202 protein-coding genes, 3 tRNA genes and 24 pseudogenes (2 of these 229 running past the window's edge) are annotated in these 230,686 nt (G+C 39.1%); 117 read left to right on the top strand and 112 right to left on the bottom strand.

The window, feature by feature from the left end; genetic code table 11:
* The 5 genes from IPK31_16110 to IPK31_16090 form a co-directional block, all read right to left on the bottom strand.
* Nucleotides 1–1,675, bottom strand: the 5' portion of a protein-coding gene (locus IPK31_16110) for a beta-glycosidase (GenBank protein MBK8089333.1). It extends 1,382 nt beyond the left edge of the window; 1,675 of the gene's 3,057 nt are visible here — the first part of the coding sequence; the start codon lies at nt 1,673–1,675; its stop codon lies off the left edge, out of view.
* 94 nt (nt 1,676–1,769) lie between these two features.
* On the bottom strand, nt 1,770–3,878 hold the full coding sequence (locus IPK31_16105; GenBank protein ID MBK8089332.1) for a RagB/SusD family nutrient uptake outer membrane protein: 2,109 nt from the start codon (nt 3,876–3,878) through the stop codon (nt 1,770–1,772).
* 18 nt (nt 3,879–3,896) lie between these two features.
* A complete protein-coding gene (locus IPK31_16100; protein ID MBK8089331.1) occupies nt 3,897–7,289 on the bottom strand; it encodes a TonB-dependent receptor in 3,393 nt (1,130 codons plus the stop codon).
* Nucleotides 7,290–7,653: 364 nt separating this feature from the next.
* Nucleotides 7,654–10,578 carry an FAD-binding protein gene (locus IPK31_16095; protein ID MBK8089330.1) on the bottom strand — a complete coding sequence of 975 codons (2,925 nt, stop codon included), beginning with the start codon at nt 10,576–10,578 and terminating at the stop codon, nt 7,654–7,656.
* 211 nt (nt 10,579–10,789) lie between these two features.
* Nucleotides 10,790–11,548 carry an NIPSNAP family protein gene (locus tag IPK31_16090; protein MBK8089329.1) on the bottom strand — a complete coding sequence of 253 codons (759 nt, stop codon included), beginning with the start codon at nt 11,546–11,548 and terminating at the stop codon, nt 10,790–10,792.
* A 561-nt stretch (nt 11,549–12,109) separates the two neighbouring features.
* Here IPK31_16090 and IPK31_16085 point away from each other — a divergent pair.
* The 3 genes and pseudogenes from IPK31_16085 (at nt 12,110) to IPK31_16075 (ending at nt 13,814) form a co-directional block, all read left to right on the top strand.
* Nucleotides 12,110–12,993 (top strand): annotated as a pseudogene (locus IPK31_16085) (hypothetical protein).
* Nucleotides 12,983–13,324, top strand: coding sequence for a tRNA-binding protein (locus IPK31_16080; GenBank protein ID MBK8089328.1), 342 nt, complete (start codon nt 12,983–12,985; stop codon nt 13,322–13,324). Before IPK31_16085 ends, IPK31_16080 begins: the two are co-directional and overlap by 11 nt.
* A 7-nt stretch (nt 13,325–13,331) precedes the next feature.
* Nucleotides 13,332–13,814 carry a methylated-DNA--[protein]-cysteine S-methyltransferase gene (locus IPK31_16075; GenBank protein MBK8089327.1) on the top strand — a complete coding sequence of 161 codons (483 nt, stop codon included), beginning with the start codon at nt 13,332–13,334 and terminating at the stop codon, nt 13,812–13,814.
* A 1-nt stretch (nt 13,815) separates the two neighbouring features.
* Here IPK31_16075 and IPK31_16070 read toward each other — a convergent pair whose 3' ends face one another.
* The 6 genes and pseudogenes from IPK31_16070 to IPK31_16045 form a co-directional block, all read right to left on the bottom strand.
* Nucleotides 13,816–14,181, bottom strand: coding sequence for a hypothetical protein (locus tag IPK31_16070; GenBank protein MBK8089326.1), 366 nt, complete (start codon nt 14,179–14,181; stop codon nt 13,816–13,818).
* Complete coding sequence (locus IPK31_16065; GenBank protein ID MBK8089325.1) at nt 14,171–14,551, bottom strand: hypothetical protein; 381 nt, start codon at nt 14,549–14,551, stop codon at nt 14,171–14,173. The genes IPK31_16070 and IPK31_16065 overlap by 11 nt, the downstream gene beginning before the upstream one ends.
* 4 nt (nt 14,552–14,555) lie before the next feature.
* Nucleotides 14,556–15,044 carry a cytidine deaminase gene (locus IPK31_16060; GenBank protein ID MBK8089324.1) on the bottom strand — a complete coding sequence of 163 codons (489 nt, stop codon included), beginning with the start codon at nt 15,042–15,044 and terminating at the stop codon, nt 14,556–14,558.
* Nucleotides 15,045–15,178: 134 nt separating this feature from the next.
* Nucleotides 15,179–16,715 (bottom strand): annotated as a pseudogene (locus IPK31_16055) (S26 family signal peptidase).
* An 88-nt stretch (nt 16,716–16,803) separates the two neighbouring features.
* Nucleotides 16,804–17,457: an alpha/beta hydrolase gene (locus IPK31_16050; protein ID MBK8089323.1), complete on the bottom strand. Its 654-nt coding sequence runs from the start codon at nt 17,455–17,457 to the stop codon at nt 16,804–16,806.
* Nucleotides 17,454–18,617 (bottom strand): sigma-54-dependent Fis family transcriptional regulator, encoded by a 1,164-nt coding sequence (locus IPK31_16045; GenBank protein ID MBK8089322.1) that lies wholly within the window; start codon nt 18,615–18,617, stop codon nt 17,454–17,456. Before IPK31_16045 ends, IPK31_16050 begins: the two co-directional genes overlap by 4 nt.
* A gap of 189 nt (nt 18,618–18,806) precedes the next feature.
* Between IPK31_16045 and IPK31_16040 the strand changes: the two genes are divergently transcribed.
* The 3 genes from IPK31_16040 to IPK31_16030 all read left to right on the top strand — a co-directional run bounded on the left by IPK31_16040 (nt 18,807) and on the right by IPK31_16030 (nt 19,682).
* Entirely contained in the window at nt 18,807–19,151 is a 345-nt protein-coding gene (locus IPK31_16040; protein ID MBK8089321.1) for a hypothetical protein, read from the top strand.
* Nucleotides 19,130–19,438, top strand: coding sequence for a hypothetical protein (locus IPK31_16035; GenBank protein ID MBK8089320.1), 309 nt, complete (start codon nt 19,130–19,132; stop codon nt 19,436–19,438). Before IPK31_16040 ends, IPK31_16035 begins: the two co-directional genes overlap by 22 nt.
* 97 nt (nt 19,439–19,535) lie before the next feature.
* The gene (locus tag IPK31_16030; protein MBK8089319.1) at nt 19,536–19,682 is read left to right on the top strand and encodes a hypothetical protein; all 147 of its coding nucleotides are present in this window, start codon (nt 19,536–19,538) and stop codon (nt 19,680–19,682) included.
* A 244-nt stretch (nt 19,683–19,926) separates the two neighbouring features.
* On the opposite strand, the gene IPK31_16025 is transcribed toward IPK31_16030, so the two are convergent.
* Nucleotides 19,927–20,910: a pyruvate dehydrogenase complex E1 component subunit beta gene (locus IPK31_16025; protein MBK8089318.1), complete on the bottom strand. Its 984-nt coding sequence runs from the start codon at nt 20,908–20,910 to the stop codon at nt 19,927–19,929.
* A 102-nt stretch (nt 20,911–21,012) separates the two neighbouring features.
* Between IPK31_16025 and IPK31_16020 the strand changes: the two genes are divergently transcribed.
* Nucleotides 21,013–22,350, top strand: a complete 1,338-nt coding sequence (locus tag IPK31_16020) for a saccharopine dehydrogenase NADP-binding domain-containing protein (protein ID MBK8089317.1) — start codon at nt 21,013–21,015, stop codon at nt 22,348–22,350.
* Here IPK31_16020 and IPK31_16015 read toward each other — a convergent pair whose 3' ends face one another.
* From IPK31_16015 to IPK31_15990, 6 genes and pseudogenes are all read right to left on the bottom strand, one after another.
* Nucleotides 22,351–22,827 carry a hypothetical protein gene (locus IPK31_16015; protein MBK8089316.1) on the bottom strand — a complete coding sequence of 159 codons (477 nt, stop codon included), beginning with the start codon at nt 22,825–22,827 and terminating at the stop codon, nt 22,351–22,353. It abuts the gene before it with no gap.
* Nucleotides 22,818–23,525 carry an NAD-dependent deacylase gene (locus IPK31_16010; protein ID MBK8089315.1) on the bottom strand — a complete coding sequence of 236 codons (708 nt, stop codon included), beginning with the start codon at nt 23,523–23,525 and terminating at the stop codon, nt 22,818–22,820. Before IPK31_16010 ends, IPK31_16015 begins: the two co-directional genes overlap by 10 nt.
* A gap of 35 nt (nt 23,526–23,560) precedes the next feature.
* Nucleotides 23,561–24,057 (bottom strand): annotated as a pseudogene (locus tag IPK31_16005) (SRPBCC family protein).
* A 2-nt stretch (nt 24,058–24,059) separates the two neighbouring features.
* The gene (locus IPK31_16000) at nt 24,060–24,350 is read right to left on the bottom strand and encodes a hypothetical protein (GenBank protein MBK8089314.1); all 291 of its coding nucleotides are present in this window, start codon (nt 24,348–24,350) and stop codon (nt 24,060–24,062) included.
* 205 nt (nt 24,351–24,555) lie between these two features.
* A complete protein-coding gene (locus IPK31_15995; protein ID MBK8089313.1) occupies nt 24,556–24,900 on the bottom strand; it encodes a GIY-YIG nuclease family protein in 345 nt (114 codons plus the stop codon).
* A tRNA-Leu gene (locus IPK31_15990) sits at nt 24,874–24,957 on the bottom strand. Before IPK31_15990 ends, IPK31_15995 begins: the two co-directional genes overlap by 27 nt.
* Before the next feature lie 113 nt (nt 24,958–25,070).
* Between IPK31_15990 and IPK31_15985 the strand changes: the two genes are divergently transcribed.
* Both IPK31_15985 and IPK31_15980 read left to right on the top strand, forming a co-directional pair.
* Entirely contained in the window at nt 25,071–26,273 is a 1,203-nt protein-coding gene (locus tag IPK31_15985) for an alanine dehydrogenase (GenBank protein ID MBK8089312.1), read from the top strand.
* A 44-nt stretch (nt 26,274–26,317) separates the two neighbouring features.
* Nucleotides 26,318–26,830: a hypothetical protein gene (locus IPK31_15980; protein ID MBK8089311.1), complete on the top strand. Its 513-nt coding sequence runs from the start codon at nt 26,318–26,320 to the stop codon at nt 26,828–26,830.
* Here the strand turns inward: IPK31_15980 and IPK31_15975 are convergent.
* The 3 genes and pseudogenes from IPK31_15975 to IPK31_15965 all read right to left on the bottom strand — a co-directional run bounded on the left by IPK31_15975 (nt 26,825) and on the right by IPK31_15965 (nt 30,047).
* The gene (locus IPK31_15975; protein MBK8089310.1) at nt 26,825–27,547 is read right to left on the bottom strand and encodes a methyltransferase; all 723 of its coding nucleotides are present in this window, start codon (nt 27,545–27,547) and stop codon (nt 26,825–26,827) included. The two genes, IPK31_15980 and IPK31_15975, sit on opposite strands and share 6 nt — an antisense overlap.
* A 98-nt stretch (nt 27,548–27,645) precedes the next feature.
* Nucleotides 27,646–28,735: pseudogene (gene tsaD / locus IPK31_15970) on the bottom strand (tRNA (adenosine(37)-N6)-threonylcarbamoyltransferase complex transferase subunit TsaD).
* A 62-nt stretch (nt 28,736–28,797) separates the two neighbouring features.
* Nucleotides 28,798–30,047: pseudogene (locus IPK31_15965) on the bottom strand (ABC transporter permease).
* 170 nt (nt 30,048–30,217) lie between these two features.
* On the opposite strand from IPK31_15965, the pseudogene IPK31_15960 reads away from it, so the two are divergent.
* Nucleotides 30,218–31,809: pseudogene (locus IPK31_15960) on the top strand (peptide chain release factor 3).
* Between the two features lie 107 nt (nt 31,810–31,916).
* Nucleotides 31,917–32,417, top strand: coding sequence for a GNAT family N-acetyltransferase (locus IPK31_15955; GenBank protein ID MBK8089309.1), 501 nt, complete (start codon nt 31,917–31,919; stop codon nt 32,415–32,417).
* Here the strand turns inward: IPK31_15955 and IPK31_15950 are convergent.
* The gene (locus IPK31_15950; GenBank protein ID MBK8089308.1) at nt 32,414–32,920 is read right to left on the bottom strand and encodes a YkgJ family cysteine cluster protein; all 507 of its coding nucleotides are present in this window, start codon (nt 32,918–32,920) and stop codon (nt 32,414–32,416) included. The genes IPK31_15955 and IPK31_15950 overlap by 4 nt on opposite strands.
* Nucleotides 32,921–33,093: 173 nt before the next feature.
* On the opposite strand from IPK31_15950, the gene IPK31_15945 reads away from it, so the two are divergent.
* Together IPK31_15945 and IPK31_15940 are read left to right on the top strand one after the other, a co-directional pair.
* Complete coding sequence (locus tag IPK31_15945; protein ID MBK8089307.1) at nt 33,094–33,729, top strand: site-specific integrase; 636 nt, start codon at nt 33,094–33,096, stop codon at nt 33,727–33,729.
* Entirely contained in the window at nt 33,624–33,998 is a 375-nt protein-coding gene (locus IPK31_15940; GenBank protein MBK8089306.1) for a tyrosine-type recombinase/integrase, read from the top strand. Before IPK31_15945 ends, IPK31_15940 begins: the two co-directional genes overlap by 106 nt.
* A 46-nt stretch (nt 33,999–34,044) precedes the next feature.
* Here IPK31_15940 and IPK31_15935 read toward each other — a convergent pair whose 3' ends face one another.
* The 4 genes from IPK31_15935 to IPK31_15920 form a co-directional block, all read right to left on the bottom strand.
* Nucleotides 34,045–34,476: a hypothetical protein gene (locus IPK31_15935; protein ID MBK8089305.1), complete on the bottom strand. Its 432-nt coding sequence runs from the start codon at nt 34,474–34,476 to the stop codon at nt 34,045–34,047.
* 26 nt (nt 34,477–34,502) lie between these two features.
* Nucleotides 34,503–35,639: a hypothetical protein gene (locus IPK31_15930; GenBank protein MBK8089304.1), complete on the bottom strand. Its 1,137-nt coding sequence runs from the start codon at nt 35,637–35,639 to the stop codon at nt 34,503–34,505.
* 270 nt (nt 35,640–35,909) lie between these two features.
* Nucleotides 35,910–36,908, bottom strand: coding sequence for a T9SS type A sorting domain-containing protein (locus IPK31_15925; protein MBK8089303.1), 999 nt, complete (start codon nt 36,906–36,908; stop codon nt 35,910–35,912).
* Nucleotides 36,909–36,970: 62 nt separating this feature from the next.
* Nucleotides 36,971–38,875 (bottom strand): von Willebrand factor type A domain-containing protein, encoded by a 1,905-nt coding sequence (locus IPK31_15920; protein ID MBK8089302.1) that lies wholly within the window; start codon nt 38,873–38,875, stop codon nt 36,971–36,973.
* Nucleotides 38,876–38,970: 95 nt separating this feature from the next.
* Here IPK31_15920 and IPK31_15915 point away from each other — a divergent pair, with 95 nt between their 5' ends.
* From IPK31_15915 to IPK31_15905, 3 genes are all read left to right on the top strand, one after another.
* A complete protein-coding gene (locus IPK31_15915) occupies nt 38,971–39,546 on the top strand; it encodes a sigma-70 family RNA polymerase sigma factor (GenBank protein MBK8089301.1) in 576 nt (191 codons plus the stop codon).
* A gap of 115 nt (nt 39,547–39,661) precedes the next feature.
* Nucleotides 39,662–40,879 (top strand): carboxypeptidase-like regulatory domain-containing protein, encoded by a 1,218-nt coding sequence (locus IPK31_15910; GenBank protein ID MBK8089300.1) that lies wholly within the window; start codon nt 39,662–39,664, stop codon nt 40,877–40,879.
* A 71-nt stretch (nt 40,880–40,950) separates the two neighbouring features.
* Entirely contained in the window at nt 40,951–41,784 is an 834-nt protein-coding gene (locus IPK31_15905; protein ID MBK8089299.1) for a DUF2911 domain-containing protein, read from the top strand.
* Between the two features lie 66 nt (nt 41,785–41,850).
* Here IPK31_15905 and IPK31_15900 read toward each other — a convergent pair whose 3' ends face one another.
* From IPK31_15900 to IPK31_15880, 5 genes are all read right to left on the bottom strand, one after another.
* Entirely contained in the window at nt 41,851–42,327 is a 477-nt protein-coding gene (locus IPK31_15900) for a hypothetical protein (protein ID MBK8089298.1), read from the bottom strand.
* Between the two features lie 28 nt (nt 42,328–42,355).
* Nucleotides 42,356–44,071 (bottom strand): sodium:solute symporter, encoded by a 1,716-nt coding sequence (locus tag IPK31_15895; GenBank protein ID MBK8089297.1) that lies wholly within the window; start codon nt 44,069–44,071, stop codon nt 42,356–42,358.
* Between the two features lie 222 nt (nt 44,072–44,293).
* The gene (locus IPK31_15890) at nt 44,294–44,473 is read right to left on the bottom strand and encodes a hypothetical protein (protein MBK8089296.1); all 180 of its coding nucleotides are present in this window, start codon (nt 44,471–44,473) and stop codon (nt 44,294–44,296) included.
* 4 nt (nt 44,474–44,477) lie between these two features.
* Complete coding sequence (locus IPK31_15885) at nt 44,478–47,048, bottom strand: PIG-L family deacetylase (GenBank protein MBK8089295.1); 2,571 nt, start codon at nt 47,046–47,048, stop codon at nt 44,478–44,480.
* Between the two features lie 197 nt (nt 47,049–47,245).
* Nucleotides 47,246–48,742, bottom strand: a complete 1,497-nt coding sequence (locus tag IPK31_15880) for a spore maturation protein (protein MBK8089294.1) — start codon at nt 48,740–48,742, stop codon at nt 47,246–47,248.
* Between the two features lie 250 nt (nt 48,743–48,992).
* Here IPK31_15880 and ychF point away from each other — a divergent pair, with 250 nt between their 5' ends.
* From ychF to IPK31_15860, 4 genes are all read left to right on the top strand, one after another.
* Nucleotides 48,993–50,093: a redox-regulated ATPase YchF gene (gene ychF, locus IPK31_15875; GenBank protein MBK8089293.1), complete on the top strand. Its 1,101-nt coding sequence runs from the start codon at nt 48,993–48,995 to the stop codon at nt 50,091–50,093.
* Nucleotides 50,094–50,477: 384 nt separating this feature from the next.
* On the top strand, nt 50,478–51,323 hold the full coding sequence (locus tag IPK31_15870; protein MBK8089292.1) for a hypothetical protein: 846 nt from the start codon (nt 50,478–50,480) through the stop codon (nt 51,321–51,323).
* A gap of 12 nt (nt 51,324–51,335) precedes the next feature.
* Nucleotides 51,336–51,590 carry a LysM peptidoglycan-binding domain-containing protein gene (locus IPK31_15865; protein ID MBK8089291.1) on the top strand — a complete coding sequence of 85 codons (255 nt, stop codon included), beginning with the start codon at nt 51,336–51,338 and terminating at the stop codon, nt 51,588–51,590.
* 886 nt (nt 51,591–52,476) lie between these two features.
* On the top strand, nt 52,477–52,818 hold the full coding sequence (locus IPK31_15860) for a transposase (protein ID MBK8089290.1): 342 nt from the start codon (nt 52,477–52,479) through the stop codon (nt 52,816–52,818).
* On the opposite strand, the gene IPK31_15855 is transcribed toward IPK31_15860, so the two are convergent.
* The 10 genes and pseudogenes from IPK31_15855 to IPK31_15810 form a co-directional block, all read right to left on the bottom strand.
* The gene (locus IPK31_15855) at nt 52,802–53,314 is read right to left on the bottom strand and encodes a hypothetical protein (GenBank protein MBK8089289.1); all 513 of its coding nucleotides are present in this window, start codon (nt 53,312–53,314) and stop codon (nt 52,802–52,804) included. The genes IPK31_15860 and IPK31_15855 overlap by 17 nt on opposite strands.
* 6 nt (nt 53,315–53,320) lie before the next feature.
* Nucleotides 53,321–53,842 (bottom strand): hypothetical protein, encoded by a 522-nt coding sequence (locus IPK31_15850; GenBank protein MBK8089288.1) that lies wholly within the window; start codon nt 53,840–53,842, stop codon nt 53,321–53,323.
* A gap of 109 nt (nt 53,843–53,951) precedes the next feature.
* A complete protein-coding gene (locus IPK31_15845; GenBank protein ID MBK8089287.1) occupies nt 53,952–54,266 on the bottom strand; it encodes a hypothetical protein in 315 nt (104 codons plus the stop codon).
* Nucleotides 54,241–55,203, bottom strand: a complete 963-nt coding sequence (locus IPK31_15840; protein ID MBK8089286.1) for a hypothetical protein — start codon at nt 55,201–55,203, stop codon at nt 54,241–54,243. Before IPK31_15840 ends, IPK31_15845 begins: the two co-directional genes overlap by 26 nt.
* 170 nt (nt 55,204–55,373) lie before the next feature.
* Nucleotides 55,374–55,628, bottom strand: a complete 255-nt coding sequence (locus IPK31_15835; GenBank protein MBK8089285.1) for a type B 50S ribosomal protein L31 — start codon at nt 55,626–55,628, stop codon at nt 55,374–55,376.
* 394 nt (nt 55,629–56,022) lie between these two features.
* Complete coding sequence (locus tag IPK31_15830; GenBank protein ID MBK8089284.1) at nt 56,023–56,514, bottom strand: YajQ family cyclic di-GMP-binding protein; 492 nt, start codon at nt 56,512–56,514, stop codon at nt 56,023–56,025.
* 186 nt (nt 56,515–56,700) lie between these two features.
* The gene (locus tag IPK31_15825; protein MBK8089283.1) at nt 56,701–59,187 is read right to left on the bottom strand and encodes a TonB-dependent receptor; all 2,487 of its coding nucleotides are present in this window, start codon (nt 59,185–59,187) and stop codon (nt 56,701–56,703) included.
* 278 nt (nt 59,188–59,465) lie between these two features.
* Nucleotides 59,466–60,759, bottom strand: a pseudogene (locus IPK31_15820) (prolipoprotein diacylglyceryl transferase).
* Nucleotides 60,760–60,856: 97 nt separating this feature from the next.
* Nucleotides 60,857–63,040: a GAF domain-containing protein gene (locus tag IPK31_15815; GenBank protein MBK8089282.1), complete on the bottom strand. Its 2,184-nt coding sequence runs from the start codon at nt 63,038–63,040 to the stop codon at nt 60,857–60,859.
* A 231-nt stretch (nt 63,041–63,271) separates the two neighbouring features.
* Nucleotides 63,272–63,688, bottom strand: a complete 417-nt coding sequence (locus IPK31_15810) for a BrxA/BrxB family bacilliredoxin (GenBank protein MBK8089281.1) — start codon at nt 63,686–63,688, stop codon at nt 63,272–63,274.
* Between the two features lie 210 nt (nt 63,689–63,898).
* On the opposite strand from IPK31_15810, the gene IPK31_15805 reads away from it, so the two are divergent.
* Nucleotides 63,899–64,324, top strand: coding sequence for an Hsp20/alpha crystallin family protein (locus tag IPK31_15805; GenBank protein ID MBK8089280.1), 426 nt, complete (start codon nt 63,899–63,901; stop codon nt 64,322–64,324).
* Between the two features lie 126 nt (nt 64,325–64,450).
* Nucleotides 64,451–65,698: a hypothetical protein gene (locus IPK31_15800; protein ID MBK8089279.1), complete on the top strand. Its 1,248-nt coding sequence runs from the start codon at nt 64,451–64,453 to the stop codon at nt 65,696–65,698.
* Nucleotides 65,699–65,713: 15 nt separating this feature from the next.
* On the opposite strand, the gene IPK31_15795 is transcribed toward IPK31_15800, so the two are convergent.
* The 4 genes from IPK31_15795 to rpmI form a co-directional block, all read right to left on the bottom strand.
* Nucleotides 65,714–66,166 (bottom strand): nuclear transport factor 2 family protein, encoded by a 453-nt coding sequence (locus IPK31_15795; GenBank protein ID MBK8089278.1) that lies wholly within the window; start codon nt 66,164–66,166, stop codon nt 65,714–65,716.
* A 231-nt stretch (nt 66,167–66,397) separates the two neighbouring features.
* Nucleotides 66,398–67,801 (bottom strand): arginine decarboxylase, encoded by a 1,404-nt coding sequence (locus tag IPK31_15790; protein ID MBK8089277.1) that lies wholly within the window; start codon nt 67,799–67,801, stop codon nt 66,398–66,400.
* A gap of 138 nt (nt 67,802–67,939) precedes the next feature.
* Nucleotides 67,940–68,284 carry a 50S ribosomal protein L20 gene (gene rplT / locus IPK31_15785; protein ID MBK8089276.1) on the bottom strand — a complete coding sequence of 115 codons (345 nt, stop codon included), beginning with the start codon at nt 68,282–68,284 and terminating at the stop codon, nt 67,940–67,942.
* A gap of 44 nt (nt 68,285–68,328) precedes the next feature.
* Nucleotides 68,329–68,526 (bottom strand): 50S ribosomal protein L35, encoded by a 198-nt coding sequence (rpmI, locus tag IPK31_15780; GenBank protein ID MBK8089275.1) that lies wholly within the window; start codon nt 68,524–68,526, stop codon nt 68,329–68,331.
* A gap of 284 nt (nt 68,527–68,810) precedes the next feature.
* Between rpmI and IPK31_15775 the strand changes: the two genes are divergently transcribed.
* Nucleotides 68,811–69,464 (top strand): hypothetical protein, encoded by a 654-nt coding sequence (locus IPK31_15775; GenBank protein ID MBK8089274.1) that lies wholly within the window; start codon nt 68,811–68,813, stop codon nt 69,462–69,464.
* Between the two features lie 46 nt (nt 69,465–69,510).
* Here the strand turns inward: IPK31_15775 and IPK31_15770 are convergent, their stop codons facing one another.
* Nucleotides 69,511–70,089 carry a translation initiation factor IF-3 gene (locus IPK31_15770; GenBank protein MBK8089273.1) on the bottom strand — a complete coding sequence of 193 codons (579 nt, stop codon included), beginning with the start codon at nt 70,087–70,089 and terminating at the stop codon, nt 69,511–69,513.
* Between the two features lie 76 nt (nt 70,090–70,165).
* Nucleotides 70,166–72,100 carry a threonine--tRNA ligase gene (thrS, locus tag IPK31_15765; protein MBK8089272.1) on the bottom strand — a complete coding sequence of 645 codons (1,935 nt, stop codon included), beginning with the start codon at nt 72,098–72,100 and terminating at the stop codon, nt 70,166–70,168.
* A gap of 139 nt (nt 72,101–72,239) precedes the next feature.
* On the opposite strand from thrS, the gene IPK31_15760 reads away from it, so the two are divergent.
* The 19 genes and pseudogenes from IPK31_15760 to IPK31_15670 all read left to right on the top strand — a co-directional run bounded on the left by IPK31_15760 (nt 72,240) and on the right by IPK31_15670 (nt 87,782).
* The gene (locus IPK31_15760) at nt 72,240–72,506 is read left to right on the top strand and encodes a hypothetical protein (protein MBK8089271.1); all 267 of its coding nucleotides are present in this window, start codon (nt 72,240–72,242) and stop codon (nt 72,504–72,506) included.
* Nucleotides 72,449–73,285: a hypothetical protein gene (locus IPK31_15755; protein MBK8089270.1), complete on the top strand. Its 837-nt coding sequence runs from the start codon at nt 72,449–72,451 to the stop codon at nt 73,283–73,285. The genes IPK31_15760 and IPK31_15755 overlap by 58 nt, the downstream gene beginning before the upstream one ends.
* 197 nt (nt 73,286–73,482) lie before the next feature.
* The gene (locus IPK31_15750) at nt 73,483–73,875 is read left to right on the top strand and encodes a hypothetical protein (protein MBK8089269.1); all 393 of its coding nucleotides are present in this window, start codon (nt 73,483–73,485) and stop codon (nt 73,873–73,875) included.
* 9 nt (nt 73,876–73,884) lie between these two features.
* Complete coding sequence (locus IPK31_15745; GenBank protein ID MBK8089268.1) at nt 73,885–74,091, top strand: DUF3365 domain-containing protein; 207 nt, start codon at nt 73,885–73,887, stop codon at nt 74,089–74,091.
* Nucleotides 74,092–74,323: 232 nt separating this feature from the next.
* Complete coding sequence (locus IPK31_15740) at nt 74,324–75,139, top strand: sulfite exporter TauE/SafE family protein (GenBank protein ID MBK8089267.1); 816 nt, start codon at nt 74,324–74,326, stop codon at nt 75,137–75,139.
* A 317-nt stretch (nt 75,140–75,456) separates the two neighbouring features.
* Nucleotides 75,457–76,857, top strand: coding sequence for an MBL fold metallo-hydrolase (locus tag IPK31_15735; GenBank protein ID MBK8089266.1), 1,401 nt, complete (start codon nt 75,457–75,459; stop codon nt 76,855–76,857).
* A 135-nt stretch (nt 76,858–76,992) separates the two neighbouring features.
* Complete coding sequence (locus IPK31_15730) at nt 76,993–78,408, top strand: MBL fold metallo-hydrolase (GenBank protein ID MBK8089265.1); 1,416 nt, start codon at nt 76,993–76,995, stop codon at nt 78,406–78,408.
* A 31-nt stretch (nt 78,409–78,439) separates the two neighbouring features.
* Complete coding sequence (locus IPK31_15725; protein ID MBK8089264.1) at nt 78,440–78,754, top strand: DUF202 domain-containing protein; 315 nt, start codon at nt 78,440–78,442, stop codon at nt 78,752–78,754.
* 356 nt (nt 78,755–79,110) lie between these two features.
* Nucleotides 79,111–79,422, top strand: coding sequence for a rhodanese-like domain-containing protein (locus IPK31_15720; GenBank protein MBK8089263.1), 312 nt, complete (start codon nt 79,111–79,113; stop codon nt 79,420–79,422).
* Nucleotides 79,419–79,781 (top strand): rhodanese-like domain-containing protein, encoded by a 363-nt coding sequence (locus tag IPK31_15715; GenBank protein ID MBK8089262.1) that lies wholly within the window; start codon nt 79,419–79,421, stop codon nt 79,779–79,781. The genes IPK31_15720 and IPK31_15715 overlap by 4 nt, the downstream gene beginning before the upstream one ends.
* A 23-nt stretch (nt 79,782–79,804) precedes the next feature.
* Nucleotides 79,805–80,638, top strand: coding sequence for a universal stress protein (locus IPK31_15710; GenBank protein MBK8089261.1), 834 nt, complete (start codon nt 79,805–79,807; stop codon nt 80,636–80,638).
* Nucleotides 80,639–80,653: 15 nt separating this feature from the next.
* Nucleotides 80,654–81,210 (top strand): annotated as a pseudogene (locus IPK31_15705) (YeeE/YedE family protein).
* Between the two features lie 4 nt (nt 81,211–81,214).
* Nucleotides 81,215–81,627, top strand: a pseudogene (locus IPK31_15700) (YeeE/YedE family protein).
* Nucleotides 81,628–81,644: 17 nt separating this feature from the next.
* On the top strand, nt 81,645–82,739 hold the full coding sequence (locus IPK31_15695) for a c-type cytochrome (GenBank protein MBK8089260.1): 1,095 nt from the start codon (nt 81,645–81,647) through the stop codon (nt 82,737–82,739).
* Between the two features lie 19 nt (nt 82,740–82,758).
* Complete coding sequence (locus IPK31_15690) at nt 82,759–84,450, top strand: 5'-nucleotidase C-terminal domain-containing protein (protein MBK8089259.1); 1,692 nt, start codon at nt 82,759–82,761, stop codon at nt 84,448–84,450.
* A 57-nt stretch (nt 84,451–84,507) separates the two neighbouring features.
* The gene (locus IPK31_15685) at nt 84,508–84,921 is read left to right on the top strand and encodes a DsrE family protein (protein MBK8089258.1); all 414 of its coding nucleotides are present in this window, start codon (nt 84,508–84,510) and stop codon (nt 84,919–84,921) included.
* Nucleotides 84,922–84,947: 26 nt separating this feature from the next.
* Nucleotides 84,948–86,369 (top strand): outer membrane porin, OprD family, encoded by a 1,422-nt coding sequence (locus IPK31_15680; protein MBK8089257.1) that lies wholly within the window; start codon nt 84,948–84,950, stop codon nt 86,367–86,369.
* 5 nt (nt 86,370–86,374) lie between these two features.
* Nucleotides 86,375–87,010: a Crp/Fnr family transcriptional regulator gene (locus IPK31_15675; protein MBK8089256.1), complete on the top strand. Its 636-nt coding sequence runs from the start codon at nt 86,375–86,377 to the stop codon at nt 87,008–87,010.
* Nucleotides 87,011–87,278: 268 nt separating this feature from the next.
* On the top strand, nt 87,279–87,782 hold the full coding sequence (locus IPK31_15670; GenBank protein ID MBK8089255.1) for a c-type cytochrome: 504 nt from the start codon (nt 87,279–87,281) through the stop codon (nt 87,780–87,782).
* A gap of 74 nt (nt 87,783–87,856) precedes the next feature.
* Here the strand turns inward: IPK31_15670 and IPK31_15665 are convergent, their stop codons facing one another.
* From IPK31_15665 to IPK31_15650, 4 genes are all read right to left on the bottom strand, one after another.
* Complete coding sequence (locus IPK31_15665; protein ID MBK8089254.1) at nt 87,857–88,387, bottom strand: hypothetical protein; 531 nt, start codon at nt 88,385–88,387, stop codon at nt 87,857–87,859.
* Between the two features lie 110 nt (nt 88,388–88,497).
* Nucleotides 88,498–88,875 carry a hypothetical protein gene (locus IPK31_15660; protein ID MBK8089253.1) on the bottom strand — a complete coding sequence of 126 codons (378 nt, stop codon included), beginning with the start codon at nt 88,873–88,875 and terminating at the stop codon, nt 88,498–88,500.
* Between the two features lie 48 nt (nt 88,876–88,923).
* Nucleotides 88,924–91,287 carry a TonB-dependent receptor gene (locus tag IPK31_15655; GenBank protein ID MBK8089252.1) on the bottom strand — a complete coding sequence of 788 codons (2,364 nt, stop codon included), beginning with the start codon at nt 91,285–91,287 and terminating at the stop codon, nt 88,924–88,926.
* A gap of 130 nt (nt 91,288–91,417) precedes the next feature.
* The gene (locus tag IPK31_15650) at nt 91,418–91,993 is read right to left on the bottom strand and encodes a DUF3347 domain-containing protein (protein MBK8089251.1); all 576 of its coding nucleotides are present in this window, start codon (nt 91,991–91,993) and stop codon (nt 91,418–91,420) included.
* A 175-nt stretch (nt 91,994–92,168) separates the two neighbouring features.
* Between IPK31_15650 and IPK31_15645 the strand changes: the two genes are divergently transcribed.
* Nucleotides 92,169–94,157: an ABC-F family ATP-binding cassette domain-containing protein gene (locus IPK31_15645; GenBank protein ID MBK8089250.1), complete on the top strand. Its 1,989-nt coding sequence runs from the start codon at nt 92,169–92,171 to the stop codon at nt 94,155–94,157.
* Between the two features lie 103 nt (nt 94,158–94,260).
* On the opposite strand, the gene IPK31_15640 is transcribed toward IPK31_15645, so the two are convergent.
* The 4 genes from IPK31_15640 to IPK31_15625 form a co-directional block, all read right to left on the bottom strand.
* Nucleotides 94,261–94,638 (bottom strand): hypothetical protein, encoded by a 378-nt coding sequence (locus IPK31_15640; GenBank protein MBK8089249.1) that lies wholly within the window; start codon nt 94,636–94,638, stop codon nt 94,261–94,263.
* Nucleotides 94,639–94,921: 283 nt separating this feature from the next.
* Nucleotides 94,922–95,338: a hypothetical protein gene (locus IPK31_15635; protein ID MBK8089248.1), complete on the bottom strand. Its 417-nt coding sequence runs from the start codon at nt 95,336–95,338 to the stop codon at nt 94,922–94,924.
* 458 nt (nt 95,339–95,796) lie between these two features.
* Nucleotides 95,797–96,045, bottom strand: a complete 249-nt coding sequence (locus tag IPK31_15630; protein ID MBK8089247.1) for a GIY-YIG nuclease family protein — start codon at nt 96,043–96,045, stop codon at nt 95,797–95,799.
* A gap of 36 nt (nt 96,046–96,081) precedes the next feature.
* A tRNA-Arg gene (locus IPK31_15625) sits at nt 96,082–96,155 on the bottom strand.
* A gap of 311 nt (nt 96,156–96,466) precedes the next feature.
* Here IPK31_15625 and ung point away from each other — a divergent pair.
* Entirely contained in the window at nt 96,467–97,144 is a 678-nt protein-coding gene (gene ung / locus IPK31_15620) for a uracil-DNA glycosylase (protein ID MBK8089246.1), read from the top strand.
* Entirely contained in the window at nt 97,141–97,857 is a 717-nt protein-coding gene (locus IPK31_15615) for a 1-acyl-sn-glycerol-3-phosphate acyltransferase (protein ID MBK8089245.1), read from the top strand. Before ung ends, IPK31_15615 begins: the two co-directional genes overlap by 4 nt.
* Before the next feature lie 41 nt (nt 97,858–97,898).
* Here the strand turns inward: IPK31_15615 and IPK31_15610 are convergent, their stop codons facing one another.
* Together IPK31_15610 and IPK31_15605 are read right to left on the bottom strand one after the other, a co-directional pair.
* The gene (locus tag IPK31_15610; GenBank protein MBK8089244.1) at nt 97,899–98,612 is read right to left on the bottom strand and encodes a hypothetical protein; all 714 of its coding nucleotides are present in this window, start codon (nt 98,610–98,612) and stop codon (nt 97,899–97,901) included.
* 14 nt (nt 98,613–98,626) lie between these two features.
* Entirely contained in the window at nt 98,627–100,693 is a 2,067-nt protein-coding gene (locus IPK31_15605) for an LPS-assembly protein LptD (GenBank protein MBK8089243.1), read from the bottom strand.
* An 85-nt stretch (nt 100,694–100,778) separates the two neighbouring features.
* On the opposite strand from IPK31_15605, the gene IPK31_15600 reads away from it, so the two are divergent.
* From IPK31_15600 to IPK31_15575, 6 genes are all read left to right on the top strand, one after another.
* Nucleotides 100,779–101,750: an N-acetylmuramoyl-L-alanine amidase gene (locus tag IPK31_15600; GenBank protein ID MBK8089242.1), complete on the top strand. Its 972-nt coding sequence runs from the start codon at nt 100,779–100,781 to the stop codon at nt 101,748–101,750.
* A gap of 121 nt (nt 101,751–101,871) precedes the next feature.
* Complete coding sequence (locus IPK31_15595) at nt 101,872–102,861, top strand: MCE family protein (GenBank protein MBK8089241.1); 990 nt, start codon at nt 101,872–101,874, stop codon at nt 102,859–102,861.
* Nucleotides 102,862–102,866: 5 nt separating this feature from the next.
* Complete coding sequence (gene lptC, locus IPK31_15590; protein MBK8089240.1) at nt 102,867–104,810, top strand: LPS export ABC transporter periplasmic protein LptC; 1,944 nt, start codon at nt 102,867–102,869, stop codon at nt 104,808–104,810.
* A 189-nt stretch (nt 104,811–104,999) separates the two neighbouring features.
* Nucleotides 105,000–105,458, top strand: coding sequence for a hypothetical protein (locus IPK31_15585; GenBank protein MBK8089239.1), 459 nt, complete (start codon nt 105,000–105,002; stop codon nt 105,456–105,458).
* 80 nt (nt 105,459–105,538) lie between these two features.
* Nucleotides 105,539–107,050, top strand: coding sequence for an NAD(P)H-hydrate dehydratase (locus IPK31_15580; protein MBK8089238.1), 1,512 nt, complete (start codon nt 105,539–105,541; stop codon nt 107,048–107,050).
* A gap of 57 nt (nt 107,051–107,107) precedes the next feature.
* The gene (locus IPK31_15575) at nt 107,108–108,166 is read left to right on the top strand and encodes a BamA/TamA family outer membrane protein (GenBank protein MBK8089237.1); all 1,059 of its coding nucleotides are present in this window, start codon (nt 107,108–107,110) and stop codon (nt 108,164–108,166) included.
* A gap of 79 nt (nt 108,167–108,245) precedes the next feature.
* On the opposite strand, the gene IPK31_15570 is transcribed toward IPK31_15575, so the two are convergent.
* The 5 genes from IPK31_15570 to IPK31_15550 form a co-directional block, all read right to left on the bottom strand.
* Nucleotides 108,246–108,641 carry an Hsp20/alpha crystallin family protein gene (locus IPK31_15570; GenBank protein MBK8089236.1) on the bottom strand — a complete coding sequence of 132 codons (396 nt, stop codon included), beginning with the start codon at nt 108,639–108,641 and terminating at the stop codon, nt 108,246–108,248.
* 217 nt (nt 108,642–108,858) lie between these two features.
* Nucleotides 108,859–109,137, bottom strand: coding sequence for a hypothetical protein (locus IPK31_15565; GenBank protein ID MBK8089235.1), 279 nt, complete (start codon nt 109,135–109,137; stop codon nt 108,859–108,861).
* Between the two features lie 92 nt (nt 109,138–109,229).
* Complete coding sequence (locus IPK31_15560; GenBank protein MBK8089234.1) at nt 109,230–109,775, bottom strand: sigma-70 family RNA polymerase sigma factor; 546 nt, start codon at nt 109,773–109,775, stop codon at nt 109,230–109,232.
* A gap of 242 nt (nt 109,776–110,017) precedes the next feature.
* A complete protein-coding gene (locus IPK31_15555; protein MBK8089233.1) occupies nt 110,018–110,302 on the bottom strand; it encodes a hypothetical protein in 285 nt (94 codons plus the stop codon).
* A 38-nt stretch (nt 110,303–110,340) separates the two neighbouring features.
* Entirely contained in the window at nt 110,341–110,880 is a 540-nt protein-coding gene (locus tag IPK31_15550; GenBank protein ID MBK8089232.1) for a hypothetical protein, read from the bottom strand.
* 414 nt (nt 110,881–111,294) lie between these two features.
* On the opposite strand from IPK31_15550, the gene IPK31_15545 reads away from it, so the two are divergent.
* From IPK31_15545 to IPK31_15535, 3 genes are all read left to right on the top strand, one after another.
* Nucleotides 111,295–113,682 carry a sodium-translocating pyrophosphatase gene (locus IPK31_15545; GenBank protein MBK8089231.1) on the top strand — a complete coding sequence of 796 codons (2,388 nt, stop codon included), beginning with the start codon at nt 111,295–111,297 and terminating at the stop codon, nt 113,680–113,682.
* Between the two features lie 203 nt (nt 113,683–113,885).
* Complete coding sequence (locus IPK31_15540) at nt 113,886–114,266, top strand: BlaI/MecI/CopY family transcriptional regulator (GenBank protein MBK8089230.1); 381 nt, start codon at nt 113,886–113,888, stop codon at nt 114,264–114,266.
* 1 nt (nt 114,267) lies between these two features.
* Nucleotides 114,268–116,214: a M48 family metalloprotease gene (locus IPK31_15535; GenBank protein ID MBK8089229.1), complete on the top strand. Its 1,947-nt coding sequence runs from the start codon at nt 114,268–114,270 to the stop codon at nt 116,212–116,214.
* Nucleotides 116,215–116,217: 3 nt separating this feature from the next.
* Here IPK31_15535 and IPK31_15530 read toward each other — a convergent pair whose 3' ends face one another.
* The 3 genes from IPK31_15530 to IPK31_15520 all read right to left on the bottom strand — a co-directional run bounded on the left by IPK31_15530 (nt 116,218) and on the right by IPK31_15520 (nt 123,134).
* The gene (locus IPK31_15530) at nt 116,218–117,252 is read right to left on the bottom strand and encodes a type IX secretion system membrane protein PorP/SprF (protein ID MBK8089228.1); all 1,035 of its coding nucleotides are present in this window, start codon (nt 117,250–117,252) and stop codon (nt 116,218–116,220) included.
* Nucleotides 117,253–117,277: 25 nt separating this feature from the next.
* Entirely contained in the window at nt 117,278–122,455 is a 5,178-nt protein-coding gene (locus tag IPK31_15525; GenBank protein MBK8089227.1) for a PKD domain-containing protein, read from the bottom strand.
* A 73-nt stretch (nt 122,456–122,528) separates the two neighbouring features.
* The gene (locus IPK31_15520; GenBank protein MBK8089226.1) at nt 122,529–123,134 is read right to left on the bottom strand and encodes a WbqC family protein; all 606 of its coding nucleotides are present in this window, start codon (nt 123,132–123,134) and stop codon (nt 122,529–122,531) included.
* Between the two features lie 268 nt (nt 123,135–123,402).
* Here IPK31_15520 and IPK31_15515 point away from each other — a divergent pair, with 268 nt between their 5' ends.
* Entirely contained in the window at nt 123,403–123,864 is a 462-nt protein-coding gene (locus IPK31_15515; protein MBK8089225.1) for an LEA type 2 family protein, read from the top strand.
* Between the two features lie 226 nt (nt 123,865–124,090).
* Here the strand turns inward: IPK31_15515 and IPK31_15510 are convergent.
* Both IPK31_15510 and IPK31_15505 read right to left on the bottom strand, forming a co-directional pair.
* Nucleotides 124,091–124,449: pseudogene (locus IPK31_15510) on the bottom strand (heavy-metal-associated domain-containing protein).
* 25 nt (nt 124,450–124,474) lie between these two features.
* Nucleotides 124,475–125,107 (bottom strand): orotate phosphoribosyltransferase, encoded by a 633-nt coding sequence (locus IPK31_15505; GenBank protein MBK8089224.1) that lies wholly within the window; start codon nt 125,105–125,107, stop codon nt 124,475–124,477.
* 59 nt (nt 125,108–125,166) lie between these two features.
* On the opposite strand from IPK31_15505, the gene IPK31_15500 reads away from it, so the two are divergent.
* From IPK31_15500 to IPK31_15490, 3 genes are all read left to right on the top strand, one after another.
* Nucleotides 125,167–125,727: an NUDIX domain-containing protein gene (locus tag IPK31_15500; GenBank protein ID MBK8089223.1), complete on the top strand. Its 561-nt coding sequence runs from the start codon at nt 125,167–125,169 to the stop codon at nt 125,725–125,727.
* A 94-nt stretch (nt 125,728–125,821) separates the two neighbouring features.
* The gene (locus tag IPK31_15495; protein ID MBK8089222.1) at nt 125,822–126,070 is read left to right on the top strand and encodes a hypothetical protein; all 249 of its coding nucleotides are present in this window, start codon (nt 125,822–125,824) and stop codon (nt 126,068–126,070) included.
* Complete coding sequence (locus tag IPK31_15490; protein ID MBK8089221.1) at nt 126,052–126,348, top strand: type II toxin-antitoxin system RelE/ParE family toxin; 297 nt, start codon at nt 126,052–126,054, stop codon at nt 126,346–126,348. Before IPK31_15495 ends, IPK31_15490 begins: the two co-directional genes overlap by 19 nt.
* Here IPK31_15490 and IPK31_15485 read toward each other — a convergent pair.
* The 3 genes and pseudogenes from IPK31_15485 to smc all read right to left on the bottom strand — a co-directional run bounded on the left by IPK31_15485 (nt 126,345) and on the right by smc (nt 130,892).
* Nucleotides 126,345–126,791: a hotdog fold thioesterase gene (locus IPK31_15485; GenBank protein MBK8089220.1), complete on the bottom strand. Its 447-nt coding sequence runs from the start codon at nt 126,789–126,791 to the stop codon at nt 126,345–126,347. The two genes, IPK31_15490 and IPK31_15485, sit on opposite strands and share 4 nt — an antisense overlap.
* 8 nt (nt 126,792–126,799) lie before the next feature.
* Nucleotides 126,800–127,270: a pantetheine-phosphate adenylyltransferase gene (gene coaD / locus IPK31_15480; protein MBK8089219.1), complete on the bottom strand. Its 471-nt coding sequence runs from the start codon at nt 127,268–127,270 to the stop codon at nt 126,800–126,802.
* A 103-nt stretch (nt 127,271–127,373) separates the two neighbouring features.
* A pseudogene (gene smc, locus IPK31_15475) lies at nt 127,374–130,892 on the bottom strand (chromosome segregation protein SMC).
* Nucleotides 130,893–131,042: 150 nt separating this feature from the next.
* On the opposite strand from smc, the pseudogene IPK31_15470 reads away from it, so the two are divergent.
* Nucleotides 131,043–131,761 (top strand): annotated as a pseudogene (locus IPK31_15470) (DUF3291 domain-containing protein).
* Between the two features lie 17 nt (nt 131,762–131,778).
* On the opposite strand, the gene IPK31_15465 reads toward IPK31_15470, so the two are convergent.
* Nucleotides 131,779–132,165 (bottom strand): hypothetical protein, encoded by a 387-nt coding sequence (locus IPK31_15465; GenBank protein ID MBK8089218.1) that lies wholly within the window; start codon nt 132,163–132,165, stop codon nt 131,779–131,781.
* Nucleotides 132,166–132,295: 130 nt separating this feature from the next.
* Between IPK31_15465 and IPK31_15460 the strand changes: the two genes are divergently transcribed.
* From IPK31_15460 to IPK31_15450, 3 genes are all read left to right on the top strand, one after another.
* The gene (locus IPK31_15460) at nt 132,296–132,910 is read left to right on the top strand and encodes an rRNA pseudouridine synthase (GenBank protein ID MBK8089217.1); all 615 of its coding nucleotides are present in this window, start codon (nt 132,296–132,298) and stop codon (nt 132,908–132,910) included.
* A gap of 254 nt (nt 132,911–133,164) precedes the next feature.
* Nucleotides 133,165–134,679, top strand: a complete 1,515-nt coding sequence (locus IPK31_15455) for an amidinotransferase (protein MBK8089216.1) — start codon at nt 133,165–133,167, stop codon at nt 134,677–134,679.
* A gap of 90 nt (nt 134,680–134,769) precedes the next feature.
* Nucleotides 134,770–135,684, top strand: coding sequence for an amidinotransferase (locus IPK31_15450; GenBank protein MBK8089215.1), 915 nt, complete (start codon nt 134,770–134,772; stop codon nt 135,682–135,684).
* 14 nt (nt 135,685–135,698) lie between these two features.
* On the opposite strand, the gene IPK31_15445 is transcribed toward IPK31_15450, so the two are convergent.
* The 4 genes from IPK31_15445 to IPK31_15430 form a co-directional block, all read right to left on the bottom strand.
* Nucleotides 135,699–136,010, bottom strand: coding sequence for a CHAD domain-containing protein (locus IPK31_15445; protein ID MBK8089214.1), 312 nt, complete (start codon nt 136,008–136,010; stop codon nt 135,699–135,701).
* A gap of 11 nt (nt 136,011–136,021) precedes the next feature.
* Nucleotides 136,022–136,486 (bottom strand): CHAD domain-containing protein, encoded by a 465-nt coding sequence (locus IPK31_15440; protein ID MBK8089213.1) that lies wholly within the window; start codon nt 136,484–136,486, stop codon nt 136,022–136,024.
* 72 nt (nt 136,487–136,558) lie between these two features.
* A complete protein-coding gene (locus IPK31_15435; GenBank protein MBK8089212.1) occupies nt 136,559–137,458 on the bottom strand; it encodes an NAD(P)-dependent oxidoreductase in 900 nt (299 codons plus the stop codon).
* 194 nt (nt 137,459–137,652) lie between these two features.
* Nucleotides 137,653–139,758 (bottom strand): S9 family peptidase, encoded by a 2,106-nt coding sequence (locus IPK31_15430; protein ID MBK8089211.1) that lies wholly within the window; start codon nt 139,756–139,758, stop codon nt 137,653–137,655.
* Nucleotides 139,759–139,927: 169 nt separating this feature from the next.
* Between IPK31_15430 and pfkA the strand changes: the two genes are divergently transcribed.
* From pfkA to IPK31_15385, 9 genes and pseudogenes are all read left to right on the top strand, one after another.
* A complete protein-coding gene (gene pfkA / locus IPK31_15425) occupies nt 139,928–140,911 on the top strand; it encodes a 6-phosphofructokinase (protein ID MBK8089210.1) in 984 nt (327 codons plus the stop codon).
* Between the two features lie 75 nt (nt 140,912–140,986).
* A complete protein-coding gene (pyk, locus tag IPK31_15420) occupies nt 140,987–142,480 on the top strand; it encodes a pyruvate kinase (protein ID MBK8089209.1) in 1,494 nt (497 codons plus the stop codon).
* Between the two features lie 76 nt (nt 142,481–142,556).
* Nucleotides 142,557–143,264 (top strand): 5-oxoprolinase subunit PxpB, encoded by a 708-nt coding sequence (gene pxpB, locus IPK31_15415; protein MBK8089208.1) that lies wholly within the window; start codon nt 142,557–142,559, stop codon nt 143,262–143,264.
* Nucleotides 143,249–144,238, top strand: a complete 990-nt coding sequence (locus tag IPK31_15410; protein ID MBK8089207.1) for a biotin-dependent carboxyltransferase — start codon at nt 143,249–143,251, stop codon at nt 144,236–144,238. The genes pxpB and IPK31_15410 overlap by 16 nt, the downstream gene beginning before the upstream one ends.
* Nucleotides 144,228–144,968 (top strand): LamB/YcsF family protein, encoded by a 741-nt coding sequence (locus IPK31_15405; protein MBK8089206.1) that lies wholly within the window; start codon nt 144,228–144,230, stop codon nt 144,966–144,968. The genes IPK31_15410 and IPK31_15405 overlap by 11 nt, the downstream gene beginning before the upstream one ends.
* A 55-nt stretch (nt 144,969–145,023) precedes the next feature.
* A pseudogene (locus tag IPK31_15400) lies at nt 145,024–146,158 on the top strand (divalent metal cation transporter).
* Between the two features lie 94 nt (nt 146,159–146,252).
* Nucleotides 146,253–146,714 (top strand): 2'-5' RNA ligase family protein, encoded by a 462-nt coding sequence (locus IPK31_15395; protein ID MBK8089205.1) that lies wholly within the window; start codon nt 146,253–146,255, stop codon nt 146,712–146,714.
* A gap of 80 nt (nt 146,715–146,794) precedes the next feature.
* Nucleotides 146,795–148,687, top strand: a complete 1,893-nt coding sequence (locus tag IPK31_15390; GenBank protein MBK8089204.1) for a CocE/NonD family hydrolase — start codon at nt 146,795–146,797, stop codon at nt 148,685–148,687.
* A 22-nt stretch (nt 148,688–148,709) separates the two neighbouring features.
* Nucleotides 148,710–150,392, top strand: a complete 1,683-nt coding sequence (locus IPK31_15385) for a beta-N-acetylhexosaminidase (GenBank protein MBK8089203.1) — start codon at nt 148,710–148,712, stop codon at nt 150,390–150,392.
* Between the two features lie 305 nt (nt 150,393–150,697).
* Here the strand turns inward: IPK31_15385 and IPK31_15380 are convergent, their stop codons facing one another.
* From IPK31_15380 to IPK31_15360, 5 genes are all read right to left on the bottom strand, one after another.
* A complete protein-coding gene (locus IPK31_15380) occupies nt 150,698–151,765 on the bottom strand; it encodes an AhpC/TSA family protein (GenBank protein ID MBK8089202.1) in 1,068 nt (355 codons plus the stop codon).
* Nucleotides 151,716–152,369 (bottom strand): TlpA family protein disulfide reductase, encoded by a 654-nt coding sequence (locus IPK31_15375; protein ID MBK8089201.1) that lies wholly within the window; start codon nt 152,367–152,369, stop codon nt 151,716–151,718. Before IPK31_15375 ends, IPK31_15380 begins: the two co-directional genes overlap by 50 nt.
* Before the next feature lie 261 nt (nt 152,370–152,630).
* A complete protein-coding gene (locus IPK31_15370; protein MBK8089200.1) occupies nt 152,631–153,227 on the bottom strand; it encodes a bifunctional phosphoribosyl-AMP cyclohydrolase/phosphoribosyl-ATP diphosphatase HisIE in 597 nt (198 codons plus the stop codon).
* A 258-nt stretch (nt 153,228–153,485) separates the two neighbouring features.
* Entirely contained in the window at nt 153,486–154,244 is a 759-nt protein-coding gene (hisF, locus tag IPK31_15365; GenBank protein MBK8089199.1) for an imidazole glycerol phosphate synthase subunit HisF, read from the bottom strand.
* A 55-nt stretch (nt 154,245–154,299) separates the two neighbouring features.
* Nucleotides 154,300–154,986 (bottom strand): C40 family peptidase, encoded by a 687-nt coding sequence (locus IPK31_15360; protein ID MBK8089198.1) that lies wholly within the window; start codon nt 154,984–154,986, stop codon nt 154,300–154,302.
* 201 nt (nt 154,987–155,187) lie between these two features.
* Between IPK31_15360 and dnaE the strand changes: the two are divergent.
* The 9 genes and pseudogenes from dnaE to IPK31_15315 all read left to right on the top strand — a co-directional run bounded on the left by dnaE (nt 155,188) and on the right by IPK31_15315 (nt 164,584).
* Nucleotides 155,188–158,818, top strand: a pseudogene (dnaE, locus tag IPK31_15355) (DNA polymerase III subunit alpha).
* Nucleotides 158,819–158,915: 97 nt separating this feature from the next.
* Nucleotides 158,916–159,308 (top strand): thioredoxin, encoded by a 393-nt coding sequence (gene trxA / locus IPK31_15350; protein ID MBK8089197.1) that lies wholly within the window; start codon nt 158,916–158,918, stop codon nt 159,306–159,308.
* Nucleotides 159,309–159,567: 259 nt separating this feature from the next.
* Nucleotides 159,568–160,125, top strand: coding sequence for a hypothetical protein (locus IPK31_15345; GenBank protein ID MBK8089196.1), 558 nt, complete (start codon nt 159,568–159,570; stop codon nt 160,123–160,125).
* A gap of 324 nt (nt 160,126–160,449) precedes the next feature.
* Nucleotides 160,450–160,944 (top strand): SET domain-containing protein-lysine N-methyltransferase, encoded by a 495-nt coding sequence (locus IPK31_15340; protein ID MBK8089195.1) that lies wholly within the window; start codon nt 160,450–160,452, stop codon nt 160,942–160,944.
* 17 nt (nt 160,945–160,961) lie between these two features.
* Nucleotides 160,962–162,098 (top strand): hypothetical protein, encoded by a 1,137-nt coding sequence (locus IPK31_15335; protein ID MBK8089194.1) that lies wholly within the window; start codon nt 160,962–160,964, stop codon nt 162,096–162,098.
* Nucleotides 162,099–162,111: 13 nt separating this feature from the next.
* On the top strand, nt 162,112–162,294 hold the full coding sequence (locus IPK31_15330) for a hypothetical protein (protein MBK8089193.1): 183 nt from the start codon (nt 162,112–162,114) through the stop codon (nt 162,292–162,294).
* Nucleotides 162,291–163,268: an ATP-grasp domain-containing protein gene (locus IPK31_15325; protein ID MBK8089192.1), complete on the top strand. Its 978-nt coding sequence runs from the start codon at nt 162,291–162,293 to the stop codon at nt 163,266–163,268. The genes IPK31_15330 and IPK31_15325 overlap by 4 nt, the downstream gene beginning before the upstream one ends.
* 17 nt (nt 163,269–163,285) lie before the next feature.
* Nucleotides 163,286–163,543 carry an SET domain-containing protein-lysine N-methyltransferase gene (locus tag IPK31_15320; protein MBK8089191.1) on the top strand — a complete coding sequence of 86 codons (258 nt, stop codon included), beginning with the start codon at nt 163,286–163,288 and terminating at the stop codon, nt 163,541–163,543.
* A gap of 111 nt (nt 163,544–163,654) precedes the next feature.
* A complete protein-coding gene (locus IPK31_15315) occupies nt 163,655–164,584 on the top strand; it encodes a hypothetical protein (protein MBK8089190.1) in 930 nt (309 codons plus the stop codon).
* Between the two features lie 5 nt (nt 164,585–164,589).
* Here IPK31_15315 and IPK31_15310 read toward each other — a convergent pair whose 3' ends face one another.
* Both IPK31_15310 and IPK31_15305 read right to left on the bottom strand, forming a co-directional pair.
* Nucleotides 164,590–164,988, bottom strand: coding sequence for a hypothetical protein (locus IPK31_15310; GenBank protein MBK8089189.1), 399 nt, complete (start codon nt 164,986–164,988; stop codon nt 164,590–164,592).
* A 55-nt stretch (nt 164,989–165,043) separates the two neighbouring features.
* Nucleotides 165,044–165,114: transfer RNA gene (locus tag IPK31_15305), tRNA-Cys, on the bottom strand.
* A 96-nt stretch (nt 165,115–165,210) separates the two neighbouring features.
* On the opposite strand from IPK31_15305, the gene IPK31_15300 reads away from it, so the two are divergent.
* The 5 genes from IPK31_15300 to IPK31_15280 are packed head-to-tail and all read left to right on the top strand — an operon-like array spanning nt 165,211 to nt 168,949.
* Nucleotides 165,211–166,086 carry a nucleoside phosphorylase gene (locus IPK31_15300; protein MBK8089188.1) on the top strand — a complete coding sequence of 292 codons (876 nt, stop codon included), beginning with the start codon at nt 165,211–165,213 and terminating at the stop codon, nt 166,084–166,086.
* Nucleotides 166,083–166,862 carry a diaminopimelate epimerase gene (locus IPK31_15295; protein ID MBK8089187.1) on the top strand — a complete coding sequence of 260 codons (780 nt, stop codon included), beginning with the start codon at nt 166,083–166,085 and terminating at the stop codon, nt 166,860–166,862. The genes IPK31_15300 and IPK31_15295 overlap by 4 nt, the downstream gene beginning before the upstream one ends.
* Nucleotides 166,863–166,900: 38 nt before the next feature.
* Complete coding sequence (locus tag IPK31_15290; GenBank protein MBK8089186.1) at nt 166,901–167,473, top strand: DinB family protein; 573 nt, start codon at nt 166,901–166,903, stop codon at nt 167,471–167,473.
* A gap of 27 nt (nt 167,474–167,500) precedes the next feature.
* Entirely contained in the window at nt 167,501–168,439 is a 939-nt protein-coding gene (locus IPK31_15285; GenBank protein MBK8089185.1) for a magnesium transporter CorA family protein, read from the top strand.
* A gap of 57 nt (nt 168,440–168,496) precedes the next feature.
* Complete coding sequence (locus tag IPK31_15280) at nt 168,497–168,949, top strand: NUDIX domain-containing protein (protein ID MBK8089184.1); 453 nt, start codon at nt 168,497–168,499, stop codon at nt 168,947–168,949.
* A gap of 1 nt (nt 168,950) precedes the next feature.
* On the opposite strand, the pseudogene IPK31_15275 reads toward IPK31_15280, so the two are convergent.
* Both IPK31_15275 and IPK31_15270 read right to left on the bottom strand, forming a co-directional pair.
* Nucleotides 168,951–169,749: pseudogene (locus IPK31_15275) on the bottom strand (queuosine precursor transporter).
* A gap of 81 nt (nt 169,750–169,830) precedes the next feature.
* Complete coding sequence (locus IPK31_15270) at nt 169,831–170,040, bottom strand: hypothetical protein (protein ID MBK8089183.1); 210 nt, start codon at nt 170,038–170,040, stop codon at nt 169,831–169,833.
* Nucleotides 170,041–170,180: 140 nt separating this feature from the next.
* Between IPK31_15270 and IPK31_15265 the strand changes: the two genes are divergently transcribed.
* The 3 genes from IPK31_15265 (at nt 170,181) to IPK31_15255 (ending at nt 173,797) form a co-directional block, all read left to right on the top strand.
* Complete coding sequence (locus IPK31_15265; GenBank protein MBK8089182.1) at nt 170,181–171,512, top strand: hypothetical protein; 1,332 nt, start codon at nt 170,181–170,183, stop codon at nt 171,510–171,512.
* A gap of 100 nt (nt 171,513–171,612) precedes the next feature.
* Entirely contained in the window at nt 171,613–172,686 is a 1,074-nt protein-coding gene (locus IPK31_15260) for a YfhO family protein (GenBank protein ID MBK8089181.1), read from the top strand.
* A 1-nt stretch (nt 172,687) separates the two neighbouring features.
* A complete protein-coding gene (locus IPK31_15255) occupies nt 172,688–173,797 on the top strand; it encodes a glycosyltransferase family 4 protein (protein MBK8089180.1) in 1,110 nt (369 codons plus the stop codon).
* Nucleotides 173,798–173,803: 6 nt separating this feature from the next.
* Here IPK31_15255 and IPK31_15250 read toward each other — a convergent pair whose 3' ends face one another.
* The 3 genes and pseudogenes from IPK31_15250 to IPK31_15240 form a co-directional block, all read right to left on the bottom strand.
* On the bottom strand, nt 173,804–174,697 hold the full coding sequence (locus tag IPK31_15250) for a glycosyltransferase family 2 protein (GenBank protein ID MBK8089179.1): 894 nt from the start codon (nt 174,695–174,697) through the stop codon (nt 173,804–173,806).
* Nucleotides 174,698–174,702: 5 nt separating this feature from the next.
* Nucleotides 174,703–175,843 (bottom strand): annotated as a pseudogene (locus tag IPK31_15245) (NAD-dependent epimerase/dehydratase family protein).
* A gap of 11 nt (nt 175,844–175,854) precedes the next feature.
* Complete coding sequence (locus tag IPK31_15240) at nt 175,855–176,448, bottom strand: acyltransferase (GenBank protein MBK8089178.1); 594 nt, start codon at nt 176,446–176,448, stop codon at nt 175,855–175,857.
* A 168-nt stretch (nt 176,449–176,616) separates the two neighbouring features.
* On the opposite strand from IPK31_15240, the gene IPK31_15235 reads away from it, so the two are divergent.
* Complete coding sequence (locus IPK31_15235) at nt 176,617–177,492, top strand: hypothetical protein (protein ID MBK8089177.1); 876 nt, start codon at nt 176,617–176,619, stop codon at nt 177,490–177,492.
* A gap of 10 nt (nt 177,493–177,502) precedes the next feature.
* On the opposite strand, the gene IPK31_15230 is transcribed toward IPK31_15235, so the two are convergent.
* Both IPK31_15230 and IPK31_15225 read right to left on the bottom strand, forming a co-directional pair.
* Nucleotides 177,503–178,252, bottom strand: coding sequence for a class I SAM-dependent methyltransferase (locus IPK31_15230; protein MBK8089176.1), 750 nt, complete (start codon nt 178,250–178,252; stop codon nt 177,503–177,505).
* A gap of 112 nt (nt 178,253–178,364) precedes the next feature.
* Nucleotides 178,365–179,198, bottom strand: coding sequence for an FkbM family methyltransferase (locus tag IPK31_15225; GenBank protein ID MBK8089175.1), 834 nt, complete (start codon nt 179,196–179,198; stop codon nt 178,365–178,367).
* 102 nt (nt 179,199–179,300) lie between these two features.
* Between IPK31_15225 and IPK31_15220 the strand changes: the two genes are divergently transcribed.
* Both IPK31_15220 and IPK31_15215 read left to right on the top strand, forming a co-directional pair.
* Nucleotides 179,301–180,035 carry an FkbM family methyltransferase gene (locus tag IPK31_15220; protein MBK8089174.1) on the top strand — a complete coding sequence of 245 codons (735 nt, stop codon included), beginning with the start codon at nt 179,301–179,303 and terminating at the stop codon, nt 180,033–180,035.
* 75 nt (nt 180,036–180,110) lie between these two features.
* Nucleotides 180,111–183,026: a gliding motility-associated C-terminal domain-containing protein gene (locus IPK31_15215; GenBank protein ID MBK8089173.1), complete on the top strand. Its 2,916-nt coding sequence runs from the start codon at nt 180,111–180,113 to the stop codon at nt 183,024–183,026.
* Between the two features lie 128 nt (nt 183,027–183,154).
* Here IPK31_15215 and IPK31_15210 read toward each other — a convergent pair whose 3' ends face one another.
* Nucleotides 183,155–183,781, bottom strand: a complete 627-nt coding sequence (locus tag IPK31_15210) for a hypothetical protein (protein ID MBK8089172.1) — start codon at nt 183,779–183,781, stop codon at nt 183,155–183,157.
* Nucleotides 183,782–183,907: 126 nt separating this feature from the next.
* Entirely contained in the window at nt 183,908–184,657 is a 750-nt protein-coding gene (locus tag IPK31_15205; protein ID MBK8089171.1) for a menaquinone biosynthesis protein, read from the bottom strand.
* Nucleotides 184,658–184,877: 220 nt separating this feature from the next.
* Here IPK31_15205 and purB point away from each other — a divergent pair.
* Nucleotides 184,878–186,223: pseudogene (gene purB, locus IPK31_15200) on the top strand (adenylosuccinate lyase).
* A gap of 71 nt (nt 186,224–186,294) precedes the next feature.
* Here the strand turns inward: purB and IPK31_15195 are convergent.
* On the bottom strand, nt 186,295–186,648 hold the full coding sequence (locus tag IPK31_15195) for a YraN family protein (GenBank protein MBK8089170.1): 354 nt from the start codon (nt 186,646–186,648) through the stop codon (nt 186,295–186,297).
* A 112-nt stretch (nt 186,649–186,760) separates the two neighbouring features.
* On the opposite strand from IPK31_15195, the gene IPK31_15190 reads away from it, so the two are divergent.
* Together IPK31_15190 and IPK31_15185 are read left to right on the top strand one after the other, a co-directional pair.
* Nucleotides 186,761–187,333: a hypothetical protein gene (locus IPK31_15190; GenBank protein MBK8089169.1), complete on the top strand. Its 573-nt coding sequence runs from the start codon at nt 186,761–186,763 to the stop codon at nt 187,331–187,333.
* A gap of 160 nt (nt 187,334–187,493) precedes the next feature.
* The gene (locus IPK31_15185) at nt 187,494–188,606 is read left to right on the top strand and encodes a DUF2911 domain-containing protein (GenBank protein MBK8089168.1); all 1,113 of its coding nucleotides are present in this window, start codon (nt 187,494–187,496) and stop codon (nt 188,604–188,606) included.
* Between the two features lie 71 nt (nt 188,607–188,677).
* Here the strand turns inward: IPK31_15185 and sulP are convergent, their stop codons facing one another.
* The 4 genes from sulP to IPK31_15165 form a co-directional block, all read right to left on the bottom strand.
* Nucleotides 188,678–190,357 (bottom strand): sulfate permease, encoded by a 1,680-nt coding sequence (gene sulP, locus IPK31_15180; protein MBK8089167.1) that lies wholly within the window; start codon nt 190,355–190,357, stop codon nt 188,678–188,680.
* A gap of 8 nt (nt 190,358–190,365) precedes the next feature.
* Complete coding sequence (locus IPK31_15175; GenBank protein ID MBK8089166.1) at nt 190,366–190,644, bottom strand: hypothetical protein; 279 nt, start codon at nt 190,642–190,644, stop codon at nt 190,366–190,368.
* An 86-nt stretch (nt 190,645–190,730) separates the two neighbouring features.
* Nucleotides 190,731–191,330, bottom strand: coding sequence for a carbonic anhydrase (locus IPK31_15170; GenBank protein ID MBK8089165.1), 600 nt, complete (start codon nt 191,328–191,330; stop codon nt 190,731–190,733).
* Nucleotides 191,327–191,932 carry a methyltransferase domain-containing protein gene (locus IPK31_15165; GenBank protein ID MBK8089164.1) on the bottom strand — a complete coding sequence of 202 codons (606 nt, stop codon included), beginning with the start codon at nt 191,930–191,932 and terminating at the stop codon, nt 191,327–191,329. Before IPK31_15165 ends, IPK31_15170 begins: the two co-directional genes overlap by 4 nt.
* Nucleotides 191,933–192,152: 220 nt before the next feature.
* Between IPK31_15165 and IPK31_15160 the strand changes: the two genes are divergently transcribed.
* A complete protein-coding gene (locus IPK31_15160) occupies nt 192,153–192,860 on the top strand; it encodes a Crp/Fnr family transcriptional regulator (protein MBK8089163.1) in 708 nt (235 codons plus the stop codon).
* A 6-nt stretch (nt 192,861–192,866) separates the two neighbouring features.
* Here the strand turns inward: IPK31_15160 and IPK31_15155 are convergent, their stop codons facing one another.
* A complete protein-coding gene (locus IPK31_15155; GenBank protein ID MBK8089162.1) occupies nt 192,867–193,358 on the bottom strand; it encodes a hypothetical protein in 492 nt (163 codons plus the stop codon).
* Between the two features lie 97 nt (nt 193,359–193,455).
* On the opposite strand from IPK31_15155, the gene IPK31_15150 reads away from it, so the two are divergent.
* Nucleotides 193,456–193,869: a hypothetical protein gene (locus IPK31_15150; GenBank protein ID MBK8089161.1), complete on the top strand. Its 414-nt coding sequence runs from the start codon at nt 193,456–193,458 to the stop codon at nt 193,867–193,869.
* On the top strand, nt 193,806–194,216 hold the full coding sequence (locus tag IPK31_15145; GenBank protein MBK8089160.1) for a YdcF family protein: 411 nt from the start codon (nt 193,806–193,808) through the stop codon (nt 194,214–194,216). Before IPK31_15150 ends, IPK31_15145 begins: the two co-directional genes overlap by 64 nt.
* A 110-nt stretch (nt 194,217–194,326) precedes the next feature.
* Here IPK31_15145 and IPK31_15140 read toward each other — a convergent pair whose 3' ends face one another.
* The gene (locus IPK31_15140; protein ID MBK8089159.1) at nt 194,327–194,932 is read right to left on the bottom strand and encodes a YigZ family protein; all 606 of its coding nucleotides are present in this window, start codon (nt 194,930–194,932) and stop codon (nt 194,327–194,329) included.
* A gap of 41 nt (nt 194,933–194,973) precedes the next feature.
* Here IPK31_15140 and IPK31_15135 point away from each other — a divergent pair, with 41 nt between their 5' ends.
* On the top strand, nt 194,974–195,114 hold the full coding sequence (locus IPK31_15135; GenBank protein MBK8089158.1) for a hypothetical protein: 141 nt from the start codon (nt 194,974–194,976) through the stop codon (nt 195,112–195,114).
* Between the two features lie 4 nt (nt 195,115–195,118).
* Here IPK31_15135 and IPK31_15130 read toward each other — a convergent pair whose 3' ends face one another.
* Both IPK31_15130 and ribD read right to left on the bottom strand, forming a co-directional pair.
* Entirely contained in the window at nt 195,119–195,832 is a 714-nt protein-coding gene (locus IPK31_15130) for a hypothetical protein (GenBank protein MBK8089157.1), read from the bottom strand.
* Between the two features lie 12 nt (nt 195,833–195,844).
* Nucleotides 195,845–196,930 (bottom strand): bifunctional diaminohydroxyphosphoribosylaminopyrimidine deaminase/5-amino-6-(5-phosphoribosylamino)uracil reductase RibD, encoded by a 1,086-nt coding sequence (ribD, locus tag IPK31_15125; protein MBK8089156.1) that lies wholly within the window; start codon nt 196,928–196,930, stop codon nt 195,845–195,847.
* Nucleotides 196,931–197,064: 134 nt separating this feature from the next.
* Here ribD and prmC point away from each other — a divergent pair, with 134 nt between their 5' ends.
* A complete protein-coding gene (gene prmC, locus IPK31_15120; protein ID MBK8089155.1) occupies nt 197,065–197,943 on the top strand; it encodes a peptide chain release factor N(5)-glutamine methyltransferase in 879 nt (292 codons plus the stop codon).
* Nucleotides 197,944–198,000: 57 nt separating this feature from the next.
* Here prmC and IPK31_15115 read toward each other — a convergent pair whose 3' ends face one another.
* Entirely contained in the window at nt 198,001–198,420 is a 420-nt protein-coding gene (locus IPK31_15115) for a biopolymer transporter ExbD (protein MBK8089154.1), read from the bottom strand.
* 11 nt (nt 198,421–198,431) lie between these two features.
* Nucleotides 198,432–199,126 (bottom strand): annotated as a pseudogene (locus IPK31_15110) (MotA/TolQ/ExbB proton channel family protein).
* A 431-nt stretch (nt 199,127–199,557) separates the two neighbouring features.
* On the opposite strand from IPK31_15110, the pseudogene lpdA reads away from it, so the two are divergent.
* Both lpdA and IPK31_15100 read left to right on the top strand, forming a co-directional pair.
* Nucleotides 199,558–200,963 (top strand): annotated as a pseudogene (gene lpdA / locus IPK31_15105) (dihydrolipoyl dehydrogenase).
* A complete protein-coding gene (locus IPK31_15100; protein ID MBK8089153.1) occupies nt 200,963–201,328 on the top strand; it encodes a hypothetical protein in 366 nt (121 codons plus the stop codon). The pseudogene lpdA and the gene IPK31_15100 overlap by 1 nt, the downstream one beginning before the upstream one ends.
* A 444-nt stretch (nt 201,329–201,772) precedes the next feature.
* Here IPK31_15100 and IPK31_15095 read toward each other — a convergent pair whose 3' ends face one another.
* Complete coding sequence (locus IPK31_15095) at nt 201,773–202,747, bottom strand: hypothetical protein (GenBank protein MBK8089152.1); 975 nt, start codon at nt 202,745–202,747, stop codon at nt 201,773–201,775.
* A gap of 42 nt (nt 202,748–202,789) precedes the next feature.
* A complete protein-coding gene (locus tag IPK31_15090) occupies nt 202,790–203,074 on the bottom strand; it encodes a hypothetical protein (protein ID MBK8089151.1) in 285 nt (94 codons plus the stop codon).
* A 267-nt stretch (nt 203,075–203,341) separates the two neighbouring features.
* On the opposite strand from IPK31_15090, the gene IPK31_15085 reads away from it, so the two are divergent.
* The 5 genes from IPK31_15085 to IPK31_15065 all read left to right on the top strand — a co-directional run bounded on the left by IPK31_15085 (nt 203,342) and on the right by IPK31_15065 (nt 207,380).
* Nucleotides 203,342–204,202, top strand: a complete 861-nt coding sequence (locus tag IPK31_15085; protein MBK8089150.1) for a hypothetical protein — start codon at nt 203,342–203,344, stop codon at nt 204,200–204,202.
* A gap of 112 nt (nt 204,203–204,314) precedes the next feature.
* Entirely contained in the window at nt 204,315–204,818 is a 504-nt protein-coding gene (locus tag IPK31_15080) for a hypothetical protein (protein MBK8089149.1), read from the top strand.
* 93 nt (nt 204,819–204,911) lie between these two features.
* A complete protein-coding gene (locus IPK31_15075; protein ID MBK8089148.1) occupies nt 204,912–205,511 on the top strand; it encodes a transglycosylase domain-containing protein in 600 nt (199 codons plus the stop codon).
* 54 nt (nt 205,512–205,565) lie between these two features.
* Nucleotides 205,566–206,216, top strand: a complete 651-nt coding sequence (locus IPK31_15070) for a hypothetical protein (protein ID MBK8089147.1) — start codon at nt 205,566–205,568, stop codon at nt 206,214–206,216.
* Nucleotides 206,217–206,351: 135 nt separating this feature from the next.
* Nucleotides 206,352–207,380 (top strand): alpha/beta hydrolase, encoded by a 1,029-nt coding sequence (locus IPK31_15065; GenBank protein ID MBK8089146.1) that lies wholly within the window; start codon nt 206,352–206,354, stop codon nt 207,378–207,380.
* Between the two features lie 60 nt (nt 207,381–207,440).
* Here the strand turns inward: IPK31_15065 and IPK31_15060 are convergent, their stop codons facing one another.
* The 5 genes and pseudogenes from IPK31_15060 to IPK31_15040 form a co-directional block, all read right to left on the bottom strand.
* Nucleotides 207,441–208,430: an IS110 family transposase gene (locus IPK31_15060; protein MBK8089145.1), complete on the bottom strand. Its 990-nt coding sequence runs from the start codon at nt 208,428–208,430 to the stop codon at nt 207,441–207,443.
* A gap of 293 nt (nt 208,431–208,723) precedes the next feature.
* Nucleotides 208,724–209,454: pseudogene (locus tag IPK31_15055) on the bottom strand (hypothetical protein).
* Between the two features lie 26 nt (nt 209,455–209,480).
* Nucleotides 209,481–209,630: a DUF3500 domain-containing protein gene (locus tag IPK31_15050; GenBank protein ID MBK8089144.1), complete on the bottom strand. Its 150-nt coding sequence runs from the start codon at nt 209,628–209,630 to the stop codon at nt 209,481–209,483.
* Nucleotides 209,624–209,884: a DUF3500 domain-containing protein gene (locus IPK31_15045; protein MBK8089143.1), complete on the bottom strand. Its 261-nt coding sequence runs from the start codon at nt 209,882–209,884 to the stop codon at nt 209,624–209,626. The genes IPK31_15050 and IPK31_15045 overlap by 7 nt, the downstream gene beginning before the upstream one ends.
* Nucleotides 209,844–210,557: a DUF3500 domain-containing protein gene (locus IPK31_15040; protein MBK8089142.1), complete on the bottom strand. Its 714-nt coding sequence runs from the start codon at nt 210,555–210,557 to the stop codon at nt 209,844–209,846. The genes IPK31_15045 and IPK31_15040 overlap by 41 nt, the downstream gene beginning before the upstream one ends.
* A gap of 410 nt (nt 210,558–210,967) precedes the next feature.
* Between IPK31_15040 and IPK31_15035 the strand changes: the two genes are divergently transcribed.
* On the top strand, nt 210,968–211,138 hold the full coding sequence (locus IPK31_15035; GenBank protein MBK8089141.1) for a hypothetical protein: 171 nt from the start codon (nt 210,968–210,970) through the stop codon (nt 211,136–211,138).
* Between the two features lie 440 nt (nt 211,139–211,578).
* Here the strand turns inward: IPK31_15035 and IPK31_15030 are convergent.
* Together IPK31_15030 and IPK31_15025 are read right to left on the bottom strand one after the other, a co-directional pair.
* Nucleotides 211,579–212,752: pseudogene (locus IPK31_15030) on the bottom strand (Gfo/Idh/MocA family oxidoreductase).
* Nucleotides 212,753–213,024: 272 nt separating this feature from the next.
* Nucleotides 213,025–216,175 (bottom strand): annotated as a pseudogene (locus tag IPK31_15025) (glycosyl hydrolase).
* 158 nt (nt 216,176–216,333) lie between these two features.
* On the opposite strand from IPK31_15025, the gene IPK31_15020 reads away from it, so the two are divergent.
* The 9 genes and pseudogenes from IPK31_15020 to IPK31_14980 all read left to right on the top strand — a co-directional run bounded on the left by IPK31_15020 (nt 216,334) and on the right by IPK31_14980 (nt 227,439).
* The gene (locus IPK31_15020; protein ID MBK8089140.1) at nt 216,334–217,041 is read left to right on the top strand and encodes a hypothetical protein; all 708 of its coding nucleotides are present in this window, start codon (nt 216,334–216,336) and stop codon (nt 217,039–217,041) included.
* A gap of 54 nt (nt 217,042–217,095) precedes the next feature.
* Nucleotides 217,096–218,781, top strand: a complete 1,686-nt coding sequence (locus IPK31_15015; GenBank protein ID MBK8089139.1) for a B12-binding domain-containing radical SAM protein — start codon at nt 217,096–217,098, stop codon at nt 218,779–218,781.
* A gap of 267 nt (nt 218,782–219,048) precedes the next feature.
* Nucleotides 219,049–219,342: a hypothetical protein gene (locus IPK31_15010; protein MBK8089138.1), complete on the top strand. Its 294-nt coding sequence runs from the start codon at nt 219,049–219,051 to the stop codon at nt 219,340–219,342.
* Entirely contained in the window at nt 219,314–221,260 is a 1,947-nt protein-coding gene (locus IPK31_15005; protein ID MBK8089137.1) for a TonB-dependent receptor, read from the top strand. Before IPK31_15010 ends, IPK31_15005 begins: the two co-directional genes overlap by 29 nt.
* Before the next feature lie 159 nt (nt 221,261–221,419).
* The gene (locus tag IPK31_15000) at nt 221,420–222,982 is read left to right on the top strand and encodes a M20/M25/M40 family metallo-hydrolase (GenBank protein ID MBK8089136.1); all 1,563 of its coding nucleotides are present in this window, start codon (nt 221,420–221,422) and stop codon (nt 222,980–222,982) included.
* Nucleotides 222,983–223,075: 93 nt separating this feature from the next.
* Nucleotides 223,076–223,648 (top strand): pentapeptide repeat-containing protein, encoded by a 573-nt coding sequence (locus tag IPK31_14995; protein MBK8089135.1) that lies wholly within the window; start codon nt 223,076–223,078, stop codon nt 223,646–223,648.
* A gap of 87 nt (nt 223,649–223,735) precedes the next feature.
* A complete protein-coding gene (locus tag IPK31_14990) occupies nt 223,736–226,162 on the top strand; it encodes a prolyl oligopeptidase family serine peptidase (protein ID MBK8089134.1) in 2,427 nt (808 codons plus the stop codon).
* An 81-nt stretch (nt 226,163–226,243) separates the two neighbouring features.
* Nucleotides 226,244–227,132 (top strand): annotated as a pseudogene (locus tag IPK31_14985) (J domain-containing protein).
* 10 nt (nt 227,133–227,142) lie between these two features.
* On the top strand, nt 227,143–227,439 hold the full coding sequence (locus IPK31_14980) for a chaperone modulator CbpM (GenBank protein MBK8089133.1): 297 nt from the start codon (nt 227,143–227,145) through the stop codon (nt 227,437–227,439).
* 52 nt (nt 227,440–227,491) lie between these two features.
* Here IPK31_14980 and IPK31_14975 read toward each other — a convergent pair whose 3' ends face one another.
* Nucleotides 227,492–228,307 (bottom strand): hypothetical protein, encoded by an 816-nt coding sequence (locus IPK31_14975; protein ID MBK8089132.1) that lies wholly within the window; start codon nt 228,305–228,307, stop codon nt 227,492–227,494.
* A 132-nt stretch (nt 228,308–228,439) separates the two neighbouring features.
* On the opposite strand from IPK31_14975, the pseudogene IPK31_14970 reads away from it, so the two are divergent.
* Nucleotides 228,440–230,686, top strand: a pseudogene (locus IPK31_14970) (serine hydrolase) (it continues 268 nt past the right edge of the window).

Below are 230,686 nucleotides of genomic sequence, written 5' to 3'. Positions count from 1 at the left end.
AATAAATAATTTCATCTTTCTTATCGCTGTAACGTAAATAATCTTTTGGATTGCGGTAGAGGTTATCATGATACACACCGGGGCCGCCTGCATGATGCTGATCGAACCAGCCATAATCATAGAAGGTAAAATCATAAGGAAACAGGTGCAGTTTAAATCTTGCATCAGGTCCCTGCTTAATGGCACCATTGGAAGAATTGTAGGTAAGGATTCTTGTTTCATCAAGCCGGTGTGCAGCAATCATCTGGTCCCTGTCCTGTTGCTGCGGTTCTGCTCCCCGTTCATTGTGCATATTGTAAATAACCAATGATGGATGGTTACGGTCACGCCTGATCATGCGGAACAGTTTTTCATTGCGTACAGCGAAATAAAAATCGGCCTGTACTTTTCCTAACGAATCAGTTGGGTTAAACATATTTGCCGGGTATTGATTTCCTCCCGGCTCTTCAAAATACAGTAAGCCTAATTCATCCGCATAGTCCAGTACATTCTGTTGTCCGATCGTACGGTGAAAGTTGAGCATGTTCAATCCAAGCTTCTTGGCTGCTTCAATTTGTTTTCTCGCCAGTGCATCTGATGGAGCAATTCCATTATCGGGCCAGAAGCCCCATGAGATAGAAGTGAGTAATACTATGCGTTTGCCATTTAGATAAAATTGCTTATCGCCTTCTACATTTCTTACTTCAAACCAACGGAAACCAAAACGCTGAGTATATACATCAGCACTACCATCCTTTCCTTTCCACACTGCAGTAAGCCGATACAGATTGGGAGAATCCACACTCCATAATTTAGCACCTTCAACAGCAATGCTGAATGTTTGTGTTGTTACACCGGGCTTCACATCTGTTACTGTATAGTTTTTGGAAAATACAATTTTACCATTGGGCGCAGCTTCACGAACCTGCAGTTGCAGATTACAATTGCTGCTTTGTTGATTGGTGTTTGTGATGCTTAGTTCTACATCCACTTCCTTCATTGCTGGTTTATTCTTGATAAATACATCGCTTGTATAAACCTTATCAGTCATTACCAGTTTCACTTTACCGGTTATACCGCCAAACCCATGTGTTGGATTTGTTCGATAGTTGCCCCACATAAAGTTTTGTGAATCACGCCAGTCGAAATTACCATTGGGATCAGTGATTCTTACAGCTACCTGGTTGGCTGCACCGTAACGTACAGCTTCTGTAATATCAAGTTCAAAGGGAGTACTGTTTACTGCATCATAACCAACGAGTTTTTCATTGACAAAAACCTCTGCTCTGAAACGTACTGCTTCAAAATGGAGAGCAACTCTTTTACCTTTTGCTGTTGCAGGTACATTGATATTTGTTACAAACCATGACACACCAAGATAATTCCCGTTTACTCCGGTTGTGCTTCCATTCTTACCCCAGTAATACTGTTCCACTGTTGCAGGTAACTGTACATTGATTCCTTTTGCTTCTTTTAAAAACTTCCATCCTCCCGCAGGTTGATGAACAGGAACTTTCGTTATATCAACAGGTGGCGTATAAAGAATATCCTGTACCCATGTTGCAGAAGGATCCATTACTAATTTCCAGTTTTTGGTTGATAAGTCAGTAATGGTTCTGCCGCTCTGTGCATGAACGGTGATACTGAATTGCACTAAAAAAAACAAAGCGGCCAGGGAGGAGATAATCTTTTGCATGTATTGAATTAAATAATGTTTAAACATAAACTCTCACAAAAAAGAATGGATGTCCTTACAGGGGACATCCATTCTTCATACTTATATAAACTGCTTATTGCTGTGCGAATCCATATCCATTTGTAATCTTTCCAAATGATTTTGAAATGGTTTCTGAGCTTAACGGTAACAGGTAACGTGGCGGAACACCTGCTGCATAATATCCATCCGTATAACCTTTGAAAACATCTGTTGAATACTGACTTTCGTTGGCAACAATATTATCGGCCCACTTTGTTTTTACATAGCCGGCCGCTACTAATGCGGTTGCTTCTGCACCTGCCGGATCAATATAACGGAACAAACCTTTAATGGCAAGATTCCTTGCACCTGTGGTAGGTATAAATGTTGCATTGGCACTGCTCCACAAATCACAGTTACCTCTCCAGCCGGGGAAGTTAACAGGATGGGTTGCATCAGCTTCGGTAACATTACATTGTGTAGTAAGCATTTTACTGATTCCAAAATCAGACATGTTCACTGCTTTTACATAAATGAATCTTGAAATTTGATTACCATTAGCGAATGTATAATAACCGTTTGCTTTTAATCCTGCAATCATTGCAATCTGCAGATCACGGAGTGCTTTTATTTTTTCTGGCATTTTACCTGTTCTGATCAAATCATAACGGCGGAAGCCTTCTCCTGCAAATTCTAATTTACGTTCCTGGAGAATGGCTTCTTTCAATGCATCACCTGATAATGTACCGAGGTAGTTTGTAACCATTGTTGTTTGATCAGCAGCTGCAAATGCACGGGCTCTTACTTTTCTGAATTCTGTTTTTGCAGATCCTTCATCGCCCAGTTCGGCATACACTTCTGCGAGCATTAAAATAACATCAGCCATACGCATCTGAGGCCAGTTAACTCCTGATTGACGCTGGCTTGCAGTCCATGGTTTTGCCATCCTGCTTTCATCCCATTTATTATTGGTCAATCCGCCGGCATCTCTTGAACCGGGAGCAAACGTAATAATCTTTTCTGAACAGGCACCTGAATTGGCAGTTACTGCAGTGGTAACATCTCTTCTTAAATCTTTCGGATCATAATCACCATAATAGAAGGAAGGATGCATACGGCTTTGCCCGTAACTCTTACATGGATAAGCGTTTGAACCACCACCACCTGAAGGACGGCCAAATGCATAAGGCCTTTCAGAAAACTGACCCTGTGTTTCACCTACTTCAAATAATGATTCAGGACTAACCACCAGGTTCATATTGTACTGGAAGTTCATCTGGAATGGATTATTGAAAGCGGCTCCACGTGAATCAGTTGTAATAAGTATCACTGAACCCGGTGCATCAACACAGGCTTTCAGGTATGTTTTAGCAATTTCATAATACTTCTTATAATCAGTTCTGCGTACATATTTAGCACTCCATTTTTCTGTACCGATCTGTGTAAATGTTGCAGTACCATAATCAAAATCAGTGCGGCGCAAACCGTATCCACCTGCAAACAATGCCATCTTGCCAATAAGCCCCTGTGCAAACGTGCGGGAGAAACGTTCTGCATTAATACCACCTTCTCCAATACGGTTCATGAAAGGTTCAACCTTGATTAAATTGGCGATTTCTCCATCATAAATCACATCACGGGAAGTTAACTTAGATGTATCTGATATATTACTAACAGAAACTGCTTTGATACGGTAAGGTACATCACCAAAATAACGCACCAGGTTAAAGTAAGCAAAGGCACGGAAAACGGCTGCTTCACCATAAAGCTGTGTCCAGCTGTTGATTTTATTAGCAGCAACTGCACTCTTATAATCATCTTTTTCTTCAATGGCTGCCATCATGATATTAGAGCGGTTAATAATGCTGTACATATTCTTGTAGGTATCAACTGAATTGGTATAGTTAATAGTTATTTCAGTTGCATACAAACCTTCAGGGATATGACGTGTTTGTGCGGCATAACCTTCGGGATGCGTTTCTGCATCTGAGCCTACCACATCCAAATCATAAAAAAGACCGTTGCCGGAGCCACGCCATATTTCATAGTTACCTGCCATTACTTTGTAGGCTTCGCTTGGATCAGAGAATACAAAGTCCTGGTCAACAGATGACATCGACTGTACATCAAGAAATTTCTTGCAGGATGCTGAGAAAAGTATGACTGTTCCCAGTATGATGCTGTAAAGAATATATTTTTTCATTTGAATAGTTTTGATTGATTAGAATTCTACGTTTACACCAAAAGTGAATGAACGTGCACGTGGATAAGCTCCCCAGTCAAGTCCTGTTGTTGGGTATTGTGCTCCTCCCTGGCTTGTGTTTGCATTTACTTCCGGATCAAGACCCGGATAATTGGTCAATGTTAACGCATTATAAATTGAACCGAACACTCTGAGTCTGGCAATATGTGCTTTACTCAGCAGGCCTGTTGGTAAACTGTAACCAATAGTTACTGTATTCAAACGGAGATAAGAACCATTCTGCACGCCCAACGTAGAAACAACGGGATTTTCATGATATGCCAGGAATGTTGTTGCATTTGCATTCAGTGCTTTCAATGCTGCGGGATCCGTTACAGTTACAAGCTGTCCGTTTACAATATCATGAATCCTGTAGGAAGTGGACAAGTAGTTGAAACGGTTTTTATACAAACCATCTTCCTTGCTTCCGTAAAAGGCAGCGAGGTAGTTGGCATTGTAAATTTTGTTTCCATAACTCCAGTTACAGTTCAATGCAAAGTCAAATCCTTTATAATTTCCACTCAAACCAAAGCCACCCGTATGTTTAGGATTCATATCACCAATTACACTAACATCACTTTCGTTAATTACACCATCCTTATTCAGATCTTTAAATTTAATTACACCGGGATAGGCTGTTTGACTGCCGGGTTTGTTAGCGGTAGTTCCATAAACAGTACCAATGATTCCTGAAGCAATATCAGCAACACCTGGTTTTAATGTATAGATGCCTCCTGCATAATTAAAATCATCAACTGAATACCATCCTTCATAAGTATAACCTCTAACCTGTCCAACAGGTTTTCCTACCTGTAAAATATAATCACCTGTGCCGGGCTGGGTCATGGTTGAACCCCACTGGGTTTTATACAAACCATTTACACCCGGTGCCAGTTCATCAACACGGCCCTTGTTGAAGTTGATATTAAAGTTTGCGTTTAAATTAAAATCATTTTTGCGGATGATATCTCCGTTTAATGAAACTTCAATACCACGGTTGCTTGTACTTCCAATATTATCATACATACCTGAATAACCAAGGCTTGCATCAATTGAAGTAAGCATCAGCAAATCCTTTGTTGAGTTTTTGTACAGTTCAACTGTACCATTTAACCTTGCATTTAACACAGAGAAATCAAAACCAACATTCCTTGTAATGGTTGTTTCCCATATCAGGTTTGGATTGGCAAGTGTTGAAGCAGGAGAATAAGAACTCTGCTGCGTTTCGTTAATGGAGAATTGTCTTAAACCATCCGAATTCCAGATAGGTTTCCAGAGAGTTGCACTGATACCATCATTCCCTACTTCACCATAAGAAGCTCTTAGTTTCAGGTTGTCAAGCCATTTAACATCTTTCAGGAAATTTTCATCGCTCATGCGCCATGCAACTGCGGCTGCAGGAAAATATCCATACCTGTTTCCTGGTGCAAAACGGGAAGAACCATCAGCACGGAAAGTAGCTGTAAACAAATACTTGTCCATCAGTGAATAATTCACACGGCCAAAATAAGAAAGCATTCTGCCCGGTGTTCCTGCACTTGAACCAAGAGAATAATAAACGGTTGTGCTTTGCAGGTATTGATTCATCATAGCAAATGCACGATCAGGTGTAAATGAAACGGGATACCTGCTTCCTGAAATGCTGTATCCTTCAGAAGCTGAGTTACTCAGTTCCTGTCCTAAAGTTGCATTCAACTGGTGGTTATCGTTGAACAATCTTGTTTTATAATTTAAAATATTTGCCCAGCGTAATCCCCATCCTTCAGCAGAAGAAATGCCGGCATTTCCTGCAAAGGTTTTATTTCCTGCCGCATCAAGATAGTTGTTGGCAATAGCACCAGACCATGTTTTATTTTTATTCCAGTACTGTGTAACCCCAAGTTCAGATCTGTAAGTCAATCCTTTGATGATTGTCCAGTCGAGAGCCACATTTGAACGGAGTGAACGCTCTTTTGATAATGGTAAGTTATCAGACATCACTGAAATCGGGTTGTACTGGTCCTGCAATACATAATCATATAAACCCAACTGCGTATTCTTTGAATCATTCAGTTCACCTTTTACATCAGCAGTAACAATGGGGCGGAACTGGTAAGCACTTGAAAGAATGGAACCTTTACCGTTTGTTGTTCCTTCGTTACCCATCCGTTGAATATCAGTAAAACGTGTATCGAAAGTAATACCAAGTTTATCGGATATTTTCTGATCTAATTTGAAGGCAGCATTTGCACGTTTAAACCATGAGTTGATCTTCATCCCGTCATCATCGGTATAACTCATGGACAAAATATATTTTGTTTTATTGGTGCCATTTGAAATACTGACATTATGATTGTGTGAAAATGAACCGGTGTACGCCTGTTTTGAATAATTCAGTGCATTCACTGACTTGTAGTGATCAATTCCATCAGGATTATTATAAGTAGCTGAATAAGCACCAATCCCCCAGAGCATTCCCCATGCATTGGCATAACCATCGCTGATTGCTTTTGCATAACGCCAGTTATAATCAATATAATTATAAGCGTTCATTGTTTCGAGATACTTGGTTGGCTCGTTAAACTGAAGGTAGTTATCGTAGCGGATCGTTAACTTTCCAATCTTTCCGTTTTTGGTTGTAACCATGATTACTCCATTTGCACCTCTTGCACCATAAATAGCAGTAGAAGATGCATCTTTCAACACATCAATACTTTCAATCTGGCTTGGAGGAATATCTGAAATAGAGCCTACGGGAAAACCGTCAACAATAAATAATGGTTCATTACTTTGAGAAACAGAACCACCACCTCTTACACGGATTGAAATACTTGCACCAGGTCTTCCGTCCTGTGTAACAACATTTACACCGGGGAGTTTTCCCTGTAATGCCTGTGCAGCATTTGCCACCGGTACAGCAGCAATCTGCTTACCGGAGATGGAGGCAACAGCACCTGTTAAATCTTTTCGTTTAGTGGTACCATATCCTATAACCACCACTTCTCCTAAGCTTGTGTTTGTAGTTTCAAGTTCAACTGATACTGCAGACTGACCATTCAGAGCTACTTCTTTAGTTACAAAACCAACATGCGTTACAACCAGCACAGCAAGTTTGCCGGAAACTTCAATGGAAAAGCTTCCGTCATTTTTTGTAACCACACTGTTCTTTGTTCCTTTTTCTGTAATTGTTGCGCCTGCAACAGGTTCACCGGCTCCGCCGGTAATTTTTCCTGTAATCACTTCTCCGGCAGGTACAGGATTTGCAAATGCAGTAGTCTGTATTGAACAGAGTAAAAGAAAGGAAAAGAAAAAAACGGCTGTTTTAAGAGGGATTCCTCTTGTGAATAGACATAGTAAACTTGTGTACCGTCCGGGAGACGATACTCTTGGCATAGCAATCATTATAGTTTAAGGTTTAAAGGTTAAAAAACAGAGGCAGTAATTAGTTTGTGAAATAAAACAATTGAGGCTGTATTATATCTGCGTGATTTTTTTTATTGATGAACTGTTTACAAATCGTTAAATAAAATTAGACAAAATAGAAACGGGCACTTGATATGCATACTGATTTATCTACGCAAACGTTCCCGCTGCTGTACGCAATCGTTCCCGACATTAAAAAACAATGGAAACAATATCAGGCTTGCTGTTAAAATTGATGAGAGAAAAGATTGTAAAATGATATATAAAACAACATCGGTATTGTTATCTGCACGTTGGCAGGGATGCCAACATGAGCATGGAATGCAAAAATAGCTTACTTCTTTACCAACGCCTCATACAGCACTTCCACCGGATGCAATGCCTTTACTTTAGTTCCATCTTTAATCTGATGTCTGCAGGATGTACCTGCTGCAACAATAACTTCATCAACAGCTTTAGCACGCACAGCAGGAAACAGCACTAACTCTCCTACCTGTTGGGAAATGGCATAATGTTCTTCTTCATAACCAAAACCTCCTGCCATGCCACAGCAACCGGAAGGAATGAGTTTTGCTTTATAGTTGACAGGAATATCCATACATGCCTGCGTAAAGGATTGCAAACTCAATGACTTCTGGTAACAGTGCCCGTGAATGAGCAGACTTTTTGTTTCAGTTGTAAATACATGATGATCGATCAACCCTGCCTTTGCTTCACTGGCAATAAACTCTTCAATGGTAAAACAGGAAGTTGCAAGTGCTGCTGCTTTTTGTTTGTTTGCTTCAGTTGCAAGATCAACTGCTTCATCCCTGTAGGTAAGAATAGCCGATGGTTCAATACCTATGAGTGGTGTTTGTGTTGTAACCACTGCACTCAGCAACTGAATATTTTCATTGATGAGTACAGCTGCTTTGTTCACCAATCCTTTTGATAAATAAGTCCGTCCGCTTTCCACATGCGTTGGAATAATTACTTCATATCCCAATGCTTCTAATAATAAAATTGTTTTCTTTCCAATCTCCACATCATTGTAATTGGTGAACTCATCACAGAATAAATAAACAGGTTTGTTGGATGATGCAGCAGGTTTATGTTTTTTATACCAGCTGAGTAATGTTTGATTGCTCAGCTTTGGCATTGTACGATCAGGATGAAAACCAACCAGTCGGTTGGCTGTTCTACGGAAGAACTCTACTCCATAAAACCAGTTAAAGGCCCATGGTGCGATTGATACAAGCTTCATCTGTTTGCTGAAATTGGCAATCAAATTGGCTCTGAACGGAACTCCGTTCTTAGTATAATACTGCTGTAAGAACTCTGCTTTCATCTTTGCCACATCAACACCTGATGGACATTCTGTTTTACATCCCTTACAACTTAAACAGAGATCCATGATCTCTTTGATCTCTTTATGATTGAATGGCTGCTCATCCACTTCATTACTTAAAAACTGGCGCAGGAGATTGGCTCTTGCCCTCGTGGTATCTTTTTCCAGTCGTGTTGCCATATAACTGGGGCACATTACTCCACCACTGATGGGCATCTTCCTGCAATCGCCGGAGCCCGAGCATTTCTCTGCAAGACTTAAGATGCCTCCGTCATTAGAGAAATCAAATGAAGTCTTGATGTTTCTTGTTACGGGCTTTTGCTGTACACGTAAATGTGTATCCATTGCAGGTGTTGCGGTGATCTTTCCTGCATTGAAAATATTATTGGGATCGAAGATCTGTTTTACCTGCTGAAATAACTGATAGGTTTCTTTACCAACTACACTTGAAATATATTCACCACGTAAACGTCCATCACCATGTTCACCAGACAGAGAACCTTTGTATTTCTTTACCAATTCAACTGTATCTGCAAGAATGTTACGGAATGTTTTTAATCCTTCTGCCGATTTTAAATTGATCATCGGTTCAACATGCAGCTCCCCCGCTCCTGCATGCGCATAGTACGATGCATTCACATTATGTTTGATGAGCACCTGTTGCAGATCGGCAATATAATCAGGTAACTCATCGGTGCTTACTGCACAGTCTTCAATTAAATTAACGGGTTGTGCATTGCCTTTGAGATTACGCAGTAAACCAAGTCCTGCCTTCCGTACTTCCCATGCATACTTCGTTTGTTCATTGTATAAAACAGGATAAGCATAACCCAATCCTTCATTCTTCAACGATATTATTAACTGTTCTGCTTTTTGTTTAACCACTGTTGCATCATCATCCATAAATTCAACCATGAGTAGAGCAGCAGGATCGCCTTCAATAAAGAAACGGTTCTTACTGTATTCAGGGTGATGGATGGTAAAGTCCATGATGTATTTATCCACCAGTTCACCTGCCATGGGCTTATGTTTCAGTGCTGCAATATTTGCTTTCAGTGATTCAATGATGGAGTTGCAGTGAATACATACTACTGCAATTTCTTTTGGCGGCAGATCAAGCAGTCCCACTTTTATTTCAGTAACAAAAGCAAGTGTACCTTCTGATCCTGCAATGAGTTTACACAGATTGAATGTTTCCCCTTCTTGATTAAATGGATGCATTGCAAGCAGGTTATCTAATGCATAACCGGTATTTCTTCTGCTGACAGATGCTTTGGGGAAATTTGTTTTGATGAGCTGCTGATTGGTTTCATCAGCTAATAATGTATACAGATTGTGATCGATTGTTTCTTTGAGTGTTGATGCATGCTGATGCGGTTGAAGTTCTTCTGCTTTGATGATCACTTCTGATCCATCACTTAGCAAAGCGGTTACTTCCTGTATATGATCTCTTACCGATCCCCATATAATACTGTGCAGTCCGCAGGAATTATTACCAAGCATACCACCAATCATAGCTCTATTGGCAGTAGATGTTTCCGGACCAAACATCAACCCGTATTGTTTTAAATGATAATTGAGATCATCCCTGATAACACCGGGCTGTACTCGTACCCATTTCTCTTTAGTATTTACTTCAAGAATCTGTGTAAAGTATTTAGAGATGTCAACCACTATTCCGTTTCCTACAACCTGTCCTGCAAGAGAAGTGCCCGCTGCTCTTGGTATGAGTGTTACTTTATTTTCATTAGCGAATCGGATCAGTGTTTGTATATCAGCAACAGTTGATGGGATAGCAACAGCCAGTGGTTTTTCCTGGTACACCGATGCATCGGTTGAATAGGCCATTAACTGTGCCTGGTGAATGGCAGTATGATCATAAAAAAGCAGTCCCCCGAAATCCTTATTTAATTGCTCTAATCTCTTTTCCATATTATCGTTCATTAACGGGCATTCAAATTTACTTGCTTTCGATCATGAATAAACAGATTTGGGGAAAATGCTTATTAGTGAGCAACAGTTTATTATTATTGAATTAAAAACTTTGACAGGCTGATAGGTATGCCATACTTATCAGCAGGTTGATGAACTGAAAAGCGTGGTTGAAGTATGGCATACCTTCAACCACATTCATCATTACTATTTAAAAATCTGAATACTCAGCCGGGCGAAGGAATGTAATATCAATATGTGATACATTATTTTTGTATTCAGGCATTCCTGAAAGTTTTTTCCAGTAAGGATCACTGCCAAATGCTTTCCAGTGCTCATCTCTGTCAGCCTTGTTTTCAAAACTGGTGAGATACATCAGGTTGGGCATTTTACTTCCTGCAATTACTTCACTGTAAAACACTGCATTAAAATTGAGTTTTTTAAACAGGCCTATTTCATCCCCTTCATTAAACATGTGTACTTTGTTCTGAAAAATCTTTTCTGTGGCACTTTCATAACTTCTCAATTCATATACCCTGTCTTTTTTAGCAGCAGTCAGGTTTGGCAACTGCATTTCCGGAGCCAGTGAAAAAGCCTGTAATAAAATAACTTCTTTTCTGTTGTAGGGCGACTTTGTATAAACTGCGTTGATATACTCTTCGCCTGCTTTGCTGAACGCAGCATCTTTCTTCAGTTTCAGATCAATGGTTGTAATCATCTCCAGATTCCTAACAGGAACAAATACGTACAACAGTTTATCAACTGCTGTATCATTGGCAATTGCTTTAAACACACCTATGTTGCTGATACCGGCACGATGCAGAGCTGGCAGTAACGCTGCTTCAAGGTATTGTTCAATCACTTTCCCCTGCGCTTCTGTGCTGTAATGATAAACTGTAAGCTGATAAAATTCCCGTTTAGGTTTACCTGTGTTTGCTGCTAAAACCTGACTGATCAAAAACAAACACATGATAAATGTAGCAACTGCAAATCGTTGATTCTTTCTCATATTAATTTTAGTATAAATTTTACCAAACTAAAATTAGGGAAATTCAGATTGACCTGAAAAAAGGATGCTGACGATTTCAAAATCATGAAAAGAAAAAGTCCCCCGTTTTACCGGAGGACTCTTAATATTGGCTTCAAATTGTGCTATTTCTTGTCCGTTATCCGTAAGGTACAGAAGCCAGCGGTTTCTTTCACAGGAAGTCAGGTTTTAAAAACAGGTTATTGGATTTGGTTCTACAGGTTCTCTTTTAGGATAAAGTCTTTATTTCTATTGGTAGAATAATATTACACATAATAATACCGCCTGCACAGGGTTTCATTGCATGATTTCAGGAAATTCATGTATACCCAGTTTATCCCTAAGTGGTAACATTTATTTCAGCCTCATTTCCTGAAACAACTTTACTGACAGTGGCCGGATTATTCATCCACATCGCTGTGAACAACTTTTTTTAGAAAAGTTTCACAGATTTTGCAATTTAAAACACAGATTTACGGTATCATATATCTGTAAAGCCCTTTCATGGAACAAACAAAAGAGATAACTGCACTGCTCCACCTGATTGATGATCCGGATGATGAAGTGTATTCAACAGTGAGTGAACGGATCATTTCATTCGGAAAACAAATCATTCCCAACCTGGAGCATTTATGGGAAACCACACCAGATGAAACGATACAGGAGCGGATTGAAATGCTTATTCATGGTCTGCATTTCCGTGATCTGCAGGTTGACATGCAGGCTTGGTCAACAGACAAAGAACATGATCTCTTTACAGGAGCTTTACTGGTGAGCCGTTATCAATATCCTGATTTAAACCTGTCTACCCATTACCAGGAGCTTGAAAAAATACGCCGTAATATCTGGTTAGAGCTCAACAGCTTTTTAACCTCACTGGAAAAAATTAATGTACTCAATAATATCCTGTTTAATTATTACAAGATTAAAGGCTCAGAAATTAATTATTCGCAGCCCGATGATTTTCTTGTACATAAACTGGTTGAATCAAAAAAGGCAATGCCGTTTCAATGGGCATATTGCTGATTACCCTTGCCAACCTGCTGGATATTAATATGCACATGATTAATATTCCAAGGCAATTCATCATGGCTTATTTTGATGATGACCCAGAAATAGTTTCTGACAATGAGATTCCACCTGCACAAATTCAGTTTTACCTGGATGGAGCAAGCGGACAGATCTTTTCGCATAAAGATGTTGAAACCTATTTCAAACGCATCGGCGTAACTCCTACTGTTTCTTATTTCAAACCACTCAGCAACAAACGGATTATTCAGTTGATGCTGGAAGAGTATGCAAAATGTTTCTCTGATGAAAAGAAGCTGTATAAGAAAAATGATCTGCTCACACTTGCATCGCAATTAAATGATACTGATGACGAGTGAACCAATCAGCTGGGATGATTTTGAAAAAATTGAGATCCGCACAGGAACCATTCTTGAAGCAGTTGATTTTGTGAATGCAAAGAAACCTGCTTATCAACTCAGCATTGATTTTGGTGAATTGGGCATCAAACGTTCATCAGCCCAAATCACGCATCATTATACAAAAGAAGAATTAACAGGTAAACAGATTGTTGCTGTTGTTAATTTTCCACCCAAACAAATTGCAAACTTTTTCAGCGAATGTCTTGTACTGGGCATTTATGATGACCACAATGAAGTTGTTTTACTAAAACCCGATAAACAGGTTAAAAACGGAGGAAGAATTGGCTGACAAACTTATACATACCGTTCATTATTCATCGCCTTTAGGCATCATTCAGTTGCAGGAAGGAGAAGGACTACTGACTGTTGCCAGCTTTATCAATGATTCACCCATTACCAAAACAGAAGCAACTTCATCGGCAGTTTTAAAACAGGCTATACAGCAACTTGATGAATATTTTGCAGGAACAAGAAAGCAATTTGATCTGCCCTTACATCCATCAGGAACAGATTTTCAGCAAACAGTCTGGAAAGAATTGGTAAAAATTCCGTTTGCTGAAACCATTACTTATCTCCACATGGCAAAACGTTTGGGAAATGTAAAAAGCATTCGTGCTGCAGCATCGGCCAATGGAAAAAATCCTTTAGCCATTATTATACCCTGCCACAGAGTTGTTGGCGCTGATGGTAAACTAACCGGTTATGCAGGTGGACTTCACCGCAAGCAATGGTTGCTGGAGCATGAAAATAAAATACAAGGGAAGCCGGTATTATTTTAATTTACGGGCAGGATCTGATAGCCAGGGTATCGTACTTGCCAGTTTGAGAATTCCATCTTACAACCAAAGTTCCTTTTAAGATTACCTGTGCTTTTTTAGCAGCAACACAGGCACTGTCACCCAATTCTTCATAATTAAATACTGAATCTCTGGCCCCAACCATCAATGTGTCGCAATTTTTTCCCATAAGAGTGTGATACCAATAACCAGATTGATTTCGGAGTTTTTCAGTGATAATTGAATCTTTCTGATACGTATATCCTTTTTCATCGCAGGGTAATGAGGTTTTGCTTGTGGCAACATATAGAAATGAATAGGCAAATATTCCCGCCATGAATACGAAATATCTTACCAGTCTATTTTTCATAAAACAGTGTTTTCATTTTTAAAGACACCAACCAGGCAATAACCGCTGCCAACAAATCAAAATAATCAAACGTAAAGGCATTATTAAAAAAAAACTGAATCAGCTCTGCTAATAAAACTATCAGCAAAACAAAGAAGTTGTAGTAAAACCCTGATGACAGTTTGTAAGTAAAAAGAAAGTTAGCGAAAGAAAAGCTCCATAAAAAATCAGGAAGCCAGCCTGTAACAAACAGAAGTATTTTATTCCCGCTTTTCCACTTCCATGATGCAGGAAATAAATCTGCCAGGCATGAATCAGTTCTGAAGAAAACATAAATCAGAAGCCCTCCAACAAGTGGCAGCGCCATCAACCAAATAAGCCTCCTGATCATTTTTTTAACCGTTGAGATCGGTACTTGTGAAAGACAATGGCAACAGCATTGCTGCATCTGGAATAATGAACACTTTGCCATGCATACCGCCCAGAATTAAACGGATGGGAACTTTTGTTTTTTCCCTGAACTCCTGCAATGCCTGGCGGCAAATTCCACAGGGTGTGATGGGGTGATTACTTTCCCCATTATTATTAAAATAGCTGATAGCAATTGTTTCAATCGGCATTTTTGGATACAGCGATGAAACCGAAGCCAGCACTACCCTTTCGGCACATAAGCCTGCGGGAAATGATGCATTTTCCTGGTTGCTTCCTGCAACAATTTCACCATTACTGAGTTTGGCAACTGATCCTACCTGGAAACGTGAATAAGGAGCATAAGCATGCTGGGTTACTTCCCTGGCTTCATCCAAAAGCCATTTGTCTTCTTCTGTGAGGTCGTCAATTGAATCATATACCTCGTAGTCGAAATGATAATCCTGTTTGTTCATAGTTCAATTTTTATACTGGCATTATACCATTTTGTTACTTTCCTGATCTTGTATGTCCTTTAGGTATGGGACAAAAAATCCCCCGAACATGTCGGAGGATCCATCATAAAAGCTCGGTATCAAATATACGGTAATTATTTAATTGAGCGGAAAATCCGTTTCCACCTCGGGCCCTTATCCCAGCTGAAGAAAATGAGGGAAGCTTTGCCTACCACATGGTCTTCCGGAACAAAACCCCAGTAACGGGCATCGAGTGAATTATGCCTGTTATCACCCATCAGCCAGAAATAATCCATTTTAAAAGTGTATCGGTCTGTTTCTTTTCCATTCAGGAAGAACTTGCCGTTTTTCATTTCAAAATCGTTGCCTTCGTAGGTGCGGATCACTCTTTCGTAACGGCTGTAAATATCAGGAGTGAGTTGAATCGGAGTTCCTTTTTTAGGAATGTATAATGGCCCGAAATTATCAATCGTCCATTTGCAATAAGTAGTGTCGTAAGGGAATACTTCCCCACCTGCACTTCCTTTGCTGTCGTAAGTTGAAAGGACAGGTTTAATTGATTCAACATATGGGAACTTGCTGAAAACAGCTACCTGTTCTTTGGTTAAAAAGATCTCATAGATGTTATTTCCAAAGCCTCTTATCTCCCCTGCTGATTCACGGATTCCATATTCTTCTTCCAGCATCGCAAAATCAAGCGGCTGTCCTTTGGTTCTTAGTTCATAGTTCGTTTCTGATGCCGGTGGAATATCATTCACCTTTCCGTTAATATAAACAACTCCATTTTTAATTTCTAATGTATCGCCTGCAATACCAACGCAACGCTTGATAAAATTTTCCCTTTTATCAACCGGTCTTGTTATGATGATATCACCATAGTTATCCCAAACCTTTTGCCTGTCGCCGCCCGACATTCTGATGGCATCATAATAAGTGATCTTAGAACCGAAATTTTCCTCATCATTAATTACTGTATCACCAACAGGAAGGTTAAACACCATTACATCATTCCGTTTAACGGGAGTTGCAAACCAGCGTCTGTATTTCAAATTGATAATATCGAGATAAGATTTTGTTTTGATGATGGGTAATGTATGATGCACCAATGGGAAGGCAAGCGGAGTATTAGGCACCCTTGAACCATAAGCCGTTTTACTTACAAACAGGAAATCATTTACCATTAAAGAACGCTCCATAGATGGCGTTGGAATAACGTACGCTTCAAACAGGAACATGCGGATAAGTCCTGCTGCAACAATCGCAAAAATGGCTGCATCAACCCACTCTCTTACTGTTGATTTTTTTATGCGCTGCAATTGATTCAGCCCCCAGGTATTTATCAGTTTTATTAAAACCGATGTAGATAAAATAGATAAAGGAAGCAAGAACTGTAAGTGCATGTTCCCAAAAGGAAAACTTGCCGTATGCTTTTACAAATTCAATTATAATGGCTATACCAATAAACCATCCTACAATGGGAATAAACTGAAGAAAGAACCAGTACTTTTTCATACCGGCCAGCTCTGTCATGATCCAGAGATTGTAAAAAGGCACAAATGCTTTCCAGCCTGCTACTCCCGCTTTTTTAAACATTCCGGATAAACCAATAGCCGGTAACAGAATGAGAATAAGATTAATGATAAAAATCCACAGGATTTCGTTAGGCGACATGCTTCAGTTTTTTAATGGTCACAAAAGTAAGGGTTTCGGTTTTGTACGCTGAATTGATGTTGAAAATATTCTGTTTCATTTAACAGCATTACTGAATCAACTCCAGTTCCCGGTTAATGATGGCGCTGATTTCAACGGCTTTATTATACACCATGAAATGCCCGCCTTTCCGGATCACATAATCAGCTTTTACATTCCTGATCGGGAAAAGCCGGTCCCCAGTTCCATGTATATGTATATAGTTTTGCGGAATTGTTACATTCTTCCAGCTCACAATTTGGTGGATGGCCCATTGCAGGTATTCCGGGTTCACCTCTTTTCTGAATGTATTGGCGATTTGTTTATCTTCCTTGCTTTCTGCACCAAGAAAAAAATTTTCAACAGGATATAGAATTGGATGTGGCCGTGGCCTGATTAATCGGTGCAGATTCAATTTACCTGTTCCATTCATCCAGAGAGGCAGATCTTTTTTGTTTTGATGGTTGGAAATAAGAATCAGCTTTTGTACAGGAAATTGATTGGCCATTTCAATACAGGTCATACCGCCAAAGGATACGCCCATCAGTACAGGGTTTTCTTCTGTTACCTGCTCAAACATCCTGCGGGAATAATCAGCAAAGGATTCATGCAGATTTGGAATCAGCCATTTTAATACAATCAGTTCTGTACAGGGTAAATTGAGTTTTGAAAACACCTGTTCGCTTGCTCCTAATCCGCTGATGCAGTAAACTCTCCGGCTCATGCTCTCGGAATCACAAAATTAAACACGTCTTCTTCAGTAATTGTTTTGCCTGATAAGATCACTAGCCGTTCAATTACATTTCTAAACTCACGGATATTGCCGCTCCAGTTATGTTTCTGCAAAGCTTCTATTGCATTTTTATCAATTGCTTTTTTTGCCTGACCGTAGTCATCAGCCACCTGCTGTAAAAAATGATCAGTAAGTAATGGAATATCTTCCCTGCGTTCGTTTAAAGAAGGAACATGAATAATGATTACACTCAACCGGTGATACAGATCGAGTCTGAAATTCTTTGCTTCCACTTCTTTCAGTAAATCTTTATTGGTAGCGGCGATAACACGTACATCAACCGTAATATCTTTTTCACCACCTACTCTCGTAATCTTGCTTTCCTGTAATGCACGCAATACTTTAGCCTGTGCATTTAAACTCATATCACCAATTTCATCAAGAAATAAAGTGCCTCCGTTTGCCTGTTCAAATTTGCCGATGCGTTGTTTAATGGCTGAAGTAAAAGATCCTTTTTCGTGACCGAACAATTCGCTTTCGATCAACTCGCCCGGGATGGCCGCACAGTTTACTTCAACAATCGGTCCGTTAGAACGGTTGCTCTTTTCATGCATCCATCTTGCAACCAGTTCTTTTCCTGAACCATTTTCGCCGGTGATCAAGACCCTTGCATCTGTAGGCGCAACTTTATCAATGGTGTCTTTTATTTTTTTCAGCGCAATGCTGTCACCAATCATTTCCTGCACCTTGCTTACTTTCCTTTTCAGCACTTTTGTTTCCGTTACCAGAGATTGCTTATCCATGGCATTACGGATGGTGATGAGTAAACGGTTGAGATCTGGTGGTTTGGCAACATAATCAAAAGCACCTTTCTTAACTGCCTCAACAGCCGTTTCAATTGTACCATGTCCCGAGATCATAATGATGGGCAGATCAGGATTGCTCTCCCTTGCTTTTTCAAGAAACTCTAAACCATCAACCTTGGGCATTTTGATATCGCATAATACCACATCATAATTTTTCTCTTTAATTCTCTTTAATCCTTCTTCCCCGTTTTCTGCATCATCAATCTGGTAACCTTCGTAAGATAAAATTTCGCCGAGTGTTTTACGGATCGCCTTTTCGTCATCAATAATTAAAATGCTGCTCATAATATGGTTTAACAAATTCTGGTGTGGAAAATTGTTTCGATTGCTTCAAAGCTAACCAAAAACCATGCAACAATGATTTGGTCATTCTTTTTCTTTTCATTCCTTTTAAGTTACACAAACGGAAATCATTTAAATGCAGCGTCATTAAAAATCAACAGTACTGTTCCGCATTCAATTCAGCAAATTGCATTGCCTGCCGGTTATGATCGTGTTGAACTGTCAACAGGAAGTTTCGGCAACTTTCTCCGTAACCAACCATTAAAGCAGGACAAAACAGTGTACCTGTATAATGGCAGCCCAAAGTATAATCAGCGGGCACAGTATGCTGTTTTAAATGTAAGTGTTGGCAGCAGGGATTTGCAGCAATGTGCGGATGCGGTAATGCGGTTGCGTGCTGAATATCTGAAAAGATGGAGAAGCCGGTTTGTTTCAGTGATAATGCAGGGAGGAAATATTGCTGGGATCAATACAGGAACAGGGGCTGGCAATCCTACCTTGAAACAGTATTTGGAATGTGCGGAACACTGTCATTAGAAAAGGAACTCACTGCAAAATCATGGAATCAGTTAACTGCAGGCGATGTATTGATTAAGGGAGGCTCTCCCGGTCATGCCGTATTGGTTGTTGATATAGCCCGAAACAGGAAAACGGGTGGGCTGATCTTTCTGCTAGCTCAAAGCTATATGCCTGCCCAGGACATCCACATTTTGCAAAATTTAAGCGACAAAGCCCTAAGTCCATGGTACAAAGCGCCTGAAAGCAGCACAATTTCTACCCCTGAATGGACTTTCTACGCTAATCAACTACGTAGCTGGAGATAATCTGCTTTCAGTAAATTCCAGTTTAAAATACAGGTTTTCTCCTATTGCACAGGAATTGGAGTCCGTCTATCTTTGATACATATTAAAACCAATTCTTATGAAGTTAAGTTCAATCACTACACAGCCGGTATGGAAGTTAACCGTTAAGATCTCAGCTTTAGGCCTTTCACTGGTGTTTCTCACGTATGGTCTTGTATGGCTTATTTTAAGTACGCTCCGTTTATTTGTTGGAGGTTTAGATTAATCTCTTAAACAGATTCAGGAGTTTGCTCTGGTATTATTACTGTGCTGGTATGGCACAGCTAAAGATTATTGTATAAAAAAAGCCGGATAGAAATCCAGCTTCGTTTAAAATCCAATATCCTATGAAAAACCGTAGCAAATATGCCTTAAATCTTTTAAAAAAAAATTATAAGGGCATTTATTTGTCCAAATAAATAAAGCCGGTCAAAAATTGACCGGCTTTATCTTTATTCAGGCTCTGATTTTTACTTTTTCATGTACATCACATCCTTTACCAGCTTCACAGTGCGTGGCACATCGGGCAGATAAGCACCAACCAGTGTTGGGGCATAGTGCATTGGCGAATCGCTGCTGGTAATGCGTAAAATAGGCGCATCCAGGTAATCAAACCCTTCTTTTTGAATGCGGTAAGCAATTTCTGATGAAATAGAAGCAAAAGGCCATTGTTCTTCAACAATCACCAAACGATTGGTCTTTTTCACACTTTCAAGAATGGTGAACCAGTCCAAAGGACGGATGGTACGCAAATCAATTACTTCAGCTTCAATTCCCTCTTTAGAAAGTTCTTCAGCAGCAGCCAATGCAACCTTCATCATTTTATTAAAAGAAACAATTGTTACATCACGACCGGGACGTTTAATATCGGCTTTGCCGATTTCAATGATGTATTCCCCTTCAGGAACTTCACCTTTATCGCCATACATCACTTCACTTTCCATAAATACAACAGGATCATTATCACGGATAGCCGCTTTCAGCAAACCTTTGGAATCGTAAGGATTGGAGGGAGAAATTACTTTCAGTCCGGGAATATTAGCATAATAACTTTCAAAAGCAGTTGAATGCTGTGCACCTAACTGTCCTGCAGAACCATTGGCTCCACGGAAAACAATCGGGCAACCAACCTGTCCGCCACTCATTGCCAGCATTTTTGATGCTGTATTCAGGATTTGATCCATAGCCAGTACGGCAAAGTTCCAGGTCATGAATTCAACAATGGGTCGTAGACCATTTTGTGCTGCACCTACAGCAACAGCTGTAAAGCCAAGTTCAGCAATGGGCGTATCAATTACACGTTTTGCTCCAAACTCATCCAGCATACCCTGGCTTACTTTGTAGGCACCATTGTATTCTGCTACTTCTTCTCCCATTAAAAAAACCTTCTCGTCTCTGCGCATTTCTTCCTGCATCGCTTCACGCAGGGCTTCACGCATGGCTATTGTTCTCATTGAATAACTTTGTTTTAAGAGCAGCAAATTTATCGATAGAACGCCAAACACCCAAATCAGTTTAAATTGACGATTTCTTCTATCTTGCCATAAATTATTCTCTTGAAAACGATTCTTGTATTTGGTGCCGGAAAATCAGCAACTGTATTAATTGACTACCTTAAAAATACCTGTGCAGAAAAAAACTGGAAGCTGATTGTGGCCGACAGTAACCTGCAGCAGGCACAGGCAAAACTGGGAAATCATTCACATGCTGAAGCAGTTGAGGTAAATGTTACAGATGTTGATGAACGGAGAATGCTGATTGAAACGGCTGACATTGTTATTTCTCTCCTGCCTCCTTTTCTGCACATTCATGTGGTGAAAGACTGTGTGGCCATTGGAAGAAATTTACTGAACGCTTCTTACGTTGATGAAGCCATTAAAAATTTAGAAGCAGAAATCAACAGTAAAGAGTTATTATTTCTTTGTGAAATGGGACTTGACCCGGGCATTGATCATATGAGTGCCATGCAATTGTTTGATGGTATCCGTTCAAAAGGTGGAAAGATCACTTCTTTTAAATCGCATTGTGGAGGATTGGTTGCTCCTGAAAGTGATGACAATCCCTGGCATTATAAAATCAGCTGGAACCCAAGAAATATTGTAATGGCCGGACAGGCTGGTGCTGCATACAAAGAGAAGAATGAAATCATTCGCAAAGAATATACACATGTGTTTGAAGATTGTAAGCAGTTGCAGGTTGATGAATTGCCAACCTTAGCCTGGTATCCCAACCGTGATTCGCTGAGTTATATACCACTGTATCAATTGCAGGAAGCTGAAACCTTTATCCGCACAACATTACGCTATGCTGATTTTTGTAAAGGATGGGATGTGGTGGTTGATTTGGGTTTAACCAATGAAAACGATGCTGCTGAAATTGCTCAGTACAAAACTTTTCATGAATGGTTTGCCGGTAAACTCAGAAATGTAGAAGGCAGAGACCTCAGCCTGCGGATGTATCTTGAACTCTATGTTGCGGAAGCTGTGCATGAACTTATTTTAGAACAGTTTGCTTTTCTTGAAACAGAAAGTAATAATGCATTACCTGCACATGTAAAATCAAGCGCTGATATTTTACAATATATTGTTGAACATAAACTGGCATTGCAGCCAACAGATAAGGACATGATTGTGATGCTGCATGAAATTGAATATACTGCAGGCAATGGTGATCAAGCAGTAATTAATTCTTCTTTAGTTGTAAAAGGTGAAGACAGTTTACGAACTGCCATGGCAAAAACAGTTGGCCTGCCATTGGGGATTGCTGCTAAACTCATCCTAGAAGAAAAAATAAAACTGAAAGGATTACATATCCCGACAAAAAAAGAAATTTATGAGCCGGTGCTGGAAGAGTTAAAAAAGTTTGGAGTTGAGTTTAAAGAAAAACACTCCTGATTATAATTTATTTACCTGCTGATTTAATAATTCTCTTTCAGCATCCAGCAAATCGTTTCCCTGGTTGGCAATGATTTTCTTCCGCCATCCTGCTACCTGCACCCAATAAATTATCCAGCAGATGAATCCACAAAAAGTAAATAATATGCCAATGACCGGCATAAAACCTATAATCAAAAGTATACTCTGAATATTTCCAAGATCAAATGTTGGCTTTTCCTGTTTCGTTGGAATATTCAACCGCATGCATTCAAGCCTTATTGAATGTGCTAATTTATTTACAACAACAAACTGCCACACAAGGTTAAACAATGGAATCAGCAATAACCACACCTGACCGGGAGGGATTCGCCTGTTTTCACTGCTGATCACTTGTAATGTTCTTTGCAATGTTATAAGATATAAAACAGCAGGAACAAGTAATAAGAAAAGAAAAAGCAGTTGTATTAATCCACCGCTGGCAGTTGTCATTTCCACAGGAATATATTTTTATCAGTTAAGATTGATATTAATTCCTTCACTCCTTCAGTTGCCGGCTTTTCAATTGCTGTTAAATTGTGTACAGAAGAAGTATAAGGAATCTTTTTATCAACAATAAATTTGGGAATAGAATCGTCAGCTACAGTTAATAATCCTGCAGCAGGGTAAACAACCAGTGAAGTTCCCACCACAACAAACAGATCAGCCTCCTGAACAACAGGAACAGCTTCTTCAATCATTGGTACTGCTTCTTCAAACCAAACAATATACGGACGAAGCTGGGCACCATCTTCTGCTTTATCACCCAATAAAATATCGCCTGTTATTTCATAAATCAAATCCAGCCTCCGTTCACTTCTCATCTTGAGTATCTCTCCATGTAAATGCATTACATTGGTTGAACCGGCACGTTCATGCAAATCATCGATGTTTTGCGTAATGATGGTTACATCAAAATCTTTTTCTAATTCTGCCAACCCATAGTGAGCTGCATTAGGCTTTGCGTCCAGCACATTTTTGCGGCGATAATTATAAAAATCAAGAACAAGCTGTGGATCTTTCTTCCATGCTCTTGGTGTTGCAACATCTTCAATATTATATCCTTCCCACAGGCCATCGCTGTCCCGAAATGTTTTTAGTCCACTCTCAGTACTGATACCTGCTCCTGATAAAACCACCAGTTTCTTTTTGCTCATCACTCAAAAGTAAAAGAAATGAATTACAGAAATGCTTATTGAAAATGAACAAAATTCAACTCAGGCTCAGGCCAGTTTCCAAACAGTTCATTTACTTTCTTGAACCGGAATTCAAAAATCTGTTTCAGTTGATTGCGGATGAAAAAGTATTAGCCAAGTCTCCCAATAACCACAATGGATTGCGGTAATGAACAATATCCGTCATCTCCACTCCTCCTTCAATTGCTTTGAAATGATGCTGATGATGCCAGAGTGCATAAGGCCCGAAGCGTTGTTCATCTATAAAATATTCCTTGTCCTTTACATGTGTTATCTCCGTCATCCAGTAAACAGGAATACCCAATACAGGACTTACCTTATATTCAATGATCTGCCCCGGATACATGATGTCGCCATGATGTTTTGATAAAATTTTAAATCCAAGATTACCAGGAGTAATTGCCTGCAGGTTGGCAGGATTGGAAAAGAAGGCCCATGCAGTATCCAGATCAACAGGAATTTTCTGTACAGTTTTCAACGAGTAAGTAGCCATGATTAGTTTTGCTTATTTGCAATGATGATTTCGGGGAATTCGTTTTTTTCTGCAGCCCATTGATACAGCAGTTCACTTTTAATTGGTTCAAAAATATCCCTCTTCAAAGGATCTGTTGGCAGTTCCCTGTAAGGGACAAGAACAAGGTAATGCGGTTCAACATAATCATAATGCTTATCCATTGTCAGTCCTTTGATCTGTACAAATTTGAACCCCTTGCTTAATAAAAGATCCAATGCTTTACTGCTGAATTCAATGGTAGCTGCTTTTGCTTCTGCAATGCCCTTTCTCATGGTTTGTGTTATTGTTCCTTCTATAAACAAAGAGGGAACAATTAAGTTGCAGAAAATATGATTTTGATATCTTTTTTTGCGTTTGGCTTACCCGTCAGACGATGGCGTCAGAGCTGTACCATCTTAAAACAAAAAACCCGCCTTCAAAGTTGAAGAACGGGAAAAAAAAATTGTGCCCACGAAAGGAATCCCCGCCTGACCGAAGTCATTCGGGCAGGGAACCTTCACATCCTTGCTCATTAAGATATTTAATTAACCAACGCTTACCAGCTGCTGATTTTAAATATTTCTCTCTGACTCTTCCAGATGCCCAATCAGTATGTTGTTCTGTATAAATTATTTTCCACGGAAGATGTCCTTTTGTAAATCGATTTTTCCCTGCATTATGTTCTTTCAAACGAACATACACATCCTTTGCCATGCCTGTATACCAGGTGGCATCATTCAAGCTTTCTAAAACATACACGTAAATCATAGAAACAAAAAACCCGCCTTCAAAGTTGAAGAACGGGAAAAAAAATTGTGCCCACGAAAGGAATCGAACCTTCACATCCTTGCGAATGGCAGATTTTGAGTCTGCTGCGTCTACCAATTCCGCCACATGGGCTTAAGAACTTTTTGTTTGGGCTGCAATATTACAGAAACTTTGCTTTTGCATGAAATTTTTTACAAATCACAAAACCCTGATATCTTATCTTGCAAACCGTTAAAACGACTTGCATGCTCAAATTAGGACTCATCAGGGAAGGAAAAATACCGGCAGATAACCGGGTGGCACTTACACCGGCTCAATGTAAATGGATTCATAAAAACTCAGCAGATGTACAAGTAATTGTTCAGTCATCTTCCTCCAGAAGCTTTACTGACAGGGAATACAAGGCTGCCGGAGTTGAAGTGAAAGATGATGTAAGTGAATGTGATATCTTATTCGGTATAAAAGAGGTACCTGTTGATCAGCTGATTCTCAACAAAACCTATCTTTTTTTCTCTCATACCAAAAAGGCCCAGGAGCATAATCAAAAGCTGATGCAGGCTATGGTGAAGAAGAATATTACCCTGATCGATTATGAATGTTTAGCACATGAAGATGGTCAGCGCATCATTGGTTTCGGTTTTTTTGCAGGCATTGTTGGTGCTCATAACGGTATTATGGCCTATGGTAACCGCACTGGAGCTTTCAAACTGGGACGTGTAGGCGATGTAAGAGATTACCGTCAGCTCATTCATACTTACTTTGGAATGAAACTGCCGAAGATAAAAATTGCTATTACGGGGAGCGGTCGTGTTGCACATGGTTTGCTGGAAATTATGAACCTGCTCGGTGTAAATGAAGTGGAGCCATTTGATTATCTGCACCGTCAGTATGAATACCCCGTATATGTTCATTTAAAAGGAAGAGATCTCTACGAACGAAAAGATGATGGCACTTATAACCGTGATAATTTCCATGAACATCCAACTGACTACAAATGCAGTTTCTCTCCCTTTGTAAAGCACACAGATATTTTAATGAATGGTGTGTACTGGGATAAAAGCATTCCGCCATTGTTTAAGCTGGATGAATTCCGTGATCCATCCTTCAAGATTAAAACCATTGCCGATATTACCAATGATACCGGAGGATCAATCCCAGTCAACATCGGTGATTCAACCATTTCAGATCCGGTTTATGGAGTTGACAGAACAACTCTTCAAAAAACAGCTCCATATCTTCCTAATTCAGTTGATATTATGGCTGTTGGTAATCTGCCTAATGAATTGCCAAGAGATGCATCAAGGTATTTTGGCGAACAACTGATTAAGTATGTGCTGGAAGATTTGGCAAAAGGAGGCTCACCTATACTGGAAAGGGCTACTATTCTGAAGAAGGGACAATTGTCTGAAGAATACAGTTACCTGAAAGAATATGCTGGGTTGCGTTGACTGTTTTAAGCATTTATTTTATTTATCAAATCATTCGCTCATAAATGACGTTAAGAGAATTAAAATTAAATGAGTTAAACCATTTTGTAGCAATGGAGTATCATATGCTTATACTCAATAGAACCTACCTTATTTTACTCACATCTGATTCTTTAATTGGTATTAAAGTTAACGGGATTGTAAGTATAGAATCTGGAGGAGACAGAATAACAAGAAAAATAACCAACTCTTTATCAATTCAGGGAGACTTATCAGATCCTCATTCTTACATTAAAGCAAAATTTATTCAGCAAATAATAGATACTAATTTAACAGACGGAAGTATAATTATAGCCAACAAATCAAATTTTATTATAAAGAAAGAAAGCATAATTAAAGTTTATCACGATGAAAAAAGCAAACGGGGAATGGGTTATTATCCTCATGATGGAAAAGTATATATAACAACCAAAGAAGGAAAAAAAAGAGAGTTTATCATCCTTGGAAATCAATCAGGAAAGAAAATAGTACAATTAATTAGTAAAGTGCTTGATCTTAAACAAATGGCTGAATTATAAATACAGGTAGTATTCCTTCAATAATGCAATAAAATCTACAGAGTATTGATTGTTTTCATCTTTAATTGCAAGTTCTTCACCAAGAGCTGTATTTTGACAACGATTAAATAACAACATCGACCTGAAGTACCCATGCTTTATACTTTGCTTCACATTGACTTGTTGTGAAAGAAACAATCCGTGCTTACCAGCTAATGTTATAAACTGTTCTGCACGATGATAAGGAAGCAGAACTGCAAAACTTCCATCAATAGATAAATTTTCATCAATCACTTCTAACAACTCATCCAGCTTCAGCCCTTCATCATGCATCGCCACATTTCTGTTCGATGCTCCTGATTTTAAATCACCTTCATAAAATGGCGGATTACTGATGATGAAATCATATTTCTGCTGAAACTGAAACTGTTTTACATCTCCATGAAATAACTCCAGGCGTTCTTCCCATGGGGAGGCTTCGATATTTTCTTTCGCCTGCTGATAAGAAGGTTCATCAATTTCAATTCCATCAATTGCTGCATTGCATTTCTGCGCCAGCATTAACATGAGCAAAGCACTGCCAGCTCCAATATCAAGCACTCTTCTTACATCTTCCTTCATACTTCTTACTTCATCTGCCACCCACGCTCCAAACAAACAACTATCCGTGCTTACTTTTAAAGCAGCCCTCTCCTGTTGAACCGTAAACTGTTTGAATTGAAAATATGAGTTTGCCATAAGAAAAACTGTCAGCAATTAGCTACAAGTATAAAAAACGATACATAATATAATTATTTAAAAAGCTTAAGGCTTGCAGCTGATGGCTAAAAACTTTCTTACCACTCCGCCCTTGCACTTGGGCTTACACTTAAAGATGCAAAATCAGTATCTAAATATTTATAATAGCCCGTCATGGCAATCATACCTGCATTATCGGTGCAATACTCAAATGAAGGAATAAAGGTTTTCCAGTGATACTTCTCACCCATTTCAATAAATGCTTTACGCAATCCGCTGTTGGCACTTACACCACCTGCCAGGCAAATTTGTTTAATGCCTGTTTGCAGCGATGCCTTCTTCAACTTATTCAACAGAATTGAAACGATGCGCTGCTGAACAGATGCACAGATATCATTCAGATTTTCTTCCACAAATTTTTTTCTGCTCTTCTTCTGTTGCAAGAAATTCTTCTTTAAACAATAAACTTGTTCCGGCATTTTTTAAGAAATAGAGAATAGAAGTTTTCAATCCACTGAAACTGAAATTCAAATCAGGGATCTGCGGCTCAGGAAATTTAAACCGGTTGGCATTGCCCAGTTGGGCATACTTATCAATCAATGGTCCCCCGGGATAAGGAAGCCCCAACAGCTTGGCTGTTTTATCAAAGGCTTCTCCTGCTGCATCATCAATTGTTTCACCAAGTATCTTCATTTGAATGGGAGATTCACATAATACAATTTGTGTATGTCCGCCACTCACCGTTAAGCATAAAAAAGGGAAGGATGGTTTCTCATCACCAATAAGATTGGCAATGACATGTGCCTGCATATGATGCACAGCAATCAACGGAATATCCAACGCAAGAGAAAGTGATTTGGCAAACTGTGTTCCTACAAGTAATGAACCAATTAACCCCGGTGCCTGTGTAAACGCAATTGCATTGAGTTCTTTCCTGTCAACACCTGCATCTTTCAACGCTTCATCTACAACAGGAACAATGTTCTGCATATGCGCCCTGCTGGCCAGTTCGGGTACTACCCCGCCATATTTTTCATGAACCGATTGTGTTGCGATTACATTCGACAGAATAACTCCATCATGGCAAACCGACGCTGACGTTTCATCACAGGAAGACTCTATTGCAAGGATTGTAACCCCCACACCCCCTGAAGGGGGCTTTCCATCAGTTGAATAAATGTTGAGCATTTGTAAAAAAATGAACAAAGATACTAATGCATTAAGTCTCCCTTTAGGGAGATTTAGAGGGCTTATTTGCTTCCGATTGCTACCACCGGATCCATCCTCGCTGCAATAAATGCAGGAATAATTCCGGCAAGAATTCCCGTGACGATACAAACCATCACGGCACCAATAAATAAACCTAAGGATATAAATACCTGGAACTTGAAGACACTTGTAAGAATAAACGTTAAACCAAATACCATCAGCAAACCAATGATCCCTCCCAACACACAGAGAAAGGCACTCTCCATTAAAAACTCGCTGAGGATGGTTCTGCTTTTGGCTCCAATTGCTTTTTTCAAGCCAATAATACTTGTACGTTCACGAACGGTTACAAACATGATATTGGCTACACCAAATATTCCAACGATAAAAGAAAGAATAGTAATGGCAATACCGCCAATGGTCATACCATTAAAAATAGAAGTGATCTGTGATGTACCACTGCTAACATCATTCAATGCAAAATTATCTTCCTGCTTTGGGTTTAAACGCCGTACACCACGCATTACACCACGCAATTCATTTTTCAAATCAGCAACCGGAATATTATCCCTTCCTTTTACAATCATAAAGCCATCACTTCTCGCTTCATTACCTACCTGGCTGGCAAATGTGTAAGGAATCATAATTACATTATCAAAATCCCAGCCGCCAATTAAGCTTTGTCCCTTTTTTTTACCACACCTACTATATTCACTTTACGGCCTTTAATCATTACAACTTTGCCAACAGCAACTTCAGGTTTATCAAATAATTTTTCTGCTACGTTATAACCCATTACCATGGTTGCAGAACCATAACCAAATTCGCTCATCGTCAGGTATCTGCCCCAGCCAATTTCAACGGGTTGTATTTTATCAAATTCTTCAGTTATCCCATACCAGTTTACACTTGCAAGTGATACATCTTCGTAATCAACACTGGATGCATTGAAATAGGTAAACGCTACATTACTTGCAAGGGAAACACTTCTTTTTACAGGTGCCATTTCTTTAAACTTAGGATTGGGCCTGCTCATATATTTCCACCAGGGATAGTCACCGCCACCGCCACCCCATGGCCATTTCTGTACATAGATGGTATTATTGCCAAATGACTTGAATTCATTTTTGATATTGCTTTCCAAACTGCCCACTGTTGCCATTACGCTGATGATGCAAAAGATACCAAACGTAATACCCAGCAGACTTAAAAATGTACGCAGCTTGTTTTTTTTCAGTTCCTGAATAGCGAACTGCAGGCTGTTCCAGAAAATTTCAAAAGTTTTCCGCATACTCAAATGTAAAATGAAATCCTGAAGTGCAAAGAAAATTATTACAGACGGAAAGCTGCCGAAACGTACCTTTGCGGCCTCGAAAAACAGGCTAATGGCTTATAGTCGATAGTCCATGGCAGGTGCCGGAGCTTCTATCAACTATGAACTATGAACCATCAACCGAAATAATGAAATTTGAAAACGAAATAAAACGCCGCCGCACATTTGCGATCATTTCTCACCCCGATGCCGGTAAAACCACATTGACTGAGAAATTACTCCTGTTCGGTGGTGCCATCCAGGTGGCGGGTGCTGTAAAAAGCAACAAGATCAAAAAATTTGCAACAAGTGATTTCATGGAGATCGAACGCCAGCGTGGTATCTCCGTTGCCACTTCGGTAATGACGTTTGAATACAACGGTACGTTGATCAACCTGCTTGATACCCCCGGTCACAAAGATTTTGCTGAAGATACCTACCGTACATTAACTGCTGTTGACAGTGTTATTCTTGTTATTGACAGTGTAAATGGTGTGGAAGATCAGACAAGACGTTTGATGGAAGTGTGCCGCATGAGAGATACGCCTGTAATCGTTTTTGTAAACAAAATGGACCGTGATGGCAAGAACCGTTTTGATTTGCTGGAAGAAGTGGAAAAAGAACTGAACATCCATTTGCACCCCATGACATGGCCCATCAACAGTGGTAAAGAATTTAAAGGTGTGTATGACCTTGATAAGAAGAGTCTTGTTTTGTTTACAGCCAATACCAAAGCAAGTGATGAAGATGTGGTAGAGATCAAAGACCTGAATGATTCCATCCTTGATAAAAAAGTGGGAGAAATTGACGCCAATATTTTACGTGAAGATGTGGAGCTGGTAGATGGCGTATATGGCGACCTGAATGTGGATGATTATTTAAAAGGAAAAATTGCACCGGTATTCTTTGGAAGTGCAGTAAACAATTTCGGTGTAAAAGAAATGCTGAATACGTTTGTGCGTATTGCTCCTTTGCCACAAAGCCGTGACACCTCAACCCGTCGCTTAGATGTTAATGAAGATAAGTTCAGCGGTTTTATTTTAAGATCCACGCAAACCTTGATCCCAAACACAGAGATCGTATTGCTTTCTTACGTGTTTGCAGTGGACGCTTTGAACGCAACAAATATTATCATCATGTGCGGTTAGACAAAGATGTACGTTTCAGCAACCCTTATTCTTTTCTGGCTCGTCAGAAAGATGTAATTGAAGAGGCCTACCCCGGCGATGTGGTTGGTTTGTTTGATACAGGTAATTTTAAAATTGGTGATACATTAACTGAAGGGGAAAACTATTATTTCACCGGCATCCCATCCTTCTCTCCTGAGTTGTTTAAGGAAGTGGTGAATAAAGATCCGATGAAGACCAAGCAGCTTGAAAAAGGTTTGCTGCAGTTAACGGATGAAGGTGTTGCACAGCTGTTCACTCAGTTTGGCGGTAACAAAAAAATCATTGGCTGTGTAGGTGAACTTCAGTTTGAAGTAATTCAATACCGTTTGTTACAGGAATATGGTGCCAGTGCTGAATTCAGGGCCATGCCTTACTACAAAGCCTGCTGGATTACCAGTAAGGATCAAAAGAAATTAGAGGATTTCACCCGTTTCAAAACCAACAATATTGCGGCGGATAAAGATGGCCATTTAGTTTACCTGGCGCAGAGTGAATGGTGTTTGAATACAGAAAGGCAGAATAATCCTGATATTGAGTTTCATTTTACAAGTGAGATTCACAAAGAAGGATAAGTCAGATGTAAGAAGTAAGATGTAAGAACGTGTCTGACGTTTCGAAGAGCGTCTGACACATAATTATTTAGAATTGAGATTGCAATTTAAGAAAGCAGCAACCTGTCATGATACTTTTCGAATCAGAACGATTATATGTAAAGCCTTATACAGAGGCTGATGCTGACATCTTCTTTCAGCTGAATGGCGATGCGGAGATAATGCAGTATATCCGTGAGCCAAAGACAAAAGAACAAAGCGATCAATTCCTCAAAGAAAACCTTCAGTTTTATAAAGATCATCCGGGCCTTGGACGATTTGCTGTGTTTACAAAAGATGACAAGCAGTTCGCCGGTTCATTTTCATTACTGTCGATAGATAAGAGTGAAAATATTCATCTTGGTTATGCCTTATTGAAACCATTTCATGGCAAAGGTTTAGCAACAGAGTTAGTAAAAGCATCTTTTGATTATGTATTCCGAACAATTGCCAGTAATACAGTACATGCATTAACTGTAGCTGAAAATATCGGCTCGCAAAAAGTGTTAGTGAAATGCGGTTTTCAATTCACCGGGACAATGATACATGAGGAGGAAGAGGTAATGGTATTTGAATTGAAGAAAGATTAAACCTTGCCTACTCTCTCCATCATCTTCTCTACTATTTTATAGGTAGCAGGACAGTACTCAACATTCTGTTTGTACACATGCACCCACTCTGTAAAATCCTTTTTAGTATGATGAGGGAAAGTTGCACAATCAACAGGACGGATCGCATAAATAGAACACTTGTTATCCTTTAAGTTGAGGAACTGGCAGGGTTGCTTTTTATTCATCATATCACCCGTACCTCTTTCTTTAAACAACCACTTATCTGTGAACTCCTGCGGCGTTTGATTGAAATGTGCAGAGATGCGTTTGATATCCTGTTTTGTAAAAGTTGGAGTCATTGTCTTGCAGCAGTTGGCACAGCTCAGGCAATCTGTTTCAGCCCACACTTCTTTATCTGCTTCTTTTGCCATTTTATCCAGCCCTTTTGGTTTCACAGTTTCCAAACGGGTAAGGAAATAACGGAAGCGGCGGCGGTTCTTAAGCATCAAACGTTTAAAAGAAGGTAAATGCAAAGGTTTCATTCAAAGTTTATTAAGCTGCGAATATAGTCATTCAGCTTTTAAAAAACAGAAGGTGTGCCACAAAGACTCAAAGACAGAAAGTTCACCAAAATTCTGTTGATTTTTCTTGGTGTCTTTGCGTCTTAGTGGCAACTATTTGTTCTTATCTTTCAATCTTCAATTCAAGAAAGTTCATGTGGGAACCGTATAAAAAGGGATTCAAAGCTTACCTTCAGTTAGAAAAGTCGCTGAGTGAAAATTCAGTGGTGGCATATCTGCATGATGTAGAGATGCTGACACAATACCTGCAGGTGATCAATAATCTGAAAGCCCCTGCTGATCTTACATTAAAAGACTTGCAGCAGTTCCTGAAATGGATTACAGAACTCGGATTGAGTGCAGGCAGCCAGGCAAGAATCATTTCCGGGCTGCGGCAGTTTTACAAATATTGTTTGCTGGAACAGATCACGGTAAAAGATCCTACTGCATTACTGGAAGCACCAAAGTTAAAGAGAGCGTTACCTGATACATTGAGCTTTGAGGAAATTGAAAGCATGATGAATAAAATTGATTTCAGTAAACCTGAAGGAGGACGCAACAAAGCCATTCTTGAAACAATGTACAGTTGCGGCCTGCGTGTAAGTGAAGTGGTGAACCTTAAACTTTCGAATCTTTATTTAGATGTTGGCTTTATCCGTGTTATTGGCAAGGAGATAAAGAAAGGCTGGTGCCCATTGGCGGCAGTGCCATTAAGTATATCACTATTTATAAAGATGATATCCGTGTTCATCAAAAGATCAAACCGGGCAAAGAAGATTATTTGTTCCTGAATAAATATGGAAACGAATTATCAAGGATTATGATCTTTCTGATTATAAAAGAACTGGCCATTCAGGCTGAAATAAAAAAGAATATTTCACCTCATACCTTCCGTCATTCATTTGCCACACATTTGGTGGAGGGCGGCGCTGATCTTCGTGCTGTACAGGAAATGCTGGGGCATGAAAGTATTACCACTACTGAAATATATACGCACCTCGACAGGGAGTTTCTAAGAAAAACAGTAGAGCAGTTTCATCCGGGCTTTGGTCATAAATAAAATGATCAAAAGAAATTCGGCACCGTTAAATTATTCATAATCGGATTCATTTTTCAGTTAACTGCTTCCTGATTCTTGCAAACCTGGTGGGCTTTGTTACAAACTGAATCTTGTAAATGCTTTCAATCTCCTTCTCCATTTTCAGTGCATTGTTATACCGGTTACTGAGGGAAAAAACCTGTCGTTTAGAAAAATTAACAGGCAGGAGTAATTTCAACCTGTTGTTAAATAATTTGCTGTTTAACTGGTATTGCAGAGAATATTCACAACTGCTCAGCTCAGGGTTAAATGAAAGAGCAATATCTTTCAACGTATCAAACTTCCAGTTTTTTTCAAACAGTAAATAATTAAATACGCAAAGCTGGTAAGTAGGATTCACAACAAACGATTCGCTGCCTGATAAATCCTGTAAATAAATAACAGCTTCACCAAACTTCTCCACAAGGGAAGTTCTTACGTCATGGATATTGAATAACATAGCAGGGTTTTAAAAGATGTTGAATTTTATCTGTAATGCATGTCGCCATTTTCCATAACTGCCGCTCCGTCTTCATAGTTTTCATGCGAGCCACCAAACCTGTGTTCAATGTCTTTCATAGCATGGATCATTTCTCTTGAAATACGTTCTTTTTCTGACAGCTTCATTGTTAATTCATTCACTGATACCTGCAATTCGTCTCTGATCTGCTGTAACTCTCCCATTGCATTCGACTTTTCAGCAATTTGCTGTCGAAGTGTTTCAATGAATTCTTTCTGTTCAGCTTCAGCTGTAAGTACAGTTTGATGTTGCTGCTGAAATGCGATTAACAGTTCTTCTGCCATCTGCTTTTCCTGTTGCACCTGGTTAATGGTTTGATTCAACCGTTCATTACTCGACAAAAGCTGTTCATAGGAATAAGCATCACGGAAAATTCCCGTTAAATGATCCCTGAACCCTTCAATTGATGCAGAAACTTCTTCGGCTTTTGTGCGGATAATGGCTATTTCTTCTTTTTGTGAAATGGTTGCAGCAGCTGTATACTCTTCAGACTGGCTATTTAATTTATTCTGCAATTGCAGTATTTCCTGCTTTAAAAATTCTTCTGTTTTATTTTCATCAAATGCCCTGATCTTATCTTCATATATTTTCTCCTGATCTTCCTTTTCCCTGAGTTGCTTCTGTAATTTCGCAACAATCAGTTCTTCTTCTTTCTGTTGTTCTTCAATGAGTTTTTTATAGTCAGAAAACGCAGTAAGTTCCTGTTGATACAATACGTCAGTATCAAGTCGCTGTTGCTCTGTTTGTGCAAGACGCTGTTCGAGATGTAAGAGATTTTCTTCCTGCTGACTGATTTTATTATGCAGATTAAGTAATACCTGATTGGCTGTAACATTGATATTATTTTCGCTATCCCATTCATCATCCTGCAAACCCGACTTCATATTTTCAATATGATTCAATGCTTTGGCGTATTGCAGTTGCAGATCAAAGTTTTTCTTTTCTGATTGCTTCATTTCTTCCTGGAAACTTTTTGCCTCTTCTTCCTTTTTTATTATTTCTGCACTGAACTTACTCTGAAGGGTTTCAAGCTCCAGTTCCATCTGTTCAGCATTACCTTTTTTTGCACGGGGCCATACTTTATCAAAGAATGACTTTAACAAAAAAGCCGCTTAGTAATGCCCCTGCAAACACGACCATTAATTCATTTGTGCTAAATGTAAAAATGCTGCCCGGTAAAATAAATAGATTACTCATCACCTTTCCCGTGGTTTATGTAAGTTTAAAAATACTTGCTGCCTGAGATACATGGATAGTTTCACAAATAAGGAAACTCTGGGATAAAATGATAATTGCAAATATCAAACCAAAAGCAGGAAAATGTGGATAACAAAAAAACCGTGTCATTTCGAAATAACCCGGTTTGCAATACGTTACTGTACAATCAGCTTACTGCTTTGCACTGTTTTATGCTGTTCATCTACTATCTGTAGTAAATAAATTCCGGCCGCTGTATGAGCTGTTAAATGAATCTGTTCTGTTTGATTCTTACTGCTGATTTGTTTTTGACAACTGTAGATCAATTGCCCTGATGAACCTGTTAAACGGATTTGATAAAGACCTTCTTTAACATTTGGAAAGGATATGCTAATTGTTCCTGATTGGGCAACAGGGTTGGGATAAACATTCCATTTTGGCGAAACATTGTTAAGTTGATTACCCTGTTTATTGGTTACCCATCTGCAAATTGAAACACCCTGCATGCCACATGAAATAGTCCTGCAACGAATCGTTCTGTATCCAACAACATCAACTGATTTCAGTTCAATCACATCTCGTTGAAGTAAAATCTCATTCCTGTTCCGGGCTGTATCTCTAAGAGAAAGCTCTCTGGTCTTATAGCCAGCACTTGAAATTTTTAATTTATAATCCAGCGATTTTAATAAGTCTGTTTTAATTCTTCCAAACTCATTGGCCACAAATGAAACGGAATCACCTGTTTTCAATGAAGTGGCAGTGATTGTTGCAAAACCAACCCCTACCCTGTCCTTTGAATCTTTGATTGTAAACTTCCTTTCATATGCTTTCTTAGTTGTGATGATAATAACTGCGCTTCTTGGAGCCCTGCAACTAAAAATAGCTTCAGTTAAAGGTGCCTTTATAATATCAATACTCTCAATATCATTTGGCTTGATGGATTTGATTTGATCCGGTTCGTAAGGAACTCCATCAACTACATACAGAGGCACATTGCCTTGTTGAATTGTTGCTCTGCATCTTATGATTATTACTGGAGATTTGCCCGGGGTGCCTGAAGATTTTGCTAAAGAACTTTTTTCACCAGGCATTTTACCAATATTGGGAACAGTTGGCTGTGCTGTTACGGTAAATGATTGAAGCATCAATAAAAGCATCGTCAGTTTTATTCTCATGGCATATTTGTTTTGATTAAAAAAGGTCTGGCCGCTTTGAGCGGCCTGACCATTGACAGTTCTTATTCTTCTATCACCACACTTTCCTTGTGCTTATTCTCTTTCTTCGCAATACTTGTTACATGCTGTACCAGTTTAATAAACTCAGCCCTGTAACCTTCTTCATCTTTTCCCAATGAACCGGTTGCCAGCTTCAGCACTTTTTCATAAGATGCATCTGCTTTGAATTCTGAATTACGCAGCAGCATTCCAAACTGTGCAACCGCACTTACGAAACGGAAATTCTCTGAAGTCTGATCAACAGGAACTTTTTCATCTGTTACCGGATGTACAATCAATTTACTTACATCTCCATCGGGTTCTTTGTAACGGAATTTGATTGTCATGATTTCATTCTTCAATTCACTCTTCTTATTCTTTGGCAGCTTCTGGTATTTTAACTCATCCACATCTTCCAGGAATTCGCTTTCCACTCCAACCGGAATAATTTCATACAGGGCAGTAACGGTATGACCGCTTCCCAATTCACCCGCATCTTTCTTATCATTGTTGAAATCTTCTTTGTTGAGCATTCGGTTTTCGTAACCCACCAGCCGATACCCCTGTACCAGTGCAGGATTGAATTCAATCTGCAGCTTTACATCTTTGGCAATGGTGAACATGGTTCCTCCAAATTCATTCACCAGTACTTTCTTTGCTTCATTCATTCCATCGATATAGGCATGATTACCATTTCCCTTGTTGGCAAGTTTCTGCATTTTATTGTCTTTGTAATTTCCCATGCCATAACCAAGTACAGTTAAGAATACACCGCTTTTACGTTCTTCTTCAATCAACCGTTCCATTGCATCATCACTGCTCATACCAACATTGAAATCACCATCCGTACAAAGGATTACACGGTTGTTACCGCCTTTCTTGAATTGTTCCTTGGCCACTTTGTATGCTAATTGAATTCCCGCTCCGCCTGCTGTTGAACCACCAGCTTCCAGTTTATCAATTGCTGCAATAATTTTTTCTTTGTTCATTCCACTTGTAGATGGTAAAACCAACCCTGCTGCACCTGCATACACTACAATGGCAACATTATCCTGTTCACGCAACTGATCAACCAATAATTTTAATGACGCTTTGACCAATGGTAGTTTATTGGGATCGCTCATAGAACCGCTCACATCAATGAGGAATACAAGGTTTGATGGAGGCAGTTTATCTGTTGCAATTTGTTTTCCCTGCAAACCAATCATCACTAATTTGTGCTGTTTATTCCAAGGACAAACACTCATTTCTGTATTAATACTGAATGGATCATTATCAACTGGCTGAGGATATTTGTATTTGAAATAGTTGATGAACTCTTCCACACGTACAGCGCCTGCCGGTGGCAGCTGTCCATAGTTAATCATGCGGCGCACATTGCTGTAAGATGCACCATCCACATCAATGGAGAAAGTAGAAAGAGGCTCATCATTTACTTTACGGAAACGATTTTCGGTAATACCATCATAATCTTCGGTATTAAAATTTTCTTCATCTTTTATATAACCTGGTGAATAATTTCGATTGATCGAAATCCCGGCCGATTTACCCTGAAGAACTGTAGCAACGGAGGCAGTCATTTCTTTTTTCTTAAGTTCTCCATACCCTGTTACAATCACTTCCTCTAATGGCTGAGTTGATGGCGATAATGAAACTGATATATAAGTGTGTTCTCTCAGCCCTACTTCTTTGGATGAGTACCCAACATAAGAAAACACTAAGGTTGCCTTACTGTTTGATACTTTCATACTGAACGCTCCTGCAGCATCTGTTGCAGTTCCGTTCTTCTTTCCTTTTTCAAAAACAGAAACACCTGCAAGCGGCGATCCGTTTTCATCTGTTACTTTACCTGAAATTGTAACAGGTTCATAAAAACCGGTGTTGATGATGGCAGCTACCAGGATAACTGCGGTGATGATGTAACGCATAAATTGTGATTTTTAAATCAGATGCAGCCACTTTCACAATTACACAACCAGCCCGAAAAATATTTTTACCTAACTTCCGCCCTCAACTGTTTTACTTGGCATTCATCCGGGAAAAAGAAAAGAACAACTATTCAGATACTGAGCTGGTACATTTTTACCGGGCGGATGGTGATTTAAACACACTTTCCATCCTCTACCAGCGCTATATGGATCTTATTTACGGTGTTTGCCTCAAGTACCTCAAAGACCCTGAGACCTCGAAGGATGCCGTGATCAATATTTACGAGGAACTGATTACCAAATTGAAACAGCATGAAGTAAGTAATTTCAAAAGCTGGCTCTATACCCTGAGCCGCAACCACTGCCTGATGCAGCTGCGCCGGGAAAAAGGCCACCATATGGTAGAAATATCCGAACAGTTTATGCAAACGGAGGAAATGCTGCATCTGGAGGGTGTAATGCAGAAGGAAGAACAACTTACAGGTATGGAAAAATGCCTGGAACAGCTTTCGGCAGAACAAAAAACCTGTGTTACCTTGTTCTATTTACAGGGGAAGTGTTATAATGATATTATGGAACAAACCGGGATTGACTGGAATAAAGTGAGAAGTAATATTCAGAATGGACGGAGAAATTTGAAACTTTGTATGGAAGAAAAAGCTGTAAGCTGATCGCTTTTAGCTGCAAGGAAAACAACGAATCAGTAAACAGAAGTAAATAGTCATTAGTAAAAGAAAAAAGATCAACTACAACGCACACGATATTGAACGTTACCTCAGCAAAAAAATGAGTACTGCTGAAATGCATGCCTTTGAACAGGCAATGATGGATGATCCGTTCCTGGATGATGCAGTTGATGGATACCGTACATCCCTTGATAAAATAAATGTACAGGCCGATCTTACAGAACTGAAAGAACGGCTGGAAGAAAAGAAACAGAAAACAGGTATTGTTATCAAAGGTTCCTTCCGCCAGTGGATGAGCATTGCTGCAGGATTGATCATTTTATTAAGTGCTTCCGTTGTGCTGTACCGCATGTTCAATCAAACAGAAATAAAAAATACAGCTCCAGTTGCTGAACTTACAAAGAAAGATACTTCATCAACTGTACAGACAGAAACTGCAGTTGATTCAAACACTGTTGCAGTAAACGACAATGCGAAGAATATTGTTACTCCTCCTGCCTCCACACCTTCTTATAAAACAGAAAGGCCGGTAAAGGATTTGGAAACAACAACAGCACCTGCAAATGAACCGGCAGTTGCAGAAACAAAACCCGCAATTGTAAAAGAACAACCTGTTGCAAGTGGAAGCGTAGCAGCTGTTCAATCAAAAGTAAATGATGACCAAACCTTGAATGAAGTAGTTGTAAAAAAGCAGGAAGAAAAAAAGAAATCCAATTTTGTTAACCTTAATAAATTCAGTGGTGTGGTGGTAGATGAAAACAATCAGCCACTTCCCTTTGCCAATATAACAGAAGTAAAATCAGGCGTAGGAACCTACGCTGATGCAAAAGGAAATTTTATCCTCGTATCATCCGATACAGTTTTGAATGTAGAAACAAAGTCAGTTGGTTATTTCAGTAACTCCCTGCAATTAAGAAGCAATCAAACACAAAAAATTGTACTGAAAGACGAATCAGTTATTGCAAATGCACCAACCCTTGATCGCTTGTATGAAAAAAATAAGGACCGCCCTTCTGCCATGAAAACAGAAGTAACTGAAATGGAGAGCGAACCGGCGGATGGGTGGAAAAACTACAGCACCTATATCGTCAACAACCTGCGTGAAGCCGATCTTAACTTAAAAAAACAGTCAACTGAGAAAAAAGAAGTGGAGGTTTCGTTTGATGTAAATCCGGATGGTTCTTTAGCCAACCTGAAAGTAGAACGTTCCAGTTGTACTACCTGTAACAACGAAGCAATCCGCATTATTAAAGAAGGACCGAAATGGAAATCAAAAACAGGTAAAAAAGAGCGTGCCAGGTTAACCATTCAGTTCTGATTCCGCTTATATAAATCTTCTGCCGCTTTCATGCACTTCCCTATCTTTGGCAACTAAATCACTTGTCAAAAATGAAACAATTTCTTTTATCAGCCATTTGCGTTGCTTCTATTCTTATGGCAGAGGCGCAACAGTTAAAAACACCTCAACCTTCAACCACTCAAACCGTTAAACAGGATTTCGGACTTGGAAGTATTGAACTTTCTTACAGCCGCCCGAATATGAAAGGCCGTAAAATTTTCGGCGACCTGGTACCTTTTGATAAAGTATGGCGCACTGGTGCCAACGGCGCAACAACCTTAACCTTTACAGATGAAGTAACTATTGGAGGAACAAAAATTCCTGCAGGTAAATATGGCTTACTCACTATTCCTTCAGCTACTGAATGGACAGTCATCATCAGCAAACAAACAGATGTTACATCGCCTTCAGCTTATAAAAAAGAAATGGATGTAGTACGTGTAATGGCAAAGCCAATGACACTCCCCTGGAGTTTTGAAACCTTTGGCATTTCAATTGAAAACATTAAAGACAACAGTTGTGAATTGATGATGGCATGGGATAAAACGTTGATTTCTTTTCCGATTACAACCGATGTTGACGGTAAAGTAATGAAGCAGATTGAAACGATGATGAAAAATGACAGTCGCCCTTACTTCAGTGCAGCTGCATATTATGCTGAAAACGGTAAAGACCTCGGTCAGGCAGTTGTTTGGTATGATAAAGCCATTGAACAAAATCCAAAAGCGTTCTGGATTTATTATCAAAAAGCAAAAGCACTTGCAAAGCAGGGAAAGAAATCTGAAGCAATGGCCGTTTCTATGAAATCAATGGAACTGGCAAAAGAAGCAAAGAATGATGATTATGTTGCTTTGAATGAAAAATTACAGAAGGATATAAAATAATAAGCCTTACAACTGAAAAAGCCTCGCAGCAAATGCTGTGAGGCTTTTTTAATGCTATGAACAAACTTATTTTACGATGGGATAACCATTTGCAATAGGCAAAACTAATCCTCCTGAAATATCAGTTGTATTAAAACGGGCAAGATAATAATAACTCAGATCGCAACAGGCAGACTGCTTATCAGTAAATCCAAAACTCATTGAATCTGTAACCACATTATTCAGGGACAGGTAATACACTGAATAATTTTTATTCACTGTAAACCCGGTTGTGGCAATACTGTCGCCGATATAATAAAACAAACGGGGAATGGTTGTGATGGCTCCGTTACTCACAGCCTTTGCAGTTATCTTCAGGTTTGCTGAATCATATACCTTGGCGGGGCCAACCAAAAGATCCTTATTGGCACTGCTTAATAACCTGAACGAAAAAGTTGGGGGTGCGATATTATCGCATTCTTCTTTTGCACAATCACCTTTACACTGAACAAATACAGCCGATACAAAGAGTACAGAGGCTGCAATTAATAGTCTATTTTTCATGCGGCGAAGGTAAGTTCATTTCCCGAAATCACACCCGTTTAAGACTTGTTAAAATTTGGATAAGCAATGAAAGAAGGATCACTGCAATTGCTCCTATAACATTCAGCCAAAGGAAAGAAATGATATCGAGGTAATACACTGAAATGACTATGATTTCCGACAGAATCGCAGCAATAAACACCGCAGTTCCTCCTACCCGCTTTAAATAAAAGGCTACAAGGAAAATACCGAGAATGGTTCCGTAAAACCAGCTTCCAAGAATATTCACTGCTTCAATTAAACTGTTGCCGAGATTATAGGCAAAGAATGCAATCAATATGCTGAATAAGCCCCAGAATAATGTGTAGATTTTTCCCCAGTTATATTCTTCCTTCTGTGTGAGTTCTTTCTTCGAAAACTTTTTATGAAAATCAATCATGGTGCAGGACGCAAGTGAGTTGAGTGCAGCTGCAATACTTCCCCATGCTGCCAGGAAGATGATGGCAATGATCAACCCAACTAGTCCTTTTGGCAAAACATCACCAACAAAACGGAGAAATATATAATTGGTATCGTTTGTATCAGCATTGGGATCAGCTTTTTTAATGATGCCCTTCATCTGTTCCCTGATCTTTTTTCCATTAGCTTCTGCCAGCTGCATTTCCGTTCTTGCAGAAGTAACAGCCAGTTCATTTTTTTCCTTCAATGCATTGGTAAGATCAAGTGCAGCTGATTTTTTTTCATCCTGCACCAATGCATAGTTGGAAGCAGCAGTTTTATATTCACCTGCAAAGCTGCTCTTCAACACCACATTTTCCTGTGACTTGTTAAAAAAAGCAGGTGCTTTAAAGAAAGAATAATACGCAAATAACAAACAGCCGATCAGCAGAATGGAAAACTGCAGCGGCACTTTTAAAAGACCGTTCATTAATAATCCTACCCTGCTTTCCTTTGTATCCTTTGCAGTAAGATATCTTCCCACCTGGCTTTGATCTGTACCAAAATAACTCAGGGCCAGAAACAAACCACCAATCAAACCGCTCCAGATATTATAACGGTCTTTCCAGTCGAATCCATTTTCTGTAACACCGGTTGTAATTACATTCAGCTTTCCACTTTTACCTGCAATATGCAACGCATCTATAAAACCGATTCCTTCAGGTAAGGAAGTTATGGCATAGTAACCGGCAACAAACATCGCAGCATAAATAATAACAAACTGCAATTGCTGTGTATAAGCAACTGCCTTTGCACCTCCTGTTACTGTATAGATGATCAGCAAACCTCCCATTAAAATATTTGTTACATAAATATCCCATCCAAGCATACTGTGCAATACAAGCGATGGAGCATAAATACTGATCCCCGTACTTAATCCTCTTGACAGTAAAAATAAAAGGAAGTAAGCGTTCTTGTTTTTTAGATCAAACCGTTTTTCTAAAAACTCGTAAGCGGTAAATAATTTCAGCTTATGAAAAATTGGGACGAATGTAATGCTCAATACAATCATTGCTAAAGGCAAGCCGAAATAGTATTGTACAAAACGCATACCATCAGTATATGCCTGTCCCGGTGCTGTTAAAAAAGTAATGGCGCTTGCCTGCGTGCCCATAATACTCAGCATCACCAGCCACCAGGGCATTTGCCGGTTGCTCAAAAAATATCCTTCGAGGTTTTTTGAAGTACGGCTTTTATACATGCCGTAAGAGATCACTCCCAGCAATGTAACAATCAATACGGTCCAGTCTGTAAGTTGAAAATTCATGCAAACTGTTGGGTGAAGAAATAAAAGAAGATGATGAGCAAAAGCAACTCGGCTGCCACGCTGATGTACCAGCCTGTCCAGTTCGTTTCTTTTTTATTTGGCAAATCGTTCATGAATGATTTTTATTTTTTTGATATCTGCTGTATTACAGCTATCAGCTGCATTGGCGTCGCACTCTTGTACTGTATTACATTTTTCAGCATGCTCAGACTGAGAAGAGTTTTATCTCCGGTCATCATCCTGTGTCTTGGGCTTCATCACATATGCAATCAAAAGACTCAACCCTATTCCCAGTAATAAACCATAAGCAATCCGTTTACTGATAAACCCGATTAACAAACCAATGCCAAGCCCTATTAATAATGTCCGTTCAATTGATGATTGTTTCTTCTCTGTGCTCATGCAATTATTTCTTTGGTTTGGCCAGCAAGTTAGCTATTAATCGATATGCACCGGGAACACCTGCCGGCAATTGCCTGAAAAATGCAACAGATGAATATACAAATCTTCCCTTACCATAATCAGCTACAATTAAACTTCCTTTTCGTTGTGGCTCACCAGCATCATTCATACCCAGTATAGAAACATAATTGCTGTCTGTATTTTCAGCTTCATATACACTCCGTTCCTGCACCCATCCATCAAAATCTTTTTCAGTAATCTTATTCGGGTAATTCAGCACAACATGATTGGGAGCAAGGAAATTCACTTTCGCATCTTCTTCTGTTACCCTGTTTCTTGAAATGGTAAACGGATAAGGCGACATCTTTGCTTTCACCGGACCAATCTGGTTGCTGGTATTATATTGAACCAATAACACACCTCCAAGCTTTACATACTGCATCAATGCATCATAGGCACTGCTTAACCACGGATGTACATTATAAGCACGAACGCCTGTAACAACTGCGTCGTATTGTTTTAAATTTTCAACAGTCAATTGCTCTTCTTTCAGAAAGTCAACTTTATATCCCAACTGCTCCAGACAGTAAGGAAGAAAATCGCCTGCTCCATTGATATATCCTATTTTCATTCCTGTAATCTTTACACCAACTTCAACAACTTTTGTAACTGCATCGGGGAAATAAGTAATAACAGGAATATGATCATATTCAATCTTACGAACCCGCTGCCTGTTAAACCTGGAAACCCCTGATGTAAAACTTGGCTGCACAAAAGTTGTTGAGCCATTTACAAACCGGTCGGGTTTTACTGCCACCTGCAGTTCATAATCCTGCCCCTTCAAAAACTGAAAATTTCCATAATCAGGTTTCAACTTCCAGCCATTAGAGGTGTTGATTGAAACAGATGCTTTTGTTTTAAGAGTTGCCTGCGGAGAAAACGTAAAGTTTGCATTTTTTGATTCGGTGTTTTTGAAAAGAAGCAATGAATTATTTGCTTTGATCAATGCCGGCGGATATACAACCAGCTTTTGATACAACTCTCCTTTTACAGCATCTGTAGACTTAAACATTACGGGTTTACTGAAAACAAAATCAGTTCCATAAACTGTTGCATAAAATAAAGCTTCATAAACAGGAGCATTTTCTGCCATGCCAATCTTTGTCTGATCATCAACTGTAAAACTTCCTGTATTCATTGGCTTAGAAATCCAGTACGGCTCGGTTTCATTTCTCTTTACCAATATCTTTCTTACAAAGTTTATACTTTGATTAGGCACTAATGCTTTCCTCAGAAAAGTATCAACAAAATATGGTTGCTCCTCCATTTCTTTTTTAAATGATTCTTGGTAAGAAATGAATTTCGCCTTTATACTGTCGGGTATTGAAAGAATAAAACTGCTGTCAATCTTTATTCTTTGTATTTCAACAGGAACATCATTGGCTCTGCTGATCACATTAAAGTTTACACGAAGACTGTCGCCCATAACAATAAACTCCTGGTTTGTACTTGCTTCCATCCACAACCCTACACATGCTTCAATCAAACTTTTTACTTCATTCAGCTTCTTAATTTTCCAGTCTCCGTCATTAATTTTTTCAATGGCTTTATATAATTCAACTAGACTTTTTACAGAAGCTGATGGATTTTGAAAAGAATACTCAGCAACAATTTTATCAATGAGTTGATTGATGGATGCACCACCTTCATAACGGCTCCAGTCAGTAACAATCCCTTCAGCAAAATCATTCTTCATCGAATCACCACCTGTAAGTGTAAAAAATTCAATCGCATTTCCACGCTGACGTGGCACACCAAAACCCTGGCTCTTGTGCTGGCTGCGGCTTTCACTGGCAATTTCACCATAACCTTTGCCCAACAATGGATTAAAAACACCCACATCAATTTTCAGCTGATCATTACTGGTTGTATTTGTGCTGCCAAAATTGAACGTATTCCACATGATGCGTTTTGCCTTCCATGGCTTTACACCATAATGAAACTGTTCTGGAAAACGATTGGGATCTGCTGCTGCATCAAATGCTTCACGGGCAAGAACTGCCGATGAAGAATGATGTCCATGCCCAGCCCTGCTGTCGGGAGGAAAACGGGTCATGATCACATCGGGTTGAAACTTACGGATCACCCAAACCACATCGCTCAATATTTTTTCCTTATCCCAGATGCGTAAGGTTTCATCTGTTGTTTTGGAAAAACCAAAATCATAAGCACGGGTAAAAAACTGTTCGGCTCCATCCATTCTTCTTGCCGATAATAATTCCTGTGTACGGATCAAGCCCAGTTCAATTCCCTGTTCATCACCAATCAGGTTCTGTCCGCCATCACCTCTTGTCATACTTAAATAACCGGTTCGGTATAAACGTTCTTTGCTGAGATATGCAAGCAGTCTTGTATTCTCATCATCAGGATGTGCAGCAATGTATAAGACACTGCCAATTACTTTCAGCTTCTTTAACCCCAGCAAAATATCAGCACTGTTCAGTGTTTGAGGGGTTTGGGAAAATGAAGTGAAAGCAAATAAAATGTAAAGAAGTGATATGAAAAATTTCTTCATGAAAAGCATTTATTAAGAACGAAGATATAGTTTGACGACAAGCTCTTCTTGCCGATGGTGTAAAAATTCCAGATAGATACACGCCTGCCCGACTTTCTTCATTCAGGCGGGGATAACACGAATAGAAACGAATTTTCGCTAAGCTGTTTTGATCAGTTAAAATCTGCATAAATCAGTTTCATCCGTGTTTCTATTTCTTACAGTGAACTTCCGAAAAACAAATAAGCCAGTAAAATGGAAGTGATGATACCAACCAGGTCGGCAATCAGCATAGCTCCAATTGCATAGCGTGTATTTTTTACTGCAACTGAACCAAAGTAAACGGCTATCACATAAAACGTAGTATCAGATGACCCCTGCAGAATACAGGCTAATCTTCCTGCAAATGAATCAGCACCAAATGTTTTCATGGTATCAATCATCATTCCCCTTGCTCCGCTTCCGCTCATGGGTTTAATTAATGCAGTTGGCAATCCATCTACAAAACGTGTATCAGTTCCAAGTGCAGCAAACAATGTCTTCATTCCATTAATGATTACATCAAATGTACCGCTGGTACGAAGCATGCTGATGGCTACCAGCATACCAACGATGTATGGAATGATACGAACACCCGTTTCAAAGCCGCCCTTAGCACCATCAACAAACGCATCAAACACATCTATTTTTTTATACAAACCACCAAGCACAATAGCAACAAAAAGAACAAGGATGATTCCATTGCTCAACTTGCCTGAAAACAATTGTGCCTGTGAAGCATTCAAACCGGTTACATATAAAACCAGTAAAGCAATGATTGCAGAAATACCAACTACCCATGCAAGAATCACCGGCTGAAATACATTGATCTTTTGTTTAAAGGAAACAACAAACATCGCAGCCATTGTTGCAGCAAACGTTGCAATCATACAGGGAATAAAAATATCGGTTGAGTTTTGTGCACCCAATCCGGATCTGAAAGCAATGATTGTTACGGGTATCAATGTTAAGCCTGATGCATGCAGGGCAAGGAACATGATCTGTGAGTTGGACGCAACTGCTTTGTTTGGATTTAATTCCTGCAGACTTTCCATTGCCTTTAACCCAAATGGTGTGGCTGCGTTATCAAGGTTCAGCAGATTAGCTGAAAAATTCATCATCATGTGACCAGTTGCAGGATGTCCTTTTAGAATTTCAGGAAATATTCTTGAAAAGAAGGGCCAAATGATTTTAGATAAAACCCTCACTCCGCCTGCTTTCTCTGCAATACTGAGAAAACCCATAAACAAAGCAAGGATACCAATAAGCGGAATAATAATATCAACAACCGCATTCTTGGCTGTTTCAATAATGCCATCAACCTTACGCACCAATTGGCGTTGTACTGAAGTATAAGTAAACAGCTTTAGTGCGGGATTTGCAGCAGTAGCAATGTTCACTGAATCAGCCTTTAAGTTGTCCGTGAGAAGAACAGAAGCTTTTTGAACTGAATCAACTTTGAAATAGCCATACTCCTTTAAGAAATCAGCATACTTGGGCGACAATTTCTGAGTAAGTGGTGATCCGACTGCATAATAAAATATGCTGTCGTATTTATCAGATGATTTGCCAACCACCATACGGTTGAAAATCTTTTCATCGCCTGAAACCATTTTAATGCCTGCCACAAGAAAAGCGATAATGATGAATGCACTCCAGATTCTGCTTAAAGCCATTAGTTATTTGAAATTTGATGTTTCAGATTTGAAATTTCTGCCTCAAGATTGTTGATTTTTACTAATCTGCCAAAAGCATCTTTTCACAACCTTCCTTTCGCTGCTAACTGCCGATGGCTTATCTTTGCGGCCTTAAAAAAAGGCCATCAGAATTGTTGCAGTACAAGTGAGTGACACAAGGAACGCTGAATAAAGAACAAAAGCCGGCAACAACATCTGACATCGTACATCTAAAATCGAACTTTAAATTATGGGTTTAAAAGCTGGAATTGTAGGGTTACCGAATGTAGGAAAATCAACTTTATTTAACGCTGTGAGCAACAGTGCCAAAGCACAGGCGAGTAATTACCGCTTTTGCACCATTGAGCCCAATGTGGGTTTGGTGGATGTTCCGGATAAACGCCTGGATAGACTGGCTGAGCTGGTAATCCCCGACCGTACAGTTCCTACGCAAATCGAAATTGTTGATATTGCTGGTTTGGTAAGAGGCGCAAGTAAAGGTGAAGGCTTGGGCAATAAGTTCCTTGCCAATATCCGTGAGGTGGATGCTATTATTCATGTGATCCGTTGTTTTGAAGATGAAAACGTTTTGCGTGAAGAAGGAGCCATTAATCCTGTAAGCGATAAGGAGATCATTGATACAGAATTACAGCTGAAAGATCTTGATACGGTAGACCGGAAAATTCAGCGTGTTGAAAAAATGGCAAAGGTTGGTGATGCAAAAGCAAAAGATGAGTTACATGCGTTGCAGAGATGTAAAGCGCACCTGGAACAAGGCAAAAGCATCCGCAGCCTGGATTTAAATTCTGCTGAACTGGACCTGATTCAGGATTCATTTTTACTTACTCAAAAGAAAGTGGTTTATGTAGCCAATGTTGACGAAGCCAGTATGCATGTTGGTAATAAATATTCACAGGCCCTGATTGAATCAGTGAAGGACGAAGATGCAGATGTGATAGTGATGAACAATAATATTGAAGCACAGATCAGTGAAATGGAAGATCCTGATGATAAGCAGTTATTCATGGATGAATACAAGATGATTGAGCCTGCACTTGACCGTTTGATCCACAGCACCTATCATTTACTGGGCCTGCAGACCTACTTTACTGCCGGTGTGCAGGAAGTAAGAGCATGGACCTTCCACAAAGGATGGAAAGCCCCGCAGTGCGCTGCTGTAATTCATACAGACTTTGAAAAAGGATTCATTAAAGCTGAAGTAATTGGTTATGATGATTACCTCACGTATAAAACAGAAGCTGCCTGTCGTGAAGCCGGTAAATTAAAGATTGAAGGAAAAGAATATGTTGTGAAAGATGGCGATGTGATGCATTTCAGGTTTAATGTATAAATAAGCACAACTCTACAGGTAGTCGGTAAACTTTTTATAAAACCGGTTCCAGTAATTTTTTTCAGTTATCAATTCTCGTTTGTTGAGTTGGTTAACGGGCCTGATGCGCAGGACGAATTGCTTTTCGGTTGCAAATTTCTGCAGCAGCTTAAAGCAGTAAGTATAGTTTTGAATACATCCCCGGTGAGTGCCCTGCCATTAGCCTGCAAACGGCGGCCGGTTTTACAATCTTTGATAAAACGTTCAAACAGGGGTAATAATTCCAGTTCTTTTTGTTGTTTTTAACGGACATACATTGAAATTTTAGATGTATAAAATAGGCCATTTTATACAATATTTGGTATAAATTGAGCTGGAAACAGTTCTTTGAAAAGCAAGCCCTGCATGGCTTGCGAAAGAAATGATTACTATCCCTTTGGGATGATGATGCCGGGAAGAAAGTATGATGCAGGAAACCTTTACAGGTATGGGTTTAATGGCAAGGAGAATGATAATGAGGTAAAGGGTGAAGCTAACCAGCAGGATTATGGAATGAGGATTTATGATCCGAGGTTGGGTAAGTTTTTGAGTGTGGATCCGTTAAGTACGAGTTACCCTTGGTATACTCCCTATCAATTTGCAGGAAATAAACCGATTTGGTTTATTGACCTAGATGGTGCTGAGGAAGCGAGGAGTAGTACAGGTTTTCGGTTTTTCCCATTTCTAGTTTCGAGAAAATCGCCAACACCAGCACATATTATGCAAAGAGATATGCTGGACAAGTATCAAAAATTCGAGAAATCAAGAGCTGGAAAATTCACGAATGGACTAGGAAATACGGTTACAGGACTCGGTGGAACTATTGGCTCAATTACATACATGTCTGAAACACTAGGAGCCGGAGCTGCCTTTGGTGGGGTAATTGCTCTGCAATTTTCACTTGGAGAAATGTCAATTGGTATTGCCCAAATGGTAGATGCAATTGCGAATAAGAAGCCTAATGATATTTTGCACAATTCCAACTCTATTCCAGGCTTAATTGCATATGGAAAGGGAAATGAGCATGCTCCGTTTTTTGACGCATTGGGCCAAATGACACCTACCTTTGCAGCATATGGATCATTTAAGGCTTTAGTTAAGAGTGGCTTAGGAGTAATTGATGCAGCAACAACATTAAATAATACTCCTAGTGTAATGTCAGCAATATCTTTACTTGATCAAATTAGCGACACAAAAGGATTTTTACTTTAATCATTTTCATTGATGAATCGGAAATCGAATGGAAAAATGATTCAAGTTCTAAGTTATACTTTTTCGTATGTGGTTAAAAAGGGAGAGACTCTGAGTGAATTAGCAACAAAATTTGGAACAAGTGTAGATGAGGTGCAGAAACAAAACAATATTAAAGATGCTAATACAATAAGCGAAGGCCAGAAAATTAAATTTAGGCAAACTGTTTATGGAGGAGGAAGTTATGGTGGAGGCGGTGCTGGTGGGGACACAGGGAATAGTAATTAATGTTTGTTAAAACTATATTTTACGAAGGGAATGATTATACTTAAAACACGGATAAGTTACTATCAAAGAATGATTAGATTAATAATAATCATGTTTGTTTCATTTACTACGATCCTACTCTTTGATGTTTCTAGCATCTTATTGTTAAGTTGTTTTTTTTTGGTCATAACGGTCGCTTTATTAGGGAAAAATTATTTTGAATACATTGTTGTTAATGACAAGACTGTTAAAATTAGAAGAAGAAACTTATTGAAAGTATCCGAGTTTACACTAGATACCTCGACAATTAACTTTGAGCTAAAGCAAACAGCGAGTTATAGAGGTGGACGTTTTTTTTTACTGGAAATTAGGATTAAAAAGCAATTAAAATTTACTATCGATAGCCGTGATGGTTTCAAAGAAGCTGAATTAGTATCTTTTTTTAAAGAAGTACGCAACCTTAGAGATGTCATATAACGTTGCATTCTTCCGTACAGTCCAAGAATGCCGGGTCTATAAATATAGTAAGTCTGGCGCAGGAATGAGGCGTAGCAAAGTGTTTTGGCTTCCTGTGCCTGAATATGTTGGTGGAGTCATAAAAACGTTGCTGGAAAAAAGGGGTTTATCTTTTTATTGTTTCACTCGGCGGGGAAGGAATTTACAATTTATATCATCACCATTCGAGTATTCAATAGTAACTTCTTTAAACCCTTTCTTAGTTGACAAAACGATCTGTTTTATATAAGTATAACGCTTACATTCTTAGTAAGATGCTTAAAATAGAAAGTATATTCTAAGTCTGGCGCAGGAATGAGGCGTAGCAAAGTGTGTTGGCTTCCTGTGCCTGAATATAGGGCTGCTTAAATCTATACTCCTTCCTTAAAAGAATTTTTATATTTATGAGATTATGAGCCGTAAATATAAATTTGAAGATCAACAGCAGCTTTATTTTATAACCTATGCTGTTGTGGATTGGATAGATTTGTTTACACGTAATGAATACAAAGACATCCTTTTAAAAAGCTGGCAACACTGCTGCGAACAAAAAGGACTTGAAGTTTATGCATGGGTGATTATGACCAATCATGTGCATATGATCATTGGCAGTAATAAAAATCCTTGCAAGGCACAGGAAGCCAAGGCACAAAACCCTCGCCTCATTCCTGCGCCAGACCTACTATTATTTAACCATTATATACTTGCGCCATTAGGGGGGAAGGAATCTTTCATATTTAAGCAGATATTTTAACTGCAAAATTATTTTTTGATTTCTGTTTTAATAATGAAAAAACTATCAATAATTCTTCTTGTGAAATTTGTGACAACTGAGTGAAAGAGGTATTGCTTTTTAAATTCACTTTGATTGTATTATTTACAATAATGAAACCAGGAAGTATTAAAGAGAGGTACTGATAATTTAAGAAATCTCTCTTCCTTAGTTTTCCCTCTAACTCGATAGAGTCAATTTCTGAATATTTATACTTTTTACTCCGCTTAAAAAAAGGTATCAAATGAGTATTTTCAAAAACTATATTATCATTAGTGACTTCAATTTTTTCATAAAACCCTGTGATCCAAAATAAAAATACTAGCAATATAATTAATCCACTGAATAACGGTCTGTTCAAATTATAATTATAAGTTGAAATGACCAGCGTAGTAAAGCATAATAAGTAAGAAATTATTGCCTTTGCTTTACTAAATCTTGAAGTAAATATCATGTTCCCTTCCTTAAATTTTTTCATTTCTTTTTAATCCTTTTTAAAAAGTGTGTGATCTATAGGCGCAGGAGTTGGATCCAAAGAAGGATTGCTAGTTTGAGTTCCTGTACTTAATTGATTACCCATCATAAAATAAAATAATAAGCTAGAAACGGTTTTCGTAATTAAATCCTTGGTTGCAATTGATTTTTTTGCTGTTTTTACCTGATCTAATGTTGTTGAAGGAGCAGATGTCGGTGTAAGGACAAACCCAATAGTCATATAAGTAGACCGAGCTATAAAACTAGCTAAACCTGTTGCTACACCAGAAAGCTTAAGAGAGTTTTCGACTCCTTTTTGTATAACAAATTCTCCTCCATTTTCAATTGCTTGAAGAGTTAACTCCCTATAATCTTGATTTATAATATTCTTGACGACCTCAGCGCCCTCTAAACTATTTTTTAAGAAAACCATCTTTCCTGTAGCCTCTGAATAACTATCAAATACAGGTTTAACAGACTCAAAAGCATCTTTAATTATCTCAACCTTTAAAAACTTTTCGTTTCCAAACAACTTAAAATAGTCGACATCTGTAACGGAAGTTTGAGTGACGATGTTTTGGCCGAATACATTTTTTGAAATTGACTCAGTATAATTAAAAGTAATAAATTCATTTATTGTATTAAAATAATATCACTTTTTCTTCAGGTGTAAGCATGTCTGAATAAAGTGTAGATGGGACTTTCAATTTTGGCAATAACCAATTAATGACTTCTAATCTTGTCTGTGCCTCCCGTGCACCGGCACTTATTCCACCTTTATCAGGCACTGTATTGTTTATTTGTGAGGTTTTATTTGAAAAAATAGTAACTTTTGATTCTGCCCCATCTATGTCAATAGATGCGATCGAGAATTTGAAGCAAATTGATATGGAGTATAAAAAGCGAATTTTATTGCCATTGGATCCATACTCAAAAACCTCCCAACCTTCCATCATAAATCCTCATTCCATAATCCTGCTGGTTAGCTTCACCCTTTACCTCATTATCATTCTCCTTGCCATTAAACCCATACCTGTAAAGGTTTCCTGCATCATACTTTCTTCCCGGCATCATCATCCCAAAGGGATAGTAATCATTCTGTGAAAGAACTTCAGCCACATAGTATGCTACTGTGGTATCATTTAAAGCTACGCCAATCTTTTTATCGCTGATAACACTCAGCACATTACCCAAGTGGTTACTCAGTTCGTAACTCATGCTGCCGGGTAAAATACTGTCGTACACTTTTGTATAATTGCTGCCACCCAGCCATTGGGGTACAGGAGCAGTGGCGGGTATGGCCTTACCCCATGTGTACATACCAAGGCGGCTGCTTCCGTAAACATGCTGTTCATTCAGTTTCAAACCGGCGGCTGCACTGTCGGCATATACACTCATGGTATTGCCCTGTGCATCCCTAACATAAAATGTATTAACAGCCCCCCCACCCCCCGAAGGGGGGATTACATTCTTAACAACCCTGTTACCGGTTGCATCATAATCATATTTAATTACAGTTCCGTTTGTTTTCGTTATCTGCTGTATTTTTCCATATACTGTCCAGCTTATATTATCTATTCCTTCTTTTACATCTTTAGTTAAATTGCCAATGGCATCGTAGGTATAATTCAGCGTGTCCTGGTTGTCGATATCTTCTGTGTAATTGGTTGCAGTTACTGCATCGCTTACATGATCGAGCTTGTTACTGCCGGGCAGGTAACGGTAGCTAAGGTTATCCATCGCCAATGGCTTACCCCCTGCTGTTGTTCCGTTACGGAAATAGGTTAAAATATATCCATTGGCATCGTAAGCAATTTCTTCTTTATAATCCTGTACAATACTGCTGTTGCTCCAGGTGCTTGCATTGTTGGCAATGGCTGTATGCTGGTTCATTTTTTTAATACGGTTCAGCTGGTCGTACTGGTAACTGTAACCGGTTATTGCACCGTTATTGATTTTTGAAAGGGCAAGGGTGGTCTGTGGCCAATATTACTTAACAAAAAAATCCCCCGGGAAAACCCAGGGGAATATAGTTTGTACTGAATGGCTCTTTACGAGAAAGTTCAGCTCTCTTTTTTTGCGTATTTTTTCTTGAATTTATCGATACGTCCTGCAGTATCAACCAGGATGTTTGTACCTGTAAAGAACGGGTGCGACATGCTTGAAATTTCCAATTTAATGAGGGGGTATTCGTTACCATCTTCCCACTTTACTGATTCCTTTGAAGGAGCAGTAGAACGGGTTAAGAATGAATAGCCATTACTCATGTCTTTAAACACTACAAAACGATAATTCTTTGGATGAAGCTCTTTTTTCATAATTCCTGGGAGTTTTCAGCACGGATCAGCCGTGCATTTTTTTAAAACAAAGCGCAAATTTAGGGGTAAATCCTGTTTCGGCAAAATGAAATTTGATCTTATTTACCCGGCTTTCGTCGAGGGAGGGCAAAAAAAGAAGCACCAAATTATTCTTTATAATCGCTTTCGCTTTTATACTTACTAACCCAGTGCTTCCCGGATTCAGCAATTATCTTTTGAGGGACTTTCGCTGCTCCACCACCTTCTTTCTTATTTCTAAGTTTTCCAGTGATTTTGTACATTAAATCTACTATCAGAATACCTTTATTTCCAAATTTTCAGGCCAATCAATATGCACCTCTTTTGCACCTGTTTTTCCACCGAAAAACACCTGAAAACCGGGTTTATAAACAGTTTATGAACGCATATTCTCAAATTGCAAAGGAATGCCCAGATCCCAGCCTTTTGATGCCTGGATTACTTCCTGCAGGTCGTCGATCTTTTTACCTGTTACTCTTACAATATCATCGTTTATGGAAGCCTGCACTTTTAAACCTGAGTCTTTAATTATCTTGACGATCTTCTTTGCATCCTCCTGCTTCAGTCCATTTCTTACCAGCACTTCCTGTTTTATGAGTTTGCCACTTTGAATGGGCCCTTTACTCTGGTCAAAAGCTTCAGGTGCTATCCCCTGCTTATGGGCACGACTGATGAGTGTATCAATCAGCTGCCGCATTTTCATTTCATCTTCCACTTCAATATTGATCTTGAAATCTTTTTTATTCAAATCAATCTTCACATGGTTTCCCTTAAAATCGAACCGGTTGGTGATTTCTTTGGTAGTAACATTCACTGCATTATCCAGTGCCTGGGGATCAACTTTACTTACAAAATCAAAGGATGGCATAAAATATAAAATTGAAGTAAGAAGTAAGAGGAATGAAACATACCTCTGTGTAACACTGCAAATGTAATCGTTCAAATATAATTTCAAATATTTCATTCGCCATTTCATGAGCTGATAAAAAAGAAACCCCGGTAGAAACCGGGGTCGTCAATCAACATGAGAAATATAGAGAGAGTTTAAAAACGATTAGTTATCGCCTGTTTTAACACGGTTCTGCTCATCACCTGCCCCACCTGCTTTACGGCGGCCATTTCCATTTATTTTACCCTTGCTGAAACGGTAAGTAAAAGTCATTCCCACTGTTCTGGAATCTCTTCTTTGCTGGAAGCTGGCATTTACCAAACCATATTTAATTTCACCCTTGGCAGCCTGTGTCCAGAGAATATCTCTTACACTTAAACGGATGGTTGCTTTGTTTTTTAATACCGGTTTGCTTACTCCAAAATTCAATTCTCCTAAAGGCTGAATATTAAATACACCTTCATATCCTGCGCTTCTGTAAAAACCACTTACTTCGGTTGTCCAGTCTTTCCCAAACTTGTAAGAAGTGGAAGCACTCATGATCATAGTTGTGCTGCTCAGCTTTACAAAGTCGTTATTAACAAGTCCTTCAAACATATTATTAAACACATTCACATAAATATTTCCGCTCCATTTTTTAATTTGTTTGAAAGCACTTACCGCAATACCAATCTGCTGCTGCTTTGCAATGTTTGCTCTTTTGATATACGATTCATTTTTATCTTCATTCTGCTCCAGTACTTCCTGTATAATATTATTGGTGTTGGTGTAATTCAACGTTGTGGTTAAGAAACCCATGTACGTGTGAGACAATTCAATATTATGACTGAACTGGGGCCGCAGATTAGGATTACCCTGCTCATAAGTATACCTGTCAATAAATTCAACAAAAGGATTTAAACTTTCATAATCGGGTCTGCGGATTCTTCTGCCATAATTTAAACCCAGCGAATGTTTTTCATTGATTGCATACTGAATATATGCTGTTGGAAAAAGTTGTGTGTAACTCAAATGAAAAGTTGTATCAAAGTCAACAAACTTATCTCTTGTATCATTTAAAGTATATCCTGTTGAACGCCCGTTTGCTGAAGTATTTTCTAAACGTAAACCAACCTGTGCACTGATTTTTTTGTTCAGCTGTTTGCTGAAATTTACATAGGCAGCATTTATATACTCATCATATACAAAATGATTACGGCGTGCAGAATCAAGTTTCATTGAATTATTCAACAGGCTGTCATAGCGTGCATCATTATCAGTTTCAACAAATCCGGTTTTAAATCCTGCTTCAAATTTTAATCCTTTTTTAAACGGATGCACATAATCAACTTTTGCAGTATAGATTCTTATCTGCTGCGGCAGGTTACCATACAACGTATCAGGAAGCATCGAATATCCTCCTGTATTGTTTTCATACCTGTTAAATAAGCTCTGCGAATTATCTACATTATATCTTAAATGATCAATATCAGCTGTTATTTCTCTGCCTGTTGTATCAAACACGTGCCTGAAATTAAGATTCGTACCAAAGTGCTTCCAGGTTGATGAATTATCTGCCTTACCAAACGTTTTTCCGAGCAAAGCATGACCTGGGTTGAAGATATTAATGTCACTGGTACTTAAAAACTTTCCCGGACTGTAAAAACCATTTGCTGTAATACCGAATGTAGTTTTTTTGGTTGCAAAAAAATCAAGCCCCGCTTTCCCATTCAAACTCCTGTTTTTGTGTATCATCTTTGTTTCCTGTTCAAATAGTGAAACGATTTGTTTGGTTGTTTGATCTGAAAAACTGCGTTGTATGTTCAACTCCTGGAAAGAGTTTCTTGCATTGAAATTTCCGTTGGCAAAAAGATTCACTTTATTTTTTCTGTAGTTAAAATTAAAGCTGTTGTTATAACGCTGATAGCGGCCCTGTGTATAACCGGTAGTTACACTTCCGTTATACCCCATTTGCTTCGACTTCTTTGTTTTGATATTGATGATACCGCTGTTACCCGCTGCATCATACTTCGCAGGTGGGTTAGTCATAATTTCAATTTGCTCCAGTTGTGAACCCTGCATGTTACGCAGATAATTGGCCAGGTCAGCACCGGATAAGTAGGCCGGCTTTCCATCAATAAAAACCTGCACCCCGCCTTTTCCTTTTAAACTGATGTTACCATCTTTATCAACGGTTACACCAGGTGATTTTTCCAATACTTCCAAAGCATTGGCTCCGGCATTTGTGGGTGATGCATCTACATTCACCACTAATTTGTCGGGCTTTTGTTCAAACATAGGTTTACGGCCAGCAACAATAAGCTCTTTCAGGTTTTTTGTTTCAGGTTGCAAATTGAAAGATGGAACCACGGCTTCGCCCCCATCTTTAATTTGCACTAATGTGCTGAAAGTTTTTTGATACCCGGCAGCGGTTACAGCAATCAGATAAGCACCATCCTTTACCTCTGCAAATGCATACGCACCTGCTTTGTCGGTAATGTCGGCCTTTACAAGTGAGCTGTCATTTGCCTTTAAAAGCGAGATTGTAATCCCGGCTAAAGGCTTCTTTGCTTCATCTTTTACTTCTCCGCTGATTCTTGAGATTTTTTGAGCAAATCCGGCTAATGATAAGGTTAGAAAAGCCGCAGTTAGAAATGCTGAAATCTTTTTCATGATGATGATTTGGTTTGATGTTTCGGTTTATTGATTAACGAGTACCTGTCGTTTTATATTACATGTCAAAAGTAGGTTCTATGTTTTACATAGTACATTGTTTAATGCTGAATGGCATATAATATTGATATTCGGTAAACTCATTGAAGGTAATATGACGGACAGCCAAGAAACATGTTACAGGTAAACACTTACTTCTGTAGGAAAGGCCAATTATGGAGATAGGCGGAAAAAGAAAAGGCCCCGGAACCGGAGCCTTGAAAAATTGGACAGGAATTTTATTTTGAATCGGATTGAGCTTTCTTTTTGCTCACAAAAAATAATACAACGCCAAGAATAACCAAACTAAGAGAGATTAATTCGGCCTGTGTTGGCTGAAAAGGAAGATCCTGGTACTTTGTATTCACCCTGATTTTTTCCACAAAAAAACGTTCGATTCCGTTTAATATCAAATAAAGAGAGAACAGGCCCCCTGCGAGTTTTATTTTCGGTCGGGCAAAAATCAATACACCAAAGAGCAGTAAACAAGCTACTATTTCATAAAATGGCGTTGGGAAAACAGGCAAAGGCAAATAATTACAATGCTCAGGCTGATCGCATCCAGGCAATTTTATACCCATACTGTTTACATTATGCGGATAGGTATATGCCACCATCCAAACAGGAAGAAACGAAGGCGCTTTGAATGAAGCATGCGGAATATCTTCCAGCTTTGCAACTCCTCTGAACTCCTGTTGTAAGTAAGGCTGATTATTCTGTAAAGCTTTTTGAAACTCACCCGGCTCTGCTAAACGAACTGTTGCAGTTGAATCAGCTATATAGGCACTGTTTGGAATTCCCCAATCGCCATCACCAGCTACCTGGCATCCAATACGTCCAAGTGCATAAGCAAGCATTAAAGTGGGGCCCATTGCATCTGCAAGGTGACGGATAGAAATACCTTTTCGTTTTGCAAAAATGATGATGGCTATTGCGGCACAGATCAATCCACCGTAAAAAGTTAATCCACTGAATGAAACCAATGCGCCGATTGGATCAGCAATAAAATCATTCCAGTTTTCAAGATTATGAAAGACCTTGGCACCGGCAAACCCAAAGATGGCGGCCATTACAGTAATATCACCTACCCTTTCATGCGGCCATACACGAATCATTCTTTCTTCGGGCTTAACAGCTTTCTCCTTATTTTTTTCGTACCATTTTAATCCGCCAAAAAGAAGCGCTAACAACATACCTGCTCCCCAGCTTCCCTGTGATGAAAAAAATATAAGCCTGGGGATCAACACCCTCGCCTGCATTCATAAAAGCCCCGATAATCTTATATCCCATCAGGAATCCAAGTAATGCATTCAATATTATTTCAGAGGGTGTTGCAGGTTTACCAAAAACACGTTTTTCCTCTTTGGGCTGCATTAATCCCATCTTCTCTTTTCGCTGTAATCCTTTGGCAAGAACTACTGCTGCTGCAATGAATGCGAGTGCTACAAAAAACCCAAAAGAATTGAGGAATCTTGCCCATTCCCATTCAACACCAAACACTTCTTTAAAAAAATAATATAAATTGGGATACATGAAATAAAATTTGAGTTGCAATGATACTTGAAAAAAACGGATTGATACAATTGTAAGGTAAGAGATCGGAAACTAACAGGCCGGGAAAAGCAGAGATTTAATCCTGCTCTTTTAATAAGGGAATTTCTACAATAACTTCACAGCCATTACCCGGCGATGTATTCAATTTAAACTCTCCGGAAAATAATTTTGCCCTTCGCCGCATATTTTCCAATCCAATCCCTTTAGACTTAACTTTTGGTTCAAACCCTTTGCCATTATCCACAATCATTAACCTGAAAAAATCTTCATCTGCAGTTAAGCTGATGGTTACTTCAGTAGCTTCTGCATACTTCACAATATTATTCATTTGTTCCTGCAGAATCCGGTACATATTAATTTTGAGGTCGCCTGGCATCTGGTTCTTATCCATCGGATCAATGTGCAGCTTTATGCTGATTTTTTTGTTTTCGTTGATGCTGCTTGTAAGAATTTCAAATGCTTCATGCAGTGAAATATCCTTTAACGAAACCGGCGCAAGTTCGTGAGACAGTCTGCGGATTTCATTGATTGCATCTTTAATATACTGTTCGCTTTTAGAAATGGTACCATCCACATTAAGGCCATTTGCATTATTTTCTTTTATCATACCTAAGTAAAGAAGTGAGACAGACAAAATCTGATTCACATTATCATGCAACTCCATACCAATCTGCAGACGTTCCTGCTCCTGTGTAGTAATAACTGCTTTTTCAACTCTTATTTCATACTCTATTTCACTTGTAATATCCTGCATTGTTCCAATTACCCGTGATGGATCTCCATTTGCATTGTATTTTACAAACGCTCTGTCCAATACAAACTTATATCTGCCATCAGCACAACGAAACCTGTATTCACACTGTACAATCTGTTCACGGTTATAAAACACTTCATTAAATTTCTTTTTTACATGGCTGATATTTCCTTTATGAATATTCATTTCTTTCCAGGCAAAAGTGTTAACTATCTCACTATCTGTATACCCAAACACATTTGAAATTCCTTTGTTGTAAAAAATTGTCCCGCTCTCAATATCCCAATCCCAAATAGTATCACTTGTAGCTTTTGAAACAATATCGTACCGTTCCAAAGCTTCCAGAACGTTTGACTCAGCCTTTTGACGAAGCAACTCCTTCTCCATGTTTTCCAATGCATAAGCAAGATCAGCTGTTGCATCTTTCAGTAATTCAACTTCCTGATTGTCGAAAAAATTCTTCTGTGGTGCGTATAAAGTAAACGCACCAATTACCTTTCCCCCTTTTGTAATTGGCAACGAGATTGAAGATTTATAACCACGTTTTAACTGAGCATCACGCCAGGGTTGTACCCTTGGATCTGTCTCGATATCATTGCAAACAAAATGCTTCCCTTCCCGTAAAGCGGAGCCGGTTGGGCCTCTTCCCAGCGGTTCATCTTTATAAGTAATTATATTGATTTGAGAAAGATACCCTTCTTCTGCCCCGGCATGAACAATGGGAACTATTGTCTGTGTTTCTTCATCTACCTTACCAATCCAGGCCATACGGAACAAACCAACAGTTACTGCAATCTCACATACCTCCTTAAATAAAGTAAGCTCATCTTTCAAGCGGACAGTTGCTTTATTTACATCAGTTATAACATGGTAAAGCCTGCTTAACTCTATAATCTTTTCTTCTTTATTTTTCAGCTCTGTAATATCCTGGTAGGAGCCGATGATTTTAATACAGGTACTATTTTCCACAACAGGTTTACCAACAAACTTGATCCACTTTTCATTTCCTTTTGCAGAAACTATTTCCAGTTCGAGATCAAATGATGCTCCGGTCACTTCTGCATCCTTCAGCGCATTACGAACGGTCTCTTTATTCTCTTTGTGCTTTAAATGATGGGTTAAAATAAAATCATGATTTAATTTATAAGAAGCATCAACTTCAAAAATCTGCTCTGTTACTTCCGACCATATTATTTTTTGCTGCAAAATATCATACTCCCAGTTTCCGGTTTTGGTAAGTGTTTGTATTGCAGAAAGCTGTTGCTGCTTAACTTCAAGCTCTGATAACCTGTCATCATTTTTTTTATAAAACGACTTCATCAAAGCATACAGCAGATAGCCTGTTATAATTACATAAAAGAAACCTTTGATGTTTTGAAAAATGATTTGGTCATTTTCAGTTTTCAGTTGAAAAAAAAGAAACAGAAATCTATCGCTGAGATATATCCACAAAAAACCAACAGCACAGTAAATTAATGTGATTTTAAAAGCAGGGTTGATACGCATTTTTTTTGCAGTTAGCGGACTGTTATTTTCAATAATTCAGACCTGATAACAAACGCTTCCTCTAGAAATGTACTACTTTTTCCAGAAAGAGGATAGAAATGAGACAGAAGGAGGAAACGATCCTAAGGCTTTTGATTAAAGCAGGCTAAGGGTTTCTGACTAAAACATAAACTCCCCGACTATAAAAGCCGGAGGAGTAATTCATTAAGAACTGACTGACTATGAAGAAGATTAATTACAATGTTCTTCAAATGCACCAATGAGGTTCTGTGCAATCATTTGTGCAGGGCGGCCTTCAATATTATGACGCTCTACAAAATGAACCAACTGACCATCTTTAAATAATGCAATAGCCGGTGAACTTGGCGGATAAGGCATTAAATGTTCACGGATCTTTTTAATGGCATCTGTATCAAAACCTGCAAAACTTGTAAGCAGGTGATCAGGACGTTTTGCACTGTTACTCACAGCCATCAATACACCCGGTCTTGCACTGCCTGCAGCACAACCGCAAACTGAATTAATAAAAACCAGGCTGGTTCCTTTTTGTGTAAGAGCAGTATCTACTGCTTCCGGTGTGAGCAATTCATCAAAACCGCCATCTGTCATTTCTCCCTTCATGGGTAATACTATCTCTGCTGGATACATGGTTGAAATTGTTTTTAATTCAGCACAAAATTAGAATAAAAGTTGCAACGGCAATCAAAACAGGAAATTTTGTCGCACAATCTTACACAATCTTGACTTTTTGTCTGATAAACTGTTTCAAAACAGAAGTTATGTCCTGAAAAATCGAATGGAATACCATTTGATCATACCATACCATTCATTAAAACTAAAAAAATAAATACTATGACAATGGTAAAAGTTCACAACCCCGTTCAGAAAAACCTCAATTCATTCTTTGATGAGTTCTTCAATGAGTTACCGGCTTTTGGTAAAACAATCAACAACCTGTTTACTCCGGCTGCAAACATTGTTGAAACGCCTGAAGCGTATCATGTAGAATTAAATGTACCGGGGCGTAATAAAGAAGATTTTAATATTACGGTTGACAAAGGTTTACTCACTATCAGTTACGAGAAAAAAGAAGAAACAAAAAATGAAGACCTGAAAGTGGTACGCAGAGAATTCAGCTTCCAGAGTTTTAAACGCAGTTTTAACCTGGATGATAAAATTAATGCGGAAGCCATACAGGCGAAGTATGAAAGCGGTTTGTTGAAATTATTACTTCCAAAACTCAGGGAAGAAAAGCAACCTGTAAAAAATATTACCATTCAGTAAGGAATTGCACAGAGCTTGTTTTATAGCAGTTGGTTTTGGTTTAATCCCCTTTGTTTCCACATCGGGGATTTTTATTTCTCTTAACACTGCTTTGGCCATTGATAAGTATCTTCGCCGCAATTCAACATGAAACGAACAATTACCCTTTGTCTCAGCCTGTTATTTCTGTTGCAAATCAGTGCGCAGGAAAAGACTGACACGATTCATATTCCCGATGTTGATACGGTTCTCCGTATCCGTAACCTCAATCCCTATTTTACATTACATGTAGACAGCTCATTAAGTTATAAACTTGATATTAATAAAGAACAGAGTAACTATTACTGGTATTTAAAAAATTCGCCTCTTGGTTTACGCATCAACAAGGATAATGGTTTACTCACATTCAAAGCAGAAAAAGCATATTTCCTTTCGGGTAAATTAAAATATGATGTGGAATATAAAGTGCAGCTGGGAGTTCAGAATCTGAATAAAGCTTCTGAAAAAATGGATACTTTTTTCACCATCGTATTTTTCAATACAGAAATCATTCCTTCCAAAATAAGACCATCTGTTTCAAGCCCGGTTACAGTTGATGAAGGTGATACAATCCGCTTTCAGCTTTCCTGTGAAAATGGGAACTTCCCTCTTGAGATGATCAATTTTGAAAGCAGTATTCCCGTTAAATCGCTGTACAGTATCACTAAATGCGGCGATGAATTTGCCTGGTGGATTCCTTATGACTTTGTAAAAGACAATGATTCAGGAAAAGTAAAAATCTTTAAGCTGCTGTTTATTGGTACTGACAAATTCAGAAACAGGGATACCGCATTGGTAAGAATGATTGTTCGTGATGCAATCAACTATCCGTTAAAAAAACAGGAATACGATAAGGTTGTTTCTGACTATAACAAATACATTCAGCAACTGAAATTTACATTCCGCACCCTCGATAAAAAAATCCGGAAGACAAGGAGCTCAAGAATTGCATTTGATATGACTTCCTCATCTACCGCATTGGCTGGTACAATTCTGAGTACTTCAACCAACGACAGTCAGAAAACAATTGGCCGTGTTTTACCAGCTGTGGGTGTTACATTGGTACCGGTTAAAGAAGCCGTTTCACCTAATAAAGTAAATGACCAGAATTCGGTTTCAATGGTGCGAACCAGCATCCGCAGGTTAGAATATATTCTTTCTGAAAATGGTTTAATTGGCGAAAAAGATCCTGACATTATCCTCAAAACAACAAAGCTGAAAACAGATCTCAAGCAGATTCAGTTACAGTTGATTGATGTTCCGCTGGAAGAAATCCAGGAAATAAATTCAAAAGATGCCAATAAATATTTTGATGACCCGAAAGTGAATAAAAAATATCGCTCCAAAAAGAAATAATACAATAAGGCTCGCTTATTTACAATTGTCTTTTCTCCTGGTATCAATAATGTACTGAATCTTCCACTCGCCTTTTATTCGCACAAGTTGAAATGAGTTTACTCCGCAATGACTAAACTTGCCTTTATAAAAAAATTGATACGGGGTCCATACACTAGCAAGAGCTCCATCAATATGAACAGCGCCAAAACTAATTTGTTCATCTGCATCACCCTTCGTAGTTTTTCCAACAAATGAAACAAAATCACTGATTATTTCAGTTCTTACCACCGTCTCCCCTTCTTTTGTACCGCTGATGGTTTGCAAAACAGCCGTTTCGGAAAATACATTCTTTAATCCGGCAGAATCCGCATTTTTCATGGCTGTAAACATGTTGTTTACGGCTGTTTTTACCAAATCTTCGGTTGACTGTGCAGTCATTGAGCTGTAATACATCACTGTTAAGGAAACAGTAAGAAAAAACTTCATTTGGGTTGATTTTGTCATTTGTTGATTGTTTAAACTTTAATATATAAACTTACAAATATTGTGTAACTTAAGATTTGCAAATGGAGAATAAAGCTGATGAGGGGCTTACTGACCTTTTATTTAAAAGCATTTTATGGTGAGCTCAAAACCTGTTCTATAGTTTAGTTTCGATACAGATGATAACAAAAATGCCCCGCAAAAGCAGGGCATTTTGTTTTATTAGAAATGATCTTAATATCCAAGAATCTTCAGCATACTTTGTGCCGTTTGTTCCTTTGCATAAACCCAGTCAACCAGTTTACCGTTCTTATCCTGTCCAACAATAATATGTTTAGGCGATGGAATCATGCAGTGTTTAATACCTCCGTATCCGCTGATCTGATCCTGGTAAGCGCCGGTGTGGAAAAATCCAACATATAAAGATTCAGGGCTTTCGCCATTCAGCTTTGGCAGGAACACTTCATTAATATGTTCTTCTGAATCATAATAATCATGACTGTCGCAGGTAATACCACCAAGCACCACACGCTGGTAATCATTATCCCATTTGTTGATTGGCAGCATTAAGAATTTTTCGCCAATCCCCCATGTGTCTGGTAAAGTAGTAATAAAAGAAGAATCGATCATATACCAGTTTTCCCTGTCGTTCTGTGTTTTTTGACCAAGCACAGAATAGATATGTGCCATGCTCTCACCAACAGTAAAGCTGCCAAACTCAGTATAAATATTCGGCATAGGTACACCGGCTTTTTTACAGGTCTTTTTTATGGTTCCTGTAATTTCATTAATCATGAACTGGTAATCATATTCAAAACCAAGTGAATGTTTGATTGGAAATCCGCCGCCAATATTGATTGAATCGAGCTCAGGGCAAATCTTCTTTAATTGGCAATACAGGTTCACTACTTTATTCAGTTCACTCCAGTAATAAATATCATCTTTAATTCCCTTATTCAAAAAGATATGCAGCATCTTTAACTGAAACCGGTCTTCATTGCCTTCAATCTTATCTACATAAAATTCAAGAATATCTCTTGCCCTGATTCCCAGCCTGGATGTATAAAACGGAAACGTAGGTTCTTCTTCTGCAGCAACACGGATACCCAGTTTAAATGGCACTTTCACTGTTCGTTTATACATCTGTAACTCATCTGTATTGTCAAGAATGGGTGTTACATTTTTAAAGCCTGTATTCAGCAGTTTTGCTATTCTTGCTACATAGCTTTTTTGCTTGTAGCCGTTACAAATGATCTGGATATCTTTAGTGATCTTCTTTTTCTGGTAGAGTTTATTGATGATTTCAATATCATAAGCAAAAGAAGTTTCGAGATGAATCTCATGCTTCAGTGCTTCTTCTACGATAAATGAAAAGTGGCTGCTTTTGGTACAGTAGCAATAGAAATACTTTCCCTCATACTTATGTTTCTTAAATGCAGTTTCAAACATCTTTTTCGCCTTCTTAATCTGCATCCCGATCTTGGGCAGATAAGTAAGCTTCATAGGCGTACCGTATTTGTCAATAAGAGCTTTCAGGTTAAGCCCGTTAAACTGCAGGTAGTTGTCTTTTACCTCAAATCCTTCCTGTGGAAAATTGAAGGTTTGATGCACCAGGTCGGTGTAAGTACTATTGGACAATTCGTATGGGTTCTTATTCTTCGTCACTGTTTTTTGATTGCAAACTTATTGTAAAAAATAATGCAATGCCATGAAGATTTTCAGGCACAAAAAAACGGGTGAATTACTTCACCCGTTCGCTTATCTTTTTGTGATAATTTACTTTACTGACGCAACCAGCTTCTTGAAGCTTTCAGGTTCGTTCATTGCCATATCGGCAAGGATCTTACGGTCAAGATCAATGTTCTTAACTTTCAGGATGTTGATGAACTGAGAGTAAGTCATACCTTCTTCTCTTACTGCAGCGTTGATACGTGCAATCCAGAGACGGCGGTATTCTCTCTTTTTGAGTTTACGACCAACATAACTGTAGGTCATACCTTTTTCCACTACGTTTTTAGCAACGGTATAAACGTTTTTTCGTTTACCATAAAAGCCTTTGGCTTGCTTGAGAATTCTTTTGCGGCGTGCTTTTGACGCAACTGCATTTACTGAACGGGGCATATCTGAATGTTTTTAAATTATAAATTAGTGTTTACAGCTGCATCTTATTTAAGACGCAATAAACGTTTTACAAAGTGAACATGAGATTGTGCAACTTCTCCGTCCATACGCATGTTACGCTTGCGTTTCTTTGATTTTTTTGTGAGGATGTGACGTTTGAAACTCTTCTGATGCATGATCTTACCGGTGCCGGTTACTTTAAACCTTTTTTTGGCTCTCGAATTGGTTTTTACCTTTGGCATTTGTATGCGCTTTAAGATGATACCCTGATGGCGGCGTTGCACAGGCAACACACTTAGGGGGCCGTTTGGGCAATGTAACTCTGAGAGCTACCCTGTTAAGGGCTGCAAATGTAGGTAAAAACTCAATAAAATCAGGCAAAGTCAGGAAGAAAATCATCAAACTCCCACCTTTTTGGCTGGTTAAGATCAAAATTGAAGCTGATTATCTTTAGGCTCCCTGACATTGTATCCCCTTAAATGGGGATGGCGCACATTCATTTATGTTATAGCTTTAGAAAAAAAACATGAAAACAGTACTATCCATCAGCAGTATTCTGTTAAGCTCAGCTATTCTTTTATCCTGCGGCCTCGGCAGAAACAAAGACACCGTCATAAAAACCAAAGACGGTGAAATAACCGTGAATAATATTCAGGAAGCAGGCGAACAAATAAAAGAAGCTACAGAAGATGCAGAGAAAAAAAGACAGGAAAGAAAAGCCAAAGGTGATACACTGGCAATGAACTATAAAGATTTACAGAAATACCTTCCTGATGTTGCAGGATATGAAAAAGATGGTGACCCCGAAGGTGAATCAATGAGCATGCCCGGCTTTGGGAGTTTCAGTAAAGCAGAACAACAGTATAAAAGCGGAGATAAAACCATTGATGTTGAATTGCTCGATTACAATCAATCTGCTCTTGGTTTTACAACTGCAGCCATGATGTTCAGCATGAATATTCAAATGGAAAATGATTCAGAAAAATCAGGCTCGTTTGATACTGGAATGAAACTGGTAAAAGGGTATGAACAGGTATTTAAGAAAGATAATAACGCTACTGTTACGTATGCAATCGCCGATCGTTTCATGCTTACCATAAAATCAAGAGGCAGTAATGATGCCGATGTATTAAAAGCAATAGCAAAGAGCATGAACCTTGCTGAACTTTCTTCAAAATAAATTTTATGATCACACAAAAAAGCCGCTTATCAAAAGCGGCTTTTTTTTATTCTGCAGTTTTCTTTTTCTTCTTCGCTGTTTTCGGCGCAATGATCATCAGCATTCGCTTTCCTTCCAGCTTGGGTAAGCCTTCAACCTGCCCGGCATCTTTCAAACGCTCGGCAAATTTCAGCAATACCAGCTCCCCTCTTTCCTTGAACTGAATTGCCCTTCCTTTAAACTGAACATAGGCTTTAACCTTGTTGCCGTCTTTCAGAAAGTTCTCCGCATGCTTTGCTTTAAAATCAAAGTCATGATCATCTGTATTGGGAGTAAAACGAATTTCTTTTAATTCAGCCGATTTACTTTTCGACTTCATTTCCTTTTCCTTCTTCTTCTTTTCGTAAAGGAACTTGTTATAATCAATGGCTTTACAAACGGGCGGAACGGCCTGCGGAGAAATCTCTACAAGATCCAATCCTAATTCCTGTGCAATCTGTAATGCTTTTTGAGTGGGATAAACACCAACTTCAATGTTCTCGCCAACCAATCGAACTTCCGGTACACGGATCATGTGGTTGATGCGATGCTCTGGTTCCTTTCGGGGCATAAATCGTCCCCTTGGAGGTCTTGATGGAAATGCCATATTCTAGTGCCCTCATCCCCTGAAGGAAGGCTATTCATTTTTAATTTTTATTGTTTACTCTTTAGGGAAAGAGTAGTTATTCCGACTTTCGTTCTTTGATCTCTTCAACCGCTGCTGCAATAAAGGCATCCACTTCAAATGTTCCGGCATCACCTTTACCCTGTTTGCGAACCGATACCTTTCCTTCATTCACTTCTTTCTCTCCCACTACCAGCATATAAGGAACTCTTGCCAGCTCGGTATCCCTGATCTTCTTTCCAATCTTTTCGCTGCGGTCGTCAATTTCAGCACGAATATCAGCTTTTTTCAGTTTCAGCAACAGTGTTTTTGCATAATCCAGAAACTTGTCACTGATAGGCAGAATTTTCACCTGCAATGGCGCCAGCCATAACGGGAACTTCCCGGCATAATGTTCCAGCAAAAATCCAATGAAACGTTCGTGTGTTCCTAATGGAGCACGGTGAATGATCAATGGCACTTCCGGCTGATTATTTTGATTGGTATAACTGAGTTTGAACTTGTTACCGCTGTTGAAATCAACCTGGTTGGTAGCCAGGGTAAACTCACGGCCAATAATGCTCCAGATCTGTACATCAATCTTCGGACCATAGAAAGCAGCTTCATCCTGTACTTCCACATAAGGAATGTTGGAATCTATAAGCACTTTCCTCACCAACTCTTCTGTGCTTTTCCAGAGTTCAGGTTCGTTTACATATTTCTGACCAAGCTTGGCAGGATCATGCAAACTCAAACGCATCACATATTTATCAATACCGAAGATCTTGAAATATTTCAGGTACATATCATTCACTGCACGGAATTCCTGTGCAAAGTCTTCATGACTGCAGTAAATATGTGCATCGTTCATGTGCAGACAGCGTACTCGCATCAACCCAAACAATTCTCCACTCTGCTCATAACGGTAACAGGTACCGTATTCAGCAATGCGGTAAGGAAGATCTTTATAGCTCTTTGGTTCAGCATCAAAAATCTTATGATGATGCGGGCAGTTCATGGCTTTCAAATAATATTTCTCGCCATCCATTTCCATTGGTGGAAACATACTGTCGGCATAATAAGGCAAGTGACCGCTGGTTAAATACATACTCTCTTTCGCAATATGCGGAGTAACCACACGCTTATATCCACCGGCACTTTCAGTTTCTTTTGCCAGGCTTTCCAGCTCTTCAATAATAATGGTACCATTGGGCATCCACAAAGGCAGACCCTGTCCCACATCATCATCCATGGTATAGATACCCAGCTCTTTTCCAAGTTTACGGTGATCTCTTTTCTTTGCTTCTTCAAGCATAGCAAGATATTCATCCAGTTCTTTTTGAGAAGGAAAGGTTACACCATACACACGGGTTAACTGTTTATTTTTTTCATCGCCTTTCCAGTATGCACCTGCAATAGAAGTTAACTTGATGGCTTTGATAAAACCTGTATGCGGAATATGCGGCCCACGGCAGAGATCGGTAAAACCTCCCTGTGAGTAAAATGTAATACCGCCATCTTCCAGATTTTGCAATAAATCTAATTTGTATTCCTCCCCTTTATCGCTAAAGTATTTTACAGCATCTGCTTTTGATATTTCTTTACGCTGATAAGGATTGTTCTTCTTCGCCAGTTCATTCATCTTCTTTTCCAGTAACAACAAATCTTCCTCGTTCATCTTTTTATCGCCGAGATCCATATCATAGTAGAAGCCTTTTTCCAAAGCAGGCCCTACCCAGAATTTCACACCGGGGAATAAGGTTTCAACTGCTTCAGCCATAAGGTGAGCACTGGAATGCCAGAACGTATTCTTTCCTGCTGCATCATCCCACGTTAATAACTGCAGATTTGCATCTTCATTGATAGGACGGCTCAGGTCCCATACCTGTCCGTTTACATTTGCAGCCAAAATCTTTCTTGCCAATCCTTCGCTGATTGATTTAGCAATGTCCATGGCTGAACTTCCTTTTTCATACTCCCTTACAGCGCCATCAGGAAAACATATCTTCATCATGAATAACAACTTGATTTTTAGAGGGGCAAAGGTAACAAATGATTGCGGATGATGATGAAAGTAAAATTAACAAAGCCTTTCACACAGCATTTTTTTCCATTTGCTTAATTTGCATTGAAACTTGCATTGAACTTACATGATGAAAAAATTACTTTTCGCCGGCTTCTTATTGTTGAACTCAACGCTCTTTGCCCAGAAATTCAGCGGACAATGGAGCGGCAGCTTTGATGCAAAAAACGATTCAATCGACCGGACCGAATATTTTCTTGAACTGGACGTAAATGGCTCAACTGTAGAAGGCTCTTCCACCACTTACTTCATGATTGGCGGCAAAAGGTATTATACCATTTGCAAGATAACGGCAGTTTCGATGCCAAAAGCAAGACCATCGTTTCAAAAGAATTAACCACCATCAAATCCAACACACCTGAATGGTTCAGGGATTGTTTCCAGGTGCATACGCTTACCTATTTCAAACAGGGCGATAAAGAAATCCTGGAAGGAACATGGAAGGGTGCAAGAAAAGAAGATAACTGCGGAACAGGTACTACCCTTTTATCAAGAAAGCAGCTGGCAAAGAATATGATCACTATCCCGCCTGCACCAACAAATAACACAGTGCGGATGAATTCCAATCCACCCAAACCAAACACAACCAAACCGGTAACAAAGCCGAACAATACTGTTAAGACACAAGTCAAACCCGCTACCAAACCACCTGTTAAAAAAGATTCGGTTGTAAAGCCGCAGCCTGTTATTACAAAAGTTGATAACAAAACAGAAAAACCCAATAAGGTGGAAATAAAACCTGCAATCCCTGCACCGAAGCTGCCCAATGGCTTGGAAAGAAGGGACAATAAAATTTATGAAACCATTGCCATTGATGAGGAAGATATTACCGTGAGCCTTTACGATAATGCAGAAATAGACGGAGATATCATTACCGTTTTATTTAACGGCGAAGTAGTGGCATCGCAAAAGACACTTAGCGAAAAACCTATTACTATTAAATTAAAAGCCGTTCGTGGCAGGGATAATACACTCACCATGTATGCCGAAAACCAGGGTCGTGTTCCTCCCAATACCGCCATCATGCGTGTACAGATCGGCGAACAGTACTACAAAGTATTTTTAAGTGCCGATGATAAGAAGAACGGAAGTGTGGTGTTCCGGTTTAAATCATAAAGCTTACGCCATTGCCGGTCGCTGACCGGCAATGATTTTACTTCAGAACATTTTGCAGTTTGCTTTTTCACCAACAAAGAGAAATATAACTAATCAATCGTTCAGCTTTGGCAAAGTTTAGAATCAGTCAACCCCATTGTGTGAACTCTGTCACATAACTTTTACCTGCATGTGCTTACATTTATACAAACATGTTTATGAATCACTCATTCAAAAAATACCGGCAGCTCCTGTTTTCATTTGTTGTAATTCTTGCTATAGTCATTACATCCTGTAATGAGCCTGCTCCTTCTGCCTCTGTTGTTGTTCGTGATGATGCCTATTTTTTAAAGCTGGGCGATTCACTGGTGATGAAAACATTTGATACTCTCCGCAATACGTTGATGCGTACTGTAAGCAAGAAAGGATTGCCTGGTGCTGTACAGTTCTGCAATACAGAAGCTTTTACGCTCAGCAACATATATACCTCCGATTGTGTTTCTTTAAGAAGAGTGTCTGAACGTTTCAGAAATAAAACAAACGCACCCGATGAAACAGAAAAGAAAATACTGGCACTGTTTGCTCAATCAAAAGCAGAAAAAAAGAATTAAAATCGATGCTTGAAAAAAGATGCTGACGGCAACACACATTTTTTTAAACCCATACTGGTACAGTCAATGTGCCTTAACTGTCATGGTGATTTACAGGCACAGATAAAACCTGAAACCTTAAAAGCTATTCAGCAGTTTTATCCCAACGATATGGCTATCGGTTATAAAGAAGGCGATTTGAGAGGTATGTGGCATTTGGTGTTTCGGCAAAAGTGATCTTAAGTCGCTGACAAGACACAGAACAACAGTATTCTTTCAACACCAGCAAATTCATAAAAATTTTTCCATTGTCTGATAACACCTGCACCCTGTAAAACTTAGCTGCTTTCATCGCTTCATCATTTTCCTTTCTTAACAGCAGAACACGTTCCATTATCTCAATGTAACTTTTGTGACCATCTGGCAAAATTCTTAATAACACCTTTGGGCCACAAAAAAGAAAGATTCTATGGAAATATTAGGTTATGCGTTAGCAGCTATTGTAGGTGTGTCTTTAGGATTAATTGGCAGTGGGGGATCTATTTTAACTGTTCCTATTTTAGTTTATGTAATGGCTGTTAACCCTGTGCTGGCTACCGCCTATTCATTGTTTATTGTTGGCTCTACTGCATTGGTAGGTGGTATACAAAGTGCTGTGCAGAAAAGAGTGGATTTTAAAACCGTATTTATATTTGGCATTCCTTCGATTGCTGCGGTGTATGCCACACGTATGTGGCTTGTACCATTCATACCAAATGAACTTTTCTCAATCGGTTCATTGGTTATTACAAAATCAATTGCATTGATGCTGTTGTTTGCTGCAGTTATGATTGTTGCCTCTGTTACAATGATCAGGCCGGGCAAGAATAAAGAAACGGATGAAAATACACCCCTGTCATATAATTATCCAATGATATTGCTGGAAGGAACTGTTGTTGGTATACTTACGGGCCTGGTCGGTGCAGGTGGTGGTTTTTTAATTATCCCTGCCCTGGTGTTACTTGCACGTATGCCGATGAAGTTAGCAGTGGGTACATCCCTTTTTATCATAGCCGCAAAATCATTAATTGGTTTTATTGGTGATTTGCAGGGAAGCCAGGTTATTGAATGGAAACTGTTAGGAGGATTTACGGTCTTTGCTGTGATAGGTATTTTTATCGGGATAGTTCTGTCAAAGAAAATACCCGGAGAAAACCTAAAGAAAGCATTTGGATGGTTTGTATTGCTGATGGGGATTTATATTTTTATTAAAGAAATATTTTTCCCAGCTGTTGGAGGACATTAAGCTGGAGAGTCAGCACCGTATTCATAATAACTCTATACTTTTTTCTGATGCGTTATAACTGTTACATGTAATTATATCGCTTAAGATACTTTAGATTAAAAATAGAAAACTGAAAAATATTCAGGAGCTTCCGAAAGGCAGCTTTTTTATTCCGTTTCTGCACATGAAGCAATGAAATAAACTAAATGACAATCTCACTCATTTAGCCTGAGTAACGAATGTTACACTCATCAGCAAATGCAACAAAAGTTACCATTCAGAGTAAAAAGACTTGGCATATTTGCATTATCAGTTAAACTTAAAAAATAAAAAAAAATATGTTTTTTCAGCACATTTACGACAAAAGCTTAGCCCAGGCAAGTTATTTCATTGGCTGCCAGAAAGCTGGTGTTGCGGCTGTTATTGATGCAAAACGGGATGTAGATACTTATCTCGAAATTGCAAAAGCCAATAACATGAAGATTACCCACATTTTTGAAACCCATATTCATGCTGATTTCCTGGCAGGTTCAAGGGAACTGGCTAAGTTGACTGGTGCTGAATTATACCTTTCAGATGAAGGTGGTACTGGATGGGAATATGAATTTCCGCATGTTGGCGTAAAGGATGGAGATAAAATTAAAATTGGCAACCTTACCATTGAAGTAATGCATACTCCCGGTCATACACCTGAAAGTATCAGTTTTTTATTAACAGATAATCCTGCCAGCACAAAACCGGTAATGCTGTTTACAGGCGACTTTGTATTTGTTGGTGATATTGGCCGTCCGGATCTTCTTGAGAAAGCAGCTGGAATTACCGGTACTGCAGATGCAGGTGCATTACAAATGTATAATTCAATTAATAAATTTAATGCTCTTCCAGATTATATACAGGTATGGCCCGGACATGGTGCAGGCTCAGCTTGCGGCAAAGCATTAGGCGCTGTGCCCAGTACAACTGTTGGGTACGAAAAAGAAAGAAACTGGGCATTCCAGTACGCTGATGATGAAAAAGGATTTGTAAAGTATTTATTGGCCGACCAGCCAGAGCCGCCTAAGTATTTTGCCATGATGAAGAAGCTCAATAAAGTTGACCGTCCATTACTGACAGAAGTACCAAAATTAAAACAACTCTCAGTAGTTGAATTAAAAGGAGCAATGGCACAGGGTATTAAGTTGATTGATGCAAGAATGAAAACAGATTTTGCAGCAGGCTATATTCCCGGAAGTATTAACATACAGGGCAACAATTCATTTGGTACATGGTCGGGCTGGTTTTTAAAATATGATGAACAGTTTATTCTGTTAGCTGATGAAGCACAGTTAGATGACCTTACCAGGAAACTGATGCGTATTGGCTTAGATAATATTTATGGTTATATACCCTCAACCGCAGTATGGACAGAAGCTGGCGGCAACTTACAAAAAGCCGATGTTATTTCGTTAGAGGAAACAAAACAACTCATCCAAAACAACGGCGTACAGGTTGTAGATTTAAGAGGGGTGGCTGAATTTAATGCCGGCCATATTGCAAAGGCAGAAAATATATTTGTAGGTACGCTGACTGATAATCTGGACAAAATAAGTAAAGATAAAAAAGTAATTATCCATTGCCAGGGAGGCGACAGATCTTCAATTGCTTACTCACTTTTGGCAAAGAATGGTTATACCAATGTTACAAATTTTTCCGGTGGTATAAATGAATGGGTGAATAAAGGAGAGCCGGTTATTTCATAATCACTATTTTTTTCGATGACAAAAAGCTGCCTTAAATGGCGGCTTTTTTGGCATTAGGTATGCCTGTGCAACAAAAGTTACCAAACAAAAGAAAAACTTACACCAATTTTATACCTGTAAAAAGAAAACAGAATTATGACTGTAGAACAAATTTATACCGGATGTTTAGCACAGGGAGCGTATTATATTACATCAAATGGAGAAGCTGCTATTATTGACCCTCTTCGTGAAACCAAACCCTATATAGACAGGCTTCAGAAAGACGGAGTTACCTTAAAGTATATTTTCGAAACACATTTTCACGCCGATTTCGTAAGCGGGCATGTGGACTTAAGTAACAAAACAAAAGCGCCGATTGTGTACGGCCCGAATGCAAACCCTGAATTTGAATCAATTGTTGCAAAAGATGGCGACATTTTTAAAGTAGGTAATGTTACAATTAAAGCATTACATACACCGGGACATACAATGGAAAGTACTACCTACCTGTTGAAAGATGAAAACAAAAAGGATTACTGTATTTTCAGTGGAGATACATTATTTCTTGGTGATGTTGGTCGCCCGGATTTAGCACAAAAAGTTGCACACCTTACGCAGGAAGAACTGGCCGGTTTACTGTATGAAAGTTTAAATAATAAAATAATGCCTTTAGCCGATGATGTGATTGTTTATCCTGCGCATGGAGCTGGCAGTGCCTGCGGAAAAAACATGATGAAAGAAACTGTAGACTCATTGGCCAATCAAAAAAGAATGAACTACCCTTTAAACCAGCAAGACAAAGCAGCATTTGTGAAAGCAGTAACAGACGGGCTGCTTCCCCAACCCTCGTACTTTGGAATGAACGTAGCAATGAATAAAAAAGGTTATGAAAGTTTTGATATTGTTTTAAACAATGGTTTAAGAGCACTGTCGGCTCAGGCATTTGAAATAGCTGCTGATCAAACAGGAGCTTTAATTCTTGATACCAGAGAGAATACGGTTTTCTATAAAGGCTTTATCCCACAATCCATTAATATTGGACTGAACGGCGATTTTGCTCCCTGGGTTGGTACTCTGATTGCAGATGTTAATCAACCAATATTATTGGTGACTGATGAAGACAAAGAAGAAGAAGCAGTAACACGCATAAGCCGGGTGGGTTTCGACAATATTATCGGGCATTTAAAGGGTGGATTTAAAACATGGCTGGATTCAGGTAATCAGGTTGATGTTATAGAAAGAATCACTGCCGGAGAATTTGCCAGAACAATCACAATAGGAGAAGATAAAATAATTGATGTTCGTAAAGAATCAGAATATGCTGCCGAACATGTAGAAGAAGCATACAACAGGCCATTGGCATATATCAATGATTGGGTAAAAGATATTAATCCGGATGAGCATTTCTTTCTGTATTGTGCAGGAGGTTACCGCAGTATGATAGCATCATCCATATTACAGGCCCGTGGCTACAGAAACTTTACTGAAATTGATGGAGGCTTTAAAGCTATCAGCAGTACAGGTGTTCCTAAAACAACCTATGTATGTCAGAGTAAATTAATGAAGGCTTAATAAATAAGCAGAAGAACAGCCAGCTGTAACTATGGATATACAATCGCAAAATATTTTCAATAAAGACCTCATTCTCCGTGAGCGGTTAGCTATTGAAAGAACTGCAATGGCAAATGACGCCACTTTATTAGCCTTTATCCGTACTTCTCTGTATTTCTCAATAGCAGGCATGAGTATAAACAGATTGCTGAATATAAGTTACGGGTTACTGATTGAAACAGTTTTTTGGGCAGTTGCATTTTTTATTCTGGCATTTGGTATACTTAAATACCTGAAACAGAAAAAAAGCCTGAAGGATAGTGAAAAACACATTGGCGATTATAAGTTGATCCGGGAGTCTGAATGATAAAATCAGGCATTTCATTGAAACTTTCTGTTAAAGAAATTGTTACGGCCACTTTATTCATGTGTAACCTTTGTTACCAAAAAACCCGTTGGTGAAATTTACTTTTGTTTTAATATAATAACTGATTGATAAGACTCCTGACGTTGACAGAAAATAAAATACAGCAGCAATAAACCAAGTTCCCCTGGCAATTCTTTAAAAGAAAATAACAGACTTACTAGAGAAAAAAATATAAGCTGTGCAGCAGGCAGCACAAGTAACAGTAAAAAATATAAATGGTTTTTTTTTTCATACATAGTAATCCATTATCCGGTTAAAACAGGGTAATTAAAAAATCACAGAATAAAATTCAAACAATGAGCATCTTTCAAAATTTATTTGGTGGCGGACAAACCCCGGATTTAAAAACCATTATCGAACAGGGTGCCTTTTTAGTAGATGTAAGAGGAACTGGAGAGTTTGCACAAGGCAGTGTGCCGGGAGCAGTTAATATTCCTCTGGACTCATTGACATCACAACTGTCAAAATTTAAAGACAAAGAAAATATTATTGTGTTTTGCAGAAGTGGTAACCGAAGCGGACAGGCTAAATTACTCCTGGAGGAAAACGGCTTTCAAAATGTGGTTAACGGCGGCACCTGGGAAAATGTAAATCAATTTGTACTATGAAAACAGTAAGCTTATTGTCATTGCTGTTGCTGATGTCATCAGTAATAATATCCTGCTCAGACTCTTCTGCATCAGAGAGCAATGTAAACAGCCGTGTAGTTTTACCCCAGACTGGTAAAACTATTATAGTAGATGTTCGTACATCCCGGGAATGGGTTAACGACGGTCATGCTGATTGCGCTGTTAATTATCCGTTAGATGAATTGAGCAGCAAAATTGAAACGCTGAAGTCCTATGATAAAGTAGTTGTGGTATGCCGTAGCGGCAACAGGGCAAATGCGGCCAAAGAAATGCTTGAACAGAGCGGTATCGGAGTTGTTGAAAATAAAGGTGCCTGGCAAAATATTGATTGCAAATAAATAACACACTGAATCATAAAAGGATGGAAAAATTAAAAATACTCATACCTACAGATTTTTCTGTGCAGGCAGAATTTGCTTACCTGATGGTAAAAAAACTGGAAGAGAAAACTCCGGTCGATATTCATTTTCTGCATGTATTGAACGTGCCGGACACTGTAACAATGAATGCCAAAGGTGAAATTGAAACATGCGGTGAAATTGATGTAAAATATGTGGTTACTCAAAAAGAAATAGCCGAACGGAAACTGGCGAACCTTAAAACCCTTTATGGAAATGAAATTACCAGTCATTTTGTATTAGGTAAAGTAACGGATGCTATTTTAACCTTTGCTGAAATCAATCACTTTGATTTGATTGTTATGGGTACAAAAGGTTCAAGTGGTATAAAGGAAAAATTATCCGGTTCTGAAACACAGATAATAGCCCGCAAATCAAAGATCCCCTTACTCTCTTTAATGTGCGATCGCTCCGATCTCAACATACAGAACATATTACTTGTGCATAACTTTTCTAACCCCGCCAAAGAAAATCTGCAGTTGATGCAGAAACTGATCAGGGCATTTAACACGAAGTTTCATTTACTTCAAATTACATCAGGAAATGTGGAAGCTGAAAAACCTCTTGTAGAAGCAAACATGAAAAAATTTGCAGAGCTGAATGATTTAGTCAGTTACCAGTGTCATTTAATTAATGATAAAGATGTTGAGAAAGGTGTAATTCACTTTAACCAGATGAAAAATATGGATATCATCTGCATCGGCACGCATGGCAAGGCCGGTCTGTTTCATCATAGTGCAACCGAAAAGCTCATTAATCATCTTTTTAAACCCATCATTTCATTTCACTTAAATTAATTCAACAGCAGACGAATGATAGATTTTATAACACAACCATGGTCTTGGTGGTTTTCGGGAAGTTTAATTGCAGCCATCATGTTCTTCTTATTGTACTTCGGTCAATCATTTGGATTTTCGGCCAACCTGAGAACAATCTGTGCAGCAGCAGGATTAGGAAAGAAAGCCAGGTTCTTTGATTTTAACTGGAAAAGTCAAACATGGAATTTAGTTTTTTTAGTTGGCGCAATTGTTGGCGGTTTTATTGCAAAACAGTTTCTGTCAACAGATGCACCAGTAGAAATTTCACAGGCAACCATCGATGATTTAAGCAAGTTAGGTATTGCAGCACCCACTTCTTTGCAACCTGTCGAACTTTTTGGTTTAGATGCTATCCTCTCAATAAAAGGATTTCTTATTCTGGCAACAGGTGGCCTCATGGTTGGCTTTGGCGCCAGGTACGCCGGCGGTTGCACATCAGGTCATGCTATAAGTGGCTTGTCTGATTTACAGGTACCTTCTCTCATTGCAGTTATTGGTTTTTTATTGGTGGTCTTGTAATGACTTTCTTTGTTCTTCCTTTATTATTTTGATTGTATGAAGTTTATAAAATTTTTAGTGCTCGGTATTGTGTTCGGTATTGTTATGGCTAAATCAGAAGCTATCTCCTGGTTCAGGATACAGGAGATGTTCCGCTTTCAGGCATTTCATATGTATGGTATTATTGGCATAGCGGTTATTCTGGGTGTTACCGAGTTACATTAATAAAGAAATTCAAAATAAGAGACTTTCATGGCAACCCGATATTATTTCATCCAAAAGAAAAATCATTCATACGCTATATAGCCGGCGGCACTATTTTCGGATTGGGCTGGGCTTTAAGCGGTGCCTGCCCCGGGCCAATGGTAGTAAATATTGGCTATGGTTTTTTATCAATGGGTATTGTATTCTTTTTTGCGATAGCCGGAACTTATTTATACGGGCGCTTCAGAGATAAAATACCGCATTAATTTTTAAATGAATGCTTATGCACAACGAACAGGATGAAAATAAAATGCCGCAGCGGCTTGTTTCAGTAATCAACAAATTGATGTTGATTATTGCTGTATTGATTATTGGCCTCATTGCCCTGCCATTCATTATTTTCCGGGCCAATGAAACCGATCAACCGAAAGAAAAAATACAGGCGGGAGAAGCAACAGCCGATACTCCAAAAAAAGATGCCACTGCTTACTGGATGGCACCGGATATTTTATCAATAGAAAATGAGCAACAAAAAGAACAGGTGCAGTATGGCAAAGAGTTAATTGTACATACCGCAAAATATTTTGGGCCCAATGGTTCTGTTCTGAAAATAAGCAATGGATTAAATTGTCAGAACTGTCATTTGCAGGCAGGCACAGCTGTGTTTGGTAATAATTATGGTTCTGTTGCATCGCTCTATCCAAAATTCAGAGCCAGAAGCGGCAGTACTGAAAATATTTACAAAAGAATAAATGATTGTTTTGAACGCAGTTTAAATGGTAAAGCAATCGACACTTCCGGTAAAGAAATGCAGGCCATTGCAGCTTATATAAATTTTTTAGGAACGAATGTAGAAAAAGGAAAAAAGGCAGAAGGTTCAGGATTTAAAGACCTTGTTTTTTTAGACCGTGCTGCCGATCCTGCTAAGGGGCAGGCAGTTTACACAGCTAAATGCCAGAGCTGCCACCAGTCAAATGGAGAAGGCATGCTTACCGGCGATAAAACAGAATTTACTTTTCCTGCCTTATGGGGAAAAAGCAGTTTTAATGATGGCGCCGGTCTTTACAGGATCAGCAACTTTGCCAAATATGTAAAATATAATATGCCGCAGGGATCTACTTATGAAAATCCTCAGCTTACCGATGAAGAAGCATGGGATGTTGCCGCATTTGTATTAACTCAAAAAAGGCCCCATATCAATGTACCAAAAGACTGGCCCGATAAATCAAAAAAACCGATTGATCATCCTTTTGGACCTTACGCAGACAACTTTTCTGAACAGCAGCATAAGTTTGGTCCGTTTATACCAATAGCAGAAGAGCAAAAGAAAAAGGAAGCAGAAGCAAAGAAGACAACGATTGCAACATCAAAAAAGTAACCATTAAAAATTTGCCGGTATGAATAACAACAGAAGAGGTTTTATAAAACAACTAAGCACCATTGGTGGAGCCGGGTTACTGGCTTCTGTACCGATCATCTCAGCTGCAGAATCACTCGTGAATAAGAAAGAAGCTGAAATATCTTCTGATGACAAGCCCTTTACGATTTCCATTTTACAAACTACAGATGTGCATTGCCAGGTTCATCCCCATGATGAATTTTTTTGGGAAAATGAAAAGGCTGTATTTCGTAAAACCGGTGGTTATGCACACTTAGCTACTTATCTGCAGCAGGAAAGAAAAAACAACCCGCATACATTTTTAATTGATACCGGAGATATGTTTCAGGGTAGCGAACTGTCTGTAAAAACAACAGGTAAAGCAATGGTACCAATCTTAAATGCATTGGGTTACGATTTATACCTGCCCGGAAACTGGGAAGTAATTTATTATAAAAAGGCTATGCAAACTTTATTGGGATCATTAAATGCTCCAAAAGTTTGCGCCAACATGTATCATGATTTAGGACAGGGCAAAAAGGGTGAACTTATTTTTCCACCCTACTATATCTGGAATATTAATGGAGTAAAAATTGGTTTTTTAGGATATACTGATCCGCTGGTTCCATTAAGGCAGTCGCCCAATTACAGCAAGGGAATTATATATACAAAGCCCGAAGAAAACCTGGCACATTATGCAGATGTATTGCGTAACCAGGAGCAGTGTGCCTATGTGCTCATTGTGGCGCATTTAGGATTATCTCAGCAAATACATTTGGCAAATTTAAAAGAGTGTGAGGGAGTTGATTATATTCTTGGAGGCGATACACATGAAAGAGTGCGCAAACCAATTCAATGCAAATACAGCAAGGTGGTTGAACCGGGAGCGTTCGGTTCTTTCGTTGGTAAACTCAGTCTTACTATACAAAATGGCAAAGTAATAAAAGATAACTATGAGCTGGTAGAAATAACGGCAGATAAATACAAACCATCCAAAGCAATGGTTGAGCTGATTAAAGAAAATGAAAAACCATTTGCAAAAGATATTTATACTGTTGCCGGTTACAGTACCATTCCACTCTACAGATATTTTGTTGTAGAAAACCCGATTGATACAATGATACTGGATGCATTGAAATGGAAAGTACCCGAAATCGACATTGTATTCTCAAATGGTTTTCGATTTTGCCCTCCACGGACTACACCGGATCACACAGGAAATATTCCAATAACAGACGGATATATTTATGATATGTTTCCAGTTGATAGTACTGTAAGAACAGGAACGGTTACCGGGAAACAGATACTGCAGTGGTTAGAAAATGAGCTCAACAATGTTTTTGCCAAAGAAGCATCTGAAAGATTTGGTGGCTGGGTAATTAAATTTAAAGGAATGAAAGTAGCCTTTAATGCATTTGGAGAAAAAGGCAAAAGAGTGCAACAGGTTACCGTGGCAAATAAACCGCTTGATGTAAACAAAACCTATAAAATCTGCGCTTGCGAAAGAGATGGTGACCCAAGCGATATGCTTTGCAGGATGAGGAATGTAGCAGATGCAAAAAACACCAACAATACCTTGCATTCTGTTATGAAAGCTTACCTCGCAGCTAATTCACCTGTTACGCCAACAGTAACTGAAAACGCCGACATTCTTGATGCACCGCAAACTTTACTTACACAGGTAACAGGGGTAGATTATAAATTTCACTGATCAAAATAAAAAAATGAAAAAAAAATAATAGCAGCAGTTCTTGTTTTAAGTATAGTAATGGCAGGATATGCTCAAACAGGCAAACAACCATCTTTCCCTGTTGAAAAGATGGCAGGAAATAAAATTGAACACAGGATTGTATTTCAACTTACGACTGATGATACACTTGCTCACAAGGCTTTAATGAAACAGTTGAACAACATCCTTACAGTTTCACCTGACACGAATATTGAAGTGGTATGCCATGGTCCCGGTTTAAGTATGTTGGTGCTGGGTAAAACAACCGTACAGGAAAAAATTCAGCAAATGAAAATGAAGGGTGTGGCATTTGTTGCCTGTGAGTTTTCGATGAATGAAAGAAATGTATCCAGAGATAAAATAATACCCGAAGCTGGCTTTGTAAAAGCAGGCATTATTGAAATTGTATCAAAACAGGAAAAAGGCTGGAGTTATATTAAATCAGGGTTTTAATACCATAAAACCCTGCAGTATAAAAAATGAAAAGAATTATAATAGCAGTAATTGTATTGCTCACAGGAATTAGTGTAAGTGCCCAGCATCAGGAAATTTCAGAAAAACCGGAAACCTATAAGGGCAGGCAGGTGCAGGCAGAAGATTCCGTTTCCCTGCTGTCTGCGTTTAAAAGGGGGCATTTTAACGGGCATTTCCGTTATTATTTTATGAATACACAAAATCAAAAAGGGCTTACTGATTATTACGCAAATGCAGCAGGTGGCGGATTGAGGTATGAAACAGCAAAATTCCATGGCTTTCAGTTTGCAGTAAGCGGCTTTTATACATTTAATATTGGCTCTTCCGATTTGGGAAAAACAGATAGTTCTACAGGCCAGACAAACCGGTATGAAATTGCTTTGTTTGACGTAGAAAATCCATACAACAAAAAAGATATTGACAGGCTGGAAGAATTTTACATTAAATACAATTATAAAAAATCAAACATTGTTTTTGGCAGGCAATTACTCAACACGCCATTTATTAATCTGCAGGATGGCAGAATGAGGCCTACAGGTGTTGAAGGATTGTGGTTTGAGCTGAATGAAATTAAGAAAACAAAAATTGAAGCTGGATGGATTTATGCCATATCACCAAGAGGAACAACGAAATGGTATGATCCGGGAGAGTCGATAGGTCTGTATCCCGCTGGTGTAAATATTGATGGCACAAAATCTCAGTACCCCAATAATTTAAAAAGCAAGGGTGTATTCATGCTTGGAGTACAAACTGAACTTAGCAAATATGTAAAAATGCAGGGCTGGAATTTATTTACTGAAAATATTTTCAATACGGCTATGCTGCAAACAGATCTTCAATTCCCGCTGAAAAACAAAAGTTTTGTTTTTGCAGCAATGCAGGTAATAAAACAGGATGCAATCAGGGATGGCGGTAACCAGGATGCAGTAAAAACATACTTTGAAGCAAATGGAAAATCCTTAAGTTTTGGAACAAAAGCAGGATGGAAAAACAGGCAATGGGAAGCAAGCATTAATTATAACCGTATAACAGGCAGCGGCCGGTATTTAATGCCCCGGGAATGGGGACGGGAACCCTTCTTTACTTTCTTACCCAGGGAAAGGAATGAAGGTTTTGGCGATGTAAATGCGGTTATGGGCAAGATAAACTACACGATTCCAAAACTGAGAGTAAAAACATCGTTGGCTGCAGGTTATTATAAGTTGCCCGATGTTAAAAATTACCGGTTGAATAAGTATGGCCTGCCCTCCTATACACAGATGAATGCTGATATCCGTTATTCCTTTACAGGAATTTTAAAAGGATTAGAAGCCCAGTTATTAGTAGTGGGCAAACTGAACCGGGGCGAAACATATAATAACAAACGCTTTGAATTTAACAAGGTAGACATGCTATTGTATAATTTTGTAATGAATTATCATTTTTGAATAACATGACAAGCAAAGCAATCTTTGATTCAACCTTTGAACCTGCCTTGATAAAAGAAATGTACCAGTTTGGTGAAATCAAGTATTTTAAAGAAGGCGATGTTATCCTGGATTATGGCAAGTATATCCGGATGATGCCACTTATTGTAAAAGGCACGGTTAAGGTATTCAGGATGGATGAAAATGGCAATGAAATTCTGCTCTACTATTTATCCAGCAATGAAACCTGTTCTATGGCATACAGTTGCTGCGTAGAAGCTAAAAAGAGTGAAGTAAAAGCAATTGCTGAGGATGATGTTGAATTAATAGCCATACCGCATATTAAATTGGATGAATGGCTCTGTAAATATCCAAGCTGGAAAAACTATATCATGCATAGTTTTAATGTACGTTTCCTTGAACTACTGAAATCCATTGAAACAATTGCTTTTCATAAATTAGACGAACGTCTTATTTCCTATCTCAAAGAAAAACAACGTCTTTCAGGCTCCAATGTTATTAAAGGATCGCATTATCTTATCGCTGACGAACTGGCTACATCAAGGGTGGTAATATCCCGCCTGTTAAAGCAACTGGAAAATGATAAAAAAATTATTCTCTACCGAAATGAAATAAAATTACTGAAGGAGTTTAATTCATAACAGATTTAATCCGGGGCTGTGAATAGGTAATCTGCATTTACTGCACACACAGGAAAGAGTATTCGGTCACTGTAAACAATTAAGCTGACAATCAGCCTCAGTCAATTTACTGCTATTAAACAAATGCTGCACAGGGAAAGAGGGCAACCTCAGATTTTCAAAACTACATCATATCTCCTACCGGCAACTTCCAGCTTCCCGTTCAATCTCCCTTTTTTTTGATTCACGGATTATTTTTTTAACTTACCGGAAATAATAACCAATCAACATGTTTACTACCAACAAAAACAAAGCAGTGGTACTTGTATGCCTCACTGCATTCATTGCATTGGGCTTAACCGCCTTTACACCCGGAGCCGAAAAGAAAAGCAAACAGGCAGAATTTAAAAATCTCCAGGTGTTGCCAAAAGATATTACGAAGGAGCAGTTAGATAAAATAATGCGTGGCTTTAACGGCGCATTAGGTGTAAAATGCATTAACTGTCATGTACACGAAGGCGATGACTTTAAACAGGGATGGGATTATGCAGCAGACACAAAGGATGATAAAAAAATTGCCCGTGAAATGCTGAAGATGACAATCAGCATCAACTCTACCTATTTCAATTTTGAAAATTCTGAGCGGCCCGATACCATCAGGGTGGTAAGCTGTAATACCTGCCACAGAGGTATTCAGCATCCCGATGCAAAAGGAATACAGGAGCAGATGGGCAGTATGCAAAAAATACAGAATCCAGCACCGCCTCCACCAGCACCTGCAAACAAACAATAAACGAATACAAATAAAAAAAGGCTCATGTTGAATGAGCCTTTTTTTTATGGAGTCTTACACCTTTGATTTTTGTCTCAATCTCTTCTTCTTGTTTTATTTAAGTACCACTTATTTTTATACAACTCATAAGCATAACCCTTGTTTACAGAACTATCTCCTGTGGGAGTTTTAAGTCTCATTAAATATGGCGGCTCGTCAGCATAAAATGGGTTTATATACACGTTTTCGAAACTGTCCACAGCTAAAAAATAAAAATCGTATTTCCTAATCGTATTGACAGCATTAATAATTTCATCTTTAGTTAGATACTCTTGCACTTTAGATTTTTCTAAATTGGTTTTATCAATATTCGTTACAGATTTCTTTTGTAAGCTAAACGTAACAAAATAAACAGGACGATTTCCCCCAAACCTATCAACAATATATACTATTTCATCCAAGCCCTTACTTCTTAATGCAATAGAGATGTCTTTAAATTCGTCAAATCTAACATCATTATATTTTGATATAAACATATCAATATCATCATTAGAAATATGATGATTATAGCAGGAAGAAAAAATTATAAAAAAATACACAAGTATAGTGAAACGCAACATGCCCATATTTATTAATTATTTTTTCATTCATTGCTTTTATAATTCTATAACGACGCTTTGGTCGCTGACCAACAATACTTTCTTTTCATAAAAGTTAGGTCACTGGTGTAACCATATTAATTACTCTTACAACCGAAATCAATTTTTGCCAACAAAATTTTCTTTTTCCCTTTTATTACAAAAACTTCGTCTTTTCCTGTTTGCTTACTAAGAGTATCGTTTACATTTATTTTATTATAAATGCCGCTGATATCAAGAGCAAGGTTTAATTTTTCAATTCTAAAGTCTTTGATATCTTTTATTTCAATAGTTGGAAAAGAATGCTGTGATGAATCAATGTATTTTTTTAGCACAACACCGTCTAAGCTTATCTTCAGAAACTCTTTATAAGTAATACATCTGCTGTCTTTCGATAACTGTGGTATCACAAAACGTATAATAAAAAATAAGATTAAAACAAGAGGCAAAACGATATAATATATTTTTTTTACCAAAATAGAGGCTATTATTTTATTTAAAGATCAGCATTTGATCAGTTTTTATTAAAACTTAAAATTCAACGTCACACTCGGTATAATCGGAAACAGTGAAACCTGTAAAGCTTCTACCTCTAAATTTCCCTGCAACGGATTTCCTGTCTGATCGTAATAAATAAAATAAGGATTCTGCCGGCTGTAGGCATTGTACACACTGAACACCCACTCTGCTTTCATCTTTCGTACTTTCTTTGGCTGCGGTGTATAAATTGCTGCTAAATCTAACCGGTGATAAGCAGGCAAACGGTATTGATTAATACGGCTGTACTGCTGCGTTAATACTCCATCTACCAAAAAAAATCGTTCGGGTAAAGTGAATGAGCTGCCTGTACCATATACAAACACAGCAGAGTATTTCCATTTCTTTCCTTTCTGGTAATTGGCAACAACACTCAGGTCGTGACGGCGGTCATAACGGCCGGGATATTTATCTCCATCATTCAGCTGCGGAAAACGTCGCCATGTCCATGATAAAGTATAACCGATCCATCCGGTGAAATTTCCTCTTGCCTTGTTTACATAAAACTCAGCGCCATAACTCCATCCTTTCCCGAATACAAAACTTTCTTCAGGATCACCAATGCCGGGTGTATAACCTTCTTTGTATTCAATCTGGTTCTGCATGGTTTTGAAATACAGTTCAACCGATGTTTCCCACATATTGTCTTTAAAATTTTTAAAGAGCCCGGTTGCATACTGCCAGCCGATCTGCGGTTTTACACGGTGCGTACTCGGCACCCAGATATCTGTTGGCAGGGTTGTTCCTGCATTACTTACCAAATGAATAAACTGCAGGTTCCTGGTAATGGCTGCTTTAATGGATGTTTCATCATCGAGTGCATAACGGAAAGTAATGCGTGGTTCAAGTCCGCCATAATCAGCAACACTCTTTGCTTTTCCGTACACGGTACTGTCTAACTTATTTCCATTTTCATCTTTTACATACAATGTGTACGGACCAATCTGCTGAAATAAACTGTAACGTACACCATAGTTGATTTTCAGTTGATCATTTACTTCCCAATCGTCCATGATATAAGCAGACAGTTCATTTGCAAATTTATTGTTCACTGTTTGCGGTTCAAACACCACGTCACCACTCTTACCACTGGTGGTCTGCGGGTTGAAACGATGGAAGGTATAATTCAATCCATACTTCAACTGGTGACCGGTTACGGGGTAATAATCAAAATCAATTTTTGTGGTGATATCACGGATGGCTGAATTAAACTTTATTTCAAAATTGCTTTGTGCACCTTCAAAGGCAAACTGGTAATCGTTCCACACAACAGATGTGTTGGCAAATAATTTACTGCTGAACACATGGTTCCATCGCACTGTTCCTGTTGAATTACCCCAGGGTATTCTTGCATTAAAACTCCGTTCCTTATTCTTGAAAGTAAATACATCACGTCCGAAATAACCGCTCATGAACAAACGGTCTTTCTCTGAAAATTTATAATTGAACTTGGTATTAAGATCATAGAAATAATAACCGCTGCCATAAAAGGAACTTTCCTTTTTTATAAACGGCTTGGCCAATACATCAATATAGGTTCGCCTTGCAGAAATAATAAAGGATGCTTTCTCTTTTACAATTGGCCCCTGTATAGAAACTCTCGAAGCAATGGTGCCAATCCCTCCTTCTACCTGGTACTTTTTATTGTTACCATCTTTCATAGCAACATCCACCACGCTGCTGATGCGGCCACCATAGTTGGCGGGCATTCCACCTTTAATGAGTGTCACATTTTTTAATGCATCACTGTTGAACACAGAAAAGAATCCAAACAAATGGCCGGGATTATATACCACTGCATCATCTAATAAAATTAAATTCTGATCGGGACCGCCACCACGCACATATAAACCACTGTTGCCTTCACCTGCATTACGAACACCGGGCAAGAGTTGCAATACTTTCATAGGATCAACTTCACCTGCAAAAGCAGGAACAGAACGGATCTGGTTCATGCTCAGTTCAAACTTTCCCATCTGTGCAGCCTTCACATTCAGATCTCTTTTTTTGGAATACACAATCACTTCCTGTGAAATGGAAATACGGGGCATCATATCAAAATTAAATTGCCTGTTGGAGTTTAATTCAATCTCTACTTCCTTCGCTGCATAACCAACATGAGAAACGGATAATGTATACGTCCCCTGCTCTAAGGTGATAGAATAAAAACCATATTGATTGGAACTGATGCTCTTGGTTCGGCCTTTTACGGAAATGGTTGCACCAATAATAGTTTCATTACTGGAACTGTCTTTCACATAACCGCTGATGGTAAATTTTTCCTGCGCCTTTAAAGGCTGCAGAAGAACAAAAAAAAGCAGTAAGCCAACAAGATGTTTTAAATGGTTCATAGTATGTTAAACATTCAACTTAGACTTAAAGTTCAAAGTAAGCTCTGCGAATTACAGCTTCTTCATACATCCCAACTACGCTAAGGCTTCGTCGGGCAGGCGTACTTCGTACTTCATACATCCGGCATAACTAAAATTTCAGCGTTTCCTTTGTTTCACCGCAGGTAAGCATTTTTTTCCCAAAGTATGGATTACGGATACTGTCGGCATTGCTTAACCAGTAAGCACCTTTGTTATCAAATGCCATGGGGCAATACTGATAATAAATTGTTACCCCTGCAGGTTTAATTACCCGGAGCATATCATAAAATGCATTAGAGATCATTTCAAAAGATTCTCTTTTCTTTTCCATATCATTTTCGCCCAGCATCCCGGTAATTTCAGCAGACACATCACCCGGTCTTCCGTAAATACTTGAAAAGCCTAAGGAATCATTCTTCTGCACTTCATCCAGTTTCAAACTGTCAAGCAGGGTTTTCAGTTGAGTTCCTGCCTCATTCACTTTTACAGCATCTGTTGCCACAAACGCATCTTTTAAACTGTAATAAGCATTTAATGTGGAATTGATTGACTGACTGAATGCTTCTGTATACGTATAAGCAGCTTTTACTACCGGTTCAGTTGCAGTGGTTTCTGTCTTTTCATCTTTGTTTTTACAGGCGGCAAATAATACAATAAGAGAGAGGATGATAGATGTATTCTTCATTAAAAAAGTTTTGCCAAAGTTAATTGATTTGAACTTTAGCCCTTCTCCCTTTTGACGAATGGCTTACTTGTACTTTGAAGCTCATGGATAGTATGATCACTGCCAAAGGATTATATATAAAATCGAGTGCCAAACTCTTGAGCGAAGTAGTACCTTTGCACACAATTTTAAAAATATGTTAGCAGGTTTTCAGAATTTGACCTTTGAATTTGGAGCAAGAGCAATTGTGGAAGATGCCACCTGGCATATTCAACCCAATGAACGGATTGGCCTTATTGGTTTTAACGGTACGGGTAAATCTACCCTGCTGAAATTACTGGTAGGCGAATTCCTGCCTTCGAAGGGCGAAGTGATCCGTGGCCGGAACACCAGTATCGGTTACCTGCACCAGGATCTGTTGAGTTTTGATACCAGTGAATCTATTTTACAGGTTGCATTGGGTGCTTTTGAAAATGTGCTGCTGCTGGAAAAAGAAATAGAAGAACTCGGAATACAGTTGGAGAAAAATCATGAAGATGAAGCATTGCTTCACCTCTACTCCGATAAGCTGCATGAAATGGATACGCTGGATGGCTACAATATCCATCACAAAACAGAAGAAATTTTACAGGGACTCGGTTTTGCCAACAAAGATCTTCAACGCCCTTATAAGGAATTCAGTGGTGGATGGCGTATGCGTGTATTGCTGGCAAAAATGATCCTGCAGCAGCCTGATTTGTTATTACTTGATGAACCGACAAACCATCTTGATTTGCCGAGTATTGAATGGCTGGAAAAATACCTGTTGCATTACCAGGGTTCGGTAATCATTGTATCGCATGATCGCTGGTTTCTTGACCGTATGGTAACAAAGATTGTAGAAGTGTTTCAGCAGGGTCTTCATATTTACGGTGGTAATTATTCTTACTACCAGAAAGAAAAAGAGCTGCGTATGGATCTGCAGCAAAAAGCATTTGAAAATCAACAGGATTTTATCCGTCAGCAGGAACGTTTTATTGAACGCTTCCGGGCAAAAGCAAGTAAAGCCGCTGCTGCACAAACTGCTATTAAAAAATTAGAAAAGCTGGATGTAATTGAAGCGCCCAGTAATGACCGTCCAAGTATCCGCATCAACTTTTCCATTGATAAAACACCGGGCAAAGTGTTGTGTGAATTGAAGCATGTAACCAAACATTTTGGTGAAACAAAAATTGTAACCAACAGCAGTGCTGAAATAGAACGTGGTGATAAGATAGCATTGATTGGCGCCAACGGAAAGGGTAAGTCTACCCTGTTGCGGATCATTGCCGGTGCAGAAAAATTTGAAGGCGAACGCAAATGGGGACATAATGTTGAAGAAAGTTTTTACGCCCAGCATCAATTAGAAGCATTAGACCTCAATCTTACATTGATTGATGAAATGAAAAACTGCGGCAGCAAAAAAACCGACCAGGAATTAAGAACCCTGCTGGGATGTTTTTTATTCAGCGGTGATGATGTGGAGAAGAAGATCAAAGTATTAAGCGGCGGTGAAAAAGCCAGAATTGCCCTGGCAAAAACCATTATCAGTAAAGCCAACTTCCTGTTGCTCGATGAACCGACGAACCATCTTGATATGCACTCAGTTGAGTTATTGATTGAAGCATTGAATAAATACCAGGGTAGTATCATTCTTGTAAGTCACGATCGTTTCTTTGTTGCACAAACAGCCAATAAGATCTGGGAAATTGTGGATGAAGAAATTAAAGAATTTAAAGGCACTTATACTGAATATTTAGAGTGGAAAGAACGAATGGCAAAAAAACAACAAGCCGATAGTAAAGAGTCATTAGCCATTAGTGAAAAGAAAGTTGAGATTAAAAAAACAGTTGAGCAAAAGCCGGTGAGTGTTCAACAACCGGCACATAACGATACGAAACAGGTCATCAATAAAGAAGCAAAGAAAGAATTGCAGAAGCAGCAACGCATTTTGCAGCAGCTGGAAGAAAAGATTACCGCAACTACGCAACAAAAAGACAAACTGGAGCAACAACTGTCGGAGCCAGATACCTATTCTGATAAAAATAAATTTGTGCAGACTGAAGCGGGTTATCAAAAACTTGCCAGCGACCTTGCACAATTCAACAAAGAATATGAGCAGGTGTTTGAAAAAGTAATGGAGCTGGAAAGTAAGATGACAGGATAAAAGCTATTAGCCATTAGCTGTAAGCTTCAAGCAAAAAAAGCCATCCCTAAGAATAAGGACGGCGTATTTACCTATAAGAGAACCAACAGTGCGTTGAATATATTTACAGTGACTGTTCACTCACAATACGGAATGAACCATCATTATTGATTTGTTTAATACGGTAGTAAGATTTTACTCCGGGTGTTTGCTTTACTTTATAAGAATATGTAAAAGAATTGTCTGCAGAAAAGCCTCCCAGGATAACAGCTGCTGATTTGTATGTAATGTTATCGGTGCTGCTTTCAATTTCATAATAAATTTCTTTTGGCTCACTTTGAGCCTTCCACTCAAGCATTACAAAAGAACCCTTCTGTCCAAACTGAACATCATATACTTTGGGCCACTCGGCAGAAGTAACTGGAAAATTAAAAGCAAATCCTGTGTTGATAAACAGAAGGATGAATAAGGTGCACAGTACGGGTACAAGTTTCGTTTTCATATATACACAAATTGATAAAACAATTATTATAGGATTGGAATCAATTTGGTTCAAAAAAGGATTTGGAACGGATTATCAGGATAACTGATGGAAATTGAAAACGGGGTAATAGTTGGATAGTTTCAGGGCCGGTATCAATTCTGACCGTAAAAATACTGTCTTTTTTCATCTAACCAAGCTTTTGCCAAAGTTTTTTTCATTCTTTCTTCATTGATGATGATGAACTTATTGTAAACCCTTACTCAGCATGCTTTTGCGCTTAAAAAGATTATTTGTATGCCGGTTAATAATTAAACTTCATTCCCATACAAACAAAAAAGTAAGAAGGAATATAATTAGCCGAATAGTAAAACCTCCCCTTCTGAAAACTCTTGGTATTGTATTCAATGCCTGCAATCCAGGAATGTGTGTTTAATTCTTTATGCACGGACGATCTCTGAACTCTCACAACTCCTCCATACAAATGAATAGCATCCGTAAGTCTTTGTCCAGCCTTTAAGCTGAAAAAAACCGGTTGTTCCGGGTTGAAAATTGCAAAGTAACCTGTACTGATGGTTGTGTTCTTGAGAGTATATCCAACTGACATATCTCCTCCAAAATTTGCCTGTTTCGCCAGACCTACTCCCCCCTGGAAATAAATCTGGCCATACGATAAGCCGCTGCTGAGAAGTAAAAAGAAAATTAAAATTGTTTGTTTCATGGTAACCGATGTTTATCTGCTGATATATAAAAGCAATATTGCCCAACTCATTACACATACTAACTGGAATGCGTTAATAATTGCAGAAGCAGAAAAACCATGTTGACGGGAATAAGGAGATAAGGCAAAAGAATAGTCAGTTTCTTTTTGCAGCATAAGCCGAAACCTCAATACATAAAGTACCTGATTGACAACAGTTTTCATGTTCAATACCAATTATTAAATCATTCGAAAAAGGAATGGAAAAAAAGCTGATTTTAGTAAGGATGATTGGTACTGATTAAAATAAGAACGAGGATTTTATACTCGATTGAGAGGGACTCGTACTAAGGGTAGCTGTAGTGGTCGGATTCAATCTTTCGTAAAAATAGTGTTATTCTTCAAAAAAACAAATATTCTGTTTCAGGAAACAGAATATTTAATATGAAAGCTGAAAATCAACCGTAACGCTTGATGATTTATGCAGCTCCTATTAATTGTTCAATATATTTTCTGCTTTTCTTTTTTTTGATCTCAATCTCCCTTTTCCTTGATTCGGCAAGATTGTTATACATTTCCTTATAAACTAAAACCCAAGGGATACCAGTTTTTGTAAATTTCTCTTTCCCCCGGTTGTGTTCAGATAAACGCCTTTCTAAATCTGGTGTTGACCCGACATAATACTTGTTCAGCTTTACACTAAATAATATGTAGCAATATGCCTCCATAAAAAAATCCCGTTGTTTAACGGGATTTGCTTTTTGTGAACCGGATTGGATTCGAACCAATGACCCTCAGCTTAGAAGGCTGATGCTCTATCCAACTGAGCTACCGGTCCAGTTGTTTTTATTCAGTAGTCTTTCCTTCAATGACCCTCCCGATCTTAAATCGGGATGCTCTATCCAACTGAGCTACCGGTCCAGTTGGTTTTATTCAGTAGTCTTTCCTTCAATGACCCTCCCGATCTTAAATCGGGATGTTCTATCCAACTGAGCTATCGGTCCAGTTGTTTTTATTCAGTAGTCTTTCCTTCAATGACCCTCCCGATCTTAAATCGGGATGCTCTATCCAACTGAGCTACCGGTCCAGTTTTTTTGAGAAGAGTGTGCAAAGATAATTTTTAGTACCATTGCATCCAAACCATTGTTCATGGACGTTCAGATTGAAGAAAGCTGGAAGCAGGAACTGAAACAGGAATTCACCAAATCCTATTTTCAGCAGATCGTTGCATTTCTGAAAACAGAAAGAATCCAGGGCAAAACCATCTTTCCGCCCGGGCCACTCATCTTTAATGCCTTTACGCAAACTCCTTTTGATAAAGTAAAAGTGGTAATCATTGGCCAGGACCCTTACCATGGACCCGGCCAGGCACATGGACTTTGTTTTTCTGTACAGGACGGCATTCAGCCACCACCCTCTCTTATTAATGTTTACAAAGAAATTGAAAGTGATCTTGGTACGGGTATGCCTGCCCGTTATGGAAACCTGACCAAATGGGCGCAGCAGGGCGTACTATTACTGAATGCATTCTTAACTGTAAGAGCAAATGAACCGGCCAGTCATTCAAAAATTGGCTGGGAAGAATTTACCAATGCTGTCATCAGGAAAATATCCGACGATAAAAAGGGTGTTGTTTTTTTATTGTGGGGAAAATTTGCACAGGAAAAACAAAGCCTGATAGATGAAACCAAACATCATGTATTAAAAGCAGCCCACCCCTCGCCTTTCAGTGTTGAAAAAGGTTTCTATGGCTGTAAACATTTTTCAAAAACCAATGAACTGTTATTGAAACAGGGCCTTGAACCAATTGACTGGAAACTACCATGAATCTGATCAAAAATATACTGGGAAGAATATTTGCCGTTTGGGCAATGCTGTTATTTGTCATTACCATGTTGCTCATATTATTGCCAACATGGGCGATGGGTTTATTAAAAGAACCGAAACGTACACATTGGTTTATTCAGCTTTCAAGAATATGGATTGGCACATGGTTGCCCTTAGCCGGTATTCGGTTAAAAATAAAAGGAAGAGAGAAATTTAAGAAGGGAGAGAATTATGTGGTAGTTTGTAATCATAATTCTTTCATGGATGTTCCCGTAATGTCACCAGGTATGCCAGGACCAAAAGGAAACAAAACCATTGCAAAAATTGAAATGGCAAGGATTCCGCTCTTTGGTTTGATTTACAAAAGAGGAAGTGTACTGGTTGACAGAAAAAGTGAAGAAAGCAGACTGAAGAGTTACACCTACATGAAGCGTGTACTGGAAATGGGATTGCATATGTGCATTTATCCCGAAGGCACACGTAACAAAACCGATCTTCCCTTAAAAGAATTTAAAGATGGTGCCTTTCGCCTGGCCATTGAAACAAAAAAAGCAATTATCCCTGCTGTGTTATTCAATACAAGAAAAGTATTACCGGTGAATAAAACGTTTTTCTTCTGGCCCTCAAAAATTGAAATGCATTTTTTAGCACCTGTTGAAACAGCTCATTTGAGTATTGCTGATACAAAACAATTACGTCAACAGGTTTTTTGATTTGATGTGGAAGTATATTGAAGAAAACAAAGTATAATTTCTTACTGCGGGTAAGTATAGAAAGATCTTGACCGGTTAATCCGAAGATCACGAAGCATACCTGATTTTGGACTGATGGACACACTAAACGAACGGTAATACCCAATTGGAGTTACATTGATAGATAATTGCCAGCAATGCAGATCTCTTGAAATGGAAGTAGTAAGGTATTGGATCTTCATCGTCTGAATATCAAAATTTCCGCTTGCCTGCACTTTCCATTTTTCAGTGAGATTAAAATCACCATTAAAATTTACTGACTGTGTTAACTTGGTTTCAAAACCCGAATAATCAAGTTTTAGTTGCCTGTTTAATTGCAAAGAGTATGAAAGATTAATACTCCAGGGAATATTAAAATCGGCAAACTCATCCGGGTTGCGTTGAATAACCCCCATCTCCCTGCTTGCATCATCATAATCATTGCGCTGATCTTTCTGATACTGTTCCTTTTCTTTCTGCTTCTTCTCATCTTTTGGCTTACTCTTGAATTGAGTATTTAAAGAAAGAAAGCCACTGGTAAAATGTCCCAATGAAAATTTATCCCCACCCTGCCATGCATACTTATTAATCCTGAAGCCGGTCTTCGGATCAAGCTGATAAGGTGTGATATTTGCTCCTGCTGTTAAACTGATTTTTTCAAACAGATTACTGCGCAGGTAAAAATTGAAGTCACTCATAGCAAACGAATCAGCTAATAAATTATAACCTGCGCTCATACCAAAGCCATCAATCAGCCGTACTTTTTTGATTCATTTTCACCGGTAGTGTCTTTTTTGTCCTTCATTTTCATTTCCAGATTATTATCAATCGAAAAGCTCACAAACCCCGATCTTCCTTCCGGAATATTCGCTACTGGATAACCATTGAACTTGTCAAACCACATCTCCCTTCCTGTTGAATCAACCTGTGCCCTGTACCATTTATTTTTATTGATATCGGGTTTATAACTTAAACCAATGGATGGTCTGATCACATGCCGCAATGCCTGCACATTTCCTTTCTTCTTAAAGTTCATAGTCCCGAATAATGCCGTACTGAAGTTTAATCCAAAACTGATTTGCCTCTCAGGATAAAATCCTTTTTGTCCAACCGTTTCTGCAGTTTTTGTTGCGGGATTCCATTTACGGATGAATGTGCGTGAATGCCATGTTTCATCAAAACTGATGGCAGGACCAATCTGCAAAGGTCCCATTGGTGGCAATGATAACTGAATTGGAATGCTGTGTCTTGCACTCCAGTCGAATGTATCAATGAGTTGTTTTAAACTGAAGGCACTGTCGTAAAACGAAAACTGGTTACGGAAACTTCCATTATAGGAAACCCCTAATTTCTCATACCATTTAGGAGTACCAACAAATTCCTTTTTCTGAAAAGGATACAATGTATTTACCGTAAAGCCAACATCAGGCAGGTTTACATTAAACAATCTTGTTAATGTGTTTTGCGTATGATTGGCACTCATCGTTAAATTAAACGGCTTGCCTGCCCATGTTCGCTGGTAAGCAATAGAAGAACTCAGGTTATTATTAAAATTCTGCTGTGCATTGGAAGGGAAAAATTTATTAAACAAACTGGTGGCAACGTTTACACTGGCACTGAATGTTTGCCCCGGTCTTGCTTTACCATCAACACTGTGATTCCATTGAACAGAAAAGTTGCGGCTTGGTGGCTGATAGTCAGGGTCACCTTTAAAGCCAATCTTATTGTTCATATAACTCAGGTTAAAACCTCCCTGGTACCTGTACCGCTTCCGGTAAGTAGGTGAAAGAAAAATATTATACGAGCCGTACGAATAAATATTGGTGCGGATGGTTGCATCCCAGTAATCGCCAAAGGTTTTATAATAACCCAATCCCTCCAGTCCAAAACCCAATTGAATATTGGCCACCGGAGAAGGTGTTAATATTCCGGTACGCCTGCCCTGTTTCATTGGAAACAAACCAAACGGTAAACCAACTGGAATGGGAATACCTTCAAACTCAGGACGGATTAAACCTGTAACCGCCATATTGTTGCTGATAAATTTTACCTTATTAGCCTTGAATGCAAAATGGGGGGTATCATAATTACAGGATGTAAATCTTGCTTTCTCTGCAAAAAAAACGGTGGGGCTGATTCTCTTTACTTTCTCTCCATAGATATACATCTCCCCTTCCTGTGTATAGGTGCCGATTGTTAAACCTCTCTGCGTTTTAAAATTATAACGGATGGTATCAGATGTAAATGCACTTTCTCCCTGTTTAAATGCAGGAACCCCTACAGGAAGGTTAGCCGAATCTCTTACTGAGTAGGCCGTAAGTATCTGTGTTGGCTGATTTAATTCAATGATAGCTGCATCAAGGCTTACATCTTTAAACTTTACAGAAGCTTTGTTATAGAGATATATTTTCTGTCCGGGTATATCAATCACCATGGAATCTTCTGCTTCAAAATCAACAGGAGCATCAATGGAATCTTTTGAAATTTTCAGGTTGAATGTATCACTCTTCTGTACAGTTGAATCATTTATCTGCAATGAATCTGTACTGACTGAATCCTTTTGAACCGGAATTGTATCATTTAACATATTTTTTGCTGCCGCTGAATCCCTGTCGGGTTGAATAAGAGGCTTCCTCTCAACAGGTTTCTTTTTTGCAGGAGAAGGCACCGTATCAGTCTGTAAAAATGTTAAAGCACCAAAAAAAGAGGAATGGTTTTGAAATGCAGCATGCCCCTGCAACGTTATGCCATAGAGCAGGATTGCAGCCAGGGCAGCAATCAATACAGATTTATAATTAACTTTACAACGATAGTTCATGATGCAGTAGCGGCAAAAATAACCACAATTGCATTAACGAACTGTGAATGTTAGAGTAAACCACTAAACCCAAAGAAATTCCGGCATGAACAAAAATTGGTTACCCGGGCTTGCATCACTTGTAATGATCAGCCTTGTTATTTTATCATTCGTTGTTAAAACAGAACCCTCAACTCTGAAGGTTTCAAAAATAAAAACAATCATTGTAGATGCAGGCCACGGCTTCAGATGTGAAAATGGCTGCAGGCATGGAGCCTTTGGAACTGAAACATCTGAAGATGAAGTAACCTATGCGGTAGCCAAAAAAGTGGTGGAAGAAATTCAAAAAGAAATGCCTGATGTGAAGGTGCTTGAATCACGCCCCACACCCCATTTTGTAGAAAACAGGGCAAGGGCAGAATTTGCTAACAATAACAAAGGCGATCTGTTTGTTTCCATTCATTGCAATTTCGCTCCTAAACTGAGAGAAGTAAGGCGTGAAGGCTCCCGTAAAGAAACCTACTATGTATATACCGGTAAGGGAAAAAAGAAAAAGAAGATCAAAAAAACAAGAACAGTTCCTGTTTATAAAACCTTTTATCATCCCAACCCAGCCAATGGTACCGAAACTTATGTGTTTGCAGCACATAAAACAGATGATAAAGAAGAAATCATTATGGAAAACGGTGATGTATTCCAGAATGAAACAGATGACAGCACACTTGTAACAGATATTAATGACCCCATTGTGAAACAGCGTGTGGCCCTGTGGACCAAGCAATTCTTTTCAAGCAGCGTTAAACTGGCCTCTATTGCAGAAGAGGAATTTGTAAACATTGGCCGTTTCAGCCGCGGAGTAAAACAACGTCAGAAAGGTATTTGGGTATTGCAGGCAACAGCCATGCCCAGTATATTAATAGAGTTGGGCTTTCTCTCCTATCGGCCGGAGGAAGAGTTTTTAATGAGCCCCAACGGTCAGCAAACAATGGCAGAAGGTATTACACGAGCCATTAAACGATACAAAGACCTGGTGGAAAAAACACCAACTGTTCAAAATACCAATAACGGTAAAAAGTAATCGTTGAAAGAGATTTTAACGTGAGTTTCTATCTATCTTCTTTGCAGCGGGCAAACATTTCTTATTTTTGATCTGTACTGAACCATCCATTCACAGGTTTCAGTGAAAAACTCATTAACAAATGATGAAAGTTTCAAACGAAACCAAAGTAGGCGCCTTAACCGTTATTGCCGTTACCTTACTGGTGCTGGGATATAATTTCCTGAAAGGAAAAAGTCTCCTTAAAAAATCAAATGTGATTTATGCCCGCTTCACCGACGTTGGTGCGCTGGAAATTTCAAATATGGTAAAGATTAAAGGATTCCGAATCGGCAATGTGTATAAGATCGACAACATGGACAAGGATGTGAGCGAAGTAATTGTGACCATTAACATGACTGAAGACATCAACATCCCTAAGAATTCAGTTGCAATAATCAACAGCAGTCTTACAGGAAGTGCTTCAATCAGCGTACTTCCCGGAAATGCAACCAGTTTTATTTCCTTTGGCGATACCCTTCAGAGCAGCAGCAACCCTGATATACTTTCCAAAGTAATGACCAGCGTTGACCCCGTAATGGCGAATGTAAAACAGGCAATCGATTCACTGAAACAAGTATTGAGTAACCTCAACAGTGTTTTTGACGAACATACAAAAGCAAACCTGAAAGCTGTTATTGCCAATTTAAAAACATCATCCGATAATTTGACGGTTATGCTGAACAGCAAAAATGGGGCGTTGGCAAAAACATTAAACAATGTTGAAACCTTTACCACCAATCTTAATGGCAACAACGAAAAGCTGAACACAACCATTGAGAACCTGAAAAACACTTCTCAAAAACTATCTGAAGTTGAAATAAAAGAAACTGTTGCAAATCTCAATAATACCATCACACAACTGCAGGGTATTTTACAGAAAGCAAATAAAGGAGAAGGATCACTTGGATTACTGATCAACGATCCAAAACTGTATAACAATCTTCAGAATACAAGCAGGAGTTTGAATATTCTGGTTGATGATCTGAAACTTCATCCCAAACGTTATGTAAGTCTCTCCATCTTCGGAAAAAAAGATAAAACAGAACCGCTGAAAGCTCCTTTGGCCGATAGCATTAACAATCAAAAATAAATTACGTGCAACGCATTGGCCTGTTGTGTTTGTTGGTTGTTTGTTTCAGTGCCGTTCATGCACAAACGAAATCGCCTCCTCCCCGTCCCTCACAAACAAGTGATACAGTGAGAGTGGTTGAAATATTAAATGCAGATCAGTTCTTCTTCAAAACAGTTGACTCTGCTACGCAACTTCAAATTTTAAAAGGAAATGTAAGGATCAGGCAGGGCATCACCATCTTTACTGCCGACAGTGTGGTGTATAATGAAAAGACCAACTTTATGCAGGCCTATGGCAATGTGCATATCAAAGATGCGGACTCTACCAATATATACTCCCAATACCTGCAATACGACGGAACAAAGAAACTTGCCACATTTAAAGACAAAGTAAAACTCAGTGATGGCAACAGTATCTTATACACGGAGGATATGGATTATGATATGAATGGCAAAGTGGGTACTTACAGGAATGGTGGAAGAATAGAAAGTAAACAGACTACTCTTACCAGCAGAGAAGGATTTTATTATGCTGATATTAAAGATGTGTACTTTATTGGCAATGTAAAAATGAGTGACCCTGAAGTGGCGCTGGCAAGCGACTCCTTATTATATAACACCACCAGCCAAGTGGCAACCTTTATTGCCCCTACAACAATAAAAACAGGAAAATCAATCATTAATACAAAGGATGGCTACTATGATCTGAAACTGAAGAAAGCAAAATTCGGCAGCCGCTCCATTATGCAGGACAGTACTTCCTACATGATTTCAGATGACTTTGCCTTTGATGATAAAACAGGTTTTGGCGAAGCAAAAGGGAATGTTCAATACAGGGATACTGCACAGGGATTTATGCTTTTCAGTAACCGTGTATTCTTTAATAAACAGACAAAGAATTTCCTTGCAACAGAAAAACCGGTAATGGTTGTGGTGCAGGAAAAAGATTCTATTTATATAGCTGCAGATACAATTTACTCAGGTCTTGTAAAAGATTTAGCATTAATGAAAGGCGGCTATATCAAAGCATTTGATACAGTAAAAGGAGTGAACATAATAAAAGTTGATTCCTTACTGGCCACGAAGGATACAGTTGCTCTAATACTGAAAGATTCAAATGCAGTAGTAATAAAAGACACCATAGCTATTGCTCAGCAAGATACTATTGCGATTGTTCAAAAAGATACAATCGCTATTACTCCGGTTGTGCCGCCTGTTATTGTTAAAGATTCAAACCTGGCGAAACAGGATAGCATTGCCATTACAAAACCTCTGATAAAAAACAGGCAGCGGCCTGTTCTTCAAAAAGATCCTGTTCCTGTTCTAAAAAAAGACAGCATTGCGATTGCTGCAACAGATTCAGTAATCATAAAGAAAATACGACCCAAAGAAGAAACAGATACCATGCGGTTTATTACTGCCTTCAGGCATGTTCGCATTTTTAATGATTCGTTACAGGCAGTGGCCGACAGTATGTTTTATTCGGGTGTAGACAGTGTGTTTGAATTATATTATGACCCGATTGCATGGAGTAAAGGAAGCCAGATAACCGGCGACACTATTTATGTGTACTTGGAAAATAAAAAGCCGAAGCGTTTATATGTGTTTGAAAATGGATTGATGATCCAGAATGTAAAAGAAAGTGCAGGCTTCTTTAACCAGATCAGGGGACGTACCATTAATGGATATTTTACTGATGGCGAACTGGATTATGTAAGAGCCAAAGGGACAGCAGAAACGATTTATTATGTGCAGGATAATGACAGTGCTTTTGTTGCCATGAACCGCACCGCTGCAGATATGATTGATATGTACTTTGAAAAAGGACGGCAAAAAAGTAAAATTTACCCGACAACCAAAGGGGACAATGTACCCTATCCGCCAGTTACCGGAAGATCAAAAAAATTACCTTCCTTTCAATGGTTGGAAAACAAACGGCCAAAAAATAAACTGGAGTTGTTTCTCTGACAAACAGCATTCTTTCCTTTTCTTCTTTTTACTTTAAGGATTCTTTCACACAGCTCAGAAGCCCTTCTGCCGTTATAGTTGCGTCTGTCATTTACAGTCCTGTTCTTTGCCTGTTTTAAAATTTTCACAAAAGAAAAAACTAAAAAGCATTGGCATCATTTTCGAAGGATTAAAGACAACTTATAAACTATGATGCAGAAACTTACATTCATATCTATTCTATCCGTTTTTATTTTTTGCAGTAAAGCAGATGCACAATATACGCATCAGTTGGGTGTACGTTTAGGAAGTGCCGACCAGGTTGTTGCAACAGGCTTTACATACCGTTATCATTTTAATGGCAACAAAGCTGTTGAAGGAATTCTCAATCTGCAAAATCCTGCTTCAGCAGCTGTGCTGTATGAAATCTTCAATCCCATTCCTGCCATTCAGAATCTTTCCTGGTATTATGGAGGCGGTGCATTTGTTGGGTTTAAAGGTGTCGATAATCTTGGTATCACAGGCATTGCCGGTGTAGACTACCAGTTTTCAGAAGTACCAATTAATTTATCCATTGACTGGAAACCTGAGTTAACAGTTATCAACGCAGTTCGTTTCAGGGCATCAACTGTTGCAGTATCAGTTCGCTTTTCATTTCTTAAAAAATAATTGTGGTTCTCTTTGGTCTCGAAAGGTCTGATTTTTTATCAGGCCTTTTTTTTTCATCATTGTTGAGTTAACTTTATTATATGAAGATTTTTTCAGCCAGTCAGATCCGGGCATGGGATGCTTATACCATTGAACAGGAACCCGTGCTTTCTGTTGATTTAATGGAAAGAGCCGCTTTAAAATGTACCGAATGGCTTATTCATAATCATCATGCCAAACAGCCGCTGCATATCTTTTGCGGCAAAGGAAACAACGGAGGAGATGGATTGGCAATTGCAAGATTATTAATACAAAAAGGATGTAAAGTGAGTGTTTACATTCTTGAATTTGGTCATAAAGGCACAGATGATTTCCAGGTTAACTTACACCGCCTGCACCAGGTAACAACATCAATTCATTTCCTGCAAACAGCAGAAGCATTTCCGTTATTAACAGCAGATGATACAGTGATTGATGCCATGTTTGGTACCGGCCTTAATAAAGCGCCTGATGGAATTACCGCTGATCTGATCAATCATATCAATCACTCACCCGCCACCGTTATTTCAATCGATATTCCTACCGGGATGATCACTGATAAAAGTTGTAAAGATGCTACGGTTATACATGCACAGTATACACTGTGCTTTCAGGTATATAAAGAATGTTTTCTGATGCCTGAAAATGAAGAAGCCTGTGGTGAAGTGCATTTACTCAACATTGGTTTGCATCCGGATTATTATAAGAATACAATTGCTGCTGCACAACTTATTGACCAGGAAATCATCCAGCAAATTTATCATAAACGAAAAGCATTTTCACATAAGGGACATTTTGGACATGCATTGCTTGTTGCCGGAAGCTTTGGAAAAATAGGTGCTGCTGTTTTAAGTGCAGAAGCTTGTTTACGCAGCGGTGTTGGATTGGTTACAGTGCATGCACCATCCTGCGGAGTTGAAATTTTACAAACGTCTGTTCCTGAAGCAATGGTTGATGCCGATACTGAACTGCATATTATAACATCCTTACCAAAAGATTTAATTCGTTATGCGGCTATTGGCATTGGGCCCGGCATTGGACTGCATGAAACAACTGCAGATCTGCTGATGCAGCTCTTACATAAAACTCATCAGCCAATGGTCATTGATGCAGATGCATTGAATTTATTATCCATCAAAAAAAACCTGGCAACTCATCTGCATGAAGATTGTATCCTCACCCCCCATCCAAAAGAATTTGAACGCCTGTTTGGAACAACTGCCAATGACTTTGAACGGAAAGAGTTAGCAATGAAAAAAGCTGAAGAACTGAATTGCGTTATTATTTTAAAAGGTCATCATACATTCATTGGCTGTGCTAACGGTAATGCATGGTTTAACAGCACCGGCAATTCTGGAATGGCAACTGCCGGAAGTGGTGATGTGCTCACAGGAATTCTAACCGGCTTGCTGGCACAGGGTTACTCAGCCGAAGAAGCAGCTCTGCTGGGCGTTTACCTGCATGGATTGGCAGGAGATATTGCAGCAGCTCATTTATCGCAGGAAGCTATGATTGCAGGTGATATCAGTAAACATCTGGGAAAAGCTTTCCTTCAAATTTCCCAAACAAACTGATCAATGCAGCAACAGCAAATGAAAAGCATTCCTGTTGTTTGTATGTTTTCCCTGTTAATGTTCTGTTCAGCATTGTATGCACAGGATGATGATTCATTGGAAAACAAAAATCATCTCATTGCATTACCGGTTATCTCCCGTTCCATTGAAACAGACTGGTCCTTTGGCGCAGGTGGCACTTATACTTTTTACACAACAAGAAAAAAAGATTCATCTACACGCACTTCTTCTATCCGTTTTCTTGGCACTTACTCATTACGAAAACAGTTTTTATTTACTATCAACGGACCTGTGTTTTTTCCCGGCGAACGTTATATTTTAAACAGCCATCTTTCATTCAGTTCTTTTCCGGATAAATTCTGGGGGCTGGGAAATCAAACAAAAAACAGTGATGCAGAAGAATATATTTTTAAGCAGTATTATATTCACCTGCATGGCGAACGCTTAATTGCTCATAAGTTTTTTATTGGATTGATGTACGATTTTCAAAGGGTCATCAGCATTGCAGTAGAACAGGGAGGTTTGTTTGATCAGCAAAATGTTGCAGGCAAAACACCTTACCAGGTTTCCGGTTTGGGTTTAAGTCTTTCATGGGATACACGTAACAATACATTCTGGCCAACAAAAGGAAACTATCTTTCGCTGCAGGCAATTCATTTTACAAATCTTCTTTTATCTGATCACCGTTACACAAATTTTATTGTTGATGCCCGCTGGTACAAACGCATCATTCAAAAACAAATACTCGCTGTGCAGGCGTATGGATTTTTTAATACAGGAACGGATGTACCAATCAGAAGCCTTGCCTCACTGGGTGGCTCCGACAGAATGCGGGGTTATTACAGTGGCCGTTACCGTGATAATCATTTACTGAGTGTGCAGGCCGAATACAGGGTGCCTGTTTACAAACGCTTCAGTGCAGTTGGGTTTACCGGTATTGGTGATGTAGCAGGAAAGTTCAGCACAATTTCTATGCAGAATCTTAAATATTCTTACGGCGGTGGTTTACGTTTTGCTGTAAACAAAAATGAAAAACTGCATATCCGCCTGGATTATGGATTTGGAAAAGGAAAAGGCAACCAGGGTTTTTATCTGCAGTTTGGTGAAGCCTTTTAAAAAAATAAGGCAGTCCCGCAGATGCGGAACCGCCTTGAACTTAAAACCCCTGTCCGAAGACAGGCGGGAAAATCAAAACTTAACTGATCTTAATTTCCTGTTCTTTTGTTTGTGCACCTGCAATTACAGGTAAGGTTACCTGCAATACACCATCTTCATACTTTGCTGAAATAGCAGAAGCATCAATGGTTTCATCCAGTGTAAATGTGCGAACAAAACCTCCCCTGCTGTATTCACGCAGTACCCAGTTAAACCTGGGGAATCCTTCAGGTGGTGTATAGGAAACAACTAATTCATTTCCTTTTACATTCACCGCAAAATTTTCTTTGATGCGGCCCGGTGCAAATACCAGCATTTCATAACTGGTTTCTGTTTTGTAAATGTTTACAGCGGCTCTTTGTAATGAACGGTAAAGCAGGTGCCGTTTGCTGCTTCCGTAATGATCGCCTTTTGCGGCGTGTGACTGATTGTACATCGTCTTTTGTTTTAAATGAAAAATAGATTCACATGTAAGAAGACGAACGGAAGGAGAAAATACTTTTATGGTTTGAAATAATTTCAGTAATCACTGATTCAGTTTCTATTCATGACTAAAGCCAATCTGCTTTTTTAATACATGACCCCGGCCTTAAGGCCGGGGTCATGATGCAACTATTTAATGGCTTTAGCCATGATCAAAAATTAATACAACTTTATTCTGCCCCTTCTTTTTTTTCAGTAAAAGCATCTGCTTTTCTTCCGGGGAAATGTCCGCAGCGCCGATCCCATTCCTGTTTAAACTTCGCTTTATCTTCATCACTCATTCCTGCCCATTTCTGTTTCCATGCATGTCCGCCACCCCAGCGGTGACCTCCACCTTTCCACATACCGCCAACTAAAATTCTGCTGAGTACTAATAAGCCAAGTCCCTGCCAGAAACTGATGACTCCTGCTCCTGCTGCGGGAACCAAAATCGCATTCCATAATAACATCACGATCCATCCAAATAAGGAAGCGCCTGCAATCACAACTAAAGGAATCAGGGCAAACCACTTTTTCTTTCTGTTCATCATCGTCTTAAAATTTAATCGTTTAAAAATTCATTGTATAAGTTCTCAAGCCGGTTACGCAGATGCTGCACTGCATACCGCTTGCGGGATATAATCGTTTTCAATTTTTCATTTTCATTATCTGCAATTTGCTGCAGCGTCATTTCCTCCAGTTCATTCCACACAAAAACATTTCGCTGGTTAACAGGTAATTCTTCCAGTGCATCCATCAATGCCTCCCAGAACATCCGCTGCATATAAGACGTTTCAGCTGTTTCTTCTTTGCTTTGTAAAAGATTGGAGAAAAACGAAACACCTTCTTCATCTTCAAATCCAAAATCATCAATCAGGCTTGACTGCTTTTTTCTTGAGCGGTCGATGATCCGGTTCCTGGCCACCCGGTATAACCATCCGCTGATGCTGTCAATGGTTTCAATGGCCGGTTGGTTGCTGAGCTGGTACCACACATCCTGCAGAATATCTTCCGCATCCTCATCCGTTTTTACACGACTCCGTATAAAGCCAAACAATTGCCTGCCATAGCTACTGATCGCCTCGATGATATTTTGCTGTCGTGCCATTGCCTCCATGCCATCGTCCATTTGTAAGGAAGACGGCGGAATGTAGATTTTACTTTAAAGTTGGGGAAAAAAGCAGAACCGATTGAAAGTTGCGGAAAGATACCATCCGTTTTTCCTTGTTAATTTGTGGCCCATACATTAAAAGGCCCCGATCAGATTCGATTGTAAAAGAGGTACAAATCAGCAAAAAGGAAGAAAAAATCTTTAACATAAGAAATCCCGGCAGTAACTGTCGGGATTTTTTATGTTGTTTGCCGGTATTTCCCTTTTGTAACAACAAGAATATATTGACCCGCCCTTATTCCCGTTACATTAAGCTTGTATTGTTTTTGATTGTTTAGAAACTTCCATTCTTTTACTACTAACAACCCTGAGTTTACTCTGTTTGGTTCCAGAATTCCGAATATATTGTTTACATAAGCCCTGTAGTTAGTATCAATTTCTGCATAGGCTGGTGGAGTAAAAGTTTGGGAGTAGGGCAAAAGAACAGAAAACAGCAATGAAGCTGTAAGCAGGAGTTTTTTCATTTTAGTTAGTTTAAGTAAAAGTTGATTTTTAAGAGATATTAATATCTTATATCAAAACGACCTTCAGTAATGGTTACTTTTTCGCCTGCAAAAGTTGATGCTGTAAAAGAAAATCGTCCGGATAGTATACGTAAAGACTGATTATGTTTAGTGATAAACAACTCTCCCTGATCACTTGAAAGTATTTGGTATAAAAAAAGGTCCAATCCATATTGTCCTTTTGCAAAACCTTTCTGTTTTACCAATTGATATGTATTTCCTTCAACAAGTAATAAACTATCTGTTGTAATTGCAACACGTGGCAATACATTTGAAGACCGATCTACCGCCGCAATATTTAAAAACCACCCTCCTCCAGGCCCATTACCTAAAAAAAGATATTCGGTTTTCAGCCCAGATAATCCACCGCCATCTTTCGGAATAAAAACTTCTCCGTCAATTTTACAACCAAAGGTCATTGCGCCAGTAGTTGTTTCAGGTGGGAGTTGTGGCTCGGCTTTGGTATTATCTTTTTTACACTTTAGGCTAAGGAAAAGGAGAGCAGAAAACAGGAGAATAAGAGTGCATTTTGCCTTCATGTAAGTGTTTTAAATAAGAGTGCTTCTTTAAGCCCACAGAAAGTTAAGATTAAAAAAACAATGTAAAGAATACCAGGATTAAAAAAGATTATAGTTTTCAAAGATTAGATGAAAACCATTACAGTGTTTTTTTTTAAATGAAAGAAAATGTTTAATTCGGAAAAAATAACAATGGCATACAGAATCCTGCCGCTGGCGTTGCTCTTAACTTAAAGATTTTGTCCCTTAGCCCCGCTAAATGCGGTAAGGGCAGTACTGCGGAGAGCCGGAACCGATGCTGATGAGTAGTTTGTTGCTGACCGCCCCAAATGACTTCTTCCTGTTTTTCCCCAACAGCCCCCTCACGCCCGATTTTAGCCCCATTCCCCTATCTTTGCCGTCCCTAAAAAAGTCAAAAACTTAGAATAACTACTTATGCAGAATTTGATTTATCTCGTTCCCGCAATGGCAGTGATTGGACTGCTGTACATGTTTGTAAAGTTCAACTGGGTATCTAAACAGGATCCGGGTAACGAACGCATGCAGGAAATCAGCAAGCATATTGCCGATGGCGCAATGGCTTTCTTAAAAGCAGAATGGAAAATCCTCGGTTATTTTGTGGTAATCGTTGCTATTCTTTTAGCTGTGATGTCAATGGCCAATGCCAACAGTCACTGGAGCATCGCTGTTGCTTTTGTAATAGGTGCCGTGTTCAGTGCCACTGCCGGTTATATTGGTATGAAGATCGCAACCAAAAGTAATGTACGCACTGCCCAGGCTGCCCGTACCAGTTTAAGCAAAGCCTTAAACGTATCCTTCACCGGTGGTTCTGTAATGGGACTTGGTGTGGCCGGTTTAGCTGTACTTGGTTTGGGTGGATTGTTCATTATTCTAAAAGCGATCTTTGTTCCGGATGGTGCAAATGTAAACGGGCATGAAATGCTCAGAACAATTGAAGTACTTACCGGTTTCTCACTGGGTGCAGAATCAATTGCATTGTTTGCCCGTGTGGGTGGTGGTATTTATACAAAAGCTGCTGATGTTGGTGCCGATTTAGTTGGTAAAGTGGAAGCAGGTATTCCTGAAGATGATCCACGTAACCCTGCAACCATTGCAGATAACGTAGGTGATAACGTGGGTGATGTTGCCGGTATGGGCGCCGATCTGTTCGGTTCTTATGTGGCAACTGTTTTGGCTACAATGGTACTGGGACAGGAAACAATTTCTGTTGATAAGTTTGGCGGCATGGCTCCTATCTTATTACCAATGATCATTGCAGGTACAGGTATTCTTTTTTCAATCGTTGGTACATGGATGGTTCGTGTTAGTGATAATGCAGGTATCAATACAGATAATGTACAGAAAGCATTGAACATGGGTAACTGGGGATCAATCATCCTCACAGCCATTGCTTCTATTGGATTAGTATATTTTATTCTTCCCGATACAATGATTCTGCGTGGTGCAACCTTCACTAAATGGGGTGTACTCGGTGCTATTGCTGTTGGTTTGGTGGTTGGTGCATTAATGAGCATCATCACTGAATATTATACGGCCATGGGTAAACGCCCTGTGCTGAGCATCATCCGTCAATCATCTACAGGTCATGCAACCAATGTAATTGGAGGTTTGGCTATTGGTATGGAATCAACCTTCTTACCCATTCTTGTTTTGGCTGGTGGCATCTGGGGTTCATTTGAATGTGCAGGTTTATATGGTGTGGCGATAGCAGCCGCAGGTATGATGGCCACTACTGCCATGCAGTTAGCCATTGATGCTTTTGGACCAATTGCCGATAACGCAGGTGGTATTGCTGAAATGAGTGAACTTCCAAAAGAAGTACGTGAAAAAACCGACGTTCTTGATGCGGTTGGTAATACAACTGCTGCAACAGGTAAAGGTTTTGCCATTGCATCAGCAGCATTAACTTCCCTTGCCTTATTTGCAGCCTTTGTTGGTGTTGCAGGAATTACAGGTATTGATATTTACAAAGCAAAAGTGCTTTCTTCTCTTTTTGTAGGAGCAATGATTCCGTTCATCTTTTCCTCACTGGCGATTACAGCGGTTGGACAGGCAGCGATGGCAATGGTAGAAGAAGTTCGCCGCCAGTTCCGTACCATTCCCGGTATCATGGAAGGTACAGGACAACCTGAGTATGATAAATGTGTTGCCATCTCAACAGAAGCTTCAATTAAGAAGATGATGTTACCGGGTGCAATTGCAATTGTATCTCCTTTGTTAATGGGCTTCTTACTCGGACCTGAAGCATTGGGTGGTTTCCTCGCCGGTGCTACTGTAAGCGGTGTATTGATGGGAATGTTCCAGAACAATGCAGGTGGTGCATGGGATAATGCCAAGAAGAGTTTTGAAAAAGGTGTGGAGATTAATGGTGAAATTTTTTATAAGAAATCTGATCCGCATAAAGCATCAGTAACTGGTGATACAGTTGGTGATCCGTTTAAAGATACTTCCGGCCCTTCTATGAACATCCTCATTAAATTAATGTCGATTGTTTCATTGGTGATTGCCCCTTCCCTTGCACAGATGTACGGTACAAAGGCACAGGACAAGCATACTGAAACGGTTGAAGTAAGGATTGAGCAGAAAGAAGGCAAGGAAGCAGAAATGAAACTGGAGAATCCTTTTCTCGAAGCATTAAAAAAGGACAGCCTTATCAAAGTAAGTGGATTTACTGTTAAGTTGAAAAACGACAGTCTTATCATTAATAATGTTTTGCAATCGAAGGAAGTGCTGGACAAATACCGTTCATTACTGAATGGCAAAACAGAGCTTGATGTAAAAGTAAACGTCGAAAAATTATAAGTCAATTATGCAACCATATTGTTTGATTAACTCTCTTTAGAGCGTCTAATCAGACCATTATCATTGCCCCTGCATTTCTATGCGGGGGCGTTTTTTTTAGCCGATTTCCCATGTGACCGTATGTTAATTTATTTCAAATTTTACCAGCGGCATTTGTTTTTACAGCTCAGGTTGTATATTTGATACGAAACAAGTCGTATAACATGAGCAGCAAGCAAACAAAACCTACAGAAAGCGAATTGGAAATCCTTCGGGTATTATGGGAACGTGGCGAAGCAACGGTAAGAGATGTACATGAAGAATTAAGCAAAACCAAAGATGCAGGCTATACCACCACCCTGAAACTGATGCAGATCATGCATGAAAAAGGATTGGTGAAAAGAGATGAGAGCAGCAAAACGCACAAATACACTCCCCTTATTTCCCGTGAAAAAACCCAGAGGCAGTTTATGGGTAAAATGATCGATACCCTTTTCCAGGGCTCATCCACTCAACTGGTGATGCAGGCACTGGGCAATCACAAGACCTCAAAGGAAGAGTTAGACGAAATTCAAAAACTAATTGATAACCTGAAACAGCAGTAATATGCAGCATCTGTTTCAATCAGCTTTTTTACAGGCCCTTGGCAAAGCTATTGCCGACAGCATCTGGCAAATGGGATTATTGTTTCTCGTTTACCAGGTTCTCGTATTTACAGTACGTATAAAACAGGCTGCTGCAAAAAACTTATTGAGCAGCGTATTCGCATTAGGCGGGTTTGCCTGGTTTATTTCAGACATCTTTCTGCACTGGAATAAACAACTGAAACAAACTGCATCCTTAGTAATTGAAGATGCCGGAATAAATAATTCCCTGCTCACTGCATTTACAAATGATAACCGCTGGCAGTTATTTTTTAACTGGATCGAATACAAACTTCATTTCATTCTGCCCTATCTTTCTGTTGCTTACCTGTTTGTTCTGTTATGGTTTGCCACAAAACTGTTTGTACAGTTACATGCAACCAATTCACTCCGCAATAAAGGTGTATCAACTGTAAGCGATGAACTGCAATCCTTCTTTCAGTTCCTGGTTCAGTCAATGGGTTTGCAGAAATCCGTGCAGCTTTTCATCAGTAAACAAATTGATATTCCTGCTACACTTGGTTTTTTAAAACCAATTGTACTTCTGCCTGTATCGGCTGTTACACATCTTACTCCTGCTCAGCTGGAGGCAGTATTGCTTCATGAGCTGGCGCATATAAAACGAAATGATTATTTCTGGAACCTCTTGCTGTCGGTTGCAGAAACCATGCTCTTCTTCAATCCATTTGCTTTATTGCTGATGGGTATTGCCAGAAGAGAACGGGAAAACAGTTGCGATGACCAGGTAATGAGTTTTCAACAAAATGCAGCAGTATATGCCGAAGCATTGCTGACGGTAGAAAAAGTAAGAGTACAAAATCCACAGCTGGCAATGGGGCTGGGTGATAATAAACAGCACCTCATGCTCAGGGTAAAACGTATTCTGAATTTACCGGCAGAAAAAAACAAAATAAGTACACGATTGCTTGCGCTGGTATTCTTTACCCTTCTCTTTGCACTTACCGGCTGGATCATCAGGGACAGAAAACAGGCTGTTGTAAAAGAACAGAAAACAGAACAGAATACGATTGCACACAATACAAAAGTGGTTTATGTAAAGCCAGGTGCTCTGTTGAAAAAAACGAATCAAACAGTTTTTTTACGTGATGAAAAAAGAAAGCTTCGTCTTGAACTGAAGAATGAATTGAATGAAGAAAAACTGGTTGTTTGGGATGAGCAGGGAGGTGAACAATTAGAATTTGATAAAGTCATCTTCAATGATCTTCCTGCTGAATGGATGGAACGTTTTGTTCAGCCTTACGGCAAAGAAATTCCATCACCCGATTTGTTGATGGCAAAAGAACAGGAGTTTATATTTATGATGAAGCAGGATTCTTTGCGCCAAAATCAAACACGTTACAGAACAGCAGAAGCTGATTTCTATAAAAAAGTACAGAACCTTCATGAAAAAAAATTATTGACCAGGACCTTCCCGTTAAATCAGATGACAGTCCACATCAAAAAAAACTGGGACAAAGATTCTTTATTCAATAAAATGAAACCCTTTTTCCCCGAAGGTTTTGTATGGAATGAAGATATGCATGAGGGAGCATTTCACTTTACTTATCCGCCCGAAGAATTCCAAAGAAACAAAGAACAGATTGCTGAAGAAATAAACAGACAGCAGCAGCAAAGAAAAACAAAACTTCTTTACAGAAAGAACCAGACAAGGGATTCATCTAATGAAAAATTAAAAGAACGGTTCAGAACTGCTCCTGCTTTTGCTTATATGAATGATTACCCCACACCGGAAGAAAAAAGAATGAATGAAGAAAGAATCAGTATCATTATAGAGAACAATAACCTGTACATCAAAGAAATCAATCAGCAACCGGCTGATTCATTAAACAAGCATCAACCACATCCACCAAAAAAAATCATCAAACGGTTAGAAATAATCAGGCTGTAAGTTTTACCATACTCTGCGTGGACAGAGATCACCGTATTTATTACCAATCATAAACCCAAGTACAATTTCATGTGTCCCTCTCTGCATGTATTGCAACAGGTATTTTGAATTATTCACATCATAAGAATATCCAATATTAAACGTATTGGAAATATTCACACCGGCCATAGCAGCAAACCCTTCCTTTACTCTGTAATTACCCCCCACCCAAAACCGGTCCTGGTATTGTGCTTTTACTGTAAAATCAACAAACAGGGGCATGCTTGGAATATAGCGCAGCATAACAGATGGAATAATGTTTACATCATCACCAGCCATAAAGCGGTAACCGGTTGTAGCAAAGAAATGAGGTACCAATGTTGATTTATAAAAATCATTCGTAACTAATGTTACTTTTTGCGGAATGATCTGCTGGGCAGAGAACCCGGCAAAAAAACGATCTGAATACAACCACAATCCTGCATTCAATTCCGGTTTAACTTTTCGTAACTCCTGTGCAACACCACCAATAGCAGGATCAACAGGGTTCGCTAATTCAATTTTACTTGCATCAATACTGATTGCTGATATACCTGCGGCAAAACCTGCTGACAAATTCAGCTTGGGTGTTAAGCCCAGGTGATACGCATACGATACTGTTGCATAGGTTCTGTTGATATAACCTGTTTTATAATTGATGATGGTTGCCCCCACTCCATGATGCGGTTCAGACGCATTGTATTCTTCCCAGTAAGATCTTCCTCTTGGATTTTCTCCCGGCACCTCAAATGAAGTTGGACTTGTTCGGTAATCCTGTTTGCCGATTGGTGCATGTATGGTTGCATAAATTGTTTTGGGTGCACCCGGAAAACCCACCCATTGATTACGGTAACTCAGTTTAATATCTGTATAATTTTCAATTCCTGTTAAGGCAGGATTAATAATATAGTTGTTAAGTATATACTGTGTATAATGCGGCCGTTGCTGGGCGAAATTTTTTTCTGCCGCTCCCATCAGCACTGAAAAACAAACAACAAAAACACAAATCTTTTTTCCCATTGTCATCAAAATAATTTTCAAAGGGTTATCTCAATATGGTTACATAGCCCGGTTGTCTTGCACGGCCATTCTTTGGATCAATTACATAATAATAAGTTCCTGCAGGCAGTTGCTGTCCTTTCCATTTACCATCCCATGGCGTTGGATAGCCAATCGATCTGTACACTAATGTACCTGCTGTATTATAAATCTCAACTACACATCCGGGATAGTCATTCAAAAACCTGATCTCCCAGAAATCATTGATACCATCTCCGTTTGGTGTAAATGTATTAGGTGGTTTCGGCATCTTCAGAATCTTTACAAACAAATCATCTGTTGAAACACATCCGCCACGACCTGTAACTGTTACTGTGTAAGTAATATCATCTTTTGGTTGCAGAATTGTTGGATTCTTCAATGTTGGATCATCCAGGTAAGTCGGCGGAGTCCATAAGAATTGTAAACCGGTCCCAACTGCTGTAATACCTGTTATTTTCCGTACTCCATTTTCCAGTACTTCAATATCAGGACCTGCATTTAATGCAGGATAAGCCCACACCTCAATTGTCTTTGATGCTGTATCACTGATACAGCCTTCACTGCTGTACACATACAGTTTCACATCATAAGTACCCGGTGATCCGTAAAGGCAACTTGGATTCTGAACCGATGAACCTGCTCCATTACCAAACAGCCAGCGCCATTCAGTTACAGTTCTTACAATACCATCACTGTTATCTGTAAAATCAACAATATCACCAATACATAAACTGTCCTTTGAAGTAAACCCGGCTTTTGGCTGCGGAAATACATCAACCAAAAGCTTACTCAATGAATCAATACAATTATTGTTTGATGTTACTTTCAGCTGTACAGTATACGGTCCGAGATTAGAATATTTATAAACAGGATTCTGAACAATGGCGGTATCTGAATTTAAAGGCAGTACACCAAAATCCCATTTGTACGTAAACTGCGACTGCGTATTGTCAGGTATTACTGATAAATCATTAAACGCTGCGCTGCCATCAGGCAAACAAACTTTTGGCAAACTGAAATCAACAATCGGTAACGGATTTACTTTCACCGGCAATACATATGGAACACTTGTACAGCCTCTGTCATTGATTACCTGCAGCTCCACATTATAAGTACCGTAACTGCTGAAGACATGTGTTACAGGATTGGCATTCGGCGTTGACACGATTGCTGATGCATCACCAAAATTCCAGTTCCATGTTGTTAGTGAAGCAGAATGCGCAACAGAACTGTCAGAAAAGGTCATACTGTTTTTTTCGCAGGCAGGTAATAATGAACCAAACTTTGCACCCGGTCTTGGCCATACTTCAATTGTTTGCTCAGAATAATGAGTACAACCATTTGATGCAAGAAACGTATAGCGAATTGTATGAACTCCTACTCCGGCTGTTGCAGGATTAAACAAACCTGTTGTACTTACTCCAGGTCCGCTGTAAACACCTGTACCCGGTAATCCCCCTAACTCAGTTGCCTGTGTTATTTGTCTTGATACTGCATCGAGACAAATTGCCGGCATTGTGAGGAATTGTGTAAGAGGACTTGCATTTACCAAAATGGTTTTAATTTCATCATTCACACAAATAATCCCTGTATAAGCTCTGTATCTAATCTGGAATGTTCTTGTTAACGGTGCCTGGAAATTGGGATAACGGTGAGAATAGATTTTATCAGTAACCGGGTTATCATCTGTATCAAACACAGTTGGGGAATTGATATTGTCCCAATAGATTTCCACTTTGGTAAGTGCACCAAAATCAACACTTGATTTTTCCTGTATCTGCACATCCTGGTTACTGCAGATGCCGTTTGTTGACAACAATAAGAAATCAGCATTGGGTATTGAGCCGTTAACAGTAAATGGAATAGCTGTTACAGAATCTTTACAACCATCTTTTGAAGTAACAACAAGCGAAAGGAAATAGTTATCAGCCTTATTAAATTTAATGGCGGGGTTTTTAGCTGTACTTGATATCGGTGTAGGACCTGGAACGATTGCCGGAACACCTGTATTAAAACTCCATAAATAAGTCATCTGCATTTCACTGTTATCTGCAATTCTTGATGTGTCGAAGAAGAAGGCATTGGCATCACTTAAACAAACTTCAGGAAGAGTGTATCCTACTTTTGGCAAAGGATTGATCAATACATTTTTTGTGAGGGTGTCACTCAAACATCCTTTACTGCTTTCCACCATTAATTTTGTGATCTTATTTCCCCAGTTACTGTAGGTATGTGTTATTGGCGGATTGTTTGTTGCGTTGATGATTGTTCCGTCACCAAGATTCCAGTACCAGCGAACAAGTGTACCGGCATTTGGTGTTGAATTATCTGTAATGGTAATCTGATTTTTTTCACAAAGAGGTAAACTTAAACTGTTGATGGCAGTTTGCAGAGGATTAACGGTAATCGTTCTTTCCATTGTATCGCTTACACAACCCTGGTTGGTAAACACCCAATGCCTTACTGTGTAGGTGCCGGCAACAGGGAACCTGAAAATAGTATCCTTGTTAACAGATGAACCTACAACAATTCCGGCAGAATTAATAAAGCGCCACTCCCATTTTGTTAATGGGTGAGTGATACCGTTAGAAGCATCAGTAAAACTGACAACAGTGCGATCGCATACTTCTGCGGGAATTGTAAAATCAGCTTTTGGCTGAGGGTAAATTGCAGCCTGACTTTTTGTAATTGAATCAATACAACCATTGTTGGAAGTAATTTTTAGTTTAATACTGTAAGGCCCGGTAGTTGAATACTTGTGCGAAGGACTCTTGATGAATGCAGTATCAAGTAAACCGGTAGCAGGATCACCAAAGTACCAGCGGTATGCAAACAGGTTTTGAGTACCATCTGCAATAGTTGTTGTGCTGTTGAAATTTACAACCCCATCAGGAAGACAGGCATAAGTCATTGTAAAATCCGGTACCGGGTTCGGACGAACAGTAACAGGCATTGTGTAAACAGGACTCAAACAACCGGTGCTGGTTTTAACCTGTAAAGTTGGATTATACAATATTGAATTCGGATATGAAGCAGATACATTTGCATTGGTTGTATTACCAATTTGTGTTCCCACACCCAGATTCCAGTTCCAGTTAGTAATCGTTCCAAATCCACCTGACAAAGAAGATGTATCTCCAAACGTAATAAGTTTACCCTGGCACTGTGGAGCAGTGAACCCGAATTTAGCAACAGGGGCATTTGAAATGGAGATAAATTTTTCAAGAGTATCACTTAAGCAGCCCACATCAGTTAAAACTGCATAGCGGATCTTATAAGTACCTGCTGCAGTATATTTTTTTGAGGGGTTATTGGTGTAAGCAAATGTACCATCCCCAAAATCCCAAAAATGCTTGATAATGGGCCTTCCACTTGTGGCATTGTTTGTTGTGAGAGGAATAATTGAATCTGTACATAAAGCAGTTGGCCATGTAAAATCAGGCGCTGGTGGATTAAATACCTGCAGATTAAAAGGAATAATTTGTATTCCTGCGCAACCATCCGGCGTAGGGTTATTAACGGTAACTTTTACGGGATATGTACCAATTGCATTATAAACATATGGAGTTGGTAATCTGAAAAGATAAAGAGTCCGGCCATTTACTACAAAAGTTGAATCAGCAACGGGTGTATTGTTAACGACATCCGGATATCCGCTTATCTCCCATTTCATGCTTATTGGCATGTAAGGAAGTGTAATTGACATAATAAATGGTGAACTTTTACATGCCACCGGGCTGTTCACTATGGCATAAGCATTTTGAATAGAAAGATATTGAAAGAGATCAATCACATTTGTTCCGGCATTATAGCCATAAGACTCAGCACTTGCAAAGCCGTAGGCAATTGCATTAAAGCCTGAATCCGATTGCATGGTATGTTGCCCCTGTGCTAAACCGGAAGTTTTTATATATGAATAGGAAGGATTCTGGGGATGAACAGTAAAGGGTGTCGCAGGCACGGCTCCGTCTATCCTGAAAGAGCTTACAGCTGTTCCACCATTTGGTATAATCACATTTGCATAATGATTTTTCGTACCTGCAGCAACTAACAGGTTTGAATTGAAAAGAACTTTATTAATATTTTGTTCAACCGGACTCAGGTAAATAACCTCAGGATCTCCTAAACCTCCATTTCCACACCGGCTTTGTGAAGTAAAATATTGTGCTACTGTAATTGGTTTATCTGCATCAATCCGTAAAGGTTGATCAGTGGGGCCAACCTGGTAATAAAAACCATTTTGCAGAGGCAATCCTATTGGTGCTCCATTCAATAATACATTAGCCGTAGGATCAGAAACACAGATTCTGAAATAATTAAATCCCTGATTGCCTCCTGCTGTTGCCGTCAAAAAACGTTTTCCCCAGGCATTTTTTGGGAACGCCTGAACCATATAATTATCAGAAGAAGTAGAGTTATTGCCGACGTTGCATGCAATATTGATTCTTCCACTACCCGAAAAAACAGCAATCTTCTTGCATCCACTTCCGGTATTCATTGATCGTATCAGAGTACCTGTTAAATCTACACCAGATCCACCCTGCCCTCCGGGCCCAACATTATTTGTATACTGTCCCATGATGTTAAACACTTGGCCCTGAGTTAAAGTAACTGTAAAAGGAACTCCGGCAGGTTTTGTAAGTGTTGCAGCACTGGGAGTAATTTCAACCGTTGTCGTACCTGTATCAGCAGCTATTACATAAGCCCAGCAATTAGCATCAAATGTGTTTGAAAAATTTTCAAAATTTATAGAATAATATTCCCTGCCCAATGTGTTTGTAGGAAATAAAATTGTTGCGCCCGAAACACTTGCATTATAGATATGCGCATAGGCAACAATTGGCTGATCACTTGTAATATGAATTCCCTTGTTTTCCCCAACAACACTTTCAGCCATCAACCTGGCATCCTGAGGAGCAGCTTTGGGAATAACATTTGAAGTAAATACAGTATTTGCAGGAACAGCATACGTAATACTATAGCCAATACCAGGTATCTGCACAGTAACATTTGTCGCAGTTTCTGTGGCAAAATATAAAACCATATCCTGACCATTACCGCCAGTCATCACCTGGTGATAACCATAAGCCACCCAAAAATCTGTTCCTTTATTAGAAAAATCCTGGGAGTAAGAGTACAGATTTGCCAGCAGTACTGCCAGCAGGATTAAGAATTTTCTCATTTTTACAGCTTAAGTGTAAGGGCTTACAAGTTAAGCGTTTTCTCTAAGTAATTATAACGTACGATCTTCATTTTTAAGAGTGGCAATGGCTTCCAGGTATTTTTTTGGCAGAAGGCCCCACGCAAAGCAAAAGATCCAGTATACTAAGGTTGGGTTTAAATCCATGCTTTTCCATAAATACCTGCTGATATGGTTGATATTGAAACCCGGTTTTTACACCTGAATTTCCGGGAGCTTCCTTTTTTGAAACTTCATTATCAGCCAAAATGTCAACATTGATCTTTAATTTTTTACTCACCCACTCCATTGTTTTCAGATTCAGATCAAGCAGATACTTTTCTCTCAGTTCAAAAAGCTCTTTCAGTCCGGGAGCATAATCTTCAAACCAGGGAGCTTTCCTGTACGACGAATCAATACCCCGCCATTGAATTTTCTGCCAGGGGTCAACATAGGAAATCTGAACATCTTTTAATTTTTGCTTTTTGTCTCTCCCGCCAATTAACGGAACCGTGAGAAGGAGGGGACCATTTGCTCCAATTAAACAGGTTCTGTTCAAATGAAGCGATTTTTCATAGCGTACATCTGGCAAATAAAATGCATTTGTCGACTTGATTAAAGTTGAAATGAATTTTATATCACCAAAATATTGCAAATCAATATTTTGTTTATTTTTTTTCATTCATTTATTTAATATCTTAACTGATCCCAAAACATAGTTATTTTAATTCATTTTTTACTCTAAAATATAATATTAATAATCAGTTAATTACAGTTAACTAATTTTAAAACAATTATAACAATATAAATACACTACAAATCTTTGTCAATCAGATACCAATTTTTCACTCCTTTTCTGACTAACTATTTTAGCTCAAATTTAAGGGTTCGTTTTCAGGTCTGAAAAGAAATCTCATTTCATTGCCTTATTTTGCAGGAAAGAAATTATTGTGAAGAATCAATTATACGGGCTGCTCATCATCTGCATTGCCACCCTCTCCTGCAACACATTTAAAATTCCGGAATACAAAGAATTTAGAAATCTGAGTTTTGAAAACATGGGTTTTTCAGAATCGACCATCAAAATGGAACTGGTCTACAACAACCCAAACCGGTTCGGGTTCCAGGTAAGAAGAACGGAAGCCGATGTGTATGTGGATGATGTGTACCTGGGAAAAGCAATCAGCGACACATTAATCAAAGTTGACAGAAAGTCAGACTTTGCAATTCCGATTTATATCAAAACAGATATGAAAAATATTTTCAAAAATGCCTGGAGTGCTCTAACGAATAAAACAGTTTTGGTGAGGGCAACAGGAACTATCACAGCCGGGGTGGCCGGCATTTATAAAACCATCCCGCTTGTATATGAAGGGCGCCATGAAGCCACTTTGTTTCTTCCAAAACCCTGACCGGGAAACCTGGGAGGATACTTCATGGATACTCCCATGATAAAGCATAGATACTCCCGCTTTAAAGCGTTCAAATGCTCTCTGAGAAGTTCCTCTTTAACTACAGACTTTACTACACAGAGCAAAGAAAGTACAGGCAAGTCGAAAATATTCCAATTTGCCGGATTTCGTATTGAAACAAAAAAAGGTCTGGGTAAACCCGAACCTTATTAATAAAAGAATTGAATTAATTTTTCTTGGGAGGACCTCCTCCATCTGCTTCACGTTTGCAGCAAATCGGTAATCTTTTATACTGCTCTTCTTCTGCGGTTACATCATCCGCATCAAAACCAAGATTGGCAATGGCGGTTTTGATATTTTCAATATTTGTTCGGTCGCTGAGGAATGTTACCGTGGTAATTTTTTTGCGGATATCAACCACAATCTTGGCACGCCTTCTTCCGTTTTCATGAACTTTTCAATCTTATCCTTGCATTCCACGCATTGTGCCTGAGGTGTTTTGATCTGCACAACCAATGGCTTTTTGTACTGTGAAAATCCGGAAATACCGATCACTAAAAGAAAGGAACAGAGTACTGCTTTCATGCTGAAAGAATTTTCAATGAAATTATCAATTTACCAGCCAATGTGCAGGATCCTTCGCCCATTTTAACAAAACTTCCTGTTCTGAAGCCTCAACAATGTTCTTCTCAATGGCCAGATTGATGAGAGTTGGGTAATTCGTTAATGAACGGTATTCAACACCTGCTTTTTGAAAGGCTACCGCAGCCACATCAAACCCATAGGTAAAGATGGAAACAATACCAATCACTTCAACGCCGGCTTTACGCAGCACTTCCACCACCTCCAGACTGCTTTTCCCGGTAGAAATCAAATCTTCCACCACTACAACCTTCTGTCCGGCTTCATAAAAGCCTTCAATCTGGTTGCCTAAGCCATGCTCTTTGGGTTTTGGACGAACATAGATATAAGGCAGCTTCAGCTGATCTGCAGCCATTGCTCCCCATGCAATTCCGGCTGTGGCAACACCTGCGAGCAAATCTGCGTCAGCAAACTGTTCAAAAATGACGTTGCACATTTCACTTTTGATGAACTCCCGCACATGCGGAAAGGACAGCACCTTACGGTTATCGCAATAAATCGGGCTCTTCCATCCACTTGCCCATGTAAAGGGTTCTTTTACATTTAAACGGATGGCCTTAACTTGTAACAACTTTTCTGCTACGGCTTGTTCGTTAGTCATGGCGCAAATGTAACAATTTGAACCCTTCAACATTATGCAGGACTGCTAAAAACATTTTTATGTACATCAAAATCTACTTCGGCGACAAACCCGTTTTTCTTTGCAATGAAATTGATGATACAATTCATGAATACATGCATCATCCCGACGCCGTGTTTATTGATGAAATTACCGGACCTGCTATCAAATCTTTACTTCATGAAATTGCAAAAGATGAATTTCATGCAGGTATTTTATGGGATCAGGATCTGGAGAAATTAAAGAAAGCATTCTTTAAACTTTTTAAGCCTGTTACTGCTGCAGGTGGATTGGTTGAAAACGAAAAGGGAGAAGTGTTACTGATCTTCCGCAGGGGTAAATGGGATCTGCCCAAAGGAAAATTAGATCCCGGCGAAACAATTGAGCAATGTGCTGTTCGTGAAGTGGAAGAGGAAACAGGATTGAAGAATATTGAATTGAAAAAGAGCCTGGTCATTACCTATCATACGTACGATGAATTCGGAAAACATATTCTCAAAGATTCGCACTGGTATAAAATGAAAGTAAAAGGCAAACAGGAGATTGCTCCACAAACAGAAGAAGATATTACTGAATTGAAATGGGTAAAGAAAAAGAATTGAAAGGCTATTTCGGTAACATTTTTCCTTCGGTGAAGGATGTGCTTTAACTGACTTTGGTAGCATTTTATTTTGTAGTTTTAAATAAACGATCAATATGGCACTTGATAAACTGAAAAAAGAATTGATCTCTTTTATTGAAAGCACCGATAATGAAGAGCTGCTTTCACTTGTTAAAGAAGATTTTGTTTTTTACGGTAAAACAAAAGGGACTGATATTACTGATCAATTGAGTGAAACACAGTTAAAAGAGCTTAAGGCTCTATCTGAAGAAGAAGATTTGAAAGAAACAATTACACTTGTTGAATTTAATCGGGCTACTGAAAAATGGCGTACCAAATCATAATCAAAAAAAGGTTCGCCAATAAAGTGTTGAAAGTGTTGACTTATCTTGAAAAGGAATGGTCTAAGAAAGTTGCAGAAGAATTTCTGATTAAAGTTGACAAGCGTCTTCTTTTGTTGAAAAAACAACCTTTTGTCGGTTCGCTATCTTCAAAAGTAGAAAATGTAAGGGGCGTTTTAATTACCAGGCACAACAGGATGTACTACAAAATAAAAAGCAAGACCGTTATTGTCCTGAATATGTACGACACGAGAATAAATCCAAAAAAGAATCCTTATTAAGCATGTTCTTTTTCCGGCTTCTTCAATATTGCCACGGTTAACCTGCTTACACAAACCAGTTTCTCTCTTTCGTCATAAATTTTAATATCCCATACATGTGTGCTGGTGCCAATATGAATGGGTTTGGTAATACCGGTAACAATTCCACTTCTTGCAGAACGGATATGATTGGCATTAATCTCCAAACCTACACAGATAAATTTATCCTGATCGATCACCATAGCTGAAGCAATGCTGCCCAGCGTTTCTGCCAATACACAACTGGCACCGCCATGCAATAAACCATAAGGCTGTTTGGTACGGTGATCAACAGGCATGGTTGCTTTTAAGTAATCATTTCCCAGTTCTGAAAAAGAAATTCCAATGTATTCACTCATGGTTGTTTTACCAAAGTTTGTAAAATTGGTAAGTGACAAATCTTTTTTGAACCAGATGGAAGACATAATAGTTATTATTTTGAAACGGTTTTATTCACAACTTCCGGTAAGAAAGCAGATGCATCACCACCGTTCCTGATTACATCACGAACAAGTGTAGAAGCAACAGAAGTATATTGAGGCAAACAGGTAAGAAAGATTGTTTCAATATCGCCGTCGAGACTGCGGTTCATATCGGCAATGGCTTTTTCATATTCAAAGTCGTTCACATAACGGATGCCACGCAGAATAAATTTTGCATTGACTCTTTTGCAGCAATCAACCGTTAATCCGTCATACACGATAGAGTCAACTCTTGGATCATCTTTAAATATCTGGTTGATCCATTCCACCCTTTGTTCTTCGCTGAACATGGGCAGTTTCCCTGAATTTCGGCCAATACCGATAATTACTTTATCAAACAGATCTAATGAACGGTAAATAATATCGAGATGGCCAACCGTTATGGGATCGAAAGTCCCGGGGAACAGACAAATGCGTTGCATGCAATTGATTTAGATACCGAATATCGAATGAATGATTGATAAAACAAATAATTTCCTGCCGATTAATTTACTCTGCCACTTACTCTATAAACATTTTCCTTTCTTAATTCAAACTCCTGAAATCCACCGGTACTAATTTACTTACACCGGCTTCCTGCATGGTTACACCGTAGATCACATCCACTGCACCCATTGTTTGTTTGTTATGGGTTACAATAATGAACTGTGAATTGGCACTGAACTGGCGGATCATATTGGTGAACTTTCCAACGTTGGCATCATCTAATGGTGCATCAACCTCATCCAAAATACAGAATGGAGCGGGCTTGATCAGATAGATCGCAAACAACATCGCTGTTGCAGTTAATGTTTTCTCACCACCACTCAACTGTGAAATACTGCTTGGACGTTTGCCTTTTGGCTTGGCCACAATATCAATTCCTGTTTCAGCTAAGTTCTCCGGATTTTCTAATACGAGGTCAGCAGTATCTTCTTCTGTAAACAATGCCTTAAATACTTTCTGGAAGTTTTCACGCACTGCATTAAAGGTTTCAAGGAAACGCTGGTTAGCAGTAGCTTCTACTTCCTGGATGGTTTGCAGTAAAGATTCTTTCGCAGTCACCAGATCATTCTTCTGCTCTAAAATGAATTCATAACGCTTGCGCATTTCTTCAAATGCTTCAATCGCTGTTGGATTCACTTCACCAAGGTTTTCCAAACGCTTTTTCATCCGGTCAACCTTTGCCTGCAATTCTTCCTGCGGATCATCCCCTGTTCTTGCTTCTTCAATTACTTCTTCAAGATTCACTTTAAACTCAACCATTAAACGTTCTTTGGTTCCGCTTAACTGTAGTTTTAAATCAGTGAGTTTATCTTTTATTTCGTTGAGTAAATGATCAACCTGTTCTTTTTCCTTTTGCTTATGACGGAGCTCACTTTCTTTTTCACTGAGCACATTCCGCATATTGTAATAAGCCTGGTCTGCTTCATTCAGCTTGCGCTCTTCACTTTCTTTATTCTGCAAAAGAGTTACCAGTATGTCCTGCGCCTCCAGCAACATCACTTCACTTTCATTGATCTGTGTGGAAGCTTCTTCCAATGCAGCCGAGTTGGTTGTAATCTGTAACTGCAGATCCTGAAACTGGTTCTGTTTGAAATCAAACTCCTGTTTCAATGATGTTACCCTGCTTTGCTGACGGGTTACATTCAGGTTCTAATCATTGTATGATTGATTGGCCTGGTTATATGATTGTTCAGCCAGTGTAAACTCCTGTTCCAGCACTTCCAGTCTTCCGGCCAGTTCTTCTAACTGTGAATTGTATTTATCCAGTTCATCACGATGTGTCTGCTGGCTTTCATGAATCTCTTCCTGCTGCTGTTCCAGATCTTCCAAACGCCTTACAGCATTGGCTTCCATTCCACGGAGGTTCTCCATCCTGTTGTCAATACCATACACATGATTGACTAACTGGTTGATGGACGTTTCTGTTTGCTTGATTGCGTTTTCTTTCAATTGCTCATTGAAGATGATTACTTCATTATGACGCAACTGAATGATATGTTTTAAATCCAGCACAACCGTTTCCTGTGCAATGATCTCTTCATGTAAACGTTCCAGATTTTTTGCTCGGCCGAGTTTCTTTCCTTCAAACAAGCCAACACTGCCACCACTTAATGCATATTTACCTTTAAAGAACTTGCCGCTCGTCTCCAATACCACACCATCAAAATCAGCCGGCAGATTATTTTCATCTTCTGCAATCACAACCTGTCCCAGTAAATAATTAATGAGCGATTGATACTTGGGTTCAACTTCCACCACATTCAATGCAGAAATTGTTCCTGCAGGAAGATCAGTCAATACAGCCTGTCCGTTAAACTTATCCAGCATAAAGAAGTTAGCCTTCCCTTTCTGGTTGGCATGCAATAACTTAACAGCACTTAATGCATCGTTCATATTGCCCACTACATAATAGTTGAGGTATTGTTCCAGCAGGTTTTCTACTGCTGTACGGTAATCTTCTTTACAATAAATTACATCGCTCAACAAAGGCGCTTCTACTTTCCACTGCTCATTGTTGTGTAAGAACTTCACACTTTCAGGATAACCTTCCAATGAATCAACTAAACTCTTCAACAGATCATGCTCATTCTTTTTTGAATCAAGCTTTCTGTTTTCATCTGCTAACTGAGTACGTAAGCCTTCCAATGCAGATTGAGTTTGCAAAATCTGGTCTTTGGTAAATTCATGTTCCTGCTGTAACTGAAGCAACTCTTCCCTGAAATTATTCAGTTCGTATTCTTTCTGTTGCTTTTCAACTTCTAACTGTTGTAATTGCTGTTTCCTGTTCGTTTGTTCTTCTTTTAACTGGAAGATGGTGCGTTGCAGGTTCTGTACAGTTGTTTCACCAACTGCTACATTCTTCTCTGCTTCAAACTGGTTACGTTGAATGGCCTGGTTTTCTTTCCGCAGATCATCAATACCGCTTCTTCTTTCATCAAACAAACGGCGTTTCTCTTCCACAGCACTGCGTAATCCATCTAATTGTGAAGCAAGATCATTTAACTTCTGATCTTCCTCTGTAATCTGCAGTTGTGTAAATTGAATGCTTTCTTCTATTCCTTTTAACTGTCCGCCTGCTTTTTGTAAAAAGTCATTCAGACTGGTTTCTTTTTCTTTGAGATAATGCAAACGCTGCTGCGCTAAATTCTTATCATTTTCTTTGGTACGCAGGTTCTGCAGCATATCATTGAATGCATGCTGCATGGTTTGCAATTCACGTTCCTTTTCAATAAAACCAACTTTCTCCTGTTCTATTGCCGCTTCTTCCGTTGCAACTTTAGCTTCAAGTTCAACACGTTTATTAGTTTCGGTTTCGTGTTGCTCATTTAATGTTTTCCATTTAATATTGAACCCTTCAAGCGCAGCTTTCGCCAGTTCAATACTCACTTCACGATAATCTTTTTTGATCTCGTAATACTTCTCTGCTTTTTTGGCCTGGTTCTCTAAAGTTTTTAACTGGTTGTTGATCTCGAACAACAGATCTTCAATACGTGCCAGATCCTGTTCAGTTGCATCCAGTTTATTCTTGGCTTCTTTCTTTCTTGTTTTGTAGATGGTAATACCGGCTGCCTGTTCAAGCATTCGGCGACGGCTGTTATCCTTATCCTTGATGATATCATCAACCATACCCAACTCAATGATGGCATAGCTGTCGGTGCTTACACCCGTATCAAGAAAAAGATTTTGGATATCCTTCAAACGGCATTGAACATCGTTCAACCGATATTCACTTTCACCGCTTTTGTAGAATTTACGTGTAACGGTTACGGTACTGAATTCGGTTGGAAGCAGGTTACGGGTATTTTCAAAAGTGAGACTTACTTCGGCCAGGCCGGAAGCACTTCTTGTTTTTGAACCGTTAAATACCAGGCTCTCTAAGTTTTCACTACGGAGATGGCTGATCTTCTGCTCACCTATTACCCAGCGAATACTGTCAATGATATTGCTTTTGCCGCAACCATTGGGCCCAATGATACCGGTTACACCCTCATCAAAACTAACCACAGTTTTATCGGCAAAACTTTTAAAACCCTTAATTTCTAAACTCTTTAAACGCACTATTTTTCATTTTTGGAAGGCGACAAATATATGGGATAAAGGCTGTATTAATTTTTACCCATTTTTTATCTTATTAACACATTTTGCCATGTTTTCAACAAGAGCAAGGTTTTGTTTGTCATATACAAACTTTATTCTTAATTGAGCACTATGTACGCAATATTAACCATTGCCCGTTACAAAAAACGTTTTATCTACTTTGCACTGCTGGCGATGGCTTTGCACCGGCTGCCCCTGTTTTTCAACCGAAAAATCAGGTTTCATAAAACACTTGGATGTGGTCGTGACGGCACTTTCAGCAAATTACCCGACTGGCAGCAATGGGGATTATTGGTAGTGATGGAAGAAGAGAATTTCAGGCAAATAAATGAATTATCCAACCCTCAACAACTGCTTAAACAGTATTACGGCAACTTTATTGCCGCCTGGTGGAAGTTTTTGGCTGCGAAACTTGGACGGTGGTTCTGCAACCCATCGAGGGGCATGGAACCTGGGATGGCAAAGAAGCGTTTGGAAAATTGCCGCCCAAAACCGATTATGAAGGAATGATTGCTGTTTTAACAAGGGCAACCATCCGACGGAAAAAGCTGGCCCGTTTTCATGAGCATGTGGAAGCAGTATCGAACGATATGCGCAAAGCAGATGGCTTTTTGTTTTCTGTTGGTATTGGTGAATCGCCAAGATTAAGACAGGCAACTTTTTCCATTTGGCAGAGCAAGGAACAGATGAAACAGTTTGCCTACAAAATGAAAGACCATGCAGAAGTGATTCAGAAAACAAGAAAAGAAAACTGGTACAGTGAGGATATGTTTGTACGATTTAAAGTGTTGAAGACTTGGGGGACGATAAAGGGAGTTGAACCGTTGTAAGAATAGCATAACTAACTTCACATCCGCTTTATCTTTTCCTTATCAATATACTTTTGTGTCAACTCTCCAAATTTTTTAAAAGAATCCGCAACCATCTCAAATTGTTTGTTTGTCAACTCTTCATTTTTCAATAGCGATATAAATACTGAAGACGCCATACTTTGATCGGAATCCTCTTCAAGAATTTCAAGAATCACTTCTAAAGTTCTCTCTTTTTTAAAAGTGATTGATTGAAGAAACGCAGTTAGCGTTCTAAAGCGATAATGCTCTGTATTATCATCCTCTCCTGAGTTAAACTCTTGAAGTTGTTGCTTCAAAAGTGTTTCTGTTAAAATACCATTATCAATCCATTTTCTTGAATACCCAAGTTGAGAAAGCATGGTGTCGAGAGTTATTTCAGCCATTACTCAAAGTTATAAGTCAAATTTAAGAGATAACCAACATGGTATATCTATATGCTTTTTTTTTTGCAGGACATAGAATTAGGTATATCATACCTAAAGTACAAAATTCGTAATCTTGCAACTAATAGTTATGTCACAGCCCCCCCACCGCTACTTCATCATCAACAAACCATACGATATGGTTTCGCAGTTTGTCAGTTCACATGAAGTGAAGCTGCTGGGTGATCTTGATTTTGAATTTCCTGAAGGAATCCATGCCATTGGTCGCCTGGATAATCATTCAGAAGGTTTACTCATTTTAACCACAAATAAAAAAGTAACAAGGCTATTATTTTCATCCGAAAAAAAACACAAACGTACATACCTCGTAATGGTAAAAAATATTGTTACAGAAGAACTGCTGCAGCAATTAAGAACCGGTGTTACCATTCCGGTAAAAGATGGTGAACCCTATATTGCTGTTCCTGATTCCATTGAAATTGTTACGGATGTAACCGATCATTATATTCATATGGATGATTTCAGGCAGCAGTACCCGCATACATGGATGCTGATGACTTTAACAGAAGGCAAGTTTCACCAGGTACGAAAAATGTGTCTGGCCATTAACCGCCGTTGTCTGCGGTTGATCAGGATTTCCATTGAAGAATTAAAACTGGGTGATTTAAAACCCGGCTGCGTGAAAGAGTTGAATGAACAGGAGTTTTTTGAGTTGATTGATGTGGATTACCCTGCAAAAACGTAGCTGTTCCCGTTAGCAGTTGCAAACTTGCAGCTTCGTACGAAATCACCTAACTTGCAATATGTTTTTCCAGAAGCATATTACAACGAACCTGATGCTGCCATACTTCCTCAACCTGATTTCTGCAGGTGAAGGAAGTCTGCCCGATTACTAAGTTTAGTTTCCTTACCCGTTGCAGTTGATCATCGTTCTGCAAAGAACATGTTCCCGCAACAATCTCTTACGACCCATCCTTTACTGAACATTAAACCGGTTTTATGGCGCAACATAATTATTACGTAGAAAATGAATTAGGACGATTACGAAAACTTTTAATCCACAGCCCCGATGGTGGCATTGGCAAAATCATTCCCGGCACTTTTGCTGATAATCTTTATGATGACATTGTGCATCTGAAAAGTATGCAGAAAGAATACAATCACTATGTGAAACTGTTATTGTATTTCCTGGACCGTGAAAAAGTAAACTATATCAACAGCTATCAGCAAAAATCTGAACCCGAAAAAAAATCATGGTGCTATATACCGGGCAAGGAAGAATATTTCAACAGCGATAAAGTGCTTGATACCCAACAGTTGCTCGCAGAAATCATCAGTGATGAAAAAGTAAAACTCCGTTTAATTTCTGCCATCTGTTCATACGAAGAATCCAGCTTTGCTATTCAGCAACGGTTAGAAGCCATCAATGATCCTGCATTGCTGGCCAAGGTTTTTATCACCGGCATTTTACCTGCAGAAGAAAATGGTACAGGTGAAGACATGTTTATCTTCCCTCCTGTTCCCAACTTCATTTTTACCCGTGATATTGGTATTATGGTAAAAGGTCATATTCTGCTGAGCCGTATGGCAACGGTAGCAAGAAGAAGGGAATCACTGCTCACCAAATTCTTATCGCTCTATTATTTTTTCAAAAATGAACCGGAAAAAATTATGGAGATTATTGAAGAAAGCGATTTCTTTCTGTATGAAGAAGAAGAACGCAAACACCGTATCATCAGTATTGAAGGTGGTGATGTAATGATGATTCATCCCAAACATTTTGTGATTGGTTGCAGTATCCGTACCAGCAGCAGTGCAGTAAATGAAATCATTCATTCTTTCTTCAGCCGCCCTGAACTGGGCATTGAAAAAATATCTGTTGTAAAAATTCCAAAGAACCGTGCACAGATGCATATTGATACCATCTTCACACAGGTAAAACGGAATGTATGGGTGCTGTACGGACGTTTCTCTGAAAAAATATTAAGAGCAGAACATATCAGTCGGCATAGTTACAGCAATAAGTTGGCACATAATCCACGACAGCTGGAAATGGAACAGGTGGAAATCCTTCAGTTTTACAAACCTGCCAATGAACCATATGTAAAAACAAGGAACTACAGTGTCAACAAAAATCTTCCGGGCATTGAATCATTGATCCGGCAGATCAGTAAAGAAGATTTTGGAATAAATCCTGACGATGTAAAAATCATTTACAGTGGTGGCAATGTTTTTCCGCACGACGAAAGAGAACAGTGGACCGACAGTTGTAATGTAGTAGCTTTGAAAGAAGGAGTTGTAATTGGTTACGACAGGAATGATCATACAGCCGAAGCATTCAGGGCTGCTGGCTTTGATGTAATGACTACCACAGAAGCATTTGAAAAATTCGAAAAAGGAGTTGACCCCGACAGTATTGAAAACACATTGATCCTCTTACCATCAGCAGAGCTGTCAAGAGCAAGAGGCGGAAGTCATTGTATGAGTATGCCGTTATTAAGAGAAAAGTTATAAGTTATGGGTTATAAGTTACGGGAACTCCACTCATAACTTTTAACCATTAACCCGTAACCATTATTATCTATGGATTATTAATAAAGAAATATGCAAACAACATCACATTTATTAATGATAAAGCCGGTGGCATTTGACTTCAATGCCGAAACAGCAGTGAACAATGCATTTCAGCAACAGGGAAGTAATGACCAGGCACAGGAAAAAGCAGAGGCAGAGTTTGACGGGTTTGTACAGAAGCTATCTGATGCAGGAATTGATGTAACAGTTGTGCAGGATACGCCAATACCTCATACACCCGACAGTATCTTTCCGAACAACTGGATCAGTTTTCATCACGATGGAAGCATTGTACTCTATCCCATGTTTGCAGAAAACAGGAGAGCAGAACGGAAACAGAATGTATTTGACACTATTCAGAAAAAATTTTCTATTAAACATACCATTGATTTTACAGAAAGGGAACATCAGAACCGTTTTTTAGAAGGTACGGGCAGTATGGTGTTAGACAGAGACAACCGGATTGCTTACGCCTGCATTTCTCCAAGAACAGAAAAAACATTGTTTGAAGAATGGTGTGTGCAGTTAGGTTATAAACCCTGCTCCTTTCACAGTGTGGATGAAAATGGCGGCGAAATTTATCATACCAATGTAATGATGTGTGTAGCCGATCAGTATGTTGTAATTTGTTTAGACAGCATCCCTAATACAGCTGAAAGAAACATGGTTACGTATACCATTGAAAAAAGCGGGAAAGAGATCATTGATATTTCTTACAGCCAGATGAATCATTTTGCAGGAAATATGCTGCAGGTAAAAAATAAAAAAGGTGAAAAGATAGTAGTGATGAGCAGCCAGGCATATAAATCACTGACCAAAGAGCAGGTAAATGAAATTGAATCGTATAACCGCATCATTCATTCTGATCTTACAACCATTGAAACCAATGGAGGCGGAAGTGCAAGATGTATGATGGCAGAAATTTTTCTGCCTGCAAAAAATTAAATATACAAGCCCGGCTATACTGCCGGGCTTTTTATTAAGAGCTTTCTTATTATTCCTTCCTTATCAGCAATTTCTTTTAACTGAGTCTGCCAGCAACGGTTAAACTGCGATTTAATATTTGATTCAGTACGCAGAAAGAATTGCTCATCACTCAGCCATGTTTTTAAATCTTCAGCATCATGCCAGTTGCCAATTGCTTCCTGTAACTGATCGAGGAATGCAGTCTGTTTTACTGGAAGGAGTTTTATTTTTTCACTTTCGCTAAGCCAGTTTTGTGCATACAGCAATTGCTTGATGATTTTTCGCAGCTCATGCCACCCGGACATATTTACTGACTTCAACTGAAAAAGATTCTCTGCTTTAACTGTTCAGCATAATTGAATACAGATAGTTCATCTGCATCTTTACAAAATTTGTTTAGTTCCTTTCTGATGCTCTCCAATATTTTCCTGCTCTTACCTGCTTCATCCAGGAAAACCTGTTCATAAAAGCTAACATCAGTTTCAAGTAAAGATTCATTTAAAAGAATGCGGTATCGGTTTCGTTTTAACCATTGAATTTGTAACTGAGTTTCCCTTATAAATCCTGCAGACTGAAAAACATGCCGCAACTGTTTTTTCAATTGCTTTATTTTCTTTTCATGCAGCTGCTGGTTTTCAAAATAGCGGAGAACTGATCTTATTTTTTTTATACTTACCCTCAGCTGATGCAATGCTTCACCGTCATTCGTTTTTACATATTCATCCAGCAAATGAACAGCAGCATCTGTTTGTTTAAGCGCAAATTCTTTGAGGAGGTTCATAGAAGTATAGCGATTATGAAAAGTAACCGCAATAAAAAATACTAAAATAATATAAATGTATTCAAAGAATAACTAACCTAACTCAAGGACTCTCTTCACTCCTTCTTCCAGTTTTACCGGAACATAACCTAATTCTTTTACTGCTTTTGTAATGATGAATCCTGTCTTCAACGGACGGCGGGCAGGTTCTTTAAATGTTTCAGCCGTTACTTTTTCAATTAATGAAGAATCAATGCCCAGCGTATTTGCAACCAAAACAGCAAGCTGGTAAGGCGAACACATTTCTCTTCCGGAAATATGATAAAGTCCTTTGGCATGCTTCATCAGTACAAGAATAATTCCCTTCGCCAGGTCTTCCACATAAGTTGGTGTGCGTAACTGATCATCCACCACTTTTATCTTTTCTCCTGCAGTTAATTTTTCTTTCACCCATTGAATAAAATTGGGTCGCCCACCGGGAACTTTACCACCATACACCAGCACTGTTCTTACAATTGCCCAATGGAGTCCGCTCATTTCTACCATTTCTTCGGCCAGTAATTTACTTTCACCATAATCATTCACAGGATTGGGTGTGGCATGTTCATCATATGGCCCTTCCAATCCATCAAACACAAAATCCGTACTCACATAAATAAAATAGGATTTTGTTTTTTGTGCCGCCTTCAGCAATGTTCTTGTTGCTCCCACATTTGTTTTCCAGCAATTGGTTTTATCAGCTTCACATTCATTGGGCTGTGTTAAAGCAGCCGCATGAATAATAATGTGTGGTGAAATTTTTTCAACCAGCGCCTGCGAACGTTTAAAATCAGTAATATCAAGCTGGTGATAAGTAACTCCATTGCCCGGTCCATAAGCCAGCCTGCTGGGTCCTTTGCCACTTGCATGAATGGTAAACTTTCCTTCATTCACCAATTGGCGGATAAGGTGCTGGCCTAATAATCCATTTGCACCTGTAACAAAAACTTTCATCTGTTCATGGTTTGATGTTTGTGGTCAGATGCCTGTCTGAAGAATATCAGATCAGGTTGTTTGCTATATTTTGGCTGGCTCATTTCGCATCCTGAATATAAACCTTTAAACGCAGGCAACCACGAAAAACTATCCACCAAAAAAATCCCTGTCAAACAAAAGCCTGGCGGGGAAATATCATATAATCAAATTGCTTACTTCATTTCCATTCCCATGTTGTACATCACAAAGCTCCAGATATCAGCAGCTTCTTCAATCTGTTTGCTGGTGGGCTTTCCTGCGCCATGACCTGCTTTTGTTTCAATACGGATCAATACAGGATTATCGCCCTTATGTGCTTCCTGTAATCTTGCAGCAAATTTAAATGAGTGTGCCGGTACTACCCTGTCGTCATGATCTGCAGTTGTAACTAAAGTTGCGGGATAAGATGTACCATCTTTGAAATTATGCAGTGGTGAATACTTGATGAGAAATTTAAAATGCTCCGGATTATCACTGCGGCCATATTCTACCGCCCATGCCCAACCGATAGTGAAGAGATGATAACGCAGCATATCCATAACACCAACTGCCGGCAATGCAACTTTAAACAGATCGGGACGCTGTGTCATGCATGCGCCAACCAGCAAACCGCCATTTGATCCGCCACGGATAGCAATCTTCCCTTTGTTGGTATAATTATTTGCTACCAGGAATTCAGCTGCTCCTATAAAATCATCAAACACATTTTGTTTGTTTTCAAGCATCCCTGCTTTATGCCATGCTTCCCCAAATTCATTTCCTCCACGAAGATTTACAACAGCATAAATACCTCCCTGCTCCATCCAGAATGCATTGCTGATACTGAAACCGGGAGTAGATGGAATATTGAAACCACCATAACCATACAGCAATACAGGATTGGTTCCATCGAGCTTCATTCCTTTTTTATACGTCAAAAACATCGGCACTTTTGTACCATCCTTGCTGGTAAAAAATACCTGTTTGGTTTCGTATTCTTCATTTTTAAATTTCGTTTCTGTTTTGCGAAACAGGGTTGATGCTCCTGTTGCTATATTGTAACGGTAAATGGTTGCCGGAGAATTATAAGAAGTATAGGTATAGAAAAATTCTTTGTCTTCCTTCTTTCCTCCAAAACCACCTGCTGTTCCAATTCCCGGCAGTTTAATTTCACGAACAAGCTTTCCTTCCAATGTGTATTGATATACTTTTGTTGAAGCATCTTTGAGGTAAGAACAGAATAAATAACCGCCACCAGTGTTTACACTCTGCAACACTTCTTTCTGTTCAGGTATTATCACCTGCGGTGCGATTGCAGTTGGATTCTTTGGATCAATTAAAATCACTTTATAGTTAGGAGCACCGTCATTTGTGAGCAGCAGTAATTTATCGCCCACATTTTCAATCACAGAAGGTTCTGTTTTAAAACCGGGGACCAGCAGGGAAAATTCTTTCTGATTATTCTTTAAATCTTTCACCCAAACTTCATTACCGCTTGTTCCTTCGCTTGTACTCAGTATTAAGAAACGATTATCTTCTGTTAATCCTGCACCAACATTACGTAAGGGATGGGCTTTATCTTCAAATACCAGCACATCTTCACTTTGCGGCGCTCCCATTTTGTGATAATACACTGCATGAAACTGGTTCTGTTTGCTGAGCTTGCTTTTTTCATCGGGTTCGGGATAGCGGCTGTAATAAAAACCTTCATCACCTTTCCAGCTTGCACCGCTGAATTTCACCCACTGAATTTTATCCGTCAATAGTTTTTTTGTCGCCACATCCATTACATAAATTTCCTGCCAGTCGCTGCCGCTCTGTGCAACTAAATAAGCCAGGTATTTACTGTTTTTTGAAAAAATGGTACCGCCCAAAGCTGCTGTACCATCTGCTGATAATTTATTGGGATCAAGAAACACTTCTGCTGCTCCGGTCAATCCTTTTTGGCGATATAGGATACTCTGGTTCTGCAACCCATCATTTTTGCTGAAATAATACCAGTCGCCCTCTTTCGAAGGGGAACCGATACGGGGATAATTCCACATTTCACTCAATCTTGCTTTCACTTTTTCACGAAACGGAATTTTATTCAGGTAATCAAAAGTCACCTTATTTTCAGCCGTTACCCATGTCTTCGTTTCCTCACTGTTATCGTCCTCCAGCCAGCGGTAAGGATCGGCGAGGCTGGTACCATGATAATTGTCAGTTACTGCCCCCTTTTTTGTAACAGGATAAACGATTTGAGCAGTCAGCTGTACTGAAAAACAGCCTGTGATTAAACAAAAAGCAATTGACTTCATACAGAATTAATTTTAGTGACAAGTTAGTGCAAACGATTGAATCAGGATGACGAACAATTGTTATCATGGCATTTCCTTACTTTTGGCCCTTAAACGAACCCGAACTGGTTTGTTTTCAACGATTCAGCTTGCTATGTGAAAAGTAAAAAACTTTTCTAATTGATTTACAATGAGTAAAAAAGTTACAAAGATTGGCGTTCTCACTTCGGGCGGAGATGCTCCCGGTATGAATGCAGCCATCAGAGCAGTAGTCCGTACAGGTTTATATCATAACATGGAAGTATTCGGAATCATGCGTGGATACCAGGGCATGATAGATGATGATATTGTACCCATGCACAGCCGCAGTGTGGCCAACATTATACAGCGTGGCGGCACTATTTTGAAGACAGCAAGAAGTAAAGATTTCTACGAGCCCGAAGGGAGGAAAAAAGCTTACAGCAATTTAAAGAAACACGGAATTGATGGGTTGGTAATTATCGGGGGCGATGGCAGCTTCCGTGGTGCCCAGAGATTTTCCAACGAATACGATATCCCCTGTATCGGTTTACCCGGAACAATTGATAAGGATATTGCCGGTTCTGATTTTACCATTGGATTTGATACAGCGGTGAATACGGCTGTTGAGGCCATCGATAAAATTCGTGATACAGCCGATGCCCATGACCGTTTATTCATTATTGAAGTAATGGGTCGTGATGCTGGGTACATTGCCCTGCACAGTGGTATTGCAACAGGTGCCGAACACATTTTAATTCCTGAAACAAAAACAGATATTGAATTAGTGGTTGATTCACTTGAAGAAAAAGAACGCCGTCATAAATTAGTGAACATGATTGTGGTGGCAGAAGGTGATGAAACAGGTGGTGGCAATGAAGTGGCAGCAATTATCAGAAGCAGGATGCCGCACCTCGATACCCGTGTTTGTATCCTGGGGCATATTCAGCGTGGTGGTTCTCCTTCCTGTATTGACCGTGTAATTGCCAGCAGACTTGGTTATGCTGCTGTTGATGCATTGATTGAAGGCAGGCATAACACTATGATTGGTATCATGAATAACAAACTTCATTTCACCCCTCTTGATAAAGCGGTAAAAGCAAAACAAAGGGTTAGTGATGAGTGGATGAAAATTGTGAAGATCCTTGCGAGCTAATGGAATCTCAGTTTAAGAAGAAAGATCATTTAAGAATAGTATAATCAATCATCTAATAAAAAAACTACTCTTGTCATGTCTAAAAATATTTCAAAGTATCTTCATGCAGATATGGACAAAGCAGCAGGTGTAAAACATATGAGTCATCGTACAAAAATCGTTGCAACAGTAGGCCCCGCCTGCGACACTTACGATAAGTTACTGGAACTGGTGAGAGCCGGTGTAAACGTATTCCGTTTAAACTTTTCACACGGAAGTCATGAAGACAAATCGAAGATCATTGAACTGATCCGCACCATCAATAAAACAGAACCATACAATATTGCCATCCTTGGTGATTTACAGGGACCGAAGCTGAGAGTGGGTGAAATGGAAAATGGAGGCATTGACGTTGCCGAAGGCGATATTCTTACGTTCACCAATGAAAAATTAGTTGGAACAAAAGAAAAAATTTATGTTTCTTATCCCAACCTGCACAAGGATGTAAAAGTGGGCAATATCATTTTGATAGATGATGGTAAACTTGAAGTTAGAGTATCGGGCATTACCCGTGAAAACGATGTAAAAGTTGAAGTAACATTAGGTGGCAGACTTTCTTCTAAAAAAGGAATCAATCTTCCTGATACAAAAATTTCTTTACCTGCATTAACAGATAAGGATCTTGTTGATCTTGATTTCATCATTGATCAGCAGCTCGATTGGGTGGCACTATCGTTTGTAAGAAATGTAAAAGACATCATCATCCTGCGTAATAAACTGGATGAGCGCAAGAGCAAGAGCAAGATCATTGCCAAGATTGAGAAACCAGAAGCGGTTGCCAATATCCGTGATATCATTATTGAAAGTGATGGCATCATGGTTGCCCGTGGTGATCTGGGTGTTGAACTTCCTGTTGAACAGGTGCCGTTGATTCAGAAAGACATCATCAAAAAATGTATTCACCGTGCCAAGCCTGTGATTGTGGCCACACAGATGATGGAAAGTATGATCGACCGTGTAAAACCCAACAGAAGTGAAATCACCGACGTTGCCAATGCGGTACTGGAAGGTGCTGATGCGGTGATGCTGAGTGGCGAAACTGCTACAGGTAATCATCCCGCACTTGTTGTTGAAACCATGGTTAAGATCATTGAAGAAGTGGAAAAAAGCAGCTATTACCGTTACGACCGTGAAGAAGATTTAAAACCACAACCTCATTCACCATCATTTCTGAGTGATGCGATTTGTTATAATGCCTGCGAAATTGCGAAAGATGTAAATGCACATGCATTAATTGGTATGACCCAAAGCGGATACACCGGTTTTATGCTCAGCAGTTTCAGACCAAAGGCTCCACTGTATATATTCACCAAAGAAAGAGCATTAGTAAACCAGTTAACACTTAGCTGGGGTGTTCGTGCATTCTATTATTCAGAAGAGATTAGCGTGGATGACATCATCAATGATCAGATCGCAGTACTGAAGGAGCGTGGCTTTTTGAGTACAGGAGATATTGTAGTGAATACAGGCAGTACGCCGGTTCACCTGCATCTTCCAACCAACCTGATTAAGATTACAATTGTAGATTAATACACTTCAAGTTTATTTTATAAGCCCCGATTATCCGGGGCTTATTTGTTTTAATGATTTTGTACTTTCATGCGGAATGCAGGAAATTCAATTTATACCATTCAGTGAATGTGCAGTGCTGTTATCATTTGGCAATACGATTGACAATGCCATTCATGAAAAACTGATGCTGGCAAAAAAGATAATTGAAGAAAACCCGTTCCCCGGTTTTATTGAAACAGTTCCTGCTTATAATTCGCTGACTGTTTTTTATAATCCTGCTGAAACAACGAAAACAGCAGAAACAATTTCAGCTTCTGTCATTCAGCAGCTCAAACAGACCATTGAATCTGCTGAACATTCTTCTGTACAAAAGATCACCGCATCAACCATTACCATTCCAGTTTGCTATGATGAAGAATATGGAATTGATCTCACTGAACTTTCAGAGCAGTTAACTCTTTCTGCCGAAGAAATTGTTGAACTTCATACAAAACAAGTGTACAAAGTCTTCATGATTGGTTTTACACCCGGCTTCCCTTACATGGGAATACTGAATGAAAAATTATTTACAAAACGAAAGACACAGCCAAGAATCAGTGTTGCACCCGGTTCTGTTGCCATTGCAGGAAATCAAACGGGCATTTATCCTTTATCAACACCGGGAGGATGGAATATTATCGGAAGAACACCTTTGAAAATATTTGATCAGCCAAAAGAAAATCCATTCCTGTTAAAAGCAGGTGATACGATACAATTTACTTCCATCACAAAAAAAGAATACGAAGCTTGGTTGGTCAGATAATTCATATTGAACAATGTGGGTTCTTAACCACGCTGCAGGATGCAGGGAGGAAAGGCTTTCTGCAATATGGTGTAAGCAAAAGCGGAGCAATGGATCTGCGTTCAGCTTTTTACGCCAATTGTTTACTTGGTAATGATGAACATGAAGCGGTATTGGAAATCACACAATCACCACATCGTTTTCTTTTTTTACAGGATGCCATTGTTGCATTCACCGGCGGTGGACTGCAACCACAATTAAACAATCAACCCACTCCATTATATCAACCTGTTTTTATTCCTGCTGATGCAATGATCGAGTTCAGACAGCAGATACCGGGTTTTCGATTGTACATGGCTGTAGCCGGTGGTTTTAAAACTGATGAATTTCTGCACAGCTATTCAACTAATCTCCTGGTAAAAGCAGGCGGACATCACGGAAGAGCATTAAAGAAAGAGGACCTGCTTCAGATCAAAACTCCATTAACTGCTGTACAAAAAAATATTTTTGCAGTTTTGAAATCAGGTGCAAAGATTGAATTGAATATTCAACCACCTGCATTCACAACAAATACGATCAGAGTAATACATGGTTTGGAATGGAATTATTTGAACGATTCATCAAAAGAAATAGCTGCAGATGCAAAATTCAAAGTAAGTCCGCAAAGTAACCGCATGGGTTATCGTTTAAATGGAACTGCTTTAGAAACGGTTCAATCATGTGAAATCATTTCATCTGCTGTTACACAGGGAACTGTTCAGTTAACAGCATCGGGAGAAATGATTGTACTGATGGCCGATGCACAGACAGTTGGCGGTTACCCACGCATTGCGCAGGTATGCAGTGTTGATCTGCCCGTACTTGCACAAAAAAAACCGGGTGATGAAATTCAGTTTCAACTTATCAGTTTACGGGAAGCAGAAGAATTATATTTGAGAGATATTGAACAATTAAATACGATCAAACAAACTTTACAGCAATTATATGCAGGTTGATCTCAATTGTGATTTAGGCGAAGGCATGCAAACAGATGATCAGATTATTCCGCTCATTACATCGGCTAATATTGCATGTGGCTTTCATGCAGGTGATATTGACACGATGAAGCGAACCATTGACCTTTGTTTGCTGCATCATGTTGCCATTGGCGCACATCCTTCCTGGCCCGATAAAGAAAACTTCGGCAGAAGGGAAATGCAATTACCATTAACAGAACTATATACGATCATCATCGAACAACTCAATATTATTTCCACTGTTGCAAAAGAACAAGGCGTAAAATTGCATCATGTAAAACCTCATGGGGCTCTATATAACCAATCAGCCAAAGACTCATTGATTGCATCAACCATCGCAAAAGCAGTAAAAGATTTTGATCCTTCGCTCATCTTATTTGGATTAAGCGGAAGCCATTCTATCACTGAAGCAAAAAAACAGGGATTAAAAACTGCCAGTGAAGTTTTTGCCGACCGCAGTTACCAGGATGACGGAAGTTTAACTTCACGCTCCCAACCCAATGCCTTGATTGAAGATGAAAGCAAAGCTGTTGATCAGGCTTTGCAAATGATTACTCAACAAACAGTAACGACAATAACAGGCAAGACAATTCCAATCATTGCAGATACAATCTGTCTGCACGGTGACGGATTAAATGCTGTTGATGTATGTAAATTTTTAAGATTATCATTGGAGCAAAATCAAATACTAATTGAAAAAAATATTTAACTCCCCTTTAGGGGTTGGGGGCTTAAGTGGCAAGGGTGCAGGCGCTGCTTTCCTCATGGCAACATCTGCCATCGGACCAGGCTTCCTTACCCAGACAACTGTCTTTACCCAGCAGTTGATGGCAAGCATGGGCTTTGTGATTCTTGTTTCGGTGATCATTGATATTATAGCCCAACTCAACATCTGGCAGATACTCACAGCGAACAATAAGCGTGGTTCTGAACTGGCCAATGAAGTAATCCCAGGAAGTGGGCATCTATTGACAATCTTAATCTGTTTTGGCGGTTTAGCATTCAACATCGGCAATATTTCCGGTGCAGGTTTGGGGTTGAATATTTTGTTCCCTGTAAGTGTTGAAACAGGAAGCATTATCAGTGCAGTTATTGCGATCATTATTTTCCTGTCAAAAGATATTGGCAAAGCAATGGATCTGTTTGTAAAACTGCTGGGTATTGTCATGCTTGGGCTGATGCTGTATGTTGTATTCTTTGCCCAGCCTCCTGTTGTTGAAGTAATACACCGCACATTTCTTCCATCCACCATTAATCTTACCTCCATTGTTACATTGGTTGGAGGAACAGTTGGAGGCTATATCACTTTTGCAGGTGCACACCGTTTACTGGAAGATAAAACCATTGCACACAATATGAAAGAAGTAAAGAGAAGTGCAGTAAGCGGAATTATTTTAACAGCCTGTATGCGTGTGTTACTGTTTCTTGCTGTGCTTGGTGTGCTGACAAAAGGTTTCCAATTAGACGCTTCAAATCCTGCAGCCTCTGTTTTTCAATCTGCTTTGGGAACGGTTGGCTATAAATTATTTGGTATTGTGTTATGGAGTGCTGCCATTACATCTGTTGTCGGTTCTGCATTTACGTCTATTACATTTTTAAAAACATTACATCCTGTTTTTCAGCAGGCAGCAACGGTTAACAACCATTGCTTTTATTATTATTTCAACAGCGATCTTCCTATACTGGGGCAAACCGATTGTGATATTAGTGTTGGCCGGAGCGTTGAATGGCTTCATCCTGCCCTTCTCACTGGGACTGATGTTGTGGGTAATGATGAAGCGAAAGCTCACTCATTATAATCACCCAAAATGGCTTTTATTGAGCGGCTGGATAGTTGTAGCCGTAATGATGTGGATGAGTATTGTTACTTTTATAAAAGAATTACCAAAACTGTTTTAATAAAATGCCCGTTCCTGATCCATATAGTATGTATTTCGTTGCTGTATCTTGTCCTGCTGCAATTAATGACAAAGTTCAAAAGCATAAGCTTTGGATGAGAGATCATTTCGGCTGTACCGTTGCTTTAAAGTCAGCAGCACATATCACACTGGTTACTCCTTTCTGGCTGAAGAATGAATCGGAACAATTACTTACAGATACATTACAATCTTTTCAAACAGATAAACTGCCGGTTGAAATTCAGCTGCAGAATTTTTCGCATTTCAGTGACAGGGTCATCTTCGTTACTGTGGATGAGAATCAGCAGTTAGGTATTCTACGTAAAGAAACAGAAGACCATTTTATTCAATCTTTCCGTAATATCATCAAACCCGACGAACGCCCTTTTCATCCGCATGTAACCATCGCCAACCGGGATATAAAACCCGGCGATTTCATGAAAGCATGGGAGCACTTTTCAAAAGAAAAACTTGAAGAAAGTTTTCGTACAGATACTGTTTCGCTTTTGAAACTTACAGCAGAAAAATGGACTGTGATTGCTGAAAAGCAATGCTGAGCAACCGGTTATACAATTTCCGTATCAGGCACAGTTCCTTTCATTCAAATTCAATAACTTCCCGCTATAAATCAACAGCTATGAGAAAATTGCTTTTCACGCTTATCTCTTTTTTTCTCCTTTCATCTTTAGTTGCACAAACAACAAACCCGCAGGACTCTGCATGGATCCGTGATAACTACACAAAGAAGGAAATCTATATCACCATGAGAGATGGTGTTAAACTGTTCACATCGGTTTATACTCCGAAAGATAACAGTGAAGCACATCCCATTTTAATGAACCGTACGCCTTATTCCTGTGCTCCGTATGGAGAAAATAATTTCCGTACATTCTGGAATAATCACTGGCGGTATTATATGCGCAGAAATTACATCATCGTACTTCAGGATGTTCGTGGCCGCTGGATGAGTGAAGGTGAGTTTGTAGATGTACGTCCATTCAATCCAAATAAAAAAGGAACGGAAACAGATGAAGCAAGTGATACATACGATGCAATTGACTGGCTGACAAAAAATCTTCCCAGCAACAATAAGAAGGTGGGCATTTTCGGTATCTCTTATCCAGGCTTCTATTCCACAATGGCAGCGATGAGTAATCATCCGTCACTGGTTGCCGTTAGTCCGCAGGCTCCGGTAACAGATTGGTTTATGGGTGATGATTTTCATCACAATGGTGCATTCTTTCAAATGGATGGATTTTCTTTTTATTCTTCTTTCGGAAAACCAAGACCCAAGCCTACAACTGCGGGCTCACCAGGTTTTCAGTTTCCAACAAAAGATGCTTATAAATTTTATTTAGAAGCCGGCACTACAAAAAACCTTGCAACATTAATTGGCGATAGTATTGCTTTCTGGCATGACATGTACAAACACCCCACTTATGATGACTGGTTGAAAGCAAGAAATCCAAGAAACTTTGTCAACAATATTCCTAATCATACTGCTACATTGGTAGTGGGTGGTTTGTTTGATGCAGAAGATTGTTTTGGTGCATGGAGAACGTATGAAGCCATTGAAAAGAAAGCAAAAAACAATAACCGCATTGTGATGGGCCCCTGGTCTCATGGACAATGGTCCGGCACAGATGGCTCAAGTATGGGTAATGCAAAGTTTGGCAGCAATACATCGGCTTACTATCAGAATGAAATTGAAATACCTTTCTTCATGCATCATTTGGAAGGAAAAGCAAACATTGACGATTTAGCTGAAGCAACCATCTTCTTTACCGGTGAAAACAAATGGAGAAACTTCACACAATGGCCTGCAGCTAATGTTCAAAATACAGCCATCTATTTGCAGGAAAACGGAAAACTGAACTGGAACAAATCTGCAACTGCAAAAAGCTTCAGTGAATATATAAGTGATCCATCCAAACCTGTTCCGTATACAGAAGATGTGCACTTCAACCGCACAGTTGCTTATATGACCGATGACCAGCGTTTTGCCAACAGAAGAACAGATGTACTTTCTTTTCAGACAGATGTGCTAACTGATAATGTTACACTTGCAGGAACAGTAATAGCTGATCTGCTTGCCAGCATTTCAACAACAGATGCTGATTTTGTTGTAAAGCTGATTGATGTTTTCCCAAGTGACTTTACCTATCCCGGCGACAGAGCGGGAATGGGCAGACAAGCTGGAGGAAATTATCCAATGGGCGATTACCAAATGCTTGTACGTGGTGAAGTTATGCGTGGAAAATTCAGGAATAGTTTTGAAACGCCTTCCCCATTCACTCCAAACAAAATTGAGAAAGTAAAATTTGAATTGCCTGATGTGGCACATACATTTCAGAAAGGTCATCGCATCATGATCCAGGTTCAGAGCAGTTGGTTTCCATTGGTTGACCGTAACCCGCAGAAGTTTGTGAACATTTATGAAGCTGCTGAAAGCGATTACCAAAAAGCAACCATTAAAATCTGGCACGATGCAAAAAATGCATCGAATATTATTTTACCCGTATTAAAATAACTCAACAACATAAATCATACACATGAAACTACTATTGCTGTCATTCTTAGTTTTCTTTACTGTTTCATTACAGGCACAGGAAGTAAATATCATTCCAAAACCAAAAATGCTTGAGTTAAAAAAAGGCAGTTTCACCATTACACCTGCAACAGTAATTGTGCTGGCTGATGATGGGGAAAACGCAACAGCTTCTTTTTTTAATCAGCATCTGCAATCATTTTATGGGTTCAAGTTAAAGACAGTCAAATCTTCAGCAAAGAATTTCATCCGTTTCTCTACAAAGAAATTCATTGTACCCGGAACAGAAGGAAAATATGATCTAACTGTTAATTCAAAAGGAGTTACTGTTTCAGGTGATACTTATTCCGGTACATTTAACGGAATGCAATCGCTGATACAATTACTTTCAGTTGATGAAAAATCAATCAGCAGTAAGCAATTTAAAATCCCTGCATTATCAATACAGGATGAACCCCGTTTCCAATACCGTGGCATGCACCTCGATGTGGGCCGTCATTTCTTTCCTGCTTCGTATGTAAAACGATACATTGATTTTCTTGCCTATCATAAACTGAATGTTTTTCACTGGCATTTAACGGAAGATCAGGGATGGAGAATTGAAATTAAAAAATACCCGTTACTCACTTCCGTTGGAAGTAAACGTAACGGAACAATCATTGGCCGCTATCCAGGAAAAGGAAGTAACAACAAGCCTTTGCAGGGTTTTTATACACAGGAAGAAATTAAAGATGTTGTACAATATGCAAAGGAACGTTTCATTGAAGTAATTCCGGAAATTGAAATGCCCGGTCACAGCAGTGCAGCCATAGCAGCTTATCCATGGTTGAGTTGTTTTCCTAACAGACCAACCAATATTCCTTCTTTTATGGTTTCATTAAAAAGTGTGGAAGAACAGCAGAAAGGCCGTGTAAAATTAGTACAGGAAACATGGGGTGTATTTGATGATGTGTTCTGTGCAGGAAAAGATTCAACCTTCAAGTTTTTAGAAAATGTGTTAGATGAAGTGATCGAGTTATTTCCATCGAAATATGTTCATATTGGTGGGGATGAATGCCCCAAAACACATTGGAAACAATGTCCATCCTGCCAGAAAAGAATGAAAGACCTGAAGCTGAAAGATGAACATGAACTGCAGAGTTATTTTGTGCAGCGAATGGAAAAATATCTCAACAGCAAAGGCAAAATATTAATTGGCTGGGATGAAATTTTGGAAGGTGGTTTGGCTCCCAATGCACAGGTGATGAGCTGGCGTGGTGAAGCCGGTGGTATTGCTGCAGCTAAAGAACATCATTATGTGATGATGACACCCGGCAGCCATGTTTACTTTGATCACAGGCAGACATACAATGAAGATTCTGTTACCATTGGAGGATATACCCCCATTCAAAAAGTGTACAGTTATGAGCCGGTACCAAAAGAGTTAACAGCTGATGAAGCAAAATTTGTAAGAGGCGCACAGGCAAACCTGTGGACGGAATATATTCCCAACACAAAGAAAATTGAATACATGCTCCTGCCAAGAATTTCTGCCCTGAGTGAAGTATTATGGAGCAGTAAGGAAAACAGAAACTGGACTGATTTTGAAAAACGTTTACTGGTTCAGTTTAAGCGCTACGACCTGTTAAAAGTTAATTACAGTAAAGCTTATTTTGACCCGAAGTCAACTGAGGAGCCAAAGAAATAATAACGCTCAGTAGATATAATTAGATATAAAGCCTCATCGCTCTGATGGGGTTTTATATTTTAAGAGGGGCCGATTCCATGCCTTATAGCTATTTGCATAAATATGACATATATAATAATCGAAATAAACCAAGCTAAGAGTAACCCTAGCAATATACGGTATATCTTTTTTCTATTACTGTATCGCCAGACTATAGAAATAGCTATCATATGTGTAAGTAAAATGCTGATCCAAAAAAATCTATCAATTACATTATAAAATGGGTCCATGCGATACTCCTTTAAATATCAGATAACAATTCAAAATCACTTCAACACCTCTTCCAGCTTTTTCTCCAATGCCTCCCCTCTCAAGTTTCTTGCAATAATTACACCGTTGGGATCAAGCAATAAATTAAACGGAATACCCTGAATGCCATATACACGGGCAGCTGCATTTTCCCAGCCTTTGATATCTCCCACCTGTGTCCATGTATAATGATCGTCATTGATTGCTTTCAGCCATTTTTCTTTATTCTGATCAAGTGTCACACCGAGTATTTCAAAGTTTTTATTCCTGTACTTTTCATAAGCCTTTACAAGATTTGGGCTTTCTTTGCGGCAGGGTGCACACCAGCTGGCCCAGAAATCAACCAGCACATATTTTCCTTTAAATGAAGAGAGTGAAATATTATTTCCGTTAGTATCAGGCTGTGTAAAATCAATGGCCTGTTTGCCAACCATTGTTTTCCGTCCCAGTTCAATCAGTTCATTGAGCTCTTTTCCTTTTTCACTGTTTTGAAGTGATGGAGAAAGTAAAGCAAACATAGGTTCACCTTTCGCAGCATCAGGATTTGAACCAATAGCCTGCTGAATTAAATATAATGAAACGAATGAGGAAGGATTCATCTTTACAAACTGCAGTTGCTCCTTATAATACAGATCTGCCATGCCTGTATATAATTCAAATACATCTTTTGCCAGTTCTTCTTTCTTTGCTTTGAAGTAGTTGTCATACACTTCACCGAACTTACTTTCTAAACGGCTGAGGGATTGTATCTGGTGCTGATAGTTATTATAATCATTTACAATAGCAGAACCTTTTACAACTGCATCCCATAGCAATGTTTTTGTTGTAACTGTAATTACGCCGCTATCAACAAAAAGTGAAAGAGTATTCTGTTCGTACTCAAGCCGGCTGAACTCTTTACCGGGCTTTGGATCAGCCTCCTGCAAACTGAGTGTGGCAATACCGGGGCTGCTCAGTGTTCCGTTAATTGTGAACTTTCCATTGATCACTTTTACTTCTTCACCATTACCGCCATTATCCCAGCTGAGCAGTGCATTATATTTTTTTGTTGTTGCAGGAACAGAACCTTTGAGCACAAATTTCAACACCTAATACTGTAAAGTTTTTATTGCTGAATTTCTGATATGCTGCCACCACATTTGGATTTTCCATCCGGCAGGGACCACACCAGCTTGCCCAGAAATCAACCAGTACATATTTACCACGGAATGATTTCAATGAAACATTGTTACCTGATGTATCGGCCTGTATAAAATCAATTGCCTGTGAACCGACTGATCCAATCTTATTCTCCTGTACAATACTGTTCACCATGCGGCCGTAATAACTTCTCTGAGATTGTTCAGTAAGTTTTGCAAAACGTTGATCTAAAATATCAGGTTGCTGAAAGAAGTTATACAAAATATACAATAGCAAAGGAGTTACGGCTGATTGATTATTGGCTGCAATAAACTCATCTGCTTTCAAATTTAATTCTTCAATCACTATTCTTGCTACAGCATATAACGAATCCTGTTTTGGCTGCATTGCCGGGTTCGACAGTTGTTTACCCAATGCATCTAATCTTGAAAAGTATGGATCGAATGTGCGTTTAAATTCAGCAAACTCATCATTTGATTTAGAGCCTTTCACTGTAGCATAAGGCAATGAATCGATTCTTCCGTTTACAGTTATATCAGAAGCATCCATAAAGATGCCGAGATTCTGTTCGCTGCCTTCAACGGCCAGCACATGCATGGCTGTTTCAGTTAAGTTTCCTTTTAGTTCAAATTGTCCGTTTTTGATCACGGATTCAGCCAGCGTTTCACTTTGCTGATTATCAAACCGAAGGATAACCTTTGCATTTTCTTTTGCTCCTTTAATAGTTCCTTTAATGGAAAATATTTGCTGAGCCTGGATGGTTACAGCAGAACTTACAAGCAATAAAACAACGAACAGATTTTTCATATTTTATTTTGAATGTCTTTGTTTGAGTACGTAAATCACATCCTGCAAAGAAACATTTTTCGCTCTTAACAAAACCATAAAGTGAAACAGCAGGTCGGCCGCTTCACCCAGGAATAATTCTTCATTATTGTCCTTTGCTTCAATAATTACTTCTGTTGCTTCCTCTCCCACTTTTTGTGCTATCTTATTGATTCCCTTATCAAATAAACTCTTCACATAACTTTTCCCATCAGTGCTTTTGCGGCGCAGTTCAATGATCTCTTCTAAATACGATAAAAAGTCGTCACTGTGATTTTTCTCGCTCCAGCAGGTATCAGCACCGGTATGACAAACCGGCCCGGCAGGCTCGGCTTTAATCAGTACAGTATCCTGGTCGCAATCCAGTAATACCTGTTTTACTGTTAAAAAATTTCCACTCTCTTCACCCTTGGTCCACAAGCGTTGTTTACTTCTGCTGTAAAAAGTAACCTTACCGGTTTCTTCTGTTTTTACATATGATTCCTCATTCATAAAACCCAGCATAAGCACTTTGCCTGTCTTATAATCCTGGATGATGGCTGGCACCAATCCGTCCTGATACTTTTTAAAATCCGGTTTCACGTTGTTTCTTTTTATTGAGTGACCACCAGTGCTTTGTTCATCTGCATTGGCGTCGTCCCGCTTTGGCGGGATACAAAATTAATACTATTCAGCCCCTATCTCCACCTCTTTCCCCAAAGGAGAAAGAGCGGTGCTTCATCACATTACTAAAGTTCATTTCTTCCACTTCATCATTCAGCTTCTTACTCATCAAAAATCTCTTTGAAAAGTTGGCCTGTGCCTTGATGGCTTCACCCTTTGGGGGAAGTCGGATGGGGGCTACATTCTCACCGCAATTCCCCTCTCTTTCAAATACGCTTTCAGATCAGCAATTTCAATTTCTTTAAAATGAAATATACTGGCGGCCAGTGCAGCATCAGCATAAGCCTGTTCAAATACATCTGAAAAATGCTCAACAGTTCCTGCACCACCACTTGCGATAACAGGCACAGGTAATTCAGTTGCCAGTTTCTTTGTAATATCCAATGCAAAACCCTTCTTGGTTCCATCGTTATTCATACTGGTGAGTAATATTTCACCTGCACCCAGTTCAACAGCCTGCTTCGCCCAATCAAAACATTTGATTTCTGTTTTGGTTCTTCCTCCACTCAGGTATACATACCATTCACCATCTTCTTCTTTCTTGGTATCAATCGCCAATACACAACATTGACTTCCTGCTGCCCTTGCAATATCACTGATCAGTTGCGGATTTTTAAATGCAGCTGTATTCACACTCACTTTATCTGCACCTGAACTAAGCAATACACTCATATCTTCTACTGTACTAACTCCGCCACCAACGGTGAATGGAATATTCACATGCCTAGCAATACGTTTTACCAATTCACTCAATGTTTTTCTTTTTTCAACAGTAGCTGTAATATCCAAAAACACCAGTTCATCAGCACCCTGCTGTGCATACAAAGCACCCAGCTCAACCGGATCACCGGCATCACGCAGATCAACAAAGTTGGTGCCCTTTACGGTTCTGCCATCTTTAATATCTAAACAGGGAATAATTCTTTTTGTGAGCATAATCAATAAAAAAGGCTTCAACTTATTGAAGCCTGTCTATAAGCAAAGATAAAGATTATGGTCTTGGTAAAATCGATTGCAATACCCTTCCTGCACAAATGAGTTTGGAAGTCCAGTAATTATCGTTTAAATCGCTAATCATAACTCCTCCCGATGAGGATGCATGAACAAACTTATTATTCTGCAGATAAACGCCTACATGCGACACTCCCCCGATGGTGTTAAAGAAAAGCAGGTCTCCTTCTTTAAGTGCAGTCATCGGCACCCATTTTGACAAATCAAACTGCTCCCTGGCAGTTCTGGGTAATTGCAAGGCAAATACTCCCAGCATAATGGTTTGTACAAAGGCAGAACAGTCAATCCCTCTTTGTGTAGTTCCTCCCAGCCTGTAACGTGTTCCCAGCCATTGATCAATCGTATTGTACAGGCTTACATTCTGTAATGTTTCAACCGGTACATCTAATTTAATGGCATATTTAAACTGGGTAAATGTATACAGCTCAAGTGAAGAACTGTATTTAGCTGTATTTTTTGTTTGAAAAGAAATACTGTTATTATTTCCTGTTCCTGCATTCTTTGTAACTGCCGGAGTAACATCAGACTTTATTTCAATTCCGTCAATAAATTCAGGTTGTTTGGGCTGCGCAGAAGCCGTTGCTGCTTTTGGCTGAAAGGTACCTTTTACAGTACTGCAGCTGGCAAGCAGAACTATAACAGAAGAATAAATAAGCAAATGCTTCATTGATTTGAATTTTTTGCTGTTGGCAAATGTACGGTCAACGGGCCTTTTAAACAAGAAACAGGCCAAATTGGCGAACCCTGAAAGGCCTATTACTGCTGGCCTTCTGCCATATTTTCACCGGTACTCTCATTAAACGCCAAGAATTGTGGATTATTTCTTTCTTGATCTTCAGCTCAGATCAACGAAATTTGATGCCCTACTATGTGCAAATTTTCCCACTTACACGTTCATACACAGTATTCTTTATTGGATGGAGCAGCCTCAATCGGCGCTTTATATAAGAAAGCAATCAGCGATGAAATGCCCGCATTGGCCATTACCGATCATGGTAATATGTTTGGTGCCTTTCAGTTTGTGGCTGAGGCTTATAAAAACAAGAATGCAGATGGCAGCTTAAAAGTAAAGCCCATTGTCGGCTGTGAATTTTATTTAGCCGAAAACAGGCATATAAAAACCTTCAGCAAAGAACAACGGGATAAACGTTATCACCAGGTGCTTCTTGCTAAAAATGAACTGGGCTATAAAAATTTAGTGAAGCTTACTTCACTTGGTTTTATTGAAGGCATGTACAGCAAGTATCCACGTATTGATAAAGAACTCATTCATAAATATCATGAAGGATTAATTGCCACTACCTGCTGCCTTGGTGCCATGGTTCCGCAAATGATCTTAACCAAGGGCGAAGAAGACGCCGAGAATGAATTCAAATGGTGGCTGAATATTTTTCAGAAAGATTATTACGTGGAAATACAGCGGCATGGCATGGCCGATCAGGATAAAGTAAATGCCGTTCTGCTGAAGTTTGCCAAAAAGTATGATGTAAAAGTGATTGCCAGCAATGATTCACATTATGTGGATCAGACAGATTTTAATGCCCATGATATTTTACTTTGTATCAATACAGGTGAGAAACAATCAACTCCCGCCTTCCGTGAATTTTCTGATGATGATGTAAGTGTAAAGAATAAACGTTTTGCATTCCCCAACGATCAGTTTTATTTTAAAACAACCGGGGAAATGAAAAAACTGTTTGATGATATTCCCGATGCGATTGATAACACCAATGAAATTGTTGATAAGGTTGAAGTGTTGAATCTCAAAAAAGATATCCTTCTTCCTGCCTTCCCCATTCCCAAAGAATTTCAGATCCATGAAGATGCCAATCTCAACCAATGGGAGTTTTTAAAACATTTGACTTATATCGGTGCAAAGGACCGTTATCATGAGATTGGTGAAGAAATTCGTGAACGCATCGACTTTGAACTGTTCACTATTAAAACCATGGGATTTGCCGGTTACTTCTTAATTGTAAGCGACTTTATTAAAGCAGGACGTAACATGGGCGTGTTTGTCGGACCGGGTCGTGGTTCTGCAGCAGGAAGTGTGGTGGCTTATTGTATCGGCATCACTAATATTGATCCCATCAAATACAATTTGCTGTTCGAACGTTTTCTCAATCCTGATCGTAAGAGCATGCCCGATATAGATACGGACTTTGATGATGAGGGCCGTCAGAAAGTAATTGATTATGTAGTTGATAAATATGGAAAGGCACAGGTGGCACAGATTATCACTTACGGTACCATGGCTGCTAAATCAAGTATTGCCGATGTGGCCCGTGTAATGGATCTGCCATTGGCTGAAAGCCGTGCTCTGTCGAAGTTAGTTCCGGAACGTCCAGGTGTTTCATTGAAACGTGTACTCCATGCTCCATTCACCGGTGAAAAAGTTTAGCAGAGAAAGAAGCTTTTGGACCTGATGAACTGGAACTGGTGAAAAAAATCCGCCAGATTTATAATGGCGATGATTTACCTGCAAGAATTTTACATGAAGCAGAAATATTAGAAGGCTCTGTACGTAACACCGGTATCCATGCTGCGGGTATCATCATTGCACCAAGAGATTTAACTGATCTGATTCCTGTTTGTACATCCAAAGAATCTGAACTCTGGTTAACACAGATTGAAGGGAGTGTAATTGAAGAAGCAGGTGTAATCAAGATGGACTTTCTTGGTTTGAAAACGCTGAGCATTTTAAAAAATGCATTACAGCTCATCAAACAAAATCATGGAGTTGTTATTGACATTGATAATATTCCATTGGATGATGCAAAAACATTTGAACTCTATCAGCACGGATCGACCATTGGAACATTCCAGTTTGAAAGTGTGGGTATGCAAAAATATTTGCGTGAATTAAAGGCCGATCAGATTGGTGATCTTATTGCCATGAATGCATTGTATCGTCCGGGGCCTATTGCATACATCCCCAACTTTATCGACCGAAAACATGGCAAGGAAGCTATCTCTTACGATTTACCAGAGATGGAAGAATACCTGAAAGAGACTTATGGTATTACTGTTTACCAGGAACAGGTAATGCTGCTGGCACAAAAGATTGGCGGCTTCAGTAAAGGTGATGCGGATGTATTGCGCAAGGCAATGGGTAAAAACAAAAGTCGGTGCTTGATAAAATGAAAGCACAGTTTGTTGCAGGTGCAACAGCGAAAGGACACCCTGCTGATAAGTTAGAAAAGATCTGGACTGATTGGGAAGCCTTTGCACAATATGCTTTCAACAAATCACACTCTACCTGTTATGCATTTGTTGCTTATCAAACGGCTTACTTAAAAGCTCATTACCCCGGCGAATACATGAGTGCTGTGTTGAACAACGCAGGTGCAATTGAAAAGATCACCTTCTTTATGGAAGAGTGTAAACGCATGGGCATTAAAGTACTCGGACCGGACATCAATGAATCACAAAATGGTTTTGCAGTAAACAAAGCCGGTGAAATCCGTTTTGGTTTGGGTGGATTGAAAGGTGTGGGTGAAGCAGCCATTGAAAGCATCATTGAAGAACGGAATAAAAAAGGACCGTATAAAGATATTTTTGATTTTATAAAACGTGTTAATCAGCGAACCGTTAATAAAAAATCATTAGAGAGTTTAGTGTATGGCGTCGGGTTTGATTGCTTTAAAGAATATCACCGTGCACAGTACTTTCATGTTATGGCTGGTGACACAGTGAATACACTGGAACGTATCATCAACTTTGGCAACCGCTTTCAGGCAAATGTGCAGAGCAATACAAATACATTGTTTGGTGAATCAATGATGATACATATTCCAACACCAAAAATTCAGAACTGTGAAGAATGGACATTGACGGAGAAACTGGATCATGAAAAAGAGATCACCGGTATTTTCATCAGCGGACATCCGTTAGATCATTTTCGTTTTGAAATGAAACATTACAAGATTACTCCGCTGGCTGAATTCAATGAATTTAAAGAAGCCATTCTACTGCATGCAAATCCTTTTCAGCAGTTCCGTTTGGCAGGATTGGTAACCGCTCACAACCAGCGTGTAACCAAAACAGGAAAACAGTTTGGCATCTGCATGATTGAAGATTATGGTGGCAATACAGAGTTTGCATTGTTTGGTGAAGATTATGTAAAATTCAAAGATCACTTTACTCCAGGTTCTGTTGTATTTATAACCGGAACGTTTAAAACAAGATGGAACAAAGCCGATGATTTTGAATTCAAGATCAACAGTGTTTTACTCTTAGAAACAGTCAAACGCACCATGACCAAACAGGTTGTAGTTGATATTGAACCAAGATTCCTCACAGAAGAAATGGTTTCATTTGTAGAACGGAATGTTAAAAAGAATCCGGGGAAAAGCAATCTTAAATTCAACCTCTATGAGCCAAAAGAAAACTGGAAAATTGGCATGTACACGGTTGAAAAAGGCTTTGAGATGAATGATGAAATGGCTGAATTCCTGCTCGACAGGCCTGAACTGGGGGTAAATGTGATGACAGCATAAGATTAGCCGGGAACTGAAGAAAATGCAGGTTTGTCCTGTCTCAATGTCAAAACTGTCGCCCTGCTTACATTTCAGAAGATGTAAACAGTTGTGGATAATGACAAATCATCATGTGGTGCGATTGGACTTAAATTTGCCATTCTCTAATAAATTAAAACAAAAGGAATTTAATATGGCACTACAATTCACCGATTCAAATTTTCAGACTGAAGTTATCAGTTCAGATAAATTAAGCGTTATCGATTTCTGGGCAGAATGGTGCGGCCCCTGCCGTGCAATCGGACCCGTTATTGAAGAGTTATCAAAAGAATATGATGGCAAGGTTAAAGTGGGTAAAGTAAATGTGGATGAAAATCCGCAGATCAGTATGAACTATGGCATCACTTCTATTCCTGCAATCCTTTTCGTGAAAGGCGGAAAAGTGGTTGATAAACTGGTAGGTGCCCAGCCAAAAGGCAACTTTGTAAAGAAGATCGAACAGCATATGTAAGATCATTCAAGCTTACAGTAAGCGGCTGTCTCATACAGAGGCAGCCGCTTTGTTTTAAAACATATCTGCCATTTCATCTCATTGATCATAGGCCGCTGCTAATTGCGTTGTACACTTCCTTGCCTACTAAAGTTCGTGGCATTATTGACTAAGATTTGATTTTCCTGTTACTTATACCCGCAAACACACACTTGGCTGATTGCTGTCATTGCTATAATTAAAACAATTGCTCAACTTGTTTCCCGTTAATACAATAAAGATGAAACACCTTTTACTTCTTGCCTGGCTTGTCATTATCATCACATCTTTAGGTAGTGGGTGTAAAAAAAATAAGCTCTCCGAACTTGACAAACTGCCACCTGCCACGCAAACAGGAGCTAAAACCTTTGGCTGCCTTGTAAATGGTAAGGCATGGATTCCTTCTAAAGAAGATTGGTTTTCTACAAGTGCTCTGCGTTTTTATTATTATAACGATAATGGAGGGCAATTTGCCATTAATGCTGAATATCAAAATCAATCTCAGAACATGAATGAAGATATTGTAATGGGGTGTGATTCAATACTATCAAAAAATACTTATAACCTGGAACACAATAGTACAAATGTTGGCCGTGTACTATTTAGGAATACAAAGATATTTACTACATGCCGATCTATGTCGTCCATGGATAATGATACAGAAACCAATGGGGTTATTAAAATAACAAGATTAGATCTGGCAAATGGAATAGTATGTGGAACATTTGAATTCACCATAAAGAAAACCGGTTGCGAAACCATTCAAATAACTCATGGCCGTTTCGATGCCAAATTATAAACCAAATTAAAATAGCGTAATATGAAACATCTCTTCAAGATGTCAGTAATAGCTTTATTACTAACAGGCAAAGTTTTTGCCTAAGCGATCCGGTACGTGCAGAACTGGATCATGTTTCCCAGCACATTGATAAAAGCCAGGTACCCGGTGGTTACTCCGGCTTTCAGGCATAACCTTTTTACCCCTTTATAAACCCCATTCAGCATTGAAACCGGGTTTTAATTACCCAATCATTTATACACAATCATTCAACATTGCATTAAACTATTGTTATTATTAATCATCTATTATTAATTTCATTACTTATACACTTAAAACCCATTCATGAGTACAACAACCGCTGCAACAACCATTGTTACAGGTCACTTTGGTTTTGCTGAAATTCATCAGCTGTCCGGATCTGATCATCAACTGTTACGATCCACACAAACCTACCAGCCAAACGATGTTATCTGCAGCTTCGGTTCAAGTGTTATTCACGATCATCCTTCCAAATACACAGTACAGGTTTCAGAAGTGAAACATATCATTCTTCATCCTGAATTTCTGCAATACATTAATCACAGCTGCAACCCCAATGCCTTCTTCAATACAACAACTATGGAGCTTGTTGCATTGCAAACCATTGAACCTGGAACAGAGTTTACCTTCTTTTATCCATCAACAGAATGGTTCATGGCTGAACCGTTTCATTGTTTATGTGGTGAAGCCAGTTGTATTGGTACCATCAAAGGTGCAAAAGAATTACCTGCTGATACATTAACGAAGTACAGGTTAACTGATTTTATTCAGTCAAAAATCAATCAATTAAAAGATTAATCTTTTACATTTACAGTATGCTTTCGAACCCGTTACTTTCTCTTCCTGCTACAGAGCATCCTTTGTTTATATGGGTACTGGCACCGCATCTCCAAACCAACGATGCCAATCTTGATTACTACTACGATTTTACACAAAGCATTGATGAATACACAAGGGTGTTTGAAGAATTAAAGCTCGACTGGAAATGGCAGCCGGTAACACAACTCAACTTTAAAGAAATCATTGACGATATAGCAACCACCACTTCTTTTCAAACTCCATTGGTATTGAATTTATGTGATGGCGATGAGGTAAACGGAACTCCCGGTGTATCCGTTATTCATTATCTCAAAGAAAAAAGATTACTCTTCACCGGTGCTGATGCTGCTTTTTATGACAACACTACTTCCAAGATTGTGATGAAGGAGTTGTTTGATAAAGCAGGGATTGCCCATGCAGGATGGGTTCCCATTCATCATGCCAAACAAAAGCTCAGCGGTATTTGTGAACGTGTTGGCACACCCATGATTGTAAAGCCCGCTGTTAGCGGCGGCAGTATGGGATTGGGTGTAAAGAACGTAGTTCATACAGATGAAGAATTAAAAACACTGGTGAAAGAATTATTTGATGGTTACCGTGGCTGGGATTTTTCTTTCGGCGGATTGGTAGCAGAACAGTTTATTAACGGACCGGAATACACCGTCTTTATTTCAGGATCGCATCATTCACCAAGAAGCAGGAAAGTATATGTTCCTGTTGAACGCATTTTTCATAAAGACTTACCCGATACTGAAAAGTTTTTATCCTTCGACCGTTTATGGGAAACCTATGAAAAAGAAAAATCCATGGGTGAAGAAGAAGATTTTTATCAATACCATCTGCCTCCTATCAGCTTACAGAAAAAGATCATGGACCTGAGCTGGAAAGCTTATTGTGCTGTTGGCGGAACGGGTTACGGAAGAGTGGACATCCGCATGGATAAAGCAACCGGTCGCATGTATGTACTGGAAGTAAATGCGCAATGCGGATTAAGTGAAGATGAAAATTATACATCCATTGGTGCCATTGTGCGGTTGAGCAACCAGAGTTATGCAAGCCTTATCTTACATATTTTACAGGATGCAATGCAGCGTCATAAACAAAAACAAAAAAAGGCAGTGGTGGTAAGATAACTGCAACCGTATTATGAAGATTTGTGTTTTACAACCCGATTACTCCACTTCCGCTGTTGATTATCAATACTACGATCCTCCACGCAACTTATCGCATTTGCTTCCCGGTATTCAGTTTGATCATGTATCGCTGAATAAACTCACTACCTATAAACAATTACTGGAGCTGAGTAAAAAGGATACGACTGTTTTGTGAATTTATGCGAAGGCTATCTTGAATGGGAAGTTCCTTCCATTGATGTGATCTATACACTTGAATTATTAAACCTTCCTTTTACCGGACCAAACACATTGCTATACGATCCGCCAAAAGAATTAATGAAATATGTTGCTTATACAGAAGGTGTGGCAACAGCCAATTATGCTTTGATTGAAACGGTTGATCAGTTAGAGAATCAGGTAAAGCATCTCTCCTATCCATTATTTGTAAAACCTGCAAAAGCCGGCGACAGTTTAGGGATTGATGAACATTCAGTTTGTAACAATCTTGATGAGTTAAAACAAAAAGCAGCAACTGTTCTTTCTTCTTATCCTCAGCTATTAGTGGAAGAATATATTGCAGGCCGTGAGTTTACAGTACTGGTTGCAGCCAATGCAAAAGATGAAAAGAAATGTTCCGTGTTTCAACCCATTGAATTTATTTTTCCTGAAGGCCGGACTTTTAAAACTTATGCACTCAAAACATCTGAACTGCATCCTGAGAGTAATATTCCTGTTACCGATCCTACCATCAAACAGCAATTAACAGAAGCTGCCCAGCGAATTTTCAGAAGCTTTGGCGGCGTTGGTTATGCAAGAATGGATTTCAGAATGAATGATGCCGGTAAGATTTTTTTTCTTGAAGTAAACTTTACCTGTTCTGTTTTTTATACCGATGGGTACGAAGGCAGCGCCGATTATATTATTAAAGCCGATGGCATTGGCCAGGCTGGTTTTTTACAGCATATCATTGAAGAAGGAATTGCCCGCCACAAACGCAGGCAGAAGAAGTATATCATGAAGGGCAACTCTATTGCCGGCTTTGGCATTTATGCAACCCAATCAATCCATGTTGGTGAAGTCATCTTTAAAGGTGAAGAACGTCCGCAGCGCATCGTTACCAAACGCTTTGTTGATGAAAACTGGCTGCCCGAAGAGAAGCTTTTGTTCAAACATTATGCAGTTCCCTGAGCAGCGAAGTATATGTTTTGTGGGATAATAATCCCTCCGAATGGGCTCCCCAGAACCATTCCTGCAGTCCAAACACTGCCTATTTTGGCCTTAATCTGCTGGCAATAAAGCCAATTTTACCAGGCGATGAACTCACAATGGACTATGCAAATCTGCTTGATGAAGCGGCTGAAACCTTTGACTGCCAGTGTGGTGCGCCCGATTGCCGCAAAATAGTTTCAGGCAATAAAGGGAATTCTGTTACACTGCGGGAACAAAACTTCAGGAAGAGTTAACCTTAACCCCAACCTCCAACGGCTTATCTTTGCAGAACCCTTACTAATCCATTCTGCCGGAAAAAGAAATTACTTCTTTCACTAAACTCCGGCGATTCTGCACAGTCTATTTTGAAGATTTTAAAAAGCAAAGGAGTTTTTATGCCTGGGAAATGGGTTATCCAAACGATTGTTCAAAAGCACAAGTATAAGCTGTTGCTCACCTACAGTTTGTTTGCAGTTGAAATGCTGGGCCTTTTGATGCGTCCTTACTTTTTGGGTGAAGCCGTTAATGGATTGATCAAAGGATCTTATAATGGTTTAATTTACCTCGTTGCCGCACATTTAGTATGCGTTGTTACGGGTACTATCCGTCCCCGCTACGATTCAAGAACTTATTCTGATATCTATACTTCCTTAGTAGTGAAGATGGTGAGCCGCAATAAAAACAAAGAGCTTTCCAAACTCAGCGCCCACTCTACTTTATCAAGAGAATTTATTGACTTCCTCGAATTTGATCTCAACTATGTAATAGAAGCCGCTTACAATATTGTTGGTTCACTCATTTTACTGTTCTTTTATGATGCACAGGTTGTGCTTCTTTGTATGTTAATGCTGATACCCGTAACAGTCACCAGTTATATTTATGGTAAACGGATGCGTAAGCTGAATAAACTGCGTAACGATGAACTTGAACAGCAAATTGATGTACTGGCGACAAGAAATACGATCCGTATCAACGATCATTATAATAAACTTCGTAAATGGCAGATCCGCATCAGCGACCAGGAAGCATGGAATTTTGGTGTGATGGAGTTACTGGTGATGGTGATCATTACTGCATCGCTGATTATCTCTTCAAACATAAATGGAAAAACAATTCAGGCCGGAGACTTGATTGGTATCTATACCTATATTCTCAAGTTCGTAAGTGGATTAGATACTGTTCCGTATATGATTCAGCGATTGGCTTCTTTAAAAGATATTCTGCACAGGGTTGAACTGCAATCGGAAGATGAAAAAGAATTTGAACCGGAACCTGTTTTATCTTCAGTAGCGTAGCCGTATTATTGATTATTATTTTTCTCTTTCAATTCAGGCAATAAAGTCATTATCAGTAATACAATAGAAGCGCCAAAATAAATATACAGCCAGATCTGTCTGTCTGGGCATTCGCCGTTGCGGCAGGTAGATAGTAATAGAAGATTCCTCAATGCCCATGCAAAATTGATTGCCCCTACAAATGGATTCATCCTCTTCGCCCAAAGTTTAGGAATCAGAAAGAAAGCAATATTGATCACGAGGAAAATGATGTTCATCAACACAGGTTTGCCAAATTTGGTAATGGTATCAGATCCAAACCCGGAAACCGTTGTTTGAATTGATGGAATATAAATCCAGGGGAATGTTGCTGCAATGACCATTACAATGCCCGCCAGTATGCCAATATAATTGGAGTAACGCATAAACAATTGTTTAAACAGAAAAGCGCCAGTTGTGTTCTGACGCCTTTCATTTCGGAGGTCCCGAGCGGATTCGAACCGCTGTAGAAGCTTTTGCAGAGCTTTGCCTAGCCACTCGGCCACAGGACCACTTTGTGAGTTCTGCCTATCCGCCAACCGGCGGACATCAGGACCAATTTGTGAGGGGCAAATGTAGTATATTCGGGTAAATTCACCCAAAGAACTATGCAAAGAATTGCAGAAAGCGAACTCATTATTAATAATCGGGGAGCAATATATCATTTAAACGTCCGTCCGGAAGAATTAGCCACTACTGTTATCACTGTTGGAGATCCTGATCGTGTAAAAGAAGTCTCGAAACACTTTGACAGTATTGAGTACAAAAATCAGCACCGGGAGTTTATAACTCATACCGGCTTTATTGGCAAAAAAAGAATTTCTGTTGTGTCAACAGGCATTGGCCCCGACAATATTGATATTGTGATGAATGAACTGGATGCACTGGTGAACATTGATTTTGATTCAAGAACCATCAAACCAACTCTTACTTCTCTCCAGGTTATTCGTCTTGGTACATCAGGTGGTTTGCAGGCAGATATTCCGGTTGATGGATTTGTAGTTTCAACACATGGACTTGGTGTTGATAACCTGCTTCATTTTTATAGACATACAAATAATGATGAAGAAAAACAATTGATCCAGGCTTTTGTAACACATACACAGGTACAGGACAATTTATCGCATCCATACATTGCAGGAGCAGGTTCACAATTGCTGAAACATTTTGTAGAAGGATATTATCATGGTATTACTGTTACAAGTCCGGGCTTTTATGGCCCCCAGGGAAGAGTACTTCGTTTAGGTCTTTCAAATCCTTCCTTTGTTGACAGGCTTACACAGTTTCAATTTGGTCAGCATAGAATTACTAATTTTGAAATGGAAACATCAGCCATTTACGGTTTGGGTAAATTAATGGGGCATCAATGCCTGTCTGTCAGCGCTATTGTTGCCAACCGTGTAAAGAAAGAATTCAGCAAAGATGGCGGTGCAGCCGTTGAATCTTTAATTAAAAAATCGCTCGGAATTATTTCGACAATATGAGAATTGACTTCTATAAATATCAGGGAACCGGTAACGACTTCATTATCCTCGATAATCGACTTGGTAATTTTACGCAGTTAACCAGCGTAGAAATAGCCTTTTTATGCGACAGGAGATTCGGCATTGGAGCCGATGGCTTAATGTTATTACAGCTAAAAGAAGGTTATGATTTTGAGATGGTTTATTACAATGCAGATGGTGCTGAAGGAAGCATGTGCGGCAACGGCGGAAGATGCCTGGTGGCCTTTGCCAAACAAATGAATGTTATTGACAAAACGGCCAGATTCCTTGCTACAGACGGATTTCACGAAGCTGTGCTGAAAGAAAACGGCTGGGTTGAATTGAAAATGAAGGATGTAGATGAAATTGAAAAAGCAACTGATCATTCAGTCCTCAACACAGGTTCACCACATTATATTAAGTGGGATAATGATGTAGAAAAAACGGATGTTTTTACCGAAGGAAGACGCATCCGCAATTCCACCCCCTTTCGTACAAATGGGATCAATGTTAATTTTGTTCAGGTTCATTCCACACATCTGAGTGTACGCACATATGAACGTGGAGTTGAAGCAGAAACTTTTTCCTGTGGCACAGGTGTAACAGCCGCCGCAATAGCAGCAAGTGATGATATAATTGGAACACAGGAGAAAAAAATAGTGACACCGGGAGGTGAATTGAAAGTGAAATTTAAAAAGAAATCGGATACAAGCTTTGAAGATATCTGGCTTTGCGGACCTGCAAAGTTTGTTTTTTCCGGTTCAGTTGAGTTATAACCCTGTATAATTTTAATTCAAACCCTAACCAACACCCAATGATTGCAAAACGCTATCATTTAAATAAGTTTCAGATTTTGAACCACGCTGAAAATACCATTGAGGATATTGTAAAACAATGCCGTCAACTGGAAGTGCCTTATTTTTTCTATAAATCCGAACAATGGTCTGTTGCTGAAAACCTCGAACATCTTTCCCTGAGTATGGAAAGGAGTTGGTTTGGATTGTTTTTGCCGAAATTCCTTTTAAAATGGAAATTTGGCAAGCCAAAACATACATCTTTAACCTACGAAGAACTGGTTGAAGTTTATTACAAAAAAATAGATGAAGGATTTGAAACAGAAAAGCGGTTTGTACCGGCTATTAAACAGGAAAAAGACGCTAAGGAAAAATTAATTACCCGCTTTGAACATACAGCAAAGAAATACCTTGACCAGGTACGTTATTACTGGGAAGATGAAAATATTGATAACTATCAGATCCCTCACCCTGTACTCGGAATGATCACAATCAGAGAGCTGCTTTATTTCAACTTATTCCACAATACACATCATTACAAAACCATGCGTAGCAGGAAAAATGAAGCGCAGGAATTTTCAGTCGCAGAATAAGGTTCAGCTCGTTACCTTTGCGCCGCTATGCTGCAATATTTTAAAAATGAACACGGCCACACCCTTGCAATTGAAAAACCTGAAGCAGGTTCATGGGTTAACATTGTTCCGCCGTTAAAACAGGAAGAATTTTCTGAAGTTGCAGAAGCGCTGGACATCCCCCTCGATTTTCTTTCAGATTCACTGGATATTGATGAACGTTCCCGCTTTGAAGAGGAAGATAATGTAAGGCTGATTGTCATTAAAACACCCACAGAAAATAATTCGTTCAACGACAGTGATGCATTTTACATCACCATTCCCATCTGTATCATTTTAACGCATAACCAGATTGTAACCGTTAACTCCTTTGATAACGGAGCAATTAAAAAATTCCTGAACACATTTCAAAACCGTCATCCGGATAAAAAGAACCTGATGGTGCTGAAGATTTTTGAAAAAGTGGTACAGGCCTATATGGAATTTGTGAAAGAAATCAATCATAAAAGAAACCTGCTGGAACAGAAACTTTATGATGCCAACCGGAATGAAGAGCTGCTCGATCTGATGCGGATCCAGAAAAGCCTGGTTTATTTTGTTACAGCATTACGCAGTAATGAATTATTGTTGATGAAATTACAGCGTACACATTTTCTTGCCCTCAATGATGATGAAGATGAAATTTTACAGGATTTGATTGTAGATACCAGCCAGGCACTTGAAATGGCGAACACTTACACCAATATCCTCAGCTCATCACTCGATGCTTTTGCCAGTGTGATCAGTATTAACCAGAGCCAGGTAATGAAGAGGTTGACTTATATTACCATTATGCTGCAGTTGCCAACATTGGTGGCCAGCATCTATGGAATGAATGTTCCCATACCCGGCCAAACTTCCAGCTTTGCATTTTATTTCCCCATTTTATTATCCGTAATCATGTCCGTTATCATTGGCATTTATTTCATGCGTAAAAGAAAATTCTGAGCCCCTAACCCCTGAAGGGGAATAAAAAAATGAATCATTAAACAGTACTAATAGCATATGTTTAATATAAGAGTTTACGGAATCGTCATCACAGATAATAAGCAGGTATTGGTTAGTGATGAATTTATCCGTGGTGCATATATCACCAAATTTCCTGGCGGCGGCTTAGAATTGGGCGAAGGAACAAGAGATTGCCTGAAACGGGAAATGAAAGAAGAAATGAATCTGGAAGTTGAAATCAGTGATCATATTTATACAACCGATTATTTCCAGATGAGTGCATTTAATCCGGCGCACCAGATCATCTCCATTTACTATTTTGTAAAACCATTAGCCCCATTTACGGTAAGCTTCAAACAAAAGCTCTTTGATTTTGAGCCGCATCAAATTGCTGATCCAATGGGTGAATCGGAAGTGTTCCGCTTAATTGACTGGGCTGATTTTAGTGAAGAGGCTGTTACTCTTCCAATTGACAAAGTGGTTGCAAGAATATTGAAAGAAAAGCATTAACTCACTCATCCTGCATTGCAGCCGTTTTCATTTCAGCAGCTCTTTCATGACCAAGATATTTCTCGATCCGGTTGTGTACAAGATAAATAACAGGTGTGAGTATGATTGCTACAATAAACTTGTAGATATAATTTACAATTCCCACTGCAATAAATAAATTGAAAGGCCACACAAAATCATTGCCCTTGCTGTTGACTCTTGTACCAATATAAAAAGCAATGAACAGCACCACAAAACTGTCAATGAACTGGGAAATTAATGTTGAGCCTGTTGCCCGTAACCAGATACTCTTCTCACCAGTTGCCTTTTGATTTTATGAAAAACAAATACATCCACCAGCTGACCAAGTATAAAAGCTGTTAAGGAACCAATGATGATAAAACCTCCCTGCCCTAATACACTGTTATACGCTTTCTCCATATCAGGAACACCGCTACCCTGTTTGCTGGTAATAAAAAATCAGCAGGTACAAGCTTCATTGCCAGGATGAAAATGAGAAAAGCAAAAGCAATTAACCCGGCTGTTAAATAAGAAAGAAACTTCACCCCTTTCATACCGTAGTATTCATTGATGATGTCTGTCATGATAAAAACAACCGGCCATAATAGCACACCGGCAGTAAGATTCACCGACAATACGTTCCCGAACAGTTTAATATCCATCGGCGATAAGCCAAGTGTTTTCTCCAGCGAAAAAATCTTCACCCCGATGATCTCTGCAATCAGTGCATTGGCAATAAAGAAACCGCCGAGGATGATAAACAGTCTTGTTGATTTGTCTTTGATGATTTGATGAATCATAAGAAATAGTAAAGGAGTTGAAAGATAAATACTGCCGAATTAAATAAAATCATCCAGTTTACCTTTAGCTGCTCTTCCTTTTTAAGCAGCAGAATTAATAACCAGCCTGCCACTAAAAAGTTCATCAGAATACTTAAAAACCAACCCCCTATCACAATCATTGAAATCAATGCCTGGGATGTAATAAGTGGTTGAAACCGCAGGAATAGATAAACAAAGAAGAGCAGATTGAGAATAAAAGCCACCCGGCAGAAAAACAAAAATCTTTTCATCTGTTAAAAATGCTGTCAATCCCCCAAAATACCATTATTTTGCCTCACTGAAACTGAAAATTTTTGCACATGAAATGCCCATGAACAGAAATTCATTACCAGGATAAATAGTTCACGGGCATACTATGTGGCAAATAAAAAAGCAATAAAAAATATCACATGAACTTCGATTTTAAAAAGCTGATTCCTCACGCCATTGCCGTTGCTGTTTTTGTTGTGGTTGCACTCATCTATTGCAAACCTGCATTTGAAGGAAAAGTATTGAACGCACACGACAATATTGGCTGGAAAGGGATGGCCCAGCAGTCTTTTGAACAGAAAGAAAAACTCGGCCATTTTCCCAAATGGACCAACAGCATGTTCGGTGGAATGCCCACTTATCAGATTGCATTAGAAGGCACACATAAAGTATCCTTCTATTATGTGAGTTATGTATTAACACTCAGCTTACCAAAACCCGCCAACTTCTTTTTCCTGGCCTGTTTAAGTTTTTATTTACTTGCATTGGTATTAGGAATTAATCCATGGATTGCTATTATGGGTGCTTTATCTTATGCCTACTCTACATACGATCCGATTATAATCGGAGCCGGACATGATACAAAAATGCTTGCACTGGGATATGCACCATTAGCAATTGCCGGTTTATTATTGCTCTTCAAAAAGAGATGGTGGCTGGGTAGTGCGGCACTGTCAACTGGATTGGTTTTGCAACTCAGTACAAATCACTTACAAATTGTTTATTATACACTCATTATACTGGGAGCAATCACAGTTGGTTTTTTAATTGACAGTTTCAAAAAGAAAGAACTGTCAACTGCATTCAAAGCCCTTGCCATTGCAACGGTCATCGGTATTATTTCATTAGGTACGAATGCACTGGGTTCTTTAACTACATGGGAATATGCAAAAGAAAGTATGCGTGGTGGTGTAAGTGAATTAAAAGAAACAAAAGATAAGAATACAACCAGCGGTGGATTGGATAAAGACTATGCATTCAAATACAGTGTTGGTCTCACTGAAACATTTACTTTATTAGTTCCCGGAATTTATGGTGGAAGCAATGGAGGTAATGAATACAAAACATCAAAGTTCGCTGATAAGCTGATGGAAGTTGGATACCCCGAAGACCAGGCATTGCAGAATGCAAATGGCATTTCTTATTGGGGAAAACAGCAGCCAACTTCAGGTCCTGTTTATTTTGGGGCTGTGATTATTCTGTTGTTTGTATTTGCCATGTTCTTTGAAAAGGGATGGTTGAAATGGAGTTTGTTTGCTGCGGGTTTGTTTGGAATCATTCTTGCATTGGGCAGTAATGTTGATTTCATCAACTATTTCCTGTTTGATTACTTACCACTGTATAAAAAATTCCGTGCACCTTCCATGGGCCTGGTATTACCGCAATTGTGTTTTGTAATACTGGCAACTGTTGCAGCAAACAACCTGTTGTTTGGAACTGCAACTGCCGATGCTGTAAAAAAAAGCATTTAAGCAAACCGCAATTACAGCAGGGGTTCTTGTTGTAATTCTGGGTTACTTATATTTTACGTTCGATTATGTTTCACCGAATGATGCAAGAATAAAAGAGAACATGAGTGGCGCCATGCTGCAGCAGGCAGCACAGGGCAAGCAACCAACTCCTGAAATGCAGCAGCAGGCCGAAACATTCGGCAAAAGTTTTATCACAGCTATCCAGGCCGACAGAAGAGGATTGTTCGGAAGTGATCTTATCAGAACCATCATTCTACTGGCACTTACACTGATTGTAATCTGGTTAGCCACAAACAAAAAGCTGAAACCTGTTCCTGTGATGGCGATATTACTTGTATTGAGTGCGTTTGATTTATTAACTGTTGGAAGACGTTATCTCAATGAAAACAATTTTGTTGATCCCGATGAGTTTAACAATGCATTTGCCATGACCGATGCTGATAAAATGATTAAGCAGGATAAAGGTTATTACCGTGTGTTCAACACAACAGTTGATTTTACCAATGAATCGGTTACTTCTTATCATCATAATTCAATTGGTGGTTATCATCCTGCCAAACTGCAGATCTACCAGGACCTGATTGAAAACCAGATCGGCAAAAACAATATGCAGGTATTGAATATGCTCAATACTAAATATTTCATTGTACAGAATCCGCAAAACGGTCAACCTGTTGCACAAATGAATCCGGAAAATTTTGGTCCCTGCTGGCTGGTGAAAGGAATAAAATATGTTGAAAATGGGAAAGAAGAAATGAGAGCTCTTGACAGCACTGATCTGCGTGATACAGCGGTTGTACAGGTGAAATTCAAATCACTGATTCCAAACGCACCGGTTTATGATTCGGCATCAAGCATTAAGCTGATTGAAAACAAAAATGATATCATCAACTACGAATCACAGGCCAATAGCAACCAGTTTGCCGTATTCAGTGAAGTATATTATACAGCAGGATGGAATGCATTCATTGACGGCAAGAAGTCAGAGATTGTAAAAACAAACTATGCATTGCGTGGCTTAGCCATTCCTGCAGGAACACATAAAATTGAATTCAGGTTTGAACCTTACTCTTATAAATTAGGCGACAGACTTGATTTAATTGCAGCGATTCTTACTTACTTAATTGTATTCGGCGGTTTATTCATGGCCTGGAAAACAAGTAAGCAGGCATAACATGAAGAAGGTATTGAACATTGTACCCTACCAGTATCTTCCTTTTTTTTCCGGCGGACAAAAATTCATTGCTCAGTTCAGTCAATCATTGGGTGAGCAATGTGTTTTGCATGTTGCAGGTACAGCTGATAATGACGCTTCATTAGCGAAGAATTATTCTTTTCACCCCCTGCTGAAAAAGAGCCGATCCAGATATGCAGATATCAGTTCTTTCTTCCGCCTGAAAAAGTTGATCAAAGAACAGGAGATTGATACCGTTATTATAGAGCACCCCTATCTTGGGTGGCTGGGCTGGTTATTGAAAAAAAGCTGCAACATCAAACTCATCGTTCATACTCATAATATCGAATATGAACGTTTCAGAACCTTGGGCAAAAGCTGGTGGTCTGTTTTGAAATTATACGAAAGCTGGGTGTTACGAAAAGCTGATGCCATCTTTTGTATTTCAGAAGAAGACAGGCAATGGATGATTCAGCATCTCCAGTTGAAACCCGAAAAATGTGTACTGGTTCCTTATGGTATTAATCAAAAGTCAATGCCTTTGGATAAACAATCAAGTAAAGAACTTGTTTGCAGCAAACATGGTTTTAATCCCCAACACAGCCTTTTGTTTTTTAATGGCCTGTTAGATTACAAACCAAACCTGGATGCTTTAAACATCATCCTTGAGCAGATCAATCCACTTCTGCTGCAATCATCTCTTCAGTATAATATTCTTGTTGCCGGCAAACGTCTTCCTGCTGAACTGAATGAATTAAAAGAATGGAAGAATCAGCATATTCACTATGCAGGATTTGTTGATGATATTGAACTTTACTTCAAGTCAGCCGATCTTTTTCTCAATCCTGTTCAGAGTGGCGGTGGAGTAAAAACAAAAATGATCGAATCCATCGCATTCGGCACAACCGTTATCTCCACAAAAAGCGGAGCCATTGGTATTGAAGAAAATGTATGTGATGGAAAACTCGTAAACGTTGCAGATAACGACTGGATAAATTTTACAAGAGCAATCGTTGATAACAGTAATACATCAACAGAAACTCCTGCTGCATATTATGAGTTTTATTACTGGGAAAATATTATAAAGAAGATTATTGCTTCTTTAGCATAAGCCGATTCAGCTTTTCACAACCGGGTAGTCCATTCCATCTTTCAATGCCTGCACTAATTTTTTCCGCTGCTCTTTATTAAATCGTAGATAATAAGTAATCCTTGTAAAGAACGTATATCCTAGTGCGAAGTACTTTATAAATGCGTTGTAATTCTTACGGATGAAATAGCGCTTGTGCCTGTTGGAATAATAAATATAAAAAGGAGAAGAATCACCACGGGATGAAGAAGATACTTTATGCAGAATAGTAATAGCAGGCTCATAATAAAGCCTGTATCCCTTCGCACAGGCCCTGTACACAAAATCAGTATCGTCGTAGTAAGCAAAATACTTTTCATCCATCAATCCCACTTTTTCAAACACACTGCTTTCAACCAGCATAAAGCAGGTTGGTGCATAAGTGATATGTTTGGGTATGTCATATTCAGGTCCGTCTTCTTTATTGTACCCATAATGAATGCCCAATGCCCGCCATTTATTCATACTGCCGCCAGCCATCCATATTTTACGGTCGGAGTAATAATATACTTTCGTAACAATAATATGTTCGCCTTTCTTTTCACACAATGAAATCATAGTACCGAATGCAGTGTTCTGTTCAATTTCAATATCATTGTTCAGAATCATGACATGTGTGCATCCATCAGCCAAAGCCTGTTTGATGCCGATATTATTTCCTTCAGCCACACCAACATTAGCTGAATTCTTTATATGCCTGTGCTCAGTTACATGATAATCAGCAAGACAGGTTTCAATCACTTTATTGGAAACTTCATTAACAGAATTGTCAACGAGATAGAGAATATAATCTTTGTGTGTTTGTTCTGAAATGCTTTTAAAGAAACCGGGCAGCACATCATCACTCTTAAACAGAACTGTTACCAAGCCAATTTTCGCCATAACATTTATTTCAATAATCCTTTTGACTTCATTTCATTGATAGACTCTTCATATCTGCTGTTCTGCACCTCCTGACTGTTTACCCAATCAGTAAACCGTTTCAATCCTGTTTTAAAATCAACCTGGGGTTTAAACCCAAGCAGCCGTTCAATTTTACTGATATCAGCAAAATTATGACGGATATCACCTAATCTGTAATTACCTGTGATCTGTACAGGCACATCTTCTTTATAATAATCAACCAGCAGTGCAGCAACTTCTGAAACAGTTGTTGCTACTCCTGTTCCCACATTAAATACCCGTCCGTTTGCTTCATCTTTTTCAATTCCCAGGAAGGTTGCGCTTACCACATCATCAATAAATACAAAATCACGGGTTTCTTTTCCATCTTCAAAAATATTGATGGACTTTTTATTCCTGATGAGCGTAGAAAAAAATGGAAAGAATACCGGTATACGGATTGCTTAAAGATTGCCCCGGCCCATATACATTCTGATAGCGGAAAGCAACAGGCGCAATACCAATAGACGGACATACCGTCATTACCATCTGCTCCTGATTGTATTTTGTTATACCATATACAGATGATGGATGAATTTTTGATTCCTCATCTGTTGCAATTAACTGCAAAGGTTCAATTGCACCTGGATAGGTTACTTCAAAATTTCCTGCATCCATCAAAGCTGATGTTCTGTGTTCAGGATATACAACACCAAGTTCTTTTGAGAAGTACTTCCCTTCCCCATAAATTGCTCTCGATGAAGCAATCACTACTTTCTTTACACTTGTTTGATTATTCGCCAGGATGTCTAAGAGAATGGCAGTACCGCCAATATTCACATCCACATATTTACTGATCTGGTACATGGATTGTCCGGTGCCTGTTTCAGCAGCGAGATGAACGATTGTTTCATTATCAGCAATTGCTTCCTTCCAGTCTTCAACCGATGTAACGGTTCCATTTATAAAATGAACATTGTCCTTAATGGAAGTATATAACGGAGAAGTTGTTGCAGGATCTGCACCATGAATCTGTTCACTCAGGTTATCCAGCACCGTTACTTCATATCCATGCTGAAGCAGATGCAAAGCAAGATTCGAACCGATAAAACCTGCGCCTCCTGTAATTAATATTGTTTTACTCATTCGTCTTATACTTAAATGAACTGTCCTTCTTTATCTGTCATGCACCATTGCTTCGTATCAAAATTATAACGCTTGATGATGATGGCGGGTGAACCAACAGCAATACAGTAATCAGGAATATCTTTTGTCACCACTGAATTGGCACCAATCACACTGTTCTTACCCACACTGGCGCCAATTACACAAACATTCTCTCCTATCCACGCACCGTCACCAATCATCACAGGGTTTGTTTGCCGTATAGGTTGATCAATAACCGGCAGATCAATATTCTGATAGCTGTGCAGGTTATCGCTCAGATAAACCTTATCTGCCATCAGCACTTTCTTTCCGATCTCAATTTTAGAAGTAGAATAAATATGACTGAATCTGCCAATATAAGTACCGTCACCAATGGTAAGACTGCAATTCTCATCACCTGTAAGCGGCTCACAGGCCAGCCAGCCTTTATCGCTGATGTATACTTTTGAACCAATAAAAATGCGGGAATGCCCGTCGATTTTCGGATTAATCAAACGGGTGGAAGAACCAATTTTGCCCAACCGAATTTTATAGGCAGGATACCTGAACAGATAGTAAAACAGTAAGTTTATTTTCCTGAGCATAAGACAGCCAAGCTTTATTGATTGTTTCAACCGACAGCGATTTTTCCTGTAGAATCGAACGGCGGCAAGTTAGCACATTTCCTTTAATGCAGTAATGAGAGCGCCGGAAGCTGAGCCTTTTACAATGCTGTAAAATGGCTATTTTTGAGCCGACCAGAAAATCAGCGCATGAACATTTTTGAACGGCTATATATTGCAGTATTCAAGCAGGAGGCGAAACGAAAACTTTTCACAAAAGCACTTTCGAAGCTGAGCCAGCCCAACCTCTACCCCGTTACTGAAGCAGATGCTGTTCATTTTAAACATTTCGGTTTGGTGGGCGATGTTATTTATGCCATCCCAGCCATGAAAGCCCTTGCAGGAGAAAAGAAAATTAATCTGCACCTCCAGATCAACCAGAAATCGCTTTATAAAAAAAGCATGAAGCATGCCAACAAAGGCAAGATCTTGACAGAGAAAAGTGTGGAGATGCTGGCCCCGCTTTTACTGGCTCAGCCGGGATTTGAAGTGTGTGATGTATTAACAGATCAGCGGATTGATTACGATCTGGACGAATTCCGAAAATTTCCCTTTGATTATAATACCAATCATATCTGCCGCTGGTATTTTCATATGTATGGTATCACTGCTGATCTTGGAAAACCCTGGTTAACAGTTACACCGGACTCCACTTTCAAAGATGAAATTGTAATAGCCAGAAGTTTCCGGTACAGGGCGCCCGGTATCAGCTATGATTTCCTGAAAGCCTATCCCAACATTACTTTCGTTGGACTGAAAGAAGAATATGAGGATCTGAAACAGGTATTACCTGCTTTAAAATATAAAGCTGTTTCTAATTTTCTGGAGATGGCACAGATAATTGCAGGAAGTAAATTTTTCATAGGAAATCAATCCTTCCCGTTTGCTTTGGCGGAAGCACTGAAAGTAAAACGTGTACTGGAAGTATGTTTTGAATGTCCCAATGTGATTCCCGAAGGAAAAAATGGTTACGACTTTTGTTACCAGCCGCAGTTTGAAAAAATTGTGAAGCAATTAAATGATTAACACAAACTGCTTATTTAATTTTAACAATTACTGCATGACCGTTTAAATTATAAATGATGGCTCTGTCTGACATGTTTTTCTGTTCATTCACATATGTTGTTACACCTGTAGTTGTATGAAAACCATAATCATCAAAAACAATCATTCCGCCAATAATCAATCTGTCCCATATCCACTCAACAATATCTTTAGCTGATTGATAAACATCAACATCAATATGGCAAAGCCCGAATTTTTCATCTGGTTTAATCTGATGAGCAGTATCATTCGGAAAAATCCCGGTTAATATTTTATAATTGCTGTAAATGCCTTTCATTAATGTATCTACTGTTTCAAAAGTTGTATCCGCATGCTCTCCACCATTATAAAACTCATCTTTTTCTGAAGCTTTTACTATGCCTGTAAATGTGTCGGCCAGATAAAGAGGTACTCCGGAATTCAATAAAGCTAATTTCTTACCAAGAACACCTGCTGTGCCTCCTTTCCAAACACCTACTTCCAGGAAACCGGCTGATGGATCAATCGAATGAATTTCTTCAGTTAACTGCCACAATTCATAACAGCGGTACATATCAACCAGTGTATGATCCTTTATTTTTTTATAGATAGTCTGAAACTCAGTATCCTTCAGCCACGGTGCATAATTTGCATACGGCAATATCACTTCATATTGATAATCGTTGACAGAAAAATTGATCTTGGATTTATTAATGACCTGGTATCCCGCTTTTGACAAAAGATTGATGATTAATTTTTTCATCTGGTTTAATTTATTCGTTTTCTACTTCGTTAAAATTAATTATAAGTAATTTCTTTCCACAGCTAAAAAATCCTCAGCAACATCTTTATCTTCCTTGTGAAACAGGCAGATATCATAATAGGCCAACAGATTTTTTTTCTGAAGAGATGTAATTATGCATATATGTAATTACCTCACTATTCTGCATGTCCGTAGCTAAAACAAGGTTCCCTTTGTGATCAAAAAAAACAATTTTGTCATAGCCTGATTTTTCAAATGAGAGGATGGTTGAAAGTCCATCTTCATTGATAGCTTTCATGCTTTTTCTGTTATACTCAAAAAATAATACAGGCCGATGCTTCCGGATGATTTCTGAAGCTCCTCTTAAAACAATTGTATCAAACCCTTCCACATCCACTTTAAGTAATTTGAGCTGTCGGTCGGAAAAACCACCGGCTACGATAATTTCATCCAATGTTTTGAATACAATCTGCCGGCTCCCCTTTTCCTCCGGAATGATTGTAGTATTCCACCCTGCATGCTCAAGGTTTACATTAATACTTTGTGATTTCTCTCCGAGATAAGACTTAACTAATGAAATATTGTGAAACTGTTGAATATTCTGTTGCAGAAATTCATAACATACCTCATCGCCTTCAACTGCAATTACCGGCAGATCGATGGCTGATTTCAGAACTGCGATTGTATCACCAACATTGGCACCAACATCAATCACAGTCACGCCTGGATATTTTTTATGAATTGCAACAGCCAGTCGTCCAAGCTGAATATTCAGAGTAGGGTAAAGCCGGTAGTTGATTAACTGCATACTATTCCCGGGCATTTGGACCGGGTATTTCCCAACATTGACTACTCCGTTTTTTTTACTTCTGGGGAAATAAGGCAGACCAGTTTTAATAATGTCATACCCAAATCGTTGCAGGATATTTCTGATAAACTCTTTCATAATATATTACTGATATCTCAGATTTGAATTACTGAATAATTTTTAACCAAAAACTTCTGCATCCTGTATCTTCGTTACAGTTGAGAATCAATCTTAAATCTTATGCCAATTTCTTTTAAAAAGACACTAAAAAAAATACTTGTCACAACCTTATTTAAACATATCAGATCAAGCTATGCACAAAGTGGCGAAGATATCATTATTAGTGATTTGTTCAGTCACCTTAATATTCAAAACCCAACTTACCTTGACATTGGGGCCAACGACCCAATTGCCTTAAGTAATACATACAGATTATATAAGCGGGGCAGCAAGGGAGTTTGTGTGGAGCCAAACCCGGTTCTCTGTAAAAAAATACAGCAGAAACGTAAAAGGGACACCTGTTTGAATGTTGGAGTCGCTTTTGGTGAAAGAAGAGAAGCAGATTTCTATGCATTTCCAGAGAAGTTTAACGGGTTAAATACTTTCTCAAAAGAAGAAGCAGACTTCTGGGAACATACAGGAAACGAAGAAATTGGTATGCACAAAGTGGAAAAAGTCATTAAAATGAAACTTGTTCACATAAACGAAATCATTGAGCAATACTTCTCTCCTCACCCAAATCTTGTTTCTATTGATGTAGAAGGCTTAGATTTTGATATTCTGAAAAGTCTTGATTTCAGCAAATACAAGCCGGAGGTTTTTTGTATTGAGACATTAGGGTTCATAGAAAACAATAAAGAAATCAAAAAAACCGAGATTCTTGATTTTCTTAAAGTACATGGTTATTTTGTTTACGCCGATACTTATATCAATACAGTTTTCTGCCTGAAAAGTGCTTATAAAAACTTAGCCTGATAAAGATCATTTAATGATAAACACTTAAGGGTATATTAGCATCAGTTTTATACCTATTTTTGGTTATACTCCTCTATGATCAGACTATTATTTCTGTTACTGCTGACTTCTGAAACACTATTTGCGCAAGTAAACCTGAACCAGGGTTTAATGGCCCATTACCCGTTTAATGGTAACGCAAATGATGTTAGCGGTAATAATAATAATCCGGTTTTTAATAACGCTACTTTAACGGCTGACAGGGTTAATAACCCAAACAGCGCTTACAAGTTTAACGGAATCAACAACTACATACAAATACCCAACAGTCCCACTTTAAACATGAGCAGTAGTATTACATTGGCTGCTTTTGTAAAAACAACTGGTTTTTACTATGGTACTTGCCATGGGAACGCAATTTTAATGAAGGGCTTAGATGCTGCGCCAACAACAACATTTAGGTTGAGATTTGGAGATGAAATGTATAGCAATGGCACAAATTGTACCTATTCACCTCCCGATACTATTCATCAAAACTACTCGGGGCACGGCGCAGGAGCAGCTGGTGGTTATACTCCATATGTAACAAAAAATGAGTGGGTAAGTGTAATTTATACCTATGATGGAACCTATGCTAAACTGTATATCAACTGCCAATTAGTTCTAAATAATTTTTCACCGGGATATAATTTCAGTAATACCCATGATCTCTTTATGGGCAAAATGGATGACCCTACGTTCCCCTATTGGTTCAATGGCGAAATGGACGATGTAAGAATTTATAACAGAGCAATTAATGAAGACGAAGTAAAAGCTATTGTTGGCAGTTGCCAAACCGTGCAAGCCCCCTGTACAATTAAAAACGATTTTTCCTTTTCCCGTAATCCATGCTCTCCCAATGCAATTACTTTCTCAACAACTTCAACCTCTTACAACAGTATAGCCTGGGACTTTGGTGATACGAATACCGCAACCGGTTCATCAACAGCATTACATACCTATACAAATCCCGGAAATTACCAGGTTGTAATGATTCAGGATTATGGCACCTGTATTGACACTGTCAGAAAAAATATTTCTGTTGGAATTCAGAATGATAATCAAACAATCCTGACAAATGACACGACCATCTGCATTGGAATACCCAAGCAGCTGTTATCTTCATCGGCTCTTTCCTATTGCTGGTCACCAACAACTTTTCTGAATAATCCTTCTGCTCAAAATCCAATAAGTTCTGCTACGCAATCCATAACATACTATCTCACTACTGAAAGCAACGGCAGTAACCTGATTACAAACGGAAACTTCAGTGCTGGGAATACAGGTTTTTCATCGCAATATTTCTATACAAGTAATAATACAAAAGATGCTGAGTACTTTGTCGGCACAAGTCCGCAGGCTTGGTATTCTGCACACTTTCCCTGTACTGATCATACTACAGGTAATGGGAATATGATGTTGGTAAACGGTTCGGAAATAGCTAACCTTGAAGTTTGGAAAACCACCGTTACCGTAACTCCAAATACAAATTATTCTTTCTCAACCTGGATCAGTTCAATTTCGAATCCTAATCCGGCACAGTTAGCTTTTTCAATTAATGGAAATTCACTTGGCAGCGTTATCAATGCAAGTGTTCCACCCTGTAACTGGAATCAATTTTATACAACCTGGAACTCCGGCAATGCCACTTCTGCTACGATTTCAATTATCAATAAGAATACGATCTTTTTTGGAAATGATTTTGCCTTAGACGACATATCCTTCTCACCTGTCTACATTAAAAGAGACAGTGTAAAAATTACTGTTGATACTCCAGTCATAAACACAAATTCTGATCTTGCTGTTTGTGAAGGAACACAAACTCAACTGGCAACTACCGGGGCATCAACCTATACCTGGTCTCCTTCTACAGGCATCTCAAATCCCAACATATCAAACCCAATTGCAGCCCCTGGTTCTACCACTCAGTATTTTGTTACAGGAACAAACAGCTTTGGTTGTATTTCCAAAGACAGTATTACCATTACAGTTCATCCAAAACCTGTAATTACAATTACAAACGATACACTGCTTTGTAATAATGCCACACTTCAACTTAGTGCAGGCGGAGGGACATCGTATACATGGTCGCCGGCTGCTTCGCTTGATAATAATCTTATTCCGAATCCTGTTGCATCTCCATCTTCCAATACAAAATATTATGTAGCGGTTAAGGATGCAAACAATTGCAGTAACATTGATTCTGTTCAGGTTGATATTCGCTCGGCAAATAATTTTATTATCAATCCGCCTGTTGATATCTGTACAAATGACTCTGTTCAGCTTTCTGCATCAGGCGGTGATACTTACAGCTGGGATAATGCTTCGACAATTAATAATGCTTCTGTAGCAAACCCCTTAGCTTCTCCACAAACAACAACTCCCTATTCTGTATTGATTACTGATACTGTCTGTCATAACTCAACAACACTCTCAACAACAGTGACCGTGTTGCCTTTGCCTTTGCTCTCACTTACCAAATCAAACGATATTGATTGCAGCTCTAACCAGAGTCAGTTGACAGCATCCGGTGCAACAATTTACAGTTGGTTGCCTGCAGGCACATTAAACAATCCGGCTGTTTATAACCCAATAGCTTCTCCCACTGTAACAACAAATTATATTGTAACGGGAACAGATTTAGACGGATGCATGAACACGGACAGCATCTTAGTGCTTGTTAATGCTGATAATAAAGGAGGGTACCTGATGCCCAATGCATTTACACCAAATAATGATGGTGTGAATGACTGTTACGGAACTAAATACTGGGGTGTTATTCTTGAAATTGAATTCAGCATTTTCAACCGCTGGGGTGAACGTGTTTTCTATACAAAGGATCCAACAAAATGCTGGGATGGAACGTATAAAGGAGTTCAACAGAACCCGGATGTATTTTCCTACATGATTAAAGCAAAAACAAGTTGTGAAAGTTATGTGTTCAGAAATGGAACCTTTACATTGATCCGTTAGCTGCTGATTTATCCCCCTTACGCAGATTCTCTCTGAAAAAATTTCTTTTTATTCTTTCTATATTTCTATTAATGGGCAAAAAAAATGCACTCTTGGTTAAGAATGCATTTCAATACTGATAAATAAACTTATTTAATATTTGTGCCTGTGTCTGGAATACTAAGCAGTTCAACTACTTGTTTATAATCCATGCTTTTTACCTGATCAACTGTATAACCGGCAAGTTGGCCCGACGTATAACGACCGCCAGAAACTCCTCCAGGAATTAAAATATACCGATAATAAATAGGTGCATAATTATTTACAAAGGCTGCATTATCAAATCTTCTTGTGCCTACCCTGATAGTGCCTACCTGAACATGCTCTACAAAATGTGATATCAAAAAAGTTCCGTCAAACCAGGGTAATAATCTTATAGTATTTGGAACATCAAAATACATATAAACCAAGACAACACCCTGATTAACTATTGCAGCAGTAACACCCGGAGCACTAAGATCTTTATTATGACTTGTCGCAAGCTGCCCAGTATTTGACCACTCTGCATTTGTTACTGTTATCCAATTTGAATAGATAACATTAGCAGTTCCTGTAGCACCTGTTGCACCAGTTGGTCCGGTTGCTCCTGTCGCTCCAGTTGGTCCGACAGGGCCAGTTGCACCTGTTGCGCCAGCTGGTCCAGCGGGCCATTTGCAGGCAATTAAGAAAATAAAACATGCTGAAATAAATAAAAGTGGCGAGATGAGTTTTTTCATACTTTTTTGTTTTTAAAGGTTACAAAACATTATGCAATATAAATACTTTGATCAGATAAAAACCTGGCGATCACTAAAACAAAAAACAGAGAGTTCAGAAACGGAACCTTTTCATTAATCCGTTAATTACACATTCAAAAACTCAAGAAATCTATTCATCCCTTTTCTTTTTTCTTCATCCAGCAGGTAATTAATATTATTGGTATAATATTTCTTTAGATCGTAAGAGGAAAATTTCTGCTCTTCTGCAATTTCATCGAGCTTCTGCATACCAGCGGCATTGGCTGCATTAAAGGTCTTGATCCATTCTTCACTCATGGGTTTCAAACTCACCCACACTGCAAATACAAATGGCAGAGAGGTCATGGCACGCCATTCATTGGCAAGATCGTAGATATAAGTTGAGAGACGGCGTTGCTCCAAAGCCCTGTCGCCAATTACAACAGCACCTGTTGTTCCGTTGATTTTTGTACGGTAGCTTTCATCTTTTGCATCAACCAGTATTGGATTGATACCCCAGAATTCTTTCATCAGCACTTTCGCCAGGGCAACAGAAGTTCGGCTCTGGTAATCGAGATAAACAGTGGTCAAATCTTTAACCGGCACTTCGCTGAATAAACAAACGGAAGCCACTTCGTAATCAGATGCAATACAGTAATCGCTGACGATATAATACTGGGGCAGGTCGTGCAGCAAAGCCACAGGCACCAAACCCACATCCACGGCCCCGCTTTTCAGCATATCAGCCACTTTCGCCGGGTAATCAGGAATCAGCTCATGGGCTTCCAGGAATGCAGCTGACTTCATCCCATACATCATGGGTTTTGTGTTTAAATAACTGACTGCTCCAACTTTTATCTTATGCGTTTCGCTCATAATTTCCGTTATCTAACCTAAAGCATAATACCGACTAATTAAACCGACAACAGGAGTTTTGTTACGTCGGTATTCTTCAATTCATTTACTTTTGCGCTGCAAAGAAAAGGTTTTTTATTTGAGCCTGTACAGAAAGGATTTAAACCAAAATTACCTGTACCGGTGAAAGTTGACACCCGAAAGTATACAACCAGAAACTACAAACTTTATAAACTTCTTCATGGAACTTCAAAACCTTACAGCCATTTCCCCGATTGACGGACGTTACCGCAATCAACTGCAGCAACTGGATCTTTATTTTTCTGAGTTTGCACTCATCCGTTACCGTGTGCAGGTGGAAGTGGATTATTTTATTTTCCTGTCTGAAAAGAAGTTTTTAAGTTATCAGCCCAGCAGCAGAAAGCATTAAAAGAAGTGGTCTCCTCTTTTTCAATTGATAAAGCGGCAGAAATCAAAAACCTCGAAAGCATCACCAATCATGATGTAAAAGCGGTGGAATATTTCCTGAAAAAAGAACTGGATTTTCTGCAACTTTCTTCGCTCAAAGAATGGATTCATTTTGGTTTAACCTCACAGGATATCAACAATACCGCCATTCCGCGTTTATGGAAAGATGCACTGGAAAATGAACTGATGCCGGCTTATTCAAACCTGCTCATCCGTTTGCGTTCACTGGCAAAAGACTGGAAAGATATTCCACTACTTGCCCGCACACATGGACAGGCCGCCTCTCCTACCAAACTTGGAAAAGAGATCATGGTTTATGTTGAACGTTTGGAAAATCAACTGCAGCAATTATCTGTGTTACCAACCACAGCAAAGTTTGGTGGTGCTACCGGCAATTTCAATGCACATCATGTGGCTTATCCAAAAACCGACTGGATCAAATTCGGGAATGAATTTGTAGAAAAGAAATTGGGATTGCAACGTCAGCAGTTTACTACACAAATTGAACATTACGATAATCTTGCTGCACAAATGGACAGCATCAAACGCATCAACACCATCTTAATTGATCTTTGCCGTGATATCTGGACGTACGTATCGATGGATTATTTCAAACAAAAAATCAAGAAAGGTGAAATTGGCAGCAGCGCCATGCCGCATAAAGTAAACCCCATTGATTTTGAAAATGCTGAAGGAAACCTCGGTATTGCCAATGCATTGTGGGAACATCTTTCAGCCAAACTTCCGGTTTCAAGATTGCAGCGTGACCTGACCGATTCAACTGTTTTAAGAAATATCGGCGTTCCTTTTGCTCATTCCATTCTTTCCTTGAAATCAATTGAAAAAGGTTTGGGCAAATTGCTGCTGAATGAAGACAAGATCAAACAGGACCTGGATAACAACTGGGCAGTTGTGGCTGAAGCCATTCAAACAATTTTAAGAAGAGAACATTATCCCAATCCATACGAAGCATTGAAAGATCTTACAAGAGGCAATGCAGCCATCACCCAAAAAACAATGCAGGATTTTATTAAAGGATTGAAAGTAAGTGCTGAAGTGAAAAAAGAATTGAAAGCGGTTACTCCGTTCAGTTATACAGGTGTAAATCCGAAGTATTAGCAGTGGATAGCCGATAGTTTGCAGTAGTTAGTTATCAGTTTCACTATCGGCTTACGACTAATGATTATCGGCTATGAAACATCTTCAATAAAAAAATACTCCGGCGCTTTATTGGAATATAAACGGATGCTGAGAATATCGTAGTGAATCCTCTCCCAAACAGGGTATACATTCAGAAACTCTTCCCCGGCATTCATCAGCCGTTCCAGTTTTTTTGCCGTTACACCTTCTTCAGGATGGCCGTAAGTATCCGTTGTTCTTGTCTTCACTTCAATAAAGTGAAGAACTCCTTCCCTTTCTGCAATCACATCCAGTTCAAAATAAGAATGCTTCCAGTTGCGGTGAAGAATGGTAAAGCCCTGACCCAGCAGCCATGCGGCGGCCATTTCTTCCCCTTCTTTACCAGTTTCCAGGTGTTTTGCCATTCCTCTAAAATAACTCATTTCGGCTTATCCACATATTGAGGAAAAAAGCCGGTTACACAAAATGAAGTTTGTGGACTTGTTTTTAGTTATTTTTGTCGCTCAAGCAAGAATTATGAAGTTTAATAAAAATATCGTTTTCACATTGCTGGCCCTAATCGTTGTTGCAGCATTGTACCGCATTCTCCCTAACCGTCCACTGGGCTTTGCTCCGCAGATTGCCATGGCATTATTTGCCGGTTCTGTGATTAAGGACAGGAAATTTGCGTTTGCACTTCCACTGATCAGTATGTTTATAAGTGATGCATTATACCAATCATTATACAGCTTAGGTCTTTCTTCTATAAAAGGTTTTTATGGCGGACAGTTGACCAACTACATATTATTTGCAGGTTTAACTGTTATTGGCTTCTTCATTAACCAGAGCAAAGCATGGCAGATTGGTTTAGGTGCATTAGTTGGCCCAACTGTTTATTTCTTCATCAGTAATTTCCTGGTATGGATTGGCGGTGGACTTGACATCAACAATCTGCCTTATGCTAAAACAGCAGCAGGATTAACGCTTGCTTACACTGAAGCCATTCCTTTTTATACCGGAAGCCTCTACGCAACTGTTGTTTTCTGTGCAGTATTCTTTGGAGGATATACATTGTTGAAAACAGGATTACTGAAAACAAAAACAGCTTAATAAATTTTTTGAATAATAACAGGAAGCCACTCAGTTGAGTGGCTTTTTCATTTTCATTTAACAGGTTATTCCGTCCATCCTGTCAATAATACAATCGTCACAATAAGCTGAAAGCTCATCCAATAGTTTTCATAGCTTGTTGTAATCAAAACTTATCATAATGAAAAAAACAATCTTCCTGTTGCTGTTTGCAGGCAACCTTACATTCAATTCTTTTTCACAAATTCCTTTAACGGTTACTCCAAGTGGTGGAAATAAAAAAGCATCGGTAAGTGAACGTATCGGCTTAACAGATGTAACCATTCATTACGACCGTCCTGGTGTAAAAGGCCGTGAAGGAAAAGTATGGGGAGGTCTTGTTCCGGTTGGTTTTACTGATCCGGGTTTTGGCAGCAGTAAGTCAGCCCCCTGGCGTGCTGGTGCCAATGAAAATACCATATTCGAGTTCAGTACAGATGTACTGATAGAAGGAAAAAAATTAGCGGCAGGCAAGTATGGTTTTTTTATAGCCTATGATCCAACTGAATGTACACTGATCTTCTCTTCCAACTCTACTTCATGGGGGCATTATTATTACAACGATAAAGAAGATGTATTGCGTGTAAAAGTAAAACCGGTTGCAATTGACAAATCAGTTGAATGGCTGAAATATGAATTCATGAATGAAACTGAAAACAGTGCCACTGTTGCTTTGCAATGGGAGAAGCTGATGATTCCGTTTAAAATTGAAACAGATTATATAAAAGAGCAGATTACTTCTTTCAGAAATGAATTAAGAACAGAGAAAGGATTCATCTGGCAAAGCTGGGACCAGGCAGCACAATGGTGTCTGCAGCACAATACCAATTTAGAAGAAGCATTACTTTGGACAGATTCTTCTACCAATAATTTCGGTGGTGAAAGATCTTTTGGTGCATGGAGTACAAGAGCACAGATCCTTGAAAAACTCGATCGCAAAGATGAAGCCGCTGCAATCATGAAAAAAGCTATTCCGTTTGGCAGCCTGAATGACCTGCATCAATATGCCAGGACTTTGATACAGCTGAAGAAACCTGCAGAAGCACTGGTTGTTTTTAAAATGAATTTTGATAAAAACCCGAATCAATACACAACACTTGTTGGCCTTGTAAGAGGATATTCTGCCAATGGCGATTTTAAGAATGCATTAAAGTATGCAAACCTTGCTTTACCCTTAGCACCTGATCAGCAAAACAAAACATTCTTACAGGGTATGATTGATAAATTAAAGGCGGGGAAAGATGCCAATCAATAAAAAAAGTAAACAATAAAAAGTCCCTGATCAATCAGGGACTTTTTCTTTATAGTACTTGTAAGTAATCGTATTTACTCATGATGATGCGGCAGTTCTGCCAGGATAGCATTGCATCGCTCCAATGCTTTTTCAAAACTATCTGTTACATTGGCTTTGCCAATGGCAAAGAGAAGTCTTGCATCCTTCAGTTCTTTCAATACCTGTTCACTGTCCACTTCACAAAGAATAAGTTTAGTGCCACGGTGTTTTGATTCTTTAAACACTTCTTCAATGGTACGGATGCCGGTTGCATCAATGATTGGCACTTTCCGCATTCGGATGATCAGCACTTTTGGTTTTTTCTCAATGAACTTTATCGCATCTTTAAATTTATGTGCCGCACCAAAAAATAAAGGACCGGAAATTTCAAACACTTCTGCCTCATGAGGTATAATGAAATTATTTACTGACGAAGAATCATCAGTTTCCTTTTCATCATCTTCCTCTTTTTCTTTTGAAAGAATACTTACCTCACTCGATTGAATCATATTCCGCATAAAAAGGAAGGCTGCAAGTACCATTCCTATTTCAATGGCCACCGTTAAATCAATCAATACGGTTAAGAAGAACGTAGTAAGCAGAATAATTACATCGCTTTTTGGTCCTTTGAATACAGAAAGAAAACTTTGCCACTCACTCATATTATAAGCAACAATCACCAGGATACCTGCTAAGGTTGCCATAGGAATATAGGCCGCCCATTTGCCAACAAATAACATAATGAGCAATAAAGTAATGGCATGAACCATTCCTGCAACTGGAGTTCTGCCTCCATTCTTTACATTGGTTACAGTGCGTGCAATAGCGCCCGTTGCGGGAATACCTCCAAAGATGGAAGAAAAAATATTGCCAGTTCCCTGTGCCACCAGTTCCATATTGGAACGGTGTGTAGAACCAATCATTCCATCAGAAACTACTGCAGATAACAGTGATTCAATTCCACCAAGCAATGCAATGGTGAAAGCAGGTTGTATCAATTGTTTCACCGTCTCAAAATCAATATGCGGAATAACCGGCGATGGAAGTGAAGAAGGAATGCTTCCAAACCTGCTGCCGATTGTTTCTACAGGCAGGTGTAAAAAATAAGCAGCCAGTGTTGTTACAAGAATAGCTACCAGTGAACCGGGAATTTTATGTGTAACCTTTGGCCATAATAAGATAACAGCAACGGTAACAATGGCAATGGCTGCTGCATACAGATTCGTTGATGAAATATTCGCAGCAAAGCTTCCCCATTTGGCAAGAAAATCAGCAGGCACTGCACCCATATTCAAACCAAGAAAATCTTTTACCTGCGAAGAAAAAATGATCAATGCAATACCACTTGTAAAACCAATAATGAGCGGATGAGGAATAAATTTAATAACAGAACCTAATCTTGCAAGCCCCATCAGGATCAACATCACCCCTGCAATAAATGTTGCAATGATTAAACCGTTAACACCATAGGTTTGAACAATACCGTAAACAATCACAATGAATGCTCCGGTTGGGCCGCCGATCTGCACCCTGCTGCCACCTATTGCTGAAATAATAAAGCCACCAATTACAGCTGTGTACAAACCTTTTTCCGGTGATACTCCGGAAGCGATGGCAAATGCAATAGCAAGAGGAAGAGCAACAAGACCCACAATTAAACCAGCCATTACATCTTTACCAAACTGCTTACGGGTATAAGCCTTGAGCGTATAAAGCAACTTTGGTTTAAACATGTTGCTCATCAGGCTGCGTTTTCTTTCATTCCACTACGCATGCGGCGCAGGTGCCCTCTGGCTGCCTGAATATTACTCCATTGCTGTGCATCTTTTTTCATAGGACTGTACAATTCCAGTTCAGTAATGATTTTTCCGGCAAAATAAAATGGAACAAGGATTTCATTTTCCTGTTGTTCCACTTCTTTCATCGTTGCATCAATAATACTCATTACTTCTTCCTGTGAAGTGGCCACTAAAATCCTTGTGATCAGCTGAGAGTGGAAATGACTAAATGTATGGGGCATAAAAAAGTAAGTTTATTGTTTGAGCAGGGTTACTTTGAAATCATCAAGATCATATCTTGCGGCAACGATCTGCAATTCATTTTTTTCTATTTTTCACGGATGATGGCTGATGCTGTTTTCAGTTCCTTTACTCCATGCCATACATTTGCAATTACACAATCATCCAGACGATTGATATCTGTTACAGGAATTTGAATGATCTCCTCTTCGTTTTTTAAACTGTCAACAATCTCTTTAATATGTCCGGGAGCTTCCCCTCCTCCAATAAATGCTTTTACCGCACCGCAGTTTTCATGCCCCATAACAATGATGAGCTTTACACCTAAATGTTCAACAGCATATTCAATGCTTCCTAACTCAACCCCACCAATAATATTTCCTGCCGTGCGGATCACAAACAAATCGCCAAAGCCCTGGTCAAATAATAATTCAGGAGGAACCCTTGAATCAGAACAGCAGATAATCGCTGCAAAAGGATGCTGTTCTTTTGAAATGGCAACCATCCGTTTAATATCTTCATCAGGATGAACAGGGTGATGATGTGAAAACCTGCTGTTGCCTGCTGTTAATTTTTGCAATGACGTTTGAAGTGTTGATTCAGCAGATAAACTCCTTTGCTTACAACTCATCAGCAAAATCATTAATGAAAGAGCAGCACTCAGTGAATGTGAAAAAAGTTTACTCATACTTTTATCCAGTATTTTAAAAGGTTATCCATATCAGAACCTACAACATGATAATCGGGAGGTATTTCATCTTCCAGACTGTGAAAGGTTGCCAATCTTGTTCCGGCAGGTGTTTTGTCTAATTGCTTATACAGGTAACGGCAGTAATAATGATACAGCTCACTTGAGTAATCAATACTCTCATCAATTTTTGTTGTGCCGCTTAGATTTTCGTAAAATGAATTATAGAAATAAAAATGATCGTAGTTTTTGAAATCAAGCTGGGTAAAATTGCCGTGAATAAAAGAAACATTTTGCAGCTCGAGAATTTGTCTCGCTGCTTCCGCATCATCAATCAGTGTCTTTCGTTGCTCAACACCGTAATAAGTTGCATTGGGCATATAGAAAGCTGCACTTAAACAGAACTTACCAACTCCGCTGCCGATATCTAAAATGCGGACATTTTTTTCAGCTGCTAAAAATTGTGCTGCTTTTCGGGCAACACTCAAAGGAGTCCAGTGATTGGAGGCAAGTATCCGGATGGGCAAAGGATAGAGGCGGTTGAATGCCGCATCTGTATTATACCATTCCTCCGTTTTTGATTCTTGTTGTTCTGAAAGCATAGACTTTATTTTCGGCTGAACAGGTAATGATTGAAGGACCAACCATCTACCGCCGGATTTACTGAACCGGTAATAGATCATTCCTGAAAGAAACCCATTTGCTGTCTGTTTGTACCGGCGAATGATGCAAAGGTATCAACTCTTTGGCTTTGATGAGGTAATGCATATCACTTTTAAAAGTGAGTTTTATCAATTTTTAAAGCATTATTTTTGAAAGGCTATGAGTATCAAGGGTATTTTTCCAATTGATAAATGGGATTTCAAAAGCGAATCGATCCTCCATAATCTGCCCGAAGCGGACCTGAACTTATTAACCGCAAATCAATCTCTTCAAACCTGTAAAAAAGGTGAAATTATTTTCAAGGAAGGTGCTCATCCCGACGGAATCTTTTATATCACCAACGGGAAGATAAAAAAATACAAGGTTGATAAAGACGGAAAAGAACAGATTATTTATGTTGCCAATACAGGGGAACTGTTCGGCTACCATGCAATTCTTGCAGAAGACCGCTACCCTGATTATGCTGCGGCACTGGAAGAAAGCACTATCATGTTTATTCCAAAAGAAGATTTTTTAAACGCATTACAGCAATCAGAAGTATTAAACAGGTTATTATTAAAAACACTGAGTCATGAGTTTGCGGTGCTGGCCAACAGCATTACCATGTTTGCTCAAAAGTCGGTTCGTGAAAGATTAGCTATGCAGTTGATTGTACTGCGTGAAAAATACAAAGTAAATTTTCAACCCGGCCAACCTGTTGAAATCAATATGAGCCGTGATGATTTAGCCAGTCTTGTTGGAACGGCCAGAGAAAATGTAGTGCGGATGTTATCCGATTTTAAAGAAGAAAAAATTCTTGAAACAAAAGGCCGGTTAATTATTGTTCATGATGTAAATAAGCTGATCAGTATTGCCAATCTGAAATAACTCCCTTTATTCACACAACTGAATAATGTCAGTTGTTTTTGTACTCATGATGATCTTATTCACCAGTTTCTTTGCATTATAATAAATAATCAATGTGCCATACGACATCTGATAAGCTTCCCAATTGGCATCCTTTATTTTTGGATTTCCCAATAAAGTAAACAGGGCAGCCTGTTTTGCTCCCATTAACGGCATCGACATTTTGCCTTTGAACTTTTCATCAATTAAAAAATAATCACGCTGAATATAAACGGTAAGACCTTTATCAGCATAATAAATGGCACCGCCGCATTTCGATTCATTGCCTTCCGCTTCAAAAGAAGTAAAGCAGGGAATCTTTGATTTGATCCTTTCCGGATCTGCACTGGGCATCACTTCATTGATCCATCCTTTGTACACTTCAACGTACATAGTGCCGCAATCGGCCTTTGTTGTTAACTGTGCCTTTACCTGCGAAAGACAAATCATTACTGCAATTACTGCGAGGAAACGTTTCATGCTGAATGGGATTTACTGATCTACTGCAAATTTCCTGCTAAAAAATCAAAATGAAGGATAACAGCCTGAGATTTCAGAAATAATTACCTTCACCCTCATGTTTTTCATTATTTCCAAACTACTATATTTTTTTATTTCGCCGTTTAACTGGTTACTGATCTTTGTTTTGCTTGCTTTCTTCATCAAAGATCAGAAACGGAAAAAAAAATGGATCATTATCAGTACCTGCTGGTTCCTCGTTTTCTCCAATCCCTTCATCATTCAAAAACTCATGATTAGCTGGCAGGCAGAGAGAAAAACACTGGCAACAGGAGAACAATACCAGACAGGTATTTTACTTGCGGGATTTGTTGGGTTTGAATTCAAAAGTAATCAGGGCTTTTACGGTGCAGCGAGTGACCGGTTTATTCAGGCGGTTCGCCTGTACAAACTCGGGCATATCAAAAGATCCTCATCACGGGTGGCAGCGGCAGCATTTGGCGACAACAATACAAAGAAGCTGATTTTGTAAAAGAGCAATTACAGGAAATGGGTGTAGCAGCAACAGATGTATTAAGTGAAAATCAAAGCCGCAATACTTACGAGAATGCCATCAACTCAAAAAAACTGCTCGATTCATTACAGATAAAAGGCCCATATCTTTTAATTACATCTGCTATGCACATGAAGCGGTCGCAAAAAGTATTTACAAAAGCCGGATTGGAGACAGTTGCTTATCCCTGCAATTTCAATGCGGTTAATAACCCAATACGTTTCTTTGATGCTGTAATACCTTCCTACAAATCATTTGAAAACTGGGATATCTTTTTAAAAGAAGCAGTGGGATTGCTGGTGTATAAGTTAACAGGTAAAGCGTAGAAAGCAAAATGAATAGAAACACGGATTCAACGGATCATAACTGATTAACACTGTTTTTATCTGTTCAAATCCGCCGACATCAGTGTCATCAGCGTTTCTATCAAAAAAAATCAGGCAAGTTTCTTCATCTCCACCGTATGTAAATCTTTGAACTTGTACAGCACTTCATCCAAACGGTTCTTTGGTATGCCGATTTCCACATCGCAAAACAAATTCATTTCCTGTTTAATAACTGTGCAGTTGTACTGCTTAACCACCATCATAACATCATTCATTCTTGTATAATCAAAATGCAGGAAGTAGTTTACTTCAATCTGCTTTTGCACAATCGGTGTTGTTTGCAAAGCCAGTGCTGTAGCGGTTTTATAGGCATTGATCAAACCGGGAACACCCAGCAATGTGCCGCCAAAATAACGCACAACAATAATCAGCACATTGGTCAATTCCTTACTGTCGATCTGTCCCAGTATCGGTCTGCCTGCACTTCCTGAAGGTTCCCCATCATCACTTACACGAAATGTATTTCCATCAACACCTAAACGGTAAGCAAAACAATGATGCACCGCTTTATGATGTTCTTCCTTTAATGCTTTCAGCTTCAGTTTAAATTCTTCAACCGAAGATAACGGATAGGCATAGGCCAGGAACTGACTGCCCCTGTCTTTAAACTCGGCAACCACAGGTTGGGTAATGGTATTATAAAACTCCTGGCTCATACTTGAATAAATAATTTGACTAACCGAATGCAATTAATGAAATGGCAGCAATAGATAAAACAATCCCCAGCCAGTTGAGTTTTGATAATTTCTCTTTAAACATAAACAGGGCTGCCAGTGTACTGAACAAAACAATCCCCATATTATTGATGGGGATGATAGCAGAACTGTTGCCTGCATAATCCTTCAGTACACGAACAAGGCACCAGATCGAAAATAATTCGGCACACCAATGATGATACCTGCTGCAATGGCTCTTCTGTCGAATTTCATTTTACCGGTAAGCAGCATAAAAATCATCGCTATCAAACCAAGAGAAGCAGCTACGGCAAATGCAGTGATCAGGTAAGCATTCTTATTGGCATCATTTAAAAAACTGATCTCAACATACTTAATCATTGTATCAAGCAAACCACTGCCGACAAATAAAATCACCGGTAAGAAGAAAAACAAAGGGTTTACTTTTTTACCCGATGGTTCTGTTGCATCAGCAGATGGCCAGCAGGTAAGTACAACAGAGGCAAGAGCAATGATAACGCCAATAATCCTGAATGCAGTTGGCGCTTCGTTATACAGATAAATAGAAAAGATAAAAGGAATGACCAGTGAAAGTTTGTTGGCCACTGATGCAACAGATACTCCCATCTTTTGAGCAGTCATTCCAATTGCATTAAACAATCCAATAAAAGTCAACCCCATTAACAGCGACCATCCAAACCAGCTTTCACTTACAGAATCTTTACTGATGGGAAATGCACCATTCACAAAAGAACCCGTAACCACACAGGTGATATAGTTAAATACAATTGCCTGGAAGGTATTGATACCAAACTTCTCCACTAACTTAAAGGAGAGTGTGAGCCATGAACTGAGAACAATACTGCCGATTAAAAAGAACACGTTGAAATTGGTTTATTGTTTGGTATAATAACTGATTGTATCCGTCTGGATGGTTTCAATTTTCTGCAACAGTACATTTTTTATTTGAGGAGCGTTCAATCCTTTTTCAATTTTTAAGGATGAATTCTCAATCACTCTTGCTTCATCCCATAAACCGGCATCAATAAAACCCTGTAACAGCTGTGCACCACCTTCCACAATTACACTTTGAATGTTCAATTGATACAGTGCATCAACCATCTGCTCAACTGCATTTCCTTCCTTACTGATTATGTAATATTGAATATTTCCTTCAGTTGATTCTTTGATGGTATTAAACACAATCGTCTTTGCTGCATCATTGAACAATTGAAGTGTAGAAGGCAGCTTTAGTTCCTTATCCAATACCAGACGGACAGGTTGCTTACCCGGCCAATAACGGTTTGTCAATTGCGGATCATCCAGCAAAGCTGTATTCGTACCAACAAGGATCGATGCTTCTTCACTTCTCCATTTGTGCACCAACTTATTTGTAAACTCATTACTGATTAGTAGTCTTCGAACATCGGAGTCTTCCAAAGTCCCTCCACCGGGGGGATTTAGGGGGGCTGGGGCTGCTATCTTCCCATCCCCCGTCTGTGCCCATTTCAAAATAATATAAGGCCTGTGCTGCAAGTGAAATGTAAAGAAGCGTTTGTTCAGCTCCATACATTCCTTTTTCAGCACATCAACAACCGTCTCCACTCCTGCTGCCTTCAGCTTTTCAATTCCTTTTCCGTTTACTTCAACAAATGGATCCCTGCAACCAATCACCACCTTCGGAATTTTATGCTGAATGATAAGATCACTGCAGGGAGGTGTTTTACCAAAATGAGCACAGGGTTCTAAAGAAACATACAAAGTTGATTGTTGAAACTTATCGGTCTGGCCGTTTTGAGCGGCCTGACCTAAACAATTCACTTCCGCATGTGCTTCGCCATAACGTTCATGCCATCCTTCTCCAATAATGCGTCCATTATGTACAAGCACAGCTCCCACCATTGGATTGGGTGCAACTGAACCTGCTCCTTTCAAAGCCAGTTCAATACATCGCTGCATATATGTCTCATCAATGGTCATACGGCGCAAAAATAGCTATTTCGTTGTAGTGACAGGTATGCCATACTTCAACTGTTAGAATAACTTTGAGATATGGCGATAAGTATGGCATACCTAAATAAACTGTTTCAGCAGAAGCAGGTAAATTTGCAGGAATGAGGTGGAAAGAATACTATCAGCAGCTAAGTAAATCATTGCAGGAAATCTATGAGCAAAGCGAAGCAGATGCTATTGCCAGAATCGTTGTGGAATCTATGGGCAATGGATCATTCTCTGCACTTGGAGAGAAAGAACTATCACTTCCTGAAGAGCAACGGATAACAGAAACCCAGCGCCAGTTATTAACGCACCGTCCCGTTCAATATGTATTAAACGAAGCCTGGTTTTATGGGTTAAAGTTTGAAGTAAATGAAAGCGTTCTCATTCCCCGGCCTGAAACAGAAGAACTGGTTGACTGGATCATAAAGAATGTACGGAGTACGATGTACGATGTGAAAGCCCGACCCGTACATCAAACATCTGACATCGTACATATATTGGACATTGGCACAGGCTCCGGCTGCATTCCCATCTCCATCAAAAAAAACATTACTTCCTTAGAAGTTTCAGCCATTGATGTTTGCAGTGAAGCATTGCATACAGCAATGAATAATGCAGTAAACCATGAAACAGAAATCAATTTTCAGCTGCTTGATTTCTTAGATGAAAACAAATGGAAAGAACTAAGTAAATATGATCTCATCGTCAGCAATCCTCCTTACATAAAAAATAGTGAAGCAAAAACCATGAGTCAGCATGTGCTGGATTACGAACCGCACAAAGCTTTGTTTGTTCCTGATGAAGATGGATTATTGTTCTATCGTAAAATAGCTGACTTTGCTTTAACACATCTCAACCCAAACGGTGTTGTTTATCTTGAAATCAATCAGCAATTGGGAAAAGAAACAGCAGACTTGTTTCAGCAAAAAGGATTTACTGTTGAATTGAAAAAAGATATGAGTGGAAATGAGAGAATGATAAAAGGCAGCCGATAGTCTTTAGTTGTAAGCCGGTAGTAAAGAACCTACTAACCACTATCGGCTAACGACTAGCTACTCCCTACTGCACCCCTTCTTATCCACACTCATCACTGCCTTTACACCTAAGCGGTCGGCAGCACGGAGCACAGCAGCAAAACTTTCAATCGTAGCATTTCTGTCGGCATTGATGACAATGCTTACCTCTGCGCCGCTGTTGCGTTTGGAGCTGATCATTTGTGAAAGTGTTGTATCCATCAGTAAAGGATCAACAGCTGTTGAACCTACATAAAAATGATTCGTTGCATCAATTGTTACCACTACTGTTTGTTTGCTGCGGGTATTGCTTTTTGCTTTTGGCAATGAAGCTTTCCGCACATTGGGATTGGCCAGCGTGGAAACAATTAAGAAAAACATGAGCAGGATGAACAGGATATCGTTCAACGCATCCGTAAACACCTCCGATGATTCACCTCTTTTCTTTCTGAGATTCATGAGTTACTGGTTTATCGGGTTGGTTCCTGTAATACATCTAAGAAGTCGGCGGCTGATCCTTCCATTTTATTTACTGCTTTTTCTACCTGGGTAGAAAGGATATTATGAAGAGATAAGCAATCAAACCAATCACCAAACCACTGATGGATGTTACCAGTTTGGTGTAAATACCACCGGCGATTGTACTCAGTTCATATTCACCTGTTGCATTGATGTTAAAGAACAGCTGCATCAAACCAACCAGTGTACCAACGAAACCAAAAATGGGAGCCACTTTAGAGATCACAGAAAGAATACTCACATTACGTTCTAATTTATACATCTCCAGCTGTGCCACATTCTCCATACTTTTTTCAATGGAATCAATGGGTTTACCAATACGCTGCAGTCCTTTATCAATCATCCGTCCAACCGGGTTGGCGGTGTTGCGTGCAAAATTTCTGGCAGCAGTTACATTACCGCTAACAATATTATCACGGATGATGTTCATGAAATTAGTATCCACTTCTGCTGCTTTTTTAATGGCCAGCCAGCGTTCCACAAATACATATACCGTTAGGATACTTAAGATTCCAAGCGGAACCATTACCCAGCCGGCTTTAATAAACATGTCGATGATATGCATTTCTTTGGGAGCAACCGGTGTAGTTACTGCTTTGTTCAGGGTATCAACTGCGTTTTGAACCTGGAGAAGGAAAAAGTCCATGTGTGTTATATGGTTTTATGTGTACTTCGAAGCTATTTAGCGAAGCAGAAATCAAATGTAAATCTTGCCTTGCACTAAAACGCTTTGCTGTGCTTATTATTTTCCACAGCCAAATTTTAATCCAACATTACAAAGTAGCAGCTTTGTTTTGTTATAGTAATGCAAAAAAGCGGCTGAGTTGAAGTGATAGAAACACGGATAACGCAGATTTATACGGATCAATACAGATTAAATCCGTTCATATCCGTCCCATCCGTGTCATCAGCGTTTCTATCTTCTGCCTTCCCTCTTTGCCTTTCCTTCCTCCTCTTTCTTCTCTTTTCCCTCTTTTCACCTCTTAGCTCCCCCCTTTTGTCATTTCCCCCACATCAACTACCTTCGCTGCCGGTCTAATTATCAATTATCAACTAACAAATTATCAATTAATAAATATGGCATACGACGTAATCGTTCTCGGAAGTGGTCCCGGTGGATATCCAGCCGCTATCCGTGCATCTCAGCTTGGTTTTAAAGTAGCAATCGTTGAAAAAGAAAGTCTTGGCGGTGTGTGTTTAAACTGGGGTTGTATTCCCACCAAAGCATTACTGAAAAGTGCACAGGTATATGATTACATGAAGCACAGCGAAAGCTATGGTATCAGCGCCAGCAATATTCAGCACGACTTTGGTGCAGTGGTAAAACGCAGCCGTGGAGTGGCCGATAAAATGAGCAAGGGCGTTACCTTTTTAATGAAGAAGAACAAGATTGATGTGATTATGGGTTACGGAAAAATTGCCGGCAAGGGCAAGTTGGAAGTAACAGCAGCCGATGGTGCAAAAGCATTGTTGAAGGAAAATATATTGTGATTGCTACGGGTGGCCGCAGCCGTCAGTTACCATCTATGCCGCAGGATGGTAAAAAAATCATTGGCTACCGTGAAGCAATGGTGTTACCAACACAGCCAAAATCAATGATCGTTGTAGGAAGCGGTGCCATTGGTGTTGAGTTTGCTGATTTCTACAACAGCATGGGTACAAAAATTACCATTGTTGAATTTATGCCGAGAGTTGTACCGGTTGAAGATGAAGATATTTCTAAAGAACTGGAAAAGCAGTTTAAGAAAAAAGGCGTTACCATTATGACCAGCGCTGAAGTAACCAGTGTTGATACAAGTGGCGAAGGAGTAAAAGCAAAAGTAAAAACAGCAACCGGTGAAGTAGTACTGGAAGCCGATATCTTATTAAGTGCTGCAGGTGTTGTTTCAAATATTGAAAACATCGGACTGGAAGAAAACGGTATTAAAACAGAAAAAGGAAAAGTAGTAGTTGATAAATACGGACAAACCAATGTACCCGGCATTTATGCCATTGGTGATGTTGCTCCCGGACAGGCCCTGGCACACGTTGCAAGTAAAGAAGGCATCAATGCAGCTGAGCATATGGCATATATGGAAAAGAAACACAACCATGCACCTGAAGCAATGGATTATAATAACATTCCCGGCTGTACTTACTGCACACCTGAAATTGCATCTGTAGGTTATACAGAGAAAGCAGCGAAAGATGCAGGTTACGAAATTAAAGTAGGCAAGTTTCCTTTTATGGCGAGTGGTAAAGCAAGTGCTTCCGGTGCAACAGAAGGTTTTGTAAAAGTAATCTTCGATGCAAAATATGGTGAGTTCCTCGGAGCACATATGATAGGTGCAGGTGTTACTGAAATGATTGCTGAAGTAGTAGTAGCAAGAAAATTAGAAACTACTTATCATGAAATTCTCAATGGTGTGCATCCGCACCCAACTATGAGTGAAGCGTTGAAAGAAGCAACAGCTGTTGCTTATGGCGAAGCAACTGATATTTAATGCAGCCTGCAGGTGAGGCCGCTCAAAGTGGCCAGTCCATTTCAACAGGTTTATATATTTCCCAAACCATCAATGTAGAGGATCATCGGAAACGGTGGTCCTTTTTGCTTCTCCGCCATAGCCTTGGCGAAGGCGGATTTGTCACCAAGCCCCTGTTGGTCGCTGACCAACAGCAAATATTTGTTACAGAGGCTAATGCTGCCATTGAGCTTTTGTTGCGTCGCACTCTTGTACAAATGGAAATTCTATTGGGCAAAGCTGATTTCATGAGAATCCATATCCTCACACTTAAAAAATACCTGCTAACTGGATTTCGTTTTTATCCATACCGATCTTCCGTAAACAATCAAGACAGAAATCAATGATGCAAGTGACATTGCCAGATAAGGATTTTTGAAATTAATCGGTTCCTTATCAAAAAGCCCAAACATTGAGGGATCACCTGAATATATACAGGCTACTTCAAAAAACACAAGTGGAAAAATTCCATATAAAATCTCTATGAAAACAACTCTCTTAAAGATTTCTTTCAGAATAATAATTATCGCCAGACTCATCAGGCTTGCCTGAAATGAATAGATCGCAATTGCAAACATTTCTATGTATCCTTCAGACACCCTGCCACATGTAAAGAAACCCATAACTGTTGCTAAGAGAAAATAAAACAGCACATTCAGCACATCATGTTTATACCCCGTTCTTTTGATTTGCATACCAGTTTTTTAATATCCGCCTACCCTTTTTGTCGCCCACCAACAGCAAAAATACCAAGTAAACTGCTTTGCATGCAATAATTTTTAAACAAAATTCTATTGCTCAAATTTCAGCACCTTACCATCTACCGTACAGGCCCATCCATGATTAGCATCAGTAAAATGAACCTCTATAATTTGACTCTGTACCAATCCAACCACCTTCACCCATGTTGCTCCCCCATCAGTTGTTTTATAAATACGGCTTTGATAACAGGCATACCCCGTATTACTGTCAACAAAATGAATATCCAAATACTTATCTGTTGCACTGTAGTATAAACTTGCAATCTTTGAAAAATTACGTCCTCCATCGGTTGATTTAAAAACAGCCCCATCTCCGCCACCTGCATAAACAATATCTTTTGATACGGCAAAAATAGAAGCAAGAAAGCTGTTGCTCATTCCGCTCACATTGCTCTCAGCCCAATTCTGAAGATCAGCATTTGATCTGAATATTTTTTGTCCGCTGATCACCCATCCGGTATTTGTATCTGTAAAATAACAGGTAGCATACGAATCAGAAAAAGTAAGACCATTTACTCCGGTTAATAAAGCCCAGCTGTTTCCCGCATCAGTTGTTTTATTGATTCCCGTCTTTGATACAATAAACCCATTATTTGAATCGGTAAAAAAAAGATCCCCGCTGTAAACTGTAAATATATTTACGATGGATCCGGTAATTGTTGTACCCCAATTCGACAGCCTGAAACATTTGCTTTTGTGATTAACAATCGTAAACAAGGTTCCGTCATTCGTTACAAACATATTGTCTGCACTTACAGAATCGGGCAATGGCGCCCATGTTTTACCTGCATCATTGGTTTTGTAGCAACGTTCACCGCCAATATAACCAACCGTTGAATTTTGAAAAAAGATATCAATCAGCCGGCTGCTGGTAACGCTTGTAATACTCCACCCTGTTGTTAAGGTATCTTTTTGGTTTTGACTGGTATCTGGATTGCCGCTTGGCGAGCATGAAATTCCTGCGCAAAACAAAAAGCAAGCTGAAATAATTGTAGCGACTTTCATGATTTAAAAATTCAAATTTACTGAAAAATAAACAGGCATACCTTAAAGCAGTGCCCTCACAATCATTTCCCATTCCTCCTGTAAAGAAACAGAAGGTCTTGTTTTCCCTGCCCTGCTGTACCAGTAATCAGCATTACCAAGATCACCTTCTTTGCGGTGTAAATAAGCATGCACCCAGCAGGCAGTTGCATCTTGTAAGCTGTCAACCAATGCATGTGCTTTCCCCCATTCATTTTTTGCATCATGCCACATAGCACGGAGATATACACTGCTGTTTGCAGGTGCTGTTGCTGAAGAAATACTTTGCAGAAATGTTTCGAATTGCATGGATGCTTTTTTCAAAGCTAAGAAATTGTTTACCCACCCGCCAAAGTGGGGCAGGTATCATTTATAGGATTTATAGGCTGAAGCAGATTGAATACAACTGCTGAGGACCTTTCTCAGCAACTGTCTCTTTAGCGTTGGCTTGTGAGGAGCAAAGGACGTTGCGTTGATGAAAGTTGACTTAAAATAAGGAAAGTGCAAAAAAACAACTGAATTAATTGTTACTCTTTAATTAATAAATTATTTTGTGAAACCCAAAAACACTAATCTATGGCACTACAAAAAATTAAACGAACCATCCATTTTTATGACTTACTTGTTAAGTTCAACCCTGATTTCACACTTGATAAGAAGAAATATTTGACAAATTTCCAAGCCTTACTAAGTCAAATTAAAAGAATAGTTGCAGATAAAGATCCAAGAAGATATCAACAAGTCGGAGAGAAAATCTTATTTATAAATGACTTAACTATTACTCCACAACCAAATAAAATGGTTATCCAAGGGAAGTTGTTAAGTGTTAGAAAAGATTTTTCCCCAGAGCTTTTAAACACAGAAACTGATCTGACAAGAGATATTAATGCCAAAGACGAAGAGGGTATTGTCGAAACGACACACTTTGTAATACAACAAAAGAATGAAAGCACTAGCAACAAACTTAAGTTGGCCTTGGAATTTAATCAATTCGGTGCTAAAATATCAGAATTAGAATATTATTTGGCAATACTTGGCGGGAATTTTGGAATAACAACCGAAATTAAACATGCAGCTATTGTTAGAGATTCATTAAAAAAGACAAAACAAAGAATAGGTGAAGTTTCCAAAATAACTATCAAACTTCATAAAGACAATTTAAGAGTGCTTCAAGATGTTGACGCAGGAATTTTTCAGCATTTGAAGCTGCTCAACAAGCATTTACAGATGACTACATTACAATGGACATTAAATACAACATTGACAACGCAAGATTTAGACCAACATCGAACTCTGCTGTTAAATCTAAGAACATCGTTTCGAAATTTATTGCAAGTCTTCAAAAGAACAAACAAATTATTGAGGGCTATGAAAAACTTGAAGTTCTGGCAGAAGATTCAGATTACAATGACAGACTTAATGCATTTGACCTCCTAATTGATAAAGCAAAAGATGAAGTTAATGTAGAAAGGAGAGAAAAATCTAGAACAATTGTATCTGTAGATATGTTCGCAAAAATGAACGACTCCTGGAGTCGAAATAGAATATTATGAAAAAGATAAAGATTAAACTATTAGATTTTTATTTCAATCACCCTTTTATTGTGGATACATTACTCATATCAGGTATGATTTTAATGTTATTTAAGTTTAGACTTGAAATTCCAGCACTTGAAGACAAAACAAAAATCGACAGTTTTATTTCAAATATTACTTCATCAATTGTTGCATTAGCTGGATTCATCCTTGCGTCACTAACTATTATTGTAACTGTCAAATCAAATATTAAAATAAGAAACCTTGAGGATGCTCAAAACAGCACAGAATTACTTTTAACAAGTGCTAATTACAAAAATATAGTTACTGTTTTTAGAGACGCAATCATTGAGTTAGTCTTTGGACTTATTGCAATTTACATTTTATGGATGCCAATATTCCAACATACTGACTTCTTTTATATTCTTTTAATTGTATTCGGGGTTGCAATAATTTTATTAACACTTATTAGATCGTTATTGGTTTTGTTTAAAATAATATTCATGGAATTTCAATAACTATAAAAGTTATTTTTTGACAGTAAATAATCTGCAGATGAAAATTACTTTATAGCTATAATAAATTTCTAATTAAATAGAAATAAAAACAGAATGTTAAACCCTTTACCCATATCTGCAAAGCTTTTTTACCCACAAGAATATTGTTTGCTCAAAAACAAATTACTTGAACTCATCTCAACACCTTCCATTTCTGACAAAAATGACCTATTGAAAAACATTTTGATTTCAGGTGAAGATCATAGATTCCGCTATCACATGGGATTTGATATTATTGCTATTATTAGAGCTATAAAAAACAGGCTACTTTATAAAAAAAAAGAAGGAGCGAGCACAATTGAGCAACAATTAGTAAGAGTATTAACAAACAATTTTGAAAGAACTTTTAAAAGGAAAATTAAAGAAATCTTATTAGCAACTACATTGAGATATATTATTCCTAGAAAATCAATTCCTTCAGCATATCTACAGATCGCTTATTATGGCACAAATATGATTGGATTAAAAGCTGCATTAAAGAAGCTTAAAATACCTGCTTCCGAAGATTTGTCCGTAGAAAATGCTGCTGAAATTGTTGCAAGAATAAAGTACCCTGAACCAAGAATTATTTCGCCAAAGAGAACAGAACAAATTCTTGTTCGTAAGAACCATTTATTAACACTTTACAAAAACATCGAACCAGAAAAATACTAAAAATATATGGCGAATATTAGAGATTATATAATGTTGTCAGATACAGCTTTCAACTTGAAGGATATTTTTTCTACCCCACAAGATTTTTTAAACAACTATAATAGCATTTATGACAATGAACGAGATTCATTTTTACGCCATTCGTTAATTAATAATGTTCCTTTTGCCTTTAAGCTAAAACCATTGTTGTTTGAACAAATAGCTCAATATTTAGCTGACAGTTTAAGTATAAACCCAACAGATATTAAACTTATTGGAAGTGGTAAAACTGGGTTTTCTATAAGCCCTCCCCCCAATTATGGCAACCCATTTACTCCTAAAAGCGATTTAGATTTTTCAATAATTAATGAACAATTATTTCTTGATCTACAAAAAGAGTTTTATTCTTGGGCAGAACAGTATAATAATAAGACATTACTTCCTCAGAATAAAAACCAAGAGATTTTTTGGCCACAAAATTTAGAAAATTGTTCTACCACTTTAAATAGAGGTTTTATTGATACATACAAAATTCCGTCTCATAGTCAGTTTGTTATAACACAAAAAATAAATCAAAGTTTATACTTAATTCAGGAAAAGCTAGGGAAAATTCATAACATAAATATTAGCAAGGCATCAACAAGAGTTTATAAAAATTGGAGGTCATTTGGCTATCAGCTTAAACTTAACACAGAAAGAGTTTTAACTAAAGTTTCAAATGTTTAAACCCCAACTGGAGCAGGTCTCCCGACCTGATTCCAATGCGTTACTTGATTAAATGTTTGAGCAACTTTTATAATTACAAAACAGATCCCTGTACAACACGCATACTACCGCAGCCCGATAAACGTTTTAATGTCCATGAACCGAACAGTACGTAAAACAGCTGCTTACTTATTACTCATTGTGTCCGTCATCTTCCTGTTGTTTGTATTTCTTCCACGAACATATGATACACCTAAACTGCAGGCAAGAGCAGGTACAGCGTTCTGGAATTTGTCAACAGGTTCACGAATTGGTTATACATACTTCAAAGGCAAAGGCGAACGGAAACCCTATCCGCTTATTTTTTTAAATGGTGGCCCCGGTGGTGCTGTTACAGATGATGCTATTCAGTTACGATCAAAACTTTCTGATGATGGTTATGATGTGTACCTGTACGACCAGGTGGGAAGCGGTCAGTCGGCAAGACTGAAAAATATTGCTGAGTACACACCTGACAGGCATCGAAAAGATCTGGAAGAGATCATCCATAAAATTGGCGCAGAGAAAGTGATTTTAGTTGGTCATTCGTGGGGTGCAATTTTAGCGGTATTGTTTGCTGCAGAAAATCAATGCATGATCGACAGAATCATTTTCACCTGCCCCGGCCCCATCTATCCTTTTCATAAAGAAGTACTGTCAGTAAAAGCGCCCGACAGTCTGCATTTACAGGCACCTGTTTTTACCAATGCACAGGGAAATAAAAAAGCAAATAATATCCGCACAAAAGCAATGGCTTATTTCGCAACTCATTTTGGATGGAAGATTGCAGGCGATGTGGAAGCAGATGAATTTGAAACCCTGCTGGAATATGAACTGAATAAATCAACAGTTCGTGATACGTCTAAGATTGCACCGCCTTCACCAGGAGGTGGTTTTTATGCGGCCATCATGACCTTTAAAAATTTACTCACTGTAAATGATCCAAGACCCAAACTGCAGCATTCAGCTATTCCTGTTTTAGTGATGAAAGCGCAGTATGATAACCAGCAATGGGGATTTACCAATGAATACCTGGAGCTTTTCTCCAATCATAAACTGGCTGTTATTCCAAATGCAGGACATGCAATATCTGTTGAACAGCCGGAACTGTACTTGAAAACAATCAGGGAATTTCTTGCACAGTAAAAACTCAGCTGCATAAAACTCTGCTCATGTTGGCGTATTCTAAGATATTACCAAATAATATTATGCAGCTAATTTTACTTCATACACTTTTTGTTTTTTAATAACAGCGTAGACTCTTTCAATCAGTTTGGCCCTGATGATATTGAGTACACTCATTTTAGGCTTTCCCTCTTTGACCTTTTGGTCATACTTTGCTTTTAGTTCCGGGTCGTGCTGTATAGCACTTAGCGCAGCCATGGTTAATAATGATTTTAATTTTTTATTTGCCAGGTGACTAACTCTTGTTTTACCTCTGATACTTATTCCTGAACTATGTTCAAAAGGTGCAACACCACAATAGCAAATGAGTTTCCTTACATCACTGAACCGTGTAAAATTTTCTGTTGCTATCAGCAGGTGAACTGCTGTAGCAAAACCAATACCTGTTACGCTGCTGGCTAACTCATAGTTGGTTTGTAATGATTGATCCAAACACATCGCCTCTTTAATAGCAGTTTCTGCTTCTTTAACCTCTTGTGTCAAAACTTCTATTACATACTTCATAGAGGCAACCATTTTTTCATTTACTTTTTCCCCCATTTGTGACACAAGCTCATGTAGCTTACATTGATACGATGCCTTGTCTGTTACGAGTTTGTCACGGTGATTCATGATCTGCTGTAACTCAAGCTGAGCATCACTTAATGGAGTCATTGGTTGCAATTCTTCTCTCCTCATCCAGCCATACTTACTGATAAATCGGGCATCAACTTTATCACTTTTGCCCCTCACCATTCCTAAAGAACGTTTTATATCCAATGCAGGTCGTTTTACAAACTTTATCTGCTGCTGTTCTAAATAGCGTTCAATACCATAGGTGTAAATACCTGTGTATTCCATTACTACCAGTAAGCCTTCCGTATTCTTCAGTTCTTTGTGCAGCCATCGGCTAATTGACTTAAACCCTTTACTGTCATTACTTACAGATGACAGGCTCTGTTGCTGAACAAACAGGTGACAATCCAAGGTATGCTTGGATACATCTACACCCATGATGTTTGTAATTTTCATAACTTTAATTTTAGAAAAATAAAAAGTGTTACCCTTGTACTAAGACCTTTAATAGTCCTTCATGACTAAAATTCTAATTGGTACAGGTAACAGAAAAGAAGGGAGGTCTATTACGCCAAATGGAACGTGACTTCCAGTCCCCGCTCTTAGTGCACCTCTCTTCTTCTCAAATTTATTTGTATTTTTCTTCTCTTTTATTTCAAAGAAGCAAATCTAAAGGTCCCCGCCAACATGCAGGAAAGAAAATAGTTAGTTGGCAGAGACGCCAACAACAGCATCAGAACCTACAAAAATCACCCTTTGATGATTGCTTTTAAAAACTGCTGCACTGCTTCTGATTTTCCCAACGGTTCCAATAAAAGATGAACAGGTTTACAGCAACTGCCAGGTAAGTGGCGGGATGTTTCAGTTTACCATATTTCCATGCAGCAATAACAAGCATACCAATAATAAGTGCCTGTGTAGGGTAAATAGGAATCATAATATCAATATTGGGCCACTGTTTTATATTCATACCAACATAGACATTTTGTATTCCCCTGCCAAGAGCCGGCATCATGATCAGAAATACCGTGGTGATGAGCCACCATGCATGCTGTTCTAAATTTTTCCTGTGAATAATACTTTTAATAACCGCATACCCAAAGGCTGTCATCATGACTATTTCTACAGCCGCTACACCAAAAAAGAACCAGGGTTGAAATGGACCAAACTGTTGGGGGTTTGCTATTGCTTTCTCTGTTGTTGCGATATCCCTGTGCAGCATACTAAATGCAGTTAAACAAACTGCCCCTGCAATGAACATTCCAATAATACCATTGGTACGATGCTGGGGTAGTTTGCCATGTGTAGCCAGATAAGGTTGCAGAATAAGATAGATGTACCAGATCGTACCCGTCCAGTAATGAATATGAACCGCCCATGCGTTCTCAGAAAAATCGCCCCAGTAATCTTTGAAAATACCCAGCTGCATAAATAACATTGGCACCAACATCCATTTGTATAAACTCCTGTAGCGTTGCATTCGTAAAACGATTTATAATTTTGCTGTTAATGTTTTTCCTGCTGATAATGTTTCTTCAGTACATCTTCACCAAACTCATTTCCTTTTTCACGCCAGATGGTATGAATATGATTCGCTTTTCCCCGTGGACCTCCGGCATTATCAAATTCAATTAAAAATGTTGGACCGTTCAGCACAAAATAATGGGCTTTGTATTCATCATAAGGCCCGATCCATCAAAATAAATATTGTCGATTCCTGCTTTTATAATTTTTGCATATTCCTCACTGGCTTTTTCATATTCCATATTGAATACATATTCACGGATAATGTATTGCAGCACGGCTTTCTGCTCTTTCGTTAGTTCTGATCCTTTAATACCCCAGTAATCAATTAAGCGTTTACCTGTTTCAGCACCGGTAATAATATCGCCCGGCACTTCCTTGTTCATGGTTGCTTTTTTCTGCTGCACAGGCGTAAGCATGAATCAGTTGAAGACCCAAATCTTCTTCCTGTCCCAACACACGCCATCCTGCATATTGTGTAATGGACATTTCTGCAGGATCAGTACCAATAAACCAGGGAGTTACTGAAAGCTTGTTATCAGTGAATGTGTAATTCACTGAAAGATGATGACCTTCTACTTTATATCCCCAGTTTTTATCGGCAGGTGTACCAAAAAAAGCAAGATAATAATTGCGGTGTGTCCATTTCAAATCAGTTAAAAACTGGCGCAGTGTATCATTAATATCTTTCCGGTAATAAGCTGTATCAACAAACACGTTGAGCAGGTTATCGAGATGCATAATACCGGTTGCTTTCAGGTATCCCTGTGAGCTTAATGAAACAGAAAGAATGCGGTGCAGTAATTTACGTTGAGGCTCTGTCATATCACCAATGCTGATCCCTGCTCTTGCCCTTAACCCAACAGGCAGATTGTTCCAGTGTACTCTTGCTGTATCATCAAAAGAAAGTAAGGCCGACCTTTTCTGTAATGGATTGAGTGATTGAATAAATGCGGAGGATGCTTTCCTGATTTCATCATTGTAAGTTGACTGACCCGTAACATTTAGTTGACAGATTACACAGAAAAACAGCAACACAACTGTTGTGAATTTTGGCATGGTTGGTTATTTATGTGAAGATGAACAGATATCTTTTGTATGGTGCGTTTCAAACGGAAAAAAGATTTTCTAATATACAACCAAAGAAAATGGTTTGCAATACTGATTTTCCCAGCGTCCCTTCCGGAAGAGATTACTGAGAAGAAGTTTACATTTTTTCAAATACCCTCCACAGGGTATAGTGCAGGAAATTAATTAGGGAGATATTTATTCCATAAAATAATAAATATGGTAAGCAGTACAAGCATTGAAATAACACCAACAGCAACACAAAAGAAGCACCCGCAGATTACTCAGCATTACTGCTTTTACCAATAGCCGCAATAGCGGTTCATCAGTACAGCAAAAAGCAAATGCGTGGACTTGAACGAAAAATGCGGTGGCAATTTTTTAAAACGGAATTAAAATCTATGCTTCGCTTTAAGAAAAGTTCAGGAAAAGGATTGGGCTTAAAGTTGCTGCTGGTTTTATTGGGATTAGGGTTTGTTATTGCAATTGGTGTTTTTCTCAGCTGGAGCATTGCGCTGATATTTCTGGTAGTTTTTGGACTTATTGCACTGATATATTCTGCTAAGGATTAATAAGCGGCATTTTTCTCAGGCGGGTCTCCTCTAAGGGACTCGCCGTATAATCAGGAGACTACTCCTTTACGCAACCCTTCCAGGAGGCGTTTGTTGAGAAGAAAAAGGAAGCTCTTACAGAGCTGTATTCCCTTTATTATACTCCTATAAACAGATTGCTCCTCCGGAGCTTTCAATCTCTGCCATTATTGATTGCTTACAAAAGGCAAAATCATTTTCAATTTCATGTCTCCTGCCCCATCGGGGCATCCTCTTTATAGAAAAAATAGTACAAATGCCTGCTGACTCCGTCAGGAGTCTCCTGTTTATCAGGAAGCTATTGCAAAGCTGTGTTTTTTCACATGCGGGACTCCTGCAAGGGACCTCGCCGTATAACTAAAAGGGATTCTCAATTTCTGAGAATCCCTTTTTGAATGAATGATTACCGGTAAGCTCCTGTATTACTTTTTTAAATTCAGCGGCTTCGCTTTCTTCTGTGCTATTAATGCTAACTCAGTAGCGAGGAAACAATGCTTTTGCGACATGGCAGTTTCAGTTCTGTTCAGCACATCGTCAACGAATAAAGGACCAAAAGGCAATGTTTCATTATTACAATCGATATGAATCATCTCTTTTTTATTGGCCATATACAAATGATTTCCGCCCTTCACTCCTGAAGCAATATTTGTATTTTTCCGTACTTCAATAAAACCATCGGTACCTAAAATGGTTAACCGTCCATCACCCCATGTATCTAAACCATCTGGGGTAAACCAGTCAACTCGTATATAACCTGTGCCCCCATTTCCGGTTAACATTACATCTCCAAAATCTTCAAATAAAGGTGCCTCTGGATGATGAATATTCCCTGTTTGTGAAACCAATACTTTGGCTTCGGTGGTACTGGTGAAATGGAGATACTGATCAAATTGATGCGATCCAATATCGGTTAGAATTCCGCCGTATCTTTTTTTATCCCAGAACCAATCGGGCCTTACAGCCAAACCGGTTTTACCAATACTGTTATTAATTCTGTGTGGTGCTAAATTAACGGTTTGTATTACCTGGCCTATTGCTCCGGCTTTCACTAACTGGCTTGCTTTTTCTGGCCTTGTTTTCTAAACGCTCACTGTACATGATGGAATAAATCCGTTTTGTTTCCTGCTGCACTTTTTTAACTGCAGCTAACTGCTGTAAAGTAATGATGCCGGGTTTATCAACTAAATAATCTTTGCCATGCTGCATAACACGGATACCTAAAGGTGCCCGTTCATCGGGTATGCCTGAACTTAATATCAATTGAACAGCAGGATCTTCTAAAATTTCAGTTTCGCTTTTTGCCAGTTTCGCTTCGGGATAAGATTTTGCATAGGCAGCAGCAAGATCAGGCTCCTTGGCATAGAAAGCAACCAGCTCTCCACCGCCACGCTTAATGGCATCCGTCATTCCATAACTATGCGGATGATTAATACTAATCACCGCAAACTTTATTCTGTTTGCACCAACAGGTTTTGTTTTGGGTTGAATGATGGTTTCTGACCTGACTGTATCTGGAACTCCTGACAATAAATAGATACCTGATAAAAGAGATGCATTCTTTAAAAACTTACGGCGGTTTGAATTGGATGGACTCATGATGGCAATTTTATTATTGAGTATTTATTTGAATTGTATAAGTTATCATTTTAAAACGAAAACCGAACTATTCTAATCCTCTTTTTCCGGGCGAGTTGGTATTTGCAAATAAATAGCCATGAGGATCAACAACAACAATAGCTTTCGCAATGAATTTTAATTTAATCAATCCTGCCCCATCGTGACATCCTTCATTTATAATCAACCGCCGACAGGGTTAACAACCTCTGTCGGGGTTTCATTACTATCAACTAACTACTCAACACTACCGGCTATTTCCACACCGGCCCCACACCAGCTTCCATCAATAATTTATTCAAGGAAGTAAGTTTTGTTTCCAGTTCATTGGCCCTTTGCTTTAAGGTTGTCCATTCTGCATCGAGTTGCTTTTTCAAATCAAGATTCGGTTGATTCACTCTTGGAATATCACTCTCTGTCTGATTTACCAGGAACATATAATTAGCAGTAAACTTATTCGGGAAATTCTCTACATCATCATAAGCTTTTGATTTACGCTGAATCATATCTCCATCCCATGTTTTCATTTGCTGCAGCAATGCATTGCCTTCCTTGCGGATAGCATCATACTTTGTACCGGCAGGTAATGATTTCAGCAGGTCTGCCAGCTGCAGCTGTTTTGCATAGAAACTGTTTACCAGTTCATGCATCACCGTTACTTCTTTTTCCATGGCAGTCATTAACTGATCATATTCTGCATAAGTGGCGGCAGTTGTTTGATACAATGGGTTCGGCACAATCACTGCTTTGGTTGTTTGCTGCTGCTCTCCCAGTTTGATTGTTACTGTATACGTTCCGTGTGGTACTTTATGACCGGAATAACTGCTTTCAATATAAGCATTCGGAACACCGGGCATGGTTGCAGTACGCATATCCCATACAAACCGGTTCAATCCTTTTTGTTTACCCAATACGGGTTCAGGACCGGGGCCGCCGTCATAACCAATATAAGTACTGTCGGCTTTTGAACTGATGATACGTACAAGTTTTCCTGCCGCATCTTTTATTTCCAATTGAAGTTGATCACCTGCTTTTGTTTGAGGAAGATTGTAATAGATCACTACTCCCGATGATGGATTCACTCCACGAAAGCGATTTGTACCTCCGGGGTTTGGTTGATTCATTTCACTGTATCCATTCACTATGTATGCATTTTCGGGTTGGTACAAAACAAAATCAGCCTGTTCTTTTTTATACTGACGCAGTAAACCAAGATCATCCAGTATCCAGAAACTGCGACCCGATGTAGCTGCAATTAAATCACCTTTATGAATCCGTAAATCGGTGATAGGTGTAATGGGCAGGTTTAATTGAAACGGGCTCCATTGCTTTCCTCCATCCCATGAAATAAATAAGCCAAGTTCTGTACCTGCAAACAATAAATCTTTCCGTACATCATCTTCACGTACAACTCTTGTAAATGCATTGCTGGGAATTCCATTATTGATCTTCGTCCATGTTTTACCGTAATCGGTTGTTTTTGTACAAACCGGGAGTATGATCATTAAACTTGTAACGTGTAGTGGCAATATAAGCGGTTGCTTTATCATGCGGCGATACTTCAATGGCATTGATTAAACATTCCTGTAAACCGGCAGGTGTTACATTTTTCCAGCTTGCACCATTATCCTGTGTAATGTAAACAAACCCATCATCGCTGCCTGTCCAGATAACGCCTTTCTCCAATGGAGATTCCATTACATAAGCGAGGGTACCATAATTTTCTGCACCTACAGCTTCATTGGTATAAGGAACGCCTGGCCTTCCCTGTTTATCTTTTTCATTACGGGTAAGATCAGGCGAAACCTCTTTCCATGTTTTACCCATATCAGTTGTCTTCAGCAAATATTGTGAGCCGTGATAAAATACATTCGGTTCATGTTTGCTGTAAATGATAGGCGCATTCCAGTTGTAACGGTATTTCATATCCTTTGCATCACGACCGAGATATTGAATGGGTGCAGGCATAACATTAGTGGCAGCACTTGATTTTGTATCGAGCAGTTCAATAGTGCCCTGGTAACTTCCACCCATTACATAACGGGGATCGTCAGGGTTAAACGCTAAGAAAGCACTTTCACCTCCTGCAGAATAGGTCCAGCTGGCGGGACTAATACCGCCACCACCTAATTCTCTGTGTGCAATGGAAACTGAAGTATTATCCTGCTGTCCTGCATAAATTCTGTAAGGAAACTGGTTATCTACATTGATACGATAGAATTGTGCAGTAGGCATATTACTTTGTGTACTCCACGTTGCACCTGAATTAACAGAGACAGCAGCACCGCCATCATTGGCAATAATCATATTCTTTGAGTTGCGTGGATTGATCCATAGATCATGATAGTCGCCATGTGTACCACTTAAATTCTCCCATGTTTTACCGCCATCTTTTGAACGCAGTGCCGGTGCACTCAATACATAAATGGTTTGATCGTTGAGCGGATCAATAAACAATTCAATATAATACCATGCACGCTGTATAAGACGGTGATCATTGGTAACCAGCGACCAGCTCTTGCCTGCATTATTGCTTACAAACAAACCTCCGGTTTCCTTTTCACTGTCGCTTTCAATGAGTGCATATACTTTTTCTGAGTTGGAGCGGCAAACAGCAATGGACATCTTGCCCATTTCTGCTGGCAGTCCTGCAGTCATTTTATCCCAGGTATCTCCACCATCAGTTGATTTATATAAACCGCTGCCGGGGCCACCACTGATCACCTGCCAGGGTTTGCGTCCATGCTCCCACATAGCAGTATACAGAATGCGTGGATTGTTCATGTCCATACTTAACTCCACACAACCTGTTTGCTCATTTACATACAGCACATTTTTCCATGTTACACCAGCATCAGTTGATTTATAAATTCCACGTTCTTTTGATTTGCTGTACAATGCTCCCTGTGCAGCTACCAAAACTGTATTGGCATCTTTTGGATGAATGACTATTCTTGAAATATGCTGTGTTGCATCCAGTCCCATTTTCTTAAAACTCTTTCCTGCATCAGTTGATTTATACACACCATCACCATGATGCGTCATTACACCACGTACTGCATGCTCACCCATACCAACATAAACCACATTCACATCATTTTCTGCAACTGCTACTGCACCTACTGATCCTGTTTTAAAATAACCATCTGAAATATTATTCCAGCTGAGACCCATATCATCTGTTTTCCACAGACCGCCACCTGTTGTACCCATATAGTAGGTTGTGATATCACCCACCACACCTGTTGCTGTAACGGAACGTCCACCACGGAAAGGTCCGATGGAGCGCCATTTCAGTGGTTTGAAAGCAGAGTTATTATCCGTTTTTACTGTATCTGTTTTTACCTGGGCGAATGCTGTGAACTGAACAGAGAACAAGATTGCAAAGAAAAAATACCTGTGCATGGAGTTGGTTTTAGAATCGTAATATAAACCATATTTGGTAAGCAGAAAAAAGCTACGCTTCTTCTATACTCTTTGATTGTTGAGGTTTCTGAAAAACAATCCTTCCCTGAATTTCTTTCCTGTTCCTTTTTTTCTATCTTGACAGAAAGTAAATGCATATGACCAATTCAGTTAACACTGTTCGTTTATATCCAAAAGCCTGGCTATGGATGACACTTGCGGCAGCTGTAATCTTTGCAGGCTTCTTTCAATCATTCTTCAGTAAACTTCAGCAAACAGACCTGTCGCACCACCTGCATGGTATCAGTGCCACTCTCTGGCTGCTGTTGCTGATTGTGCAACCCTTTCTGTACAGCCGCAGTAATATAAGTCTGCACAGGAAGCTGGGAAAAATGTCATTTGTTCTTGTACCACTGCTGCTCATTGGCGGATTAAGAATGGTTTATATCATGCTCAACAGCCAGGACAACTATCCTCCGCTTGTTACCTACAAACTTTCCTTTCTTGATTTCTTTTACATGATCCAGTTCACCATCTTCTATATACTGGCCATTGTTCACCGGAAAAATATTCAGCTGCATCCCCGTTATATGGCAGCTACTGTACTGGTGCTTATACCTCCGGGATTGGCAAGATTACTCGGTTTGTTTCCTGTGTTTACAAGTTTTGATGCGGTACTCAACACATCCTATTATATACTGGAATTTGTCATCATCCTTTTACTGATCGATGATTACCGCCGTGGGAAAATACAAATACCTTATGCTGTTGCATTTGTTTGTGCTTTGCTGCAAAACCTGTTGCTCAACTACATTCATTTGTGGGAGCCATGGCGAAAACTGATGGATAAGTTTGCTGCGCTTTAATTAATCCCTGCTGATCTTCGAAAGCTTGCATAAAATAATTACCATTGCAGTATTATGCAGCAGCAGAGCATTTTATTAACCACCCTCAACGCCAAGTACATTCACATGAACCTGGCTATACGGCTGCTGTACGAACTCAACAAAACCGATGACCGTTTATCCTGGAAAGAATTTGCCATTAAAGAAGATAAACTCATCATCGCCAGTTACTGCAGCCAGTTTGAAGTGGTTTGCTTCAGCTGTTATATCTGGAATATTACCCAAACCCTGGAAGTTGCCAGACTGATTAAAGAAATCAATCCTGATACAAAGATTTTGCTGGGCGGACCGGAAGTTACCTACGACTGGCAGGATGTTATTCAGTTGCCCAACATCGATTTTATTATTACCGGTGAAGGCGAAATACCTTTTGCCAAATTTCTGCAGCAGTATCCGCAGGTAAACAATATTGCCAATATTGCTTCCAAAGTAAATGGAGAATTAATATATCACAGCAATGCCATCAATTTCGATTTAGAATTATACGCTGGTACCAATCCTTACCAGAATGACGATGTAACTACTTTACGCAACCGTGTATTGTATATTGAAACATCAAGAGGCTGCCCTTACAAGTGTGAATTTTGTTTAGCCAGTTTAGATAACCGGGTTCGTTATCTTCCCATGGAACATATCAAAAGCAATTTGCTGTTTTTAATGACACATGGAAGGGTGATAAAATTCCTTGACCGAACTTTTAATGTAAAGAAGGATTTTACACTGGAAATTTTTCAGTTCATACTAGATCATGCTCAGCCTGAAAATGTATTTCAGTTTGAAATAACAGCCGATATACTTCATCCGGCTATTATCCAGTTCATCAAGGACAAAGTGCCTAAAGGATTGTTTCGTTTTGAAATCGGGATTCAAACAGTAAACCAGAAAGCTAATTTAGAAGTAAGCCGCAAACAGAGTTTTGAAAAAACAAAAGAGGTCATCCTTCAACTGAAAGATTATGTGGAAATGCATTTGGATTTAATTGTTGGTCTACCGCTTGATTACTGGGACGATAATAAACACAGCTTTGAAGAAGTGTTTAAACTCTTTGCACCTGAACTGCAGCTGGGTTTTTTAAAGTTTCTAAAAGGTACTCCTGTAAGAGATAAATACTTAAACTACGGTTATGTGTTTGATGAACTGGCACCTTACCAGATCATTAAAAGCAATTATTTATCTGAACAGGAACTGGCAGATATTGTAAAGCTGGAGCATGCATTGGAAATTTACTGGAACAAAAAAAGACTGGTACAAACACTAATGTATGTTACAGCTCAGCACAGTGTATTTGATTTTTTACTGGAGCTGGGTAAATATTTTGAACAGCGAAGCAGTTTCTACTCCTATTCTTCCATGGATATTTATACCATTGTCCACGGCTTTATACAGGAACAGTACAGCAATGATCCCGTTGTGCTTCAACTGATGGCCATTGATTATTATCTGCAGCATAAAATAAAACCCGCCGTTCTTTTTGTACAGGAGCTGGAGAAAAAAGAGAAGTTTGCTTTACTTGAAAAGCTGAATCTTTCGCATCATAAATTCAGGTATACCGTGATCCCTATCAATTTTGATTATGCAGTATTTGAAAAGGAAAACAGAATTGTGAATGAACGGCAGGTGCTGATAATCGAGTACACGGGTACAAGTAAGCCAAGAGTGGTTTATTCTGCCCGGCAAATCCTTCTACAGGGAATAGAATAAATTTCATAGAACAAGATTCTTCACTTCTTGCCGCAACCTCTTCTTACCTTTGCGATTCCCGATCATGCAACATGAAGTACTTTCTATTATCAGTTTTGCTTTTTTTTATCTCTCCGCTATTTTCGCAAAAGAACAGCAGAATAATCAATGGAACTGTTGTTGATAAGATTTCTCAGCAACCGATTCAATTTGTTTCGGTGGCACTCCTTAACGTAAAGACAGCTCTTCTGTGAAAGGAACCATCACAGATAAAAAGGAAAATTCACACTGACAGATATTTTACCCGGTACTTATATCATCAAATACAGTTATATAGGATATGCTGTTCCGGAAACAAAGCGTATAACCATTACCGGTGAACAAACAGATATTCAATTAGGGATCATCGAACTCAGCAGCCGTGCAACAGAATTAAATGAAGTGGTTGTTTCCGGCAAAAAACAAATGATCAATACTTCCATCGACAGGAAAGTATACCAGGTTAGCCAGGATTTAATGAGTAAATCAGGTTCGGCCAGTGATATACTGAAAAATGTTCCTTCGGTTGAAAGTGGATATTGAAGGAAATGTAAGCCTCCGTGGCTCGGGTGAAGTAATGATTCTGATCAATGGAAGGCCATCACCACTCATGGGGAAAAACAGGGCCGAAATATTACAGCAGATCCCTGCCAGTTCAATTGAACGTATTGAAGTGATCACAAATCCTTCTGCAAGATTCAGACCCGATGGCACATCAGGCATCATTAACATTGTATTGAAAAAAAATACAACATCAGGTATTACCGGAACCATTGTTGGAAATATCGGCAACCGTGAACGCAGTAACGGAAGTGTGAACCTGAATTACAAAAAAGCTAAACTGAATTCGTTTATCAATTATAATATCCGGCAGGATGAACGGAACCGTTACAGTGAACTCAACCGCACCTATTATGATTCAACCGGTAAGGTTTCGGGTTATTACACTGAAAGGGGTAAATTAAAAGCAAGACCACTGTCACATTTTCTGAGAGGTGGTTTAGATTATACGATTGATGCAAAAAACAGCATCGGTGTTTCTGCAAGTTATGTTCCATCCAGTTTAACCAGGAACGATTTGGTTCAGCGATTCTATTATGATACTAACAAACAACTGACCAGTCAGTTTAACCGCACAAGACATGCACCTGCAACTGAATATGAGAATGATGCAACAGTTTACTGGCAACATAATTTCAAACAGGAAGATCATGAGTTAAGAGTAGAGGCCACAGCTTCCTCACAGGCAGAAGATGAAAAAAATTATTACAACAATATTTACAACTTCCCTCCCCAAAGATCGCTGCCCGATAATAACTGGGTAAACCAGGTAGAAAATAATCAACAGGTAACAGTTGACTATGTAAATCCCCTGACAGAAAAAAGCAAACTGGAAGCAGGTTATGCCGGTTCGCTTATTCAGCAGGATATTGATTTTTATGTAGAAGATTATGATACAGTGCTGAATAAATTTATTCCCAATGTGCTCAGGAGTAACCGTTTCTTATATAATGAATCAGTACATGCCTTTTACAGCACTTATCAGCGTACATACAACGCCTTCAGTTTTTCAGTTGGTCTTCGTGCAGAAACGGCAAAAACAAAAGTGAATCTAAGAACCAAAGATTCTGTCATCAACAATCATTACTTTCAACTATATCCTACCCTTCACCTTGCTTATGCACTTACAAAAGGTGAGCTGCAATTAAATTACAGCCGCAGAGTAAACCGCCCCGATGGAGACGATATGAATCCTTTTCCGGAATACATTGATCCGTTGAATTTAAGGGCCGGTAACCCTAAACTATTGCCGGAGTATATTCATTCTGTTGAAATGGGTTATCAGCTGCAGGGAAAAAATTTCAGTTTTGTACCAAGTCTTTACTACCGTTACAAATACAATGGTTTTACAACTGTCACAAAACAGGTTAATGATTCGGTGTTACTTACTACCCGTGAAAATTTATCGAATGATCAATCGGCCGGACTGGAATTGATTGCATCAGCCAATACAGCTAAATTCTTTTCAGCCAATCTCAGTGCCAATATTTTTTATAATACCATCAACACGGCCAATCTGGGTATTCCTCAAAAGAAATCAATCTTTACATTCAGCACGAATTTTATTTCAACGTTTACTTTCACACCCAACACTCAGTTACAACTGAGTTGTAACTACCGTTCAGCGAGGCAAACAGCGCAGGGACAAGTTTACCCGAGTTTTGTTATGAATATGGGAGCAAGACAGGATCTGTTCAAAAAGAAACTGACTGTTACTTTAACCCTGTCGGATGTATTAAAAACACTCCGGCAAAAAGTTACATTAAATACAGCCTACCTCCAGCAAACCGTTATTAACAGCAGGGATGCAAGGGTTTTCTATATCGGCATCAGTTACAGGTTTGGCAACAGCAGTACAAAAAAACCAGCTGAGAAAATGCAGTTTGATGATAACTTATAATGCATTTCATAAAGAATCATTTCCTTCTGTCTTTTTCTTGCCGTACACAAAGTAAAACTGCCGTTACCAAGAAAGCAGTTCACATTTCGTATCATATCAGTATTTTAGTTCTTACGAAAGCCGCAGGGCGGTATCATTCACAGCATAAACAATAACAACATGAGAAAACTGCTTCTATTTATGATGGTCGTATTGACCATTACTGCATCAGCCCAGGAAGAAAAAGTAGACCTGGCAATCATCAACAAAATCATACAGGAAGGAACCAATAATTCCAAGGTAATGGATATTGCGTTTCACTTTACTGATATGTGTGGTCCACGTTTAACTAATTCACCGGGCTATTTCAAGGCAGCAGATTATGCGATTGATCAATTAAAAAAATGGGGGATTGATAAAGCAGGCCTTGAACCATGGGGCGATTTTGGCAGGGGCTGGCAGCTGAAGAAAAGTTATATCGCTATGACGGCTCCTTACTACAAACCAATCATTGCTTATCCAAAAACATGGACCAGCAGCACAAAGGGTTTACAGAAAGCAGAAGTAATTGTGATCAATGTAAAAGATTCAACAGAACTGGATCAGTACAAAGGAAAACTCGCAGGTAAGATTGTAATCATTAACCGCACTGATTCTTATACCAGAAGTTTTAAACCCGATGCTTCAAGACATACAGAAGAAGAACTGAATAAAATGGCAGAGTTTAAACCACAGCCTCCGGGTGCAGCAGGCGGTCGTGGAAACAATGCAAACTTTGGACGCTTTGCAGGAATGCAGCGTTTGAATACACTCATTAAACAACTCATTACTGATGAAGGTGCAGCTGCTTTTTTAACAACAAGTCCGCTTGCACATGATGGTACTGTGTTTGTACAGGGCCCCGCAGGATCAAGAGTTGATTTTACCAATGGCAAACCTTCCATGCTTGAAATTTCTGTTGCCTATGAAGATATACAAACGATTTCCCGTTTAGTAAACCAGGGCATTCCTGTTACAATGGAGCTGGATGTTCAATCAGAATTTACTGGTACTGATGTAAAAGGTTATAATGTAATTGGAGAAATAAAAGGAACTGATCCAAAACTGAAAGATGAAATTGTAATGATTGGTGCACATTTAGACAGCTGGCAGGGTGCAACCGGTGCTACTGATAATGCAGCGGGCAGTGCCGTGATGATGGAAGTAATGCGGATTTTCAAAGCATTGAATCTTCAGCCAAAACGTACCATCCGTATTGCATTATGGAGTGGCGAAGAACAGGGCCTGCTCGGTTCAAGAGGATGGATCAAAAACAATGTGGGAGACCGAACAACAAAATCAGTATTACCGCAGCAATCGAAAATATCTGCCTATTACAATATTGATAATGGTACCGGAAAAATAAGAGGTGTTTATTTAGAAGGCAACACAGCTGTTCAAACCATTTTTGGAAAATGGCTGGAGCCATTCAGCAGTATGGGAGCCACTACAACTACATTACAGAATACCGGGGGTACAGATCATATTTCTTTTAATGAATTGGGAATTCCGGGTTTTCAGTTTATACAGGATGATATTGATTACAATACACGTACACATCATACAACCATGGATAATTATGATCATCTTATTGCAGATGATCTGAAACAAATGGCCATCATCGTTGCATCTTTTGTTTACAACACAGCACAGCGTGACGAAAAATTACCAAGAAAAGAAATGCCGAAGCCTGCAGGTAATTAAGAATAATATTTTGAAAGGGTTCCGGCATAGCCGAACCCTTTTTTATTTTATAAAACAAATAAAAAACTACTTTGCAATTCTTAAGAAATACCCATGACTAAAGATTATTTTGAAGACGAATTATTTGAAGGAAAGAATTATACAACTGAGCACTTTCTAAAAGCTGACTATGAAAACTGCAGGTTTACAAATTGTGTTTTCACTAAAACTGATTTAGCGAATATCGTTTTTGCCGATTGCATATTTGACCGTTGTGATTTGAGCATGGCTGAATTAAGAAACACCACCTTCAGGGATGTGCAGTTCAAACACTGTAAATTACTTGGTCTCCGCTTTGATGAATGCAACAGCTTTCTCCTCTCCTTTTCTTTTGAAGATTGTGTGCTGAATTTTTCTTCGTTCTATAAACAAAAACTGAAGACCACGAATTTCATAAACTGCAAGCTGGCAGAAACTGAATTTGCAGAAGCTGATTTAACCAATGCAGTCTTCAGCAATTGCGACCTGCAGAAAGCAGTGTTTAACAGAACCATCCTGGAGAATGCAGACTTCCGTACTTCGGTTAATTTCTCCATCCACCCTGAAACAAACAAAATCAGTAAAGCAAAATTTTCACTGCACAATGTAACCGGTCTGCTGGATCAATACAATATCTCCATCGAATAAGAAAACCTGTTCCACTCATCATTTTATTTACCGGTGGCCGCTGTCAGTATCGGTTAATCAATATATTTAAGGTCTTAAACCACTGCTATGATCAGATCAATTATTTCCCTGTTCTTCTTACTATTATTTTCCCAGGCTTCGGCCCAGCAACAATTAGGTAAGCTGACTGTTGAAAAGATAATGCGTGATCCACGCTGGATGGGCACATCCCCTTCTAACCTGCAATGGAGTAACGACGGGCAGCAGCTTTATTTCAGCTGGAACCCGGAAAACAATCTTGCTGATTCAACTTACTTTATTACACTCAGCAATAAAGTACCGGCAAAAGCAACTGTTGCTCAAAAACAGGATATCAACTTCAGCGGCAACTTTGTTTATAATCTTTCCCGCTCTGCTTTTGTGTACAGTAAAGATGGAGATGTGTTTTATACAGAAACAAAAACAGGAAAAACAAAACGTATTACACAAACAACCGATGCGGAAATGAATCCGCAGTTTTCATTTAATGAAACAAAGATTGTGTACAACCGCAGTCAGAATTTATATGCCTGGGATATTGCAACCGGTGAAACTATGCAGCTCACCAACCTTAGAACTGGTGATGCAGCACCTGCTCCTGCTGCTTTCCAGGGAAGAGGTGGAAATGCGGGAGCAGGAGGAAGAACAAACACAGCCGGAGGTTCAGCTAATCAGCAGGAAGACTGGCTGAAGAATGATCAGCTGCGTTATTTTGAAGTATTACGTTCAAGAAAAGAGAAGAGAGAAAAAACAGATGCTTACAATAAATCAATCCCCAAACCAAAAGAACTGCGGTCAATTAATATTGAAGATAAATTTTTACAGGGTTTAAGCATCAGTCCCGATGGACGCTTTATCAGCTACCGTTTATTCAAAGCAGTAACAAATGCCAAAACAACCATTGTTCCAAGTTTTGTAACGGAGTCAGGATTTACTACTGATATTCCTGCCCGTACAAAAGTGGGTGCAGCACAGGGAAGTTCTGAATTCTATTTCTACGACAGGGAAAAAGATTCAGTGATTACAATCAAAACAGATTCTTTACCGGGTATTAAAGATTTACCTGATTATGTAAAAGATTATCCCAAACAATTGGAACAGCGTTCAAAAAATCCTGCAAACCGTGCTGTCAATTTTTCATCGATTGTATGGTCGCCAAAAGGAAGTAATGCAGTGATTGAAATCCGTTCACAGGATAACAAAGACCGATGGCTGATGTTGTGGAACGGAACAGCCATGAGTTTATTAGACAGACAGAGAGATGAAGCATGGATTGGCGGACCTGGCATTGGCTTTGGACGCAACACCGGATGGATTGATGAAAGCACCGTCTGGTTTCAATCGGAAGCAACAGGTTATGCTCATCTCTATACCATCAATGTAACAACAAAAGAAAAGAAAGCATTAACAGTTGGGAACTATGAAGTGCAGCAAACACAATTGAGCCGTGATAAAAAATTCTTTTACATCACAACAAATGAAGTACATCCCGGTGAACAGCAGTTCTACCGTTTATCGATTGCTGATGGAAAGAAGGAACGCATTACTACCATGACAGGTGCCAACCAGGTAACTGTTTCACCCGATGAAAAATATATCGGCATTCTGTATTCTTATTCAAACAAACCATGGGAGCTTTATCTACAGGAAAATAAACCCGGTGGAAAGATTGAACAGATCACCAGTAAAGCGCAGAGTGAAGAATTCAAATCGTATGCATGGAAAGATCCTGAAGTGATTACGTTTACTGCAGCTGATGGCGCACAGGTATATGCAAGAATTTACAAACCGGCGAATCCGCATCCGAATAAACCGGCGGTATTATTTGTGCATGGCGCAGGTTATTTACAGAATGCACATAAATGGTGGAGCAGTTATTTCAGGGAATACATGTTCAACAACATGCTGGCCGATAACGGCTACTATGTAATGGATATTGATTACCGTGGCAGTGCAGGTTATGGCCGTGACTGGAGAACAGGTATTTACCGTTATATGGGCGGTAAAGATTTAAGTGATCATGTGGATGCTGTTAATTACTTAGTGAAAACTTATGGAGTTAATCCGCAGCATATCGGATTGTACGGCGGATCTTATGGCGGCTTTATTACATTGATGGCGATGTTTAACAAGCCGGATGTATTTGCAGCAGGTGCTGCTCTTCGTCCTGTTACTGACTGGGCACAATACAATCATGGCTACACATCAAATATTTTAAATGAACCGTTTACTGACAGTATTGCTTACAGAAGAAGTTCACCTTACTATTTTGCTGAAGGTTTAAAAGGTGATCTGCTCATTTGCCATGGCATGGTGGATGTGAATGTTCATTTCCAGGATGCCGTGAAATTATCGCAACGTTTAATTGAATTGGGAAAAGACAATTGGGAACTGGCTCCTTACCCAATGGAAGATCATGGATTTGTAGAACCCAGCAGTTGGACAGATGAGTATAAACGAATTTTCAAATTATTTGAACGGGTGTTGAAGAAATAAAATCACTTCAGATATCTTTTAAAACGGCGCATTACTTCTGTGTAATGCGCCGTACCTTTATACAACAGTAAAGTCAGTTCCATGGATTTCATCGATTACTATAAAGTGTTAGGGATTGATCAAAAGGCAACGGATGAAGAAATAAAGAAAGCATACCGCAAATTAGCCCGCAAGCTCCACCCCGATCTGAACCCCAACAATAAAGAAGCTCACCATAAATTTCAACAGATTAATGAAGCCAACGAAGTGCTGAGCGATCCTGTAAAAAGGAAAAAGTATGACCAGTACGGAAAAGACTGGCAGCATGCTGAACAATTTGAACAGCAGCGTCAATCACAACAACGCCATTCACAGTTCAGGGGTGATCAGCAGTTTGATGGTGGCGACGACAGCGATTTCTCCAGTTTCTTTGAATCAATGTTTGGCGGTGGTGGTGGCAGCAGAAGCAGGCAAACAAAATTCAGGGGGCAGGATTTTAATGCCGAGCTGAAGTTAAGTTTAGCGGATGTGATGGAAACAAAACAGCAAACATTGGCGGTGAATGGGAAAAATATCCGCATCACCATTCCTGCAGGAATTGAAAACGGACAGGTAATTAAATTGAAAGGATATGGTGCCCCGGGAGTTAATGGCGGACCAAACGGCGATCTGTTCATCACATTTTCTATTACTCCACATCCTCAGTTTAAACGTTCGGGCAATGACCTGTATATGACCACTGTAATTGATCTGTACACCGCATTACTTGGTGGAGACACAACAATTTGAAACACTGAAAGGGAAAGTAAAATTAAAAGTGAATCCTGAAACACAGAACGGAACGAAAATAAGATTGAAAGGAAAAGGAGTTCCTGTGTATAAAAAAGAAGGAGAAGCCGGTGACCTCTATGTAACCTATGATGTAAAACTACCAACCAATCTTACTGATCAGCAGAAAAAGCTGTTTACTGAATTGCGTAACCTTCATTAAATCTATTTGTATGCAAACAGAAGAAATGATCCCCGCCGAAGAGTTTTGTATTCATCACAATATTGAAACGTCGTTTATCTATTCCTTAAAAGAATCGGGGTTGATAGAGGTCAGCACTGTTGAAGAAAAAACATATGTACCCGTTAATCAGTTACATAACCTGGAAAAGCTGATACGTTTATATTATGAGCTTGATATAAACCTGGAAGGCATTGAAACCATCACTTATCTGTTACAACGCATGAATGAAATGCAGCAGAAGATTGTTCATCTTTCAAACAGGTTAAGCTTATATGAAAATGAATGACCTGCTGAAATAAACAGTTTACAAAACTGTCAGCGCAGGGGGAATTCCTTTTCTACTTTTCAATTTTCTCCTTACTGATTTCACTGCTGACTTCAAAATATCCTTCCTTCATCATACGCTGAACCTCTGCTGATGTCCATTGACAATCAAAATAAAAAATATTGCTTTTTGAATTCCCAGCAAAAAAATGGCAGGGAAGATTTTCTGTTTTAGATGTGCATTCCCATAAATTATACGTTTGATCACTCTTTCGTTCCAGGATAATTAAGCGCCACCAGTTACTGTAGTCTGAAGCATCTTCGCCAAGAATATTGTTACGGATATTCAGAACATAAGTAGTTCGGTTCAGCTGGCGGAGAAAAGCATTCTGCCCAAGATCAATGCAGATAGTATCTGTTTTTACAACAACAACCGTGTCTTTATCCATTACAAAGGGATAGGGTTTCTTCAAAAACTTCCTGTCAGCTATTTCATACACGTGCCCGTTACGAAACAGGTAATTGGTTACCGTATCAACAGGATTTTTCAAACTGTCGTATGTAATTGTTTCAGCACTGTTGTAAGAACCCGTTACATAAATCGCCTTCCCTGTTGCATCCATCTTCGGCCAAGCACCATTAACAATTTTATCTGTATCGCTGAAAACCAGTAAAACATATTTTTTATTAAAAAAATAAAACTGGCCATCACTCTCATCCTTTACAGACCATTTACCCCTTAACTCTTTTGGAAACTCATAGATATTCGCTTTATCAACCGGTTGCGGTGCTGAAAAATTGTACGAGTCACAGGAGCTGAAAATGGCAATCATCCCGGTAAACATTAGCTGGTAAACAGATTTCTTCCAATTCGTACACGTGTATTTCATGTTAAATCAGTTTGTGTAAAAGATACAATCCTTACAGACGGATTCAAATGAGGCGGGTCATAGGGTCAGCTGATTCAGAACATTGAAACAACTTTCTCCGCTTCTCATTATCTTTAGCGCAAACCTGCATACATGAGAAATTTAATCATTCTCTTCTTTTTCCTGATTTCCTTCAGCTTACTGAAAGCACAAACGCCTGCCAGCACAAAAAGCTTAGATTCAGCTTTAACCAAACTTCATCAAACCAACCGTTTTAATGGCACCGTACTTTATGCTGAAAATGGTAAAGTCGTTTATAAAAAAGCATTTGGAGTAAGTGATTACAGAACCAGCCAGCCTTTAACCACCACCTCTTCTTTCAACCTTGCATCTGTGACCAAGCAGTTTATCTGCATGGGCATCATGATCCTAAAAGAAAAAGGACTGCTGCAATTTGATGATGACTGCCGGAAATACATTCCTGAACTTCCTTACGAAGGAATAACAGTCCGGAACCTGATGACACATACATCCGGCATTCCTGAATACTTTGCTCTGTTTCAGCAATACAAATCACCGCTTGATACATTGACGAATGAGAAAATGATCACTCTTTTTCTACCCGTAAGCCAAACCTTGATTTTGCTACCGGAACAAAATGGAATTACTGTAATACCAATTATGTGTTACTGGTAAGTGTTATTGAGCGGATCACAAAAGAACCTATTGATGTATTCATCAGAAAAAATATTACTGAACCGCTTAAACTGAAAGATACCTATGTGTACCATGTGCTGATGTCATCTGTTCCGGCAAATCATGTGTACGGCTTTGAAGAAACAGGTGAAAAAAGAAAGCTCAGCGATCTTACGCCGTTTGATGGTGTTGTTGGCGATGGAAATATTTATTCATCTGTTGAAGATCTGTTTAAATGGGAACAAAGCTTAACTACAGAAAAGCTGGTAAAGAAAGAAACCATGGCGCAGGCTTTTAAGCCGGTTGTATTAAAAGATGGCACAACTTATCCGTATGGCTTTGGCTGGTTTCTTGACAATGAAAAAGAACAGCAATACTCACACACAGGTGGATGGGTTGGTTTTATTAATCTCATTTACCGTGATGTAAAAAATAAACGCACCATTATTTCATTGAGCAGCGGAAGTAATGGCACTGCAAACCGTATTACAAAAAACTTCATACAGGGAGGATCATTAGATATAACTCCAACTGTTCTTATAAAAAATATACAGTTGATTGACGGAACGGGCAGTGCTGCAAAAATGCTTCTGTAAGAATACAGGGCAAGCGAATCATTGCTGTTGGTAATCTCACTCCGTTTACAGACGAAACGGTTATTGATGGAGAAGGAAAGATTCTTGCGCCGGGTTTTATTGACAGTCACAGTCACCTTGCCGGTTACTTAGATAAATATCCGGAGGCACTGGCCGCATTGAACCAGGGCATTACAACTATTGTTGCAGGACAGGATGGCGGCGGCGATCCTGTTGACAGCATGATTGCACAATTGAAAAGAATTCCCGCTGCCATTAACATTGCAACTTACACCGGTCATACTTCTATCAGGGAAAAAGTGATGGGTGAAAATCAACTCAACCGTCCTGCAACAAAACAAGAACTGGAAAAGATAAAACAATTACTGCGTGAAGATTTGCAGAAAGGTTCACTTGGACTTTCTACCGGTTTAGAATATGAAGGAGCTTTTTACAGTAACATGTATGAAGTAATTGAACTGGCTAAAATAACAGCGGCACACAAAGGAAAATACATCAGTCATATCAGAAGTGAAGATATCAGCATGGCTGATGCCATCAATGAAATCATAGAAATTGGCAGACAGGCAAAAATTCCTGTGCAGATTTCGCATATTAAAATTGCACTGAAAGATGATTGGGGAACAGCGGCATCCTTACTGGCAACTTTACAGAGAGCAAGAGCTGAGGGGATTGATATAACAGCAGATTGCTACCCTTATGATTTCTGGAACAGTACGCTGCGTGTTTTATTTCCTAAAAAGATTTCAAAAAGTTTACTGGGTGCCACCTATGCAACAGAACATTTGTTTGATGCAGAAGGTTCGGTGCTCGTTCGTTTTGCACCCGATACAACTTACAAAGGAAAGACTGTTGCGGCTATTGCCCGTTTACGGAATGAAACGCCTGCACAAACACTTTTATATTTAGTTGCCGCTGCAGAAACATATGGTCAGCAACATCCCGATGCGGGTGGTATTGAAACCATCATGGGCAAATCAATGACAGAGGATGATATCATAACATTTTTAAATTGGAATCATACCAATATCTGTTCAGATGGTGCCAATGGTGGTCACCCAAGAGGATATGGAAGTTTTACCAGGGTACTGAGCCACTATGTAAAAGA

The organism is Chitinophagaceae bacterium (assembly GCA_016713085.1).
Classification (GTDB): Bacteria; Bacteroidota; Bacteroidia; order Chitinophagales; family Chitinophagaceae; genus Lacibacter.
Note: the sequence above shows the minus strand (reverse complement) of the source record. Positions and strands in the feature narration are given on the sequence as shown.

What these genes read in the sequence shown, in the direction of transcription:
- IPK31_15085 (MBK8089150.1), top strand. Translation starts at nt 203,342, where the DNA reads ATGGCACTACAAAAAATTAAACGAACCATCCATTTTTATGACTTACTT.
- IPK31_15525 (MBK8089227.1), bottom strand. Translation starts at nt 122,455, where the DNA reads ATGAGAAAATTCTTAATCCTGCTGGCAGTACTGCTGGCAAATCTGTAC.
- IPK31_15750 (MBK8089269.1), top strand. Translation starts at nt 73,483, where the DNA reads ATGAATCACTCATTCAAAAAATACCGGCAGCTCCTGTTTTCATTTGTT.
- IPK31_15225 (MBK8089175.1), bottom strand. Translation starts at nt 179,198, where the DNA reads ATGAAAGAGTTTATCAGAAATATCCTGCAACGATTTGGGTATGACATT.
- IPK31_16065 (MBK8089325.1), bottom strand. Translation starts at nt 14,551, where the DNA reads ATGATCAGGAGGCTTATTTGGTTGATGGCGCTGCCACTTGTTGGAGGG.
- IPK31_15670 (MBK8089255.1), top strand. Translation starts at nt 87,279, where the DNA reads ATGTTTACTACCAACAAAAACAAAGCAGTGGTACTTGTATGCCTCACT.
- IPK31_15910 (MBK8089300.1), top strand. Translation starts at nt 39,662, where the DNA reads ATGAGTACTGCTGAAATGCATGCCTTTGAACAGGCAATGATGGATGAT.
- IPK31_16100 (MBK8089331.1), bottom strand. Translation starts at nt 7,289, where the DNA reads ATGCCAAGAGTATCGTCTCCCGGACGGTACACAAGTTTACTATGTCTA.
- IPK31_15720 (MBK8089263.1), top strand. Translation starts at nt 79,111, where the DNA reads ATGAGCATCTTTCAAAATTTATTTGGTGGCGGACAAACCCCGGATTTA.
- IPK31_15735 (MBK8089266.1), top strand. Translation starts at nt 75,457, where the DNA reads ATGTTTTTTCAGCACATTTACGACAAAAGCTTAGCCCAGGCAAGTTAT.
- IPK31_15985 (MBK8089312.1), top strand. Translation starts at nt 25,071, where the DNA reads ATGCTCAAATTAGGACTCATCAGGGAAGGAAAAATACCGGCAGATAAC.
- IPK31_15345 (MBK8089196.1), top strand. Translation starts at nt 159,568, where the DNA reads ATGAAACACCTTTTACTTCTTGCCTGGCTTGTCATTATCATCACATCT.
- IPK31_16060 (MBK8089324.1), bottom strand. Translation starts at nt 15,044, where the DNA reads ATGAACAAACAGGATTATCATTTCGACTACGAGGTATATGATTCAATT.
- IPK31_15540 (MBK8089230.1), top strand. Translation starts at nt 113,886, where the DNA reads ATGAGCAGCAAGCAAACAAAACCTACAGAAAGCGAATTGGAAATCCTT.
- IPK31_15640 (MBK8089249.1), bottom strand. Translation starts at nt 94,638, where the DNA reads ATGAAAACGAAACTTGTACCCGTACTGTGCACCTTATTCATCCTTCTG.
- IPK31_15975 (MBK8089310.1), bottom strand. Translation starts at nt 27,547, where the DNA reads ATGGCAAACTCATATTTTCAATTCAAACAGTTTACGGTTCAACAGGAG.
- rplT (MBK8089276.1), bottom strand. Translation starts at nt 68,284, where the DNA reads ATGCCCCGTTCAGTAAATGCAGTTGCGTCAAAAGCACGCCGCAAAAGA.
- IPK31_15880 (MBK8089294.1), bottom strand. Translation starts at nt 48,742, where the DNA reads ATGGCTTTAAGCAGAATCTGGAGTGCATTCATCATTATCGCTTTTCTT.
- IPK31_15020 (MBK8089140.1), top strand. Translation starts at nt 216,334, where the DNA reads ATGACCAATTCAGTTAACACTGTTCGTTTATATCCAAAAGCCTGGCTA.
- IPK31_15160 (MBK8089163.1), top strand. Translation starts at nt 192,153, where the DNA reads ATGAGTATCAAGGGTATTTTTCCAATTGATAAATGGGATTTCAAAAGC.
- IPK31_15100 (MBK8089153.1), top strand. Translation starts at nt 200,963, where the DNA reads ATGCAGCCTGCAGGTGAGGCCGCTCAAAGTGGCCAGTCCATTTCAACA.
- IPK31_15585 (MBK8089239.1), top strand. Translation starts at nt 105,000, where the DNA reads ATGATGCAGAAACTTACATTCATATCTATTCTATCCGTTTTTATTTTT.
- IPK31_14990 (MBK8089134.1), top strand. Translation starts at nt 223,736, where the DNA reads ATGATCAGATCAATTATTTCCCTGTTCTTCTTACTATTATTTTCCCAG.
- IPK31_16090 (MBK8089329.1), bottom strand. Translation starts at nt 11,548, where the DNA reads ATGTGTTTGTTTTTGATCAGTCAGGTTTTAGCAGCAAACACAGGTAAA.
- IPK31_15250 (MBK8089179.1), bottom strand. Translation starts at nt 174,697, where the DNA reads ATGGCGAAAATTGGCTTGGTAACAGTTCTGTTTAAGAGTGATGATGTG.
- IPK31_15445 (MBK8089214.1), bottom strand. Translation starts at nt 136,010, where the DNA reads ATGTCCGGGTGGCATGAGCTGCGAAAAATCATCAAGCAATTGCTGTAT.
- IPK31_15465 (MBK8089218.1), bottom strand. Translation starts at nt 132,165, where the DNA reads ATGGCTGAAATAACTCTCGACACCATGCTTTCTCAACTTGGGTATTCA.
- IPK31_15955 (MBK8089309.1), top strand. Translation starts at nt 31,917, where the DNA reads ATGATACTTTTCGAATCAGAACGATTATATGTAAAGCCTTATACAGAG.
- IPK31_15280 (MBK8089184.1), top strand. Translation starts at nt 168,497, where the DNA reads ATGTTTAATATAAGAGTTTACGGAATCGTCATCACAGATAATAAGCAG.
- IPK31_15185 (MBK8089168.1), top strand. Translation starts at nt 187,494, where the DNA reads ATGAAAAAAACAATCTTCCTGTTGCTGTTTGCAGGCAACCTTACATTC.
- IPK31_15385 (MBK8089203.1), top strand. Translation starts at nt 148,710, where the DNA reads ATGAAACTACTATTGCTGTCATTCTTAGTTTTCTTTACTGTTTCATTA.
- IPK31_15840 (MBK8089286.1), bottom strand. Translation starts at nt 55,203, where the DNA reads ATGAACCAGCATACAGCCATTGCCAACAATGCAAGCACCTGGAGCAAC.
- IPK31_15215 (MBK8089173.1), top strand. Translation starts at nt 180,111, where the DNA reads ATGATCAGACTATTATTTCTGTTACTGCTGACTTCTGAAACACTATTT.
- IPK31_15825 (MBK8089283.1), bottom strand. Translation starts at nt 59,187, where the DNA reads ATGAAAAAGATTTCAGCATTTCTAACTGCGGCTTTTCTAACCTTATCA.
- IPK31_15935 (MBK8089305.1), bottom strand. Translation starts at nt 34,476, where the DNA reads ATGTTATTCAATATCCATGACGTAAGAACTTCCCTTGTGGAGAAGTTT.
- IPK31_15760 (MBK8089271.1), top strand. Translation starts at nt 72,240, where the DNA reads ATGAAAAAATTACTTTTCGCCGGCTTCTTATTGTTGAACTCAACGCTC.
- IPK31_15645 (MBK8089250.1), top strand. Translation starts at nt 92,169, where the DNA reads ATGTTAGCAGGTTTTCAGAATTTGACCTTTGAATTTGGAGCAAGAGCA.
- IPK31_15810 (MBK8089281.1), bottom strand. Translation starts at nt 63,688, where the DNA reads ATGTATCCAGCAGAGATAGTATTACCCATGAAGGGAGAAATGACAGAT.
- IPK31_15595 (MBK8089241.1), top strand. Translation starts at nt 101,872, where the DNA reads ATGATGAAAGTTTCAAACGAAACCAAAGTAGGCGCCTTAACCGTTATT.
- IPK31_15575 (MBK8089237.1), top strand. Translation starts at nt 107,108, where the DNA reads ATGTTCTGTTCAGCATTGTATGCACAGGATGATGATTCATTGGAAAAC.
- IPK31_15665 (MBK8089254.1), bottom strand. Translation starts at nt 88,387, where the DNA reads ATGGGCATGTTGCGTTTCACTATACTTGTGTATTTTTTTATAATTTTT.
- sulP (MBK8089167.1), bottom strand. Translation starts at nt 190,357, where the DNA reads ATGTTTAAACCAAAGTTGCTTTATACGCTCAAGGCTTATACCCGTAAG.
- IPK31_15190 (MBK8089169.1), top strand. Translation starts at nt 186,761, where the DNA reads ATGAAGTTTAATAAAAATATCGTTTTCACATTGCTGGCCCTAATCGTT.
- IPK31_15560 (MBK8089234.1), bottom strand. Translation starts at nt 109,775, where the DNA reads ATGGCACGACAGCAAAATATCATCGAGGCGATCAGTAGCTATGGCAGG.
- IPK31_15870 (MBK8089292.1), top strand. Translation starts at nt 50,478, where the DNA reads ATGGCTTGCGAAAGAAATGATTACTATCCCTTTGGGATGATGATGCCG.
- IPK31_15235 (MBK8089177.1), top strand. Translation starts at nt 176,617, where the DNA reads ATGAACATTTTTGAACGGCTATATATTGCAGTATTCAAGCAGGAGGCG.
- IPK31_15545 (MBK8089231.1), top strand. Translation starts at nt 111,295, where the DNA reads ATGCAGAATTTGATTTATCTCGTTCCCGCAATGGCAGTGATTGGACTG.
- IPK31_14995 (MBK8089135.1), top strand. Translation starts at nt 223,076, where the DNA reads ATGACTAAAGATTATTTTGAAGACGAATTATTTGAAGGAAAGAATTAT.
- IPK31_15945 (MBK8089307.1), top strand. Translation starts at nt 33,094, where the DNA reads ATGTGGGAACCGTATAAAAAGGGATTCAAAGCTTACCTTCAGTTAGAA.
- prmC (MBK8089155.1), top strand. Translation starts at nt 197,065, where the DNA reads ATGAGGTGGAAAGAATACTATCAGCAGCTAAGTAAATCATTGCAGGAA.
- IPK31_15740 (MBK8089267.1), top strand. Translation starts at nt 74,324, where the DNA reads ATGGAAATATTAGGTTATGCGTTAGCAGCTATTGTAGGTGTGTCTTTA.
- IPK31_15335 (MBK8089194.1), top strand. Translation starts at nt 160,962, where the DNA reads ATGCTTTCGAACCCGTTACTTTCTCTTCCTGCTACAGAGCATCCTTTG.
- IPK31_15260 (MBK8089181.1), top strand. Translation starts at nt 171,613, where the DNA reads ATGAGTGGCGCCATGCTGCAGCAGGCAGCACAGGGCAAGCAACCAACT.
- IPK31_15295 (MBK8089187.1), top strand. Translation starts at nt 166,083, where the DNA reads ATGAGAATTGACTTCTATAAATATCAGGGAACCGGTAACGACTTCATT.
- IPK31_15900 (MBK8089298.1), bottom strand. Translation starts at nt 42,327, where the DNA reads ATGAAAAATAGACTATTAATTGCAGCCTCTGTACTCTTTGTATCGGCT.
- IPK31_15090 (MBK8089151.1), bottom strand. Translation starts at nt 203,074, where the DNA reads ATGCAATTCGAAACATTTCTGCAAAGTATTTCTTCAGCAACAGCACCT.
- IPK31_15855 (MBK8089289.1), bottom strand. Translation starts at nt 53,314, where the DNA reads ATGAAAAAATTTAAGGAAGGGAACATGATATTTACTTCAAGATTTAGT.
- IPK31_15845 (MBK8089287.1), bottom strand. Translation starts at nt 54,266, where the DNA reads ATGATGGAAGGTTGGGAGGTTTTTGAGTATGGATCCAATGGCAATAAA.
- IPK31_15300 (MBK8089188.1), top strand. Translation starts at nt 165,211, where the DNA reads ATGCAAAGAATTGCAGAAAGCGAACTCATTATTAATAATCGGGGAGCA.
- IPK31_15115 (MBK8089154.1), bottom strand. Translation starts at nt 198,420, where the DNA reads ATGAATCTCAGAAAGAAAAGAGGTGAATCATCGGAGGTGTTTACGGAT.
- IPK31_15495 (MBK8089222.1), top strand. Translation starts at nt 125,822, where the DNA reads ATGGCACTTGATAAACTGAAAAAAGAATTGATCTCTTTTATTGAAAGC.
- IPK31_15605 (MBK8089243.1), bottom strand. Translation starts at nt 100,693, where the DNA reads ATGAACTATCGTTGTAAAGTTAATTATAAATCTGTATTGATTGCTGCC.
- IPK31_15860 (MBK8089290.1), top strand. Translation starts at nt 52,477, where the DNA reads ATGAGCCGTAAATATAAATTTGAAGATCAACAGCAGCTTTATTTTATA.
- IPK31_16050 (MBK8089323.1), bottom strand. Translation starts at nt 17,457, where the DNA reads ATGAGCCGGAGAGTTTACTGCATCAGCGGATTAGGAGCAAGCGAACAG.
- IPK31_15040 (MBK8089142.1), bottom strand. Translation starts at nt 210,557, where the DNA reads ATGCCAAAATTCACAACAGTTGTGTTGCTGTTTTTCTGTGTAATCTGT.
- IPK31_15680 (MBK8089257.1), top strand. Translation starts at nt 84,948, where the DNA reads ATGAAAAGAATTATAATAGCAGTAATTGTATTGCTCACAGGAATTAGT.
- IPK31_15165 (MBK8089164.1), bottom strand. Translation starts at nt 191,932, where the DNA reads ATGCTTTCAGAACAACAAGAATCAAAAACGGAGGAATGGTATAATACA.
- IPK31_15775 (MBK8089274.1), top strand. Translation starts at nt 68,811, where the DNA reads ATGAAAACAGTACTATCCATCAGCAGTATTCTGTTAAGCTCAGCTATT.
- IPK31_15635 (MBK8089248.1), bottom strand. Translation starts at nt 95,338, where the DNA reads ATGAAACAAACAATTTTAATTTTCTTTTTACTTCTCAGCAGCGGCTTA.
- IPK31_15615 (MBK8089245.1), top strand. Translation starts at nt 97,141, where the DNA reads ATGAATCTGATCAAAAATATACTGGGAAGAATATTTGCCGTTTGGGCA.
- IPK31_15500 (MBK8089223.1), top strand. Translation starts at nt 125,167, where the DNA reads ATGTACATCAAAATCTACTTCGGCGACAAACCCGTTTTTCTTTGCAAT.
- IPK31_15265 (MBK8089182.1), top strand. Translation starts at nt 170,181, where the DNA reads ATGAACTTCGATTTTAAAAAGCTGATTCCTCACGCCATTGCCGTTGCT.
- IPK31_15950 (MBK8089308.1), bottom strand. Translation starts at nt 32,920, where the DNA reads ATGAAACCTTTGCATTTACCTTCTTTTAAACGTTTGATGCTTAAGAAC.
- pfkA (MBK8089210.1), top strand. Translation starts at nt 139,928, where the DNA reads ATGAGTAAAAAAGTTACAAAGATTGGCGTTCTCACTTCGGGCGGAGAT.
- IPK31_15905 (MBK8089299.1), top strand. Translation starts at nt 40,951, where the DNA reads ATGAAACAATTTCTTTTATCAGCCATTTGCGTTGCTTCTATTCTTATG.
- IPK31_15080 (MBK8089149.1), top strand. Translation starts at nt 204,315, where the DNA reads ATGAAAAAGATAAAGATTAAACTATTAGATTTTTATTTCAATCACCCT.
- IPK31_16105 (MBK8089332.1), bottom strand. Translation starts at nt 3,878, where the DNA reads ATGAAAAAATATATTCTTTACAGCATCATACTGGGAACAGTCATACTT.
- IPK31_15150 (MBK8089161.1), top strand. Translation starts at nt 193,456, where the DNA reads ATGTTTTTCATTATTTCCAAACTACTATATTTTTTTATTTCGCCGTTT.
- IPK31_15710 (MBK8089261.1), top strand. Translation starts at nt 79,805, where the DNA reads ATGGAAAAATTAAAAATACTCATACCTACAGATTTTTCTGTGCAGGCA.
- IPK31_15535 (MBK8089229.1), top strand. Translation starts at nt 114,268, where the DNA reads ATGCAGCATCTGTTTCAATCAGCTTTTTTACAGGCCCTTGGCAAAGCT.
- IPK31_16035 (MBK8089320.1), top strand. Translation starts at nt 19,130, where the DNA reads ATGTGCGGAACACTGTCATTAGAAAAGGAACTCACTGCAAAATCATGG.
- IPK31_15650 (MBK8089251.1), bottom strand. Translation starts at nt 91,993, where the DNA reads ATGAAGAATACATCTATCATCCTCTCTCTTATTGTATTATTTGCCGCC.
- IPK31_16080 (MBK8089328.1), top strand. Translation starts at nt 12,983, where the DNA reads ATGACGAGTGAACCAATCAGCTGGGATGATTTTGAAAAAATTGAGATC.
- IPK31_15340 (MBK8089195.1), top strand. Translation starts at nt 160,450, where the DNA reads ATGAGTACAACAACCGCTGCAACAACCATTGTTACAGGTCACTTTGGT.
- ychF (MBK8089293.1), top strand. Translation starts at nt 48,993, where the DNA reads ATGGGTTTAAAAGCTGGAATTGTAGGGTTACCGAATGTAGGAAAATCA.
- ribD (MBK8089156.1), bottom strand. Translation starts at nt 196,930, where the DNA reads ATGACCATTGATGAGACATATATGCAGCGATGTATTGAACTGGCTTTG.
- IPK31_15060 (MBK8089145.1), bottom strand. Translation starts at nt 208,430, where the DNA reads ATGAAAATTACAAACATCATGGGTGTAGATGTATCCAAGCATACCTTG.
- IPK31_15005 (MBK8089137.1), top strand. Translation starts at nt 219,314, where the DNA reads ATGTTCCTTCGGTTGAAAGTGGATATTGAAGGAAATGTAAGCCTCCGT.
- IPK31_15045 (MBK8089143.1), bottom strand. Translation starts at nt 209,884, where the DNA reads ATGAACAAGGAAGTGCCGGGCGATATTATTACCGGTGCTGAAACAGGT.
- IPK31_15375 (MBK8089201.1), bottom strand. Translation starts at nt 152,369, where the DNA reads ATGGATGCTTCTGATATAACTGTAAACGGAAGAATCGATTCATTGCCT.
- IPK31_14975 (MBK8089132.1), bottom strand. Translation starts at nt 228,307, where the DNA reads ATGAAATACACGTGTACGAATTGGAAGAAATCTGTTTACCAGCTAATG.
- IPK31_15135 (MBK8089158.1), top strand. Translation starts at nt 194,974, where the DNA reads ATGGCAGCAATAGATAAAACAATCCCCAGCCAGTTGAGTTTTGATAAT.
- pyk (MBK8089209.1), top strand. Translation starts at nt 140,987, where the DNA reads ATGTCTAAAAATATTTCAAAGTATCTTCATGCAGATATGGACAAAGCA.
- IPK31_15675 (MBK8089256.1), top strand. Translation starts at nt 86,375, where the DNA reads ATGACAAGCAAAGCAATCTTTGATTCAACCTTTGAACCTGCCTTGATA.
- trxA (MBK8089197.1), top strand. Translation starts at nt 158,916, where the DNA reads ATGACAAATCATCATGTGGTGCGATTGGACTTAAATTTGCCATTCTCT.
- IPK31_15895 (MBK8089297.1), bottom strand. Translation starts at nt 44,071, where the DNA reads ATGAATTTTCAACTTACAGACTGGACCGTATTGATTGTTACATTGCTG.
- IPK31_15015 (MBK8089139.1), top strand. Translation starts at nt 217,096, where the DNA reads ATGCAGCAGCAGAGCATTTTATTAACCACCCTCAACGCCAAGTACATT.
- IPK31_16045 (MBK8089322.1), bottom strand. Translation starts at nt 18,617, where the DNA reads ATGAGCAGCATTTTAATTATTGATGACGAAAAGGCGATCCGTAAAACA.
- IPK31_15220 (MBK8089174.1), top strand. Translation starts at nt 179,301, where the DNA reads ATGCCAATTTCTTTTAAAAAGACACTAAAAAAAATACTTGTCACAACC.
- ung (MBK8089246.1), top strand. Translation starts at nt 96,467, where the DNA reads ATGGACGTTCAGATTGAAGAAAGCTGGAAGCAGGAACTGAAACAGGAA.
- IPK31_16030 (MBK8089319.1), top strand. Translation starts at nt 19,536, where the DNA reads ATGAAGTTAAGTTCAATCACTACACAGCCGGTATGGAAGTTAACCGTT.
- IPK31_15865 (MBK8089291.1), top strand. Translation starts at nt 51,336, where the DNA reads ATGAATCGGAAATCGAATGGAAAAATGATTCAAGTTCTAAGTTATACT.
- coaD (MBK8089219.1), bottom strand. Translation starts at nt 127,270, where the DNA reads ATGCAACGCATTTGTCTGTTCCCCGGGACTTTCGATCCCATAACGGTT.
- IPK31_15360 (MBK8089198.1), bottom strand. Translation starts at nt 154,986, where the DNA reads ATGAAGCATTTGCTTATTTATTCTTCTGTTATAGTTCTGCTTGCCAGC.
- IPK31_14980 (MBK8089133.1), top strand. Translation starts at nt 227,143, where the DNA reads ATGCAAACAGAAGAAATGATCCCCGCCGAAGAGTTTTGTATTCATCAC.
- IPK31_15440 (MBK8089213.1), bottom strand. Translation starts at nt 136,486, where the DNA reads ATGAACCTCCTCAAAGAATTTGCGCTTAAACAAACAGATGCTGCTGTT.
- IPK31_15505 (MBK8089224.1), bottom strand. Translation starts at nt 125,107, where the DNA reads ATGACTAACGAACAAGCCGTAGCAGAAAAGTTGTTACAAGTTAAGGCC.
- IPK31_15435 (MBK8089212.1), bottom strand. Translation starts at nt 137,458, where the DNA reads ATGAAAGTTTTTGTTACAGGTGCAAATGGATTATTAGGCCAGCACCTT.
- pxpB (MBK8089208.1), top strand. Translation starts at nt 142,557, where the DNA reads ATGCAGGAAATTCAATTTATACCATTCAGTGAATGTGCAGTGCTGTTA.
- IPK31_16025 (MBK8089318.1), bottom strand. Translation starts at nt 20,910, where the DNA reads ATGAGAACAATAGCCATGCGTGAAGCCCTGCGTGAAGCGATGCAGGAA.
- IPK31_15920 (MBK8089302.1), bottom strand. Translation starts at nt 38,875, where the DNA reads ATGCGTTACATCATCACCGCAGTTATCCTGGTAGCTGCCATCATCAAC.
- IPK31_15195 (MBK8089170.1), bottom strand. Translation starts at nt 186,648, where the DNA reads ATGGCAAAACACCTGGAAACTGGTAAAGAAGGGGAAGAAATGGCCGCC.
- IPK31_16070 (MBK8089326.1), bottom strand. Translation starts at nt 14,181, where the DNA reads ATGAAAAATAGACTGGTAAGATATTTCGTATTCATGGCGGGAATATTT.
- IPK31_15000 (MBK8089136.1), top strand. Translation starts at nt 221,420, where the DNA reads ATGAGAAAACTGCTTCTATTTATGATGGTCGTATTGACCATTACTGCA.
- IPK31_15485 (MBK8089220.1), bottom strand. Translation starts at nt 126,791, where the DNA reads ATGTCTTCCATCTGGTTCAAAAAAGATTTGTCACTTACCAATTTTACA.
- IPK31_15395 (MBK8089205.1), top strand. Translation starts at nt 146,253, where the DNA reads ATGAGAGATCATTTCGGCTGTACCGTTGCTTTAAAGTCAGCAGCACAT.
- IPK31_15715 (MBK8089262.1), top strand. Translation starts at nt 79,419, where the DNA reads ATGAAAACAGTAAGCTTATTGTCATTGCTGTTGCTGATGTCATCAGTA.
- IPK31_15035 (MBK8089141.1), top strand. Translation starts at nt 210,968, where the DNA reads ATGCTTCGCTTTAAGAAAAGTTCAGGAAAAGGATTGGGCTTAAAGTTG.
- IPK31_15240 (MBK8089178.1), bottom strand. Translation starts at nt 176,448, where the DNA reads ATGCTCAGGAAAATAAACTTACTGTTTTACTATCTGTTCAGGTATCCT.
- IPK31_15805 (MBK8089280.1), top strand. Translation starts at nt 63,899, where the DNA reads ATGGTAAAAGTTCACAACCCCGTTCAGAAAAACCTCAATTCATTCTTT.
- IPK31_15795 (MBK8089278.1), bottom strand. Translation starts at nt 66,166, where the DNA reads ATGAAGTTTTTTCTTACTGTTTCCTTAACAGTGATGTATTACAGCTCA.
- IPK31_15800 (MBK8089279.1), top strand. Translation starts at nt 64,451, where the DNA reads ATGAAACGAACAATTACCCTTTGTCTCAGCCTGTTATTTCTGTTGCAA.
- IPK31_15890 (MBK8089296.1), bottom strand. Translation starts at nt 44,473, where the DNA reads ATGAGCACAGAGAAGAAACAATCATCAATTGAACGGACATTATTAATA.
- IPK31_15980 (MBK8089311.1), top strand. Translation starts at nt 26,318, where the DNA reads ATGACGTTAAGAGAATTAAAATTAAATGAGTTAAACCATTTTGTAGCA.
- IPK31_15460 (MBK8089217.1), top strand. Translation starts at nt 132,296, where the DNA reads ATGTCACAGCCCCCCCACCGCTACTTCATCATCAACAAACCATACGAT.
- IPK31_15835 (MBK8089285.1), bottom strand. Translation starts at nt 55,628, where the DNA reads ATGAAAAAAGAGCTTCATCCAAAGAATTATCGTTTTGTAGTGTTTAAA.
- IPK31_15330 (MBK8089193.1), top strand. Translation starts at nt 162,112, where the DNA reads ATGAAGATTTGTGTTTTACAACCCGATTACTCCACTTCCGCTGTTGAT.
- IPK31_15550 (MBK8089232.1), bottom strand. Translation starts at nt 110,880, where the DNA reads ATGAAGGCAAAATGCACTCTTATTCTCCTGTTTTCTGCTCTCCTTTTC.
- IPK31_15290 (MBK8089186.1), top strand. Translation starts at nt 166,901, where the DNA reads ATGATTGCAAAACGCTATCATTTAAATAAGTTTCAGATTTTGAACCAC.
- IPK31_15430 (MBK8089211.1), bottom strand. Translation starts at nt 139,758, where the DNA reads ATGAAGTCAATTGCTTTTTGTTTAATCACAGGCTGTTTTTCAGTACAG.
- IPK31_15210 (MBK8089172.1), bottom strand. Translation starts at nt 183,781, where the DNA reads ATGAAAAAACTCATCTCGCCACTTTTATTTATTTCAGCATGTTTTATT.
- IPK31_15390 (MBK8089204.1), top strand. Translation starts at nt 146,795, where the DNA reads ATGAGAAAATTGCTTTTCACGCTTATCTCTTTTTTTCTCCTTTCATCT.
- IPK31_15255 (MBK8089180.1), top strand. Translation starts at nt 172,688, where the DNA reads ATGAAGAAGGTATTGAACATTGTACCCTACCAGTATCTTCCTTTTTTT.
- IPK31_15310 (MBK8089189.1), bottom strand. Translation starts at nt 164,988, where the DNA reads ATGCGTTACTCCAATTATATTGGCATACTGGCGGGCATTGTAATGGTC.
- IPK31_15830 (MBK8089284.1), bottom strand. Translation starts at nt 56,514, where the DNA reads ATGCCATCCTTTGATTTTGTAAGTAAAGTTGATCCCCAGGCACTGGAT.
- IPK31_15530 (MBK8089228.1), bottom strand. Translation starts at nt 117,252, where the DNA reads ATGGGAAAAAAGATTTGTGTTTTTGTTGTTTGTTTTTCAGTGCTGATG.
- IPK31_16010 (MBK8089315.1), bottom strand. Translation starts at nt 23,525, where the DNA reads ATGAGCAAAAAGAAACTGGTGGTTTTATCAGGAGCAGGTATCAGTACT.
- IPK31_15075 (MBK8089148.1), top strand. Translation starts at nt 204,912, where the DNA reads ATGTTAAACCCTTTACCCATATCTGCAAAGCTTTTTTACCCACAAGAA.
- IPK31_15455 (MBK8089216.1), top strand. Translation starts at nt 133,165, where the DNA reads ATGGCGCAACATAATTATTACGTAGAAAATGAATTAGGACGATTACGA.
- IPK31_15695 (MBK8089260.1), top strand. Translation starts at nt 81,645, where the DNA reads ATGCACAACGAACAGGATGAAAATAAAATGCCGCAGCGGCTTGTTTCA.
- IPK31_15175 (MBK8089166.1), bottom strand. Translation starts at nt 190,644, where the DNA reads ATGCCCCATACATTTAGTCATTTCCACTCTCAGCTGATCACAAGGATT.
- IPK31_15230 (MBK8089176.1), bottom strand. Translation starts at nt 178,252, where the DNA reads ATGAAAAAATTAATCATCAATCTTTTGTCAAAAGCGGGATACCAGGTC.
- IPK31_15690 (MBK8089259.1), top strand. Translation starts at nt 82,759, where the DNA reads ATGAATAACAACAGAAGAGGTTTTATAAAACAACTAAGCACCATTGGT.
- IPK31_15815 (MBK8089282.1), bottom strand. Translation starts at nt 63,040, where the DNA reads ATGCGTATCAACCCTGCTTTTAAAATCACATTAATTTACTGTGCTGTT.
- hisF (MBK8089199.1), bottom strand. Translation starts at nt 154,244, where the DNA reads ATGCTCACAAAAAGAATTATTCCCTGTTTAGATATTAAAGATGGCAGA.
- IPK31_15205 (MBK8089171.1), bottom strand. Translation starts at nt 184,657, where the DNA reads ATGAGCGAAACGCATAAGATAAAAGTTGGAGCAGTCAGTTATTTAAAC.
- IPK31_15520 (MBK8089226.1), bottom strand. Translation starts at nt 123,134, where the DNA reads ATGAAAAAAAATAAACAAAATATTGATTTGCAATATTTTGGTGATATA.
- IPK31_15570 (MBK8089236.1), bottom strand. Translation starts at nt 108,641, where the DNA reads ATGTACAATCAGTCACACGCCGCAAAAGGCGATCATTACGGAAGCAGC.
- rpmI (MBK8089275.1), bottom strand. Translation starts at nt 68,526, where the DNA reads ATGCCAAAGGTAAAAACCAATTCGAGAGCCAAAAAAAGGTTTAAAGTA.
- IPK31_15770 (MBK8089273.1), bottom strand. Translation starts at nt 70,089, where the DNA reads ATGGCATTTCCATCAAGACCTCCAAGGGGACGATTTATGCCCCGAAAG.
- IPK31_16000 (MBK8089314.1), bottom strand. Translation starts at nt 24,350, where the DNA reads ATGAGAAAGGGCATTGCAGAAGCAAAAGCAGCTACCATTGAATTCAGC.
- IPK31_15490 (MBK8089221.1), top strand. Translation starts at nt 126,052, where the DNA reads ATGGCGTACCAAATCATAATCAAAAAAAGGTTCGCCAATAAAGTGTTG.
- IPK31_15095 (MBK8089152.1), bottom strand. Translation starts at nt 202,747, where the DNA reads ATGAAAGTCGCTACAATTATTTCAGCTTGCTTTTTGTTTTGCGCAGGA.
- IPK31_15580 (MBK8089238.1), top strand. Translation starts at nt 105,539, where the DNA reads ATGAAGATTTTTTCAGCCAGTCAGATCCGGGCATGGGATGCTTATACC.
- IPK31_15725 (MBK8089264.1), top strand. Translation starts at nt 78,440, where the DNA reads ATGGATATACAATCGCAAAATATTTTCAATAAAGACCTCATTCTCCGT.
- IPK31_15600 (MBK8089242.1), top strand. Translation starts at nt 100,779, where the DNA reads ATGAACAAAAATTGGTTACCCGGGCTTGCATCACTTGTAATGATCAGC.
- IPK31_15405 (MBK8089206.1), top strand. Translation starts at nt 144,228, where the DNA reads ATGCAGGTTGATCTCAATTGTGATTTAGGCGAAGGCATGCAAACAGAT.
- IPK31_15685 (MBK8089258.1), top strand. Translation starts at nt 84,508, where the DNA reads ATGGCAGGATATGCTCAAACAGGCAAACAACCATCTTTCCCTGTTGAA.
- IPK31_15610 (MBK8089244.1), bottom strand. Translation starts at nt 98,612, where the DNA reads ATGAGCGCAGGTTATAATTTATTAGCTGATTCGTTTGCTATGAGTGAC.
- IPK31_15555 (MBK8089233.1), bottom strand. Translation starts at nt 110,302, where the DNA reads ATGAAAAAACTCCTGCTTACAGCTTCATTGCTGTTTTCTGTTCTTTTG.
- IPK31_15655 (MBK8089252.1), bottom strand. Translation starts at nt 91,287, where the DNA reads ATGAACCATTTAAAACATCTTGTTGGCTTACTGCTTTTTTTTGTTCTT.
- IPK31_15630 (MBK8089247.1), bottom strand. Translation starts at nt 96,045, where the DNA reads ATGGAGGCATATTGCTACATATTATTTAGTGTAAAGCTGAACAAGTAT.
- IPK31_15450 (MBK8089215.1), top strand. Translation starts at nt 134,770, where the DNA reads ATGCAAACAACATCACATTTATTAATGATAAAGCCGGTGGCATTTGAC.
- IPK31_15730 (MBK8089265.1), top strand. Translation starts at nt 76,993, where the DNA reads ATGACTGTAGAACAAATTTATACCGGATGTTTAGCACAGGGAGCGTAT.
- IPK31_15155 (MBK8089162.1), bottom strand. Translation starts at nt 193,358, where the DNA reads ATGAAACGTTTCCTCGCAGTAATTGCAGTAATGATTTGTCTTTCGCAG.
- IPK31_15140 (MBK8089159.1), bottom strand. Translation starts at nt 194,932, where the DNA reads ATGAGCCAGGAGTTTTATAATACCATTACCCAACCTGTGGTTGCCGAG.
- IPK31_15565 (MBK8089235.1), bottom strand. Translation starts at nt 109,137, where the DNA reads ATGTTATTATGGAATGCGATTTTGGTTCCCGCAGCAGGAGCAGGAGTC.
- IPK31_15925 (MBK8089303.1), bottom strand. Translation starts at nt 36,908, where the DNA reads ATGAGAATAAAACTGACGATGCTTTTATTGATGCTTCAATCATTTACC.
- IPK31_15885 (MBK8089295.1), bottom strand. Translation starts at nt 47,048, where the DNA reads ATGAAGAAATTTTTCATATCACTTCTTTACATTTTATTTGCTTTCACT.
- IPK31_15065 (MBK8089146.1), top strand. Translation starts at nt 206,352, where the DNA reads ATGAACCGAACAGTACGTAAAACAGCTGCTTACTTATTACTCATTGTG.
- thrS (MBK8089272.1), bottom strand. Translation starts at nt 72,100, where the DNA reads ATGATGAAGATATGTTTTCCTGATGGCGCTGTAAGGGAGTATGAAAAA.
- IPK31_16095 (MBK8089330.1), bottom strand. Translation starts at nt 10,578, where the DNA reads ATGGAAAAGAGATTAGAGCAATTAAATAAGGATTTCGGGGGACTGCTT.
- IPK31_15170 (MBK8089165.1), bottom strand. Translation starts at nt 191,330, where the DNA reads ATGAGTAAACTTTTTTCACATTCACTGAGTGCTGCTCTTTCATTAATG.
- IPK31_15285 (MBK8089185.1), top strand. Translation starts at nt 167,501, where the DNA reads ATGCTGCAATATTTTAAAAATGAACACGGCCACACCCTTGCAATTGAA.